This window comes from Flavobacterium daemonense, assembly GCF_007341385.1.
GTDB classification, from domain to species: Bacteria; Bacteroidota; Bacteroidia; order Flavobacteriales; family Flavobacteriaceae; genus Flavobacterium; species Flavobacterium daemonense.
On the sequence record NZ_VJYD01000008.1, the window covers coordinates 57,672 to 230,202 of the forward strand.

At 33.7% G+C, this 172,531-nt stretch carries 152 protein-coding genes and 2 tRNA genes; 73 read left to right on the plus strand and 81 right to left on the minus strand.

What is annotated here, in order from left to right; translation table 11 throughout:
• Positions 1-217: 217 nt before the first annotated feature.
• Complete coding sequence (locus FND99_RS11845) at positions 218-1,129, plus strand: AEC family transporter (protein WP_144338175.1); 912 nt, start codon at positions 218-220, stop codon at positions 1,127-1,129.
• Between the two features lie 112 nt (positions 1,130-1,241).
• Positions 1,242-1,880 carry a peroxiredoxin gene (locus FND99_RS11850; RefSeq protein ID WP_144338176.1) on the plus strand — a complete coding sequence of 213 codons (639 nt, stop codon included), beginning with the start codon at positions 1,242-1,244 and terminating at the stop codon, positions 1,878-1,880.
• A gap of 97 nt (positions 1,881-1,977) precedes the next feature.
• Here the strand turns inward: FND99_RS11850 and FND99_RS11855 are convergent, their stop codons facing one another.
• From FND99_RS11855 to FND99_RS11865, 3 genes are all read right to left on the minus strand, one after another.
• Complete coding sequence (locus FND99_RS11855) at positions 1,978-4,230, minus strand: cation:proton antiporter domain-containing protein (protein ID WP_144338177.1); 2,253 nt, start codon at positions 4,228-4,230, stop codon at positions 1,978-1,980.
• A gap of 241 nt (positions 4,231-4,471) precedes the next feature.
• Complete coding sequence (purB, locus tag FND99_RS11860) at positions 4,472-5,818, minus strand: adenylosuccinate lyase (RefSeq protein WP_144338178.1); 1,347 nt, start codon at positions 5,816-5,818, stop codon at positions 4,472-4,474.
• A 178-nt stretch (positions 5,819-5,996) separates the two neighbouring features.
• Positions 5,997-6,686, minus strand: coding sequence for an SIR2 family NAD-dependent protein deacylase (locus tag FND99_RS11865; protein WP_144338179.1), 690 nt, complete (start codon positions 6,684-6,686; stop codon positions 5,997-5,999).
• 85 nt (positions 6,687-6,771) lie between these two features.
• On the opposite strand from FND99_RS11865, the gene FND99_RS11870 reads away from it, so the two are divergent.
• A complete protein-coding gene (locus FND99_RS11870; RefSeq protein WP_144338180.1) occupies positions 6,772-7,143 on the plus strand; it encodes a hypothetical protein in 372 nt (123 codons plus the stop codon).
• A 64-nt stretch (positions 7,144-7,207) separates the two neighbouring features.
• Positions 7,208-7,873, plus strand: coding sequence for a TrmH family RNA methyltransferase (locus tag FND99_RS11875; RefSeq protein WP_144338181.1), 666 nt, complete (start codon positions 7,208-7,210; stop codon positions 7,871-7,873).
• Positions 7,874-8,050: 177 nt separating this feature from the next.
• On the opposite strand, the gene FND99_RS11880 is transcribed toward FND99_RS11875, so the two are convergent.
• The 9 genes from FND99_RS11880 to FND99_RS11920 all read right to left on the minus strand — a co-directional run bounded on the left by FND99_RS11880 (position 8,051) and on the right by FND99_RS11920 (position 19,482).
• Positions 8,051-8,971 (minus strand): YARHG domain-containing protein, encoded by a 921-nt coding sequence (locus FND99_RS11880; RefSeq protein WP_144338182.1) that lies wholly within the window; start codon positions 8,969-8,971, stop codon positions 8,051-8,053.
• Entirely contained in the window at positions 8,968-9,534 is a 567-nt protein-coding gene (locus FND99_RS11885; RefSeq protein WP_144338183.1) for a DUF2306 domain-containing protein, read from the minus strand. The genes FND99_RS11880 and FND99_RS11885 overlap by 4 nt, the downstream gene beginning before the upstream one ends.
• A gap of 181 nt (positions 9,535-9,715) precedes the next feature.
• A complete protein-coding gene (locus tag FND99_RS11890; protein ID WP_144338184.1) occupies positions 9,716-11,314 on the minus strand; it encodes a PepSY-associated TM helix domain-containing protein in 1,599 nt (532 codons plus the stop codon).
• 115 nt (positions 11,315-11,429) lie between these two features.
• Entirely contained in the window at positions 11,430-13,589 is a 2,160-nt protein-coding gene (locus FND99_RS11895) for a TonB-dependent receptor (protein ID WP_144338185.1), read from the minus strand.
• 85 nt (positions 13,590-13,674) lie between these two features.
• Positions 13,675-14,019: a hypothetical protein gene (locus FND99_RS11900; protein WP_144338315.1), complete on the minus strand. Its 345-nt coding sequence runs from the start codon at positions 14,017-14,019 to the stop codon at positions 13,675-13,677.
• A 207-nt stretch (positions 14,020-14,226) separates the two neighbouring features.
• Positions 14,227-17,571: a preprotein translocase subunit SecA gene (gene secA / locus FND99_RS11905; protein WP_144338186.1), complete on the minus strand. Its 3,345-nt coding sequence runs from the start codon at positions 17,569-17,571 to the stop codon at positions 14,227-14,229.
• An 89-nt stretch (positions 17,572-17,660) separates the two neighbouring features.
• Entirely contained in the window at positions 17,661-17,882 is a 222-nt protein-coding gene (locus FND99_RS11910) for a DUF2795 domain-containing protein (protein ID WP_007138072.1), read from the minus strand.
• A gap of 184 nt (positions 17,883-18,066) precedes the next feature.
• Complete coding sequence (locus tag FND99_RS11915; RefSeq protein WP_144338187.1) at positions 18,067-18,636, minus strand: cob(I)yrinic acid a,c-diamide adenosyltransferase; 570 nt, start codon at positions 18,634-18,636, stop codon at positions 18,067-18,069.
• Between the two features lie 153 nt (positions 18,637-18,789).
• On the minus strand, positions 18,790-19,482 hold the full coding sequence (locus tag FND99_RS11920; protein WP_144338188.1) for an ABC transporter ATP-binding protein: 693 nt from the start codon (positions 19,480-19,482) through the stop codon (positions 18,790-18,792).
• 309 nt (positions 19,483-19,791) lie between these two features.
• Between FND99_RS11920 and FND99_RS11925 the strand changes: the two genes are divergently transcribed.
• The gene (locus FND99_RS11925) at positions 19,792-20,460 is read left to right on the plus strand and encodes a DUF6565 domain-containing protein (protein ID WP_144338189.1); all 669 of its coding nucleotides are present in this window, start codon (positions 19,792-19,794) and stop codon (positions 20,458-20,460) included.
• A gap of 54 nt (positions 20,461-20,514) precedes the next feature.
• Here FND99_RS11925 and FND99_RS11930 read toward each other — a convergent pair whose 3' ends face one another.
• From FND99_RS11930 to FND99_RS11945, 4 genes are all read right to left on the minus strand, one after another.
• A complete protein-coding gene (locus FND99_RS11930) occupies positions 20,515-21,306 on the minus strand; it encodes an O-methyltransferase (protein ID WP_144338190.1) in 792 nt (263 codons plus the stop codon).
• A 28-nt stretch (positions 21,307-21,334) separates the two neighbouring features.
• A complete protein-coding gene (locus FND99_RS11935) occupies positions 21,335-21,805 on the minus strand; it encodes an FKBP-type peptidyl-prolyl cis-trans isomerase (protein ID WP_144338191.1) in 471 nt (156 codons plus the stop codon).
• 128 nt (positions 21,806-21,933) lie between these two features.
• The gene (locus tag FND99_RS11940; RefSeq protein WP_144338192.1) at positions 21,934-23,796 is read right to left on the minus strand and encodes an ABC-F family ATP-binding cassette domain-containing protein; all 1,863 of its coding nucleotides are present in this window, start codon (positions 23,794-23,796) and stop codon (positions 21,934-21,936) included.
• Between the two features lie 91 nt (positions 23,797-23,887).
• On the minus strand, positions 23,888-24,853 hold the full coding sequence (locus FND99_RS11945; protein WP_144338193.1) for a T9SS C-terminal target domain-containing protein: 966 nt from the start codon (positions 24,851-24,853) through the stop codon (positions 23,888-23,890).
• Positions 24,854-25,304: 451 nt separating this feature from the next.
• On the opposite strand from FND99_RS11945, the gene FND99_RS11950 reads away from it, so the two are divergent.
• From FND99_RS11950 to FND99_RS12020, 15 genes are all read left to right on the plus strand, one after another.
• Positions 25,305-25,730 (plus strand): adenylyltransferase/cytidyltransferase family protein, encoded by a 426-nt coding sequence (locus tag FND99_RS11950; RefSeq protein ID WP_144338194.1) that lies wholly within the window; start codon positions 25,305-25,307, stop codon positions 25,728-25,730.
• A gap of 14 nt (positions 25,731-25,744) precedes the next feature.
• A complete protein-coding gene (locus FND99_RS11955) occupies positions 25,745-26,695 on the plus strand; it encodes a GDP-L-fucose synthase family protein (protein WP_144338195.1) in 951 nt (316 codons plus the stop codon).
• An 80-nt stretch (positions 26,696-26,775) separates the two neighbouring features.
• Positions 26,776-27,858: a GDP-mannose 4,6-dehydratase gene (gmd, locus tag FND99_RS11960; RefSeq protein ID WP_144338196.1), complete on the plus strand. Its 1,083-nt coding sequence runs from the start codon at positions 26,776-26,778 to the stop codon at positions 27,856-27,858.
• 116 nt (positions 27,859-27,974) lie between these two features.
• Positions 27,975-29,333, plus strand: coding sequence for a lipopolysaccharide biosynthesis protein (locus tag FND99_RS11965; RefSeq protein WP_144338197.1), 1,359 nt, complete (start codon positions 27,975-27,977; stop codon positions 29,331-29,333).
• Positions 29,321-29,968 carry a CatB-related O-acetyltransferase gene (locus tag FND99_RS11970; protein ID WP_144338198.1) on the plus strand — a complete coding sequence of 216 codons (648 nt, stop codon included), beginning with the start codon at positions 29,321-29,323 and terminating at the stop codon, positions 29,966-29,968. The genes FND99_RS11965 and FND99_RS11970 overlap by 13 nt, the downstream gene beginning before the upstream one ends.
• A gap of 50 nt (positions 29,969-30,018) precedes the next feature.
• Positions 30,019-31,290: an O-antigen ligase family protein gene (locus FND99_RS11975; RefSeq protein ID WP_144338199.1), complete on the plus strand. Its 1,272-nt coding sequence runs from the start codon at positions 30,019-30,021 to the stop codon at positions 31,288-31,290.
• Positions 31,250-31,984 carry a glycosyltransferase family 2 protein gene (locus FND99_RS11980; protein WP_144338200.1) on the plus strand — a complete coding sequence of 245 codons (735 nt, stop codon included), beginning with the start codon at positions 31,250-31,252 and terminating at the stop codon, positions 31,982-31,984. Before FND99_RS11975 ends, FND99_RS11980 begins: the two co-directional genes overlap by 41 nt.
• The gene (locus FND99_RS11985) at positions 31,981-32,883 is read left to right on the plus strand and encodes a glycosyltransferase (protein ID WP_144338201.1); all 903 of its coding nucleotides are present in this window, start codon (positions 31,981-31,983) and stop codon (positions 32,881-32,883) included. The genes FND99_RS11980 and FND99_RS11985 overlap by 4 nt, the downstream gene beginning before the upstream one ends.
• Positions 32,884-33,011: 128 nt before the next feature.
• Positions 33,012-34,043, plus strand: coding sequence for a hypothetical protein (locus FND99_RS11990; RefSeq protein WP_144338202.1), 1,032 nt, complete (start codon positions 33,012-33,014; stop codon positions 34,041-34,043).
• Positions 34,036-34,941, plus strand: a complete 906-nt coding sequence (locus FND99_RS11995; RefSeq protein ID WP_144338203.1) for a glycosyltransferase family protein — start codon at positions 34,036-34,038, stop codon at positions 34,939-34,941. The genes FND99_RS11990 and FND99_RS11995 overlap by 8 nt, the downstream gene beginning before the upstream one ends.
• Positions 34,938-36,098, plus strand: a complete 1,161-nt coding sequence (locus tag FND99_RS12000) for a glycosyltransferase (RefSeq protein WP_144338204.1) — start codon at positions 34,938-34,940, stop codon at positions 36,096-36,098. Before FND99_RS11995 ends, FND99_RS12000 begins: the two co-directional genes overlap by 4 nt.
• A 60-nt stretch (positions 36,099-36,158) precedes the next feature.
• Positions 36,159-36,926 carry a WecB/TagA/CpsF family glycosyltransferase gene (locus FND99_RS12005; RefSeq protein WP_246074210.1) on the plus strand — a complete coding sequence of 256 codons (768 nt, stop codon included), beginning with the start codon at positions 36,159-36,161 and terminating at the stop codon, positions 36,924-36,926.
• Complete coding sequence (locus FND99_RS12010; protein ID WP_144338205.1) at positions 36,923-38,341, plus strand: undecaprenyl-phosphate glucose phosphotransferase; 1,419 nt, start codon at positions 36,923-36,925, stop codon at positions 38,339-38,341. Before FND99_RS12005 ends, FND99_RS12010 begins: the two co-directional genes overlap by 4 nt.
• A gap of 126 nt (positions 38,342-38,467) precedes the next feature.
• Positions 38,468-39,259 (plus strand): polysaccharide biosynthesis/export family protein, encoded by a 792-nt coding sequence (locus tag FND99_RS12015; RefSeq protein ID WP_144338206.1) that lies wholly within the window; start codon positions 38,468-38,470, stop codon positions 39,257-39,259.
• 14 nt (positions 39,260-39,273) lie between these two features.
• Complete coding sequence (locus FND99_RS12020; protein WP_144338207.1) at positions 39,274-41,658, plus strand: GumC family protein; 2,385 nt, start codon at positions 39,274-39,276, stop codon at positions 41,656-41,658.
• Between the two features lie 71 nt (positions 41,659-41,729).
• Here FND99_RS12020 and FND99_RS12025 read toward each other — a convergent pair whose 3' ends face one another.
• Positions 41,730-42,473 carry a tyrosine-protein phosphatase gene (locus FND99_RS12025; RefSeq protein WP_144338208.1) on the minus strand — a complete coding sequence of 248 codons (744 nt, stop codon included), beginning with the start codon at positions 42,471-42,473 and terminating at the stop codon, positions 41,730-41,732.
• Positions 42,474-42,612: 139 nt separating this feature from the next.
• Between FND99_RS12025 and FND99_RS12030 the strand changes: the two genes are divergently transcribed.
• The 13 genes from FND99_RS12030 (at position 42,613) to FND99_RS12090 (ending at position 53,371) form a co-directional block, all read left to right on the plus strand.
• Positions 42,613-43,803 (plus strand): DUF5009 domain-containing protein, encoded by a 1,191-nt coding sequence (locus tag FND99_RS12030; RefSeq protein ID WP_144338209.1) that lies wholly within the window; start codon positions 42,613-42,615, stop codon positions 43,801-43,803.
• A 195-nt stretch (positions 43,804-43,998) separates the two neighbouring features.
• Complete coding sequence (locus FND99_RS12035; RefSeq protein WP_246074211.1) at positions 43,999-45,183, plus strand: BamA/TamA family outer membrane protein; 1,185 nt, start codon at positions 43,999-44,001, stop codon at positions 45,181-45,183.
• 31 nt (positions 45,184-45,214) lie between these two features.
• A complete protein-coding gene (locus FND99_RS12040; protein WP_144338210.1) occupies positions 45,215-46,378 on the plus strand; it encodes a glycosyltransferase family 2 protein in 1,164 nt (387 codons plus the stop codon).
• A gap of 84 nt (positions 46,379-46,462) precedes the next feature.
• On the plus strand, positions 46,463-47,806 hold the full coding sequence (locus tag FND99_RS12045) for a dihydrolipoamide acetyltransferase family protein (RefSeq protein WP_144338211.1): 1,344 nt from the start codon (positions 46,463-46,465) through the stop codon (positions 47,804-47,806).
• Between the two features lie 204 nt (positions 47,807-48,010).
• A complete protein-coding gene (locus tag FND99_RS12050; RefSeq protein ID WP_144338212.1) occupies positions 48,011-48,781 on the plus strand; it encodes a 3'-5' exonuclease in 771 nt (256 codons plus the stop codon).
• 92 nt (positions 48,782-48,873) lie between these two features.
• The gene (locus tag FND99_RS12055; protein WP_144338213.1) at positions 48,874-49,485 is read left to right on the plus strand and encodes a fumarylacetoacetate hydrolase family protein; all 612 of its coding nucleotides are present in this window, start codon (positions 48,874-48,876) and stop codon (positions 49,483-49,485) included.
• Positions 49,485-49,829: an Hpt domain-containing protein gene (locus FND99_RS12060; protein ID WP_133524699.1), complete on the plus strand. Its 345-nt coding sequence runs from the start codon at positions 49,485-49,487 to the stop codon at positions 49,827-49,829. Before FND99_RS12055 ends, FND99_RS12060 begins: the two co-directional genes overlap by 1 nt.
• Before the next feature lie 215 nt (positions 49,830-50,044).
• Positions 50,045-51,298, plus strand: coding sequence for a CinA family nicotinamide mononucleotide deamidase-related protein (locus FND99_RS12065; RefSeq protein ID WP_144338214.1), 1,254 nt, complete (start codon positions 50,045-50,047; stop codon positions 51,296-51,298).
• A 71-nt stretch (positions 51,299-51,369) separates the two neighbouring features.
• The gene (rpmB, locus tag FND99_RS12070; protein ID WP_008468080.1) at positions 51,370-51,606 is read left to right on the plus strand and encodes a 50S ribosomal protein L28; all 237 of its coding nucleotides are present in this window, start codon (positions 51,370-51,372) and stop codon (positions 51,604-51,606) included.
• Between the two features lie 27 nt (positions 51,607-51,633).
• Entirely contained in the window at positions 51,634-51,816 is a 183-nt protein-coding gene (gene rpmG, locus FND99_RS12075; protein ID WP_112087260.1) for a 50S ribosomal protein L33, read from the plus strand.
• Positions 51,817-51,891: 75 nt separating this feature from the next.
• Entirely contained in the window at positions 51,892-52,044 is a 153-nt protein-coding gene (locus FND99_RS12080) for a DUF4295 domain-containing protein (protein ID WP_008468081.1), read from the plus strand.
• Between the two features lie 187 nt (positions 52,045-52,231).
• The gene (gene ftsY / locus FND99_RS12085; RefSeq protein ID WP_144338215.1) at positions 52,232-53,185 is read left to right on the plus strand and encodes a signal recognition particle-docking protein FtsY; all 954 of its coding nucleotides are present in this window, start codon (positions 52,232-52,234) and stop codon (positions 53,183-53,185) included.
• Positions 53,186-53,191: 6 nt separating this feature from the next.
• The gene (locus FND99_RS12090) at positions 53,192-53,371 is read left to right on the plus strand and encodes a hypothetical protein (protein ID WP_144338216.1); all 180 of its coding nucleotides are present in this window, start codon (positions 53,192-53,194) and stop codon (positions 53,369-53,371) included.
• A 93-nt stretch (positions 53,372-53,464) separates the two neighbouring features.
• Here FND99_RS12090 and FND99_RS12095 read toward each other — a convergent pair whose 3' ends face one another.
• Together FND99_RS12095 and FND99_RS12100 are read right to left on the minus strand one after the other, a co-directional pair.
• Positions 53,465-54,529, minus strand: coding sequence for a serine hydrolase domain-containing protein (locus FND99_RS12095; RefSeq protein WP_144338217.1), 1,065 nt, complete (start codon positions 54,527-54,529; stop codon positions 53,465-53,467).
• 66 nt (positions 54,530-54,595) lie between these two features.
• Entirely contained in the window at positions 54,596-55,123 is a 528-nt protein-coding gene (locus FND99_RS12100) for a hypothetical protein (RefSeq protein ID WP_144338218.1), read from the minus strand.
• 323 nt (positions 55,124-55,446) lie between these two features.
• Between FND99_RS12100 and FND99_RS12105 the strand changes: the two genes are divergently transcribed.
• On the plus strand, positions 55,447-55,887 hold the full coding sequence (locus FND99_RS12105) for a hypothetical protein (RefSeq protein ID WP_144338219.1): 441 nt from the start codon (positions 55,447-55,449) through the stop codon (positions 55,885-55,887).
• On the plus strand, positions 55,868-56,164 hold the full coding sequence (locus FND99_RS12110) for a DUF721 domain-containing protein (RefSeq protein ID WP_144338220.1): 297 nt from the start codon (positions 55,868-55,870) through the stop codon (positions 56,162-56,164). Before FND99_RS12105 ends, FND99_RS12110 begins: the two co-directional genes overlap by 20 nt.
• A 118-nt stretch (positions 56,165-56,282) precedes the next feature.
• On the opposite strand, the gene FND99_RS12115 is transcribed toward FND99_RS12110, so the two are convergent.
• The 3 genes from FND99_RS12115 to bshC form a co-directional block, all read right to left on the minus strand.
• Positions 56,283-56,702, minus strand: coding sequence for a nucleoside-diphosphate kinase (locus FND99_RS12115; RefSeq protein WP_115888905.1), 420 nt, complete (start codon positions 56,700-56,702; stop codon positions 56,283-56,285).
• A gap of 168 nt (positions 56,703-56,870) precedes the next feature.
• Complete coding sequence (locus FND99_RS12120) at positions 56,871-58,142, minus strand: acyltransferase family protein (RefSeq protein WP_144338221.1); 1,272 nt, start codon at positions 58,140-58,142, stop codon at positions 56,871-56,873.
• A 217-nt stretch (positions 58,143-58,359) separates the two neighbouring features.
• A complete protein-coding gene (gene bshC, locus FND99_RS12125; protein WP_144338222.1) occupies positions 58,360-59,949 on the minus strand; it encodes a bacillithiol biosynthesis cysteine-adding enzyme BshC in 1,590 nt (529 codons plus the stop codon).
• Between the two features lie 274 nt (positions 59,950-60,223).
• Between bshC and FND99_RS12130 the strand changes: the two genes are divergently transcribed.
• The 3 genes from FND99_RS12130 (at position 60,224) to FND99_RS12140 (ending at position 64,222) form a co-directional block, all read left to right on the plus strand.
• Positions 60,224-61,501 carry an MFS transporter gene (locus FND99_RS12130; RefSeq protein WP_144338223.1) on the plus strand — a complete coding sequence of 426 codons (1,278 nt, stop codon included), beginning with the start codon at positions 60,224-60,226 and terminating at the stop codon, positions 61,499-61,501.
• Between the two features lie 163 nt (positions 61,502-61,664).
• Entirely contained in the window at positions 61,665-63,863 is a 2,199-nt protein-coding gene (locus tag FND99_RS12135; protein ID WP_144338224.1) for a B12-binding domain-containing radical SAM protein, read from the plus strand.
• 44 nt (positions 63,864-63,907) lie between these two features.
• The gene (locus tag FND99_RS12140) at positions 63,908-64,222 is read left to right on the plus strand and encodes a GIY-YIG nuclease family protein (RefSeq protein ID WP_144338225.1); all 315 of its coding nucleotides are present in this window, start codon (positions 63,908-63,910) and stop codon (positions 64,220-64,222) included.
• A gap of 165 nt (positions 64,223-64,387) precedes the next feature.
• Here the strand turns inward: FND99_RS12140 and FND99_RS12145 are convergent, their stop codons facing one another.
• The 3 genes from FND99_RS12145 to FND99_RS12155 form a co-directional block, all read right to left on the minus strand.
• Positions 64,388-65,152 carry an MBL fold metallo-hydrolase gene (locus tag FND99_RS12145; protein ID WP_144338226.1) on the minus strand — a complete coding sequence of 255 codons (765 nt, stop codon included), beginning with the start codon at positions 65,150-65,152 and terminating at the stop codon, positions 64,388-64,390.
• Positions 65,153-65,275: 123 nt separating this feature from the next.
• The gene (locus FND99_RS12150) at positions 65,276-65,962 is read right to left on the minus strand and encodes a response regulator transcription factor (protein WP_144338227.1); all 687 of its coding nucleotides are present in this window, start codon (positions 65,960-65,962) and stop codon (positions 65,276-65,278) included.
• Positions 65,959-67,221: a sensor histidine kinase gene (locus FND99_RS12155; protein WP_144338228.1), complete on the minus strand. Its 1,263-nt coding sequence runs from the start codon at positions 67,219-67,221 to the stop codon at positions 65,959-65,961. Before FND99_RS12155 ends, FND99_RS12150 begins: the two co-directional genes overlap by 4 nt.
• Before the next feature lie 167 nt (positions 67,222-67,388).
• Here FND99_RS12155 and FND99_RS12160 point away from each other — a divergent pair, with 167 nt between their 5' ends.
• Positions 67,389-67,802: a DUF1573 domain-containing protein gene (locus FND99_RS12160; RefSeq protein WP_144338229.1), complete on the plus strand. Its 414-nt coding sequence runs from the start codon at positions 67,389-67,391 to the stop codon at positions 67,800-67,802.
• A gap of 281 nt (positions 67,803-68,083) precedes the next feature.
• Positions 68,084-69,661 carry a L,D-transpeptidase family protein gene (locus FND99_RS12165; RefSeq protein ID WP_144338230.1) on the plus strand — a complete coding sequence of 526 codons (1,578 nt, stop codon included), beginning with the start codon at positions 68,084-68,086 and terminating at the stop codon, positions 69,659-69,661.
• Positions 69,662-69,757: 96 nt separating this feature from the next.
• On the opposite strand, the gene FND99_RS12170 is transcribed toward FND99_RS12165, so the two are convergent.
• Positions 69,758-70,261, minus strand: coding sequence for a C40 family peptidase (locus FND99_RS12170; RefSeq protein ID WP_144338231.1), 504 nt, complete (start codon positions 70,259-70,261; stop codon positions 69,758-69,760).
• Positions 70,262-70,467: 206 nt separating this feature from the next.
• Between FND99_RS12170 and FND99_RS12175 the strand changes: the two genes are divergently transcribed.
• From FND99_RS12175 to mgrA, 4 genes are all read left to right on the plus strand, one after another.
• On the plus strand, positions 70,468-71,562 hold the full coding sequence (locus FND99_RS12175; RefSeq protein ID WP_144338232.1) for an SGNH/GDSL hydrolase family protein: 1,095 nt from the start codon (positions 70,468-70,470) through the stop codon (positions 71,560-71,562).
• Positions 71,552-72,943: a sialate O-acetylesterase gene (locus tag FND99_RS12180; protein ID WP_144338233.1), complete on the plus strand. Its 1,392-nt coding sequence runs from the start codon at positions 71,552-71,554 to the stop codon at positions 72,941-72,943. The genes FND99_RS12175 and FND99_RS12180 overlap by 11 nt, the downstream gene beginning before the upstream one ends.
• Before the next feature lie 328 nt (positions 72,944-73,271).
• A complete protein-coding gene (gene bglX, locus FND99_RS12185) occupies positions 73,272-75,569 on the plus strand; it encodes a beta-glucosidase BglX (protein ID WP_144338234.1) in 2,298 nt (765 codons plus the stop codon).
• Between the two features lie 305 nt (positions 75,570-75,874).
• A complete protein-coding gene (gene mgrA, locus FND99_RS12190) occupies positions 75,875-76,831 on the plus strand; it encodes an L-glyceraldehyde 3-phosphate reductase (protein WP_144338235.1) in 957 nt (318 codons plus the stop codon).
• 194 nt (positions 76,832-77,025) lie between these two features.
• Here mgrA and FND99_RS12195 read toward each other — a convergent pair whose 3' ends face one another.
• From FND99_RS12195 to FND99_RS12225, 7 genes are all read right to left on the minus strand, one after another.
• Complete coding sequence (locus FND99_RS12195) at positions 77,026-79,008, minus strand: glycoside hydrolase family 97 protein (RefSeq protein ID WP_144338236.1); 1,983 nt, start codon at positions 79,006-79,008, stop codon at positions 77,026-77,028.
• A gap of 87 nt (positions 79,009-79,095) precedes the next feature.
• The gene (locus tag FND99_RS12200) at positions 79,096-80,382 is read right to left on the minus strand and encodes a glycoside hydrolase 5 family protein (protein ID WP_144338237.1); all 1,287 of its coding nucleotides are present in this window, start codon (positions 80,380-80,382) and stop codon (positions 79,096-79,098) included.
• A 151-nt stretch (positions 80,383-80,533) separates the two neighbouring features.
• Complete coding sequence (locus tag FND99_RS12205) at positions 80,534-81,088, minus strand: hypothetical protein (protein WP_144338238.1); 555 nt, start codon at positions 81,086-81,088, stop codon at positions 80,534-80,536.
• A 43-nt stretch (positions 81,089-81,131) separates the two neighbouring features.
• Entirely contained in the window at positions 81,132-82,322 is a 1,191-nt protein-coding gene (locus tag FND99_RS12210) for an AGE family epimerase/isomerase (RefSeq protein WP_144338239.1), read from the minus strand.
• 6 nt (positions 82,323-82,328) lie between these two features.
• Positions 82,329-83,519 carry a glycoside hydrolase family 130 protein gene (locus FND99_RS12215; protein WP_144338240.1) on the minus strand — a complete coding sequence of 397 codons (1,191 nt, stop codon included), beginning with the start codon at positions 83,517-83,519 and terminating at the stop codon, positions 82,329-82,331.
• A gap of 29 nt (positions 83,520-83,548) precedes the next feature.
• Complete coding sequence (locus tag FND99_RS12220) at positions 83,549-84,940, minus strand: MFS transporter (protein ID WP_144338241.1); 1,392 nt, start codon at positions 84,938-84,940, stop codon at positions 83,549-83,551.
• A gap of 60 nt (positions 84,941-85,000) precedes the next feature.
• The gene (locus FND99_RS12225; RefSeq protein WP_144338242.1) at positions 85,001-86,128 is read right to left on the minus strand and encodes a glycoside hydrolase family 26 protein; all 1,128 of its coding nucleotides are present in this window, start codon (positions 86,126-86,128) and stop codon (positions 85,001-85,003) included.
• 306 nt (positions 86,129-86,434) lie between these two features.
• On the opposite strand from FND99_RS12225, the gene FND99_RS12230 reads away from it, so the two are divergent.
• From FND99_RS12230 to FND99_RS12260, 7 genes are all read left to right on the plus strand, one after another.
• Positions 86,435-87,313: a helix-turn-helix domain-containing protein gene (locus tag FND99_RS12230; protein ID WP_144338243.1), complete on the plus strand. Its 879-nt coding sequence runs from the start codon at positions 86,435-86,437 to the stop codon at positions 87,311-87,313.
• Between the two features lie 314 nt (positions 87,314-87,627).
• On the plus strand, positions 87,628-90,819 hold the full coding sequence (locus FND99_RS12235) for a SusC/RagA family TonB-linked outer membrane protein (RefSeq protein WP_144338244.1): 3,192 nt from the start codon (positions 87,628-87,630) through the stop codon (positions 90,817-90,819).
• 11 nt (positions 90,820-90,830) lie between these two features.
• On the plus strand, positions 90,831-92,429 hold the full coding sequence (locus tag FND99_RS12240) for a RagB/SusD family nutrient uptake outer membrane protein (RefSeq protein ID WP_144338245.1): 1,599 nt from the start codon (positions 90,831-90,833) through the stop codon (positions 92,427-92,429).
• Positions 92,430-92,447: 18 nt separating this feature from the next.
• The gene (locus FND99_RS12245; RefSeq protein ID WP_144338246.1) at positions 92,448-93,503 is read left to right on the plus strand and encodes a hypothetical protein; all 1,056 of its coding nucleotides are present in this window, start codon (positions 92,448-92,450) and stop codon (positions 93,501-93,503) included.
• Positions 93,504-93,591: 88 nt separating this feature from the next.
• Entirely contained in the window at positions 93,592-94,824 is a 1,233-nt protein-coding gene (locus FND99_RS12250) for a glycoside hydrolase family 27 protein (RefSeq protein ID WP_144338247.1), read from the plus strand.
• A 10-nt stretch (positions 94,825-94,834) separates the two neighbouring features.
• The gene (locus FND99_RS12255) at positions 94,835-95,800 is read left to right on the plus strand and encodes a glycoside hydrolase family 5 protein (protein WP_144338248.1); all 966 of its coding nucleotides are present in this window, start codon (positions 94,835-94,837) and stop codon (positions 95,798-95,800) included.
• A 601-nt stretch (positions 95,801-96,401) separates the two neighbouring features.
• The gene (locus tag FND99_RS12260) at positions 96,402-97,475 is read left to right on the plus strand and encodes an outer membrane beta-barrel protein (protein ID WP_144338249.1); all 1,074 of its coding nucleotides are present in this window, start codon (positions 96,402-96,404) and stop codon (positions 97,473-97,475) included.
• A gap of 393 nt (positions 97,476-97,868) precedes the next feature.
• Here FND99_RS12260 and FND99_RS12265 read toward each other — a convergent pair whose 3' ends face one another.
• The 5 genes from FND99_RS12265 to FND99_RS20255 all read right to left on the minus strand — a co-directional run bounded on the left by FND99_RS12265 (position 97,869) and on the right by FND99_RS20255 (position 103,451).
• A complete protein-coding gene (locus FND99_RS12265; RefSeq protein WP_144338250.1) occupies positions 97,869-98,774 on the minus strand; it encodes an N-acetylmuramoyl-L-alanine amidase in 906 nt (301 codons plus the stop codon).
• Between the two features lie 34 nt (positions 98,775-98,808).
• Positions 98,809-99,378 (minus strand): hypothetical protein, encoded by a 570-nt coding sequence (locus FND99_RS12270; RefSeq protein ID WP_144338251.1) that lies wholly within the window; start codon positions 99,376-99,378, stop codon positions 98,809-98,811.
• 38 nt (positions 99,379-99,416) lie between these two features.
• Positions 99,417-100,730, minus strand: a complete 1,314-nt coding sequence (gene rimO, locus FND99_RS12275) for a 30S ribosomal protein S12 methylthiotransferase RimO (RefSeq protein ID WP_144338252.1) — start codon at positions 100,728-100,730, stop codon at positions 99,417-99,419.
• Positions 100,731-100,896: 166 nt separating this feature from the next.
• Entirely contained in the window at positions 100,897-102,402 is a 1,506-nt protein-coding gene (locus FND99_RS12280; protein WP_144338253.1) for an OmpP1/FadL family transporter, read from the minus strand.
• A gap of 44 nt (positions 102,403-102,446) precedes the next feature.
• Entirely contained in the window at positions 102,447-103,451 is a 1,005-nt protein-coding gene (locus tag FND99_RS20255) for a hypothetical protein (protein WP_211356627.1), read from the minus strand.
• Positions 103,452-103,552: 101 nt separating this feature from the next.
• On the opposite strand from FND99_RS20255, the gene proS reads away from it, so the two are divergent.
• The 4 genes from proS to rpsT all read left to right on the plus strand — a co-directional run bounded on the left by proS (position 103,553) and on the right by rpsT (position 105,702).
• Positions 103,553-105,031, plus strand: coding sequence for a proline--tRNA ligase (gene proS, locus FND99_RS12290; RefSeq protein ID WP_144338254.1), 1,479 nt, complete (start codon positions 103,553-103,555; stop codon positions 105,029-105,031).
• A 78-nt stretch (positions 105,032-105,109) separates the two neighbouring features.
• Positions 105,110-105,181: transfer RNA gene (locus FND99_RS12295), tRNA-Glu, on the plus strand.
• A 44-nt stretch (positions 105,182-105,225) separates the two neighbouring features.
• Positions 105,226-105,297 (plus strand) — tRNA-Glu (locus FND99_RS12300).
• 153 nt (positions 105,298-105,450) lie between these two features.
• Positions 105,451-105,702 carry a 30S ribosomal protein S20 gene (rpsT, locus tag FND99_RS12305; protein ID WP_115846807.1) on the plus strand — a complete coding sequence of 84 codons (252 nt, stop codon included), beginning with the start codon at positions 105,451-105,453 and terminating at the stop codon, positions 105,700-105,702.
• Between the two features lie 152 nt (positions 105,703-105,854).
• Here rpsT and FND99_RS12310 read toward each other — a convergent pair whose 3' ends face one another.
• Positions 105,855-106,262, minus strand: coding sequence for a response regulator (locus FND99_RS12310; protein ID WP_144338255.1), 408 nt, complete (start codon positions 106,260-106,262; stop codon positions 105,855-105,857).
• Between the two features lie 4 nt (positions 106,263-106,266).
• Positions 106,267-107,922 (minus strand): PAS domain-containing sensor histidine kinase, encoded by a 1,656-nt coding sequence (locus tag FND99_RS12315; protein WP_246074212.1) that lies wholly within the window; start codon positions 107,920-107,922, stop codon positions 106,267-106,269.
• Between the two features lie 223 nt (positions 107,923-108,145).
• On the opposite strand from FND99_RS12315, the gene typA reads away from it, so the two are divergent.
• Positions 108,146-109,942: a translational GTPase TypA gene (typA, locus tag FND99_RS12320; protein ID WP_144338257.1), complete on the plus strand. Its 1,797-nt coding sequence runs from the start codon at positions 108,146-108,148 to the stop codon at positions 109,940-109,942.
• Between the two features lie 92 nt (positions 109,943-110,034).
• Here the strand turns inward: typA and FND99_RS12325 are convergent, their stop codons facing one another.
• From FND99_RS12325 to FND99_RS12340, 4 genes are all read right to left on the minus strand, one after another.
• Complete coding sequence (locus tag FND99_RS12325; RefSeq protein WP_144338258.1) at positions 110,035-114,534, minus strand: T9SS type B sorting domain-containing protein; 4,500 nt, start codon at positions 114,532-114,534, stop codon at positions 110,035-110,037.
• A gap of 189 nt (positions 114,535-114,723) precedes the next feature.
• A complete protein-coding gene (locus tag FND99_RS12330) occupies positions 114,724-117,060 on the minus strand; it encodes a T9SS type B sorting domain-containing protein (RefSeq protein ID WP_144338259.1) in 2,337 nt (778 codons plus the stop codon).
• 13 nt (positions 117,061-117,073) lie between these two features.
• Positions 117,074-117,910: an ABC transporter permease gene (locus FND99_RS12335; protein WP_144338260.1), complete on the minus strand. Its 837-nt coding sequence runs from the start codon at positions 117,908-117,910 to the stop codon at positions 117,074-117,076.
• Between the two features lie 3 nt (positions 117,911-117,913).
• The gene (locus FND99_RS12340) at positions 117,914-118,825 is read right to left on the minus strand and encodes an ABC transporter ATP-binding protein (protein ID WP_144338261.1); all 912 of its coding nucleotides are present in this window, start codon (positions 118,823-118,825) and stop codon (positions 117,914-117,916) included.
• A gap of 305 nt (positions 118,826-119,130) precedes the next feature.
• Here FND99_RS12340 and FND99_RS12345 point away from each other — a divergent pair, with 305 nt between their 5' ends.
• Together FND99_RS12345 and FND99_RS12350 are read left to right on the plus strand one after the other, a co-directional pair.
• Positions 119,131-120,183: a hypothetical protein gene (locus tag FND99_RS12345; protein ID WP_144338262.1), complete on the plus strand. Its 1,053-nt coding sequence runs from the start codon at positions 119,131-119,133 to the stop codon at positions 120,181-120,183.
• Between the two features lie 87 nt (positions 120,184-120,270).
• Positions 120,271-121,131, plus strand: a complete 861-nt coding sequence (locus FND99_RS12350) for an SdiA-regulated domain-containing protein (protein WP_144338263.1) — start codon at positions 120,271-120,273, stop codon at positions 121,129-121,131.
• Positions 121,132-121,280: 149 nt separating this feature from the next.
• On the opposite strand, the gene FND99_RS12355 is transcribed toward FND99_RS12350, so the two are convergent.
• A complete protein-coding gene (locus tag FND99_RS12355; protein WP_144338264.1) occupies positions 121,281-125,018 on the minus strand; it encodes a metallophosphoesterase in 3,738 nt (1,245 codons plus the stop codon).
• A 27-nt stretch (positions 125,019-125,045) separates the two neighbouring features.
• On the opposite strand from FND99_RS12355, the gene FND99_RS12360 reads away from it, so the two are divergent.
• Positions 125,046-126,224, plus strand: a complete 1,179-nt coding sequence (locus tag FND99_RS12360; protein ID WP_144338265.1) for a Pycsar system effector family protein — start codon at positions 125,046-125,048, stop codon at positions 126,222-126,224.
• 182 nt (positions 126,225-126,406) lie between these two features.
• Here FND99_RS12360 and FND99_RS12365 read toward each other — a convergent pair whose 3' ends face one another.
• Entirely contained in the window at positions 126,407-128,776 is a 2,370-nt protein-coding gene (locus FND99_RS12365; protein WP_144338266.1) for a GAF domain-containing protein, read from the minus strand.
• A 226-nt stretch (positions 128,777-129,002) separates the two neighbouring features.
• Here FND99_RS12365 and FND99_RS12370 point away from each other — a divergent pair, with 226 nt between their 5' ends.
• Positions 129,003-129,755, plus strand: a complete 753-nt coding sequence (locus FND99_RS12370; protein WP_144338267.1) for an SDR family oxidoreductase — start codon at positions 129,003-129,005, stop codon at positions 129,753-129,755.
• A gap of 72 nt (positions 129,756-129,827) precedes the next feature.
• Positions 129,828-130,409 (plus strand): TetR/AcrR family transcriptional regulator, encoded by a 582-nt coding sequence (locus tag FND99_RS12375; RefSeq protein ID WP_144338268.1) that lies wholly within the window; start codon positions 129,828-129,830, stop codon positions 130,407-130,409.
• Positions 130,410-130,496: 87 nt separating this feature from the next.
• Here the strand turns inward: FND99_RS12375 and FND99_RS12380 are convergent, their stop codons facing one another.
• The 10 genes from FND99_RS12380 to FND99_RS12425 form a co-directional block, all read right to left on the minus strand.
• Entirely contained in the window at positions 130,497-131,555 is a 1,059-nt protein-coding gene (locus FND99_RS12380) for a nucleoid-associated protein (RefSeq protein ID WP_144338269.1), read from the minus strand.
• A gap of 45 nt (positions 131,556-131,600) precedes the next feature.
• Positions 131,601-131,960: a four helix bundle protein gene (locus tag FND99_RS12385; protein ID WP_144338270.1), complete on the minus strand. Its 360-nt coding sequence runs from the start codon at positions 131,958-131,960 to the stop codon at positions 131,601-131,603.
• 90 nt (positions 131,961-132,050) lie between these two features.
• Entirely contained in the window at positions 132,051-132,590 is a 540-nt protein-coding gene (locus FND99_RS12390) for an IS1096 element passenger TnpR family protein (RefSeq protein WP_144338271.1), read from the minus strand.
• Between the two features lie 213 nt (positions 132,591-132,803).
• On the minus strand, positions 132,804-133,403 hold the full coding sequence (locus tag FND99_RS12395) for an HPP family protein (RefSeq protein WP_144338272.1): 600 nt from the start codon (positions 133,401-133,403) through the stop codon (positions 132,804-132,806).
• Between the two features lie 90 nt (positions 133,404-133,493).
• Entirely contained in the window at positions 133,494-134,771 is a 1,278-nt protein-coding gene (locus FND99_RS12400) for a chloride channel protein (RefSeq protein WP_144338318.1), read from the minus strand.
• 348 nt (positions 134,772-135,119) lie between these two features.
• The gene (gloA2, locus tag FND99_RS12405) at positions 135,120-135,509 is read right to left on the minus strand and encodes an SMU1112c/YaeR family gloxylase I-like metalloprotein (protein WP_111363319.1); all 390 of its coding nucleotides are present in this window, start codon (positions 135,507-135,509) and stop codon (positions 135,120-135,122) included.
• On the minus strand, positions 135,509-136,084 hold the full coding sequence (locus FND99_RS12410) for a sugar O-acetyltransferase (protein ID WP_144338273.1): 576 nt from the start codon (positions 136,082-136,084) through the stop codon (positions 135,509-135,511). The genes gloA2 and FND99_RS12410 overlap by 1 nt, the downstream gene beginning before the upstream one ends.
• Positions 136,085-136,110: 26 nt before the next feature.
• Positions 136,111-137,598: a hypothetical protein gene (locus tag FND99_RS12415; protein ID WP_144338274.1), complete on the minus strand. Its 1,488-nt coding sequence runs from the start codon at positions 137,596-137,598 to the stop codon at positions 136,111-136,113.
• Positions 137,599-137,633: 35 nt separating this feature from the next.
• Positions 137,634-138,092, minus strand: a complete 459-nt coding sequence (locus FND99_RS12420) for a YciI family protein (protein WP_144338275.1) — start codon at positions 138,090-138,092, stop codon at positions 137,634-137,636.
• A 169-nt stretch (positions 138,093-138,261) separates the two neighbouring features.
• Positions 138,262-138,720, minus strand: a complete 459-nt coding sequence (locus tag FND99_RS12425) for a DinB family protein (protein ID WP_144338276.1) — start codon at positions 138,718-138,720, stop codon at positions 138,262-138,264.
• Between the two features lie 140 nt (positions 138,721-138,860).
• Here FND99_RS12425 and FND99_RS12430 point away from each other — a divergent pair, with 140 nt between their 5' ends.
• From FND99_RS12430 to FND99_RS12475, 10 genes are all read left to right on the plus strand, one after another.
• A complete protein-coding gene (locus FND99_RS12430) occupies positions 138,861-141,026 on the plus strand; it encodes a TonB-dependent receptor (protein WP_144338277.1) in 2,166 nt (721 codons plus the stop codon).
• 285 nt (positions 141,027-141,311) lie between these two features.
• Complete coding sequence (locus tag FND99_RS12435) at positions 141,312-141,719, plus strand: DUF2141 domain-containing protein (RefSeq protein WP_211356628.1); 408 nt, start codon at positions 141,312-141,314, stop codon at positions 141,717-141,719.
• Positions 141,720-141,760: 41 nt separating this feature from the next.
• Entirely contained in the window at positions 141,761-142,384 is a 624-nt protein-coding gene (locus tag FND99_RS12440) for a hypothetical protein (RefSeq protein ID WP_144338278.1), read from the plus strand.
• A 23-nt stretch (positions 142,385-142,407) separates the two neighbouring features.
• Positions 142,408-143,766: a 2TM domain-containing protein gene (locus FND99_RS12445; protein ID WP_144338279.1), complete on the plus strand. Its 1,359-nt coding sequence runs from the start codon at positions 142,408-142,410 to the stop codon at positions 143,764-143,766.
• Between the two features lie 2 nt (positions 143,767-143,768).
• Complete coding sequence (locus FND99_RS12450) at positions 143,769-144,080, plus strand: 2TM domain-containing protein (protein ID WP_144338280.1); 312 nt, start codon at positions 143,769-143,771, stop codon at positions 144,078-144,080.
• Between the two features lie 10 nt (positions 144,081-144,090).
• Positions 144,091-144,441 (plus strand): 2TM domain-containing protein, encoded by a 351-nt coding sequence (locus tag FND99_RS12455; RefSeq protein ID WP_144338281.1) that lies wholly within the window; start codon positions 144,091-144,093, stop codon positions 144,439-144,441.
• A 2-nt stretch (positions 144,442-144,443) separates the two neighbouring features.
• Positions 144,444-144,749, plus strand: coding sequence for a 2TM domain-containing protein (locus FND99_RS12460; protein WP_246074213.1), 306 nt, complete (start codon positions 144,444-144,446; stop codon positions 144,747-144,749).
• Positions 144,750-144,767: 18 nt separating this feature from the next.
• Positions 144,768-145,136: a 2TM domain-containing protein gene (locus FND99_RS12465; RefSeq protein ID WP_144338283.1), complete on the plus strand. Its 369-nt coding sequence runs from the start codon at positions 144,768-144,770 to the stop codon at positions 145,134-145,136.
• Positions 145,137-145,154: 18 nt separating this feature from the next.
• The gene (locus tag FND99_RS12470) at positions 145,155-145,523 is read left to right on the plus strand and encodes a 2TM domain-containing protein (RefSeq protein ID WP_144338284.1); all 369 of its coding nucleotides are present in this window, start codon (positions 145,155-145,157) and stop codon (positions 145,521-145,523) included.
• A 36-nt stretch (positions 145,524-145,559) separates the two neighbouring features.
• Positions 145,560-146,327, plus strand: a complete 768-nt coding sequence (locus FND99_RS12475) for a LytR/AlgR family response regulator transcription factor (RefSeq protein WP_144338285.1) — start codon at positions 145,560-145,562, stop codon at positions 146,325-146,327.
• On the opposite strand, the gene FND99_RS12480 is transcribed toward FND99_RS12475, so the two are convergent.
• Both FND99_RS12480 and FND99_RS12485 read right to left on the minus strand, forming a co-directional pair.
• Positions 146,308-147,333 carry a COX15/CtaA family protein gene (locus FND99_RS12480; protein ID WP_144338286.1) on the minus strand — a complete coding sequence of 342 codons (1,026 nt, stop codon included), beginning with the start codon at positions 147,331-147,333 and terminating at the stop codon, positions 146,308-146,310. The genes FND99_RS12475 and FND99_RS12480 overlap by 20 nt on opposite strands.
• Positions 147,334-147,445: 112 nt before the next feature.
• A complete protein-coding gene (locus tag FND99_RS12485; RefSeq protein ID WP_162615553.1) occupies positions 147,446-148,879 on the minus strand; it encodes a CCA tRNA nucleotidyltransferase in 1,434 nt (477 codons plus the stop codon).
• 514 nt (positions 148,880-149,393) lie between these two features.
• Between FND99_RS12485 and yaaA the strand changes: the two genes are divergently transcribed.
• Positions 149,394-150,152, plus strand: coding sequence for a peroxide stress protein YaaA (gene yaaA / locus FND99_RS12490; protein ID WP_144338287.1), 759 nt, complete (start codon positions 149,394-149,396; stop codon positions 150,150-150,152).
• Positions 150,153-150,389: 237 nt separating this feature from the next.
• On the opposite strand, the gene FND99_RS12495 is transcribed toward yaaA, so the two are convergent.
• The 23 genes from FND99_RS12495 to FND99_RS12605 all read right to left on the minus strand — a co-directional run bounded on the left by FND99_RS12495 (position 150,390) and on the right by FND99_RS12605 (position 171,542).
• Positions 150,390-151,979 carry an MDR family MFS transporter gene (locus FND99_RS12495; RefSeq protein WP_144338288.1) on the minus strand — a complete coding sequence of 530 codons (1,590 nt, stop codon included), beginning with the start codon at positions 151,977-151,979 and terminating at the stop codon, positions 150,390-150,392.
• 5 nt (positions 151,980-151,984) lie between these two features.
• The gene (locus tag FND99_RS12500) at positions 151,985-153,064 is read right to left on the minus strand and encodes an HlyD family secretion protein (RefSeq protein WP_144338289.1); all 1,080 of its coding nucleotides are present in this window, start codon (positions 153,062-153,064) and stop codon (positions 151,985-151,987) included.
• Between the two features lie 12 nt (positions 153,065-153,076).
• Positions 153,077-154,417, minus strand: a complete 1,341-nt coding sequence (locus tag FND99_RS12505) for a TolC family protein (RefSeq protein ID WP_144338290.1) — start codon at positions 154,415-154,417, stop codon at positions 153,077-153,079.
• Entirely contained in the window at positions 154,407-155,036 is a 630-nt protein-coding gene (locus FND99_RS12510; protein ID WP_144338291.1) for a TetR/AcrR family transcriptional regulator, read from the minus strand. The genes FND99_RS12505 and FND99_RS12510 overlap by 11 nt, the downstream gene beginning before the upstream one ends.
• A gap of 302 nt (positions 155,037-155,338) precedes the next feature.
• Positions 155,339-156,100: a tryptophan synthase subunit alpha gene (trpA, locus tag FND99_RS12515; RefSeq protein WP_144338292.1), complete on the minus strand. Its 762-nt coding sequence runs from the start codon at positions 156,098-156,100 to the stop codon at positions 155,339-155,341.
• A 238-nt stretch (positions 156,101-156,338) separates the two neighbouring features.
• The gene (locus FND99_RS12520; RefSeq protein ID WP_144338293.1) at positions 156,339-157,076 is read right to left on the minus strand and encodes a carbon-nitrogen hydrolase family protein; all 738 of its coding nucleotides are present in this window, start codon (positions 157,074-157,076) and stop codon (positions 156,339-156,341) included.
• A gap of 10 nt (positions 157,077-157,086) precedes the next feature.
• Entirely contained in the window at positions 157,087-157,404 is a 318-nt protein-coding gene (locus FND99_RS12525; protein WP_144338294.1) for a gamma-glutamylcyclotransferase family protein, read from the minus strand.
• Positions 157,405-157,462: 58 nt separating this feature from the next.
• On the minus strand, positions 157,463-158,644 hold the full coding sequence (trpB, locus tag FND99_RS12530; RefSeq protein ID WP_144338295.1) for a tryptophan synthase subunit beta: 1,182 nt from the start codon (positions 158,642-158,644) through the stop codon (positions 157,463-157,465).
• Positions 158,645-158,655: 11 nt separating this feature from the next.
• Positions 158,656-159,288, minus strand: a complete 633-nt coding sequence (locus FND99_RS12535) for a phosphoribosylanthranilate isomerase (RefSeq protein ID WP_144338296.1) — start codon at positions 159,286-159,288, stop codon at positions 158,656-158,658.
• A 157-nt stretch (positions 159,289-159,445) separates the two neighbouring features.
• Positions 159,446-160,225, minus strand: coding sequence for an indole-3-glycerol phosphate synthase TrpC (gene trpC / locus FND99_RS12540; protein ID WP_144338297.1), 780 nt, complete (start codon positions 160,223-160,225; stop codon positions 159,446-159,448).
• Between the two features lie 56 nt (positions 160,226-160,281).
• The gene (locus FND99_RS12545; protein WP_144338298.1) at positions 160,282-160,650 is read right to left on the minus strand and encodes a four helix bundle protein; all 369 of its coding nucleotides are present in this window, start codon (positions 160,648-160,650) and stop codon (positions 160,282-160,284) included.
• Positions 160,651-160,671: 21 nt separating this feature from the next.
• Positions 160,672-161,664, minus strand: a complete 993-nt coding sequence (gene trpD, locus FND99_RS12550; RefSeq protein ID WP_144338299.1) for an anthranilate phosphoribosyltransferase — start codon at positions 161,662-161,664, stop codon at positions 160,672-160,674.
• Positions 161,665-161,773: 109 nt separating this feature from the next.
• Complete coding sequence (locus FND99_RS12555; RefSeq protein ID WP_144338300.1) at positions 161,774-162,340, minus strand: anthranilate synthase component II; 567 nt, start codon at positions 162,338-162,340, stop codon at positions 161,774-161,776.
• 98 nt (positions 162,341-162,438) lie between these two features.
• Entirely contained in the window at positions 162,439-162,882 is a 444-nt protein-coding gene (locus tag FND99_RS12560) for a hypothetical protein (RefSeq protein ID WP_144338301.1), read from the minus strand.
• Between the two features lie 113 nt (positions 162,883-162,995).
• A complete protein-coding gene (locus FND99_RS12565; RefSeq protein WP_144338302.1) occupies positions 162,996-164,396 on the minus strand; it encodes an anthranilate synthase component I family protein in 1,401 nt (466 codons plus the stop codon).
• Between the two features lie 301 nt (positions 164,397-164,697).
• Positions 164,698-165,978 carry a hypothetical protein gene (locus tag FND99_RS12570; RefSeq protein ID WP_144338303.1) on the minus strand — a complete coding sequence of 427 codons (1,281 nt, stop codon included), beginning with the start codon at positions 165,976-165,978 and terminating at the stop codon, positions 164,698-164,700.
• Between the two features lie 203 nt (positions 165,979-166,181).
• Positions 166,182-166,748, minus strand: coding sequence for a YceI family protein (locus FND99_RS12575; protein WP_144338304.1), 567 nt, complete (start codon positions 166,746-166,748; stop codon positions 166,182-166,184).
• A gap of 33 nt (positions 166,749-166,781) precedes the next feature.
• Complete coding sequence (locus tag FND99_RS12580; RefSeq protein WP_144338305.1) at positions 166,782-167,414, minus strand: NAD(P)H-dependent oxidoreductase; 633 nt, start codon at positions 167,412-167,414, stop codon at positions 166,782-166,784.
• Between the two features lie 4 nt (positions 167,415-167,418).
• Positions 167,419-167,880: a MarR family winged helix-turn-helix transcriptional regulator gene (locus FND99_RS12585; RefSeq protein WP_144338306.1), complete on the minus strand. Its 462-nt coding sequence runs from the start codon at positions 167,878-167,880 to the stop codon at positions 167,419-167,421.
• Positions 167,881-168,375: 495 nt separating this feature from the next.
• Positions 168,376-168,894 carry a GNAT family N-acetyltransferase gene (locus FND99_RS12590; RefSeq protein WP_144338307.1) on the minus strand — a complete coding sequence of 173 codons (519 nt, stop codon included), beginning with the start codon at positions 168,892-168,894 and terminating at the stop codon, positions 168,376-168,378.
• 24 nt (positions 168,895-168,918) lie between these two features.
• Positions 168,919-169,398, minus strand: coding sequence for a DUF6691 family protein (locus tag FND99_RS12595; RefSeq protein ID WP_144338308.1), 480 nt, complete (start codon positions 169,396-169,398; stop codon positions 168,919-168,921).
• A 10-nt stretch (positions 169,399-169,408) separates the two neighbouring features.
• Positions 169,409-169,972 carry a YeeE/YedE family protein gene (locus FND99_RS12600; RefSeq protein WP_144338321.1) on the minus strand — a complete coding sequence of 188 codons (564 nt, stop codon included), beginning with the start codon at positions 169,970-169,972 and terminating at the stop codon, positions 169,409-169,411.
• 151 nt (positions 169,973-170,123) lie between these two features.
• Positions 170,124-171,542 carry an MBL fold metallo-hydrolase gene (locus FND99_RS12605; protein ID WP_144338309.1) on the minus strand — a complete coding sequence of 473 codons (1,419 nt, stop codon included), beginning with the start codon at positions 171,540-171,542 and terminating at the stop codon, positions 170,124-170,126.
• Between the two features lie 234 nt (positions 171,543-171,776).
• On the opposite strand from FND99_RS12605, the gene FND99_RS12610 reads away from it, so the two are divergent.
• Complete coding sequence (locus FND99_RS12610) at positions 171,777-172,367, plus strand: HD domain-containing protein (RefSeq protein WP_144338310.1); 591 nt, start codon at positions 171,777-171,779, stop codon at positions 172,365-172,367.
• Positions 172,368-172,531: the final 164 nt, after the last annotated feature.

Below are 172,531 nucleotides of genomic sequence, written 5' to 3' on the forward strand. Positions count from 1 at the left end.
TTTTTTTGATTGATGGTTGATAGTTGATTGTTTTTGGTTTGTAGTTGGGTTTTGTTGTGTTGATTTGTTTTGGAAAATGATTTTTTGGAGATTTTTTTTTGAGGATGTAATAAAGTTAAATTTTCCCAGAAAATTATTAGTTCAAAAACTATCAGCCATCAACCAAAAACTATCAACCATAAACTATAAATAGTTATTTTTGCCCCGAAGCCTCGATATGAACAACTTTATTATAATATTCTTCTTTTTATTTTTAGGATTGCTTTTGCAGCGTGTAAAGCAATTTCCAACGCATATTTATAAGACAATCAATAAAATTGTCATTTATATATGTCTTCCTGCTATTACATTGTATCATATTCCGAAAATTAAGTGGAGCAACGAATTATTGTTTCCAATAGGAGCGGGTTGGATTAGCTTTTTTCTAGCTTTTGTATTTTTTCATTTTTTAGGAAGAAGACTTGGTTGGTCAAATAAATTAATTGGCTGTTTGGTTTTGACAGCCGGATTAAGTAATTCTTCATTTCTCGGTTACCCGATTGTAGAAGCCTTATTTGGAAAAAAAGGTTTAGAAACTGCTGTTTTGGTAGATCAACCGGGGACTTTTGTTGTGGTTTCAACTTTGGGTGTTTTTGTCGCGGCGTTTTATTCAAAAGGAAGTCCAGATTTTAAAAGCATTGCAAAAAAAATAATCTTCTTTCCGCCATTTATAACATTCGTTGTTTCGTGTTTAATGAATGTTTCAAATTATGATTTAGATGCAAATATTCAATCTTTATTGTTGAAGTTAGGAAGTTTGGTTACGCCACTAGCTTTATTTTCAGTAGGATTGCAATTGACATTTGATCGAAAAAGCAGGCATTGGAAATTCTTGCAACTCGGACTTTTATTCCGTCTTATTATAACGCCTTCTATTATTTTCATTTTGTATGTTTTTATTTTCAACCAACATTCCGAAGCGATAAAAATTACGATTATAGAAATTGCAATGGCACCCATGATTACAGGTGCAATTTTGGCTTCCACTTATGGTTTAAAACCAAAATTGAGCAGTATGATGATTGGCTTTGGGATACCAATTTCCTTTATAACCCTTGCTATTTGGTACTTTGTGGTGAGTTTTATTTAGAACAATTTACTAACTCGATAGAAAATGTAGAATTTTAACTTTTTTTTTAATTCTGAAGTGTTTTCTTATTGTATTTTTTAGTTAATTTTAGAGGAACTAAAAACTATAGATTATGTCAACATTAAGATTAGGCGATATAGCTCCAGATTTTCATGCAGAAACCTCTCAGGGGCCAATCAATTTTTATGAATATTTAGGAGATTCTTGGGGCGTTTTATTTTCGCATCCAGCAGATTTTACTCCTGTTTGTACAACAGAATTGGGAACTGTAGCGAACTATATTCCGGAATTCAATAAAAGAAATACAAAAGTTATTGCTTTGAGTGTAGATGGTTTGGAATCTCACAAAGAATGGATTAAAGACATCAACGAAACTCAAAACACAGAAGTTAATTTCCCAATTATTGCAGACGAAGACAAGAAAGTAGCTAATTTGTATGATATGCTTCACCCAAATGCAAGTGATAAATTTACAGTACGTTCTGTTTTTGTTATCGGACCAGATAAAAAAATAAAATTAACGCTGACGTATCCAGCTTCAACAGGAAGAAATTTTGACGAATTGCTGCGCGTTATCGATAGTTTGCAATTGACTGCAAATTATAGTGTTGCGACTCCAGCAAACTGGAAAGATGGAGAAGATGTAGTAATTGCACCAGCAATTCCTGATAGTGATATTCCAACTAAATTCCCAAAAGGACACACGCCAATTAAACCTTATTTAAGATTAACGCCACAACCGAATAAGTAATTTTTGAGGTTCTAAGATACTAAGGCGCTAAGATGCTAAGATTTCTATTGAAAACTTAACACTTAGCGCCTTAATTATTTGAAAAAACCTTAGTCCCTTAGCCCCTCAGAACCTTAGTTCCTTTAGTCAACTCATTCATTTTTTTTCTATCGCCTACAACCCAGATAATATCATTTTTGCTTAAAACAATATTTGATTCGGGATTTAAGATTCGGTTTCCGTTTCGCTCAATTCCAACGACTAGACCGCCTGTTTTTCCTCTAAATTGACCAATGCTTTTTTCGATAAATTCTTCTTGAGAAATCTCTAATTGGCGTAATACGATTTCAGATTCTTCAACTTCTGTTGGAGGTTCAATTTCGTTTTGATCTAAATATTTGGCAAATTCAGTTACTTGAGCATCGGTGCCAATTACGCAAATTTCGTCACCGGGAAATAAACGTTCATTTTTTGTCGGAATCGGAATCGTAATATCCCCTCGTTTTATTTCGGCAATATTAATGCCGAGCTGTTCGCGAATTCTTAATTCTTCAAGCGTTTTTCCTGCCAGATTTGATTCTTTTCCAATATCAAAAAAAGACATGTGTCCGTCCCACGGCATCAAATTAGCATAACGTCTGTCAATTTTTTTATTCTCACGATCGTTGAGGTTTTTCAAAAAGTGGTTTTCAATTTTATGATATTGTTCGTTCAATTTTTTCGGAAAAATTTGATACGCTCCAATGGCAATTATCAAAGCAACAAAGGCCACTAAAGGTGAGAAGAAAATATTCAATAAAAAGCCAACGAAAAACAAGCCAAGACTCATTCTAATTAAAATCAGCATTAAAAGCGCGCCACGATATTTACGCTCTTCCCATAACGTTTCGACTTCCTCAACTTTTACTCGGCGTAGTGAAAGCGCCCATAAAAAAGGTGCGATTATAACCAAAGTGATCAAGGCGGCAAGCGTATTTCCAAATCGCGTGTCAGCTACTAACGGCGCAACAAATTTTGATGATAATAAAATGATTGCAGTGATAATTATGGTGTGAAGAATAATTTGCGTAATTGACGCTCTCAGAACAATCTGCCAAGTGCTTACAGATTTGATTGCCTGAGCATTCATACTATAACGGTTAATATTTTTAACCCATCTTTTCGGCATTTTTTGTTCCAAAACCAAAGCAAAAGATTCTGAATATTTAATTAAAAACGGAGTCGTAAATGTGGTAATTGCCGATACCGCCACAATTATAGGATACAAGAAATCGCTGGTTACTTTCAACGACATTCCTAGCGTTGCAATAATAAAAGAGAATTCCCCAATTTGTGCCAAACTCATTCCCGTTTGTACCGATTGTTTCAAGGGCTGACCAGATAATAGAGCGCCCGTTGCAGAACTTAATGCTTTCCCAAAAATTGTTACTAAAGTGATAATCAAAACAGGAAGCGCATAATCAACCAAAGTTACCGGATTAATCAACATTCCGACAGATACAAAGAAAACCGCTCCAAATAAATCTTTTACGGGCTGAATCAGATGTTCAATTTTTTCCGCCTGAGTTGTCTCAGCAATAATAGAACCCATGATAAAAGCGCCCAAAGCTGGCGAAAACCCAACATTGGCAGCAAACATAACCATCATTAAGCACAATGCAAGCGAAATAATCAAGAGCATTTCGTCGCTTAATAAATGTTTTGCTTTTTTTAGAATGGTCGGAATAATAAAAATACCACCCAAAAACCATATGATCAAAAAGAAAACCAATTTTAAAACAGATTGCAGTAAAGCGGCTCCAGAAACCTGATCACTAACGGCAATTGTTGACAATAAAACCAGCATTAAAATAGCAACAATATCTTCGACAATCAGGGCGCCAAAAACAATCCCGACGAACTTTTTTCCTTTTACACCCAATTCATCAAAAGCCCTGATAATAATAGTTGTTGACGAAATCGAGAGTGTTGCACCAAGAAAAATACTGTCCATTTTTCCCCAACCCATCCATTGTCCGACTAAATAACCAATAAATGTCATGAATACAATCTGAGTAATGGCCGTGACGGACGAAGTGCCTCCAACTTTCATCAATTTTTTAAAACTAAACTCGAGTCCTAAACTAAAAAGCAAAAAGATAACACCAATTTCGGCCCAGACTTCCACACTTTTCATATCGGTAATCGAAGGGAAAAAATCAAAATGATTTCCGGCCAAAAATCCTGCAATCAAATAACCTAAAACCAGTGGCTGTTTCATTTTTTTGAAAATAAGCACAGCAATTCCGGCGGTCATCAGGATTAATCCCAAATCGCTTATTAAAGGTTGTAAGTGGTGTGTGGTGTCGGCAGCGGCGCTTAAGGCAATCATATAGAAGAGGTGTTTTAGTTTCAGGAGCTATTTCCAGCCTTACATTTCAAGCTTTTGCTCAAAAACATATTTTTAAAGCTGTTACAGGAGCTTCCGTTGGTCGCTCTGTAACAGCAAAAAAATATAGTTTTTCGAGCAAAAGGCTTTTCATTTCAGTCTGGGCTAGTTTTCCCATCAGATTTAATAAAAAAAGCTATCTCGATAAAGATAGCTTTTTTTGGGAAAATATTTTAGGTTTTCTTTAAATTCCTGTGTAATTGCTAGGAGTTATTTGCATTAATTCTGCTCTAACTGCATCAGAAACCTCTAAAGTCGCAATAAAATTATGAATTGCGTTTTTGTCAATTGCTTCATTAGTTCTTGTCAAACCTTTTAGCACTTCATACGGATTTGGATATGCTTCACGACGTAAAATTGTCTGAATTGCTTCAGCCACAACTGCCCAGTTTTTCTCTAAATCTTCAGCAAATTTGCTTTCGTTTAAAAGCAATTTGTTCAAACCTTTTAAAGTCGCTTCAAAAGCAATAATTGTGTGTCCAACTGGTACACCAACGTTTCTTAAAACAGTACTGTCAGTTAAATCACGCTGTAATCTTGAAATTGGCAATTTAGCCGCTAAATGTTCAAAAATAGCATTTGCAATTCCTAAGTTTCCTTCAGAATTTTCAAAATCAATTGGGTTTACTTTATGTGGCATTGCTGATGAACCAATTTCTCCGGCTTTGATTTTTTGTTTGAAATAATCCATTGAAACATACGTCCAGATATCACGATCTAAATCGATTATGATATTGTTGATTCTTTTTAAACCATCAAAAAAAGCAGCAAAATGATCGTAATGCTCAATTTGAGTTGTTGGAAAAGAATGGTGCAAACCTAAACCAGTTTCAACAAACTTAGTTCCGAATTGCTTCCAGTCAATTTGTGGATAAGCAACATGATGCGCATTGAAATTTCCAGTTGCCCCGCCAAATTTAGCTGCAAACGGAATATTGAACAACAAACGCATTTGCTCTTCTAAACGCTCCACAAAAACCAAAACTTCTTTTCCTAAGCGAGTAGGAGAAGCCGGTTGTCCGTGCGTGCGTGCCAACATTGGAATATCTTTCCATTCAACACTTAATTCCTTTAATTTAGAAATCAAAGCAATTAATGAAGGCATATAAACCTGCTCAAACGCTTCTTTTGTAGAAAGCGGAATAGCGGTATTGTTGATATCTTGAGATGTTAATCCGAAGTGAATGAACTCTTTATATTGTGATAGACCTAGTTTTTCAAAAGCATCTTTAATAAAGTATTCAACCGCTTTTACGTCGTGGTTAGTCACTTTTTCAGTTTCTTTAATCCAAAGTGCATCTTCAGTTGAGAAATTTTTGTAGATGTTTCTCAAACTTTCAAATAAGTCTGAATTTATTCCTTGCAACTGTGGCAGGGGAATTTCGCATAAAGCAATGAAGTATTCCACTTCAACCAAAACACGGTATTTTATTAAAGCTTCTTCAGAGAAAAAAGGTGCTAAATTTTGAGTTTTATTTCTATATCTTCCATCAATTGGTGATATAGCATTCAATTCGTTTAGAGTAGTCATTGTTATGTTGTTTTTCGAAAGGTGCAAATATAAACAGAATTTGCGGATTTAAAGTAATTCTAAAGTCAATTGAAGGCATTTAAAAAGGGAAAAAATTAGATAAAACACGAATTTCATGAATTAGCACTAATCCTAATAAAAAAATCCGTGCTAATTCGTGCAATTCGTGTTCTGTAACTTATAGATTTTTTAATTTTTCTCTTAAATCGGCAACACCTTCTGATGCAAATTTGGCAATCGTTTCGACTTTATTTCTAATATTTGGAATCGCAATTGGTTTTGGATCAATATAAAAAACCGGAGTTGTACTTGGCGCATACGCAATCAAGCCAGCTGCAGGATACACTTGCAGAGAAGTTCCAATTACCGCAAAATAATCTGCCGTTTCAGTAATATTAATAGCTTCTTCAAGAGCCGGAACTTCTTCGCCAAACCAAACAATATGCGGACGTAATTGATGTCCGTTTTCGTCAAGATCGCCAGTATTTAAATCTTCCGTCCAATCTAAAATCAAGTTTTTATTTTGTACGCTTCGTACTTTTAATAATTCGCCATGCAAATGTAAAACGTTAGTGCTTCCGGCACGTTCATGCAAATCATCAACATTTTGAGTAATAATATAAACGTCGAAATCTTTTTCTAATTCGGCTAAAATGATATGTCCTAAATTTGGTTTTACTTCTTTTAATTGCTGGCGCCTTTTATTATAAAAATCTAAAACCAATTCTTGATTTTTGTACCAGCCTTCTGGAGTTGCGACTTCCATAACATCATGGCCTTCCCATAATCCGTCACTATCGCGAAAAGTTTTTATACCACTTTCTGCACTAATTCCGGCGCCGGTTAAAACGACAAGTTTCTTTTTCATTTTTTAAAATTTATTCTTTAGTAGCATATTGCAAAATTCATCAATATATTAAACTGGAAGGGTAGTTTTTTCTTACTTTTATAAAATGAAAAAGCTGTTTTTATTCTTCCTATTTCTAGAAAGCGCAATGATTTGTGCTCAAACCAAAAATAGAAATTTATTTTATGCGGATAGCACTATAACTTCGTTTTCGTTTGTAAAAGTGCAGCCACCATCTTTTATGGAATATAAAAACGTCTTGTATTCCTCACAAGTATATTCGATTTATAATCCGAAACCTGGTTTTTTGCCAATTAATACAAAATCACAACACTATTATTCTCTTGCCAATACCAATAAATTGCTCAAACTGGAAATGAGCTCTATTAAACCAACGCCAATTTTCCCAGATGAGGATAATAATAAATCGCTTAGAGATGCTATTTTTGAAACCGTTGTAAGTTCTATTTTTGAATAAAAATGATGGTAAACTATTAAAAAGATTCCTTTAAAATGTATTTTTGCGACAAAATTGTATTAAAATGATTGATTTAGATTACTTAGCCTTTCTCGAAAATATATTAACAGATAACCGCAAAGAAAGATTTTTAGAAGTATTAGGAAACCGCACCAAGCATTTTACTGTTGCTGTAGAAGACGTTTTTCAGATGCATAATACAAGCGCAGTAATGAGAAGCTGTGAGGTTTTTGGGATTCAGGAATTAAATGTAATCGAACAACGTTTTGGTAAAAGAATTGATAAAGAAATTGCTCTTGGTGCCCAAAAATGGGTAGATATCAATCGATTTGATTCGGTTTCAGGATGTCTTTCTGATTTAAAAAACAAAGGCTATCAAATCATCGCAACGACTCCGCACGAAAAGGATTCTCTTCTAGAAGATTTTGATATTACAAAACCAAGTGCGTTATTTTTCGGAACCGAAAAAGAAGGTTTGTCACAAGAAATCATGGACAACGCCGATGGGTTTTTAAAAATACCAATGGTTGGTTTTACCGAAAGTCTAAACATTTCGGTTTCTGCCGCAATTGTTATTCAAAACTTAACCAATAGATTAAGAAGATCGGATATAAAATGGCAATTATCTGAAGAAGAAATTTTAGTAAAGCGTTTAGATTGGGCCAAAAATTCAATTCGAGATATTAAAAGAATCGAAGCAAGATATTATCAAGATAATCCGAGGTTGTAAGAGACTAAGAGACTAAGATACTAAGGTTCTGAGATGCTAAGTTTTTTTGAGATTTAGTATTTATAAAAAAACTGAGCTAAACACATTGAAGTGTGTCTAGCTGAGTTTTTTTTATAAAACAATGTTTGGAAAAATCTTAGAATCTCAGAACCTTAGTATCTTAGCTTCTTTTAAAAACTATCTTCCAAAAGATTCGTAACTATCTGTGGCGTATTTTTCAAAACGTTTTAGTAATATGATATTTTGCGTTTCAGTTTCGGTTAATTGATTGTTGACATTTTCTGAAATAGGAACATACCACGGAACATAATCGAAAAATTGGCGAATTGTGTTCGATTTGAAAGCATAACCATGTCGGGCAAAAATGGTATTTCTCAGAATTTCTAAGTCCAGTTTCTTTAAATTCTTTAATTGACTTTCTTTTAATTTGGTTGTTGAAGAATTGATCGTTAAGATAGCGCTTGATGCAGCTCTGAAAAGCTCAGAACTGGACTCATATTCCTCATCTTCATTTATCGAATCTTTTTCAATTTCATCCTGTGATTGTTCTTCCGTTTGCTCTTGTTCTTCCATTTTTTTAGGATTTACATAATCGACATAGACATCGTCTTCAGGAAGCATCAAATTCGGGTCATATTTAAATTCTTTTTTAGTAAGTATGAATTTCCTTTTAGTTACTTCTATTGTTGGATCATTGGCTGTCCAGGTTCCTACTAATAAAGTATCTTTTTGGATCTCAAAATTGAAGACACCATCGTTTTTAGGATCTCCATATTCTTTAAGCGTAAAATAAAATGTATTCCCTGTTTTGGTCATTTGACCTTTTATAGTTTTGCTTTTTCCGTCAATAATTCTTTGTCCAGTAACTTCAGATTCCGTAATTTTTTTGAGTAAAATATTAATTCTCGTGTTTTCTTTAGTTATTGGTTTTGCAGTATCTCTTTCTTCGACGCTAAAAGTGCCAACAAAAGAACCATATAAATAAGTTCTTATTTCTTTGTTTTCAGCTAAAAGATGGGTTTTTTTAGTGTCTTTTTTTTCTTTAGAATTACATGAAAATAATAAAACGGCAACAAATAAATAAAGAAGGTTTTTCATTTTTTGGATTGGTTATAAAGATAATATTCAGCGATTAATAAATTAGGCACCCACCCAAGCCAAGCTATTATTTGATAAACATCCATTGGTGAGGGTTGAAACAAATATACAAGAAAAACCTTCCAAAAACGTAAGGTTATTGCTGAAAATGTTAATGCGAAACTTCGCAACATAAAAGCCTTGTGAAGCTTAATATTTTTGTTTTTAACGGTTGAAAAACCTTTCAGCGTAAAGTAAAACCATAAGATTGATAAGGTGACAAAAGATATTTTTGAATAAAAACCTCCATTCGCAAAAATGCCAATAAATAAGCCCGAGGGAGCACTTAAAAACAATACAATAAATACATATAGTTTGCCTATACTTCTATGAATAGCAGGTTTTCTCTTTAATAAACTGGAATTAAATTGAGTAAATCCAGCAAGTAAAACAAAAATTGCTGAATACACATGTATGTAAAAGAAAGTAGTGTAAAAAGGGATTTCGGTAACTTCCGTCTGTTTTATTTGAAGAAAAGCGACATCATTCCTGAATGGAATGTATTGAAAGGTGATTTTAATCATTAAAATGAAAAAATAGCTAAAGCACAATGTCATTAACAACGGCAACGAAAGCTTTAAATATTTTTTCAATTTACTTACAACAGATTATTTGAGAATCAAATGTAAGAAAAAGATTCTGAGTTGCTAGAATTCTAATAATAAAATCTTAGCATCTCAGAACCTCAGAACCTTAGAGCCTTTTTTATTTTTTCAAAAAAAGAATAAAACCTAAAACACTCACAATTAAAATAGAAAGTGCTGCCAAAACGGTTGCTAAATCCCGAATATTTTTTCCAGCCCAATCCATAAATAAAAATTTGTGCAGAATGGCAAATGAATAACCTTCGATTTTGTCTGAATTATTGACAACTGCAGCCAATCTTGAGGTGGAGGTTTCAATGAAATAAGTTGTTTTTTCTGGTGTGTCGTACGCCAGTTTTACAACCGGAAGCCTTTTGTTTACAAAACCATATTCTCTGCTGTCAAAATCGGTTAAAACTTTTGATTCTAGTAATTTTATGTTTTCAAATGAAGGCTGAGAATCATCTTCTGATGTATCGATCATTTCACAACAAGAAGCTTTTGGCGCTCCATCTGTAAAATAATAAGCTAGAAATTCGGCATATTCCAAATCCATATTTGGAACTACTTTATTTGTAGTGGCGCTAATGTAAACCACCTCAGATTTTGGATCGTCTTTTTTATTCCATTTCGAATCTGATTTTGGCTTTTTGAATCTTTTCGTTTCTTTTTCAAGTAATTGACATCTGTAATACGTAGAGTCATTTAGGGTAATTAAACTGATGTTTTGAAAACGATCCCAATCTAAATTTAAATTGTTATTTGCTCCAGGAATTTCTTTGGTTACAAAAGTTGGTTCATAAACCATTTGCGACAAAGTATAAGGAGCCCATTTTGTAGTTGCATGATAAGCGCCACTAAAAGCAAAAGTCAATGTGAAAAGCGAAACCCAGATTCCAATTTGGCGATGGTATTTTCTTAAACCTTTTTTTGGCTGTAAATTATCTGTTTTTTTGAATTGTTTCCAAAGTAAACCATAAATTAAAATACCGCTCAAGGCAGAAAATCCAATAATAGACAAGAGGAAAATCATCGTAATAATTCGGATGCTGTTATTGCTGATCGCATCTATAAATGACCAATTGTGAAATGTGTCAAAAAACCAGATGAAAAATTGTCTCGATGTTGGATTATAAGTTGCTAATTTGCTTGAAGAAGTTTCAACATAAACCTGCATGGCATCTGGTCGGTCAAAACTTACTTTATGAACTGGCAAATAACGATTTACATATTTGTATTGCGATGTGAATTCGGTTAAAATCTCACTGTTTTTTACAGCGCTTTTTTGGTCATCTAAAAAGTAACGCGAAAGCCATTCGGCATATTTTTGATCTCCGTTTTCCAGTTTTTTAGCTGTTGAAGCATCAAAATACCAAAGTTGTCCAAGAATTGTTTTTACCTGATAATAAGTCGCATTGTTGAAAGTTACAATTCTGAAATTTTTGAATTGCGATATTTCGTTTTTCAGCAAAACTTCTTGGATAGAATAATGCAGTTGGCTTTTATCAATAATTGATTGTTCGATTTTGTCATGTGCAATTTCTGGCTTGAAAAAATGCGCCATAAACGGATGCATTAAACCAGAAAATGTCCAGAAAATCACAGGAATAATCGTAATTAAACCAATAACACGATGCCATTTGTACATGTGTTGTTTGATTTTTTTGATGAATTTAGAATCTTTCTTCTTCGAAGATTTTTTGTTTGTTTCTTTACTCATTGGTTGTTTTTTTTTTTTTTTTTTTGGCCACAGATTTCACAGATTAAACGGATTTTTATCATTAAGAAATCTTTTTAATCCTTTAATCCCGATAGCTATCGGGAGTGGCTAAATATTATTTTTTTAATGAAAAATTATATTGAATTCCAAATACAAAAGTTCTTGGCGCTGCTGCTGTATAAGTTGGCTGTGCGTCTGCTGCATTGGTTCTCGTAACATTATAAGCATATAATTTATCGGTAAGATTCAATACATTTCCGTAAACTTCAATTTTTTTCCATTGGTAGCCAATTCGGGCATTGAATATATTATAGCCGTTATATTTTACCGTATTGATTTGGTCTTGGTAATAACTGCCTACCAATTGCCATTCTACAGATGTTCTCAAATTTGGAAGCCAGTTTGGATAATAACTTACTTCTGAATTTCCTGACCATTTTGGAGCTGACGGCATTTCTTTTCCATTCAAATCCTGAATCGGATCTGACGGTTTGTCGGAAAGTTTAAAATCAATGTAAGTGTGTTGTGCATAAGTTCCCCCAAGGCGAATGTTGAATTGCTTTGAAGGTCTGTACGAACCGCCAAACTCAATTCCTTTATGGCGCGTTTCTCCAGCCGAACGATAATCTGTCGAATTATCAGGAAGTTTTATGTTCAGTAATTCATTTTTACCTTCCATATAATAAAAAGCATAATCAAAGTTCAGTTTGTTTTCTAAGAATGACAGCCATCCTCCAACTTCATAATTATCAAAATCTGCTGGTTTTAGGTTGTAGTAAAATTCGGCAGGAACGCCTGTTGTTCCTCCTGTTCCAGGTTTTGCTCTAAAAATTGAAGTAATTCCTGGAGGCGCAAAACCTTGAGAATAATTGCCATAAAAACCTGCATGTTCTGTCGGATTATAATTTGCTCCCGCTTTAAAAGTTGTTTTGTCATATACTTTGCTTCCAGACGAAAGATCAATAGCATTGTCATAATTCACTTTCATGTTGTCATAACGACCGCCAAGTGTAATGACTAATTTTTCGATTGGATTAAAGCTGACTTGAGCATAACCAGCAGTGTTAAAAATGTCAGCCGTATAATCTGCCAATTTGGAATCGGGATGTTCCGCAATAATTTCATACGAATCAACCGTTTGTTTTCCTGGTGCTCCCGGATTTAAATTGGCTTTTAAATCAATTACATACGACCAATACGTTACTGGTGAATAATCGTATAAAGCGCCAGCAACAATTTTGGTATTAAGAAAATCAAATTTCTGAGTATGTTGTCCAATTGCGCCGTAACTTTTGAAATTGTTTGAATTTACTTCGCCTTTAGCTGTTGTCGGATTTACGGTTGGACTCCATTTAATTCCGTAAGAAGGATTTTGCCCCAATTTATTATCACGTAAATAAGCGGTAATATAACTGCTTGAATTGCTGTTCCAATCATGCTCAAGCGTTAAACGAGTTCGTAAAGCATCCGATTTTCTATAGGTGAAATCAGAAGTGCTTTTGTAAGTTCTATTGTTGAAGCTTTTTTCGTCGACGGTACCACTCATATCCGAATAATATTTTCCGTACATCGTGTTGCTGATCAATCGGGTAGAAGGAGAAATGTTATAGTCAATTCTCGCATTCAGATTGTTTTTATTGTAGTCAGAATATGTCATCCAGCCGTTTTCCTGCAAACTTGAAATTCCTGCAATATGAAAACCTACTTTTCCGATCGTGGCACCGCCGGTCGCTTGGAATCTTCTGTAGCCATAATTATCTGCCTGAATTCCAAATTTGAATTCTGGATCAACAGGTGGTTTTATCGAAATTAAATTAATTGTCCCACCAACAGCTTCAGGCCCGTATAAAGATGAAACAGGACCTTTAACTACTTCAATACTTTGCAGATTGTATTGGTTTATTTCTAATAATGCATTGTGATTGAAAATTCCCATTGGACGAATTGGCAGTCCATCTTCTAAATATAAATAGTAGGCATTTGTTGTCATAGGTTGACGAATAGACATCATGTGCTGTTCGTTCCCTAAATTCACCATTAAAACGCCAGGAGTTTTATTTATGATTTCGTAAACCGCAGTTGCTTTGGTTTCATTGATTGTTTTTGCTGTCAGTTTACTAATCGCAACAGGTGTTTCTTTTCTTAAGGTTGCTGTACGATTGGCAGTTATAAAAACATTTTCAAGTTCATGCGATTTTGTTGTGTCTTGCGCTGTTTTGTTTTGCGCAAAAACACATTGCCCTATAATCAATAGGGTAAAGTATATTTTTTTCATTTTAAATTATATAAATTAAGCTATAAGCTATGGGCAATAAGCCGTAAGCTTTGAACTGTAAGTCTTTTAGTTGACTTTTTAAAATTTATATAAAATAGGATGGAGGGTGAAAAGTTGAATTTACTACTGCAATAGGTTTTTTATCGAATGAAGCGAAGATTTTTGCTTTTGATTCGATTAGCCCTGTTAATTTGAAATTACTTAAAATAGAAGCTTGAATATAAACAATCTCTGCTTTTTCTTTCAGATTGTTTTGCATTCTTTTTTCGTTGTCAGCGTATTTTTTTAAGCTTTTTTGAAGTTCACAACGTCCATTACAAGTATTGAAAACCATTTTGCGTTGTACACAAATTGTTTTCGAAATTTCTTCCTGATTTAATTTGAATGAGGTATAAACAAAGAAACTGCCAAAAGAAGGAACTAATAGCATGCAGGAAAGAAATATGACGAAAAATCGTTTCAAAATGTGTCTCGTTGTTTTCGAGAGCAAAAATACATTATAAATATTATTTACAAGAATGATTTTTGGCATTTAATGTTAAAAAACAAAAACATGAAATTTTTAGATATGAAAAACCCGACAGGTTTTTAAAACCTGTCGGGTTTGCTATATAATTATAATTTGAAATATAATTTATTATTTAACTAAAACCCAAGCTCCAGAAGCTATTAGAGATTCTGCTTTTTTGAATTTCATTTCTTCAGTTTTGCCTGTTGCAACTTCTTGAACTGTTACAGTGTCATTTCTGTTGATTTTTGGCATATCTCTCACAATCGTTTCAGTAACTTGACGTTGTTGTGTTTCTCCAGCTTCACGATTAATGCTTTCGCTGTTTGGAATTTCGTCTTTGCTTAATTGTAAATTTTCCGCTTGACGAACTTCTCTTGCTTCGTGAATTTCAGAGCTAACGTTTTGAGCAGGCAAATCACCTTTGAACAAGAATGAGATTACTTCTTTATTAACGTTGTCAAGCATTCCTCTAAACAAATTGAAAGCTTCTAATTTGTAGATAAGCAATGGATCTTTTTGCTCGTGAACTGCTAATTGAACAGATTGTTTCAATTCATCCATTTTGCGCAAGTGTTTTTTCCAAGCTTCATCAACAATTGAAAGTGTGATGTTTTTCTCAAAATCAGCAATTAGCTGAGATCCTTCACTTTCGTATGCTTTTTTCAAGTCAGTAACAACATTCAATGTTTTGATTCCGTCAGTAAATGGAACTACGATTCTTTCAAAATGATTGTTTGGCTCTTCGTAAACTCCTTTAATAATTGGGAAAGCTTCTCTAGCGCTTCTTTCTGTTTTCTCTGTATAGAATGCTAAAGCTTCTTTGTATACTTTTCCAGTAACTTCGATATCAGATAATTTTGCAAAATCGGCTTCAGAAATTGGAGATGTGATTCCGAAATAACGGATTAAATCAAATTCAAATCCCTTAAAGTCATTTGCTAATTTCGTATTGTTTACGATCAATTCGCAAGTGTCATAAAGCATATTGGCAATATCCAGTTTTAAACGCTCACCAAATAATGCGTGGCGACGGCGTTTGTAAACTACTTCACGTTGTGAGTTCATTACGTCATCATATTCTAATAAACGTTTACGAACACCAAAGTTGTTTTCTTCAACTTTTTTCTGAGCACGCTCGATAGATTTAGTCATCATAGAATGCTGAATAACTTCACCTTCCTGTAATCCCATTCTGTCCATTACTTTCGCAACTCTTTCAGAACCGAATAAACGCATCAAGTTGTCTTCAAGAGAAACATAGAATTGAGAACTTCCTGGATCTCCTTGACGACCAGAACGACCACGCAACTGTCTGTCAACACGACGTGAATCATGACGTTCTGTACCAACGATTGCCAAACCTCCTGCAGCTTTAACTTCTGGAGATAATTTAATATCGGTACCACGACCAGCCATGTTTGTTGCAATTGTTACAACTCCAGCTTTACCAGCTTCTTCAACGATTTGTGCTTCTTGCTTGTGCATTTTAGCATTCAATACGTTGTGTGTGATTCCTCTCATTTTAAGCATACGGCTTAATAATTCTGAAATCTCTACAGAAGTTGTTCCAATTAATACTGGTCTTCCCGCTTTTGATAATTCAGTAACGTCTTCAATAACAGCGTTGAATTTCTCACGAGTTGTTTTATAGATATAATCTTCTTTATCTTGTCTTGCAATTGGACGGTTTGTTGGAATTTCAACAACATCCAGTTTGTAAATCTGCCATAACTCGCCAGCTTCAGTAACCGCTGTACCCGTCATACCTCCTAATTTGCTGTACATTCTGAAATAATTCTGTAATGTTACAGTTGCAAATGTTTGAGTTGCAGCTTCGATTTTTACGTTTTCTTTTGCTTCGATCGCTTGGTGAAGACCGTCAGAATAACGACGTCCATCCATGATACGACCAGTTTGTTCATCGACAATCATAATTTTGTTGTCCATGATAACGTACTCTACGTCTTTTTCGAATAAAGCATACGCTTTTAAAAGTTGCGTCAAAGTATGGATACGCTCGCTTTTTACGCCAAAATCTTGGAATAATCTTTCTTTAGCTTCTGCTTCAGCGTCTTTGTCTAATTTTTGTTTTTCAATGGCAGCGATTTCTGTTCCAATGTCTGGCAACACGAAGAAATCGGCATCAGTATCTCCAGAAAGGTATTGAATACCGTTATCTGTCAATTCAACCTGATTGTTTTTTTCTTCAATCACAAAATACAAAGCTTCATCCACTTTATGCATTTCGCGATTGTTATCCTGCATGTATTGATTTTCAGTTTTTTGAAGCAATTGTTTAATTCCTTCTTCACTCAAAAATTTAATTAATGCTTTATTTTTAGGTAAAGATCTGTACGCTCTTAATAATAAGAATCCACCTTCTTTAGTATTTCCTTCTTTGATTAATTTTTTAGCTTCTGCCAAGAAACCATTCGCAAGTTGACGTTGTTGTGCAACTAAGTTTTCGATTTTTGGTTTCAACTCATTGAATTCATGACGATCTCCCTGAGGAACTGGTCCTGAAATAATAAGTGGCGTTCGAGCATCATCAATTAATACCGAGTCAACTTCGTCGACAATAGCATAATTGTGTTTTCTTTGAACTAAATCGCTTGGCGAGTGTGCCATGTTATCTCTTAGGTAGTCAAAACCAAATTCGTTGTTGGTTCCGTAAGTGATATCAGCATCGTAAGCTTTCTTTCTTTGTTCTGTACTTGGTTGGTGGTTGTCGATACAATCAACAGATAAACCGTGGAATTCGAATAAAGGTGCTTTCCAAGTACTATCACGTTTTGCTAAGTAGTCATTCACCGTTACTAAGTGAACTCCATTTCCTGTCAAAGCATTTAAGTAAAGAGGAAGTGTAGCAACTAAAGTTTTACCTTCACCCGTTTGCATTTCGGCAACTTTACCTTCGTGTAAAACCATACCACCAATTAACTGAACATCATAGTGAATCATGTCCCAAGTGATGTCTTTTCCAGCAGCATTCCATTTGTTAGCCCAAATCGATTTTTCGCCGTCAATAGTAATATAAGGTTTTGTTGCAGAGAATTCACGATCTCTTGGAGTTGCAGTAACTTCAATATGAGAGTTTTCTTTGAAACGACGAGCTGTTTCTTTAACTACAGAAAAAGCTTCAGGAAGAATTTCCATTAAAGTTTTTTCAGAGATTTCATAAGCTTCTTTTTCAAGAGCATCTATAGCATCATAAATATCTTCTCTTTTGTCGATGTCTTCGATGTTTTCTACTTCCGCTTTAAGCGAAGCAATTTTAGCATCTTTGTCAGCTCTGGCTTCTTTTATTTTTTCTTTAAAATATACGGTTCTAGCTCTTAATTCGTCGTGAGACAAACTCATTAAGCTGGTTTCGAATGTTTTAATTTTGTTTAAGTAAGGTTGTAAAGCTTTGACATCTTTTTGTGATTTATCACCTACAAAGACTTTAATAATACTGTTTATGAAACTCATGATTTATTAGTATTTCTTTATTATATAATGTTGTATTTTGAACCAAAAAAAAAGTCTCTGTGATGAGACTTTTTCCTTTGGTTTATTTTTTAATATTCATCCTCATTCCAAAGATAATCTTCGTCTGTTGGATAATCAGGCCAAATTTCTTCCATTGATTCATATATCTCGCCTTCATCCTCGATTGACTGAAGGTTTTCTACTACTTCTAATGGAGCACCAGCTCTAATAGCGTAGTCAATAAGTTCATCTTTGTTAGCAGGCCATGGCGCATCACTTAAATAAGATGCTAATTCTAATGTCCAATACATCTGTTATCTGTTTAGTTTGTGCAAAAATAAATTTTTTACTGAAAAAGACAAGTAAATTTTGATTTATTTTAATAAAATTTAAGAACGTCTTTTTAATTGCAGATTTTAGTCCCAAAGTTTCGGGATTGATTAAAGATTTAGGAGATTTCAAAAATCTAAAATCTGAACTCTAAAATCTAAAATTTCACTTCCTCGGTATCCATTTCACTTCCTCCGCTTTTAAGTCTGAGGACAACTTTCGTGCCAATACAAAAAGGTAGTCAGAAAGTCGGTTTAAGTATTTGATTGCTATCTCAGGAACATGTTCATTGTGGCTTAAATGTACTGCCAAACGCTCTGCTCGGCGGCAAATGCAACGTGCTATATGACAATGTGACACAGTTGGATGACCACCTGGTAAAACAAAATGAGTCATCGGCGGAAGGCTTTCTTCCATTTTGTCTATTTCATTTTCGAGTAATTCTATATCTGAATCAATTATGCCGAGATTTTTCAAACGGAGTTCGCCGTTTTTTAAAACTTCTTTTTCTTGTGGAGTTGCCAAAATGGCACCAACAGTAAAAAGACGATCCTGGATTTCGATTAAAATGGTTTTATAATGAGCATCAATTTCTTGATCGCGGATTAATCCGATATAAGAGTTCAATTCATCAACAGTTCCGTAACTGTCAATCCTAATATGATCTTTAGGAACGCGAGTGCCTCCAAAAAGAGCCGTTGTTCCTTTATCGCCTGTTTTGGTATATACTTTCATTTTTTTTAAGATGCTAAGGTTCTGAGATTCTGAGATGCTAAGTTTTCTCTTCTTTGAGCTTGTTTTTCTAGATTCTTTCCCAAGAAATTGTCTGGATTGAACTGGAATTTTAAGTTTTTCTTTTTCCGATTAAACGATTAACCAAATAAACGTTTAAACAGATTTTCTCGTGTCGCTTTCAATTAATCCGTCTCTTAAACGAATAACTCTATGTGCATAAGCGGCAATATCTTCCTCGTGGGTTACTAGAATTACGGTGTTTCCTTGTGCGTGAATATCTCCAAAAAGTTTCATGATCTCTACTGAAGTTTTGCTGTCTAAGTTCCCTGTAGGTTCGTCGGCTAAAATAATAGATGGTTTGTTGACCAAAGCACGGGCAATGGCAACACGCTGGCGTTGTCCTCCCGAAAGCTGATTTGGTTGGTGGTCCATCCTGTCGGCAAGATTTACTTGGTTTAAAACTTCAACGGCTCTAGTGTTTCTGTCCGATTTTGAATATCCTGCATAAATCATAGGCAAGGCCACATTGTCTAATGCAGTTGTTCTTGGCAAAAGATTAAAAGTTTGAAAGACAAAACCAATTTCGGTATTTCTGATTCCAGCCAATTCATCATCGCGCATTTGGCTGACATCTTTTCCATTCAAAATATATTGTCCAGAAGTTGGAGTATCCAGACAGCCAAGCAAATTCATTAAAGTTGATTTTCCAGAGCCCGAAGGTCCCATTAAAGCAACATATTCTCCCTTATTGATTTCAAGATTAATTCCTTTTAAAACATATACGATTTCATTTCCAAGTACAAAATTTCGTTTTATGTCGGTTATTTTAATTAATGGATTTGCCATTTCGTTTTACAATTTTGGTTTTAAAAGTACAAAACACTTTTCAATAAAACTGATAAGTAGTTGATTATTGATTTTTGTTACAAGATTTTGATCGTTTTCAAAATGTATTAAAACAGTTAAAAAATAATACGTTGTTTGAGTTTGTAAGTTGTTATATAATTTTTGATAAATATTATATTATTAACATTATATGTGAGATTTTATAGATTTATTATGTTTTTATTATTTTAAAGATGATAATAATGTAATTTTTTTAGATTAATGTTTCGGTACATTTGTTTATCTATTAATTAAAAAATAATCAGAATTATGAAAAGCATACAATTATTATCAGGAATAGCAGTGATAGTTTTGAGCTTTACATCGTGTAAAGATGAAAAACAAGAAAAAGCTCAAAAAACAGTAGACTCTTATGTAGCCTATGTCGATTCAGTAAAAAATGTTGCAGCAGAAGATTTGAAAGCCGACTGGAAAAGTGTTGATGCTGAATATGATAAAAGAGCGCAAGAAGCTGAGTTAGCTTTGGCAGATTTAAAAGATAAGACAGCTGCAACTGAAAAAGTAAATACGAGTAAAATTAAATACGAGGAATTTAAAAAAGAAATGTCCGCCGTTTTTGCCCCACCGCCACCACCAGCTCCAAGTCCAAAACAACAATTGCGTAACGCTTTGTTCGGGGAAGGAAAAATTGGAGATGATATGAGTTTTTCTTGGGTAAATGCCCAAAATATTCATAGTGTGTATCAGCAATTTGTTCACACGGTTGAAAATAATAAAGATCGTTATTCAAGAGAAGACTGGGATGAAATCAAATTATTGTACGAAGCATTGGATAGCCGAAAAAATACTGTTGAAAAAGAAGGTTTGACTGCTGAAGACAATAGAAAAATTGCCGGTTTGAAAATTAAATTTGCTCCAATGTATACTGTAAACAGAATGGGAGCGAAGTCTGAAGAAAACAGAGACGCTAAAAAATAAGGATTAAATATTTGAATTAGTAAAAAAAAGACGATCAGAAATGATCGTCTTTTTTTATGCTCTAATTATAAAGTGTTCTTTTGGTTGCTCGTATCTAAAAAATACAAACCCCCATTGAAAAGTGTCAATTGTTACTTTAACTTTTGGATGGTTTTTAATAATTTCCCAAGCTTCTTGCATTTCTTGAGACCAATGAATGTCGTCAAATATCCAGACAGAATCATTATTTATTGTGGGCAATAAAAGCTCGGAATAAGCTAAAGTTGCTTTTTTAGAATGGTTTCCGTCAAAGTATATTAAGTCAAAGTTTTCGGTTTGTGTTTTCAGTTTCAACTGAAGATCTTGAAGATAATTCTCAAATTCTGTTACAATTAAATCTACATTATTGCAATCAAACTTTGTTAATTGATTTTGGGCAAGATTAGCTGTATTTGGGCAACCTTCTAATGTAATGACTTTTGCATCTTTATTACCTAAGGCTAAAGCTGCGGTTGCTAACCCTAAAGAGGTTCCGATTTCGAGAATATTTTTAGGCTGAAAATAATTTGTAACGCGAAATAGTAATCTCGCACGTTTTGAAGAAATTCCAGCTGTCTTAGCGATTTTTGAAATTTGCCTTCTATTGGATTTGAAAACTTTTGAGCCTGCACCAAAATCGGTTACTTCAATGAAATTTTTATTCTCTAAAAATGATTTTCTGTAATTCTCAAGCAGTTTATATTCAGATTTTGGCTTCTTATCATAAAAACATTTTGTAAGCAAATTAAAAACAAAAGGTGAATGAACAGCATGTTCGTTTTTAGATTTCCAAAGGAATTTTAGATAAGATTTTATTTGAAAAAACATTTCGAAATTTTAATGATAAATACGGAAATTAGTTTACAGAAATTAATTTCACATCAAAAATTAAAACCGAGCCTGCTGGTATTGCGCCAACATTGTAATCGCCATATGCTAAATGTGCTGGAATGAAAAGTTTTCCGCTTCCACCTTCTTTAAACAACGGGATTCCTTCGATCCATCCAGGAATAACTTTACTTAAATAAAAAGTGGCTCCATTTACACTTTGATCGAATACTTTGTCGTTTGTCAAATAACCTTTGTACGCAACCGTTACAGAAGATGTTGCGTCAGGCTGTTTGCCAGTTCCGGGCTCTGTAATGATGTAATATAATCCCGAATCTGATCTTTGGGCTGTTAAGTTATTTTTAGCTAAATAATCTGTAATCTGTTTTTCGTTTTCTGCAGAATAATCTTTTGGAGGAGTTGTAGTAAAATCTTTATCAGAGTTTGTGCAAGAAATAAAAAGGGTTAATGTTAATAATGCAGTTAGTAATTTCTTCATTGTGGTATTTTTATTTTTTTGATGCCATAAATATATTTAATTCGTTTTTTGGTTTCAGTTATTTGGCATCTTTTTAACAATTATGTAGTAAACCTCGAACCTGAAACCTGAAACTTGAAACAAAAAAACTATCCTTCAATCTTTGCAGAAAGTTCAAACCATCTTTCTTCTTTTGCGTCGATTTTATTTATGATATTTTGCAGTTCGTTTGCTTTCTTTTCAATATCAGCATCGGCAACTTTTCCGTCAGAGAATAATTGTTCGATTTTGCCTTTTTCTATTTCTAAATCTTTAATTTCTCTTTCAATTTTTTGATATTCTTTTTGCTCGTTAAAGCTTAGATTTCCAGTCGGATTATTTTGTTTCCAATCTTTCTTTTCCGCTTTGTTTTCTTCTTTTTGAGCAACATCGGCACTGTCTTCATAAGCACGGAAATCAGAATAATTTCCTGGGAAATTCTCGATTTCGCCTTGTCCTCTGAAGACAAATAAATGATCGACAATTTTATCCATAAAATAACGGTCGTGCGAAACCACCAATAAACATCCCGGATAATCTAAAAGGAAGCTTTCCAGAACATTAAGTGTTACAATATCCAGATCGTTTGTAGGTTCATCAAGAATCAAAAAGTTCGGATTCTGAATCAAAACCGTACATAAATACAAACGTTTTAATTCACCTCCACTTAATTTTTCGACATAATCGTATTGTTTTTTAGCATCAAAAAGAAAACGCTCCAATAATTGTGAAGCAGAAATAATCTTTCCTTTTGCTAACGGAATATATTCTCCATATTCTTTTATAATATCAATTACGCGCTGTCCAGGTTTTGGGTTAATTCCAGATTGTGTATAATAACCAATTTTGATTGTATCACCTTTTACAACTCGGCCATTGTCTGGCGGAATTGTTCCGGTCAAAAGATTTAAGAAAGTTGATTTTCCAGTTCCGTTTTTGCCAATAATTCCGATTCTTTCGCCACGCTGAAAATCAAAACTGAAATTATCCAGAATAACACGGTCTTTGAATTTTTTAGAAAGTTTGTGAAGCTCGATAATTTTGCTTCCCATTCTTTCCATATTAATTTCAAGCTCGACTTTGTTTTCTTTACGTCGACTTTGAGCTTTTTCTTTAATTACATAAAAATCATCCTGACGTGATTTAGATTTGGTTGTTCGCGCTTTTGGCTGGCGACGCATCCATTCTAATTCTTTTACAAATAAGTTTTTAGCTTTGTCAATACTAGAATTTTCAGAAGTTATTCGTTCTTCTTTTTTCTCTAAATAATAAGAGTAATTTCCTTTGTATTGGTATAATTTTCCGTTGTCTAATTCGATAATCTCATTGCAAACACGCTCTAAAAAGAAACGGTCGTGCGTTACCATAAATAAGGTAATGTTCTCTTTAGCAAAGTAACTTTCAAGCCATTCGATCATTTCGAGATCTAAATGATTGGTTGGCTCATCCAGAATCAATAAATCTGGACGATTAATTAATATGATAGCCAGAGAAAGACGTTTTTTTTGTCCCCCTGAAAGATTTTTTACTTTTAGTTTGAAATCTTCTAGTTTTAATTTGAACAGAATTTGTTTGTATTGCGTTTCAAAATCCCATGCATTATGCTGGTCCATGGCGTCGAAAGCTTTTTGGTAAGCTTCTTCATCATTTGGGTTTTCAAGCGCTTTTTCGTACGCTTCAATTACTTTCAGTGTTTCGTTATCTGAAGCAAAAATGCTTTCTTCGATTGTAAGTTCATCCTGCAGATTATTATCCTGTGAAAGAAATGCCATTCTGATTCCTTTTCTCAAAACAACTTGACCAGTATCTGGCTCGTCTAAGCCATTAATTATGCTCATAATGGTAGTTTTACCAGAACCATTTTTGGCAATAAATGCAATTTTTTGATCTTTATTGATTCCAAAAGAAATGTTGTCAAAAAGGACTCTTTCACCAAAAGACTTCGATATATTTTCTACAGATAAGTAATTCACTTTGTAAATTCTAAGTTATAAAATGTAAGTTATGAAGTTTTGAAAACATAACTTTTTTGCAAAAGTAAACTATTATCTCCCCATTTGCGAATTATTTGTGAACATAGGATTTTAAAACTGGATTCAGATCTAAATAATGAATTTGTGCTGGAACATTTATAATAGGTTTCCGAATCAATGTTTCGTTTGTTAAATAATAATGAAGACCATCTGTAGTTGTAATTCCTTCAATTTGATGAAATGGAAGTTGAAGGTCAATTCTGCGCTTATTTCCCGACAGAAAATCATTGTTTTTAAAATCATATAATAAATAAAGAAACGGTTTGCCAAATTTTGAATAACCGCAAAGGACAATAAGTTTTTTTGATTCTAAATAGGTTGCACCTGTTACCAAGCCTTTTGTATCAAATGTTTGTTTTAATTGAGCAATATGATTTCCAGATTGATTTGGCAACGTATAAATACTCGTTTTAGATGATTGCCATTGTTTTGTAAAAAGAAAAATACTATCTTTAGTTACTATAAAAGCTTCACAGTCAAAATTTGTACTATTGGATTTTTTCGATGAAAAATCAGTTTGATTCGAATATTTGAAGGAAATGATTTCGATTGTTGGCTTTTCATCAAAGAAAGTTTTTTTATTGATTTTTAAAATGTTTAGATCGGTTCTATTGCCGGTATTATTATTTCCAAAATCGCCAATATAAATATGAGAACTGTCCTGCGAAATCTCTTCCCAATCGTGATTTGCGGTGTTATCCAAGAAAATTCTTTTTTGAATTATGCCTAATGTGTCTAATCCATAAATATGTTTATCGTGATCGTCATTATGTGTCCAAATCAAGCCGTTAAACGAAATTAGCCCAGAAGTTTCTTTAACTGTATCACTTAACCTTACTGAATATTTTGGTTTTATTTTAAAAGATTGATATTGACAATTTCCGTTGTTTATAACAGCCGTTGAATTAAAATTGCTTGCATTAGAATCAGTACAGCCCTTAATCTGAGAATAGGTAAAATTAAAGAGTAATAAAAAAAAGAAAAGTGATTTTTTCATTTGTAAAAAATTTCTTTAATAGATTAAGCAAAAGTAATTTTTAATAGTGTGAACTTGGTTGATTTTTCTTTTTAAAAATATTTTTTTAAGTATTTTTTAAAATTACACAGCTAGCTGAAAACTATAGGTTGACGGTTAATTTATATTAAGTTAGGACAATTCTGACTTTGCGCCTTTTAGTATTCAAATTAGTATAGTACTTTTGAAGCAAATATTTTGGTGGTACTCTTGTTAATAAGTATGTTACGAAAATAAAAGTAAGTTTATTTTTGTTAAATTTTCTTTTTAAAAATATTCAAAAGAAAAATAACAGTAAAAATAAACTCATAAAAAATACTCGATATACGTCTCATATGTGATTGTCAAATTTCAACTTATGGGAGTCGGAAGGGCGAAGCCGTGTATTGAAGTTTGTAATTTTGTAATATTGAAAAGAAATGCATTTTTAAACATGAGAATAGGAATTACATTTAGTGCATTTGATCTTTTGCATGCCGGACATATCAAGATGTTAGAAGAAGCAAAATGCCAATGCGATTATTTAATAGTTGGCTTACAGACCGACCCAGCCTTAGACCGTCCTGAAAAAAACAGCCCAACTCAAACTGTTGTAGAGAGATATATACAACTAAAAGGTTGTAGATTTGTTGATGAAATTATTCCTTATACTACAGAACGAGATTTAGATGATATTTTGCGTGCATTTAAAATAGATGTTCGTATACTTGGAGATGAATATAAAGATAAAAATTTTTCTGGAAGATCATTTTGTGAATCAAAAGGAATTGAATTGTACTTTAATAAGAGAGATCACCGTTTTTCAAGCAGTGGTTTAAGAAAAGAAGTTGCTGGAAAAGAGTTAAGCAGGGTTAAATAATTATAAATCATCGAATGGATAAAGATAGCAAAATCTACATTGCAGGACATAACGGAATGGTTGGAAGTGCAATTTGGAGAACATTGTCAACTCTAGGGTTTAACAATCTAATAGGAAAGTCTAGTAAAGAATTAGATCTTAGAAATCAACAAGAAGTTCTTGATTTTATGAGTCAAGAAAAGCCGGAGGTTATTATCGATGCGGCAGCTCGTGTAGGAGGTATTTTGGCAAATAATGACTATCCATATCAATTTATTATGGAGAACATGCAAATTCAGAATAACTTAATTGATGCTGCTTTACAAAATAATGTTCAAAAATTTATTTTTCTTGGGAGTTCTTGCATATATCCAAAATTAGCTCAACAGCCTTTAAAAGAAGATTACTTGTTGACTGATTCACTTGAACCTACAAACGAATGGTATGCCATAGCAAAAATAACAGGTGTAAAAGCATGCGAGGCAATTCGAAAACAATTTGGAAAGGACTTTGTGAGTTTAATGCCTACTAATTTGTACGGCACTCATGATAATTTTGACTTAAACACTTCACATGTTTTACCCGCAATGATTAGAAAATTTCATGAAGCCAAAATTAATAATCATGCACCCGTGTCCCTGTGGGGTAGCGGAACTCCAATGCGAGAGTTTTTATTCGTAGACGATATGGCTCGCGCAGTAGTCTTTGCTTTAGAAAATAGATTACCTGATTATTTGTACAATGTAGGTACGGGCACAGATTTGACGATTAAACAACTTGCAGAAACTATCCAAAAAATTATAGGACATAAAGGCGAAATTATTTGGGATACAAGTAAACCAGACGGTACCCCAAGAAAATTAATGGACGTTTCTAAAATGCATGATTTAGGTTGGAAACACCAAATAGAACTTCATGATGGAATTCAAAAAACGTATGATTGGTTTTTAGAAAATGCAACCACTTTTAAACAAGTAAAAATGTAGTTTTTAGAGAAGATTTAAAATAAAAATTAAATTTTGCTATAAGCTAAAAGCTAGTGACAAATCAAAATAACAAACAGTAAATGAACACACAAAAGATTGCACTTATAACAGGAATTACAGGTCAAGACGGATCATATTTAGCAGAATTGTTACTGGAAAAGGGATATCAAGTACATGGGGTTAAAAGACGTGCTTCGTCTTTTAATACACAACGAATAGATCATATTTATCAAGATCAACATGAGACACACGTAAATTTTATGTTGCATTATGGTGATTTGACAGATTCTACAAATATTATCCGCATTATTCAAGAAGTTCAGCCAGATGAGATTTATAATTTAGGTGCAATGTCTCACGTAAAAGTGTCTTTTGATTCTCCAGAATATGTGGCAAATGTTGATGGAATTGGTACTTTAAGAATATTAGAAGCGGTAAGAATATTGGGCTTGGAAAAAAAGACAAGAATTTATCAAGCTTCAACTTCCGAGCTTTATGGCGGTATGCCAGAAAATAAAAATGAAAAGGGATTCTACGATGAAAATTCTCCTTTTTATCCACGTTCTCCTTATGGAGTTGCCAAAATATATGGTTTTTGGATTACTAAAAATTACCGTGAAGCCTATAACATGTTTGCATGTAATGGAATTTTATTCAATCACGAATCGCCGAGACGTGGTGAAACTTTCGTGACCCGTAAAATAACTATGGCAACAGCAGCTATAGCGAAAGGAAAACAAGATTGTCTCTATCTTGGGAATTTAAATGCACAAAGAGATTGGGGACATGCCAAGGATTATGTTGAAGCCATGTGGAGGATTCTGCAACAAGATACTCCTGAGGATTATGTCATCGCAACAGGAGTAACCACTTATATTCGTGACTTTGTAATTATGGCATTTTCTGAAGTTGGTATCACACTTACTTTTGAAGGTGAGAATGAAAATGAAGTTGCAAAAGTGGCTTCTTGCAATAATCCGTTATATCAACTTGAAATTGGTAAAGTGGTAGTTCGTGTAGATCCTGACTATTACCGTCCTACTGAAGTCGATTTGTTGATTGGAGATCCTACCAAATCAAAAACAAAACTTGGTTGGAAACCTCAATACAATTTGGTGGCTTTGGTGAAGGAGATGATGGAAAATGATTTGAAATTGGTCTAATTTTTTTTAATACTGTCAATAAAGATTTTTTGAAAGCGAGAACTTTTTAATTAGGAAAAATTTTATAAAATAATAAAAGAAATATTCAACGAGAGTAAATAAAATTTATTTTATAAATGTTTAAAAAAATACAATTGAAGTTTAATTCTTTTTTTTCTGAAGGGCATAGTAGAACACTTTTAGCAAAAAAAAATATTGCAGCTTCGTTTTTAATAAAAGCCGGAAGTATTTTTGTAGGACTATTACTGATTCCTATGACGATAAACTATATTAATCCAACACAATATGGCATTTGGTTAACTTTGAGTTCCTTAATTAGTTGGTTTAGTTTTTTTGATATAGGTTTGGGTAATGGATTAAAAAATAAATTGGCTGAGGCAAAAGCCTTGAATCAAATCAAAAAAAGTCAGATTTATATTAGTACCACTTACGCATTATTAACTTTAATTTCTGCATTTATATTTTTACTTTTTTTCTGTATAAACCCATTTTTGGATTGGAAATTTATTTTAAATATATCGCACGATGATCAATCATTAGAAAAGGTTGTTCTTATTATTGTTGGCTTTTTTTGTGTTTCTTTTGTAATACAATTAATTAACACAATATTGATTGCGAATCATAAATCCGCTAAATCATCTCTGATTAGTTTAATTGGATCATTTCTTAGTTTACTTATTATTTTTGTGTTATCTAAATATACAAAAGCAACCCTAATTAAATTGGTTATGGTTTTGTTAGGAATACCACTTTTGGTACAGGTTGTATTTACAATCTGGTTATTTAAGACAAGTCTTTCTGATTTGGCTCCTACCTATAACCAAATTGATTTAAAATATACGAAAGAACTTTTAAGTATTGGAGGTGTTTTTTTTATCATTCAGATTGGTGCCGTAGTACTGTTTCAAACAGACAACATTGTCATTACGCAATTATTTGGACCTAAAGAAGTGACGGTTTTTAATATCGCATACAAGCTTTTTTCTGTTATTATAATGATTTTTACAATAATTATTACCCCTTTTTGGAGTTCATTCACTGATGCATATGCACAAAACGATTTGAAGTGGATAAATGAAATAATTTTAAAAATGCAAAAATACTGGTTATTGTTGGTAGTTCTGACTGTATTCTTACTAATCATATCTCCAGTTGTTTTTAGATTATGGCTAGGAGAGAAAGTTGAAATACCTTTAAGATTGTCTATAGCTATGACATTTTATGTACTTGCATATACTTGGCAGACAATTCATGTTTTTTTGCTAAATGGAATAGGCAAAATTAGATTACAACTTTACTTAGTTGTTATCAGCGCGGTCATGAATATACCTATTGCTGTTTATTTAGGAAAAAAAATAGGATTAGCTGGGATCACTTTCTCTAATGCAATACTGTTTCTGATTATGGGTGTTGTTTTTTCTATCCAATGTAAAAAAATATTAAATAATACTGCGACAGGAATATGGGGAAAATAAATTTAACATATATTTTTAAAAATATTTATAAACTTATAAAAGTAGTTTTAACTAGGAAAGAGGTCAATTGGGATTGTTTGTCACTAAAAATTTTCGATTCAGAAATTAGTAAGGAAGCTAAAATTTATAGCCCTTGCTCTATCAATAAAATATCAGTCGGCAGAGGCACATACATTAGTATGAATTCGAGTATTTCATATACAAAAATTGGTAAATTTTGTTCAATAGGACCAAATTTAATTTGTGGTTGGGGAATTCATCCTCTGCAAGGGATTTCAACATCACCAGTTTTCTATTCATCTCAAAAGCAAGCTGAATTTTCTTTTTCTAGTAAAACTAAAATTGATGAACGAAAAGAGATAATAATTGGAAATGATGTTTTTATTGGAGCAAATGTTACAATATTAGACGGCGTGACAATTGGTAACGGAGCAGTAATAGGTGCGGGTGCTGTTGTTAATAAAGATATTCCTCCATATGCCATTGCAGTTGGTTGTCCGATTCAAGTAATTAAATTTCGTTTCCCAAAGGAAACAATAGAAAAATTGATGGTTACTAAGTGGTGGGATTATAATGACGAGAAATTAAAAGAAGTAGAAAAAAAAATTTTTGAAGTAGAAAAGTTTATACGTTAGTATATTATCCTTTATTTAAAAACGGAGTTTAGATCTATTGAACTATATCAATGAAATTTTTGTTTAAAAGAAAAAACATCAATTATTTGTATGTTTTTTTAATAATTGGCTACTCAACAATTCCTTTATTAAGAAATGTTTTTATTGGATATATTTGTTTTTTTTTAGCTGTCTTTCACGTTGGGGAATTAATAAAATACAGACAAATTTTATTTTTAATTTTTTCCCTCTTTTTATTAGAAATCTATCATTTATTCTATTTTGCACCTGATTATGATATATCTGTTGTTAGGACTGTTTTGTTTTCATTTATCATTGGTTTTGGTTTTGCTAATCAATGTAGATTTTCATTTTTAATTATATACATAAAAATTATTCACTTTTTCTCAATCGTGAGTTTGGTTATATTTACAATGTTGATAATTTCCGAATCACTAGTGAAAAAGATAGAGTCTTTTTTTGACCCTGCCTTCAAACTTCAATATTTAGTTTATGACAGTGACATAACACAAGTAAATCCTATCTTTTATAATTTTGATTATAATTTTTACAATGTTCGTAATAATGGACCTTTTTGGGAACCAACAATATTTGCTGCCCTACTCATTCTCTCAATCATTTTTAATATTATCATCTTTAAGGACACCAAAAATAAATATCTCATCGTTAGTTTAATTACTTTAATAACGACGTTTTCATCTACTGGGTACATTGCTGCTGTTGTTTTAATGATTATGATATTATTGTTTTCGGATAAGATAAAACTTCATTCTAAAATATTATTAATTACAATTTTTCTCGGAATATTTTTTACGATATACAATAATACATCATTCCTAGAGAAGAAAATAACATCAGAGTATTCTGATAGAAATGAAACTATTTTTGATAAAGGAGGAGATTCAAGAATAGCCAGTATGATTCTTGATTGGAAGGAAATTACAGAAAAACCAGAGTATTTTGTTTTTGGTAAAGGAACAGATAAAAGAACTCGAATTGGAACCAGAGATAAAAATGTATTAAGAAACAATGGTTTTACCGCTTTGTTAGTACAAAGAGGAATTTTCTTTTTGCTTTTTTATTTGTTTGGGATTTACTACACATTTTATGTGTTATGTAAATTAAATGGAAGAAACACGATGATGGCTTTAGCTTTTTTGCTGTCAATTTTGATTTTAAGTTTTAGTGAAATTCTTTTTGACCTAGTTGTCTTTCATGTGATTGTATTTTTAGGTTTTGTTTTAAGATATAATTTAATCAACAAGAAAAAAATAATTACCAATGCCAATAGTATCAATAATTACTTGTACTTGGAACAGTGAGAAATATTTAGAAGAATGTCTTGAGTCTATTCGAAAGCAAACATTTCATGACTATGAAATAATAATAGTTGATGGTGGTTCAACAGATAAAACTTTGGAAATTGTAAAAAAATATAATATTAAAAAGGTCTTTACTGATATAAAAGGAGGTGTTAGTAGGGCCATGAATCACGGAATAGAGCATGCATCGGGTGAAATAATATCAATTTTACATTCAGATGATTTTTATTATTCTAGCTCTACTTTAGAATTAGTAGTTTCAAAATTCATGCAATTAAATTGTAAATGGCTTTATGGAAATTTAGTTCGAAAAAAAGAACGTCAATTATCTTTTCAAAACAACGCTCTTTATTCTAAGGATATTTTTGAATATACTTTTAATATTCCTCATCCGACTGTTTTTGTAAAAAAATCTGTTTATGACGAAATAGGAATGTTTGATGAAACTTATAAATATGCCATGGATTATGATTTGCTACTAAGAATTTCGGACAAGTACATCCCATGTCAAATAGAGCAGTATTTAGTAGTTTTTAGAGAACATGAAGCTAGTTTGTCTACTTCTAATTGGTCAAATGCACAAAAGGAATCACTAATGATCCAACAAAAACATGCTAAAAGCTTTGTAGTAAAAGGTAAAGGGATTTTTCGTTTTATCAAAACTCGATTATCTAGACTAAAAACTTTTAAATGATTTCAATACTTATTTGTACATATAAAAGACCTGCATTATTAAAAACATGTATTGAATCAATTCTAAATCAAAATGCAAACTATGATTTTGAAATTATTGTTATTGATAATGACCCTGAAGAAACTGCAATAAAAATCATTGAAAAATATAATGGCAGGATTAAATATTTTCTTCAACCATTAAGAGGATTATCGCATGCTAGGAATATGGCTATCTCAAAAGCTAGTGGAGAAATTATTGTTTTCATCGATGATGATGAATATGCCGACAAAAATTGGCTATCAAATATGATTTACTGTCATAAAAAATATCAAGCAGATGTTGTTTTAGGGAAAGTGGAATACGAAATTCCGTCAACATTCCCTTTATATATAAGGCAAAGTTCCTATTTTAAGCGAAAAAGTAGAATTACTGGAGAGAAAGCCACTTTTAATGATGGATATACTGGAAATACTTTGGTAAAAAGAGAATTATTTAATCTAAGAACTCCAGCTTTTCTTTTAAAATTTAATCATACAGGAGGAGAGGATTCCGAGTTTTTTAATTATTTATTGTCTAAGGGTGCAAATATTGTATTTTCAAATGATGCGATTATTTACGAGACGCAAGATCAACAAAGGTTGAAAATAACTTGGTTTTATAAAAGAGGTTACCGTTCGGGTTCCACCTATGCTGGTAATCTTTTTCAGAACAATAATGCAATAATAGCGAGCATAAAATTGGTCTATAGCATAATTGGGGGCTTAATTTTTAGTTTTATATTAGTACTAGGGACACTAATAATGCCATATAAGTATTTTATTAAAATGGTTGTTAAATTAGCTAATCAATTTGGAAAACTTGGTTATGTGGTAGGTTTACAAATTGAGAGTTATCATTATAACGAGATAAAGAACTAATTTCAATATTTTTTTACAAAAATTTAGCTTAATAAACAGTTCTCGAAGATAAATAATCAGTCAATTTGAAGCTTTGTCTTATTTATTTTTCGTCCATAATTTATACCCGAAATAATTAAAAGAACTCTATGAATATTCTAGCCACATGGATATGTATTGATTCGAAAGACAATGCATCATATTTTCCTTCCTCGAAAGGAATGTCATCCGATGCAAAAATTCAATCTATATACTGGAAATGTATAGCATGTAGTATGTATACTGCACGCTATTTTAATCCTGAGTTGCGTCTTATTGTATTTTCAAATACTGATATTTTACCCACAATAAATGGAATTAATTACACAGAATTATTTAAAAAGTTGAATATTGAGTTTCATAACGCTCCTTTTGATTTTCAAACGCCGAAGGGATATTATAAAGATTGGAGAAATCAATTTTATGAATTTTCGATTTTTGAATTTATTTCGAATTCAAGTTTTTTCAATGATAATGATAAGTTTTGTTTAATTGATTCTGATTGTATAATAACACGTTCTTTGAATAATATGTTTGATGAATTAAACTCAAAAGAATTTATTCACTATAAGTTAGATTATCCGGAGTCACATTTAATTAATGGTATTTCGAGAAATGATATGAAATATATTTTTGAAAATATTGAAAACATGACAATTAATAAAACACCAGATTATTACGCAGGGGAGTTTTTTGCAACTAATATTTTTGGGGTTAAAAAAGTATGCACTGAATTTAATTCCTTGTGGCCAAAATTAATTTCTTTTCACCTTAAAAATGAATTAGTTCTTAACGAGGAAGCTCATGTACTTAGTTATATTTATTTCAAACTAAAAGAAGAAAATAACATTGCTAATAATTATATAAAAAGAATTTGGACAGATCCAACAACCTATAGGAATGTTAATTATAATGATCAATATTTCGCTATTTGGCATTTGCCAGCAGAAAAAAGACATGGCTTTAAAAAGTTATTCAATTATCTGTCCCAAAATTCTTTTTCAGTTAGTAAAAATGATTCTATGCAATTTGTAGATAAATTAAAATTAATATTCACAATTCCCAAATTGAGTCTAAAGCTAAAGGCATATTACGTTATGAAAAAACAGTTAAAGGAAATAACAAAAAGAGCAAATGTGTAAATTATCACCGATAGCTCTTTTTTGTTACAAGCGTTTAGATACCTTAATAAAAACAGTCGAAGCACTCCAAAAAAATAATCTAGCTGCAGAATCTGAATTGTATGTTTTTTTAGATGCCGCAAAAAATGAAGAAGAAAAATATGCCGTTAATGACGTAAGGAATTATATTAAAACTATTGAGGGGTTTAAAAAGATTATAATTTCTGAATCAGAATTTAATAGGGGATTGGCAACTTCCATAATTGAAGGTGTTAACCAGATATTAAAAAATAATGAAACCGTTATTGTTCTGGAGGATGATTTGGTGAGCTCCCCTAATTTTTTGGATTTTATGAATCAGGCATTAAATTTTTATAAGGAAGCTGAGAAAGTATTTTCAATAACAGGATTTAGCATACCAATTAATTGCGGAAAAAGCTCTTTGGATGTTTATTTTACAACTCGTTCATCAAGTTGGGGTTGGGCAACATGGAAAAATCGTTGGCAAAACATTGATTGGGAAATTGCCGATTATCATGAATTTAATAACAATCGTAAATCAAGACGAGACTTTAATAAAATGGGTTCTGATATGTCTACGATGTTAGATCGTCAAATGCAAGGAAAAATAAATTCTTGGGCTATTAGATGGTGTTATCATCAATTTAAAAATAATTTATTTTCGATTCATCCTTTTGTTTCAAAAATTGATAATATAGGTTTTGATTCTGCTGATGCTTGCAATACAAAAGAAAAATTTAATAGGTATGAAACTTTATTAGACAAAAGTAATACGACTGAATTTCGATTTAGTTATGATTTTTGTTTAGAACCTGTAATAATTAAACAATTCACAAGACCTTTCTCAATTAGCTCGAGATTACAATATAAAATTATCAATTCATTTTTTAAAAATTGAAAATCCTTCTCGTTCATTCTCATTATCAACTCAAAGGCGGAGAAGATGCCGTATTGGAACAGGAACTAGAATTATTAAAACAAAACCACGTCGTTGAAGTTTTGAGGTTTCAAAACCAGGATGGTTGGAAGGGAGCCTTTCAATTTCTGTTTTCAATTTGGAATATTGACTCTGCTAGTATAATAAAAAAAAAAATTAGGGAATTTAATCCTGATGTTGTGCATGTTCACAATTGGCATTTTGCTATAGGGCCATTAGTATTTCGGGAAGTTAAGAAGTTAGGTGTCCCGGTTTTTCATACGATTCATAATTATCGTTTGTTGTGTCCTTCAGGAATTCTTTTATATAAAGGTAAATTATTTACAGAGAGTTTGCATCAAAGTTTTCCTTGGAAAGCTATTCGATATAAAGTATATCGTTCTTCTATTTTGCTAACATTTTGGCTATCGTTTGTGGTTTGGTTTCATAAAAAAATTGGCACTTGGAAAAAAATCGATTCCTATGTATGCCTAACATCATTTGCGATCAATCTTTTTGAACAATCTAATTTTGGAGTTCGAAAAGAACGATTTATAATCAAACCCAATTTTACTGACAAGTGTAAAGAATTGATGCTTAATGAGAGAGAGAATTATTTTTTGTTCATAGGTCGGTTGTCTGAAGAAAAAGGGATTAAGAATTTATTAGAAGCTTTTAAGGAATTGCCTTTCGAACTAAAAATTGCAGGGAACGGACCTGCTAAGCAATTGGTTTTAGATACTGCAGAAGAACATGCGAATATATGCTATCTAGGTAAATTAACTAACGAACAAGTCTCGAAAGAACTGCAAAAGACACAAGCTCTGATTTTTCCATCTGTTTGGTATGAAGGTATGCCCATGACGATATTGGAGGCATTTTCAGCATCTACACCCGTTTTGTCTTCAAATTTAGGAGCAATGACTTCTCTGATTTCGGACGGTTCAAACGGATTTTTATTTGATCCGGATTGTACAAAAGATTTAAAAGCAATAGTTGCGAAATTTAATAGGCTTTCAGTTTTAGAAAAAAAACAAATGGGAATAAATGCTTTTCAAACTTATCAGTTAAATTATAGACCTGAATTGCAATTACCCTATTTCGATTTCATTTACAATCAGGCTATAAAAAGAAATTAAAAATTAAGTTCTTTATTTTAATGAGTTACAAAGAAAGCGCATTAATTAAAAGCTTTCCAAATGCATAATATGATGACTCAATCGACATCCATTGTACCTTTATTGGATTACTCTATACACAGTGGAGGATTATCACAATGTGTGACTGAAGGGAAAACCTTAATCAGTACTATAAATCAATATTCCTACTGTATTGCAGAAGAGGATGCCGATTTTAAGAAAGCGCTACAGCAATCCGATATTTTATTGCCTGATGGTATAGGAATTGTCGCGGCAATAAAATTGGTTAAGAATAGAAATATTACAAAAATAGCCGGAGCGGATATTCATTGCTATCTTTTAAATGAGTTGAATAATAAAGGAGGTCGTTGTTTTTATTTAGGTTCTTCACAAAATACTTTAGACAAAATTTTTGAACGGTTGTCAAAGGAATTTCCTAATATTGTTGTTGATGGTTTTTCACCACCTTATAAAAAAGAATTTACGGATTCTGATAATCAACAGATGATAAATGCAATTAATAATTTTGAGCCAGAAGTGCTTTTTATCGGAATGACCGCGCCAAAACAAGAAAAATGGGCTTATTATCATAAACAGGTACTTGACGCAAAAGTAATTTGTTCAATTGGAGCTGTATTTGATTTTTATGCAGGAACAATTAAACGTCCTAACAGTTTTTGGATAAATTCAGGTTTAGAATGGTTTGCGAGACTGATGAAAGAACCTAAAAGAATGTGGAAACGATATTTGTATTATGGCCCCATATTTATTAAAATTATTATTAAAAAGAAAATTGTTAGTATGTTCAATAGAAATACTGTTTTATGAATATCCTTCAACAACTTTCTAAATACCGATTTTCGCGTTATTTCAAGTTTTTATTTGTCATTTGGGATTTAATTTTGCTGAATAGTGCAATTGTTTTTTCTGCAATTTTAAGATTCGGAACCATAGACAAACTTTTTTTAAAAGAGGTACAAACGATTTCTTTACTGAGTAATTTAGTATGGATAGCACTTTTGTTGTATAAAGATTCTTTTCGGATTGTTAGAGTTGAACCTATCGAATCAATTTTGAAAAGGACATTTAAAAAAGTTATCATTCATATAGCAATTACTGCTTTCTTTGTTTTATTTTTAAAATATAATGATATATCACGCCTAAGACTGGTTTATTTTTACTGTGTTTTCTTTGGCTTGCTTATGATTTCTCGATTATTATCGATGAAACTTCTAAAGTATATTAGGGCAAAAGGATATAATTTTAGAAGTTTTATAATTGTAGGAGCAAATGATACCGGTGAAAGAATGCGCAAGATCTTGGCGAAAGATTTGACTTATGGTTATCGTTTTTTAGGTTTTTTTGATGAAAAAGTAGATCCTTTTGCGTATATTTTGCATCCTATTTTGGGGAGATTTGACCAAATTGAAGATTTTATTATTAATGAAGATGTTGATGAAATGTATGTTGCTCTTCATATTGATAAAATCAATGTTATAAATAAATTAGTAAAAATTTGCGAGCAGCATATGGTGCGAATTAAGTTTATCCCAGACTTTCAATTGTACACAAAATCTAATAAAGTACAAGTGACTTTTTATGAGAATACACCAGTCCTAATGTTTCGAAGAGAACCTTTAGAGATTGCGTTTAATCGCTTTTTGAAAAAAGCTTTTGATGTTTGTTTTTCTTTTTTTGTACTTGTTTTTATTTTTCCGTGGTTGTTTCCAATCATTATGATTATTATAAAACTAGAATCTCCAGGTCCAGTTTTTTTTAAGCAAGAACGCTCAGGAAGAGACAATAGATCTTTTACTTGCTTGAAATTTAGAAGCATGAAGCTTAATGGAGCCGCTGATAGTAAACAAGCTGTAAAAGGAGATAGGCGTGTTACTAAATTTGGCGCTTTTATGCGAAAAACAAGCATAGATGAACTACCTCAGTTTTTTAATGTTTTTTTTGGAGATATGTCAGTTGTAGGACCAAGGCCACATATGGTAAATCATACTAAGCAGTACAGTGAGTTAATCAATAATTATTTGGTTCGCCAATATGCTAAACCGGGCATCACAGGATGGGCACAGGTAAATGGCTTTCGTGGCGAAACAAAGGAATTAGTTGATATGGAAAATAGAGTCGAATATGATATTTGGTATATTGAGAATTGGAGTTTGCTACTGGATGTCAAAATAATAATAAAAACGATTATTAATGTATTTAAAGGAGAAGAAAACGCCTTTTAAAATTAATTTACGACTCCTTAAAAAAAATCCTTAATATAAATTTGGTTCAGTATAGTTTGAAAGTGCAAAAATATTTTTTATCAAAGCATTTTTTAATTTTATATGTTCCAGTTAACCGTGCGCCGAATGAAATTGAATTTTTCTCTTTTTTTTAAAGCAATTTGTTTTTTAATGCTTTTGTTTTTATGTTTTTCCTGTGGTACAAAAAAAGATATAGTGTATTATCAAAATATCGATAATATGACTAATTTACAAAATAGTACTTCATACGAAATTAAAATTCAGCCAGATGATTTGCTAATGATAATAGTCTCTGCTGAAGATCCTGAAGTTGCAATTCCTTTTAATTTAGCGACGGTTGCGACTGCAAATTCTGGTAAGTTAGATATAGTTACAGGTCAGCAAACAATTCAGTCCTATCTGGTTAACAGTGAAGGAATGATAGATTTTCCGATCATTGGTAAATTGCATGTTGGCGGTTTGTCTCGGACAGAAGTACTGTCACTTCTGCGAAGTAAAATAAGCTCATATATTAAAAATCCAATAATTAATTTGCGTATAATGAATTTTAAAATTTCATTGCAAGGAGAAGTTAATTTACCTGGAACCTATCCGATAGCCTCAGAACGAGTGACTTTAATAGAAGCTTTAAGTATGGCAAAAGATTTAACTATTTACGGAAGAAGGGATAATATCTTGATAATAAGAGAAATTAATGGCATAAAATCATATAATAGAGTGGATATTACAAAATCTGACTTTATTAATTCCCCTTTTTATTATTTAGCACAAAATGATGTAGTTTATGTAGAGCCAAATCAAACTAAGGTAAACGCTTCTGCAGTTGGTCCAAACACGTCAGTTATTATATCTGCGATTTCTATTTTAGTATCGCTATCTGTACTTATCTTTAAATAAAAATGATAAAATAAATGCAAAATCACGATTTTTATAATGATATGTTCGCTGATGAAATCGAAGATGTTAATGTAAGAGAACAATTAGAAAAATATTTGGTTCATTGGCGTTGGTTTTTAGTGAGTGTGGTTGTTTTTTTGATCGGGGCATTTTTATATTTACGTTACACGACACCCAATTATGAAGCTACAACTTCTATTTTAGTTAAAGATGAGAAAAAAGGCGGAATGCTTTCTGAATTATCTGCTTTTGCCGATTTAGGTTTAGGGGGGACTATGAAAAACAATGTGGACAATGAAATTGAAATTTTAAAATCTAGAACATTAGTTGAAAGTACAATTAAAAAGTTGCATTTAAATGTTGATTTTTTTGTAAAAGGGAAAGTAGTAGATCGTGATATATATGCCGAAAAACCAATTACAGCTTATTTTTTAAATAAAACCATTTTGTTTGATAAGACAAAAGCAGTATTGAATTGCAGACTTTTAACCTCGAATACATTTTTACTTGAAAATGATGAAGAAGAAAAAGAAGAATTTATTTTGTCTTCTAAACGGGAATTCAAATTTGGAGAAAAAATAGCAACAAAAGTCGGTACTCTTGTTATACAAAAAACATCGTCGTACGCAAAAAATCATACCGGGAGATTTGAGTCTATACGTATTGTTATAAATCCATTAGACGATTTGACAGCAGGATTTAGAAATAGATTGAAAGTTGAGCCTATAAGTAAAACAAGCAGCGTTGTAAATGTCTCTATTTCTGACCCTGTTGCAAAAAAAGCGGAAGATTTTTTGGATAATATGATTCAGATTTACAATGAAGATGCCGCTGAGGATAAGAATTTCATTTCAGAAAATACGTCGAAGTTTATTGCAAGTCGATTGGCATTAATAGCTCAAGAATTAGATGGTGTCGAGCAAGATGTGGAAACATTCAAAAAAAGCAATAAACTGACGGATATTGAATCAGAAGCCAAACTTTTTATCGAAGGTTCAACGGAATATGATAAAAAAGGAGTAGAAACTGAAATTCAATTAAATGTTGTTTCTTCTCTTTTAGATTTTATAAAAAAAAGTACTAATTCAGATTTATTGCCAACTAACATGATTTCTGAGAAGGATGATGCTAGCGGATTAATTTCGTCTTACAATGAATTAGTTTTAGATCGCAACAGAATTTTGAAATCTGCTACAGAAGAAAACCCCTCAGTAGTAAAGTTGGATCAACAAATTTCATCATTAAAATCAAATGTTGCGGCTAGTCTGAGCCGTATGCAGGCTAATTTACGAATTCAGAATCGTGACATAAAAAATCAGGAAGGTATTTTAAATAGCAAAATTGGTAAGATTCCTGTACAGGAACGCCAGTTCAGAGTCATTGCGAGACAGCAAAAGGTTAAAGAGGAACTATATTTATATTTACTTCAAAAAAGAGAAGAAACGGCTATTTCGCTGTCGGCGACTGAGCCTAATGCTCGTGTGATTGATGTAGCCAAAGCGGATAAAAATCCAATTAGTCCTAAGAAAAGGATTATTTATTTAGCAGGATTACTGATAGGATTGCTTGTTCCATTTGGAGTTATTTATGGCAACAATCTGTTAGATACGAAGATCAAAAGTAAATTAGATTTGGAAGGAAAAACCCAAATCCCATTTATTGGTGATGTGCCTACTTCTGATGATATCACTGAATTAATAAAATCAGAAAGTAGATCAAGTTCTGCCGAAGCAATTCGCATTGTAAGAACAAACTTGGAATTCATGCTTGCGAAAGTGCCGGATGGAATTGCAAAAACTATTTTCGTAACATCAACTTTTCCCTCAGAAGGTAAAACTTTTATATCAGTGAATCTTGCGGCAACTTTTGCGCTATCGGGAAAAAAAGTTTTGTTAGTGGGAGCTGATATCAGGAATCCAAAATTTGGTGAATACATTAATGTGCCAAATAGTGGATTGACAAATTATTTGTCTTCATCAGATAAGGAGATCGACGATTACATTATCAAGCACGAAGGATATAGAAATTTCTTTATATTGCCATCAGGTATTATTCCGCCAAATCCGGCCGAATTATTGATGAGTAATAAAGTGGATCAGCTTTTTGAAGAGCTTAAAAAGGAATACGACTATATTATTGTAGATACGGCACCAGTTAGTTTGGTTACAGATACCTTATTGATTGCTAAAAATGCTGATACCTTCGTGTATGTTATGCGTGCAAATCTTTTGGAAAAACGTATGTTGAATATTGCAAACACTTTCTATAAAGAAAAAAAACTACCTAATATGTGTATTGTTCTTAATGATACCGATTCTACTAAAGGCTATGGGTATGGTTACGGCTATGGTGTACGGACAAATACAAAGCCATGGTATAAAAAGATACTCTCTAAATAAAAAAAAAATGCATAAAAAAACGGCTTAAGGAATTAAGCCGTTTTTTTATGCATTTTTTTTAAGCTATTAAATTAGAATTTAAAAAAATAATTGTTAGAAATAACTTCTTTTAAAGTTTTGATATTCTTATTGTCAATTTTCACTTTCTCACTGAATGACGCAATATGATTGTTATGGTGCACATCTGTTCCCACAAAATCATACATTCCTTTTTTTAGAAGTTCATCTGTAATTTTTGTTATCTCATTGCCGTAATATCCAACGCTTGCTAGCAAATTAAGTTGAAATAAACATCCGGCTTTTTTCAATTTACTATATTCACTAAAATTTTTATGGTAAAATAAATAGCGCTCAGGATGTGCTAAAACCGGAATGTACCCTGCAACTTGAAGATCAAAAAGAATTTTATACAATTGAATTGGTGCATTCATGTAAGACATTTCTACCAATACATAATTATCTTTTAATGTTAAAAGCTTTTCATTTTGAAAATGACTTTCGAACCAATCATCCATAAAATATTCGGCAGCGGCTCGGAACGGAATTTTATGGTTTTCTGCTTCCAATATAACTTTGGTTTCTTGATGTTTCGCGATAATCGATTCAGGAGAATTATTCCAAATATAATGGCTAATGTGTGGTGTCGTTATAAATTGAACAACTCCCATTTCTTCAAAAGATTTTACAAGTCTGGTTGTATCTTCTATAGTTTTTGCACCATCATCGATACCAGGCAATAAATGTGAATGGATATCAACATAATTTCCGGACAATAGATCCTTTAGATTTGGCTTTGATTTTAGGAATGATAACATATTGTAAAAATAAGTAAACTATGGTATATTTTTAAATGAAAATGGTAAACTTTTAACAATATAGGCTTTAAATGAAAATCTAAATTTTTATATATCAGGTATTATTTTATATTTGTTTCTGATAATAATTTAAAGTTTTATGAAAATAAAAGAAAATTTATACAATCAAAGGATTGTTTCTATAGATGCTTTGCGAGGAATTACCATTTTTGTAATGATTTTTGTAAATGAATTGGCAAGTATAAAAAATGTACCCCAATGGATGAAGCACATGCCTGCAGATGCAGATGCTATGACTTTTGTTGATGTGGTTTTTCCTGCCTTTTTATTTATTGTCGGAATGTCAATTCCTTTTGCATTCAACGCTCGATTAATAAAAGGCGATAGTCCTAAAACGATTTGGACACACACGCTTAAAAGAGCATTGGCCTTGATTATTATTGGAGTTTTTATGGTAAATGCCGAGTATGGCTATGATGCTTCAAAAATGTTGATTGCACCAGCTTTTTGGGGATTGTTAGCGTACTCAATGCCAATTCCAATTTGGAATAAATACTCAAAAGATTTTCCAATTTGGTTGAAATATATACTTCAATATGGTGGAATGCTGGTTTTGGCACTTTTGTATTTTCTTTACATTCAGGACACAGGAGAAAGAGGAATGACGCCAAAATGGTGGGGAATACTTGGTCTTATTGGCTGGGCGTATCTTTTTACAGTTGTTTATTATTGGCTAGTTTGTGGAAAATTATGGGCAATGATTGTTTTTTTAGTTTTTTGCGTTGCAATGAATTCATTAAACCTAGTAAGCGATTCTTTTGTCCATCAATCTTTTTGGCTTAGTTTTATTGCTGGGCATTTAACCCATGCTTCTCTTGTAAGTGCAGGTGTTGTGATTTCATTATTGTTTTTTGATAAAAAAATCACATCAAAAATCAATTGGCCAGTAATTGGTTTTGTGTTTCTGTTTTTTACTGCAGGCTATTTACTTAGACCTTATTTCGGAATTTCAAAAATTAAGGGAACTCCATCTTGGACAATGTTTTCTGCAACAATTTGTACAGTATTGTTTTATTTTCTGTATTGGCTCATAGAAATTAAAAAACAAACAAAATGGAGTGAATTTTTTATGCCCGCTGCAGCAAATCCATTACTGATTTATATTTTGCCAGGTGTTATCTATTATTTCTGCAAAGTTCTTAATTTTCATATTATTCCAGGATATTTTCGCGTTGGAGTTCCCGGAATTATTTGGTCTCTAGTTTTCTCGGCCATTATGCTGTTTGTAATGAAAATTTGCAATAAATATAAAATTCAACTTCATCTTTAAGAGGGGTAGAATTGTTTCAAGTTTCAGTTTAAAATCCGACGGTCCCGAAGCCTCGGGATAAAGTTTCAAACCCGACAGGTTTTAAAAACCTGTCGGGTTTACTTTATTAAGCTTTGTAGCAAAGCTTAAAACTTTTTTCAATATTGTCTTAATAAAATTCTAAATTTGTTAGGATACACTATTAAAACCTTTTTAATGAGTCGCTTAAAAATAAAATTTATCTTGTTTATAATTTTTATTTCGCCATTTTGTTATTCGCAAAATGACAGCACTTCTGTGGAAAGTCAAGATATTTTAGATGTTATTCAAAAAATATTTAAAAAGAATGATTCGATTCCAGATCGAAAAGACCGAAAACTAGCTTTTTCATTATTGCCAGTTCCCATTGGGGCAAACAATTCAAACGGACTTGTAATTTCTTTTTTGACAACATTCTATTTAGGTGAAGACTATGAAACCACAAATATGTCGCAGGTGTCTTTCTCTCCTTATTTTAGTTTCAGCAATCAGTATGTATTTCCAATCCAATCGTATATTTATACAAAAGACAATAAGTGGAATTTCATTGGCGATTATCGGTATTTGATTTATCCGCAACTTACTTATGGACTTGGCGATCATAATACGGAAAGCGAAATGTCAACTTTAGATTATAAACAATGGCGTTTTTACCAATTTATAACACGTAAAATAGTTGGCAATTATCGATTGGGTGTCGGTTTTCTCTACGATAATTACATGAATATTTCAGAAGAATCATATATCGATGGAGAAACTGACTATGTAAAATATATGAATGGAGATTTTTCAGATGAGACATCGCTAGGCTTCGCGTTTCAAGGGTTATATGATTCAAGAAAAAACATAGTAAATCCAGAAGAAGGAATGTATATCGAAGCCGATTTGAGAATAAATACAAGTGGCGTCAACGGAGACAAATGGCAATCGTTGTATTTTGATGCACGAAAATACCATTCTTTCAGTAAAACCAAACATCGCGTTTGGGCTTCAAGAGTGTTTTATTGGTCAACTTTTGGTGGAAAACCGCATTATCTTGATTTGCCGAGTATTGGTTGGGATCGTGATGGAAAAACAGGACGTGGTTTTACAAAAAACAGATACCGCAGTAACGCACTTATTTATTTTGAAAGCGAATACAGGACCGATATAACTCGAAATGGTTTTTTTGGAGCCGTTTTTTTTGCAAATGTTTCATCTGTTTCCAAGCTTGATACGTATCAATTCGATAAATGGCATCCGGCTGTTGGAACAGGAATCCGAATTAAATGGAACAAAAAAAACAACAGTAATCTGGCGCTGGATTACGGAATAAGTAAAAACGATTGGTCTTTGCGATTAGGTTTGACAGAAAATTTCTAACTTCCCCAAAAATCTGCAGCCTAAAATTTTCATGCAATTATCGGTAATAATTCTTAATTATAATGTCAGGTATTTTCTGGAACAATGCGTTTTAAGTGTTCAGGGAGCGACTGCTATGCTTGATGCTGAAATTATTGTTATCGATAATAATTCAGAAGATGATTCTTGTTTGATGATGCAAAATCGATTTCCTTCGGTGAAACTCATCCAAAACAAAGAGAATTTTGGATTTCCAAAAGGGAATAATATTGGTGTAAAAGAAGCAAAAGGAAAATATATCTGCATTTTAAATCCTGACACCGTAGTTGCCCATGATACTTTTACTAAAATTTTGGCTTTCGCCGAAGAAAAAGAAGAACTCGGAATTATAGGCTGTAAATTAATTGACGGAACCGGAAAATTTCTTCCAGAAAGCAAACGCGGAATTCCAACGCCTTGGATTGCTTTTACGAAAGTTGCGGGGTTGTATAAAGTTTTTCCGAAATCAAAATTCTTCAATCAATATTACGCACAAGATTTGGACGAAAACGAAACTGGAAAGGTTGAGGTTTTAGTAGGCGCTTTTATGTTGATGGAACGCGAACTCTATTTAGATTTGAACGGATTTGATGAAAATTGTTTCATGTACGCTGATGATATCGATATATCGTATCGCGCTTTGCAAAAACAAAAATCAAATTATTATTTTCATGATACCACAGTTTTGCATTATAAAGGAGAAAGCACTGTTAAAGACGAAAAGTACATGAAGCACTTTCAGGAGGCAATGAACTTTTTGTATCAAAAACATTTTCAGAAATCATTCTTTTTTAGCGCTTTCATTCAAATTGGGATTTGGTTTTTTGCTTTTGCTAAAATGTTTCAGGGAAAACCAAAAAGAAAATTGGCACCCGAAAAGTATATTTTTTATTCTTCAAATAGCATTTTGTCTGAAAAATTGCCTGCAATTCTAAAAAATAAAGTAGAGTTTTTAGATTTCAAAAAAGAAAAAATGGTAAATTCGTGCCACGTTTTTAAGGGTAAAAAGGTTGAGATTATTTTGGATAATCAGTACGTTTCATTCAAAAAATGTATCAAAATCATAGAAACTATTAAAGATAAGAACGTTACTTTTAAGATTTTCCCCAAAAACACAAATTTTATTATTGGAAGCAATTCTCGAAATGACAGGGGTCAAATTTTAAAAATCGAGTAAAAAATTATATTAAATGTAATTTATATTTAAAAAAATCGGTAATTTCGCAATCTGAAAATCAAAATCACCCTTGAGGTTAACAATATGGCAAGATTTGAATTAAAACTTCCTAAAATGGGAGAAAGTGTCGCTGAAGCAACCATTACAAACTGGTTGAAAGAAGTGGGAGACAGAATTGAAGCTGATGAAGCAGTACTGGAAATTGCGACTGATAAAGTTGACAGTGAAGTGCCAAGCGAAGTGTCAGGCGTTTTAGTTGAGCAATTATTTGGTAAAGATGATTTGGTTCAAGTAGGACAGACTATTGCGATTATTGAAACAGAAGGTGATGCTCCAGCAGAAACAAAAGCTGAAGAAGTTGCAGTTCCGGAAGCAGTGGCAGAAATTGAAAAAACAATTGAAGCAGTAAAAGAAACGGTAAGCGTTCCTCAGGATTTTGCTTCATCTGATAAATTCTTTTCTCCACTAGTTAAAAATATTGCAAAGGAAGAAGGTGTTTCTATTGCTGAACTTGACAGTATTCAAGGTTCAGGAAAAGATGGCCGAGTAACAAAAGAAGATATATTAAAATACATTGAAGATCGCAAATCTGGAGTTGTTCTAGCTCCAAAAGCGGTTGAAGAAACTCCAAAAGCTACGGTTGAAACTGTAAAAACAGTTCAAACGCCAGAGCCAGTGGTTCAAAAAAGCCAACAAGCAGTTCCGGTTTCAGTAAATGGCGGTGACGAAATTATTGAAATGGACAGAATGCGTAAACTGATTTCAGGTTACATGGTAGCATCTGTGCAGACTTCAGCACACGTTCAATCATTTATTGAGGTTGACGTGACAAATATTGTAAAATGGAGAGATAAAGTTAAAACGGCTTTTGAGAAGAGAGAAGGCGAAAAGCTGACTTTTACGCCAATTATGATGGAAGCTGTAGCAAAAGCATTGAAAGATTTCCCAGGAATGAATATTTCTGTTGATGGCGAATACATTATCAAAAAGAAAAACATAAACTTAGGAATGGCGGCAGCTTTGCCAAACGGAAACTTGATTGTTCCTGTAATTAAAAATGCAGATCAGCTAAATCTTGTTGGAATGGCAAAAGCGGTTAACGATTTAGGAAACCGTGCTAAAGCTGGAAAACTAAAACCAGATGATACGCAAGGCGGAACTTATACGGTTACGAATGTAGGAACTTTTGGAAGCGTTTTCGGAACTCCGATTATTAATCAGCCTCAAGTTGGAATTTTAGCGCTTGGTGCGATTCGTAAAGTACCGGCAGTTATCGAAACTCCAGAAGGAGATTTTATCGGAATTCGTCAAAAAATGTTCTTATCGCACTCTTACGATCATAGAGTTGTAGATGGAGCGTTAGGCGGAAGTTTTGTAAAAAGAGTAGCCGAATATTTAGAAGCTTTTGATGTAGATAGAGATTTTTAATCGATTCATAAATAAATTTTAAACCCGGAAAATAAAGTGTTTTCCGGGTTTTTTATTGCTAAAAAAATCGGGAAAACATCTTTTTTGCATGACCGATTATAAAGTTAAAATTTAAAAAACAGGCTTTTTTTGGGTAAAAAAAATAAAAATAGGGGCGGAAAATTCGGCTTTTAAAATTACATTTGTAATCTTATAAAAATTAAAATGGAATTAAAACTAAACAAACCAATTTGCTTTTTTGATCTTGAAACCACTGGAATTGATATCGGTAAGGATCGAATCGTGGAAATTTCAATATTTAAAGTTTTTCCAAACGGAAATAAAGAAAGTAAAACTTGGCTAGTAAATCCTACAATTCCAATTCCTCCGCAAACAACAGCCGTACATGGCATTACTGATGAAAAAGTTGCTAATGAGCCAACCTTTGCAGAACTTGCACCTCATATTTATAATATGATAAAAGACAGTGATTTGGGAGGTTTTAACTCAGATCGTTTTGATATTCCGCTTTTAGCTGAAGAATTGCTTCGTGCCGGAGTTGATTTTGATATGAAAAATAAAGTTTCTGTAGATGTTCAGACAATTTTCCACAAAATGGAAGAACGTACTTTGAGTGCGGCATTGAAATTCTATTGCGGAAAAAGTCTTGAAAATGCACATTCGGCAGAAGCTGATACAATGGCGACTTACGAAATTTTAAAAGCGCAATTAGATCGTTATCCTGAATTGGAAAATGACATGAAAGCATTGTCTGAGTTTACAACACGTAAAAAGATTGCTGATTTTGCTGGAATGATTGCTTTTGATAAAGATGACGAGGAAATATTTACTTTTGGAAAACATAAAGGCGCTAAAGTTGAAAAAATATTAGAAACAGAACCTGGCTATTTCAGCTGGATTCAAAATGCCGACTTTCCTCTATATACCAAGAAAGTTTTGACAGGAATAAAATTGAGAAAATTAAATACAAAATAAGATTCTAAGTTGCTAAGATTCTAAGGTTCTAAGTTTTTAAGCTTGAATTCTTAGGACCTTAGAACCTTAGAACCTCAGTACCTTTAAAAAGAATGAAAATCATCTGTATCGGTAGGAACTATACCAATCACATTGCGGAATTAAAAAATGAGCGCCCAGCAGAACCTGTAGTTTTTATGAAGCCGGATTCGGCTGTTTTGCTGAAGCAACATCCCTTTGTAATTCCAGAATTTTCTGAGGAAATTCATCACGAAATAGAGATAATTGTTAAAATCAATAAAGTAGGAAAGTACATTGAACCTAAATTTGCTCACAAATATTATGACGAAATTAGTGTAGGTATTGATTTTACAGCCAGAGATTTACAAGATAAACTGAAGGCAAAAGGACTTCCGTGGGAAAAAGCAAAAGCTTTTGACGGCTCGGCGGTCATTGGAGATTTTTTGCCAAAAAGTGATTTCGTTTCTATGGAAAATCTTAATTTTGAGTTGACAAACAATTCTAAAACGGTTCAAAAAGGAAATACAAGTTTGATGTTGTGGAAAATTGATGAGCTTGTGTCATATGTCTCGCAGTTTTTTACATTAAAAATTGGAGATATTATTTTTACAGGAACGCCAGAAGGTGTTGCTTCTGTAAAACCAAATGATGTTTTAGAAGGATTTTTAGAAGATAAAAAACTATTCAGAATACAAGTAAAATAATGGCTTTAAAGTATAACCTTTCGAAAGTATATGCGCTTTCAGATAATGATCCAGAATTTGTAAACGAAATTCTTAAATTGTTCGTTACTGAAGTTCCTGAAGATTTAAAGCAGATCAAAGAAGGAATTAAGAAAAAAGATCATAAATACGCGTACTCTTATGCGCATAAAATAAAGCCAACATTAGACTTGATGGGCTTGAATGTCGCTTTTGAAGAAATTCTGCAAGTTGAAGCATGGACAAAAGCAGAAGGCAAGAAAAAAGATATTATCGAAACTTTTAAAAGTATAAAAATACAAGTAAAAGAAGCGATAAAAGAGATCAAAAAAGATTTTGATTTGTAAAATTATGGCGTGACCCTATTTTTGCCCTTTAAAAAATCAGGGCAAAAATAGGGTCGGGTTATTCACTATATCTTTTGTTCCAGAAAAAATCATTTTAACGAGCGCTTGACATTTGTCACAAAAGGATGCCGTTGCTACCCCTCACGCACCTCGGAACACGATAACCTACTTTCTATTAATGGCTTATATTTACTTAAGCGAAAAATTACATTTGAATGAAAGCAACCATTATAACTATTGGAGATGAAATTTTAATTGGTCAAATTATTGATACCAACTCGGGTTTTATTGCGAAATCTTTAGACCGAATTGGTGTTGAGGTGACAGAAATGATTTCGATCAGTGATGACAAACAGCAAATTTTGGACACATTTGCCCAACTTCAAAATAAAGTTGATATTGTTATTGTGACAGGCGGGTTGGGGCCGACAAAAGATGATGTTACCAAAAAAACATTTTGTGATTATTTTGATGATGTGCTGGTTGTAAATCCAGAAGTTCTAGCGCATGTTACGCAATTGATAGAAGGTTTTTATAAAAGACCAATTTCGCAATTGAATAAAGATCAGGCATTAGTGCCGTCAACTTGTACAGTGCTTCACAACCAAGTTGGAACTGCGCCGGGAATGTGGATGAAAAAAGAAAATACAGTATTTGTGTCGCTTCCGGGAGTTCCGTACGAAATGAAATATTTAGTTGAAGAGGAGATAATTCCGAAAATTGTACGTGAATACAAACGTCCTTACATTATTCATAAAACCATTTTAACCTACGGTCAAGGCGAAAGTTTAGTTGCTGAAAGAATCGAAGAATGGGAAAATAATTTACCCGATTTTATAAAATTGGCCTACTTGCCAAATCCTGGAAGAGTCCGTTTGCGTTTAACGGCAAGAGGGACTGATAAGGAATTGTTGGAAAAAACAATCGAGGATAAGGTTCGCTCTTTAGATGTTATAATTCATGATATAATAGTTGGTTACGAGGAAAATGAAACCATTGAAACCGTAATTGGCAAATTGCTTTCTAAGCAAAATAAAACAATTTCAACAGCAGAAAGTTGTACAGGAGGGCGAATTGCTTCGCTTTTATCTTCTGTGCAAGGTGCGTCAAAATATTTTAAAGGAAGTGTAGTTTCATATGCAACAGAAGCTAAAGTCAATGTTTTAGGTATTTCGCAGGAGTTGATAGATGAATATTCGGTTGTTAGCTCGCAAGTTGCGTCGGCTATGGCTTTGAGTGTGAAAGAGATGCTCAAAACAGACTATGCAATTGCTACAACAGGAAACGCCGGCCCCTCAAAAGGCGACTCAGATGCTGAAATTGGTGCTGTTTTTATTGCTTTGGCGACTCCAGACGACATAATTGTAGAAGAATTTAACTTTGGTCAACCGCGTGAAAAAGTGATAGATAGAGCTTCAATTAAGAGTTTGGAAGTATTACAGAAAGAAATTTTAAAAATTGTGCAATAATTTTTTGCTACAATGGTTTATTTTTCTTTTCTTTGCACCCTGATTTTGAATAACGATAAAAGATAAGTATAATGTCAAGAGTTTGTGACCTTACAGGTAAAAGAGCGATGGTAGGAAATAACGTTTCTCACGCTATGAACAAAACTAAGAGAAAGTTTTCTGTAAACTTAGTTAAAAAGCGTTTTTATCTTCCAGAAGAAGATAGATGGATTACTCTTAGAGTAGCAGCATCTACGATAAAAACAATTAATAAAAATGGAATCACTGCTGTTTTGAAAAAAGCACAGTCAGAAGGATTTATCAAATAATCTTTTCCTAAATAAATATATAGCAAGATGGCAAAGAAAGGTAATAGAATCCAAGTAATTTTAGAATGTACTGAGCACAAGACTTCTGGTGTTCCAGGAACTTCTAGATATATTACAACTAAGAACAAAAAAAATACTCCAGACAGATTAGAGATTAAAAAATTTAATCCAATCTTGAAGAAAGTAACTGTTCATAAAGAAATTAAGTAATAATTAGAGATTTTTGTAAATCTCGAGTGGTTTGGCCATGAGAGTTTTATAAAAGCTTCAAATAACATTTGAATCATGGCAAAGAAAACCGTAGCATCGTTACAAACATCTTCTAAGAGATTATCAAAAGCCATTAAAATGGTAAAATCTCCTAAAACTGGTGCATATACATTCGTAGAATCTATTATGGCTCCTGAAGAAGTTGATGAATTCTTGAAAAAGAAATAATTACAATTACATTATATAGAAAAGCTACTTTCATTCGGAAGTAGCTTTTTTATTACCTATATTTGTCTAAAAATTTAGAGAATCGCAACAATTGTCTCTTTTTTGGCAAACAATTGCACTTTCTCTAAAGATTTGGGTTTCTGATTTGAATATCAAGAAATCTAATAATCTAATAATCTACAAAAAAATGAGTTTTTTTAAAAAATTATTCTCTAGTGATAAAAAAGAGACTTTAGACAAAGGTCTTGAAAAATCAAAAACTACTTTTTTCTCAAAATTAAGTAAAGCCGTTGCTGGAAAATCTAAAGTCGATGACGATGTTTTAGATAATCTGGAGGAAGTTCTTGTAGCGTCAGATGTTGGTGTAAATACTACTTTGAAAATTATCGAGAGAATCGAAAAACGTGTTGCTGAAGACAAATATCTTGGTACTGATGAATTGAATCAGATTCTTAGAGATGAAATTGGGGCATTATTATCCGAAACAAATACAGGTGAAGCAACAGAATTTGAAGTTCCAAAAGACAAAAAACCTTATGTGTTGATGGTTGTTGGGGTGAATGGTGTTGGAAAAACCACTACAATTGGTAAACTTGCATATCAGTTTAAAAAAGCGGGACATAAAGTCGTTTTAGGTGCTGCAGATACTTTCCGTGCGGCAGCAATAGACCAATTACAAGTTTGGGCAGATAGAGTTGATGTGCCAATCGTTAGACAAAATATGGGGAGCGATCCAGCTTCTGTAGCTTTTGATACTTTGCAGTCGGCAGTAGCTCAAAATGCAGATGTTGTTATTATTGATACTGCTGGACGTTTGCATAATAAAATCAACTTGATGAACGAGCTTTCAAAAGTAAAACGCGTTATGCAAAAAGTTGTTGAAGATGCGCCGCACGATGTACTTTTAGTTTTAGATGGTTCTACTGGTCAAAATGCTTTTGAACAAGCAAAACAGTTTACCGCTGCAACAGAAGTAACCTCATTAGCAGTAACTAAATTGGACGGAACAGCAAAAGGCGGTGTTGTAATTGGTATTTCAGATCAATTTCAAATTCCGGTAAAATATATTGGTGTCGGTGAAGGAATTGAAGATCTTCAGGTCTTTAATAAGTATGAGTTCGTTGACAGTTTCTTTAAATAAATTATAATGAATTTTGATTCTTTAAAAAATATAACGCCATTGACATTTTATTTTGCGAGCGTTATTTGTCTGGCGTTGTCAAATGTAGCGAGAGACAAAAGTCTTACCTTTTACTATATTTTATTAGTATTAGGTGTTGGATTATTCTTTATGGGTGTTCTTAAAAGAATAAAAACCAAAAGATAATTTGAGATAATTTGAGATAATTCTGAGGTGATTTTATACTGGTGTTAAATATTTTACCAATATAAAATCACTCTGAAATAGAAAGAAAATTATTTACTGATACAAAGCACTAATTTTCTCCCACAAAGTTTTATCAAAATCCGATAGAGCCAGATTTACATTGTCTGCGGCATCTCCCATTCTGATTACAACCATTTTTTTGCTCGGAATTACATATATTTTCTGGTCGTTTTTTCCTAAAGCCATAAACATATCGTTTGGAGCTGTTGGAATTATGCTTCCTTGAAAAGTAAGCTGTGATTGTGGCAGGTGATAGGAAGTTTTTCCGTTTAACCACCATAAATATCCATAACCTAAATTAATGTCTTGAGAGGTTGTGGTTGCTTCGTTAAAATACGCGTCGTTTAAAATGATATTGTTTTCCCATTTCCCTTTGTTTAGCATTAAAAGTCCAAAACGCGCCATACTTCGGGATGTGCTTGTATAAACGCTGTTTACACCCAACTGAACCCAATTGCCATTCATTCCAATTTTGTCTCTTAATTTGCTGTTGAAATAAGTTTCCCAACTTTGTCCGCTTGCTTTTGCCACTACATCTTGAAGTTTTACATATACATTATGATAAGCCCAGCGTGTTCCTGCGTCAGCTTTGTAGATTAAATTGACTGGATCTACATCGTCCGTGCTGTCATCAAGACCAGAGGTCATGGTTAGTAAATGTTTGCAGGTAATTAGGTTTTCTTTTGCGAGTGTTTCGCTTGTCCAGCCTGTGCCAAGATATTTCGAAACTTTATCGTTTATGTTTAATAAATTTTCTTGCTGTGCTATTCCGGTTACAGTTGAAGTCAATGTTTTTCCGGCGCTGGCCCAATACCAATTTGTAGTTGCTGTGTGATTGTTGAAATAATTTTCTAGAACAATTCTACCGTTTACTAGAATGATAAAAGATTTGGAATTTTTTGCCTGCAAATAGTCTAAAAGTGGTTGAACTGCACTTTGATTCCATTTTAGGTCTGATATAGATTTAGTTTCCCAGTTTGTTCCAGTCAATGGAGGAAAATACATATTTTCGGCTGGAACCGAATCCGGTTCGGGGGTTTCTTTGCTACAGGCTGTAAAGAGTAAGACTGTCAGTACGATACAAATAATTCTGGTCATGTTTTTTAGTTGTGGTTTGTGTTTTGACCAAAAATATGCAAAATAGTTTAATCCAATTTGGAAATATTATTGTTGAGTGTTGTCTTGGCGAAGTTTCCATTTTGTTCCATTTGTAAAAATCGCTTCATAAGCTCTCGCTGCAATAATTGTGTTGGCATCTGTTGAAAAATCTTCCCAGATTTTTGTTGCTGTTTTTTGCTTTTTTAGTAAAAGTGTTGATTCTCCGGTATATTCGCCTTTGATGAAATAGTGGTTGCCAGATGCTGGTTTGTTAAATGAATTTTCGCAATACCATTCAAATTTAATTGCCTTGATATTTTTTTTGCTGACGTTTTTAAATATCAGGTGAATATCTTTATGTTCTGAATACTCGTTTTTGAGCAATAATGCTGAAACGATTTTAATTGGCGAGGTTCTAATGTTGGTTGTATCTATAAATTTTTCTTTTGAACTTTTTGTTGAATCAAGAGTTTCGTTGTCTTTTATTGTTTTTATTTTGGGACTTATTTTATATTGTTCTGCAAGTTCTTTTTTTTCTGTTTTATTGCATGAAACAATACATAATAAGATAAATAATATTAATATTCTTGTCATTATTTGTATTTGTTTTTTGTATTGTATTTAATGAAGAAGCAAACGGTAAAAGTGTTTAATTTAGATTAGAATACTGTGTATAATAAGGCATAAAAATATATCGATGAGTTTTTTTTATTGTTATTTTAGATTAATTATAGTTGTAAAAAAAATTTCTTTTGAATGATATAAGGTTAACTTTGCAGTACACGTAATTTTCTTTTGAAAACTGGAGGCCTAGCCCTGATGGGAGCGGCATCCTTTTTTGTCTCGTTTTTTTCTAACGAGACAAAAAAGATACAGCGGACAGCAGGAATAGCTCCTTATTAATATTATAATTTATTATGAAAAACACTTTTATGATTTTGGTTTTATCACTTTTGATGATAAGCTGTAAACAAGATATTAAACCGGCAGATATTGCAAAATTGAATGGTTATTGGGAAATTGAAAAAGTAGTTTTTGATAAGGGCGAGGAGAAGGCGTATGGAATGAATGAAAATTTTGATTTTTTTAAAATTACGGGAACAAAGGGAACGAGAACAAAAGTGATGGCACAGCTTGATGGAACTTTTTTAACAACGAATACTTTTGAAAATGTGTCGGTTAGGTTTTCTGATAAAGGAACTTTTTTAGATTATAAGACGAATTATGCAAAGTGGAGCGAGGAGTTAATTTCAATTTCGGATAAAGAATTTGTGGTAAAAAATGATCAGAACAAGGAATACCACTATAAAAAAGCAGAACCAATTAATATTTTGAATGATGGCAAAAAGACTAAATAACGAAAGTACGATTGGGGCTGTTTTGCAGCAGATTATTCAGGTGAACAAATTACAGCCTGGAATGGATCAGATTGATGTAAAAGATGCTTGGACAAATTTAATGGGTAACGGCGTTAAAACATATACAAGAAATGTGGTTTTGAAAGGAAGTACGTTGTACGTTGAATTAGGTTCGGCTGTTTTAAGGGAAGAATTAAGCCACGGAAAGTCTAAAATTGTTAAAATGATCAATGAAGAATTGGGGCGTGAAGTGGTGAAGGATGTAGTTTTAAGATAGTGGTCAGTGTTCAGGTTTTTAGTGTTCAGATAAAAAAAATCCCAATTCATTTGAATTGGGATTTTTTAGTATTATGTAGTAGTTCACTGCCAACTAAAAGCTGAATACTGAAAACTAATTAAAACTGCTCTCTACCAGCAAAGTGGAATGCACTTTCGATTGCAGCGTTTTCGTCGCTGTCAGATCCATGAACTGCATTTTCTCCGATAGAAGTTGCGTATGCTTTACGAATAGTTCCTTCAGCAGCTTCAGCTGGGTTTGTAGCTCCAATTAAAGTTCTGAAATCTTCTACTGCGTTGTCTTTTTCTAAAATTGCAGCAACAATTGGTCCGCGTGACATGAATTCAACTAATTCTCCGTAGAAAGGTCTTTCTGCGTGAACTGCGTAAAATGCTTGAGCATCAGCTACAGTTAATTGAGTTAATTTTAATGAAACGATTTTGAAACCTCCGTTAGTAATCATTGCTAAGATATTCCCGATGTGTCCGTTTGCAACAGCATCTGGTTTAATCATTGTAAAAGTTCTATTTGTTGCCATTTTATTGTGCTTTTTAAATTTTGTGCAAAAGTAGACTTTTTTTATGAATTGATTTTAATAAATTCATAATTAAAACGTAGTAGAATAATGTTTTGACCAAGAAAAGTTTTTCACAATAAAAAAAAGACGCACTGCTGTGCGTCTCTACATATATGGTTCAAAAAAAAATTAAACTTTGAATATTAATTTGTTCCTGTAGAATATCCACAAAATAAATGTCCAGATACAAACGTAAACTAACGCGCCTGCAAGTGAAGCGGTCATTGGATTACTAAAAAATGGTGCGATCCAAAAGCTGTATAAGTAATTTAATAAATTGATTTTTTCTTCAGGCTTATGCGGATTCTGAAATTCGATCATTATTAGAGCTTGCGGAATAATCTGAGAAGAGAAAAATACAATCATTGGATTAACGCCCCAAATCAAGAATAGTTTAAAGCCTTTTTTGTAATCAGTGATATCGATTATAAAATACAAAACAGTTAGGAATACAGTTGATAATCCGGTAGTATATAAAACATAACTGCTTGTCCAGAGAGATTTGTTTATTGGAAAAACAACATCCCAGATTAATCCGAAAAAAATGAGCGCAGTTCCAGCTATTCCCATTTTTTGTGCTTTTTGGATCTTGGTCAAATCAAGCAGTAAAAGTTTGCCAATCAATAATCCTATGATTCCGTTTACGATTGATGGAATTGTGCTTAAAATCCCTTCTGGATCCCAAGTTATTGTTTCTCGATACATATGACCTTTCAGTAAGACACTGTCCAGCCAAGCTGCCAGATTTGTGCCTTTTTCAAGATTGGCATCTCCAATTCCGGGAACTGGAATTAGTGTCATTATTGCCCAATAGCCTAGTAATAAAACTATCCCAGTAATGATTTGTGTTTTTTGAGATGTTTTTAAATACAAAAGTGAAACCACAAAATAAACAATCGCGATTCTTTGCAATACGCCCGGAAGTCTGACATCTTGATAGGCTTTGATACCGCTGTAAGCTAAAAACAAGTAAATAATAAGAATTGAAAAAGCGAGAATGTTTTTGATTTTCGAACTAAAGTTGCCCATTAAAGCATAGCCAACACCAATTGTTAGGGCTAAACGACCAATTAAAAGTGGAATTCCTTCAAGACCAAATAATTGAATTTTTCCAAAAAAGTTAAAGAAGATTCCGAGGCAGAACATTCTTAAAGAACGAATCAGAATTTTATTGAAAGTGGTATTGTCATAAAATTTATCTGGCATTGCAAGCGGTACTGCAACTCCCATAATAAAAATAAAAAAAGGAAAAACTAAATCGGTTGGCGTACAGCCGTTCCATTCGGAATGCAGTAAAGGCGAGTAAACATGCCCCCAGTCTCCCGGATTGTTGACGATTGTCATTAATAAAATTGTGAGTCCACGAAAGACATCTAGCGAAATTAAGCGTTCTTTTACCATTGGTTTTGGGTAAATTGGTTAGTTAATGTTTTTAAAAATCGCTATTTGGTTTGGAGGATAATAATTTTGAGAAGAGAGGTGGTTATTTGGTTCTCAGGAATTATTATTTATTTTTTTTTTTTTTTTTGCCACGAATTACACGAATTTTCACGAATTGTTTTTTGCTTTTTTACGACTAGAAATTAGTGAAAATTAGTGCAATTCGCGGCGAACTTTTTTAGATTGTTATAATGTTAAAATTCATTTCTAAAGGTTTCAGTTTTTGGATTAAAAGCGGAATCAATTGATCGCCTTTTTCCAAATAAAATTCTGAAAAATTGCTTTGACGTTCCTGCAAACTATTATTTGGGAATAATTCGCACTGCAAATCAATCACGCGCTGCAATTCATCATTCAATTTTCTTTTTTGTGCTTTTAGTAATCGTTTTTCTAGATTTTCTAAACCTTTTGTTTGCTTTGCTTCTTGTGCTTTTACAGCACCAGAAAATGATTTATCTGTTTGATTGGCTAAATTGTAAAGATATTCAAATTGCCCTTTTAGCTGCTCTTTTTGAGGTGTCAAATTAATAGGGAAAGCCGAAATTTTATGCGTTATAGCATTTACTAGATTTTCCTGTTTTGTAAATAAATCTTTCCATGTCAAACCTAAATTATCGGCTTTTTTAGCTTGTTTTTCGGTAGAAAGTAGAACCGAATTACGAACTAAGAGCATTGGAAAAGTAATATTTACAGCATCAAAAAAAGATTTTAATTCCAGCCAATATGCAATTTCTCCGCCTCCGCCGATGTAACATAAATTAGGAAGAATAATTTCCTGATACAAGGGACGCATAATTACATTTGGACTGAATTTCTCTGGATTATTTTCTAGAACCTGAAAAATTTCTTCTTTCGAAAATGATATTTTGGTATTGTTTACCAAGTATTTGTTGTTTTCAAAAATGATTCGTTCACGCAAATTATCTTCGATATAAAACAAATTAATTTCGCGCGGATTTACCTGAACTGTATAGTTTTTTAAAGATTCAATTGTTTTTTGAACCCTATTATAAGAGGTTTGTTTTTCTAATTCTTCTTTAACAAACGGAATAAAAGCTTGTTTTAAAGCAGCGTCATCTGCATCTAAAATAACTAATCCATAATTTGCGAATAAACTATTTGCTAGAAATCTTGTTGCATCGGCTAGATTATCATGTTTCAAATAAGCATCTTCAAACAGTTTTTTTAAAATATTTGCGTTTGTATTTGAGCCTAATTCCAAAGAGTAAATTTCGAAAAACTCTGCTAAACCTTCAGTCGAAAGTCGGCCAACTGGACCGTTGCTTTCTTTATTCCATCTAAATTTTTTTCCTTTGAAATTAAAGTAATTGATTTCTTCAAAATCATGATCTTCAGTTGCCATCCAATAAATTGGAACAAAATTATTTGCCGGATATTTCGATTTTAATTCTTTTGTCAAATTAATAGTCGAAATAATTTTATACAAAAAATACAATGGACCGCTGAACAAATTTAATTGATGTCCGGTGGTAATAGTAAATGTATTTTCTAATGCTAAAAGCTCGATATTTTGCTTCGTTAAATCCGAAACTTCAATATTTTGATATTGCTTTTTCAACGTTTCAACCAACGGAATTCGGTTGTTGTTATCAAAATTCGATTGCTTTTCCTGGATTTGTTTTTCGAAATTCTCCAAAGTTGGAAAATTATTATATAAAGATTGAAGTGCTGGTTTTTGATCTAAATAATCTTGTATCAAGGTAGAGAAATATCCTGAGTTTTGATAGCTGATACAGTCGGTAGGCATAATTTTAGATTTATTTTTGATAGCTGTAAATTTAATGAAAATATACAGTTAAAAACGTTTTTAACGATTGCTTATGATTTGATTTTTTGTTAATGATTTTTAAACTTCATGAAATCAGGTTTTTGAATTTGGATAAAGTGGCAGTTTGTAAAATGTAAAAACACATTGAATTTGTTAAAAAGTAATTGATGTTCTGAAAGTATTTTGGTCAAATGTGAATTATTAATAATGAAACTATATTTTTGTAATCAAAAAAAAGTTATATCTATTTTACATGAAAACTAACCCCGATCAAAAGAACTCATTAAAACATGTTCTTTTTGGAAGTCTAATAGGCACCACAATTGAATTTTTTGATTTTTATATTTATGCCAATGCTGCAGTATTGGTTTTCCCACAATTATTTTTCCCCGGTGCTAATTCGAGTATAGCGACTCTGGAATCGTTAGCGACTTTTTCAATTGCTTTTTTATCGCGTCCTTTAGGATCTGCATTTTTTGGACATTATGGCGATAAAATTGGACGTAAATTTACCTTGGTTGCGGCTTTGCTGACAATGGGAATTTCTACGGTTGCAATTGGATTTTTGCCGAGTTACGCCAGTATTGGTGTTGCAGCTCCCTTATTATTGATGCTTTGCAGATTTGGGCAAGGTGTTGGTTTAGGTGGTGAATGGGGTGGAGCAGTTTTGCTTGCCATCGAAAATGCGCCACCAAATAAACGTGCTTGGTACGGAATGTTTCCGCAATTGGGCGCTCCAATTGGATTGCTGCTTTCTGGCGGAACATTTTTACTGCTGACAGATTCCATGAGCAATGAAGCCTTTATGGATTATGGCTGGCGAATTCCTTTTATTGCTAGCTCTCTTTTAGTAATAGTTGGGTTTTACATCCGAACAAAAATTAATGAAACACCTTCTTTTGAAAATTCAAAAAAAGAGCACGAAGAAGTTAAGGTTCCGTTTTTAGAGATAGTGAAATCATATAAAAACCAATTGATTTTTGGAACTTTTGCTGCCATTACCACTTTTTTGGTGTTTTATTTAATGACCGTTTTTACATTAAGCTGGGCAACTTCTGATTTAGGAATTGTAAAAAGAGACGGATTATTGATTCAATTATTTTCGGTATTGTTTTTTGCGCTTTTTATTCCGGTTTCAGCTGTAGTTGCTGATAAAATCGGACGCCGAAAAATGCTTATTTTGGCTACAATAGCAATCGCTGTTTTCGGATTTTTCTTTTCTTATTTTTTAAGTACAGGAAATATTGCTTTAGTCGCTACTTTCGCCTGTATTGGAATGGCCTTGATGGGATTCACGTATGGACCTCTAGGAACGTTTTTATCAGAACTGTTTCCAACGAAAGTTCGTTATTCTGGTGCATCTTTGACGTTTAATTTGGCTGGAATTTTAGGTGCTGCTTTTGCGCCTATGATTGCAATTTACTTAGCTTCTACGTATAGTGTGAGTTATGTCGGTTTCTATTTAACTGCCGCGGCATGTATTTCGTTATTTTCGTTTTTGGTAATAAGCAAGGACGAACATAAGTTTTAATTTTTTTTACCCTTAGTTGGTAAAATTTATATAAAGTCTGCAATTTTGAGTTTTATCAGGATTGCAGACTTTTTTCTGTTTAAAATTTAAACCAAAAAGACCTTCGCAATCTTTCGCTAAAAAGTCGCTAAATATCTCGTATTTTTGCAGAAAATAATTCCCTTTGAAAACAAAACTTTTTATAATTACACCGCCTTTTACTCAACTGAATACTCCGTATCCGGCAACGGCGTATATAAAAGGTTTTCTGAATACTAAAAATATCGAATCTGTTCAAGCAGATTTAGGTATTGATGTTATTTTGGAATTGTTTTCGAAAAAAGGTCTTCAAGATTTATTTCAATCGATCAACCATCAACCAACAACTGACAACTGCAAAAGAATCTTTGCTTTACAAGATGAATACATTAAAACGATTGATCCGGTAATTCAGTTTTTGCAGGGAAAAAATCCAACGCTGGCTTTGCAAATTTGCCAGGAAGATTTCTTGCCAGAAGCTTCTCGTTTTGCGCAATTAGAAGAGCTAGATTGGGCTTTCGGGACAATGGGAACTCAGGATAAAGCGAAACATTTGGCTACTTTATATCTTGAAGATATCTCGGATTTTATTGTAGAATGTGTCGATGAAAATTTTGGCTTTAGCCGATATGCTGAACGTTTAGGCCGAAGTGCCAATTCTTTTGATGAATTATACAAAGCGCTTCAGCAGGAACCAACTTATATTGATTCGATTTTGATTTCGCTTTTAAAAGCTAAAATTGAGGCAATAAAACCAACCTTGTTTTTAATTTCTGTTCCGTTTCCGGGAAATTTATACAGCGCTTTTCGATGTGCGCAATGGGTGAAACAAAACTATCCTGAAATTAAAATTTCAATGGGTGGCGGTTTCCCAAATACCGAATTGCGTTCGCTTTCTGATCAACGCGTTTTTGCATTTTTCGATTTCGTTACTTTAGACGATGGTGAAGTTCCAATTGAAGAACTTGTTGAAAATTTATCATCCCGAGCGGGGTCGAGGGACGAGAAGCGTTATAAAAGAACATTTTTATTAGAAAATGGAGAAGTTGTTTACAAAAACAATTCTCTAAAACACGATTATAAACAAGCTTATGTAGGAACTCCAGACTATTCCGATTTGCCTTTGGATAAATATATTTCGGTTATCGAAATCGTAAATCCGATGCATAGAATGTGGAGTGACGGGCGTTGGAATAAGCTCACGATGGCGCATGGCTGTTATTGGGGAAAATGTACTTTTTGCGATATTTCTTTAGATTATATAAAAGTGTATGAGCCCGTTGCAGCAAGTTTGCTTTGTGATCGAATGGAGGAATTAATTGAGCAGACAGGACAAAACGGATTTCATTTTGTTGATGAAGCTGCACCACCAGCTTTGATGCGTGCTGTCGCTCTCGAAATTTTAAAACGAAAACTGGCGGTAACGTGGTGGACAAACATTCGATTTGAAAAAAGTTTTTCAAAAGATTTATGTCTGCTTTTAAAAGCTTCTGGCTGTATTGCAGTTTCTGGAGGTTTAGAAGTTGCTTCAGACCGACTTTTGAAATTAATTGATAAAGGTGTTACAGTTGAACAAGTTGCAAAGGTAACTCGTAATTTTACTGAAGCCGGAATTATGGTTCATGCCTATTTAATGTATGGATATCCAACTCAGACTATTCAAGAAACCGTTGATAGTCTTGAAATGGTTCGTCAATTGTTTGAAGCGGGCGTTTTGCAATCTGGATTTTGGCATCAATTTGCTTTGACGGCGCATAGTCCTGTTGGATTATATCCGGAAAAATTTGGCGTAACCAAAAAAACAGAAGTTATTGGAACTTTCGCTAATAATGATATTGAATACACAGATTCAACAGGAATCAATCACGATAAATTTAGCTTCGGATTGAAAAAATCGCTTTTTAATTTTATGCACGGAATCTGTTTTGATTATGAATTGCAGGATTGGTTTGATTTTAAGATTCCGAAAACAAAGATCCATCCCGATTTTATTTTTAATGCTTTAGAAGAACAAAACGATTTCTATACAAAACCAAATGCAAAAGTGGTTTGGCTTGGTGGAAAACCTTCATCAGAAATCTTCACGAAATCGAAAAAAGGAAGAAGCTGGGAAATGATGTCCTTGACTTTTCATGATAAAAAAGAGAGTTTTACGATTCAAACAAGCAAAGATGAAGGCGAATGGTTGCTTTCAATTTTGACAACTATTTCGGTTTCAGCTCCTAAAAGCTATACTTTTCAAGAGGTAAAAAATGATTTCGAAACTTCATTAGAGGATTTTGAATTGTTTTGGTATTCAAAACCTGTGAATACGTTGCGTGAATTTGGATTGTTGGTGTTGTGATTTAAAGAATTTTCTTATTTTTATTAAAATTAGAAATTCTATTTATGCATTATCAAGAAGGCTATCATACTTACTATATTTATATTTTAACGAATAAAGCTAAAACAGTTTTTTACACTGGAGTTTCTAATAATTTAAGGAAAAGGTTAAATCAGCATCAAGAAAATATTTTATCAAAAAATAAGACATTTGCTTCACAGTATAATGCTCAATTTTTATTGTTTTATGAAAAATTTACTTGGATTCAAGAGGCAATTTCAAGAGAGAAGGAAATAAAAGGTTGGAATCGAAATAAAAAACTTGAATTAATAAAAACAATTAATGCTGATTTCTGTTTTTTGAATTACTTATTTGAGTAGCATTACGGAGTTACTTGTGGTGATTCCTCGTTCCTCGGAATGACATACTTTGTGGTTATTTAAAAAAAATATATAACAGAGAATTTTCCGTCCAGTTTGTCATTCCGAGGAACGAGGAATCTCCGCAAGTAGCTCGCCAAAGATTTTCAAAAGTGTATAAAAAAATCAATACTCCACAAAAGTCCCATCAGCAGGAACGGCAGTTTTTGATAACAGATTGTTTTCTGCCAAAGCCGTTTTCAAATCCTCTCGTTTAGTTGGACAGTGATTTAGTGCTTCAAGGTGATTGGCAAAAACATTTCCGGGTGCAAGTGCGGCAAATTTCAAAATATCATTCATTCGCATCAATAAAGGCTGGCCAATATCTAATCGCGCGGTTCCGCAAGCAACAGTCGAAATATCGGGTTTTAGCTCGATTAGTACTTTTTGTACATCATCTGTAAAAATAGTGTCAGAGCTTATGTAAATTGATTTTTCGTTTGCTAATTCAATGTAAAAACCCATCACATTTCCCATCAATTTTGCTATAAAACCGTAACCATGACGCGCCGGAATGCCGATAATTCTTCCGTCCAAAAAAGGTTGAGGTTCCCAGTAATTTAAAGTCTGAACGATTTTAAGGCCTCTTTTGGTCAATTCTTTTTCATCTTTTGAACTGCATACAACTGGAATACTTTTTCGTCTTAAATAGACTTCGCCGGCTTTGTCAATATGATCAGGATGCAAGTGTGTAATTAAACAAATCGTTACTCGACTTAAAATTTCCCGGCTGTTTTTAGGTAAAGAAACAAGTGGATTTCTTTTTGGATTATATCGAAAGATTGTAAATGGCGGAATCGTTTTTCTTTTTCCTAACATCGGGTCAACCAAAATCACATGTTGCTCCGTTTCAATAACTAAAGTAGCGTTACGTAAATGATGTAATTTCATATCGGGGAAAATTAGAACTTAAAAATACGAAGATTTTTCAAAATCTTTTTACAGTTTTTTCTATATTTTTATCAGAATTGTTAAGAATTGCTTACAAAAATGATTCCTCCAGTCAGATTATAACTATTCCACAGAAAACCTAAAACCTATTCCGTGTAAATTTTCAATTGAAATCCCTTTTTCACCGGTTAAAATTTTTCGGAGTCGGGAGATAAAAACGTCAAGGCTTCGTCCCATGAAATAGTCGTCGGTTCCCCAAAGTGCGGTTAAAATTTGTTCTCTTTTTAATACTAAATTTTTATTGTCCAGGAAAAGTTTCAGCAATTCGGCTTCGCGTTGTGTCAAGCTGATTTTTTCACTTTCATTAAAAAGAATAAAATTATTGGTATCAAATTTATACTTCCCAATTTCGTAGACCAGTTTTTCCAGCGGGATATTTTTTTGTGAACGTTTTAAAAAAATCTCAATTTTTAAAAGCAGTTCTTCAATGCTAAAAGGTTTTACCAAATAATCATCGGCACCTAAACGAAGTCCTCTTATTCGGTCTTCTTTTAAAGTTTTTGCAGAAAGAAAAATAATCGGAATATCAGTATTTAATTTTCTGATCTCAGTTGCTAGATCAAAACCGTCCATTTTTGGCATCATAATGTCAAAAATGCAAATATCAAATTTTTCTCTTTTAAAGATTTGAAGTCCAAGTTGTCCATCAGAGCAATGCACAACATTATAGTTGTTTTGTTCCAAATTATCTTTGGTCAAAAAAGCCAAAGTTTCATCATCTTCGGTATAAAGTATCTTGAACTGTTTCATTTTTTATAAGGAATTGACAGTGTTATGGTAATGCCTTTTTCTGGGTTGTTTTCGGCTTTTATTTTCCAGTTTTGAAGACTGCAGATCTCTTTTACATAATATAAACCAAGTCCAAAACCGTTTACTTCGTTGCTTTTTTCGTTTTTTACGCGATAAAACTTATCAAAGATAAAAGAAATGTTTTTAGAAGGAATTCCGATTCCGTTGTCTATAAAAGCTAATTTTAAAATTTGATTTTCCAACGCAATTTTAACGACAATTTCTGGCTTTTCAATACAGTATTTTACGGCATTGTCAAGTAGATTATAAAGTAAATTGTGGAAATGAAAAACATCCGTTTCAATTTGATAATCGGGCGAAAGTGTTTCAATTTTAACCGTCGCTTCCGGATATTTTAATTGAATGTTCTGAATGGTTTCTTCAATAATCGGAACAATCAAAACGGTTTCTTTTTTTAATTCTAAAGGTGCATAATCTGATTTTGCAATGTTGAGAATCTTCTCAATATGATTATTCAGTTTATTGCTTTGATTGATGATAATGTCCGTGTAAGTATGCAGTTTTTTATCTTCTTTAATTGGATTTTGCTCAATCAAATATTTAGATGCAATTAAAATAGAAGACAATGGAGTTTTGAATTCATGCGTCATATTATTGATGAAATCACGCTGCAATTCAGAATATTTTTTTTGTTGCAAAAGTTTAAAAATCGAATAAACATAAATCAACAAAATCAAAATTAAAGCAGTTGAAAGCACAAACCAAAAACGCATTGAACTGAATAAATAAGTGGTTTCATTAGGAAAACGAACCGCAAAATAATAAACCAGATTTTTGTGTTTTGGAAACGAAACGGTCTTTTTTACTTTCTCTTTTTGAGTAAGCGAAATATAATTTCCATAAACCATTTCGTCGCTTTGACAATTGTACATGGCATATTCGAAATCGGTTGTAATGTTCATTTTTTTGAATTCCGATTTCAGATAAAATTCTAAAATATCGGGTTCAAATTCATTGTCGATGTTTACAATATAATAGTCGTTTGAAACTTTTTTAACCGGATTTTGGCACGATGGTTCATGATCTTTTCCTTCATATAATTTTCGGGCAACTTCTAAAAGTGCAATATGTGCTTTTTGGCTCAGCTTTTTTTGTTCAAGTGTAAAAGCTTCTTTTGTCCAAAGCAATTGCGCTACCAAAATGCTTATTATGGCAATTAATCCGAGGAGGATGATACTGTTGAGTCTGTTGATTTTCAAGAAAAAATGTCTTTTTTAAAAGTGTAATATTAATGAAAATTATGCTTAAAAATGGCCCTTAACAAGTCATTAACAAAGATTTGAAAGCGGTTAACAGCGATTTGATTTTATCTGGAATACTTTTGAAATACAAATTTAGAACTATAAACCATTTAAAATATTTAACTATGAAAATGATCAAAATCTCCATGTTAGCATTGGCATTAGGATTAATGTCTTTCTCAGCGGTTGCTCCTGTAAAATCTTTGGTTTCTGAAGTAAAAGAAACAGCAACGGCTTCTACAATTGTTTGGAAAGCAGAAACAGTTGATGTTGGCGAGATTCCGCAAGGAACTCCAAAAGCTATTGTTTACGAATTTAAAAACACTGGAAAAACAGCGGTTGTAATTACAAATGTTCAAGGATCTTGCGGCTGTACTGCAACTGATTATACAAAAGAACCGATTCAGCCAGGAAAAACAGCAAAAGTTACTGCGACTTATAACGCCGCAAACAAAGGTGCTTTTACAAAAACAGTTACTGTTACAACGAGCGCCGAAACGACTCCTAAAGTATTGACTTTAAAAGGAACCGTTATTTAAGAATTTTTATTAGGTTGGTTATATCATGAGCCCAGATACGTAATGTATTTGGGCTTTTTTTAATTATAAATTTTTATTTAACACATAGATGCATAGATTCTGTTTTGAAAAAAAGGATTAATAAGAAACAAGTTTCTTTCACAGAGCCAAAATTATGTTTGTTTTAAATAAGTGAAACGCCTTTTTAAGCTAGAAAAACTATGTTTCTATGTGTTAGAATTAATTACACCCAAAGGCTTACTAATTATAAAAACTTTCCTATTTTTATTAAAAATTGTATTATGAAAATCTGGTATCAGTTTATCGCCGCCGTTAGTCTTTTTGCAGTTATTTCATGTAATTCAAAAGGAGAGAAAAAAGAAGAAATCCAACCAAAAGCAAAAGCCGAAATTCCTGAACTCAAACTCTCAATTGACAGTTTGAAGATTACTGCTTTTTATACAGAATATCCAAAATTGGCTAAATTTCAAGATGAGGTTCAAGCTTTATACAAAAAGAATAAATCAACGCAGTTGTGGCAGGACAACCGTGGTGTCGATGAATTTGCTCATACGTTGTTCAACAAATACAAAGGTCTTGATGAGGAAGGGCTAAAAGCGAATTTCCCTTATAAAGAAATGAATGCTGTTTTTGAAAGCACTTCCGATAATAAATTATCAAAAGAAAATACCGATTTGATGATTTCAAACCTGTATTTCTATTACGCCGAAAAAGTATATGCCGGTTTTGATGAAAAAACGATTATTTCACTTGAATGGCTTTTGCCGAGAAAAAAACTGAATTACCAAGCATTGACCGATTCGATTTTTAAAAAGTCAACTATCAATGACGATCATAAAAGCAAAATGTTCAGCCAATATTACAAACTTCGTGATGTTTTAAAACAATATCGCGATATTGAAAAAAAAGGTGGCTGGAAAACTATTGAAACTGGAGAGGATTTTAAAAATCTGAAATTAGGAGATTCTTCTGCCATAATTTCTCAAATTAGAGAACGACTTTTTGTTACCAAAGACATTAAAGAAGACATCAAAAGTGCAGTTTGCGATACGGTTTTGATCAACGCATTAAAAAACTATGAACTGCATCACGGCTTGACGCCAAAAAGTATAATCCTGCCAGAGCATATTGCCGAAATGAACATTCCGGTTTCTGACCGAATTAAAACAATTATTGCCAATATGGAGCGTTGCCGATGGATTGATCCTGAATTAGAAAAAGGCAAAAAATACATTGAAGTCAATATTCCGGAATTTAAATTGTATTTGATTGAAGACGGGAAAATCGCCTTTATTTCACCAGTTGTCGTTGGAAAAGCAATGACAAAAACGGTTATTTTCAGCGGAATGATGAATAATATTGTGTTCAGTCCATATTGGAACGTGCCGACAAGCATAATCAATAAAGAAATCAAACCCGGAATGGCAAGAGACAAAAATTATCTGCAAAAGAAAAATCTAGAATGGAATAATGGTGCAGTTCGACAGCTTCCGGGGAAAAATAATTCGCTTGGTTTAGTGAAATTTTTGTTTCCAAATTCAAGTAATATTTATTTGCATGATACGCCGTCAAAAAGCTTGTTTGAAAGGGAAAGCAGAGCTTTCAGCCACGGTTGCGTGCGTGTGGCAAAACCTCGTGAATTAGCAATTATATTATTGAAAGACGATCCAAAATGGACTCCAGAAAGAATTGACAAAGCGATGCATGCCGGAAAAGAAAATTGGGTCAGCTTGAAAAAGAAAGTTCCGGTTTACATTGGTTATTTCACAGCTTGGGTCGACAGAAAAGGACAGATGAATTTCTATAAAGATATCTATCAAAGAGATGAAAGCCTCATAAAATTATTGACTGAAGAATAAAAAAGTTTGCCACTAATTACACGAATTTCCACAAATTATTTTTCAATCTTTGAGCATAAAAATTCGTGTAAATTCGTGTAATTAGTGGCAAAAAAACTATTTCGACAAAACATCAATACATTTATAAAAACGATTGGTATAATGTTCCGTTTCGAGCGACGTGATAGTTACAGATTGTACTTTTCCAGAAGAAGCATGAATAAATTTTGACTTCATGCCATTGGCCTCACAAATGATTCCAAGGTGCCCGATAATCGTTTTATCTTTATAGCCATAAAAAACTAAAATATCTCCAATTTTAAACTCATCGGGATCTAATTTAGTTCCGATGTTTTTATATTCTCCAGAGCTTCTAGGTAATGTTACGCCGTATTTCTTGAAAACATAACTTACAAAACCAGAACAGTCAAAACCTTTTTTGGGATCATTTCCCGCATATACGTAGGGCGTCCCTAAATATTTTTTGGCATAAGCAACAATCGAATCTCGGTTGACTTCGTGTTTGTTTTTGTCAAAATGAATAGCATTTTGTTTCTCTTTTGTAATAAAAGAAGAGAACAAAAAACCGCAAAGGAGAAATATATAGAAGTACGATTTCATTTCAAAAGTGAATTAATTTATAAAAGTACCCCCTTCTTTCTTGAATTCAAAGGAAACTACTTATTTTGTAAGATTTTGCAGTTATAATTTGAGATTTGATGTGTTTATGTGGTGTTTTTTTATTACGTTTTGACATTTTAGTATCTTTTTGAATCAAGAGATTCAAATATATTTGTGAATCCTATTTATATTTTAACAAATAACCTATGTTTCTTAAAAAAATACCATTTTTAATTTCGTTTTTGCTGATTGCAACCGCTTGTGTTTCGCAAAATCAAAATCAAACCAAAACTTTTTTATATGAAGGCCGAATCGAAAAACTTCAGAATGATCAAGTTATCTTGATTGGAACAGCTTCTTCGGTTTCATTTAATTTTACTGGGAATGAATGTTCGATTTCGCTTCAAAGTGTTGATTCTTATGAGCATCATAATTATGTGGTTTTGGTTTTAGATGGTAAATATCTTGGAAAAATTAAAATTGAAAAAGGTGCAGTGCAGTCTTTTCCAATAAAAGCAACAAATAAATCTAAAGAGCATCGTCTCGAAATTTATAAGAATACCGAAGCACATACAGGAGGTATTTTATTTGCCGGGACAACTGCAAAACTGACTATAATTTCTTCAAAAAAGAAAACGAAAATCGAATTTATTGGCGATTCAATTACCTGCGCTGCCGCAAGTGATTCGGTTGATTGTGATAAAGGTGAATACATGGATCATCATAACGGGTATTATGCTTACGGCCCAACACTTTCAAGAGCAATTGATGTGGATTATTTGACGAGTTCGGTTTCTGGAATTGGAATGTACCGAAATTGGAACGACGAAAATAAAGATGAAGCCATAATGCCAGATGTATATCAGAATTTATATTTGACAAAAGACAATTCAAAACCTAAATATGATTTTGCTTTTCAGCCCGATATTATCAGCATTGCTCTAGGAACAAATGATTTTTCTACCGGAGACGGCAAAAAAGAAAGATTACCTTTTAACGCCGAAAAATATGTTTCGAATTATATCAATTTTATAAAAATGCTTTACCAGCATAATCCAAAAGCGCAAATTGTAATCACAAACAGTCCAATGGTAAATGGCGATCGTGCTATAGTTTTTGAAGATTGTCTGAATAAAGTTAAAAGCGCTTTCGCGAATGATAAAGCACATAAAGAAATCAAAATTTTCAAATTCAAACCAATGACGCCAAAAGGCTGTTTAGGCCATCCAGATGTGGCTGATCAAAAAGTTATGGCAGATCAATATGGGCCGTTTTTAAAAAAGTTGCTAAATGAAAAATAATATTTTTAAGTTTGTTTTCTTTCTGTTGATTTCCAGTACAATGATGGCAAATGTTTCCCTTCCGAATATTTTTAGCGATAATATGGTTTTGCAACGCAACTCTGAAGTTAAGATTTGGGGTTGGGCAAACCCTAAAGAAGAAATCAAATTAGTTTCGGGTTGGAATAATCAAGAATATAAAACCGTTGCGAACAATCAGGCGAAATGGGAAATATTGATTAAAACTCCAGAAGCTGGCGGACCTTTTACAATTTCAATAAAAGGCTATAATGAAGTGGTTTTGAAAAATATTTTGATTGGCGAAGTTTGGCTTTGTTCAGGGCAATCGAATATGGAAATGTCTGCAAGTTGGGGAATTGACAATGGAGAAGAAGAAATGAAAAATGCTACGAATCCTAATATTCGTTTTTTTACGGTTCCGAAATTAACTGCTACAAGTCCACAAAATAATTTACTTGGAAATTGGGTTGAATCAACGCCAGAAACCATGAAATATTTTAGCGCGATTGGCTACTTTTTTGCCAAACGTCTTCGCGAAGATTTAAAAAATGTTCCAATCGGATTAATTTCTTCGAATTGGGGCGGAACTCCCGCTGAAATCTGGATGCCGGAAGAAGTTGTTAATAATGACGCAGTTTTATTAGAAAATGCCAAAAAACTAAACGAACAAGAATACGGCCCGCGTCAGCCTGGGCGTGCTTACAATGCGATGATTTATCCTTTTGTTGGATTTAAAATTGCGGGAACGCTTTGGTATCAAGGTGAATCGAATGTTGGTTCTTTGGTTTATGATAAGACTTTGTCGGCTTTGATTACTTCGTGGAGAAAAGCTTGGAATGACGAATTTCCTTTTTACTACGTTCAGATTGCGCCATTTAAAACTGGAAGCAATAATTTCTCGAATGTTACGGTTCGAAATTCGCAAAGAAAAATTTTGAATGAAGTTCCGAAAACAGGAATGGTTTTGACTTCAGATATTTCAGATACGATTGATATTCATCCAAAGAATAAAAAATCGGTGGGAATTCGTTTGGCTAATTTGGCGCTTGCCGAAACATATCCCGAAGTATCGGGACTAAATTCAAATTTAGTAAACGGACCACTTTTTAAAGATTTTAAAATCGAGAAAAATAAAGTCACCGTTTCTTTTGATTACGCTGACGGTTTGCATTTTGCTAATAAAATTTCGAATCAATTTGAGTTAGCGGGAGCCGATGGGAGTTTCTTTCCTGCTGAAGCTTCTATAAAAAATAATCAGGTTGTTTTAATTTCTAAAAAAGTGCCGAACCCAATAAAAGCGAGATTTGCTTGGGGAAATACGATACAGTCAGATTTGTTTAATAAAGTGAATTTGCCAGCTTCGTGTTTTATTACGGAGTGATTTGATTTTAGACTTTTAAAGATGAAAGAGTCAAGAAGAAAGATTTAGATTTTGCGCATTTTTTGTCATTCCGAGGAACGAGGAATCTCCGCAAGAAACTTCACAAACAAAATCACCAATCTTTGTCGAGCTACTCGTGGAGATTCCTCGTTCCTCGGAATGACAAAACGGTGTGTTGAAAACAAGAAGTTAAAAAGTTTTAATGAAACCGTTCGCGTGAGGGATAGCAGTGGAAAGCCCGGAGCCTGACGAAGGAAGTGCGAGGACTTGAAACGGATAGCCCGACCCGGAGGGACACGCCCATATTATGAAACTAACCGAGCCACTTATGAAAAATAAAAAAATAATAATTATTGGGGTTTTGTCCCTGTTTACTGTTGGAAAAATGATTGCACAAAAAAAGCCGTATTTGGATAAAAATAAGACGATTGAAGAACGCATTGATTTGCTTTTGCCTTTGATGACTTTAGAGGAAAAAGTGGGGCAGATGAACCAATATAATGGCTTTTGGGACGTTACAGGTCCAGCGCCAAAAGGTGGAACTGCCGAATTAAAATACGAACATCTGCGGAAAGGATTGGTTGGCTCGATGCTGACGGTGCGTGGTGTGAAAGAAGTTCGTGCGGTGCAGAAAATTGCTGTGGAAGAAACGCGTTTGGGAATTCCGTTAATTATTGGTTTTGACGTAATACATGGCTATAAAACGTTAAGCCCGATTCCGCTGGCAGAAGCGGCGAGTTGGGATTTAGAAGCGATTAAAAAGTCGGCAGCGATTGCGGCAGATGAAGCTTCGGCATCAGGAATTAATTGGACTTTTGGTCCAAATGTTGACGTTGCAAACGATGCGCGTTGGGGACGTGTGATGGAAGGTGCGGGTGAAGACCCGTATTTGGGTAGCAAAATAGGTTATGCGAGAGTAAAAGGTTTTCAAGGTGAAACTGTTGCCGATTTGGCTAAAGTAAATACGATTGCAGCTTGTGCGAAACACTTTGCCGCTTATGGTTATGTTGAAGCGGGATTGGAATATAATATTGTGGATATCAGCAATTCTAAATTGTATAATTCGGTTTTGCCTCCTTTTGAAGCGACTGTCGAGGCGGGAGTTCGTACGTTTATGAATTCGTTTAATACTTTAAATGGTGTTCCGGCAACAGGAAATGCATTTTTGCAAAGAGATATTTTAAAAGGAAAATGGAAGTTCGACGGATTTGTGATTTCGGATTATGCTTCGATTCGTGAAATGATTGCGCACGGATATGCAAAAGATGAAGCTGATGCAACTGCAAAAGCGGTGATTGCAGGTTCTGACATGGATATGGAATCGTATTTGTATGTTGCCAAATTAGTTGATTTGGTAAAATCTGGAAAAGTAAAAGAATCTTTGGTTGATGATGCTGTTAGAAGAATTTTACGTGTGAAATTTGAATTGGGATTATTTGATGATCCGTACCGATATTGTGATGAAAAGCGCGAAAAAGAAGTTGTTGGAAGCAAAGCCAATAATGACGGTGTTTTAGACATGGCGAAGAAATCGATCGTTTTATTGAAGAACGAAAAGAATTTGCTTCCGCTAAAAAAATCGGGACAAAAAATTGCTTTGATTGGTGCTTTGGCAAATGATAAAAACAGTCCGCTAGGAAGCTGGAGAATTGCGGCTGATGATAATACTGCTGTTTCGGTTTTAGAAGGAATGCAGCAATATAAAGGTAATCAATTGGTGTTTGAAAAAGGTGCTGATTTATTGAAACAAAAAGCAACATTTTTAACAGAAACGGTTTTCAATACAACAGACAAAAGCGGCTTTGAAGCAGCAAAAACAGCCGCAAAAAATGCTGATATTGTAGTAATGGTTTTGGGAGAATACGGTTTCCAGAGTGGTGAGGGAAGAAGTAGAACGGATTTGAATTTGCCTGGTTTGCAGCAGGAATTGTTAGAAGAAGTTTATAAAGTTAATCCGAATGTAGTTTTGGTTTTGAATAATGGGCGTCCGTTGAGTATTCCATGGGCAGCCGAAAATGTTCCGGCAATTATTGAGGCTTGGCATTTGGGAACGCAAACTGGAAATGCGGTTGCGCAGGTTTTATACGGAGATTATAACCCAAGTGGGAAATTGCCAATGTCATTTCCAAGAAATGTGGGTCAGGTTCCAATTTATTACAACAAATACAGCACAGGAAGACCAACCGACAGCGATAAAAATGTGTTCTGGTCGCATTATATGGATGTGGAGAAAACGCCTCAATTTCCGTTTGGTTTTGGTTTGAGCTATACGACTTTTGAATATAAAAACTTGAAATTGAATAAAACTGCTTTCGCAAAAGGAGAAAAAGTTGAGGTAAGCGTTGAGGTGACAAACTCAGGAAATTATGACGGAAAAGAAGTGGTGCAATTATATATTCACGATGAATTTGCAAGCATCGTTCGTCCAATTAAAGAATTAAAAGGTTTTGAATTGGTAAATCTTAAAAAAGGAGAAACTAAAACGGTAACATTTACTTTAACTGACAAGGAACTTGGTTTTTATAATAACGAAGGAAAGTATTTGGTTGAACCGGGAACTTTTAAAATCATGGTTGGAGGAAGCTCTGATAAAGGTTTGCTGAGTGGTTTTGAGATAAAAGAGTAGCTCTTTTTGAGGTTCAAAGTTGCAAAGGGACAGAGGTTCAAATTTTTTTTGAATAGCCCCTAGCTTTAGCTAGGGGAATAAGATTTGAAGTTAGAAAAGGCTTTAGCCAAACTTTATAGGTTTGGCTAAAGCCTTTTAATTGTTTTATATTTTCATCCAGCTAAAGCTGGACGCAATTCAAATTTTATTAAAAAAAACTTCGCGACTTCGCAACTTTGCGAGATTAAAAAAACACAACTTTTTAAATTAATAGCTTTCGATATTTTTTTACCTTTAAAACCTATTAAACTTCCAACCTTAAAATAATGAAATATAACAGATGTGGAAAAAGCGGGTTATTGCTACCTGAAATTTCCTTAGGATTGTGGCACAACTTTGGCTCGGTAGATAGTTTTGAAAATGCAGAAAGTATTGCTATTGAAGCTTTTGATAAAGGAATTACTCATTTTGATTTGGCTAATAATTATGGTCCAGTTCCGGGCTCTGCAGAGGAGAATTTTGGTAAAATATTATGGCATAATTTTCAGGGAAATTTGCGTGATGAGATCGTGATTTCGACAAAAGCGGGTTACACCATGTGGAAAGGACCTTATGGAGATTGGGGTTCTAGAAAATATTTGCTTTCGAGCTTGGATCAAAGTTTAAAGCGGATGAATGTTGATTATGTTGATATTTTCTATTCGCATCGTCCTGATCCTGAAACTCCTATTGAAGAAACAATGATGGCATTAGATCACGCTGTAAGAAGCGGAAAAGCATTGTATGTCGGAATTAGTAATTATTCGGCGGAGCAGACTCGTGTTGCGGTTGATGTTTTGAAACAATTGGGAACGCCGTGTTTGATTCATCAAGCTAAATACTCGATGTTGCAGCGATGGGTTGAAGATGGATTATTAGATGTTTTAGAAGAAAAAGGAGTGGGCTGCATTGCATTTTCACCTTTGGCACAAGGACTTTTGACTGATAAATATTTAAACGGAATTCCAGAAAATTCACGTGCTCACAATCCAAACGGACACTTGAGAGAAGATGAGGTTACGCAGGAAAGAATTCAGAAATTAATTCAGCTGAATGAAATTGCTCAAAATAGAAACCAATCTTTGGCACAAATGGCTTTGGCTTGGCTGCAAAAAGACAAACGAATTACATCTGTTTTAATTGGCGCTAGTTCCGTTAAACAATTGTGTAATAACATTGACTGTCTACAAAATACAGACTTTTCGCATGATGAATTGAATGCGATTGAGACGATTTTATCTTAATTGTGAATTGTGAATTATAAATTGTGAATTCGTAAAAATACATAATCGTAGAGACGCAAAGCAGTGCGTCTACGTCTAGTTTGCCTCATAAATATAAACCCGACAGGTTTTAAAAACCTGTCGGGTTTTTTGTGTTTAATTGATTATTTCACATCTTACGTTTCACATTTCACAAGAAAACATTTTACGGCATTTTATTTTATAATCATCGCCAATCCGCCACCATTTGCCAAGTGGTACGTTAATTTCGTTGTCGAATCAACCGTAATTATTTCTTTTTTATAATCAACGGCTGCTTTATCGGCGTTTAAACCGTCTGAGAAAATTTCGGCTTGGAATTTTTTACCTTTTTCAAGGAAAGAAAAATCAATTGTTATGTCTCTGGAATCCCAATTTGTGATTGCGCCTAAATACCATGTATTTCCTTTTTTTCGGGCAATCGTAACAAATTTTCCAACTTCGCTGTTTAGTGAAACGGTTTCGTCAAAAGTAGTCGGAACTTGAGCAATAAAATCGGTGCTTTCTTGCTCTTTCATGTAAGCTGTCGGACTGTCGGCCATCATTTGCAGAGGTGCTTCAAAAATCGTATAAAGCGCCAGTTGATGACATCTTGTTCCCTGACTCATCGGATTAGAATGACTTGGTTTGAACTCGCTTTTTGTTGCGTTTCGCATGGCGCCGGGCGTATAATCCATTGGGCCGGCCATCATTCTGATAAACGGAATTGTACAATCATATAATGGAACATCATCATTTGGCGTCCATTTATTGTTTTCTAAACCTTTTACGCCTTCAAAATTTAAAATATTAGGAAACGTTCTTTGAATTCCGGTTGGTTTATACATACCGTGGAAATCTAAAACCAATTTTTTATCAGCCGCTTTTTGTGCAATGTCGTAAACCGAATTCACCATTTTTGCATCATCGCGATCTAAAAAATCTACTTTAAAACCTTTAATTCCAAGTTTTGCATAGTTTTCAAAAACACCTTCAGTGTCTTTGGTTAAAGCCATCCATGAAGCCCACAAAATAATGCCGACATTTCGCTCTTTCGCGTAGGCGATCAAAGCTTTTAAATCGACATTCGGATTGTGTTTCATAATGTCGCTTTCAACACTCCAACCTTCATCCAAAACAATATATTCGACTTTGTTTTTTGATGCAAAATCAATGTAATATTTATATGTCTGAGTGTTGATTCCCGCCTTGAAATCAACATTATAAATGTTCCAGTCGTTCCACCAATCCCACGCTACTTTGCCGGGTTTTATCCATGAGAGGTCTTTTATTTTTGAAGGTTCGGCTAATTTCTGAACCATATCATTATTGGCTAAAGCCGAATCATTTTCAGAAATTATAATCGCTCGCCAAGGAAAAGTTCGCGTTCCTTTGGTTTTAACCAAATAATCAGCGCGCTCTGTAATTAACCGGTTAATATTGTTGAAACCGCCGTTAGATTCCTGAATTGGATATTTAGAAAAACGAGATTCAAAACCTGTTTTATTTTTATTATTGGTTACAAATAATCCGGGATAATCGTTTAAATCTGCTTCCAGAAAAACAGCTTTTTTATGGTTTTGATAATCAATTAAAAACGGCAGAAACGCCAAAGTATCTTTTGCAAATTCGCTTATTTTTTTGTTTTCATAATGCGCTTCAAAAGAGGAAATATAAGAGTCTTTCGGGTTTCTTAAATCTCTCACATAAGGCATTAAAGTGCTGTAATCGTGATCAAAATTCAAAACTACTTCTTCTGATTTTACCGTGATATCTTTTTTCTTTTTGGTTGTAAAACGATATGCAGCGCCATCATCAAAAACACGAAATTCAATGCTGAAATCATTTTTAAAGTTAATAGTCAGTTGATTGTATTTGTTTTGGACTGATTTCTTTTTGTAAAACGGAGTTTCAAATGAAGTATTTACGGCTTCTTTTTTCGAATTTAAAACGACCGGATTTTTTCCTAAAATTTGATTTTCATCTAAAGTCATAGACATTGATGACGGGGCTAAAATCAAATCTTTTTCATGAGAGATTGTCCAGCTGATTTTGTCGTTAACCGAAATTTTTACTTCAATTTTTCCGTTTGGAGAAGTTAAAACAAACCCTTGCTTCTTTTGAGCAAAGGAAAAGTTTGCACAAAGTAATACGCAAAAAAGGTAAAGTGATTTTTTCATGTTATATTTTTTCATCAGATTTCGATTTTGTTAGTCCGTAGAGGCGCACAGCAGTGCGTCTACATCCAGTTTACAGTCGAAATATTCTTATTTTTTCAATTGTAAATTATATTTCTTTACAATATCCAAAGTCGATTTATCCGAAGAAAAAACCGAATTCAAGCCTTGTGGCTCTTGCGCAGGATCTGTAGTCAATGGATCACCTGGATTCCATTTTCCGGTTTCATTGACGGCTTTTCCTTCGCCGCCAAAACCCCAAAAATTTGCAGCCTGCAACGGACCATTATTTTTAACGCTTTCAGCAACTCGGCTAAAAATATAATTGTAAAAAATATCTCGATTTGCAATCGATGAAGAGGCTGTTAAATTTTCATTTTCTCTCGGAAGACCAAATTCCTCAATAATAATAGGTCTTTTCAGATGATTTGCCACCGCAACATGTTTGTCGATATATTTTCCGGCATTTTCAAGAGTAGTTGGCATTGTTTTCTCAGCATTATCAGCTTTAAACCAATTCCAGTTTTTTGGCCAAATATGCATAGTCAAATAATCAATATTCGGATTTTGATGTGTTCGTTCAAAAATTCCGATATCATCATTCGAGCTGTTCAAGCCTTCAGAACCTGTTGAGATCAAATGATTTTTGTCTAAACTGTCCATTAAATTTACAATATTGTTTAGCCAAACTGTAAATTTTGCTTCGTTTTCGACTGTAAAAAGTCTTGGTTCATTCCCAACTTGCCACGCCATAATCGTATTATCTTCCGTATATTTTTTATGAGAATAGGCATTTGTTCTTCCCATTATAAACTTCACGTGATTTTCTAAAGCTTTCATACAAGGCTCACAACTGTGAAATTGTTCTGTATAAGCCATAAACTGAGGCCAAGTATTTGGCGCAATGCCCGGAACAGGAACCGGACCTTTGCCATTCCATTCCAAATATTGCGACATACCGCCAGACCATTCCCAGTTATTGGTTAAATACAAAACCGCATACATTTTTCGTTTGCTCATTTCGTTGATCAGAAAATCCAATCCATCAAGCAAATCTTGGTCATATTTTCCTTGTTCATATTGCAAAGCTGGTCGAACCGTAAAATCGTATTTTCCGCCGTCACCGCCAACAAGGATTCTTAAATTATCAATACCATTTTTCTGCATCAAATCGAGTTCGCGTAACAAGCGTTTTCTATCGCCCACTTTTTTTGAAGCCAATAAACTTCCATACCAATAATTGGTTCCAATGTAAGAGTAAGGTTTGTTTCCTTTGTAAAATTGCGTTCCTTTTACTGTAATTCGTTCCTGCGCCTGACAAGAAAGTGCCAAGAAAATTATCGTTAAAGAAAGGGTTTTTAATAATCTGTTTTTCATATGATATTTTAGGAGCTAATCCTGCTTTGGTGGTTTTGATAGGTAATATTTTTTGATGCTGAATTTGTCTAAAATTGATGTAAAGTGCAGTTAAATCGTGATTTATCGAACCGAAATTCTTTTCTTGGATTGCATGAATATGTTTCTATATTTATTCTAAAACTGCAGTGGGAGCGGATTTGCGATATTCTTCTTCTGAAAGCGTGGTTGCTTTTATATCATCAAAAAAAACAGTTCCATTTGTCTGCGCCAAAGCCAACATGATTCTTATTTTTTTGGCTTCTGCGGGTACTTTTAGTATCTTTTTAAACGGAGTCCAATTTGTTGTGCCTGAAGCTTGACCAATTGTTTCTGCACTGATTTTTTTATCAGCAGAATTTGTGAATTCGACGATTATTGCGCCGGTTTTATAAGATTCTTTTTGAGCTTCGATAGCATCAGATTTTATCCAAGCGCTTATTTCTAAAGCATAACTATTTTTAGGCAACGTAATAATTTGGTCCAAAGCTTTCCATTCGGCACCAACAAATTGATTGATTACGGCACTGTTTTTTCCGGTTTTCTTTTCAAATGGAGAAAGTGCGGCATTTTCTTCGCCTCTCCAATTAAGAAGATCTGTTTCAAAACCGCCATTTTTTACCAAATTGGTCTGTGCATTTGTTATTGTAGCTAGAAATAACGAACAAAAAAAGAAGAGTGTTTTCATAATCAATATTTTAATTCAATAATAAGTGCGATTGCAATGTTTTTTAATCTTTTATTCTCTGAATAAGCTCCAAACACGCACGGCTGTTATGATACGGACATTTCCAGAAACCGGCTTTGTCTTTTTCAATCAGCGAATAGTCGCGATAAATTCCCCAAAACCATTCTCCGTTTTGTTTGTCGAGAATGTGTTTTTTGATAAAATCCCAGTTTTTAAAAACAATATTAAGATACTTTTCGTCGCCTGTTAATTGATAGGCGTTATAAAAACCAATTAAAGCTTCGGCTTGAACCCACCAATGTTTTTCGGCAACTAATTCATTGTTTTTTGGGTCAAATTCATACCATAAACCTCCATCGGAATCAAGGCCTTCCTGCGTGACTTCGGCCATTAAAACGGCGTGTTTTTTATAGCGCGAAATCAAACTATTGTCTTCTGATATTTCGGCACATTGCAACAAGAGCCACGCTGCTTCAATATCATGTCCGTACGAAACTACATCTGGTTTTTCGATCCAATTTTCGTCAAAAAACAAACGCAAATGTCCCGTTTCTGTATTGATGAAATACTTGTGAATGGTTTCCAGCAACTGAAAAATATCATTTTGAAGCGCCTTGTCTTTCCAAACCTTAAATAAATTTGCATACGCCTCAACAATGTGCAAATGTGTGTTCATGGTCTTTTTTTCGTTGGCATCTTTGTCGCTCAAACGCAAATCGGCAATAGGTTGCCACTCGCGCGTTAAAGCTTCGAAATAGCCTTTGTTTTCAGGGTCAAAACTATGTTCTTGAATTTTTAAATATACATTGATAGCTATTTCTAAAGCTTTTTCATCTTTCGAAATAACATAATATTCAGATAATCCGTAAATCGCAAAAGCCAAAGCGTAAATTTGATTTTTAGTGTCTTTTGGCGTTTTATCAACATTGATACTCCAAAATAAACCGCCAAATTCTAAGTCATAAAAATATTTTGAAAGAAAATCAAAAGCTCTTTCGGCAAATTTTTTATGTTCTTCATTTTTGGTAATCTGATAACTAGCTGAAAATGACCATAAAATTCGGGCGTTTAAAACAGCACCTTTTTCGGTATTAGCGATTATGTGTTCTTCAAAATCAATCTGACCATAAAAACCGCCATTTTGATTGTCAATAGTATGTTTTGACCAATATTTTAAAATGGAATCCAGTTCTGCTGAAAGTTCAGATTTTAATTGCTTTAGTTTTGGCGACACGATGAATTATATTGCGTTATTTTTTTCAATTTGACTGATTATTGTTTCTACAGAACCTGCAGAAATAAAGGTATCAGCTGGTGTATTAGTCACATAATCAACAAGTTTTGCAACCGATGAAACCGCAACATGCATTCTGGTGTCTGAGGATGCGTAATAAATATAAACTGTTCCGTCGCTGTCTTCAATCCATCCGTTTGAAAACAAAACATTTGATACATCACCAACTCTTTCAATTCCTTCTGGCCCCATAAAATGCCCTGCCGGAACGTGCGTAACCTTTGTAATGTCATTCAAATCGGTCATGAACATGTATAACGTATAGCGCAATCCTGCAGCGGTATTGCGAACGCCGTGAGCCAGATGCAACCAACCTTTTTCGGTTTTTATAGGAGCAGGACCTAGACCATTTTTTAGTTCGTAAATTGTATGATATTGTTTTCCGAAGATGATTTTTTCATCTTTTACAATTGGATTTGTCATGTCGTCAACATAGCCTAAACCAATTCCGCCACCAGCGCCAACATCAATAAAACCATCTTGTGGGCGCGTATATAAAGCATATTTTCCGTTAACGAATTCTGGATGTAAAACTACATTTCGTTGTTGTCCAGTATTTGAAATTAAATCAGGAAGTCTTTCCCAATTTACCAAATCCTTAGAACGCACAATTCCAGCATTGGCTACAGCCGAACTTGTATCGCCTTTTGGTGCTTTTGGATCTTTTCTTTCAGTACAAAAAATACCATAAACCCAGCCGTCTTCATGGTTGATCAAACGCATGTCATATACATTCGTATCTGGATTTTCTGTTTGTGGAATGATACATGGTTTTTCCCAAAACTTAAAATTATCCACACCATTTGGACTTTCCGCAATAGCGAAAAAAGACTTTCTGTCGATTCCTTCCACACGCACGGCAAGCAGATATTTTCCGTTCCATTTCATTGCGCCTGCGTTGAACGCAGCATTCATTCCGATTCTTTCCTGCAAAAATGGATTTGTTTTTTCGTTTAAGTCAAAACGCCAGTTCAAAGGCACGTGAGCTGCAGTAACAACCGGGTTTTTATAACGCTGATAAATTCCGTTTCCAGCATTTTCTTCGGGAGCGTTTTTTTGCTCTACGAGTACTTTATATTCTTTTTCTAACGCTGTTTTTCGGTCCTGAAAAACAGCTGAAGATTTTATTGTTGTCATATATTTTCGTTTCTGTATCTGATTCGTTTTTAAATTTTTTGGTCTCTTTTTTCGTTTAAATCTTGTTCGATCGTTTGCAGTTTTTCTTCTGATAAAGGATAGAATAAAATAAAGCCGACTGATATTGCTGCTGCGATTGCAGGAAGTATGCTTAACATTAATTGAATTCCGTGTTGTGCTGTAGCAGTTTGTTCGACATTGGCCTGAAAGCCGTAATAACCCAAAAGCCATCCAGCTCCTGCACCGCCAATTGTCCATCCAAATTTTTGAGACATTGATGAAGCCGAGAAAACCAAACCTGTTGCACGGCGTCCTTGTTTCCATTCAGAATAATCGGCACTGTCTGCATACATTGACCAGATTAACGGAAAAATACAGCCCGCGCAAATGCTGATCAAAATTTGGAAAGTCATGATTAGGAAAACATCTTCTTTTCCGAAGAAATAGAATACCAAGCTCAAAATTGAAGCAATCGCCATGGCGCCAAAAAAGGTTTTTTTCTTGCCGATTTTATTTGCGATAGGAGTTGCCAAAATAACACCGATGATATTTGCTGCCTGACCCAATACTAAATAAATAGAAGTGGGCGCCATGTGAAAATCAGTTCCAAACAGTGAAAAATCGAAGTTAACAGAACTGCTTACGTAATATTTGAAATAATAAACGGCAGCGCCATCTCTAATGGAATTAAAGACCAAAGTTCCAATTCCTGCTCCTAATAAAATCCACCAAGGTTTATTTTTCCATAAATCTTTTAAATCTTCTTTTAAGTTGGATTGCTCATTTTCAATAGGTTTGACTCTTTCTTTGGTGAAGAAAAAGCAAGCCCAGAAAAAGGCTGTCGTAATAACACCGAAAACAGCGATTGTTGCCAGCCAGCCTGTTTTAGAATTTAGGCTTCCGCCGAAATAATTCACTAAAGGCTCAATTAGCCAAAGTGCCAAGAGACTTCCGCCAAAAGCAAAAACCATTCGGTAAGAAGACAACGTTGTTCTTTCTTTTCGGTCAGACGACATTACGCCTAAAAGCGAAGCATACGGAACATTGATCAACGAATAAATCATCATCATTAAAGAATACGTCACGTAAGCATAGATGATTTTTCCTTTTTCATCAAAATCTGGTGTGTAAAAAGTCAAAACTCCAATTACGGCAAAAGGCACGGCAACCCACAATAAATAAGGCCTGAATTTTCCCCATTTTGTTTTTGTTCTGTCTGCAATGATTCCTACGATGGGATCAAAACAAGAATCCCAGATTCTAGTAATTAAAAACATGGTTCCTACGACAGCAGGTGCAATTCCGAAAACATCGGTGTAGAAAAAGAGAAGGTACATGCTGAAAATTTTCCAGAACATTGATGAAGCAGCATCTCCGAGACCGTAACCGATTTTTTCTTTTAAATTAATTTTGTCGTGCATTGAGTACTTTTTAAAGGTTGTGATTTAGATTAGGGGGTGTTTAATAATTTTTTACGTTTTTTAATTTTTTATGTCTTTTTCAAATAGCGTTTTGTCGAGCTTATAAAAATCTATAAAATCTTTTTCGCTGACTTGTCCGGGATATGGAGCATAATAATGCATTTTTTGTTCTTTTTCCTTCCATCCATGGTTTCTCCATAGTAAAACATATGATATTTTGTAATCGCCAATAGCTTTATTTAAAGTTCCGGTCCACCATTTTGGATCTGGAATTGCTTCGTAGCCAGCTTCAGCAAGGGCAATTAATTTGTGTTTTTCAAGCCCAATTTCGTTTACAATTTTAAGCTGATTCTGAACTTCTTCAACGAATTTTTTTCCGTCTTTGTCATCATCATTTTGATAACTGTCAAAACTCAAAATATCAGCATAATTGTCGCCTGGATAATTGGCTAAAAAATCTTCTTTGCTGCCAAAACTGCTCGTATTGTAGATGTATATTAAATTATGAACACCTTTTTTCTGAAGATATTCAATTGTGAATTTCCATAAAGTTTTGAAATCTTCAGGCGTTGTGTTGCCTTTTCCCCACCAAAACCAGCCTCCGGTAAGTTCATGATACGGTCTAAAAAGTATCGGAATATTTTTCCCGTTTTTATCTTTTAAAGACAAAAAGAATGTTGCCGCATTATCAAGCCAAGAAGTGAATTTTTTGTGATTTTGGCCGCCGGGCAAGACTGTTTTTAATGAATTTGGCGTATTATCCCAAGCATCTTTTCCTGTTGCAGGATTATCAAAATGCCAGCTTATAGTTGAAATGCCACCCCTTTCATTGGCTTCTTTTATAAACTGTTTCATTTTGTCAAACGGAACGCCGTCAATATTTTTAGGATTGCCTTTTTCGATGCCGGCAATATCCCAGCCATAAACGGCAGGATAATCGCCAACGGTTTCTTTTACATCGCTTCGGCCGTTTTCATACTTCCAATTTACGCCGTATGCAAGATCATCTTGATGCCCGAACATATATCCTTTTTGCGTTAATTGACCTAGCTTTTTATAAAGTGCGACGGTTTCTGGTGTCGCTTTTTTATCTGAAAGTGACAAATTAGTATTACTGTTGCGATCTTTTGAAGAACATGAAGTTCCTATAAATAAGGCAATAATCAAGGTAAGTATGTTTCTTTTCATTCTGGTTTTATATTGTTTTTGGACGTAAAAGCCACAAATTCAGAGACTGAGAATGCGTTTTTGCACTTCGATTTTCAATCGACAATTCATTATTGTTTTCTAGATAAAATTATTAAAACTTTAAAAAGATATTCTATAAAAAAGGATTAATGTTTATTATTAATACCGTTTTTAAAAAATTGATAATTCTATTTTTCAAAGATAATTGGATGTTTATCGTGTAATTAATATTATTTTATCAATTATATATCATATTATTGCAGTCAAAATTGATTCAATTACTTCATGAAATAGCTTTTTATAGATATGAGCACTACTAAAAATTTTTACAGAGAAATAGCACCGCTGTCTGCTGGAGACAGTTTTTTGGTTTTTGACCGAGTTAAAGACAGCTTTGATTTTCCGGTTCATTATCATCCAGAGTTTGAGATTAATTTCATCTTGAACGGAAAAGGGGTGAAGCGTGTTGTGGGAGATAATATCGAAGAAATTGACAATGTTGAGTTGGTTTTAATTGGTCCGAATTTATATCACGGTTGGGAATTGCATAAATGTACAAGCAAAAAAATACATGAAATTACCATTCAGTTTCATAACGATTTATTTCATGAATCGTTATTGTCAAGACGAATTATGAACCCAATTCGGGATATGTTTAATCGTTCGATTCATGGCATTTTGTTTTCTAAAAAAGTAGCCGAAGAATTAACGCCACGACTCGTAAGGCTTTCTAAACTTGATGGTATGGACTATTTTTTAGAAATTACTTCCTTATTGTATGATCTTGCCAATTCCAGAAATCAACGTTTACTTTCGACTTATACTGTAGATTATGATACGTTTGATGATTATGATAAAATGAAACTGGTTTATGAATATGTCCAGAAAAACTTCGCTGATAAAATTACTTTAGAAGATGCTGCAAATGTTGCCAGTATGTCAATAATTTCTTTTAACCGATTTATTAAAAAACGCACCGGAAAAACATTTGTCAATTATATTAATGACATCCGAATTGGATATGCGGCACGTTGGCTGGTTGAAAAAGATATGAGCGTTTCTGAGGTTGCTTTTAAATCAGGATTTAATAATATCGCCAATTTCAACCGCAGTTTTAAAGCTATTAAAAATTGTACGCCTAGTCAATATAGAGAAGATTTCTCTGGATTAAAACGCATTTTATAGTGATACTTTTTTTTCACAAACAAATATTATTTTTAACGAAAACGTTTGCTTTTTGCAAATTCGTTCATTTTTATTTATAAGAAGTAGTGATTTAAGAGGTGTGATTGCGAAAAATGCAATTAATCTATGTTTTTATTTTCATATATGTTTTTTTAAAGTGATATAGTAAAAATATTATCATTAAATGATATAATACTATCGATTTAATGTTTTGTTCTGTTATAGATTTGTTAAATAATTTAGAAAATAAATCACACCCTTTTTTTATTACTTGATTATGAGTAAAACAAATTTAAACTAACCAAACACTTATTATGAAAAAACTAATGACTAACTTTATTCATTGGAACGCTAACCACAGAGCGGTTCCATTGATTTTATTCTTGTTACTGAGTAATTTTATTACCGCTCAGAATAAAGTAACTGGAACCGTTTCTGATGAAAACGGAGTATTTATTCCGGGTGCAAATATTACTATTGAGGGATCAAAAGGGAATGTTTCGACAGATTTTGATGGAAAATATACAATTGAAGTTCCTGCAAATGGCACTTTAGTGTTTTCTTTTATCGGCTTTCATCCTCAAAAGATAGCCGTAGGAGGAAGAAAGACAATTAACGTCGTTTTAAAATCGAATGTAGAAGATTTGAAAGATGTTGTAGTTATTGGTTATGGTACTCAAAAAAGAAAAGACGTAAACAGTGCTATTTCAAGTATTAGCTCAAAAGATATTGAAAATTTAAAAGTAGTTTCGTTTGACCAAATGATGCAAGGTAAAGCTGCCGGAGTCGTGGTAAACAGTAATTCAGGTGAGCCTGGAAGTAACGTTTCTGTGAGAATTAGAGGTGTTTCTTCTTTAACTGGTACGAATGAACCTTTGTACGTAATCGATGGTGTGCCAATTTCTGGTGATGCTCGAAATTCATCAACCTCAGGAAGAAATGCTCAGGGAAATTCTAACTTTTCTAATAATGGTAATATTACTCAAAGCCCTTTGGCATTGATTAACCCTAGTGATATAGAGTCTATCGATATTTTGAAAGACGCTTCTGCAACTGCAATCTACGGTTCACGAGGAGCGAATGGTGTCGTGATTGTAACTACAAAATCTGGTAAAAAAGGTACGGGAAAATTATCTTTTGAAAATTCGTATTCAATAAGTAATCTTCCGAAAAAATTGCATTCAATGAATTTGCAGCAATATGCAATTCACCAAAATGCTTTAGCAGATGTTTATGACCCTACTGCGAAACGTCCTGAATTTGCACATCCTGAGCTTTTAGGACCAGGTACAGACTGGCAAGATGCTATTTATGAAACGGGATTTATGAAATCAAACCAATTGTCATTTTCTGGTGGTAAAGAGGGAATAAGTTATTATATATCGGGAGGAGTTTTAGATCAAGAGGGAATCGTAATCGAATCAGGTTTTAAAAGATATAATTTTAGAAGTAATATTGATGCGAGAGTAAACAAATTTATCAAGGTTGGTGTTAACGTAAGTGGCGCCATTACGGATGAAAAATTAACATTAAACGGTCAGTTTAACGGAGTTGTCGCAACTTCGTTATTGGCAACTCCAGATGTTGCTGTGCGTGAATTATCAGGTGCTTTTGCAGGACCGCCTTCTGGAGGCAATACCTCATTTGTTAATCCGGTTGCTGTTTCTTTATTGGGTTCTAACACATTGGTAAGAAAAAATTACAGTGGAAATTTTTATACTCAAATTGATTTATTCAAAGGTTTAGATTATCGCTTTGAAGCTGGTGGTTATATCTATGATAATTTAGGGCAGCAATTTGATCCAATGTATTCTTTAGGAAACGCTGTGAAAAGTTACGCAAACTTGTATTACAGGCCTTCTACGGGTAATTCATGGAACTTGAAAAACATGCTTACTTATAGAAATACTATTGGAAAACATAATTTTACAATTCTAGCTGTACAAGAATCAAATAGATCACATTGGGAAGGTTACTCTATAACTGGATATGGTTATAAAGATAACAATGACAAATCACTTGCGGCTTCAGATTTGTCTAAAGCAGTAACTAGCGGTGTTTATTCAGGAAGTCAAACATTAGCTTCTTATTTAGGAAGGGTTGTTTATGATTATGCTGATAGATATGGAATTTCTGCTTCAATAAGAACTGATGGATCTTCAAAATTTTATTATGGTAATAAATGGGGGACATTTAGTTCTGTAAGTGGTTCATGGAAACTTTCAAATGAGAGTTTTATGGAAGGAACTAAAAAATATGTTGATGGAATAAAACTTAGAGCGGGTTGGGGACAAACAGGAAACAACCAAATTGGAAACAATTTATACGACTCTAATTTGCACTTAGTTAATAGCTCAATGGGAACTTCTTACCTACCGTCAAATACTCCTAATAAAGATTTGAAATGGGAAACGCAAAATCAAACCAACTTAGGATTAGATTTTAATATGTTTCATACGAAGCTTACAGCGACAGTAGATGTATATAAAAAAGTGAACAAAAATTTCTTGTATCAAGTTCCGTTGCCAAACTTCCTTTCAGGTGGTGGAGATTATGAAGGTGGTGTAAATCCTCCGTATTTTAATCTTGGAAGCATGCAAAATAAAGGTATTGAGATTACTCTTGGTTATACTGAAAAATTCAGCGAAAATTTCTCATGGAATTCTAGTGTGAATTTTACAAGATATGTGAATGAAGTTAAAGATATGGCAGGTTTAAATATTGTTAAAACAATGAATACGCTTGCTTATAATACTGTTACAGTTTCTAGAACTCAGGAAGGTTTGCCAATTGGTTCTTTTATTGGTTACGAAGCGATGGGGATTTATAGAACCGATGCGGATTTATTGACTTACGGTTACACTCAAGGCAATACAAAAGTGCCTTTAAAAGACGGAACGAATTCATTATTGCCAAGTTTTCAAAAAGGAGATGTAATTTATAAAGATCAAAATAATGATGGTGTTATCGATTTGAAGGATTTAGTGCCAATTGGAAATCCAAATCCTAAATTCACTTATGGATTTACTAATAACTTTAAATATAAAAATGTTGATTTATCTATTTTTCTTCAAGGTACTGCAGGAAATAAGTTGATGAACTTAACACGCTTGTCAGGAACAATGAACAGCTATATGGGGACGAATTATTTAACTGAAGCAGCAGATTTTTATTCGGCATCAAACATTAATGCTTCTTTGCCAAGACCTTCGACATATGATAATATCAATAATGCAATTTCAACACGCAATATCGAAGATGGCTCGTATTTAAGAATTCAAAATGTAACTTTAGGTTATTCATTGCCTTCTGATATGATCTCAAAACTACAATTGTCAAGATTGAGACTTTATGTTACCGGTTCAAACTTATATACTTTCACGAAATATAAAGGATATGATCCTGAAGTAGGTTCTTATAACCAGGATGCGTTGTTGTCTGGTGTTGATAATGGACGTTATCCGGTTCCAAGACAAATAACTTTTGGATTTAATGTTGAATTTTAATACGAAATAATATGAAAAATATACTAAAAATAAACAGTGTTGTTGCCATGGCGCTGATCTTGCTGATTTCATCATCTTGTTCGCAAGATTTTCTTGATGTGCCTGCAGAAGGAACACCAACGGTGGGAAATTATTACGATTCTGATCTAAAGCTTGACAATGCCAGTAACGGACTTTATGGTATTGTTTGGTTTAATATGAATAAATCTGCTTTCTATGGTATTACAGATGTGATTTCTGGAAACATGTATGCAAGTCAATACAATGATTTTGGAAAGTTTACTGATTTGAGTTTTACAAATTCACAATCTTTTATATCAGATGCGTGGAGATCTTGTTTTGGAGCCATCGCAAATTCTAATGCTTATATTAGTAATTTACCTCAAAGTGTTGGGCCAAACGTTAGCAAAGAAGCCTTGAATAATGCATTGGGAGAAGCACATTTTATAAGAGCTTTTTCTTATTTCTTTTTAGTTAGATTGTGGGGTAATGTGCCAATTATCGAAAACAATGCTGATTATTCTAAAAACTTTGTGATTCCAAGTAATCCAGTTGAAGATGTTTATAAATTTATAGAAAACGACTTGAAATTTGCGGCCGCTAATTTAAGAAGTAAAAATAGAGGTTCGGATTATGCTGCAAATGCGCATGTTTCAAGTGGATCTGCAAAAGCATTTTTGGCAAAAGTATATTTATATGAAAAAAAGTATGATTTGGCAAAAGCTATGGCTCAGGAGGTTATCAATAGCGGTGAGTTTAAATTATTAGGAGGAGAAAGTTTGCCAACAAAATCGTTCGCCGATTTATGGTTGCAGAAAAATAATAATAACGAAGAGTCTATTTTTTCTTGGCAATGGACAGGAACAGGAACTTACTTTGAAGGTAACTTTTCAAATACATTATTTGCTCCTGAAAACAGATTGGTCGAAACTACTTATTCAGGTCAGATTGCTCCATCTCAGGATTTAATCAATAATGTTTTTGAAAATGGAGATAGAAGAAGGGTAGAAACATTTATGCTTCCTGGGGATTATTATCCAAATTTGACTTATGCAAAAACACTTGATGTTGATTCTCCAAAAGTTTTAGGATATACATTTGATATCGCAAATGAAGCACAAAAATCTGGTGCAGGTTTGAAGAAATATGTAATTGGAAAAGAAAACCTTCCAATAACTGGTCCGTTTAATGCGCCTTTTAACGGAGAGAGCAGCATGAATAGTTATATGATGCGTTATGCAGAATTGCTTTTAATTCATGCAGAAGCTATTTTAGGATCACAAACAGGCAGCACTACAGATCCGTTGGCTTTAAAATCATTCAACGCAGTTCGCAAAAGAGCTGGACTTCCTGAAAAGACATCAATTTCTTTTGATGATATATTTAAGGAAAGACGGGCGGAGTTAGCTTGTGAAGGAGATTATTATTTCGATTTAGGACGTTTGCCTTTTGCTAAAGCTAAAGCGATTTTAGAAGCACAAAATAGAGGTGACAGAGAAACTGAAAAACACATTTCGATTACTGCATCAAGCTTATTGTTGCCTTATCCTGCAGATGATTTAATTAAAAATCCAAAATTAACGGAAGTAGCACCGTATACTTTTAAATAATTTTTTAAAAATAAAAATATGAAAAATTTAAAAATTGTTTCGTTAACGGCATGTATAGCATGGGTGTTATCTTTAATACTTTTTACTTCATGCTCAAATGACGACAGTGCTTCAGTTTATACTGGCGCACCTGTTATAGAGTCGGTAATGCCTTCAGGGTATAATGCTGATGGAAGCGTTAAGCCATTGGTTCCAGTTACTGTTGGGGATCCTAAAAATTATTATGTAATTCATGGAAAAGGTCTTTTGACAACACAAAAAATCTATTTCAATGATTATGATACTTATTTCAGACCAACTTTTGTTACGGACACTGATATCATCGTATTGATTGATGAAAATACACCTTATGCAAATGCATCCAATCAATTGAAAGTTGTAACAAATTCTGGAACTGCAGTTTTTGATTTTATGGTTGCTCCGCCTGTACCAACATTTAGCGGTTTTAATTTTATCAATTGTGCTGAAGGGGATGAGGTAATTATTAAAGGTAAATATTTTTTGAATCCAAAAGTTACTCTAGCTAAAACAGAAACTTTGCCAGAGGTTCCAGTTACTATCGTATCGTCAACCTTAGAACAAATTGTCGTAAAAATCCCTGCAAATGCCAATTATAGAAATCTAGCCGTGACAAATATTTCTGGAACAGCTGTTTCTAAAGAAGCAATAGGAACTGCTTTGTATGATGATAAGCTTTACGGGGCTCAATGGGGTGGCCCGTGGGCAGGTAAAGGTGTGGATTTTGACTATAATAAAGATTCTTATCAAGGAGAAAAATCTTGGAAATGGGAATTTGGCGCTTGGGACGGTGGAAACTGGGGCTTTGATATTGATATGTCAAAGTATAAAGCCTTTAGAATTGCTGTTAAAGGGACTAAAAATGGTCAGGTTAATTTTAATTTGAATGGTGGCGCAAACTATGTTATTCCGGTAACTACAAGTTGGGTTTATATGGAGATTCCTTTAGATAAATTAGGTAGCCCAACAAGTGTTTGGATGGTTACTTTTCAAGAATCTAATAATGATGGCGGAAACACGGTGTTGTTTGACGATTTAGGATTTGTGTTAAAATAGATAATTGCTTTTTTTGAGTTAGTTTGAGATATTCCCTAATTTTTAATTAGGGAATATCTTTTTATAAAAGGTTTAAATTTAAAGAAGAATGAAAAAAATCATTTCAGCATTTGCTTTGTGTGTTTCGTGTTTGAGTTTTGGACAAGGAAATACGCATAATCAAACAGGAGGAAAATTTGAAGGTTTAGCCATGACGCCGCCAATGGGATGGAACTCTTGGAATACTTTCGGAACTAATATTGATGAAAAACTCGTTAAAGAAACTGCCGATATTATGGTTTCGTCAGGATTGGCAGCTGCAGGTTATAATTATATTGTTTTGGACGACGGATGGATGACACATGAGCGTGATGCAAACGGCGATCTTGTTCCTGATCCTGCTAAATTTCCTAACGGAATGAAAGCGGTTATTGACTATGTGCACAGCAAAGGGCTTAAATTTGGTTTGTACAATTGTGCCGGAACTCAAACTTGTGCTGGATATCCGGGAACGCGTGGTTATGAATATCAGGATGCTCGTTTTTACGCTAAATTGGGAATCGATTTTTTAAAGTATGATTGGTGTAATACAAAAGGAATTACAGCTCCTGAAGCCTATACAACCATGAGTAATGCGCTTAAAACTGCAGGTCGCCCAATTGTTTTCAGTCTTTGCGAATGGGGTGATAATCAGCCTTGGGAATGGGGAAAGCCAGTTGGGAATCTTTGGAGAATTTCTGGTGATATTTATCCGTGTTTTGATTGTGAATTCAAACATCCGGAAAATTGGTCATCTTGGGGATTTATGAAAATTGCCGAAATGCGAAAAGATATCCGAAAATATTCGGGTCCGGATCATTGGAATGATTTTGATATGATGGAAGTTGGAAATGAAATGAATGATACAGAAGATAAATCACATTTTGCTATGTGGTGCATGCTTGCGTCGCCTTTGTTTACCGGAAACGATTACCGAAAAATGTCGAAAGAAACGCTGGCAATTTTGACCAATAAAAATTTGATTGCTGTTAATCAGGATAAATTAGGTATTCAGGGTTTTAAATATTCGGCCGAAGATGGTTTAGAAGTTTGGGTAAAACCTTTATCGGATGGAAATTGGGCAATTACTTTCTTGAACAGAAGCGATGTTGCCAAAAAAATCAATTTCGATTTTAAAAAGCAAATAATTAAGGATGCTGATTTTGGCTATGAAGCCGATTTTAATAAAATAACCTATAAAATAAAAGATCTTTGGAAAAACAAAGAAGCAGGAACGACCAAAAAGAATTTTATTGCTGATCTTGCTTCACATGATGTAATTACACTTAGATTAACACCTTAAATTTTAATTTATGATATCTAAAAGTCAATTTTATGTTGCTGTTTTGCTGCTGTTTTCTTGTGTTTTGCAGGCTCAGTTTGTTAAAAAGCATGGACAACTGAGCGTTAACGGAACTCAATTAGTGGACAAGAATAATGATCCAATTGTTTTGCGTGGCTTGAGTTTTGGCTGGCATAGCATGTGGCCAAGGTTTTATAATGAAAAAGCAGTTAGCTGGTTGAAAAAAGATTTTAATTGCAATGTGGTGAGAGCGGCAACTGGAATTGAGCTAGGCGAAATGTCATACATGAAAGATCCTCAGTTTGCAAAAGAAAAAATTGAAGCAGTTGTAAACGGTGCTATCAAATCTGATATTTATGTGATAATTGATTGGCATAGTCATAACATTAATTTGAAAGAAGCATCGGCTTTTTTTGCGGAGATGTCAAAAAAATACGGCAAATACCCTAATATAATATATGAGGTTTTTAATGAACCAGATTATGAAAGTTGGTGGGAAGTGAAATCATATGCCGAGGAGATCATTCGCATTATTAGAGAAAACGATCCTAATAATGTTATTTTGGTCGGTTGTCCGCGTTGGGATCAGGATATTAATCTCCCTGCTGAAGACCCAATTGTTGGATACAATAATATAATGTATACGATGCATTTTTATGCCGCAACGCATGGAAAAGAATTGCGCGACCGAACGGATGCCGCTATAAAAGCCGGATTGCCGGTGTTTGTTTCTGAATCTGCGGGAATGGAAGCTTCTGGCGACGGACCTTTAAATATAAAAGCTTGGCAAGACTATATCGATTGGATGGAATCCAGAAAATTGAGCTGGATTACATGGTCAGTTTCTGACAAAGATGAAACTTGTTCTATTTTGAAGAAATCTGCAAAATCAGAAGGAAAATGGAAAGATGAAGATTTAAAAGAATCTGGAATCAAAGTTCGAGAGTTTTTAAGAAAATATAATATCCAAGAATAGAAAAAATTCTTGCTGTTTTTTATGAAGCCTGTTCAGTTTTGAACGGGCTTTTTTTGTTGCTAAAATGAGAAATTGAATCTTCTTTTTAAGAGTACTGTTTGGTGTTTTGTAGGTTTATTTTTGTAGGAATTTTGTTTTTGTGAAATTGCTTTTTTTAATGTGAAGATTTTATTTTGTGTTTTGGTTTATTTTTTAATATTTTATTTATACCCCCCCCCCCCTAATTTTTTAGGGTAGTATTTTATTTTGGATATTTTTTATGTTGATTTTACTTGTTTTTTGTTTTTGTTTTCATGCTAAACCCTTTTAAAAAATAAAAAACGTCTAAAAATGCGTTATTGAATTTTCAAAAATGAATCTGTATAAATATCAAATAACGATTATTGCTTCTTTAATTTTTGTAATCCATAATTCTGCTTGTAAAACATCAAAAAAGTACTTTTCAATTGTTCTACTCATACAAAAGTTAATAAATTCGCTAATGAAAATGAAGAGGTTTTTTGAGGATGATGAGGGATATTTAGAATTGACATATACGATTAAACAGCTATATAAAGATTAACTAACCAGAATCAATTAATAACCAAAAACCAATTAAAACATGAAAAAAGTATTACACATTTTAGCCGCGATGTTAACGAGTTCTTTTGCTTTCGCACAAGATGATACTGAAACTTCAACTCCACCAGCAACGACATGGGGTGGATCAGCAGATGCGTACTATAAATATGATTTTTCTAAGCAAATGAATGGATTAACGAGCTTTACCAACTCTCAGAATTCATTTGAACTAGGAATGGCATCTGTAGAAGCTAGTCATACTTTCGGAAAAGCTTCTGTATTTGTAGACTTAGGATTCGGAAAAAGAGCAGGCGAATTTTCATATAATGAAACAACAGATAAAGATATAAATGCAAAATTTTTAATTAAACAATTGTTCTTTACTTATAATGTTACTGATAAATTTAAATTTGTTGCGGGTAGTTTTGGTACTCATATAGGGTACGAAGTTCTAGATGCCGTTGATAATAAAAACTACAGTATGTCATATGCGTTTTCTTATGGGCCTTTCTTTAATACGGGGGTGAAAGCAGTATATACTTCAGGAAAATTTACAGCAATGTTTGGTATCACTAATCCAACAGATTTTAAATCGGCGATGGATGCTGGTTCGACTCAAAAAACATATATCGGACAAGTGGGGTATATTGGTGAAACGGGAAGTGCTTATTTGAACTTTACATCAGGAAGCGCCAATCCAGCATCTGACGAAAATAAAACACAAATCGATTTTGTAGCATCAAAAACAATAAGTGATAGTTTTGGTCTTGGGTTCAACGCAACTTATGCTAAAACAAAAAATGATTTTGACAGCGCTTTAGATGGTGAATGGTTCTCATTAGTAGGATATGCAAATTACTCTTTCTCTCCATCATTGTTATTGGCTTACAGAATGGAATATTTTGATGCTAAAGATGCTGCGCCAAGTTTAGGAACTTTAACAGGATCAAATGTGTTTGCAAATACTGTTTCTTTAAACTATAAAGTTGGAAAATTGACTATAATTCCTGAGTTAAGATACGATGCTGCTTCTGAAGATATCTTTTTAGATAAAGATGCATTGCCAACTGGCGGATCGTTCTACGCTCTAGTAGCTACAACATACTCATTCTAGAGATAAAGATTGATATTTTTTTTTTTTTTTTTGGAGCTGTCGAAACAAATTAATGTTTTGGCAGCTTTTTTATTTTTTTGTGAAATTGGAAAATGTGAGATGTGAATTGTGAGATGTAAAATGTGAGATGTGAATAGTGATTAGTAAATAGTCATTGGCTATTGTTGTTGGAAAATGCCTGTAGAGACGCAATTCATTGCGTCTTTTCGTTGTGATAAAAGGATTTGTCTGGAATAACATATTGAAATGTTACACAGATATGCACAACCTAAGAACGATAATAATCTGTTTCATCTGTGTTGTCTGTGTGCTATTAGGCTTTAATTTAAGGTAATAAAAAAAGAGGCTGTTTGTATAAACAGCCTCTTTGTCTTTATATTTTGTGTGGAACTATTATTGAACTTGCTTTTTATAAATAGAGTAAATCGTATCGATTGTTTTTCTATCCAAAGTTGGAGTTACATCTGTTTGAATGTAATGCAGTTTGAAAGCCATAATTGCTGCAGAAAGATTCTTTGTGTTGTAACCAATGATTCTTAGCGCTGGTTCAATTTTGAAATCAAAAGGAGCTTCTTCTAGAACTTCGTCTGGCCAAATTCCGAAGCCTTTTTCTGCTAATGTTTTCCAAGGAAATAAAGCACTTGGGTCTTGTTTTCTACCTGGTGCAATATCAGAATGTCCTAATATATTCTGTGTTGGAATATTGTAATCTTTTTTCAGTTTGGTCAAAAGAGCTACTAAACTACTGATTTGGCTTTCTGTAAAAGGTTTGAAACCATTGTTGTCTAATTCAATTCCGATTGAACTTGAATTGATATCCGTATTCTTTCCCCATGTTGAAGCGCCTGCATGCCAAGCTCTTAAATAATCGTTCAGCATTTGCACCACTTTTCCGTTTTCTGAAATTATATAGTGTGCGCTAACCTGAGTTTTAGTTTTGGTAAAAGTATTGATCGTCTGCTTTAGTGAATCTTGGGCAGTATGATGAATGATGATAAAACTTGGTTTTCTTAAATTGAAATTTACTGTACCAATCCATTCTGTCGTAATTCCGTTTACTAAATGCGTAGATCCCGTTTTTGACAAAGTATCTTTTACGATGCCTAATTGAGCAGCATAAGTCGTGTCAATTACAACTGGACTAATTGCTGGAATTGGCTGCGGATCTTTGCTTGTAATTTGGTTTTCTAAATTTTTAAGCTGCTGATCGTATACTTTCTCAGTGTTTTTGTATGGATTTGTAGAGCAAGAAGTGATGATAATTGCTAAAATCAAATAACAAAAATGTTTTTTTACCATGATCATTTACATTTTAAGTTGAAGTCTTTGAAAATTATTCTCCAGCTTTTATTGTTTTTTCTTCTTCTGTTGCTTCTTTTGAGTCCTTAGCGTCTTTAGAATCTTTTTTCTTTTTTGATTTGTCTTTCTTCACTTCCTTGAAATTATTCATGAAAGTGTTGTATTTCTCAATTTGATCAGGATTCAGGAAAGCTGTAATTTTTTTATTGGTACTTTCTCTTAAAGCCTTGATCTGTTCCATTTTTTCACTTTGGCTGCTGCTTTCGTTTTTCAACAGAACTCCTTGTTCTTTCACGCTGTCTGCCAAAACATTTGTAATTGCAATAGCTTGAAGTTCGTCCAGATTTAACTCTGGCTTCATTTGTTCTACGATTCTAGATGCAGTTTCTTGTGCAGGAATTTCTTTCGGTTTGCTTGGTGCGCTCTGTGGTCCAGCCATCATGCTTCTGTCCATTCCCATACCGCCTCCGCGACCATAACCACTTCCGTAACCACCGCCGTAGCCATTATTGTAGCCGCCGTAACCGCCACCGTATTGAGCAGATGCTGCATTGATACAGCATAAAGTAAAAATCAAAAGAAAAAATCTGTTAGTAGGTTTCATAGTGAGTTTATCTAAATTGATAATAATTTAGCGTAAATTTAAGCAGGTTCTCCGTATAAATCAAATTCTGTTGCTTCTATTATTTTTATATTAACAAATTCACCTGTTTTTACGTAAAATTTAGATGCATCGATCAAAACTTCGTTGTCAACATCTGGGCTGTCAAACTCAGTTCGGCCTACAAAATGAGCACCTTCTTTTCTGTCAATGATGCATTTATAAACTTGCCCAACTTTTTCCTGATTCAAATCCCAAGAAATTTGTGACTGAAGTTCCATTATTTCATTTGCTCTGGCTTGCTTTACATCATCCGGAACATCATCTTCTAATAAATAAGCGTGCGTGTTTTCTTCGTGAGAATACGCGAAACATCCCATTCTGTCAAATTTCATTTCTTGAACAAAATCTTTCAAAATCTCAAAATCTTCCTGAGTTTCTCCTGGGTATCCAACGATTAAGGTTGTTCTAATTGCCATTCCCGGAACTGATGCACGGAAATCTTTTAATAATTGAGTCGTTTTGGCTTGAGTAGTACCACGACGCATTGATTTTAAAATAGAATCAGAAATATGCTGCAATGGAATATCGATGTAATTACAGATTTTTGGTTCACGTTTCATGATTTCCAAAACGTCCATTGGGAAACCTGTAGGGAAGGCGTAATGCAAACGAATCCATTCGATTCCCTCAACTTTAACTAGTGCTTCTAAAAGTTCTCCAAGATTTCTCTTTTTATAAAGATCAAGACCGTAATAAGTCAAATCTTGAGCAATTAAAATTAATTCTTTAACGCCGTTTTTAGCTAATCCTTCTGCTTCTTTTACCAATTTTTCAATTGGTTGAGAAACGTGTGATCCACGCATAAGCGGAATCGCACAAAAACTGCAAGGTCTGTCGCATCCTTCGGCAATTTTTAAGTAAGCATAATTTTTTGGAGTCGTAGTCAAACGTTCTCCTAATAATTCATGTTTATAATCAGCTCCTAAAGCTTTTAATAATTGTGGTAATTCAGTTGTACCAAAATATTGATCTACATTAGGAATTTCTTTTTCTAAATCTGGTCTGTAACGCTCAGATAAACATCCGGTTACAAAAACTTTATCAACTAATCCTCTGTCTTTTTTGTCTGCGTATTCCAAAATCATATTTACAGACTCGGCTTTCGCATTGTCAATAAATCCACAAGTGTTGATTACAATAATGTTTCCTTCTTTTTCTGCAGGAGCCTCATGTTCAACTTCTTTTCCATTAGCACGCAGTTGTCCCATTAGGACTTCACTGTCATAAACATTTTTTGAACACCCAAGAGTGATAACGTTAATTTTGTTCTTTTTTAAAGACTTGGTTCTCATACTTTTATAAATTGGAGTGCAAAATTACACTTTTTTATTCAAACACCGCTTGTTTCGGTTTCTTTTAGGTGTTTTTTATGAAGTCGATATCGCTTCTGTCGGGAATAAAAAAATCCGTCAAGCAAACACCTGACGGAAATCTTGGGTAATCTATTTTAATTTCTAATTACAATTCAAATAATAAAGTCATAGTGACATTGTTGAGTTTTGATGTGATGTTTGCTCCGTCAGTAAATCCAGTTGCAAAAAATCCTTGATTTGATTTTCTTTCTAAATAAGAATATGCTAAGTCTAATTTAGTTCCTCCAAAACTATATCCCAAACCTCCTGAATAGCTGTTTAGATCACCAATTGTGGTTCCGTTTTTATAAGGACTTCCTTCAAAACGATATCCGCCACGTAGGCTTAATCGCTGAATTTTATATTCGGCACCAATTCTTAATTCTCCAGCAGATGTCAATTGGTTGCTCATGTCAGCATTTAATCCTCTAAATCCTGGGTCGCTTGTCGGTTTGTATTTTGTATTTGCATAATCTTTAATTGAGTAATCAAGACTGATTAAACCGGATTTTCCAAATACATAAGCGCCACTAAAAGTAAATTTTCCAGGTGTCTGCAAAGTGTATCTGTCGTACACATTGATGATATTTGGATTGATTGATTCGTGTATTTCTTGACCACCTGCTGCTTGTCGAGTCGTAAATAAGCTTTGTGAAACTTCATCGTACAAATCATACCAAGTATTTGATTCGTACGCGACTCCAAGTCTGAATGCGTCAGTAACTTTTGCAATAGCGCCTAATTGAAAAGAAAATCCGTTTCCATAAGTGTATAGCTCATTGTTAAAGCGAAGATTCGAAATGGTTTCGCGTGCTTCTAGCGGATTACTATTGTCTTCGTAGAAACTGCTAGATCTTCTGTAATCTGTAATATGTACGTTTAGGTTGGCTCCAAAATAAATTCTGTCTTTGTATGAAGTTGCTATATTGAAGCTCAGTTTACTGTTGTATCCTCTAGCGTAAATTTCGTTTTCTTGATAGTAGTTGCCGCCAGCTGGCACGCCAGAAACATACTGAGTATTGTTGTTGTCGTTTGGGTTAACTGGGTTGATGACGAAGCCTTGGTAGCCAAAATAAGCTTGTTGTTCATCATAATACATATCGCGATATGGAATAGTGGTTATGTTTCCTAACGGGATTCCATTAGCATAAGTCAAAAAGTATTGATCGATAGAGTTTCGTGGATTAGTTCCGACAGAAAAAGTATCGCTGTTAAAATTGTTTGCATTTTCGTAAGTGGTTCCAATTGCAATTTTTGTCCAATTGTTTTTTGGATTATGATCATGAAAAACAAAAACAGCACCAGCTTGGTTTAATATAAAGGAGTTGTCTTTGTTGCTCGTCTCAGTTCCAAAATAATTAGAATTGTTTTTAATGTTCTGATTGCTAAAACTTACGCCAAGTTGGTTGTTGTTGAATATTGCTGATCCTGCAGGATTGACGCTTAAAGCGGATAAATCTCCACCAACAGCTCCAAATGCACCGCTCATTGCTCTGAAACGAGCAGTACCTGTTAGATTGTCCTGTGCGTAACGAACGGCGTCTGATATTTCTTGAGAATGTACGGCACTAATAGATAGCCCCGCTATAAATAGGAAGAATATTTTTTTCATCTGGTTAAGTTTTTAAAATGATTGAATGATTTGCAGAAGAGATTTTATCTTCTTCCGCCGCCACCGCCACCGCCGTATGATCTACCGCCACCGCCGCCACCGCCGCCGCTGTAGCCTCTCGCACTTCCGCCGCCGCCGCTGTTCATTGAGCGTGATGGGCTAGGAGAGTAGCTTCTAGAAGAGTAGTCGCTTGACGGACTGTAGCTTCTGTTTGTTGTTCCGGCACTTGATCTTCTATTGGCGTAATCATAACCACTGCTTTGACCTTGTGCAGTGCTTCTTCTATCTGTGAAAGTTGGGCTTGAATACGTTCTTCCGTTTACAGAAGAGCTTCTTCTGAAATCTGAATAGCCTCTGTTGTTTGTAGTATAGCTGCTTCTGTTAGCGTAATCTCTTCCATTGAAAGTCGTAGCGCTTCTTCCAGCATAATTTCTTCCAGCATATGAACCTCTTGATGCGTATGAGTAGTCTCTTGAAGAATATCCTCGAGATCCGTAATAAGCGGCAGACCCTCTTCTTCCATAGCTATAATTGTAATTGTTGTAATATCCGTAACCGTATCCTGGGTATCCCCAACCTGGATATCCCCATCCAGGATAATAACCCCATCCGTAATAAGGGTATCCCCATCCGTAACCATAATAAGGATAGCCCCATCCAAATCCGATTCCCCAATAAAATGATGGATCAGAATAGTAGGTTACTGAAGTTTCTGTAGTACCACTTCCCCAGCCAGGATAAGCTGTAGTAGATGCTGTTTGAGTACTGTCGTTTACGGCATAATTACTAGTATAATTGTCTACATCAGTAAAAATTTCAGTTGGCTGATTTTCGTCCTGAAGTGATTTGAAGTAATCTTTGTATTGATTGTTAACGTTAGCATTTGTAGATGTCGTTTGTGCGTACGTGTTTGTTGATTTTCCATAAACGCCATCATTGTCATAATAAGAGGTGTTTTGGTAAGAACCACACGATGCAAGCAGAAAACTCAGTAATCCAATTAAGTAAAAGTAACTTGAGTTTTGGCGGAGAGATGTAGAAGTTTTCATATCTGTGGTGTTTTTTATTGTTGCACATTACAAAAATAGTTAGTTTTGTCAAACTATTTAGTTAAAATTATTAAAACAAAATTTGTGCCAAACTATATAATATGAGTAAGAACCTCACTACAAGATCAGAAGATTATTCGAAATGGTATAATGAACTGGTTGTAAAAGCAGATCTAGCTGAAAACTCAGGTGTTAGAGGATGTATGGTCATTAAGCCGTACGGATATGCTATTTGGGAAAAAATGCAGGCTGAGCTAGATCGAATGTTTAAAGAGACAGGTCATCAAAATGCTTATTTCCCTTTATTTGTGCCTAAAAGCATGTTTGAGGCGGAAGAAAAAAATGCTGAGGGATTTGCTAAAGAATGTGCTGTTGTAACACATTACAGATTGAAAAATGACCAGGAGAGACCAGGTAAATTAATGGTTGATCCAAACGCTAAATTAGAAGAAGAACTTATTGTTCGTCCAACGAGTGAGGCAATTATTTGGTCTACATATAAAGGATGGGTTCAATCTTATAGAGATTTGCCTTTGCTGATTAATCAATGGGCAAATGTAGTTCGTTGGGAAATGCGTACGCGTTTGTTTTTAAGAACTGCTGAATTTTTATGGCAAGAAGGGCATACTGCTCACGCTACAAAAGCAGAAGCTATTGAAGAGTCAGAAAAAATGATGAATGTTTACGCTGATTTTGCTGAAAATTTCATGGCAATTCCAGTTGTGAAAGGTTTTAAAACTGAAACAGAGCGTTTTGCAGGTGCAGACGAAACCTATTGTATCGAAGCGTTGATGCAAGACGGAAAAGCTTTACAAGCAGGAACTTCTCACTTTTTAGGTCAGAATTTTGCAAAAGCCTTTGATGTGAAGTTTGCTAACGCAGAAGGTAAACAAGAACATGTGTGGGGGACTTCTTGGGGGGTTTCGACTCGATTAATGGGAGCTTTGATTATGACGCATTCTGATGATCAAGGTTTGGTTTTGCCTCCAAATTTAGCGCCAATCCAAGTGGTGATTGTTCCAATTCATAAAACTGATGAACAATTAGCGCAAATTACCGCTGCTGTAAATGAATTGACAGCAAAATTGAAAAAACTTAAGATTTCGGTAAAATATGATGACAGAACAACTCAAAAACCAGGATTCAAATTTGCGGAATGGGAGTTGAAGGGAGTTCCAGTTAGAATTGCCGTTGGTCCAAAAGATTTAGAAAATGGAACTTTTGAGGTTGCAAGACGCGATAATTTGTCGAAAGAAGTTGTTGCAAGCGAAAAAATCGTTGAATATGTAAATGATCTTTTGGAGCAAATTCAAAAAGATTTATTTGATCGCGCATTAAATTATCGAAATACTCATATAACTGAAGTGAATAATTTTGAGGAATTTAAGCAAGTTTTAGACGGTAAAGGAGGATTTATTTCTGCTCACTGGGATGGAACTGCAGCGACTGAAGAAAAGATAAAAGATTTGACAAAAGCCACTATTCGATGCATTCCTTTGGATGCTGTTGAAGAGGCGGGAACCTGTGTGTTTAGTGGGAATCCTTCGTCTAAAAGAGTGCTTTTTGCTAAGGCATATTAAAAAAAAATATTTTTTTTTACTGTAGGTATTGTGCAACTAAAAAATAGATGTATCTTTGCATCCGCATTAGAGAAGCACGGTCCGTTCGTCTATCGGTTAGGACGCCAGGTTTTCATCCTGGTAAGGGGGGTTCGATTCCCCCACGGACTACAAGTTATATTACATATTGAATAGTTTCCAACTTAGGAGAATCAGGTCCGTTCGTCTAGGGGTTAGGACGCCAGGTTTTCATCCTGGTAACAGGGGTTCGATTCCCCTACGGACTACAAATTAGTTGTAAATAAGTTTTATAAAATAAAGATTGGTGTCTCGGTTTTTGTTTTATTAGTTAAAACCAAAGTGATTGTTTTACAGTTGTGGGAGGTTTTTCTTTTTTAACTAGTATTTATAATTATTATTACATCTAAAATTAAAAGAAAATGGCAAATCATAAGTCAGCATTAAAAAGAATCAGAAGTAACGAAAAAAGAAGAGTTCTTAATAGATATCAACATAAAACTACTCGTAATGCTATTAAAGCATTAAGATTAGCTACTGATAAAGCTGATGCTAGTGCAAAATTATCAACTGTAATTTCTATGATTGATAAATTAGCTAAAAAGAACATCATTCATGATAATAAAGCTTCTAACTTGAAGTCTAAATTAACAAAACATGTTGCTAAATTGTAATTAATTACAATCTTAAAAATATAAAAAAGTCCTCTTTTAGAGGACTTTTTTTGTTTATGCTTAAGTTGGAAGGTCTAAAGTCTCAAGTCCAAAGTCGAATACAACCCTTAAATGAAAAATTCCAAATCCTGATTTTGAAAATTGGAATTTATTTACAAATCAATCTTCTTTTTAAGGTATTCTAGCATTGGCTGTGTAATTGGCTTTGAAAGAAAATCTATTATTATTGGGTATTTCTTTGCTTTGGCTAAATCTTCTGGGTCAATTGTTGAAGATAAAACGATGACATTAGCACTGTTGAATTCGGCGTAATCTGGAGAAGTAAAATGATCTAAAAATTCCCAGCCGCCCATCACAGGCATGTTTAAATCTAAAAAAATCAATTCGGGTTTTTTGTTGTCTTTATTTTTGTGGTATTTTAAAGTGTTGAAGTGGTGAAGGGCTTCTTCTCCATTTTGAGCGGTGATAATTTCATGCGAAATTTGTGACTTCGAAATTACTTTCTTACATAACATTAACGTGATTGGGTCATCGTCAATGCATAAAATTTGCTCGAGCATGATGTTAATTTTTAAATGTTATTATAAAGGTTGTGCCTTTATTGACTTCACTTTCTATACTGATTGTTCCTCCCATGGTTTCTACCTGCGATTTTACAAGGTACAAGCCAAGTCCTTTGCTGTCTGGGTAATTATGAAATCGTTGGTACAAGCCAAAAACTTTGTCTCGATTTCGTTCTAAATCAATCCCAATTCCATTGTCTTTAAAAGTTAATATCGCTTTATTGTCTATTTGTTCTGCTGTAATAGATATTTTTAATTTTCGGTTTTCCGATTTATATTTGATCGAATTCGTAAGCAAATTAAGTAAAATACTTTCTATATATGCTTTATTTGTGTTCAATAAAGGAACACGGTCAAATTTTAGTTTGATGATGGGTTTGTGTAATTCTATCTGAAAAGATAATTGGCTAAAAACATTTTCAAATACTTCTTTCAAAGATACTTCTTCTTTTTGCATTGAAGGATTATCTTTTATAATGATGACTTTGACTAAATCATTAATAGTCTCGTTAAGCAAATGTGTTGATTTTGTGAAACCGCCTAAAATTTCCTCAAGCTCTGGATTTTCAATCGGAATATCTTCGATAAGATTCAAAAGTCCAATTAAGTTTGATAAAGGTGCTCTTAAATTGTGAGAAGTAATATATGAAAACTGTTTTAAGTCTTTGTTGTTTTGGGTCAGTTCTCGAATAAGGTGTTCTTTTTCTGTTTCAAGCTTTTTTTCTTCGGTGATGTCTCTTTGTATTGAAATCCAGTGAGAAATTGATCCTTCATTGCTGAAAATCGGAATCATGGAGAAACGAACCCAATATTCTTCTTTTTGTTTGGTGTAGCTAATGGTTTCTATCAAGCATTCTTCTTCATTTTTAATTGCTCTTAATAGTTTTTTTAATTCGTCCGAATCCGATTTTGGTCCTTTGAAAATATTCGGAGATTTGCCTACAATTTCATTGGATAGATAACCTGACATTTGTGAAAAAGCAGGATTTACATAAACAATTTTCGGTATTTTTCTAGCCTGCGAATTGGCTTCCGTAATTAAAATGGAGTCTTTAGATTGTGTAATTACGGTTTCTAAAAGTTTTAATCGTTGTTCTTCTTCTTTTTGTTTGGTAATATCTTGGATGGCTCCAATCATTCTAATGGCTCTTCCGTTTTCATCTTTTAATAAAAATCCACGGTCGAGAACATATTTGTAGCTTCCATCGGCGCATCTGAATCGGTATTGATCCTGCCATTTTTCTGTTTTTTGCTCAATAAAGGAATAAAGTTTTATGGACATTCTGATGCTGTCTTCAGGATGAATTTTGTCAAACCACCATTTTGAAGTTTTGCCTACTTCGTCAGGATTGTAGCCAAAAACGCCTTCAATTCCTTTGTTCCAATTTATGCTGTCTTCCTGAATTTTCCAGTCCCAAATGGTATCGCTCGTTGCCTTTGCAACAATATCATATTTTTCATTTGATTCTTTAATTTCTTCGTTTGTTTCTTTTAATTTTTTGAAAACAGTAACATTCTTTTTTTCGTTTTTAGAAACTATGAATTTGAAAAATAATGCAGTGGTTAGTATGAAAAAAATATCTTTAAGAAAAAAAAGATAAAAATATTTAACGTCGGTGAAATAAGTGGTAAGTATTTTATGACAGAGTATTGCCATAAACAATGATACTAGAATATAAACTAGAGTAATTTGGAGAGTTTTACTTTTCATTACTTCAAATATAGTTAAATTAACTATAACTCAACAATAAGTAAAGTTCAATTTGAAGCCCGTTTTTTGATGTTTTATATTAACTAATTGATTGTATACACGCAAACTATGTTAGAAACGTTTTTTATTAAAAAATAAAGTGTACCTTTGCGCCCATTAAAAATCACAGATGGAATCTATTAGAAACATTGCAATTATTGCCCACGTCGATCACGGTAAAACCACTTTGGTTGATAAAATTATGTATCACTGTCAATTATTTCGTGAAAACGAAAACACAGGTGATTTAATTCTTGATAATAACGATTTAGAGCGCGAGAGAGGTATTACTATTACTTCTAAAAACGTATCAGTTCAATATAAAGGAACAAAAATCAATATTATTGACACTCCAGGCCACGCGGATTTTGGAGGTGAAGTTGAACGTGTATTAAACATGGCCGATGGTGTATGTTTGCTAGTGGATGCTTTTGAAGGTCCAATGCCACAAACGCGTTTCGTATTACAAAAAGCTATTGATTTAGGTTTGAAACCATGTGTGGTTATCAATAAAGTTGATAAAGAAAACTGTACTCCTGAAGAAGTTCACGAAAAAGTTTTTGACTTAATGTTTGAATTAGGTGCTACTGAAGAGCAATTGGATTTCCCAACTGTTTACGGTTCTGCTAAAAACAATTGGATGTCTGATGATTGGAAAAATCAAACACAAAACATTGAGCCATTATTGGACATGGTTATCGCTAATGTTCCAGCTCCTAAAGTTTCTGAAGGAACGCCTCAAATGTTGATTACATCTTTAGATTTCTCTTCATTTACTGGACGTATTGCTATTGGTCGTCTTGAAAGAGGTATCTTGAAAGAAGGATCGCCAATTTCTTTAGTAAAAAGAGATGGTAAAGTAATCAAATCAAGAATTAAAGAATTACATACTTTTGAAGGTTTAGGCCGTAGAAAAGTTGATCAGGTTGTTGCTGGTGATATTTGTGCTGTTGTAGGTATTGAAGGTTTTGAAATTGGTGATACAATCGCTGACTTTGAAAACCCAGAAGCTTTACAAACTATTGCTATTGATGAGCCAACAATGAGTATGTTGTTTACAATCAACGATTCACCTTTCTTTGGTAAAGAAGGTAAATTTGTTACTTCTCGTCACATCCGTGAAAGATTGACAAAAGAGCTTGAGAAAAACTTAGCGATGAAAGTTGGTGAAACTGATTCTGCTGATAAATTCATGGTTTTTGGACGTGGTGTACTTCACTTGTCTGTTCTTATTGAAACTATGAGAAGAGAAGGTTACGAGCTTCAAATTGGTCAGCCACAGGTAATTATCAAAGAAATTGATGGTGTTAAATGTGAGCCAATCGAGGAGTTAACTATCGATTTGCCGGAAAATCTTTCAGGTAGAGCAGTTGAATTCGTAACAATCCGTAAAGGTGAAATGCTTTCTATGGAAGGTAAAGGAGAGCGTATGATTATTAAATTCAACATTCCATCTCGTGGAATCATTGGTTTAAGAAATCAATTGCTTACTGCTACTGCTGGTGAGGCTATTATGGCACACCGTTTCATTGGGTATGAACCATATAAAGGAGAAATTCCTGGACGTAACAACGGTTCATTAATCTCTATGGAAAACGGAAAAGCAATTCCTTACTCTATCGATAAATTGCAAGATCGTGGTAAATTCTTCGTTGATCCTAACGAGGATATCTACGAAGGACAAGTAATTGGAGAAAATACTCGTAGCGACGATATGACTGTTAACGTTACTAAAACGAAAAAACTTTCTAACGTTCGTTCTTCTGGAGCTGATGATAAAGCTAGAATTATTCCAGCTATCAAATTCTCATTAGAAGAAGCTTTAGAGTACATTCAAAAAGATGAGTATGTTGAAGTTACTCCAAAATCTCTTCGTTTAAGAAAGATTTACTTGAGTGAAACTGATAGAAAAAGATATAAAATCTAATTGATTTTAAGTCTCAATATAGAAAATCCCAAATTCCATTATGGAGTTTGGGATTTTTTTTATGATCTAAATTTTTGATTTTTTTTTGAATTTTATCTTTTCAAACTAAAATGACCTTTTGCTTCACGTCCGTCTTCTAGTTTTAAGGTGTACCAATAATCATCTGCTGGCATTGGATTTCCTGTGTAAGTTCCATCCCAACCATCACCAGAGGTAGAAATTTGCTTGATTAGTTTTCCATAACGATCAAAAATAAGAAGTTTAGCTCCGGAATTAAAAGTGTCACTTGCTCCCTGAAGATTCCAGTAATCATTATGGCCATCATTATTTGGAGTGAAGAATTTTGGAATTCCTAGAACTGCTACTGTTTTTGAAATTTTCCCGCATCCATTTTTATCATTTATATAAAGATCATGAATACCCGGGCGAACATTCTCGAATAAACTAGATTCTTGAAAAGAACCATTTGGATCGTCTAAACTATATTCATAATTTCCTGCGCCGGAAACATTCGCTTGAACGGTATTATAATCTGATAAATCTGAAATGTCAACTGAGTCAAGATGTGCAATATCAGAAGCTGTTACCATGATAGTTCTTGTTCTGCTGCAGCTTTCCTGATCCTTTGTAAAAACTTCAACAGTATATTTTCCTTCTTCATTCACGTCTAGCGTTTCATTTGTTGCTCCGGGAATAATACTGCCATCTTTTGACCAAATATAGCTATAAGTGTCCGCGGGAACGTTTCCTATAATTCCTGCATCAATTTTTACAAAAAAAGTAGGCAAATTAGAACATACTAATTTATCAGCATTTTGATTGCTATTGACATCAATATCAGGTTTAGGATTTACTTTAAGTGTAATGTAAGCACCTAATCCAAAACACGCATTGTCAAGGTTACTGTCGACGCGCACCCAGATTTCTTGTTGTTTTGGGGCCGTATTTCTGAAATTTGAAGGATCTGCAATTGCATTTATTTCTGCCAAAGCATCAGCTTCAGTTGGATAATATTTTATAGCATAATTTGAACTTGCTGAAGGAAGCATGGCTTGAATTTCGTTAGTTACGCTGCTAAAATCAAATGCACTGATTCCGTCTTTGTCATCATTTACTGCGTCTACAAAATCATCACAAATAGTAAACGACCTTTTAAAATTAGGATCGATTTGTGTGGTCGAAACCACCAAATTTAATTGTGCAACAGCAAAACATCCATTTGCATTTTCAACTCTTGCCCATATATTTTTATTACTGCTTGTGTAGTATGCAAGTGGATTTGAAATCAAGCCAACAGGATCTTTTGTATTTGCGCTGGCCAAAGTGGTATAATAGGTAAATGTTTCATTATTGGAGTTGGCAGAAATAAAACTGTTTTTCTCGGTTAGATTAAAATTAGAAATTCCGTCAGTATCATCGTCACATTGTACTAATGTAATTGGAGAATTTAAAACCGGCAAAGCGTTAAGAATTAGCTGTACAGAATTGGCAGAAGTTAATCCGCAAGCATTATTGTTTCTGTTTAAAAGCACGCGAAATTGATTGCCATTCATTGTTTTGCTTGTTTTTTGAATGGTCAATGAGGTGGTTTTCGTTCCTGTATATACTGCGTTTTCAGTCAAAGCATTCCAGTTGCTTCCGCCATCTGCAGAAAACTGCCATTGAAAACTATCTGCATTCGATTCTACACTAAAAATTGCTTTTTCTAATTCACAGACTGTCTGATTTTCGGGCTGTTTGGTGATTACAATAGGAGTTGCAATAATGTAATTGCCATTTGGAACCGTATAACCATCCGTTCTGCTGGTGACAACTCCAGAGGCATTTACTACAACTGGCGTATTTCCTAAATGTCCATCAAAATCAGGATCAGTAAATCCAGCTTCGATTACATCATTACAACCGTCGTTGTCACTGTCTATCTCGGTGTAGTTCAGTATTCCGTCAGTATCAGAATCTAGAATAGTATATTTTAAAACACCACTATCAGGATTTGTCTCTAAAGCATCAGATAATCCATTGATTCCAAAAACGGTTGCGTCAACAATCCCATCTCGATTAGTGTCTGGAGCATTGCTTCCAGATTCTGCTACATCGTAGATTCCGTCGTTATCACTATCTAAATCAAGGTAATTTGGAACCCCGTCATTGTCCGTATCGATTGGACTAGCTCCAATATTGAAAATTTCATCTAATCCATCAGCATTTGTATCTTTTTTTGATAAAGCGATTGGCTTGATTTGTGATTCAATTACGTCAGGAACGCCATCGTTATCCGAATCTAAATCTACTTGATCAGGAATTCCATCGCCATCGCTGTCTTTTGGAACGCAAGTTGCTACGACCTTAAAGGTTGCTTTATTTCCTGCTGTATCAAGCAGGTTTTTGTGTGTAATTTTAAAAGATTGTGTTTGATAAGATTGGAATTTGAATGTACCAGTTCCAGCTGGTAATGGCACATTTCCATTTAATCGAAAGCGAATTTCAAAAGAAGAAAACTGCGTAACACCGCTTTCATATATTCCATCATAATTGGTGTCAATTAATAATTGATTATCAGGATTTAGAACTGTAACGGTTTTATCAATATCTGAATTGATAATATATTCAGAATCAGAATTTAATAAATCAGTCGCATTTGCAGTTGAACTATATTCTAAACGAATATTCATTGGTTTTGCAAAATTCAGATTATAGCTTGCTGAAAAACCTTTTCCAGCCAATACTTCAGTAACGAAACTTCCATCTGCATTTCCTGTAAAAGGTATTGCAGCGGCAGGTGTACTGCTTGTAATCGTTCCTGTGAAAGAATTTGAGTAAGTTCCTGCTTTTACCAATCCCGAATTTGGATTTGAAATATTTATAGGCAAATCACCATATGATTCGGTACAATTTGTTATTCCATCATTATCATAATCGATGTCGATATTATCGTTGGCTAAGTCATTATCATTATTGATTGGACATTCACTCACCGGAATTTTATCGGAGAAAACATCACTTACACAACCAGAAATACTTCCTTTTACTTGATAAAAGCCAGGTTGAGTAGGGCTGAAGTTATTTTTGTTTTCGCCCGGAATAAGAACATCGTCTTTATACCATTGAAAATTATCATAAGACGAAAGCGTATTTATTTTTAAAGAAACGTTTGGAATACAAGCCGAATTGTTCAATGCAATTTTTCCGCTGACAATTTCAGGTTTTAGGTCAAAACCAGAATAATATCCGCCATAAGTTGCAGCGCCATTGGTTCCAAAATAAGAAACATAAACTTGTTTTGTTGATTTTACAGCTATGTTTCCTGATAAATTGGAAACGCTATAACGCACAAAATCGGCTGTTCCTTGAATTGGAGTAGGGAGCGCCGAGATTGCGCTATTGTTTAATAAAACCGTAGCGCCGGTTTCGGTTACAATATTTAGATATCCGGTAAATGAATTGTTTCCAATTGACTGAATTTCTGGAATGTTGTCAACGGTATTTGGCGTGGCACAATTTATTGGTGGTACAAAAAATAAATTTTGGTTGGCAGGGTGATTTGTTCCGCCAATGCTCTGATAGGCAAATACATTTGCAGATGTTTTTACATATAAAGTTCCGTTATTGAACTGGTTTCCGTCAATTGCTGCATATTCGCCACTATTAAGCGTTTTGTAAGGTACAGTTGAACCATTAAGATATACTTGTGTACCATTGTAATGCGCTACAAGTAAAACACGTTCTAATTCTTCAGTTCCAAGTCCTTTTATGAAAATATATTCTTTTCCTGTTTTTTCAAGCGAAACAATTTGGTCAAAACCCACATCTCTTCCTAACGGTGCCAGACTGCCATTTTGAGTTGTTCCCAATTCGGTGCTGTTGCTTCCGCCAAAGGAACCTGAGTTAACAACCACAGGCTTGTCAGATGTGACCAATGCTCCAATTAATTTAGAGCTATTTGAGGGCGATTCGTTTATATTGTTATTAAATAAAGTGAGTATATAGCTTTCATTTTTATTCAATATAGCAGTTATTGGTCCCGAAACGGTTGTTCCGTCTGAGAGTCTGGTTCCGTTTTGAATATTTGAAATGGTAATTTTTGTGCCATTTTCGGTAGCCATTATAGACGTGAAGTTGGCCAAAGTGGGGTCAACTAGTGGATTTAGCATTGCACCTAATCTAAAAGTAGTACCCAATGCACTATTTCCTTTAGAGACTAGTCCCCCTGCATGATTATAGCCATTTTGAGCAAGTACAGCATTTACCCTTGCGCTCACATAAATTAGGTCTTCAGCTTCTATGACATAACCTCGGTTTGATACAACTCCAGTACTTAACAAAGGAACAAATAACTGCGTTCCTGGGCCAGTGCCAATATAATATCGATAAGGATTACTGCTGTTTACAGTGCCGTTTATTACGCTTCCTCCATTAGCTATGATTTTAAAATTGACATTTGCAGTACTTGGAGTGGAAATATAAAGATATTGATCATTAACTAATAATGAAGGATTGCAAATTAATGGCGGTATATAATGTGTTTTGCTGAATTGCGAGAAACAATTTAACGTGAAAAGCAAAAATAAAAAGAAGTGTAATGTTTTTTTCATTGGCTTATTTAATGGCTGCATACAGAATTGAATCGCCCAAACCAAAAATAAGATTTATTTTACTTTCACTGAAAAACCTAGTGTTTTTTATTTATAAATATTTAAAATTTAAGAGTTTCGAAATTTCTACGTTCCAAAAACACATTTGTAAAGAAAAAAAACATGAAAAGACGATGATTAAAAAGAAATTTACCTTTTTAAACTAAAATGCCCTTTTACGCTTTTTCCGTCAATAAAAAGAAGCGTAAACCAATAATCGTCTGATGGCAATTGTTCACCATTAAATATACCGTTCCAGCCTGTACTGTTTTGGTTCAGTTGTTTCAAGAATTTCCCGTAGCGATCAAAAATACGAATAGTGTAATTTGGCATCAGATTTATATTTTTAATTGCCCACAAGTCGTTATACCCATCACCGTTTGGTGTAAAGAATTTAGGATAATCTAAAACATAAACTAAAAAACGATTCGAAAGTCCGCAACCATTTTTATCTCTGGCAACCGCATAGTAAATTCCTGGTTCGATGCCTGTGAATAATGGATTATCTTGAAAAACATCTCCATCTAGTGAAAATTCATAATTGCCAGTACCTGTATATTTTAATAAAATCGAATTATCAGTTCCAGAAAAATCCTTAACATCAGCATCAGTAATGACTGCCGGTTCAGACAAAAGAACCTTGAATTTTTTAGTTTTTTGGCATCCATTTGCATCAGTCACAGTAACCGAATAATCGCCTGGCACGTTGACTAGCAAGGAATTTGACGTACTATTTCCGGGCGTCCATAAATAACTGCTGTAACCTGTGGCAACGCTTAAAGTAATATCACCATTGCTGCAAATAGATTTTGATTCATCCTGAAAATTTGGCGGATCAAAAGTGTTGACAGTCAGTGTAACTGGGGAAATATTATAACAGTCAGCACCATTTACAATTCGGGCATAAATAGTTTGAGAGCCTGCAATTGTGTTTTTAAAAATATTCGGAAGCACATTTGTCTCAAGCAAAGCATCGTTTGGAGTTAAAAAATAATTTACTTGCAACCCTGCAGGAAGACCAGTTAATAATTGTGGCGTAACTTGAGATTGAAGATCAAATTGATAAAACCCATCTTGTTTATCATCGCCATCACAAGTTTTAACTGGATTTTGCGCTGCGATTGTATTGTTTGAAATTTGAAGATTTACTTCAGCCGTTTTATAACAGCCAAACTTGTTTTCTATTCTTCCAAAAATAATTTGATTGAGGCTTTTATTTGTGTATTTGCTTGGATTTACAATCGGATTTGTTTTAGATTGAGCATCGGCCAATGTTTCATAATAACCAGTGTTTGTAATATCTGGCGCGTTATTTTTTATAATATTGTCCGCTTTAGTCAAGTTAAAAATTGTTGTACCATCATTATTGTCATCACATTGTACAATTGTTGTGTTGGTTGTTAGAATTTCCGGAGCAAATTCAAGTTTAATTTGCCCTGTTAAAGTACAGGTTGAAGCTGTGACAGTAGCTTCTACTTTGTAAGTTCCTGATGTTTTTGCATTATAGGAAGGACCGTTTTCTCCCGGAATTTGTACGCCATCTTGAAACCATTTAAAACTATATGTAGCAGGTAAATTGGTGTTTAATGGCACAGTTTCTCCAAAACAAACTGGATTATTTCCTGCGACTGTTCGATCTTCTCCAAAATTAATCTGCGAAGTAAAACTGCCCGCTTGCAAAAATACTGCCGAATCATAATATTCAAATCTGTCATCGCCAATAACAAGTTTGATATGATATTTTTTTCCTGGTGTTACATTGGCTCTTGCATTCATTGTAACCGTTTGAGCGGTAAAATTTATTGGTGCTGTCGGCGGATTGAATGCATTGAAATATTGTGGATTAACAGCCTGACAACCTAAATAGGGATCTCCGCTTCTATCTTTTCCGGGTATAATTGTCGGGTGAATATTAAAGGAAGAAACGGGAGTAACGCTATTTGGTATCGTAGCAATATTTTTATATGGATCAGTTGTTCCGGTTTCTTTAATTAAAAAGGCAAAACCATCTGAATATTGACATGGATAGCCATATTGGTATTCATTTGAAGCAAAAATGTAATTAAAATTTATCAAATCGGTCAAGGGAACAAAATCAAATTCTAATACTGTAGCATTGACAGATTTAATTCCTAACGCCTGATCAAGATCGGCATCTCCAAGCCAAACATTATTTCCTCCTCCATATGATGCGGTATAAGGTCCAGCTATTTGGTTTCCCATAGAAGTACTTAAAACAACACCTTCGGCAAATGGGAAATTGCTTGTACCTGCATTAAAATAAGCATAACTCATAGGAACAATAGGAAAAGCACCATCTCCATTGCCACTTGTATTTGTAATTGTAAGACAGGAACTGTTGACTAAGGTATTTTCGATTAATTGCTGTGGTGTTCGTGCGCCATCTACAATAATATTTTGCGCATTTACAGAGATAAATGCGCAACTTATATAGATAATGAAAAGGAAAATTCTAGAATAATTCATAGTAACAAATATACTATAAATCTCTTTTTTTTAATAGTTTGTAAGAAAAATATATAAATAAAAATGTCCAGACTAAAACGATTAAAACTGCCGAATAACTAACGCTATAATCAATATCTGTGTCGATTCCCATTTGTGTGCCAATGCTCTTGACTACAGATAATCGCGGTGCTGGATTAACAATTAAATTGGACATTGATTCTAAAGGTAAAAACTGCGTAATCTTCTCATCGGTATCGCTGTTCGGGAAGACTCTAAATGCCAAAGTGCCTCGTATTATGGCTTCAACAATATTCCAAACTAAAAGAAATCCTAAAGCAAAAGCCGAACGTTTTATCAAAATTCCTAAAAACAAACAGAACGAAAAGAAACCAACTAGCTTTACAAAAAAGGCTAACAGATAATCTAAATCGCTGAAGATAATTCCAATTTCATTATAAGAAGAAAAGCATAAGCCGAGAATCAAGCTCATTACAAAAACAAAAAGTGTTGATACAAAAGCAAAAAGAACAACAGTCAAAAATTTTGATAATATAAATTCTTTTTTACTTAAACCGTCGATCAGGTTTTGTTTTAGAGTGCCATAACTGTATTCATTTGCCATCATTGAGACGATGACAATGGCTAAGAAAAATTTCAACCAAGCGGCAACATAGGTATTAAAATGCCAGATGAATGGAAAATTGAAGATTCCCATTTCGGCTAAATGAAATTTAAACGGACCAATATCGAATTTTATTGAAGCAATTAATGCTATAAATGAAAGCAGAATAAAATAAGCAAGTGTTAAGATACGACTGGATTTATTTTTCCAGATTTTTTGAAGTTCTATAGAGATAAGTCGGTTCATGGTTTAGTTTTTTTGAATGGTAGCGTTTTTGGTTAATTCTAAAAATTGTGCTTCAAGGCTGTTTTTGCGTTTTACCAAATGATTTAAAACAATATTTTTTGAGAATAAAAACTGATTTAAATCGGAAGCTGAGAGTTCTGATTTTAAGTAAACTAAAACTTTTTCATCTTCTTCTTTAATTTGGGAAACGGCCGGATGCTCATTCAAAATCAATTTTAAAACCTGATTATCATTCGAAGAAATTTCAAAGAAACCTTCATTAGCCGACATTGCATCAACTGAACCCGAATATAAAATTTCGCCTTTTCTTAAAACCACTACATGTGAACAAACTTTTTCGACTTCGTCCAATAAATGCGAAGCCAGTAAAATTGTGGTTCCTTTCGCAGCGATTTCTTTTATAATATCGCGAATTTGGTGGATTCCTTGTGGGTCTAAACCATTTGTTGGTTCGTCTAAAATCAAAATTTCGGGATCATTCAAAAGTGCTGATGCGATGGCAAGACGCTGTTTCATACCTAGTGAAAAGGTACTGAATTTGCTGTCTTTTCTTTCTGTCAAACCAACGAGATTCAGTTTTTCAATAATTTTAGCGTAGCCGATGTTTTTGATTTTGCAGACTAACTTCAGGTTTTCTTCCGCTGTCATATAAGGGTAAAAGTTTGGACGCTCGATAATTGCACCTACTTTTTTCAGCGCTTCGTGCGTTTGTATTTTTCCGTCAAACCATTTATAATTGCCTGAGGTTTCGTTTACAACATTCAATACAATTCCTAAAGTGGTTGATTTTCCGCTTCCGTTAGGACCAAGAATACCATAAACATGGCCTTTCTGAATGCTGAATGATACGTTTTTCAACGCTTGCACACGTCCGTATCTTTTACTGAGATTTTCGATGGTAAGAATGGTTTCCAAGTTTTTTTCGGTTTTAGTTTTTAGTATGACGAATCAAGTTCTATATTGTTACGCGAAATTTATTTTTATCGTGTTATTGATGTAAATTTGTATTAAAGTTACATGTTTTGTGTAATTATTTTCAACACATAGAAACATAGATTTCTGAAGGTTTAAAAGAAAGGCGTTTCACTAATTTCAATGCACATAGTTTAGCTATGTGTGGAAACGAGTTTCTTTAAATTTCTTTTTTCGGTACAAAAATCTATGTTTCTGTGTGTTAGAGTATATTTTTTAATTTGCCCAATGGGTTAAAGATATTCAAAATGAGCGAGCCTTTAATGGTTTTAAAAAAACCTTCATACCCTTTAACACAACCGCTTTTAAGTTATTTGGACAGATTCGAGCGTATTTCGAAGGTTTCTGTTTTTTACGATGATTTGTTGCGATTTTCAGGTTCGATCAATGTATATGATAAAAATGAAACTGATACGTTGTGGATTCGCGTGTATTACAATGAATTTGAGCGAAATGAAATTGATCTGAACTTAAAGAAAATTTACTCATTGCTCCATTCTGACGGAAACAGCGAAATTATTCAATTTCTAAATATTGATGCTATTGATTATTGCACTTTTGGAAATTCAAAGCCTTTTAGAATTAAAGTCCGAAATATTCTGAATGACAATTATGTTCATTTTTATATTAAAAAAGCCGACGCTTCGAGAATTTACGGTTTAGAGTTGGAAGATATTCTTTCGCCAGATAAAATCAACTTTTTAGTTTACAATGATACTTTGATCGAAGAGCATATTATCGGAATTCCGGGCGATGTTTTTATGGATACTTTGCTGGATAAATGTACCGAAACCGAAAAAGCCCAAATTGCAAAAGAATTTGTAAAGTTTAATGAACGCTGTATGATTCGTTTGCTTGGCGATATGCGAGCGTACAATTATGTAATTGTTCCAATTCACGATTTTGACCAAGTGGTGTATAAAATCCGCCCAATTGATTTTGACCAACAATGTTATGAAGGAAATTTTAAAGTCTATCGTCCGCAGTTTTTCAAGGAAAATTATCCTATGATTCAGCTTATAAAAGAAAAATTAGAAGAGCGTTCGATCATTCAGTATAAAGATGAAGAAAGAGCAATCTTGGCAAAACGTATTCATTCTGCCGAAAATAGAATTAAAAAATTATTGAATATAATGTGTCATGATACGATTTCGACTCAAGAGCACTTGGATCAACTTAAAATGGAATTGTACCGATATACCAACGATATGAAATTTAAAAATGCCAGATCAATGGGACACATTATGCAAGCGGCGTTTGAGTTTATCACGCGTAATTTTAAAAACACTAATTTAGTTTAAAAGTTTAGGCCACAGATTTCACAGATTAAACGGATTTTTTAAATCATTATAATCTGTGATATCTGTGGCTAAAGAAAAATTTATCTTATGAGAAAATCTTTTTTAGTAGCCGTTTCTATTGTTTTAATGGCTTGTCAGCAACAGACGAGCAGTAATTTTAAAACGCTTTTTTCGCTTCCAAAGAAATTAAAAGAGGTTTCTGGAATTACCTATTTTCCTGAAACGAATTTGATTTACACTATAGAGGACAGCGGTAATAAAAATGCTATTTATGCGATTGATTCCAAAGGAAAACTGGCTAAAACCATCACAATTTCAAATGCTACAAATGTCGATTGGGAAGATATTACTAAAGATAAATCTGGGAATATTTATATAGGCGATTTTGGAAATAATGATAATCAGCGCAAAGATTTATGCATTTATAAAGTTGCTAAAAATCAGTTGAATAAAGATGTGGCTTCCGCCGAATATAAAATCTCATTTTCGTATCCAGAACAAACCGAATTTCCTCCAAAGAAAAAAGAAATGTTTTATGATGTTGAGGGCTTTTTTGAACTAAACGGATATTTTTACCTCTTCACAAAAAACAGAAGCAAAGGTTTTGACGGAACGGCTTTTATCTACAAAATCAAAAATGCAAAAGGAACTCAAAAAGCGGTTAAAATAGGAGAGTTCAAAACCTGCGACAACTACAATCATTGTGTATTGACCAGCGCAACAATAAGCCCAGACGGAAAAAAAGTTGTTTTGTTGAGCCACGATAAAATTGTATTATTTAAAGATTTCAAAGGCGATTTGTTTCACAAAGGAAAACAAATCGAAATAGGCCTGAATCACTTTTCACAAAAAGAAGCCATAGTTTTTAAAGACAACAACACCCTTTTAATCGCCGATGAAAAAGCGGATAAAATTGGAGGGAATGTGTATGAATTCAAGCTTAATTAGGTTCAAAGGTTCAGAGTTGCAAAGGTTCAAAGGCTAAAAATAATGAGAAAAAAATAGCCACGAATTCACGAAGATTTTGCATAATAAAATTCGTGATTCGTGGCTAAAAAACTTTGAACCTTTGTAACTCTGAACCTTTGAGCCTAAAGCTAAAAGCTATAAGCCGCTCCAAAAATAACTCTTCCAGGTTCATCTGGAGATTGGAAATACGAAATCCTTGCTGTTAAAAGGTTTACGGTATTCAGCCAGAAACCACCACCAAAATCTTGATGCCATTTTCTCGAACTTTCTCCGTCAAGCCAGATTCTTCCGTAGTCAAATCCGCCTAAAATTCCGTAGGTTAATGGAGCAACCGTACGATGAATTTTTCCAATGCTGAACCTTAAATCGGTACTTTGCGAGAAATAAGAATTTCCTAAAAAGCGTTCGTTTCTATAACCGCGTAAATCAGTATCGCCACCTAAAGCAGCACCTTGATAAAATTCGTAATTGTTATTTAAGATGGCTTTGGTTTTTAAAAATGTCGCCAAAACTAATTTTCCGTTATGATCGATTCTATGCGTAAAACCTAAAATACTTTCCAGCGTAGGGAAGTTTTTTTGAGTTTCCTCCAAATTTGTTGTCCAAGTTCCCGATGCCATAAAATAAATTCCTAAAGTTGGTTTTGCCACAAAATCTGAATTTTTAAACACATATTTTACTTTAAATCCGCCATAACTTTGATTGTCAAAAACCGCAGGATTTACAACTCCTGGAACATCAATAAATCTATTTTCAGTTTCCTGAACGCTCATTCTTTGAAAAATTGGATGCATACTGAATTCGCTTCCGTAGCGCCCAACATGACGTATCGCCCCCGAAAGATTAAACGTTCTAATACGAACACGGTTGTAGTCCATTCCAAATTCGTCGTCGTTATTTACAGTTTCGTTTCCGTAACCAAAATAGTTGATTGCAAAATTTGGCGTAGTGTATTGTGATTCTACATCAATTACCCATTTTCCAAGCAAACCAGGGAAATGTGCAGCATAATTAAATTCTAAACCGCCTGTAGCAAAATAATAGAAAGCATTTAACGTATGTCTTTGCGTATAAGGATTTTGTTTGAAATTATTGACCGTATAACCTACGTTAAAACCTACTTTAACACCGTCATCAGGATTGTAGCCAATATTTGGCAATCCAGTAACGACATTATATTTTGGTTTTTCATAGTTATATAAATTCACTTCATAATCGTCAGTCAACTGTGTTTTGGTTTTTGAGTCAAGATTATAGGTGTTTTCTTTTGATTTAAAATCATAAACGATGACCTTTTTGCCATTTTCAATGTTATACGTATCATTGTTTTGACCGCCAATCAATCGAATTTTAATGCTTGATTTTTTAGTTCCTTTTACTTCAAAAACATCATCATCATCAAGACCATAAATCCATAGATTTGCAGTTTTATCGTCAGTTACGGTTTTAGTATAAACTAATTCGTCACCCTCTTTTTTAATTCTGAAAACTTGAATCTCAAGGCTTTTCTTGGCATTATGATCAACAACAAATTTGTCTTTTTTATCGGTTCCTGCAAGCATTACGGTATGACTTAAGACATCAAAATATTCTGAAGCGTATTTCTGAAGATCTTTTTTTCGTTTTTGTAATTTTCTAATGATTTCCTGCGCCGTTTCATCCTGAACTTCTTTTGGCATGCCCTTGAAAGCATTTGCAATATCTGCATCCGTTAAATGTTCTTGAATAAATTTTGCCTGTTCGATCCAGTCTTTTTCTTCGGCAGTTCGTAAAAAAGCCAAATCCATTGGGTAGGCTTCTCTTCCTAACCATTTTACATTGTCAATTTTATCTTTAAAAGTTCGCATATGACGAAGTGCAGGAACATTCATAATGAAAATTCTAAACATTGCTCCATCGTAATTTGGATAAGCCTGATCACGGTCACGCGGAATCGGTTTGTAAACAACCTTGTCTCCTTTTTTGTATTCGCCCCAGCGCCATTGATCGCTGTGTCTGTCCCAATCGCCAATAAGCATATCAAACAAACGAGCTTTTATATATTCTTTTTCATCAACCGAATATTTTTCGTCCTTATGCAGATTTTTCATCATATCGTCCGTACTGATGATATCTGTTGGATGCCCAAAGTTTTTTCCGTCTAAATGATTGTCTGCAGGTCTTTCTTCAACCATATACAATTCATCTCCATAACTAGCATTAAATTCGCCAAGAGCATTTTGTTTCGGGATGTAATATAAAACCGGATTCGTATGCGAAAGCCCAATTTTATCAGACATGCTTCCTGTTGTATATGGGCCATAAGGATAAGAAGTGGTATAAAAATCCAGTAAAAAACGTTCTGTAAACGTTTTTTCGAAATCATTTACAACATATTGGTCCTTAATGGCAACCGACTGCAAAAATGTGGTTGCACTTTTTTTCATGGCACGCATCACAAAATCACGACCCTGAGGATCAGACATTCGAAGTGAAATAGATTGATGTCCTCCGCCTTCGCGAATCGGTTTTAAACCTCCTAAAAGTGTGTCAATAGTTGCTGTTTTGGCTTCAATTGGCATGCTATAGTATTTTCTGTAATGTTTTCCGAAAAGGAATCTATAAAAACCGCTTTTGTCTGTCAATTCTTTAGGATAAATTGAAGAGATAACCGTTGAAGGGAATTTATTCGGAATATCAGCTCCCCAATTTATTTCTTTTGCTTTTATGATTTCGCGCTCAAAAAGCAGTTTTTCCTTGTTGTTTTCATTTCCAAAATAAGAAACTTTTGCATCGCCGCTTTTAAATAAAGTAAGAGTTGCATAACCATTTCCACCATATGAAAAATCATTTTCGCTGATGGCTCTCGCGGCTTCTGATTTAGATCCTGCGCCACTGATAATTTGCTGAATATTTTCTTCGCTGATGTATTGCAGATTATGATCGTGGCCTGAAACTACAATTACATTTTTTTGTTTCTGTAAAAGCGTTTTTATTCTTTTGGCGTAAATCGTATATTGTTTATTTTGAAGATCCTGCGGACTCGCGCCAGATGTTTTTCGCAATAAATTAATAAAAGAGCCAATTACTGGAAGCGGAATTTTTTTCTCTAAAGGAAATAATTGTTTTTCCATCGAAAATTGACCGCCGTGGGTTCCGTTGCTCAGCAAAGGATGGTGAATAGCCAGAATGACGGTTTTCTCCTGATTTTTGTTTAAAATACTTTCAAGTTCATCAAAAAAATCTTCTCGGGTTTTAATGTCGCAATTGTCGTTTATTGTTGGGTGATTGTTCCAATCTTCCAAAAACCATTCGCTGTCAATTGTCACTAACGTTGCAGTACTGTCAATTTTTACATCTTCAATTGGACACGTTTTTCTTGGCAGAAATGCTTTTTTGTCATTTAAATATTTCGTTACAAAATCCGCTTGACGCTCCAAGCCTTTGATGCCGTTGTACCAATCGTGATTTCCGGGAATAAATATAGTTTTACCTTTAAAGCCTTCTGCCAATTTTAACTGATTAGTCAGTTTTGTTTCTGCCAAAGCTTTGTCTTCCGCATTTTTGTCAGCTGGAAATCCTTTCGGATAAATATTGTCGCCTAAAAAAAGCAACGTCGATTTTTTATTCGCTTTCTTCAGCTTTTGATGCAAAAGCTCCAGTGTTTGTTGCGCTTGTGCTTCATCAGCATTTCCAGCATCTCCAACAAGAAAAAAAGTATGAGCAATTTTTATGGTATCAGTAGCGTTTTCTGTTTCGTTGGCGCTCACATTTTTTCCGTATTGCGCCTTTCGAGTTGCACAGGAATAAATGATGAAAAGTGCCATGATTGCCAAACAGTATTTTTTAATCTTGGCAATAAAATGGTTATCCAAAAACAATTTCATATTTTAGTGGTATTAAAATATTCTCTTATGAATCTAATAGAACAATCCGAAGATTTCGTCAGTAATTTACTCAAAGATAAACTTTCTAATTTATATTCTTACCATAATTTTAACCATACTTTAACCGTAGTTTCTGCTGTAAAGGAGCTTTGCAAAAAAGAAGATGTAGGAGATAAAGATAAGGAAGCGCTACTGGTTGCGGCATGGTTTCATGATACGGGATACATTAACGGACATGAAAATCACGAAAAAGAAAGCACAAAAATTGCTGAAGATTTTTTGCAAGAAAGAGGAAAATCAGAGGAATTTATTGCGCTTGTTTCGAGTTTGATTTTGGCTACAGCCAAAGATTATGAGCCAAAAACTCTTTTGGAAAAAATCATTAAAGATGCTGATTATGCGCATTTAATGGGAGAAGAATATACAACGACTTGCGAATTGCTTCGATTGGAATTAAAAAATACCGGAATAGTAAGTTTTTCTAATGCCGAATGGACAAGAGAGAATTTGAATTTCCTTTTGAATAAACATCGATTTTATACGGATTACGCTCTAAAAAAATGGCAACCGCTAAAAGAGAAAAATTTAGTTCTAATTCAAAAAAAAATAAGCAAACAGGAATTGAAAGCAGCAAAGGAAATTGACGCAGAAAATAAAAAGAAAGTTAAGATTGAAAGGCCAGAACGCGGAATTGATACGCTGTTTCGCGTTACACTCGGAAATCATACACGTTTAAGCGGCATTGCAGACAGCAAAGCAAATATTTTATTGTCTGTGAATGCTATTATTATTTCGATTGCACTTTCTTCAATTATACCAAAACTCGACAGTCCAAAAAATGCGCATTTAGTAATTCCGACATTCATAATGTTGATTTCTAGTGTTGTGACTATTATTTTTGCGATTCTGTCAACACGACCAAAAGTGACTTCCGGATTTTTTACGCGCGACGATGTCGAGGCTAAAAAGGTAAACTTGATGTTTTTTGGCAATTTTTATAAAATGCCTTTTGAAGAATACGACTGGGCGATGAACGAAATGATGAAAGACAGAGAGTATCTGTATTCAACCATGATAAAAGATTTGTATTACCTCGGATTGGTTTTACAACGCAAATACAACTTACTCCGAATTGCCTATAATCTTTTTATGATCGGAATAATCGTTACTGTCATTGCATTTGTAATTGCTTTTAGATCAATTTAGTTTCTTTGTCGTTAAAATTAAACACATAGAAACATAGGTTTTCTATATGTAGAAAGGAGCAGAGTAAGAAACTAGTTTCTAACACATAGCCATATCTATGTGCATTGATGCAAGTGAAATGCCTTTTTTAAGTTTCAAAATCTATGTTTCTATGTGTTGAAAAATCAAAAAGCTCAACTAACTTAGTTGAGCTCATCTAATAAATCTTGATACGTAATTTTTTTTGCCGATTCAGTGACTGTATTATTGATTACTTTTACTCGAATGGCTCTCAAGCCCGAAACTCCTTGAAGATCTTCAACTTCAAACTGCTCAATGGCTGGTTCCAGTATTTTTTTGTACTGCAAATATTTAATGTATTTTAAATACTCCGTTTCTTCGTTATTTTGAGTATAAACGATTGTAATTTTTTCTTTTTCAACGATTCTCTCTTTTGTTCCTTTGATATTCGATTTATCAATTCTTTTTTTAACTACTTCGTAACGAGCGTTGTATGTTCCATCAACATCAAAACGTTTTTCATCCATTCTGAAGCGAATCGAAAGCGGCACACTGAAAACTAAAATCAAAGATGTGACATCTAATTCGTACGGAAGCGATGCTTTCAGCTGATGATGTTCTAATTCCATTTCGCATAACGTCTGCAATTGCCATAACCTCAAATTATGCAAATACATGATATCAAAAGGTTTTGTTGGCGAAATTGACGCACCAATATATAAATTATGCTCAACGCCATCGGTTTTAAAACGCTCGTAATAATGCGGATAAATTTGTTGCGCTTCAACTTGTTTTTTGTCTAAAATCGATGCCAGTTTTTTATTGATGATAGACATCGCATTGTCAAATTTCTTTCTTTCCTGATAAAACAAACCTGATTTCTCATCGAGACTTTCAAAATACAAAGCTTCTAATTTTTCATTTTGTGGAGAACCTTTGGTATTTTTTAAAATCGGATGGATTTCTTCTTCAATATAACGTTGAATTTGTTGTTCTGTGTCAGCTTTCAACGGGAAATCCAACTCTTTTCGGAGTGATTCCAATTCAAATTTTCGTTGTTCCAAAAGAACAAGATTCGAATTTATTTCTTGATTGTCAAAAATTTCCAAAAGCGTAGTAAGCTGATTTTTTAAATCAATTTTTACGGTTTCATTTCGGTGTTCCGATGAACCTTTAATATCGATTTGTCCATAAAGCGGATATACATTTTTAAAAACGATTTCTTTAAAGATATAATCTTTTGTATGATTGATATTTTGAAAGTAATTCTGAGATTCTTTCCTGAATTTCCAGTAAACACTCGGGTGAATCGTAGTATATTCACGCTGAATAATAGCCTCGATTTGATGCTGCATATCAGTATTGTAGCGATCAATCGTGTCTGTTAAATAGGGTAAAATCAACTCTAGTTTTGTTGCATTGACACTATTTAAATCACGTGGATTTTCAGAAACTAATTCAACAACACCTAATAATTGGTCGTCTTTAATAACTGGCGCAAAAACACAGCTTTTAATGCCTTGTCTTAATAAATGCTCGCCGAGTCTTTTATTACTAGATTCTTCGATGAATTTTTCAACATTCGAAATCACAAAAGGTTCTTTCTTATCCAGAAGATTTTCAAAGGAACATCCAAAAAAAGCATTTTTGCAATCGATTTCTTCATCTGTATTCAAAAGAAAACTTTGCATCTGACTATCAAACTTTACAGGCTTAATAAATTTTTCTTCTTCAGCATTATAAATAATGAAACCTACTTTTAGACTTGAAATTTTAAAAATAGATTTAAAAATAGCAAGTATGATTTCATTTGAAGAAGCCGCTTCAGAATCAGGTTTTAATAGATTACTTTTCAGATTTGAAATAGCACTTTCTGTTGTTGCATCAAACAAAGAAACCATTCCGAAACCTTTTAAAATCCAGCTTCTTTTAGGAAATTTAGATTTCCATAACTCAATATCATTGTAATTGTCAATTAATTGGTCAATGTCTTCTTGAGTTAATTCTATTGCTCTTTCAGTTGGCATAATTTCCATGAAATCGGCATTATAGAGAATTCGGTAATGTCTTTCAATACCTTGCTCATCTGGAATATCATAGAAAAAAGGTTTGTTGAAATCGATGTTCTGATTATAATAATACGCTAATATCAAACAACAGTTATTGATGTAAAATTGATGATCATCAAAATCTCGAATTTCCATATAAAACTCGTCCCCAGCGTTACGAAGGATTTTCTTGAAACGCTCCGTATAATTAAAGGAGACATTTTGAAACGGAATTGTAATTGCTTTTATTTCGTTGTTTGTCAGAGCGGTCGGAAATAAATCGGCAACTATATTTTTAATTAAATCTTCGTTGTTTTTTATGATATCATAATTATGAATTCCTGTTCTGAATTCCGGAAAAGCTTCTACTTCTTTTAAAATGGCTTTGGCGTAGTTAGATCTGTAATCCACATCTGATGAAGCGATTTCTTCAAAAGACTCAATTAATTTATGAAAAGAGATTATGGTTTCGAAAGGACTTTCATTTGGCAAAAGGCGTTCCATATTTATTGTTTTAGAACACAAAATTAAGCAAATATTAAGAATTGGCGACAAATTGCAATTTGTTTCCTTTATGGTCTGATAGTTAATTCCTTTGTAAATAGAGGCTTCTGAAACGGTCGCTGAATTTTTAACTAAAAATTAACATCGATAATAACGGAACGATCGTTCCGTTATTATATCTTTGTGCCATAATAATTGAATAATCAATAACTTAAAACAAATAAAAATGAAAAATTTAGAAAACAAAGTTGCGATCGTAACTGGCGGAAACAGTGGAATAGGATATGCAGCTGCAGCAGAATTAAAAGCAAAAGGCGCAAAAGTAATTGTAACAGGAAGAAACGAAGAAGCTCTTGTTAAGGCAGAAAAAGAATTAAATGTTACTGGATTTGTTGCAGATCAATCAGATTTGAAATCAATTGATAATTTAGTTGAAGAAGTAAAAACAAAATTTGGAAAAATTGATATTGTATTCTTGAACGCAGGTGTAGCTTCTTTTGCTCCGGTAGAATTAGCTCCAGAGGAACACTACGATACAATCATGAACGTAAACACAAAAGGTGTTTATTTTACAGTTCAAAAATTGCTTCCAATTTTGAATGACGGCGGTTCTATTATTTTTAATACTTCAGTAAATGCTCATTTAGGAATGCCAAATTCAAGTGTTTATGCAGCAAGCAAAGCAGCAGTTTTATCTTTTAATAAGGTATTTGCTGTTGAATTAGCTTCAAGAAAAATCAGAGTAAATGCTGTTTCACCTGGTCCAGTTGAGACTCCTTTGTACGGAAAACTAGGTTTGCAAAAAGAAGAAGTAGAAGGTTTTGGAGCTGTTCTTGGTGAAAAAATTCTTTTGAAACGTTTTGCTCAATCTTCAGAAATTGCTAAAACAGTTGCTTTCTTGGCTTCAGATGATGCCTCTTTTATTACAGGAACTGAAATCGTTGTTGATGGTGGGCTTACTGTTAACGCCGTGGTATAATTTTTTTGACTAATTCAGGAACGATTGTTCCGTATAATTGTTATCTTTGTATAGAAATTTAATTTTGAAACGATGGCTAGAACGAAAGAATTTAATGAAGATAAGGCTTTAGACAAAGCAATCGAAATTTTTTGGCACAAAGGCTACAACGGAACTTCCGCTCAGGATTTAGTAACGTATTTGGGTTTAAGCCGTTCGAGTTTGTATGATACTTTTGGCGATAAGCAAAAGCTGTTTTCAAAATCGTTGCAGCGCTATCAAAAACAAGCACAAGAAACTGTCAAAGATCTTTTGGAGAAATCGGATAATGTAAAAAAGACTTTACACGATATTTTTAAACAAGCCGTTTTAGAGAGTTTGGAAAACCGAATAACAAAAGGTTGTTTTATGGTGAATTCTTCGGTAGAGCTTGCTATGCACGACGAAGAAATTGCCAAAATTGTAAAAGATAACAGCAAGACCATGGAAGAGGTTTTTACAAATGCCGTTAAAAAAGGGCAGGAGGCAGGACATATTTCTAAACAACAGGACGCAAGGGGCTTGGCCCGATTTATCTTTAATAGTTATTCCGGAATTCGTGTTTTAGCGCGCACCGGAGAAAGAGACAAACAAGTTTATGATGATATTGTAAAAGCGGTTTTCTCGATTTTATAATGAAAAGAACAATAATAAAAAACGGCAATTACATTTGTAATTGCCGTTTTCTGTTTTAGTAAGTAAGTAATAGAAAATGAAAACCTCTTAGTTTTTTTCTTCTTTGTTGAAGTAAACTAAGTAGTAATACATTTGTTTTTCTTCATCCCAGCCTTTTTCAACAAATTTTTCTGCGCTTTCTGGATTAATAAAATCCATTTTGATCTGAATGTGAGTATCTAAATTGATCACATTTTTAATCGATTTTCTAGCGTCAGAAACTGCTGCGTTGGCAATTGGGAATGAGGTGACATCTTCGATGCTGTATTTTTCTCCTTTATCAACTTTATAATTTTTGAATTCAGGAATCAAGTCTGGATTGTCTAGTACTTCATTCAAGAAATTTTGTTCTTCAAACTGATCATTTTTAGCGAAATAATTCACAGATCGGTTCATAAACATTACTTCCTCTTTCTTGTCTTCGGCTGGCAAAACCACGTCTTTTGCGAAGTTTTGACAGAATTTTAAATATTTTTTTGTGATGAAATTTTCATCTTCAAAAGCGTCTACAGATAAAAAGTGCTCTAACCAGTAACGCGCATCGTAGCGGTTGCTGTCAACAGTTAAAATTTTGTATCCTTCTTCTTTTTTGTAATTAAAAATTAAACATCCTTTATCCAATTTGTTCAGGTTGATTCCTTGTTGCAGAATCATTTCAAGGTTGCTGTTTTTTTCTTCAAACTGTAAAAAGTCGGCCTGCAATTCGCTTTTAAAAATCCCAATTGCATCTACAACATTATTATCGATACTTAGATTGGTCAAATAGGTTACATAGACCTCTCCGTTTTTAATATGCGGATGGTTTGACTGCTCATATAAATGTTTTGTGATGTTTTTAGAAACCTCATGCACATTTGACGGATTGGCAAAAATCTCAGTCGCATATTTAAACATGTCGTTGTAGTCCAAGTCCACTTCGTGCGCAAACTGATAATAGTTTTCTTCTTTTTCTCTAAAAGGCTTAAAAAAGAATTCTTTTATCAAAGGAACAATTTCATCATTTAAATTAAATGGCTGCTCTGATAAAAAAATAGCTTCGTTACGGCTTTTATTTCCTACACGGTGTATAGAAAGCGTGTCGATGTGGGTGTTGAATAGGTTGATCATTTTTTTGAGTTGCTGAGATTCTAAGTTTCTAAGATACTAAGTTTTTTAATTATTGTCTTTTAATTTTCTAATTAATGACGCTAACATTCTTTCGATCTCTCGACTATCCTCATATAAAAGGTTAAATTCTTCTTCGTTTATGTAAATTATATTTTTTGCAATTTCGAGTTGAGTCTGCATCTCAAATATAGAGCCAAGAGAGATATATAAAAATCGTAAAAAATCTTTACTGCTTTCTCTGCCTGATCCTTCCGCAATATTGCTAGGAATGGAAACCGAACTACGACGTATTTGCGAAGTTAATCCAAACATTTCTTCTTTTGGAAATGTACTTGTTGCTTTGTAAATTTTGGTAACTAAGGAAATTGACTTTTGCCAAACTAATATTTTTCTAAAATGACTCATTTTCTATTTTTAAATTAATTTTAAAAATAAGAAAAATCTTTCAAATAAAAAGCTTAGAATCTTAGTGTCTCAGAATCTTAGCAACTAACGTCAGTTCCAATTCTCCTCAAATCCATAATCTTCGAAGCTGTCATCGCCTTCGAACATATCAAGATCGTCTTCATCTAGGTCGTCTTCAAATTCTCCGTAGATATCATCGTGCATATCGGCCTCGAAGTTTTTTTCGATAGCCTTGTCAGGCATTTCACCGTGAGAAAATAAAGTCTCAGGATAGATTGCTCCAACGGCTTCTTCTTCGATTGCTGCTAACTCAACCAAAAAAGTCCACATACTGATAAAATCATAAACGTAGATAATCTTAGTATTTTGTTTGTCTAAAATACTCGATAAAGGATAATCGTTCATGGTTCTCATTTCGCCAGGAACATCACCTGTGTCAAAAAGCGGAATTTCATCTTCTTGATTCCAAGTCTCATCGCAAGTATAAAATGAAGCCACTTCTGATCCGTCAAAGCCAAAAGCGTTGAAGATTGCATTGTGTAAATCCTCAAGAGTATCTTCCTCAAGAATTGCAATGTCTCTAAAAATATCTTCTTCGGCGTCTAGAATAACTCTAAATTTATAAACCATAATCTTTGTTTTTATTGAGAGGTCAAAGGTAAAATATAAAAAACGAAATACGAATTACGAATTGAGATTTGTTGAAAAGATTTTAATCTTTTGATTTACAGAATTGTTTAGTTTGGTTCTCCTGCAAGGTTTTCAAAACCTTGTAGGTATAAGTCTGCTATAATTACAAACCTACAAGGTTTCGGAAACCTTGCAGGAACGCAGAAATAATTATTACTTTCCAATCAATCTCTTTCTAATCCTATGATAATGTTTGTGATATGTGCTATGACTTGGATAACTTCTGCTTGAAGTCATATTGTTAAAAATCAAAGCAGTCAAGAGCAAAATCAAAACTCCAATAAGAACTGGAGAAATCACGTACATATAACCAAGACCTTTTATTTGGGCAGAACCTGTAACCGCAATAAGCGCTGTGGCGCCACCTGGTGGATGCAACGTTTTGGTAATCTGCATAAAAATTATGGAAAGCGAAACGGCAAGAGGTGCAGAAATCCATACAATATCTGGAACTAGTTTATTTACCGTAACTCCAATTAAGGCAGAGATCACGTGACCGCCAACTAAATTTCTCGGCTGCGAAAACGGACTCTGAATAATTCCGTAAATCAAAACACTTGATGCTCCAAAAGAACCGATCATGTACACAACGTCACTTCCAGAAAAATGACTAGCTTCCAAATAAGCCAGAATTCCAATCCCAACAAATGATCCTAAAAACGACCAGAAATGTTCCTTATAATCTACTAAAGTTTCTTTGTAAAGAATGTAACGTGTTTTGCGATAACCTCTTTTTATTTTTTCAGTGGGCATAGTATTCCTAATATTATTTAGCTCGTTATGTTTTTAAATATACTTTGGGGTATATTATTTGGCTTTATTACCAAGAAAATTATTTCTGGATTATTTTGTTAAGCTTGGAGCGTAGCTATAAACTGTGTACGGATAAATTGTTTTTGCTGTATATTTTGAAATTAGGCAAACAACAAGAATTGGGAAAAATAATGTATAATCATTTGTTAGTCCGCAAACTAAGAAAATTGCCGTAAAAGGCGCATGAATACTGGCGCTTAAAACTGCAGCCATTCCGATAATCATGAAGTTCACCGGAATTACATTTACATGGAAAAAGCTGTTTAAAATAGAAGCCAATAATAATCCTAAGAAAGCGCCAATAAATAGACTTGGTGCAAAAACACCACCATCGCCTCCAGAAGCAAGCGTAATGGAAGTTACAATTGGTTTTAAAATCAAGATTCCAATAAAAGTCAGTGCTAAAGTTATCGTTAACGGAAGTTCACTTGAACTACTGAAAATTTCTTTTATAGCGTGGTATCCTTCGCCGTACAATTGCGGAAAAGTAAATAAAGAAACACTTAATACTATAGAACCAATCAGAATTTTGTAATAATGGGTGTCAATTTTTCCAAATTGCGATTTAAAGAATAATACACATCTGGTCAAATAAACCGAATTCATTCCGGCTAAAATTCCTAAGAGAATGAAATACGGAATCGCTTTTAAATGCCAGGTTGCGATAGAAACGGCAAATAAAGGTTCTTCTTTTAAAATGGTCAGCAAACCGAAAGCAATTGAAACAGCAACTACGTTTGAAATGATAAAAGCACGAGTTACTTTTCGCGAAATAACCTCTAAAGCAAATAAAATTCCGGCAATCGGACTGCTGAAAAGTGCTGTAACTCCAGCTGCAACTCCGGCACAAATTAGTTCCGTTTTATATTGACGGAAAACATTTTCTTTTTCGTGTGCTACTGAACCGATCGTTGCAGTTGCTACAACTGTAGAAACTTCAATTCCCGTTGAACCTCCAAAAATAACCGTCAGCAAACCGTTTATAAAGTGTGATGGGATTTTATAAGAAGGAAGATTCTTTTTGGTTTGCGTACTTTCAAAAACTTCTTTGATGCCTTTGTTTTCTTTTTTCTTAAAAAGATATTGTCTCAGAAAATAAATGACTGATAATCCAAAAACAGGGAAAAGGATATAAAATATTGGATGAACCGAAACTTCGTGAAAGAAGATTTCTTCGTAATATTCCGTTATTTTTTTTAGTGAAATTCCGAGAAAGGCAGATAGAAAGCCAATTAAAATAGAAACAATAACTAGTTTTCGGAATTTGATAAATTGATGATTTTTCTTGATTTGCGCCGTTTTGTTCATCAGAAGTGATTTTGCTGTCGCTGGATTTATTTGCGATTTCACAAAATTAGACAATCAAATCTGTTTTTTAATAATAATCGGTCTTTATAATATGTTAAAATTGTTGAAGTAAGATTTTTTTAAGGTACGGAGGGGCAAAGGAGCAAAGTTTCAGAGGCTCTCTCATTTTTGTCATTTCGACCGAAGGGAGAAATCACACTAGGAATTCCGCATTGAATGTCTCCAATCTTTGTCGAATCCCGCGTGTGATTTCTCCCTTCGGTCGAAATGACAAACTTTAGCTTTACTCTTTAACTCAAAGAAAACCTATGAACCTTTGCCTCTCTGAACCTTTGCCCCTAAAAAAACTTATCTCTCATAAAACTCAATCGGCAACAAATCAGGATCAGCGATAAAAGTGAAGCGTTTTTCAGTAGTTTCGTCAATTCTAATTGGTTCTGATTCTATATTTTTTGAAGTAAGAAAAGCAATAGTTTCTTCTAGATTGATAACTTCAAAAGCCAAATGCCTTAAACCAACAGCTTCAGGTCTTGAAGGTCTTTGTGGCGGATTTGGGAATGAAAATAATTCTACAACATAAGAGCCATTCAAAGCCAAATCCAATTTATAAGATTGACGTTCTTCGCGATAGATTTCTCGAATAATTGTTAAACCTAAAATCTGGGTATAGAAATATTTCGATTTTTCGTAATCAGAGCATAAAATGGCAATATGGTGAACTTTATTAAGGGTAAGCATTATTTTTTTGATTCAGGTTCTTGATTTAATTTTCGAATAACTTTTGCTGGATTTCCAACGGCCAATGAATTGTCTGGAATGTCTTTTGTAACCACAGATCCGGCGCCAATGACACAACCTTTGCCAATTGTCACACCCGGACAAAGAACGGAATTTCCACCAATCCAACAATCGTCGCCAATTGTAACCGGATACGCATTTTCAAGTGTTTTTCTCAATTCTGCGTCAAGCGGATGAGAGGCAGTGTAAATTTGAACATTTGGTGCAATAAAAACATTGGAACCGATATTTACTGGCGCGCAGTCTAAAACAACACAATTCACATTAAAATAAACGTTGTCGCCACAGAAAATATTATATCCGTAATCGCAATGAAAAGGTGGTTCGATATAAAAGCCTTCTCCGGTATTCGGAATTAGTTCTTTTAGAATTTCTTTTGCTCTTTTGGTAACTCGGTATTCTTTTACGTTTAAGCTGTGCAACAGATTTTTAGCGGCTCTTCGGCCTTTTACCAATTCGGGATCAAAGGCGTTGTAATATTCGCCAGAGATCATTTTTTCTTTTTCAGTTTTCATATTTTATAAGATAATAAATATGTCTTTTATTTAATATTATTCTTTTTTAGAATTTCGTCTAAAGAATCGCTTCCCCAATCTTCATTCATATTTTTGTTTTGCTTTCTAACTTCCAATAGTTTTTTGTTGATGGCTTTGTCTTTAAAAGAAATTAAAGTTTCAGCAATTGGGAGATAAACATATGGATTGTCTTCTGTTGTTAATCTTTTTAAAAGAATTGGTGCAAAAGAAGAATCTTCTAATTCTAAAACTTTTGTACAGTAGGTTTCAAAATCACTAACATCGGCATTTACAATTTTTTCTTTTAGGATATTGTAAACAAAGGGTTTGTCATTTAAAAGAATAAAGTTCAATAAAGTTTCTTCTAAATTTGCAGTAATCATTTTTTGATTTGTCTGAGCAACTTTGTCTGTTTTCTTTATCTGATAATTTGGTTTTAGCTCCTTTTTAGCAAATTCTAGAGTTTTAGCGCTATTGACCTGTAGCAAATATTTAAAACCATCCAAAGTAATAATGTGTTCGTTCTGCCAAATTCTCCATAATAAATTGTTATATAATTGAGATTGATTGGCTACAATGGCTTCGTAAACAAACTTAATACGATATTCTTTAATGTCCTGATTCTGAAATTTTGTAAAGGGAATTTTTAAAATTTCAACTGCTTTTTGATTTTTATAAGAAGCAATTGCAGCATACATTTCTAGCCATTCATGAGAGAAATGATCATTGTCTAAACTTTCGTATACTCTCTTTTCTAAAAAAGGTAAAAAGCGAGCATCTGGAAAATTTTGTATTGCTTTGTAAGTGAAGAAATATCCACTTTCATCATCGGCATCTTTATCTCTATTGTTAAGAATTAGTTCAATATCATTTGGATTTTTATATTTTGATAAAGTAACCAAAGCGCTTTGATTATGATTTTTTACTGCTAAATTTCTAATTTTTGAATAAAGAGCTTTAGTTGGTACTGCATTTTCAATAGCAATGTCTGATGCATAAAGATCGTTTTTTTGATTAATTAGAATGCTATCCAATTTAACGAATTCCTCTTGAGATAATTTTCTAATTTCAGAATTTTCATATTTTGGATTGACAAGATTAATAAAAAAATCCCCTACTTTTTCTGTAGAACCGCTACAGCCAAACTGTGTTTTTACCAAGCCATTATCAGTTATGTGATTTTTAATAATAGAAAATAAATCAACATTTTTATAGGATGTCAAAGCCCAAAAAGAATAGCATCGTACTGCTGCATTCGAATGACTAGTTAATAGCAATAATTCTTCTTTTGAAGCTGTTTTTTTTAGTGCTTCAAAATTATCATATTGTTTTGGTCTATTTCCTCCATAACCTACAGCAGAACCCATAACAACATTTATTTTTTCTATCTTTTCTACAATTAGTTTCGTCTCCTCAGATATTTCAGAGCTGTTTTTTCCTGAGCAATTGAATAGAAAAAATGCTAGTAAAAGAAAAACTGCAAAAGAAGTAAATCTAATAACTTGGTTTATCATAAAAAAGAAGGTAAATAGTTTAAAGAAATAAAATATTACATTTTTGTCTTGGCAATTTTCTCGTGTATTTTTGGAATTTCCTGCAAGGCAGCAGTGCAATACCAAGGCGTTAATTCGGCTTCAAGTAAATTTGCTTTTATGGCAGGATCTGTTGCTACGAGGGCTTTTGCTTCTTCTATAGTTTCAACATTAAAAACATAAATGCCACGATAATTTCTGTCGTTTTCCATAAATGGTCCAGCGACAACCAGTTTTCCTTCCTTGGCTAATTTTCCAATATTTGCCATATGACCTTCAAAAAGTTTTTTGGTTTCTTCTTTTGAAGCCGTCGTATTAGTTCCCGATTTTAATAGGCAGAAAACATATTTTTTCATTCCATATTCATCGGCATTAAGAGATTTTGCCAGTTTTTCATCATATTTGACTTCCGTTTTCTGAGAAAATCCAATTGCGCTTAATAGCAAAAATGCGAATAACAGTATTGATTTTTTCATAATCTCTTTATTTTTAAACGCATAGAAACATAGCTTTCCAATTGTGGTAAAGGCATTTCATTTTCATACATTCACATAGTTACTATGTGTAAAATCTAGATTTTTAAAAATTCTCTTTTAGGTATGATCCCGAAGCCTCGGGACTATGTTTCTATGTGTTAGAATTAAATTAAAGCAACTTCTTCAAAATAACAATTTGCCCTAAATGATACACATCATGCTGAATAATTCCGTGTAGATGCTCATAATAAGTATGGCCATTATTAACGTAGATTTTAGCCAAATGATCATCATTAAAATCTTCAAAAAAAGCATTCCAAGCTTCTTGTGATTTTGCCAAAGTTTGAAGCGATTGTTCCCAAGCAGCTTCAGACGGATCCAAAACTGGAACAAAATAATTGTGATCTGGAGTAACTATGGTTTCGCCTTGCATGCGCTGCAAAATATTTCGCCTCCACTGAATTAAATGGTTTACAATTTCCCAAATAGTATTTAATTTCGGATTTATTTTTCGGTAAGCCTGTTCTGCAGTAACATTTTGCAAAGTGTTTGAAAGGGTTACCTCTAGAAAAGGATTTCCATCGTAAATGGATTGATATAGACTTGAAATTCTCTTATTTTCTGACATAATAGGTGATTTTGGAATTCCTAGCTAATATACAAATTAGTAATTTACAACTCATCCTCGAAATTCTACAATTGGGTTATTATATATTTTTTAACACGAATTGTTAAAATACATTTGCTTCATCAAAAACCAAAGATGACATGAAAACCAAATTATTTTTTACAATAAGCCTTTTATTTTTTACAGCTTTAATTTTTGCTCAAAATACGATTTCAGGAAAAGTTGTTGACCAAAAAGGGAAACCAGTTGCCGGTGCAAATATTTATATTGATGGAACTTATGACGGCGCAACAAGTTCTGAAACGGGAGATTTTTCTTTTGAAACAAGTGAAACCGGAAATAAATTTATAGTGGTAAGTTTTTTACTTTTCGAAACTTTCAAACAAGAAATTGATGTTGCCAATTATAAAAATCAAACTGTTAAATTACGCGAAAATGTAAATGCACTTGACGCGGTAGTAATTACTGCCGGAACATTAGAATCTGGCGACAAAGCGAGAGTTTCGGTTTTAAAACCTTTAGATATTGTTACGACTGCAGGTTCTGCCGGAAATATTATTGCGGCTTTGCAGACTTTGCCAGGAACACAAAATGTAGGCGAAGATGGGCGTTTGTTTGTGCGCGGTGGAGAAGCCAGCGAAACGCAGACTTTCGTAGACGGAATACGTGTTGCACAACCATACGGAGCTACAACAAATAATTTGCCAACAAGAAGCCGATTTTCTCCTTTTTTATTCAGCGGAATTGCGTTTTCTACTGGAGGTTATTCGGCAGAATATGGTGAAGCTTTGTCAAGTGTTTTGCTTTTAAATACGCAGGATGAAGCTGATCATGAAAAAACAGATATTGGTTTAATGACTGTTGGATTAAGTTTGGCAAATACGCAAAAATTCAAAAAAAGTTCGGTAAGCGTAAATATGTCGTACATCAATTTAGCGCCTTATCAAGCTGTAATTCCTCAAAATGTAGATTGGAATAGCCCATATCAATCGCTTGGCGGAGAAACAGTTTACAGATATAATTTCACAAACGGAATTTTTAAATTTTATGCTGCTTTTGATTCTGAAAAATTCGATTTGAATCAGAAAAATGTCAATTTCGAAAATCCGATCAGAACGGATATGAACAATAATAACTTCTATTTGAATTCATCTTACAAAGGAAGTTTTGGAACGGGCTGGCAAATTACATCTGGAATTAGTTACGGATACAGCAAAAATAAACTGAAGTACAATATCAGCGATGTTGACAACAATGAAAATGCTGCACAGTTGAAATTAAAATTGCAGAAAAAAGTTTCAAATTATTTCAAATTGTCTTTTGGTACAGACTATTTCATCACAAAATACAATGAAAATTTTGATGACAATGTTTCTATCACTGCAGCAAATGGTTACGATTCAAATATTTTTGCAGCGTATGCCGAAGGCGATATTTTGTTCTCTAAAAAATTGGCAATGAAAGTGGGTCTGCGATTCTCAAACAATAGTTTGTTAGATGAAAACAATATTGCACCAAGAGCGTCTTTAGCTTACAAAGTTTCAAAAAGCAGTCAGTTCTCTTTTGCTTACGGAGATTTTTCTCAAACGCCGGTTGTAGATTATATTAAATATTCAAAATACCATCAATTCGAAAGCGAAAAAGCGAGACATTATATCTTGAATTACCAATTTACAAAACCAGGACAGACTTTTAGAGCCGAAGCATATTATAAAGATTACAGCAACTTGGTTCAATATGACACGAAAGATCTTCAATATAATTCGGTTTTCAATAACAATGGTTATGGATATGCAAAAGGAATCGATTTGTTTTGGAGAGACAGCAATTTGTACAAAAATTTAGAATATTGGATTTCGTATTCGTACATCGATTCAGAAAGACAATACAAGAATTTTCCAACAATGGCAACACCAAGTTTTATCGCTAATCATAGTTTATCTGTTGTAACGAAGTATTTCATTACAGACTGGAAATCGCAAATCGGATTTACAAACAGTTTCAGTTCTGGGCGCCCGTACAACGATCCGAATCAGACTCAATTTATGAACGGAAAAACAAAATCGTACAACAGTTTAAGTTTTAACTGGGCGTATTTATTGACGACACAAAAAATCCTTTATTTCTCAGTTTCGAATATTTTAGGAACGAAAAATATCTACGGATATGATTACGCAAAATTGCCAGATCCAAACGGAGTTTACCAAAGACAAGCCGTAACTCCAACCGCCGACAGATTTTTCTTCGTAGGTTTCTTCTGGACAATCAGCCAGGATAAAAAAGAGAATCAGTTGAAAAATCTTTAGGTGCTAAGGGACTAAGGTTCTGAGGTGCTGAGAAAAAAAACTTAGTCCCTTAGCCTCTCAGAACCTCAGAACCTCAAGAAAAAAAACAATTCAGTAACCAAATTCGACAACTCAGTATCATTTAATTTTAAAACAGTAAAATCCAACATACTTTTGAAGTATAAATTAACAAACAGAGTTTTAATCATCAATTAAAAAGAGTCGCTAAGTTGCTAAGGCTCTAAGACAAAAAAAACTTAGAACCTTAGCAACTCAGAACCTTAGAACCTTAAAAAACTAGAAATCATGACCAAAATTATTACAATAACTATTTTATTTATCTGTAGCTTAATGTCTGCACAAAATGTAAAATTAACTGTTGCTGTTTCAGGCTTAAAAAATGATACAGGAGTTGTTAAAGTGGGATTATATAATTCAGACGGAACTTTTCTTAAAACAACTTACAAAAGTCTAGCTTCCGAAATTAAAAACAATCAGGCAATTGTAACTTTTGAAGATCTTCCTGCAGGAGAATATGCAATTTCAACTTATCATGATGAAAACACAAACGGAAAGCTTGACAGAAACGCAATGGGAATTCCGTCAGAAGAATATGCGGCTTCAAACAATGCAAAAGGATTTATGGGACCTCCTTTGTATGCAGATGCTAAATTTAATGTCGCCAAAGATTCAAAAATTGAAATTAAATTCTAATAAACTAATCCATATCAACTAACCATTAAATAATTTATAAAATGAAAAAAATCGTCACTTTAATCGCATTATTTGTAGTAGTAATAAGTTCAGCGCAAACACAATTTGAACAAGGAATGGGAAAAGCTTTTGGGCTTTGGAAAGAAGGAAAAAATGCTGAAGCATCGGCAATGTTTGAAAGAATCGCTGCTGCAGAGAAAACAAGTTATCTGCCAAATTATTATGTAGCGTTAATCAACACAACATCGGCTTTCAGCGAAAAAGATAAAACAAAAATAGATTTGTTATTAACTAAAGCGCAAGATGCGTTAGATGTTGAAATGATTAAAGATCAGAACAATGCAGAACTTTATGCGATGCAAGCTTTAATTTATACAGCATGGGTAGTTGCAGATCCAATGACAAACGGAATGAAATATTCGGCTAAAGTGATGGAAGCTTACGCAAAAGGAAAAGCGATTGATCCAAATAATCCGAGAATCGTTTTTGGTGAAGCTGATTATCAAATTGGCGGAGCAAAATGGTCAGGAGTTGATACAAAACCATTGTGCGCACAAGTTGATAGAGCTGTCGAACTTTTTACTACATTTAAACCTGCAACTCCTTTTTCTCCAAAATGGGGAATAGAAAGAGCTTTGGAAACTCAAAAAAATTGTAAAAAATAAATTTTAATTTAAGCTGATTTAGAATGAAAGACTATAGAAGTAACTTTGCAGATGTTAGAAGTGGAACGATCACATGTTTCAAGATTTCTATGGTCTTTGCAATAATATTTTCAGCATTTTTAGGAGACGATTTCAGTGTTAAAAACGTTCTTGTTACTTTTTTTGTAAGCTGTCTTTATTCTTTCGGACTTGGTTTTGGGAATGGCTTTATCAGTGTTTTTCTAGATAAAAAGTGGGATTGGCTGGAGCAAACAAATTTGAGAGTCTATTACGGAATCCTTACTACTGTTTTGTACACGGTTCCGGTAGTTTTAGGAATAAATTATTTCATTTTTGTTGTCCTTCAACACGTAACTTTAGATGTGTTTTTTAGCGCACGAATGCTTTGGGTGCATCTTTTTTACATCGTTGTTTCGCTGGGAGTTTCAACTTTTCTGCAAGCCAGAAGTTTTATGGTGAAGTGGAAACAAGCTTCAAAATTTGAAATAACACAACAGAAGATTATCGCAGGAACGGCAAATGCCCAATTCGAAAGCTTAAAAAATCAGATTGACCCGCATTTTCTTTTTAACAGCTTGAATGTTTTAAGTTCTTTGATCGAAGAAAATCCAGATAATGCACAGCGATTTACGACTTCTTTATCTAAAATTTACCGCTACGTTTTGGAGCAAAAAGATAAAGAATTGGTTTCTGTAGAAGATGAATTATCATTCGCAAAAACCTATATGAATTTGCTGAAAATGCGTTTTGAAAACAGTCTTTTTTATGAATTGCCAGCAGGAGATATAAATCCAGATGCAAAAGTGGTTCCGCTTTCATTACAGCTTTTATTAGAAAACACAGTAAAGCATAACGTTGTAAGCGAACAAAAACCGTTGCATATCAGAATTTTTATTGATGGAGATTATCTGGCGATTCAAAATGATTTTCAAAAGAAGGAAGTACTGCAAGACCGAAAAGGAGTGGGACTTCAAAATATTGTAAACCGATACGGAATTGTAACGAACCGAAAAGTGGTGATTGAACAAAATGAAGAAACGTTCACCGTTAAAATTCCAATTTTAACTAAACAAATTACAGTTATGGAAACAAGTGTTGACTATAGCGATGAAAATAAAGCTTATTTCAGAGCTAAAAAAAGAGTTGAAGAATTAAAAGGATTTTACGGAAATGTAATTTCATATTGTTGTGTGATTCCATTTTTAATTTTTATAAATTTGAGGTATTCTCCTGGATTTCAGTGGTTTTGGTTTTCGGCTCTAGGCTGGGGATTTGGAGTTGTAATGCATGCTTTTAAAGTTTTTGGTTACAGCTCAGATTGGGAAGAACGAAAAATCAGAGAGATTTTAGAGAAAGAAAACAACAAGCAAAACTGGAAATAATCATGGATCCAAATTATACTGAAGCAGAACGTTACTATCAAGCGCAGAAGCGAGTAAAAGAAATTAAAGAATTTTACCAGCATTTGACAGTTTATATACTTTGCAACCCAATAGTTATAGTGGTAAATTTAATGACATCGCCAGGATATTTGTGGTGTTTATATTGCGTATTTGGCTGGGGATTTGCAATTGTGATGCATGGATTGGCCGCGTTTCGATATTCTCCTTTTTTTAATAAGGAATGGGAAGCACGAAAAATTCAAGAATTTTTGGATCAAGAAAAGGAGAACAGAAATAAATTCGGGATAAACTAAATTAAATAGGATGGAACGGTTTAAAGAAAATAATAAAGAGAATATTTCTCTGGAATCTAACCCAGATAAAGATTGCGAAATTATCTTCAAAAAAGTTTTTAAATTAAAATCATTTTGTGTGCATATGCTCATTTACGTTGTCGGATTGACCGCCTATATTTTGAAAGAATATTATGGAATTTCAGTTCATTTTTTTCCTTTCATATATCTGAATAGTGTTGTAATGGTAATTTGGACTTCTGTATTCTTGGTTTCTGCAATTGATTTGTTTGCTTCGTATAAAATTTTTGACGAAGAATGGGAAGAACGAAAACTTGACAGCCTTTTGCATAAAAAAGTAAAAAAACAAAAATGGGAGTAATCATGGAAGTAAATTTTAATGACGAGGATAAATATTACTTGGCAAAAAAGAAAGTCGAGAATATTAAAGGTTTTTATGGAAACTTAACAGCCTTTATTTTAGTAAACATAATTCTAATTGTCATTAATTTAATGACATCGCCAGATCATCTTTGGTTTTATTGGCCATTGATGTGGTGGGGAGTTGGAGTTCTTTTTCATGGATTGAAGGTTTTTGAAGTATTTCCGGTTTTAGGAAAAGACTGGGAAGAGAAAAAGATCAAAGAATTCATGGAAAAAGAAAAAGAGAACAAAAAAAAGTGGCAATAATCCTTAAATAAAAAAAAAATGGGACGCTTAAGAAGACGCATGTACGAAGAGTACAGACAAGAATTTTCGAATGATGAAAGTTTTAATATTGCATATAGAAAAGTGAGAAGAATAAAAGGTTTTTATTCGCATTTGAAAGTATTTCTAATTGTGAACGCAATTATCATCATTTCAAGTTTAAATAGAGACTTTATCGGAAGTCATTTTAATGAAAGTGGTTTGTTTGAATGGCATACTTATTCAACAACATTTTATTGGGGAATCGCTTTATTGATGCATGCTGCATCAGTATTTGGACGAGATATTTTCTTTGGTGATGATTGGGAAGAAAGAAAAATCAAAGAATACATGAGTCAAGAGTCTGAAAAAAGCACTAAGTGGCAATAACTTTAAAAGAGATTTAAAATGAGACGTTTTGGAAGAAATATTTTTGAAGATCATGACGAGGATTTGAGCACAGATGAAAACTTCAATATTGCATACAGAAAAGTAAAAAGAATTAAAGGTTTTTACTCGCATTTGAGAATTTATATTATTGTAAATGCAATAATTATTGTAACAAATTTGAACCGTGATATATTTGGAAAAGATATAATCTACAACGGTTTATCAGATTGGCACACGTATTCTACTGCCTTTTATTGGGGAATAGCATTATTAATTCATGCATTTTCGGTATTTGGTCCTGACATCTTTTTTACCAAAGATTGGGAACAAAAGAAAATCCAGAAATTTATGGAAAAAGAGAACCAAAATACCAATAAATGGGAGTAAATTTGAATTAGATTTTCCAATTTTTTAGCCAAATAAATGACCACACTTATTATAGAAGACGAAAAACCGGCAGCGAGATTACTGCAGAGAAAACTTGAAAAACTTGATATTGCAGTAAAAACCATGCTGCATTCTGTTGAAGAATCAGTAGATTGGTTTGCAAACAACGAACATCCTGATTTGATTTTTTTGGACATTCAATTATCTGACGGTTTATCGTTCGAAATTTTTGAAAAAATTGATATAAAAAGTGCCATCATTTTTACAACTGCTTATGATGAATATGCGCTAAAAGCCTTCAAATTAAACAGTATTGATTATCTTTTAAAACCAATTGATGAAGATGATCTGGAGACTGCTGTCGAAAAATTCAAGCTGCGATTACCAAAATCAACATCTCAAAGTTCTAATCTGCAGTTGGATTTTGAACAAATCCGCCAAATGCTGTCAAATCCTTTTGAAAAGACCTATAAAAAGAGATTTACAGTTAAAATTGGACAGCATTTAAAAGTAATTACTACAGATGAAATCGAATGTTTCTTTAGTGAAAACAAAGGAACTTACATCCATACTTTCGACAACCGAAATTACTTAATCGATTCGACTTTAGAAATTCTGGAGCAAGAACTCGACATGAAGAGTTTCTTTCGCGTAAGCAGAAAATTTATTGTGCCACTTACAGCAATAAAAGAAATTCAGGTGTACACGAATTCCCGCCTTAAAGTAATTTTACCGACGTACAAAGAAGATGAGGTAATTGTAAGCCGAGAAAAAGTCCAGGATTTTAAAGCTTGGCTTGGATAGGTTTTCTTGCCTCGAGAATCATATAGAATTGTATTCCGAATAAAATAGAAGCCAAAACTAAGTGTATTGCTTGACTTCCTATCGGGAAATCGAAATAAGCCATGGCAATTCCGGTAACAATTTCAATTGCAATAACAGCAAGGACCCATTTCATTTTTGTAAAACCTAATCCTAGTTTTGTATTTCGAACATACAAATAAAGATTTACTAATAAAACGATTATAGAAAAAGAACGGTGAACGTAAAAAGTTACCGACGGATTTTGCAACCATAGAATACTTGCTGTTAAGCCATTTTTTACTTGTTCATCTACAAATTGACGAACTTGAGTTCCTATTGCAACTTGAATTAATGTCAGCAAAAGCGAAATCAAAAGTACATTTCTAAAAGTTGCATTGAATTTTACTGCAGCTATTTTAGGTCTTGCTAGTTGAATGATGTAAAGTATTACAGCCACAATTATCAAAGCCATAACCATGTGAACTGTAATTTTTATTGGATTCAGAACTGAATACACCACCTTTGCGCCAAGCCAAGCCTGAAAGCCCATCATAAAAACAACTAGCCAAGAAAGCAAAGTGATCTTTTTGTTTTGTTTCCAAAATCCAAATGAAGCAATTGCCATAAAAAAGCAAGCCATTCCAGCTAAAGCTCCACATAATCGGTTGATGTATTCAATCCAGGTATGCAACGGATTGAAAAGTGCATAATCATGTTTAGTATATTTTTCCCAATGAGAGGCATCAAAAGTTGTTTGTGTTGTAAAATTGTCTTTAGCAACCAAAAGTGTTTCATCTTTAATGATTACTTGACCTTTTTCAAAAACACGATTTGGTTCCCAAGTCAATTCTTTAATATCTGTTGGCGGAATATAATACCCAAAACATTTAGGCCAATCTGGACAGCCCATTCCTGAGCCTGTCATTCTCACTAATGCGCCGGCAACAATTACTAAATAAACTAAAATTAATGCTGTTTTTGCGATTGTAGGGAAATGCTTTTTCATTCTTTTTTAAGTTGCAAAGTTTCAAAGTTGCAGAGGTTCATAGTTGTGAATGCAATATTTGAAACATTAATATTTTAATTATATATAAAGTCTTTGTGGCTTTGAACCTTTGTTACTTTGTAACTTTTTTCAAGCCTAGTTTTTCAGCTCTTTTAATCACAAAATCGTAAGCTGCCTGATATTCATTTGGGATATCGCCTTCCAAAATCGCTTCTTTTACGGCTTCTTTTAAAATACCAATTTCGCGAGAAGGTTTCAAGTTAAACATTTCCATAATTTCTTCACCAGAAATTGGCGGTTGAAAATTACGAACATGATCGCGCTCTTCGACTTCTACAATTTTCTTGCGGACAACTTCGAAGTTTTTATGGTATTTCTTGAATTTTGCTGGATTTTTAGTTGTGATATCCGCTTCGCATAAAGTCATTAAACTTTCAACATCTTTGCCTGCATCAAAAACCAAACGGCGAACTGCGCTGTCGGTTACAATATCTTGAGCCAAAACAATTGGGCGCGAACTCATAATAACCATTTTTTGCACAAATTTCATTTTGTGGTTCAAAGGCATATGCAAACGCTCGAATATTTTTTTAGCCATTTTTCCGCCCAAAAATTCATGTCCGTGAAAAGTCCAACCTTGTTTTTTGTTGAAACGTTTTGTTGGCGCTTTTCCAATATCGTGCAATAAAGCCGACCAACGCAACCAAACATCATCTGTATTTGGGCAAATATTATCCACAACTTCAAGCGTGTGGTAAAAATTGTTTTTATGCGTATGACCTTCGACTTCTTCAACCTGATTCAAAGCTGTTAATTCAGGCAAGATTAAATCTAAAAGTCCCGTTTTATATAAAAGCAAAAATCCTGTTGATGGTTTTGGCGTCGAAAGAATTTTGTTTAGTTCGTCTACAATTCTTTCGCCAGAAATAATTTTGATGCGATCTGCATTTTTTGTGATGGCATTTAATGAATTTTCTTCGATTTCGAAATTCAACTGTGTTGCAAATCGAATCGCACGAAGCATTCGCAAAGGATCGTCAGAATACGTAATATCTGGATCCAAAGGTGTTTTGATAGTTTTATTTTCTAAATCGGTTAAACCATCAAACGGATCTAAAAGGTCTCCAAAATTATTTTCGTTTAAAGAAAGTGCCAAAGCGTTGATCGTAAAATCACGACGGTTTTGGTCATCTTGCAGCGTTCCATTTTCTACAATTGGATTTCTACTGTCACGATTGTAAGATTCTTTTCGGGCACCAACAAATTCAATATCAGTATCTTCAAAACGAAGCATTGCAGTTCCATAAGTTTTAAAAACCTGAACTTTTGGCTTGTTTGGAAGCAATTCGGAAACTTTTAATGCTAATTCGATGCCGCTTCCAACCGCTACAACATCGATATCTTTTTTAGAACCTCGGTTTAAAAGCAAATCGCGAACAAATCCGCCAATGACATAAGAGTCAACTTTAAGTTCTCGAGAAGCTTTCGAAATAATATCGAAGATTTTGTTTTGTAAAGCGGTTTTATAATTTGTTTGTATAGCCACGAATTGAATGATTTTTGAATAGAATTCGATTTCAAATTTCTAAGAAATGAAATGCATGCAAATTTACAACATAGAAAATGCCTATTATAATCTCTTGACCACTTTTTTGAACAATTTCACATTTTGTGCTGCAGAATTTTATTAAAAAAGAAAAGGTTGCCACGTATTACACTAATTTCCACGAATTATTTTTTTTTGCCACAGATTAGAAGGATTAAAATGATTAATAAAAATCTATGTAAACTGTGGCGAAAATGGTTTGCCACGAATTGCGCTAATTTCCACGAATTATTTTTTACTGCCACAGATTATTAGGATTAAAAGGATTAAAAAAATCTGTTTAAATCTTTTTAATCTGTGGCAAAAAAATGCGCAATCTGCATAAAAAAATAATTCGTGGAAATTAGTGAAATTCGTGGCTGACAAAAATCTATACCCCAATAAAACAAATCAATTACGATAATCAATTTTTAAAATTTCAATTTGTATTTTTGAATCATACAAAAAAGCACAAATGAAAATAGTTATATCGCCAGCGAAGTCTTTAAATTTTGAAAAAGAATTACCAACAACTCAATATACAGAACCACATTTTTTAAAAGAAGCGAGAGTGGTTCATAAAGTTGTAAAACAAAAAAAGCCAGCCGAATTATCTGAATTAATGTCAATTTCAGACAAACTAGCCGATTTAAACTGGAAACGAAATCAGGATTGGAAAACACCTTTTTCTCCTGAAAATGCTCGTCCGGCAGTTTATACTTTTGATGGTGATGTTTATACAGGTTTAGATGCTTACTCGATTCCGCTTGAGAAATTAGATGTTCTACAGGATAAATTGAGAATTTTATCTGGACTTTACGGTCTTTTAAAACCGCTTGATTTGATGCAGGCGTACCGTTTAGAAATGGGAACAAAAATGCCGGTAGGAGAATCTAAAAATCTGCATGAATTTTGGAAACCGATCGTTACAAAAGCTTTAAACAAAGAATTGAAAAAAGGTGAATTGTTTGTGAATTTAGCCAGTACGGAATATTTCTCAGCTGTTGATGTAAAAGCTTTGAAAGTGCCTGTAATCACTCCAGATTTCAAAGATTACAAAGACGGAAAATTAAAAATGATCAGTTTTTTTGCCAAAAAGGCGAGAGGGATGATGGTTCGTTATATTATTGATACAGATGCAGAAACAATCGACGATTTAAAAGGTTTCAATTACGAAGGTTATCAATTTGATGCTAATCTTTCAAAAGGGAATCATTTGGTTTTTACAAGATAGCTTTTTTTAAGGTGCTGAGGTTCTAAGGTTCTGAGGTTTTTGCTGTTTTTTTTAACCGCAAAGAGCGCAAAGATTTACGCAAGGTTCGCAAAGTTTTACACAAAGCTTTGCGAACCTTGCGTTTTTTAATGCCTCTTAAAAATAAACTCTTTGCGTACTTTGCGGTTAAACTAAAAAATAAACGCCGAATTCTAAATGATGAATTCGGCGTTTCTGCGTATTATAAAATTATTATTATTAATGCATTGCGTCGGCTGCACTAATTTTGTTCTTCCCTTTTTTGATAAAGAGAATAATCGGTATGCAACATAAAAACAAGATTCCCAGATACATAAAAATATCCATGTAAGACATTACGGTGCTTTGTTTTAAAATAGAATAGTCTATTACTTGATAGGCTTTTTTAAGCGCGACATCAGCACTATATCCTTTAGACATAAAAGCTCTCTGCATTCCTAAAATTCTTTGTTGAACATCGTAATTTGCAGGATCTAGATTGTTAATCAAATCGACTCTGTGTGCTTGGCTGAAACGCGTTATAAAAGTGGTAATAATGGCAATACCAAAAGAACCTCCTAATTGTCTCATCATTCCGGTAAAGGCAGCACCTTCACCAATATGTTTTCCTTTTAAAGTCGAAAGTGAAAGTGTCGTAATAGGAACGAAAAGCAATCCTAAACCAATTCCTCTTAAAATTAAAGGCCAGTACATGTGTTCTACTCCTGTATCTGGTGTCATACGAGTGTACATCATATAAGTAAAGAGGAAGAATACAAAAAATCCAACTCCTACCATATACGCCTGCGGAACACCTTTCTGAATCATATTACCTACAAAAGGCATCATGAACGCTGTCGTAATCGAACCAGGAATCAATAATAATCCGGCATCAGTTGCTGTCCATCCTAAAATGGATTGCGTGTAAATTGGAATGATCAATGTTGATCCGTACAAACCAAAACCAAGAATAAAACACATTACGGTTCCAATTCTTAAGTTTCCGTCTTTTAAAACACTCAAGTTTACGATTGGGTATTTATAAGTAAGCTCTCTCCAAATAAATAAAACTAATCCAAGAACAGTTATAACACTTAAAGTTACAATTGTAGAATCGTTGAACCAATCATCTTGCTGTCCATGCTCTAATACGAATTGTAAAGAACCAATAAAGGCGCTTAATAAAATAATTCCCCACCAGTCAACCTGATTTGCTTTTAATTTTTCTCCGTATTTCGGACTTCTAACAAAAGTCAATGCCAAAATCGTCGCAATAATCCCTAGTGGAATATTGATATAGAAAATATAAGGCCAAGAATAATTATCTACTAAATAACCTCCTAAAGGCGGACCTAAAGTTGGACCTACAATTACACCCATTCCGTAAATAGCCTGGGCCATGCCACGTTTGGCGATTGGGTAACTTTCTGTAATAATCGTTTGGGCTGTTACAAGTAATGCACCACCGCCCATACCTTGTACGAATCGGAAGGCTACAAGTTCCCAAATATTCGTGGCGTTACCACACAAAAAGGAGCAGACCGTAAATATAATTATGGAAGCCACAAAATAGTTACGTCTTCCAAATTGCTGTGATAGCCAGCTCGTCATCGGAATTACAATAACATTCGCAATTGCGTATGCTGTAATTACCCACGCTACATCGGTCAAGGTCGCACCAAGGCTTCCTCGCATATCTGTTAGCGCTACGTTTACAATCGTTGTATCTACAATTTCCAGCAATGCACAAAGTACTGCCGTAATCGTAATGATCACACGTCTGTAGCCGTATTCTACTAAATCGTCGTCTGCTTGTACTGCTGTTGCCATTTATATTATTTCAAATGTACGTCTACATCAACATTCATTCCTGGGCGTAATAATTTTACTTTTTCAGGATCGTTTGTAGGATCTAAACTAATTTTTACTGGTAATCTCTGAATTGTTTTTACGAAGTTTCCTGTTGCATTGTCAGGAGGCAATAATGAAAAACGAGATCCTGTAGCTGGTGAAAATGAAGTTACAATTCCTTTGAATTCATAATTAGGATATGCATCTACTTTTAAGCTTACTTTTTGCCCCACAACCATTTTGTTTAATTGTGTTTCTTTAAAGTTAGCTACAACCCAAGCTTCGTTGTTGTTGATGATATAAAATAAAGACTGTCCTGGTTGAACCAATTGTCCTGGCTGAATATCTACTTTAGAAACCTGACCATCAATTGCTGCAGTTACAACAGTATAAGTAAGATTCAATTTAGCAACATCAAGCATTGTTTGCGCTTTTTTAATGTTAGCCGCCGCAACTTCAGTTTGTTTGTCAGAAACTTTAGATTTTGACTGAATAACAGATTTTTGGTAAGAAGTAGCTTTTTGTTGTTGTTCTAAAACACGAACTTGGTTTTCAGCTTCTTCTTTTGCTGTCAACGCTTGCTCATATTGTTGTTTTGTAATTGTGTGCGTTTTATACAAATTGTTATAACGGTTGTAATCATTTGTAAGTTGTCTCAATCTGATTTTTGCACTTTCGATAGAACCACTTGCAGATTTCATTTGAGCATCAGAAACATTGATGCTTGCATACGCACTTCCAATATCCGCTTTTGCAGCCTCATATTGGCCTTCAGCACCTAATAAAGCAGCATTTGCCTCATCGATTTTTAATTGATAATCTCTTTTATCGATAGTAAACAAAGTATCTCCTTTTTTTACGTAATCATTATCTTTCACATAAACTTTACTGATATATCCTGATACTCTAGGAATAATCGGATTCATTTTTTTCTCGATTTGAGCATCATCCGTTTCTTCGTGAGCCTGTGAGTGTAAGTATTTAGATATTCCGTATGTTCCTCCCACTAAAACCAAAACGGTTAGTATGATGATGAATTTTTTATTTGTCTGTTTCTTTTCCATGAGAGCTATCGATTATATTTTAGAAAGATTGAATGATTGTGAAATTTGTCCTGTTGCCGTTAGCAATTCGTAATATTTCTGAATGATATTGGCTTTTGATAATGCTTTATTGATTTGAGTGCTTAATTGATCTACATCTGCTTCAAGTAAATCATTTGTGTCCGATAAACCGTTATCAAATTTATCTTTTACAAGGCGATAATTTTCAGATGCTTGAACTACAGCTTGTTCAAAAACAGCGTCTTGGCTAATTGCTAAATCATAATCTTCAGCCGCTTTTTGAACTTGTACTTTAATACGATCAGTTAAAATTTCTTCAGAATGTTTAACTTCTTCCGATTTGCTTTCAGCCACTTTTACATTGTTGTTGTTTTTTATCAAACCAGATAAATCATAAGAAAGCCCAACTCCAACGTTAGTTAAATTTGTAGCGTTTACAAAGTTTTTAACATCAAGCAATGCATAACCGCCCAAAAGAACAACTGAAGGATAGTAGGTGCTTTTAGCAATTTTTATATTATTTTCACTTGCTTTGCCTTGTAAGCGAACAGATTCTAAATCTTTTCTGTTTTCTAAGGCAACTTGTGTATCCGATTGTAAAACACGAGGTTCGAATTTAATTAAATCGCCTTCGTTAACTGAAATTTTAGTATTTGGGTCCATCTTAAGAAGCGTTACCAAATAATAATTTGTAATACTCACATTGTTTTTAGCTTCATCAACTAATAATTGAACTCTTGAAAGCTGTAATTGCGCTTTTAAAAGGTCATTTTTTGGTATGATTCCGTTTTTCTCTAATTGAGTAAAATCAGCTACACGTTGTTCTGTGCTTTTTTTGTTTTCTTCCAATAATTCAAGACTTTTTTGGGCTTTGTACAAGTTGGTATAATACTGTACCGTACGTAAAGCAATATCTTCTTTCGTTTTTACTGCATTAGCACTTTCTGCTAAGTACATATTATTGTGAAGGTCAACATTATTCTGAATTTTAAATCCAGAAAAAAGTGGCATTGTAACTCCTGCTTGAGCAAAAACAACTTGATTCATTTTTGGAGCTGGCCCTGCATTAGGATCAGAAGAATTATCACTTGATTGTGATTCCATATGAATGTTTGCTGTTGGAAAATATTGATATTGTGACGACAATTTCAAATCAGGATACTGAGTATCTTTTGCGGTTTGCAATTCATATTTTTTTGAGTTTACCTTAGAATTGGCAAGTGATGATTCACTACTTTTTTCCCAAGCCAATTTAACGGCTTCGTCTAAGGTTAAACTTGTTTTTTCTTGTGCTTCTACTGAAGATATTCCGATAAAGAAAACTCCAAAGAGCATTAATTGACTAATTTTCATAAACAAGTAGCGCTTTTATAGTTTGTTGAATGTGCTTTGTGAGACTGGTTTTTATGTAATTGTTATACATTTCTTCGGTTGTCAGATTTAATAATTCTTCGAAAAAAAATTTATTCATATGAAAATGAAAATATGTGCCAATAATTGTCGGTGTGATTAACGGAATGATGACATCTTTCCTAAAAACACCTTTGTCTTGGCCTTGTTTTATGATTGTTTCAACAGATTTTAAATTTTCTTTTTTTAACTCTGAAAAGGCAATTAAACTTTTTTCAATCTTTTTTGAGGTAAGTTCAAAATGTAAAACCCTGAAAATCCCTTTGTTACAACTAATTCGGTTAATGTAAATTTCGATTAATTTATTGACTTTATCAAGAGGTTCGATGTTTTCCTGTAATAAATTTTCGAGTTGCAGTTTTAAATCTGAAGTTTTGTAGATGATTAAAGACTCTAAAAGCCTTTCTTTCGAACCAAAATAATACGAAACCATAGCAATATTAATTTTTGCATGTTTTGAGATGTCCCGTATAGAAGTCCCTTCAAATCCTTTCTCTGAAAATAGCTTCTCAGCAACTTCTAGGATCTGAATTTTTTTATCGTTCAGTTCGATGTGTGACATGGTATTGTTTCTAATCGAATACAAAATTAAACACTTGTTTAATTTAAACGCTTGTTTAATTTTATTTTAACACAATATTAACATAAAACGGTTTCGATAATTTATGTTAAATTTTGCTTTGCGTGTTAAAATAAAAGAGCCGAAATACTAAGTATTTCGGCTCTTTTCCTTCTGTTTTGTCATTCCGAGGAACGAGGAATCTCCGCAAGTAGCTCCGCAATTTAAAGTCTCAATTTTTGTAGAGTTACTCGCGGAGATTCCTCGTTCCTCGGAATGACAAACGAAACTTTTATTCTATATGCTTATCGAATCTCCCCAACAAACTCCTTAATTTTCCCACTTCCGCTTTCACTCAAATGCTTAATAAAAGCACTTCCAATAATAGCACCTTTAGCATATTTAGTTGCCTGATTAAAAGTTTCTTTATTCGAAATTCCGAAACCTACGATTTGAGGATTTTTCAAATTCATGTTGCCGATTCTTTCGAAATAATCTTCCTGAACATTTCCAAAACCAGATTGAGAACCTGTGACACTTGCCGAACTTACCATATAAATAAATCCGTTTGAGACGCTGTCAATAAAACGAATACGTTCGTCTGAAGTCTGAGGTGTAATTAAAAACACATTAATTAATCCGTATTTCTCGAAAATTGCTTTGTATTCATCGGCATAAACATCAACCGGAAGATCTGGAATAATTAAACCGTCGATACCAATTTCAGCACATTTTTTGCAGAAAGCTTCAACGCCATATTGTAACATCGGATTAAAATATCCCATAATAATCAACGGAATTTTTACGCTTTCGCGGATGTTCTTCAGTTGGTCAAATAGAATTTGAGTTGTCATTCCGTTATGAAGCGCCTGCGTAGAACTCGCCTGAATTGTTGGTCCGTCGGCCAAAGGATCACTAAACGGAAGTCCGATTTCAATTAAATCTACCCCGTTTTTTTCTAAATCCTGAATAATTTGAACGGTATCATTCAAACTTGGATATCCCGCAGAAAAATAAATCGAAAGTATCTTTTTATCTTCTTGTAATTTTTGAGTTATTCTGTTCATTTTAATATTTTTTTCTCCTGCAAGGTTTTCAAAACCTTGTAGGTATGTTAAGTTTTTTTGCCACAGATTATGTGATTTTCACTGATTCATACTTGAAATTTTTTTCACGCAGATTTAAATTGATTTAAGCCGATTTACGCAGATTTTTTTTAAAATAATTTGATAAAAATCTACTTTAATCTGCCAAATCTGCGTGAAAAAAAATCTGTTCAAATTTGTGTAATCTGTAGCCTATTTTTTAATTTTTTATAACCTTACTTATCCAATTATCATTTTGCTTTTCAACCAATAATAATCCCGAATCAGAGTCATTCATCTGTTCAATTAATTCGCCTTTATTATTCCAAAAAGCGCTTTGTCCTGCCGATGGCGTTCCCCAAGATTCTCCACTGAAATTTGACATCAAAACATTCATTTTGTGTTTTTCGGCATAACTTTGCAAGTCTCGGTACGCATTCGGAATTCCGTTTGGAGTAAAGAAAATGCTAACAATATAAATATCTGTTTTGTTTTTTGAAGCATTTTCGGGATGCTTCGGATTATCAATATCCGCACAGATAGCGAATGAAATATTTTGATTTTCAATCGTAATCATCGGATTATAATCAAATGTCGATTGGAAAAATTCATCTTCACCTTCGTGTAAAAACTGTTTCGTATAAATAGAAACCGAATCTTTTGGAGCGATAATAAATTCGCCAATAAACAATTTGCCTTCAATTAAAATTGGAGCACCCGCAATAATGACAATGTTATTATCTGTTGCCAAATCTTTCAAATGATCTATTCTGTAATCATCTTCGGCGAAAGCCAATTCCATGGCATTTTCTCTTTCATAACCTGTAATTGACATTTCGGGAAAAGCTATTAACTGCGCTCCATTTTGCGCAGCTAATTCAATAAGTCGATAATGGTCTAATAAATTTGACGCAATATCTCCGCGTTTTGGCTTTGTTTGTGCAACGGCTAGAATCATTTTGCAGTAATTAATTTTCCATATAAATCCAAGCCACAGTTCCAGATTTCAATGTTACTTGAACTCTTCTGTAAGCATTCGATTCAAACAAATCTACTTTGGCTAAATCTGCAACGGTAACATTGAAAACTACTCCGTGAATAATTTCCGAAGGATTTTCGCTTGCGACTGCTACCACATAATCTGCCATTCCAAATTCTTCCTCTATTTGCAGACTTTTTAATTTGTAACCCAACAATTGGTCTGCAGTTCCCGTTAATACTTTATTGAAAACCTGCATTTGAATTTGTTTTGAACGTAAGGTTCCGTATGAGAATAACTTTTCCATAATTATTAATTTTCTCGTTATTTGGTTTTATTTGCGAATGTCCAAATTACGATTTTTATTACAATTTAAAATAGTCAATATAATTGTCTAAATCTTTATCACCGCGTCCAGAAAGACTGATAACTACAACATCTGTAGGTTTGAATTTCTTTTGATCTAAAACTGCAAATGCATGCGCGCTTTCAATTGCTGGAATAATTCCTTCTAATTTTGTCAATTGCAATCCCGCATTCATTGCATCATCATCGGTTACGGAGAAAAATTCGCCACGTCCGGTTTGTGCCAAATGTGCATGCAAAGGTCCAACTCCTGGATAATCTAGTCCTGCAGAAATAGAATATGGCTCTGTAATTTGGCCGTCTGGAGTTTGCATCAAAAGCGTTTTGCATCCGTGAATAACACCAACTTTTCCTAATTTGCTAGTTGCAGCGCTATGGCCGCTGTCAACACCTTTTCCGGCAGCTTCAACAGCAATAATTCCAACTTCTGGCTCATGCAAAAAGTGATAATATGTTCCGGCAGCGTTGCTTCCGCCACCAATACAAGCAACTACATAATCAGGATTTTCGCGTCCTTCTTTTTCTTTTAATTGCCATTTTATTTCTTGCGAAATAATACTTTGAAAACGCGTCACCATATCAGGATAAGGATGAGGTCCAATTGCCGATCCAATAATATAATGTGTGTCAACAGGATTATTGATCCAATCACGAATCGCCTCATTCGTTGCATCCTTTAAAGTTCGTGAACCCGAAAGTGCCGGACGTACCTCAGCGCCTAACATTTTCATACGCGCTACGTTTGGAGCCTGACGTGCAATGTCGATTTCGCCCATATAAACGATACATTCGATTCCCATAAGTGCACAAACTGTTGCAGTCGCAACACCATGCTGACCCGCGCCAGTTTCGGCAATAATTCTTTTTTTGCCTAAACGTTTTGCTAATAAAATCTGTCCAATCGTATTGTTTACTTTGTGCGCTCCCGTATGATTCAAGTCTTCTCTTTTTAGATAGACTTTTGTATTGTATTTTTCAGATAAACGTTTTGCGAAATACAGCGGACTAGGGCGTCCTACATAATCTTTCAACAATTGGTTGAACTCCGCTTTAAAATCTGGCTCATCCATTATGCTTAAGTATTTCTGGCGTAATTCTTCTACGTTTGGATACAACATTTCCGGAATGTAAGCGCCTCCAAATTCTCCGTAATATCCTTTTTCGTTAACATTAAAATTCATTTTTTCCAATTTTAAAAGTTGGCAACATCAAATTTTCGCTTGAAATTGCTTAATAGATTTTTATTTTTCAGCCCCGGTTCAATTTCAAATTTACTATTTATATCGACCGCATAAATAGGCAATTTGCTTTTTGAAATTTCCTCAATGGCTTTTAATTCATTCATTCCGATGCCGCCACTCAAAAAGAAAGGTTTTTCAGAATTGTATTTTTTTAAGATACTCCAGTCGAAAGTTGTTCCGTTTCCGCCGGGTAATTTTCCTTTTGTGTCAAACAGAAAATAATCACTGACACTTTCAAAAGGTTTTATGATTTCAAAATCGAAATTTTCATCTGCTGAAAATACTTTAATAATTTCGATTTTCTTTGGCAATTGTTTTTTTAATTCTGATAAAAATTCCACCGATTCATTTCCGTGTAACTGAACAGCTTGTAAATTATATTTTGCAACTTTTTCAAGAATTTCTTCCTGACTTTGATTTACAAAAACGCCCACTTTTTTGATCGTTTTTATTAATTCAGGAACATTTCCGTTGCAATATCTAGCGGATTTTTCCCAGAAAATAAATCCCATATAATCGGGTAGGAGCGCTCCTACTTCGAGAATGTTTTCGGGGTATTTCATGCCGCATATTTTGAGTTTCATTTTTTTGATGCTTTAAGCTTTAGGCAATAAGCTTTAGGCTTTTTGCTTTGTGCTGATTCTTTTTTACGCTTTAAGCAATAAGAACTATGCTTTTTAACTTTGCGTTGATTTTTTTTATTCGACTTTTGCTAAAAGCTTATAGCCTAAAGCTTACGGCTTACAGCTGACTTATAAAGTCAATAGCTGCTTGTCCTGCATTGTCGGTTTTCATGAAGTTTTCTCCAATTAGGAAGCCTTTGTAACCGTAAGGTTTTAGTTCTTGAATGGCTTCGATTGATGAAATCCCACTTTCAGAAACTTTTACAAAATCATTCGGAATTTGAGATGCTAATTCTTTGCTGAAATCCAAGCTAACTTCAAATGTTTTTAAATTTCTGTTGTTTACGCCAATCATGTCTAAACTCGGCATAATTGATTTTTCTAATTCTTCTTGATTGTGAACTTCCAAAAGAACTTCCAAGCCTATTTTTTTTGCAAATTCAGATAATGATTTTATTTCTTCGCGCGTTAAAACGGCTGCGATTAATAAAATCAAATCGGCTCCGTAGGCTTTTGCTTCTAGAATTTGATATTCATCAACAATAAATTCTTTTCGCAAAAGCGGAATGTTTACTGAAGCTCTCGCTAAAAGTAAATCGTCAAGAGATCCTCCAAAATATTTTCCGTCTGTTAAAACTGAAATTCCGCAAGCTCCGGCATTTTCATAACCTTTTACCACTTCTTCAACAGTAAAATTGTTGTTTATAATTGATTTTGATGGAGAACGACGTTTGTGTTCTGCAATAATTCCCGAATTGCTTTCTCTTAATTTTTGACTTAACGAAATAGTTTCTTTTCCAAAAAACACAGAACTTTCCAATTGCGAAACTGGAATAATTGATTTTTTAAGAATGACTTCTCGTTGTTTGTCTATTATTATTTTATCTAAAATATTCATGGTTTATTATAATTTAAAAATTGAAAAATTTAAAGATTGAAAAATTCATCTAAAAATTAAGAATCTATTTTAGTATTTAAATATTTTATAAAGTTTGATAAGTTTTGCGATATTTCTATGCTTAAATCATAACCCTTTTGGATTTCTAATTGATTGCATAATTCAAGTTCTCTTGATAATATGAGCATGCTTCTCACTTCTGCACAACTTCCTTTTGAAATTTTTAAATAACGTATTAATTGTTTATTGTTGTTGTATTCTGATCCCTCGGCAATATTATTTGTTATTGATACAGCTGCTCTTTTTATTTGATCTTTAAATCCAAATTCTCTTTCGAAAGGTTTACTGTTCATTAATGTGAAAATTAATTTTGCTAGCTGAATTCCTTTTTTGTAGACTTCAAATTCTTCAAAAGATTTTGTCATAATTTTTTAATTTTTCAATCTTTAAATCATTAAATCTTTCAATTTATTCAATGCCTTAAGCCCTTTTCCTGACAATAAACTTTCCTTTGCCAATTCAAATCCCTCTTTTGGAGAACATTTTGTAACCGTTGCAATTGCCATTGCCGCATTAGCACAAACGACATTATTTTGTGCTTCGTTTCCTTTTCCTGAAATGATATTTGTGAAAATTTCTGCTGATTCTTCGATGGTTTTTCCACCTTCAATTTCGGTTTGAGATAAAAGTCTAATGCCAAAATCTTCTGGTTTCAACATTCCTTCCATATGACTTGTTATGATTTTTGTTGGGCCAGTTAAAGAAATTTCGTCATAACCGTCAAGCGAATGAAGTATGGTAAAATTGGTATCGGTATTTTGATACAAATACGCATACATTCTAGCTAATTCAAGATTGAAAACGCCAACCAATTGATTTTGTGGAAACGACGGATTAACCATTGGGCCCAACATATTAAAGAATGTTTTTACTGCTAATTCTTTACGGATTGGCCCAACATTTTTCATCGCCGGGTGAAATAGGGGAGCGTGTAAAACGCAAATTCCGGCCTGATCAATACATTTTTCTAAAAATGAAGGGTCATTGCTGAATTTAATTCCCATTTTTTCCATTACGTTACTCGATCCTGAAATCGATGAAACACCGTAATTTCCGTGTTTTGCTACTTTAATTCCTGCTCCTGCCGAAACAAAAGACGCCAAAGTCGAAATGTTGAAAGTATCTTTTCCGTCACCGCCAGTTCCGCATAAATCGATTGTGTTATAGGCTGATAAATCGACACGAATACATAATTCTAAAAGTGCTTCACGAAATCCCGAAAGCTCGTCAATTGTAATGCTTCGCATCATATAAACAGTCAAAAATGCCGAAATCTGACTCGGATTGTATTGTCCGCTTGAAATATTAATCAATACGTCTTTGGCTTCTTCTTTTGAAAGCACTTCGTGATTGATCAATTTGTTTAATATAGTTTTCATTTTTTTTTAAGTTGCTAAGGTTCTAAGATTCTGAGATGCTAAGGTTTTGTTTTTTTGTTTCAGGTTTCACGTTCCAACAACTTGAAACGTGAAACCTGAAACAAAAAAACTAACTTTTAATCCAATTCTCTAAAATTCTTTTTCCGTTTGGAGTCAAAACACTTTCTGGGTGAAACTGGACGCCTCTTACGTCGTAATTTTTGTGACGCAAAGACATAATTTGTCCGTTTTCATCAACCGAAGTAGCTTCAAGAACTTCTGGTAAATTGCTATCAACAACCCACGAATGATATCTTCCAACCTCAAATTCATTTCCTAAACCTTCAAACAAAATTTCGTCTGAAACCACCGTTTTTACATTCGTTGCAACGCCGTGGTACACTTTATCAAGGTTAGAAAGCGTTCCGCCAAAAACTTCTCCAATTGCTTGCTGTCCTAAACAAACGCCCAAAATGCTTTTTGTAGGCGCGTATTTTTCAATTACCGCTTTTAATAAACCAGCTTCATCTGGAATTCCAGGTCCTGGAGAAAGCAGGATTTTTTCGAAAGAAGCGATTTCGTCAATTTCGAATTCATCGTTTCTATAAACAGTAACTTCGCAATTCAAATCTTCTAAATAGTGCACTAAATTGTAAGTGAAACTATCGTAATTGTCTATAACTAATATTTTTTTCATTTTATTTTCTATTAAAAGATTGAATGATTTAAAGATTTAAAAATCCTTTCTTTGAATAATTTTTAAATCATTCAATCTTTAAATTTTTAAATGTTTTTCTATTTTTCTCGAACGTATTTTTCAGTAATAATGCGGTCGATTCCTAATTTTTCTACTTTTTCTACTCCTTTTTGAGTTAAGGTGTCATTTTTGACTTTTACAACAAACTCAAATTTTCCATTTTCCCATTGACGATTGTTGAAATACTCTAGATTTTCTGTGTAAACACTATCTTTTAAAGTATATTTTCCGCCTCCGCCAAAGAACACTGCATTTGTTGAATCTTTGCCATTATTCAAGTCATGATTGAAAAAAGCAAAATGAGTATCGTTTATAATCTTAATCATTTTTGTTTTTGGATTGAAAGTCGAGAACGTTGAGTCTTTTTCTGTCGTTTCTGCTGATATAAGGCGCCAGGTTCCTTTAATAGGATTCTCTTTTTTCTCCGAATTGCAAGAAGTTAGTGTAATGATTAAAATAAAAATTGACAGTACTTTTTTCATAATTATTTATTGTTGATGGTTTATGGTTTATGGTTTATGGTTTGTTGTTTATGGTTTGTTGTTTCAGGTTTCAGGTTTCAACAACTGAAAACTAAAAAACTGAGCACTGAACACTAAATTTTCTCCGCCATTTCAAGCGCCGTATTCAATGCTCTTAATTTGTTATAAACTTCCTGCATTTCACTTTCTTCATCAGAACTTGCTACAATTCCGGCGCCAGCTTGACAATGCAACTGATGGTTTTTAGAAAGGAAAGTTCGAATCATAATTGCGTGATTAAAGTTTCCGTTAAAATCCATGAAGCCAATTGCTCCACCGTAGAAATTACGATTTGTTTTTTCATAATCTTCAATCAATTGCATCGCTCTATGTTTTGGAGCACCGCTTAAAGTTCCCGCAGGAAAAGTATCGGCAACAACTTGCATTGTTGTTGCTTTATCATGTAAATGTCCAGTAACTTTTGAAACCAAGTGAATTACGTGAGAGAAAAACTGAACTTCTCTGTATTTTTCCACGTTTACATCGTGACCATTTCGGCTTAAATCGTTTCTTGCCAAATCAACAAGCATTACGTGCTCGCTGTTTTCTTTTTTATCTTCAGAAAGTTCTTTGGCCAAAAGCGCGTCGCGTTCGTCATTTCCTGTTCTTTTGAAAGTTCCTGCGATTGGGTGAATTTCGGCTTTTCTATTTTTTACAATGATTTGTGCTTCGGGTGAAGATCCAAATATTTTGAAATCTCCGTAATCAAAAAAGAATAAATATGGAGATGGATTAATGCTTCTTAAAGCACGGTAAACATTGAATTCATCACCTTTAAAACCTTGCGTAAAACGACGAGATAAAACCAATTGAAAAACGTCTCCTCTAAAGCAATGTTTTTTAGCCAAAGCGACATTATGTTTGAATTCTTCGTCGGTTAAGTTTGAGAAACCTTCGCCTTCTTTAGAGAATTTGTATGATGCTATATTTCTCGATTGTAATAATTGTTCAATTTCAGAAATATTATTTCTTCCGTCAACGCTGTGGCAGAAAATATAAGCTTCATTTTTAAAGTGATTGATTGCAATAATGTTTTGATAAACAGCATAAAAAACATCTGGAATTGAAGTTGCTGTATCTTTTTTGGCAATTGAAACTTTCTCAAAATAACGAACAGCATCGTAAGAAATGTATCCGAATAATCCATTATTGATGAATTTAAAATCGTTTTTCTCCGATTTAAATTGGCTTGAAAATTCCTGAATTACTTCCGGAATACTCGTCGAAGCATCAATTATAATTTGTTCAGATGTTCCGTCTGGGAAAGTTTTAGAAATCGTTTCGTTTTCGATTTTTATTGTAGCGATCGGGTTGCAGCAGATGTATGAGAAACTGTTGTCGTTTCCGTGATAATCACTACTCTCCAATAATAAGCTATTTGGGAATTTATCTCTTATCTTGAAATAGATGCTTACCGGCGTAATCGTATCTGCCAGAATCTGCTTGTAATGCGTATTGAGTATAAAAGGTTTCAAAGTATGTTGTTTTTTAGTTTTTAATATATTTTTCAGCTAGAGTTTTGATCAAAAAAAAAGGCTTGTCGTGATGACAAGCCTTTTAGATTTATAGTTTTGAAAATACCATAGGAAGCTTCGTTCACGACGTTTGACGTAAATTCTTCCACCACCAAGTATTGTTCATTAATGTTTTCATTTCCTTATTTTGATATCACAAAGATATAAATGTAATTTCAATTTGAATACATAAAAATTGAAAAAAAACTTTTCTAAATCTGAAAATTTGTTAAATTTTAGAATTTAAAGCATGCTTAATGCCTTAATTTCCAATAGCCAGCGTATTGTTTTGGTTTGCTCTAAAATCTGGACTTCCTTTTATGTTAGGTATTGCAAACAACTCAGTATTTTTCATTTTTGTATATTGTATATCTGAATTTTGGTTGCTGTAGAAACTTTCAATCGCAGGATTGCTTGATGAAGATTCACTCGTAATGCCACCATTGCAATTGTTTACGATCAAGTTTTTGAAGGTAAGTTTTGCCAAATTTACTTCTCCGTTTCCAATGTTTCCTTCCAATAAAACAAATGGCATAAATCCTGAAATTATACTGTTTGATAAATTAAAGAAAGTGTTTTCTCGTACGTAAACCGACTCGCGCACTAATCCCTGATTGTTTTCTTCAAGATTCACCAATGTTATGTTAGTTGCATTAATTTTTGTCATTTTTTTAGACATATCAGTATTTCCGATTTTGTCATAAGAATCAACCTCAAAACATCTCGATCCCGAAATATCTGATGAAAAAGGATGACGAATTGCAATACTGTTGCTGATATTAATTTGAGCACCTTGCGTAAAATCAAAATCATCATCAGTAGTTCTATAAGAAACTAAATTATTCAAGTTCAAGTCTCCGCCATAACATTCAAAAGAATCATCATTTGAAAAACTGATTTGAATGTTGCTTAAAACCGTTTTTCTTCCAACTCCTGCTAATGAAAGTCCGTTTAATTCTTTCAATGAGCTTAGTTTTCTTCCTGCATATTCGATTCGTACATATTTCAAAACACCAGAATTGTCTTCAGCATCCTGACCGCCATAATGATTCAGCATTGGCTCAAGATCAAAAGGCAAAGTATGAAGTCCGCCTAAATTATTTATAGGAGCTTTTCCTAAAATAATAATGCCGCCCCAGTCGCCCGGTTTTCTCTCGGTTTTTTCTCTATTTGAAGTAAAAACGATAGGATCAGTTTCTATTCCTTCCGCCATAATTTTGGCACCGTTAGTAACTACAAGCGTTCCGCAAGTTTTATCGTCTCCGCGAATAACAGTTCCTGGTTCAATTGTCAAAGTAGCATTATTGGTTACATAAACAACACCAACTAATTGATACGTATTACGTTTCAGTAATTTTGTGTCTTTGTCAATAGTTCCGGCAATTATATTAGTTGCTTCATTATATTCGTTGGCAGCAGGTTTAAAATTGGTCCAATTGTTCATCCAGTTTGTGGTCCCAATAATTCCTTTAGCCTGCTGTTGGGCTTGCAGAAAAAAAGTGCTTAAAACGATAAAAAAAGCAAGAGTAGTTTTTGTTTTCATAACTATAATTTTAATTTCTAGTTTTTGATTTTTAATTTCTCAAAAGTAGAGTCCGAATGTTAAACTATTCGGTTATAGTTATTATGAAAGCGTTATTTAAGTATTAAGAACGTTATTTTTTTGAAAAGAATAAATAAAAAAAACAAAACCCCGGCAGCGTAAACTGTCGAGGTTTTGTTTATGTATGAATCAGTAAATTCAGATTAGAATTTTAAAGCTACAGTCAATTCGAAATCGTCGTTGATAGTTTTATCTCCTAAGTTTTCGAAGAAGTTACCAGAGTTGTATTTGATATCGTATTTAGTTCTGTCAACTTTGAAAGCTGTAGTTGCAGTGTTTCCAGCTACAGTAATATCAAAAGTTACTGGTTTAGTAATTCCTTTGATAGTTAAGTCAGCAGTAACTGTGTAAACGTCTGTTGCTTTAGCACCAATACTTTTGAAAACTAATTTTGCAGTTGGGAATTTGTCAGTTCCAAAGAAATCTGCTGATTTCAAGTGACCGTTTAATTTTCCTTGGTATTCTCCAGATAAATCTGTAGAAGTTAATGAAGTCATATCAACAGTAAAAGAACCACCAACTAGTTTTTTTCCTTTGAAAACTACAGCACCTTCTTTAAAGTTTACAGTTCCAGAGTGCTCTCCAGTTACTTTTTTACCTACCCATTTAATAGTAGATGCTTTTGCGTCGATTTTTTTAGTTTGAGCATTTACTGAAATACTAGCCGCTGCTACGAATAATGCTATTGCAATTGTTTTTAAATTTTTCATGTTGTTAAAAATTGAGTTTTGATTAATAAATAATTATAGAGTGATAAATAATTCTTCGTGAGATTTTCTAACTTTTTTGTAGTGCTGAGCGTCGTCCTCATCATGTCTGTAACCTACAGTAGCGATAACTGAAGCGTTTAAGCCTAATTTGTCAAAACCTAAGATTTCGTTGAATTGCGCAGGATTAAAACCTTCCATAGGCGTAGCGTCGATTTTTAATTCAGCCGCCGCCGCAAGTAGAGTTCCTAAAGCAATATAAGTTTGTTTTGCCGTCCAGATGTTTTTTGCATCTTGTGATAAGTTTGCAAGAGTGCCTTTCATCATATCGCTGAATCCAGCTAATGCATCAGTAGGAACTCCTCTAGTTTCACTAATGTTTTTGATGTAAGCATCTACAGATTCTGGTCCTGCATTTAAGTCGTTTGCAAAAATAAATAACTGAGAAGCGTCAGTAATTTGAGTTTGTCCATAAGCTGCCGCTTTTAGTTTTTCTCTAATTTCTGGATTTTCAACAATAATTACTTTGTAAGGCTGTAATCCGTATGATGAAGCCGCTAATCTTACTGCTTCTTTTAAAGTATTTAAATCTTCAATAGTGATTTTTTTTGTTGCATCAAATTTCTTTGTTGCGTATCTCCAATTTAGGTTGTCTAATAATGTACTCATAATATTAATTTTGTTGGGTTCGGTATTTTTCTAATAACTTGTTTAATAATTCTAATTCTTCTGGGCTTATATTGTCGGCAAATACGCGCTCGTGCTCATCTACCTTCGGGTCTAATTCTTTCAAAACATCTAATCCTTTCTGAGTAATCAAAACCTCGATTTTTCGTCTATTGTCCGGACAAACATTTCTTGTTACCAATTCTTTAAGTAATAATTTGTCGACTAATCGGGTTGTGTTGCTCGTCTTGGCTAACATACGTTCTTGTATCACACACATATTAGCAGGATTTCCTTTTTGTCCTCTTAATATGCGCAGCACATTATATTGTTCTCCAGATAAATCATACGGTTTCATTATTTCGTTGAAATGATCCTGAATCACATTCTGCGTGTACATAATATTCAGAATAACTTTTTTCGCATTATCCATCTTAACTGTACTCTTAATAACCTCTTCAATTGTCATAGTCGTAAGTGTATAATTTGTATATACAAATGTATAACTTTTAATATTTGTATATACAAATGTTGTGTTAATTATTTGTTAATTCAAAATAATGCCAATTTTGAATGCGATAAAACAAGAATAAAAATAAGGTATTTTTGCTTTTAAAGTATTGATTTATTGATATTTAACTTTAATATAAAGTTAGGGGTTGTTAATGTAAACCCGACAGGTTTAAAAAACCTGTCGGGTTTAGGAATCTAAAATCTAAAATCTAAAATCTAAAATCTAAAATCTAAAATCTAAAATCTAAAATCTAAAATCTAAAATCATTTGGGCGTGCCATCATCCCGATAAGTGGGCAAAATTACTTTGCGTATATACGCCCACTTATCGGGATACTGTCGGGCTTTCGCTGCTACTTCGGTAGCTTAGCTCTATCCCTCACGCGAGCACATGATACAAGAAACCCGACAGGTTTTTAAAACCTGTCGGGTTTACTTTATTTACAAATGCTTAAATCAATCGTTTCTCAAAAGCCTTTCTCGCTGAGCCTCGAAAATAAACTTCGCCACAATAAGTATATTTTAATCGGTCAAGAATCTTAAGCATCGGAATATTATCAAAGTTGGTGTCTACCTTAATACTGTACACGTTATTTTGGACACTTAGGCCTTCAATGCTTTCAAATAATTTAGTCGCAATTCCTTTTCCTTTTGCTGTTTTTGAAACCGCTACGCGATGAACAACAGTGTAATCGCCATTGCTGAGCCATTTGCCTACAATATTTTCGTAAGCAGGTTCTATGTCAAAAATAATAGCAGCATACGCTAAAACCGATTCTTTTTCTGTATATACATAAGCATAACCGTTTTCAATATCATTTTTAATCGAAACTTCGTTAGGATATCCATCTTGCCATTGTGTGCTCCCGTCTAATCGTCTTTGTTCAATTGCATCTTGAAGGATTTCCCATATAACAGGAATTTCAGAAATAGTAGCTTTCCTTAAATGTAGTTGTTCTGTTGAACTCATTTTTGTAATCTAAATAAAAAGTAATTAATGAGGCAATTTATCTTTAATCAAACCATAAAACCAAGTTCCTGTAATTGCACTTACTAAAGTCACAACAATTACGGTTGCGCCAGTACCAATTTGTGCAAAAAGCGGACCTGGACATGCGCCAGTAATTGCCCATCCAAAACCAAACATCAAACCGCCATAGATTTGACCTTTGCTGAAAGTTTTTGGCTGAATCTCGATTTTTTCACCTTGCAGGGTTTTAATATTGAATTTTTTAATCAGAAATACAGAGATAACACCAACAGCAACTGCGCTTCCAATTACGCCGTACATAAAAAACGATTGCAAGTTGAACATTTCCTGAATACGGAACCAGCTGATGATTTCGGCTTTGACAAACACAATTCCGAAAAAGATTCCAACAATTAAATATTTAAGATTACCTAATGCAGTTTCTTTTTTCTCGCTTGCGTTGATTCCTTCGCCGTCTGTGATTTTATTTTCTAAATTATTCATTTTTGAAATTTTAAAGTGAAAGAATATAAGGTAAAATCAAAAGTGCCATCACAAAACCGCCAATCATAAAACAGATTGTTGCTACTAACGATGGCCATTGCAAGTTTGATAATCCCATAATCGCGTGTCCGCTGGTGCATCCGCCGGCATAACGTGTTCCGAAACCAACTAAAAATCCTCCGACAACAATCATAATAAATCCGCGAAGCGTCAATAAACTTTCCCACGAAAATAACTGAGACGGAACTAAACCAGTATGATCTGTTATTCCGTAAGTAGCTAGTTTTTCTGATAATTCAGGAGCAATTTCCACCGGATTTGGATTTGAAAGAAAATGAGCTGCAATGAATCCGCCTAAAAATATTCCGAGAACAAAAAATAAATTCCAGCTTTCTTTTTTCCAGTCGTATTTAAAAAACGGAATATTTGCAGGAATGCACATCGCACAAATATGACGAAGCGAAGAACTAATCCCAAAAGATTTATTCCCAATAATTAATAAAATTGGAACTGTTAATCCAATCAACGGACCGGCAACGTACCAAGGCCAAGGTTCTTTTATAATTTCTAATATACTCATAATTAAAATTAAGTGTTTTGGTTTTTAACCATTAAGATATTAAGTTAATTAAGTTGGAACGCTTAATTTTTCTTCACCTTCTTTGAAAAGTTTCATTAAGCTCAAAAACTTAATTAACTTAATATCTTAATGGTAAAAATTATATTTATGCTTTCAAGACTTTGCTTTGGCACACAAAATCAGATTTTGGAATTTCTGTTTTTGAGATCGCTCCGAAACCGCCTTCAATCTCAGAGAAATTTCTGAAACCGCGAGCCTGCAAAATCGAAGCCGCAATCATACTTCTGTAACCACCAGCGCAATGCAAATAAAAATGTTCATTTGGGTTGATGTCTTTAACCCAATCATTAATATATGCTAAAGGTTTGCTATAGGCATCTTCAATATGTTCTGCTTCGTATTCGGTCTCTTTACGGATGTCGATAATTTTATCGGTATCAATTTTGACTTCGTTTGCAAATTGTTCCGCAGTAATTCTGTTCACGGTATCAATTTCGAAACCTGCTTTTTGCCAAGCTTCAAAACCGCCTTCAAGATGCCCGATAATCGTGTCAAAACCAACTCGGCTTAAACGAGTTACTGTTTCTTCTTCCATTCCGCTAGCAGTAACCAATACAATTGGCTGTTTTACATCGGCAATCAAAGTTCCAACCCATGGCGCAAAATCACCGTTGATACCTATATTGATAGATTGCGGAATAAATCCTTTGCTGAAATCTGCTGCACTTCTTGTATCCAGAATTAAAGCACCGGTTTCTTCGGCAACAGCTTCAAATTCTTCCGCTTTAATTTCTTTCATTCCGTTGTGCAAAACAGTTTCAAAGCTTTCATAACCTTGTTTGTTCATGGCAACATTCATACTGAAATAAGCTGGAGGAGGTAATAAACCGTCTGTAACTTCTTTTATGAATTCTTCTTCGGTCATATCGGCGCGCAAAGCGTAGTTTGTTGCTTTTTGATTTCCAATAGTCGAAACGGTTTCTTTGCTCATGTTTTTTCCGCAGGCGCTTCCCGCACCATGCGCAGGATAAACAATTACCTCATCGGCCAAAGTCATGATTTTATCTCTTAAAGAATGAAATAAAATTCCAGCCAATTGATCCTGTGTCATTCCGGCCGCTTTTTGCGCTAAATCTGGACGACCAACGTCTCCAATAAATAAAGTGTCGCCAGAAAAAATCGCATGATCTTTTCCGTTTTCATCAATCAATAAAAAAGTAGTGCTTTCCATAGTATGACCAGGCGTATGCAATACTTTAAAAGTAACTTTTCCTACTTTAAATTCTTGACCGTCTTTTGCAGAAATGCATTCGAATTCACAGGCAGCATTTGGTCCATAAACGATTGGCGCGCCCGTTTCTTTGCTTAAATCGACGTGACCAGAAACAAAATCGGCGTGAAAATGCGTTTCAAAAATGTATTTCAATGTAACGCTGTCACGTTCCAAACGGTCTAAATAAGGTTGAATTTCTCTTAATGGATCAATTATAACAGCTTCACCGTCAGAAGTAATATAATATGCACCTTGTGCTAGACAGCCGGTGTAAATTTGTTCTATTTTCATGATATGAAATCTAAAATATATGGGATACAAATGTAACGCTGTTTTCTCGGAAAATAGGTGACTAATGTTACAGAAATTTGATTTTTTCTCTAAATCAGGAGGAATTTCACCATATAAGCGATATATTTAAATATAAAGCATTCGTAACCTTTCAATATGCTAAAATGAACTTGAATAACTTATATGTGAGAAAAAAAATCTGCGTAATTTTACAACTTTACGAAAATGATAGATATGAACACGAAAGATTTATTAGATCAAATTGCTTTTATAAAAGAAATTGATAAAGTAAAATACATTCAGCGAAAAACGAAGCTTTTCAACAGCGACCGTTGCGAAAATGATGCAGAACACAGTTGGCATCTCGCTTTAATGGCGATTGTTTTAGCTGAACATTCAAATGAACTAATTGATGTTCTGAAAGTCGTAAAAATGGTTTTGATTCATGATATCGTAGAAATTGATGCGGGAGATGTTTTTTTATACGACACAACAAAAAATCATGATAATACAGATGAAGAGCGATTAGCGGCAAACAGGATTTTTGGTTTGCTTCCAAAAAAACAAACGGAAGATTTTATTGCGATTTGGGAAGAATTTGAAGCGGGAGAAACCGCTGAAGCCAAGTTTGCAAGATCTATGGATAGACTTGAACCTTTATTGCAAAATACGTCTAATAACGGCGGAACTTGGAAAGAATTTGGAGTGAAATATGATAAAGTCTACCAAAAGAAAAGTGTTATTAAAGAAGGTTCAAAATCGATATGGAATTATGCTGAAGGTCTGATTAATGAAAGTGTTGAAAAGGGGATTCTAAAAAAATAATCAAACGTAACCACAATCTTGTCATTCCGAGGAACGAGGAATCTCCGCAAGTAGCTCCGCATGCTAAATTGCCAATCTTTGTAGAGCTTCTTGCGGAGATTCCTCGTTCCTCCTTTAGATTTGTTTTTTGAAATTTTGAGTAGATTTATGATTGAGAAAGGAAG

Excerpts from the sequence above, each read along its gene's own strand:
- FND99_RS12425 (WP_144338276.1), bottom strand. The coding sequence starts at position 138,720 with ATGTCAGAAAATAAGAGAATTTCAAGTCTATATCAATCCATTTACGAT.
- FND99_RS12560 (WP_144338301.1), bottom strand. The coding sequence starts at position 162,882 with ATGAAAAAAGTACTGTCAATTTTTATTTTAATCATTACACTAACTTCT.
- FND99_RS12235 (WP_144338244.1), top strand. The coding sequence starts at position 87,628 with ATGAAAAAACTAATGACTAACTTTATTCATTGGAACGCTAACCACAGA.
- secA (WP_144338186.1), bottom strand. The coding sequence starts at position 17,571 with ATGAGTTTCATAAACAGTATTATTAAAGTCTTTGTAGGTGATAAATCA.
- FND99_RS11890 (WP_144338184.1), bottom strand. The coding sequence starts at position 11,314 with ATGAGTAAAGAAACAAACAAAAAATCTTCGAAGAAGAAAGATTCTAAA.
- FND99_RS12400 (WP_144338318.1), bottom strand. The coding sequence starts at position 134,771 with ATGAACAAAACGGCGCAAATCAAGAAAAATCATCAATTTATCAAATTC.
- FND99_RS12480 (WP_144338286.1), bottom strand. The coding sequence starts at position 147,333 with ATGAAAAAGCATTTCCCTACAATCGCAAAAACAGCATTAATTTTAGTT.
- FND99_RS12420 (WP_144338275.1), bottom strand. The coding sequence starts at position 138,092 with ATGAAAAAATCAATACTGTTATTCGCATTTTTGCTATTAAGCGCAATT.
- FND99_RS12575 (WP_144338304.1), bottom strand. The coding sequence starts at position 166,748 with ATGAAAAATTTAAAAACAATTGCAATAGCATTATTCGTAGCAGCGGCT.
- FND99_RS12100 (WP_144338218.1), bottom strand. The coding sequence starts at position 55,123 with ATGACAAGAATATTAATATTATTTATCTTATTATGTATTGTTTCATGC.
- FND99_RS12570 (WP_144338303.1), bottom strand. The coding sequence starts at position 165,978 with ATGAAAACAAAAACTACTCTTGCTTTTTTTATCGTTTTAAGCACTTTT.
- FND99_RS12555 (WP_144338300.1), bottom strand. The coding sequence starts at position 162,340 with ATGAAAAAAATATTAGTTATAGACAATTACGATAGTTTCACTTACAAT.
- FND99_RS12390 (WP_144338271.1), bottom strand. The coding sequence starts at position 132,590 with ATGGTTTATAAATTTAGAGTTATTCTAGACGCCGAAGAAGATATTTTT.
- FND99_RS12115 (WP_115888905.1), bottom strand. The coding sequence starts at position 56,702 with ATGGCAACAAATAGAACTTTTACAATGATTAAACCAGATGCTGTTGCA.
- FND99_RS12265 (WP_144338250.1), bottom strand. The coding sequence starts at position 98,774 with ATGGTAAAAAAACATTTTTGTTATTTGATTTTAGCAATTATCATCACT.
- FND99_RS11955 (WP_144338195.1), top strand. The coding sequence starts at position 25,745 with ATGGATAAAGATAGCAAAATCTACATTGCAGGACATAACGGAATGGTT.
- FND99_RS12010 (WP_144338205.1), top strand. The coding sequence starts at position 36,923 with ATGAATATCCTTCAACAACTTTCTAAATACCGATTTTCGCGTTATTTC.
- FND99_RS12430 (WP_144338277.1), top strand. The coding sequence starts at position 138,861 with ATGAAAACCAAATTATTTTTTACAATAAGCCTTTTATTTTTTACAGCT.
- FND99_RS12140 (WP_144338225.1), top strand. The coding sequence starts at position 63,908 with ATGCATTATCAAGAAGGCTATCATACTTACTATATTTATATTTTAACG.
- FND99_RS11930 (WP_144338190.1), bottom strand. The coding sequence starts at position 21,306 with ATGTTTTTTCAAATAAAATCTTATCTAAAATTCCTTTGGAAATCTAAA.
- FND99_RS12015 (WP_144338206.1), top strand. The coding sequence starts at position 38,468 with ATGAAATTGAATTTTTCTCTTTTTTTTAAAGCAATTTGTTTTTTAATG.
- FND99_RS12250 (WP_144338247.1), top strand. The coding sequence starts at position 93,592 with ATGAAAAAAATCATTTCAGCATTTGCTTTGTGTGTTTCGTGTTTGAGT.
- FND99_RS12465 (WP_144338283.1), top strand. The coding sequence starts at position 144,768 with ATGGGACGCTTAAGAAGACGCATGTACGAAGAGTACAGACAAGAATTT.
- FND99_RS11855 (WP_144338177.1), bottom strand. The coding sequence starts at position 4,230 with ATGATTGCCTTAAGCGCCGCTGCCGACACCACACACCACTTACAACCT.
- FND99_RS12095 (WP_144338217.1), bottom strand. The coding sequence starts at position 54,529 with ATGACCAGAATTATTTGTATCGTACTGACAGTCTTACTCTTTACAGCC.
- FND99_RS12610 (WP_144338310.1), top strand. The coding sequence starts at position 171,777 with ATGAACACGAAAGATTTATTAGATCAAATTGCTTTTATAAAAGAAATT.
- FND99_RS11865 (WP_144338179.1), bottom strand. The coding sequence starts at position 6,686 with ATGAAAAAGAAACTTGTCGTTTTAACCGGCGCCGGAATTAGTGCAGAA.
- FND99_RS12475 (WP_144338285.1), top strand. The coding sequence starts at position 145,560 with ATGACCACACTTATTATAGAAGACGAAAAACCGGCAGCGAGATTACTG.
- FND99_RS12500 (WP_144338289.1), bottom strand. The coding sequence starts at position 153,064 with ATGGAAAAGAAACAGACAAATAAAAAATTCATCATCATACTAACCGTT.
- FND99_RS12090 (WP_144338216.1), top strand. The coding sequence starts at position 53,192 with ATGAATTTTGATTCTTTAAAAAATATAACGCCATTGACATTTTATTTT.
- FND99_RS12310 (WP_144338255.1), bottom strand. The coding sequence starts at position 106,262 with ATGCTCGAGCAAATTTTATGCATTGACGATGACCCAATCACGTTAATG.
- FND99_RS12030 (WP_144338209.1), top strand. The coding sequence starts at position 42,613 with ATGAAAATAAAAGAAAATTTATACAATCAAAGGATTGTTTCTATAGAT.
- FND99_RS12375 (WP_144338268.1), top strand. The coding sequence starts at position 129,828 with ATGGCTAGAACGAAAGAATTTAATGAAGATAAGGCTTTAGACAAAGCA.
- FND99_RS11920 (WP_144338188.1), bottom strand. The coding sequence starts at position 19,482 with ATGGCAAATCCATTAATTAAAATAACCGACATAAAACGAAATTTTGTA.
- FND99_RS12180 (WP_144338233.1), top strand. The coding sequence starts at position 71,552 with ATGAAAAATAATATTTTTAAGTTTGTTTTCTTTCTGTTGATTTCCAGT.
- FND99_RS12020 (WP_144338207.1), top strand. The coding sequence starts at position 39,274 with ATGCAAAATCACGATTTTTATAATGATATGTTCGCTGATGAAATCGAA.
- FND99_RS12410 (WP_144338273.1), bottom strand. The coding sequence starts at position 136,084 with ATGAAAACTGAAAAAGAAAAAATGATCTCTGGCGAATATTACAACGCC.
- FND99_RS12395 (WP_144338272.1), bottom strand. The coding sequence starts at position 133,403 with ATGCCCACTGAAAAAATAAAAAGAGGTTATCGCAAAACACGTTACATT.
- FND99_RS12080 (WP_008468081.1), top strand. The coding sequence starts at position 51,892 with ATGGCAAAGAAAACCGTAGCATCGTTACAAACATCTTCTAAGAGATTA.
- rpsT (WP_115846807.1), top strand. The coding sequence starts at position 105,451 with ATGGCAAATCATAAGTCAGCATTAAAAAGAATCAGAAGTAACGAAAAA.
- FND99_RS12595 (WP_144338308.1), bottom strand. The coding sequence starts at position 169,398 with ATGAATAATTTAGAAAATAAAATCACAGACGGCGAAGGAATCAACGCA.
- FND99_RS12045 (WP_144338211.1), top strand. The coding sequence starts at position 46,463 with ATGGCAAGATTTGAATTAAAACTTCCTAAAATGGGAGAAAGTGTCGCT.
- FND99_RS12520 (WP_144338293.1), bottom strand. The coding sequence starts at position 157,076 with ATGATTCTAGCCGTTGCACAAACAAAGCCAAAACGCGGAGATATTGCG.
- FND99_RS12435 (WP_211356628.1), top strand. The coding sequence starts at position 141,312 with ATGACCAAAATTATTACAATAACTATTTTATTTATCTGTAGCTTAATG.
- FND99_RS12380 (WP_144338269.1), bottom strand. The coding sequence starts at position 131,555 with ATGATCAACCTATTCAACACCCACATCGACACGCTTTCTATACACCGT.
- FND99_RS11965 (WP_144338197.1), top strand. The coding sequence starts at position 27,975 with ATGTTTAAAAAAATACAATTGAAGTTTAATTCTTTTTTTTCTGAAGGG.
- gmd (WP_144338196.1), top strand. The coding sequence starts at position 26,776 with ATGAACACACAAAAGATTGCACTTATAACAGGAATTACAGGTCAAGAC.
- FND99_RS12445 (WP_144338279.1), top strand. The coding sequence starts at position 142,408 with ATGAAAGACTATAGAAGTAACTTTGCAGATGTTAGAAGTGGAACGATC.
- FND99_RS12120 (WP_144338221.1), bottom strand. The coding sequence starts at position 58,142 with ATGGTAAAAGAACGCTTAATTTCGCTAGATGTCTTTCGTGGACTCACA.
- FND99_RS11945 (WP_144338193.1), bottom strand. The coding sequence starts at position 24,853 with ATGAAAAAATCACTTTTCTTTTTTTTATTACTCTTTAATTTTACCTAT.
- gloA2 (WP_111363319.1), bottom strand. The coding sequence starts at position 135,509 with ATGCTTACCCTTAATAAAGTTCACCATATTGCCATTTTATGCTCTGAT.
- FND99_RS12055 (WP_144338213.1), top strand. The coding sequence starts at position 48,874 with ATGAAAATCATCTGTATCGGTAGGAACTATACCAATCACATTGCGGAA.
- FND99_RS12385 (WP_144338270.1), bottom strand. The coding sequence starts at position 131,960 with ATGAGTCATTTTAGAAAAATATTAGTTTGGCAAAAGTCAATTTCCTTA.
- FND99_RS12495 (WP_144338288.1), bottom strand. The coding sequence starts at position 151,979 with ATGGCAACAGCAGTACAAGCAGACGACGATTTAGTAGAATACGGCTAC.
- FND99_RS12280 (WP_144338253.1), bottom strand. The coding sequence starts at position 102,402 with ATGAAAAAAATATTCTTCCTATTTATAGCGGGGCTATCTATTAGTGCC.
- trpC (WP_144338297.1), bottom strand. The coding sequence starts at position 160,225 with ATGAATATTTTAGATAAAATAATAATAGACAAACAACGAGAAGTCATT.
- ftsY (WP_144338215.1), top strand. The coding sequence starts at position 52,232 with ATGAGTTTTTTTAAAAAATTATTCTCTAGTGATAAAAAAGAGACTTTA.
- FND99_RS12505 (WP_144338290.1), bottom strand. The coding sequence starts at position 154,417 with ATGAAAATTAGTCAATTAATGCTCTTTGGAGTTTTCTTTATCGGAATA.
- FND99_RS12335 (WP_144338260.1), bottom strand. The coding sequence starts at position 117,910 with ATGAACCGACTTATCTCTATAGAACTTCAAAAAATCTGGAAAAATAAA.
- FND99_RS12215 (WP_144338240.1), bottom strand. The coding sequence starts at position 83,519 with ATGACAACAATAAAATCTTCAGCTGTTTTTCAGGACCGAAAAACAGCG.
- FND99_RS11850 (WP_144338176.1), top strand. The coding sequence starts at position 1,242 with ATGTCAACATTAAGATTAGGCGATATAGCTCCAGATTTTCATGCAGAA.
- FND99_RS11910 (WP_007138072.1), bottom strand. The coding sequence starts at position 17,882 with ATGTATTGGACATTAGAATTAGCATCTTATTTAAGTGATGCGCCATGG.
- purB (WP_144338178.1), bottom strand. The coding sequence starts at position 5,818 with ATGACTACTCTAAACGAATTGAATGCTATATCACCAATTGATGGAAGA.
- FND99_RS11980 (WP_144338200.1), top strand. The coding sequence starts at position 31,250 with ATGCCAATAGTATCAATAATTACTTGTACTTGGAACAGTGAGAAATAT.
- FND99_RS12260 (WP_144338249.1), top strand. The coding sequence starts at position 96,402 with ATGAAAAAAGTATTACACATTTTAGCCGCGATGTTAACGAGTTCTTTT.
- FND99_RS12220 (WP_144338241.1), bottom strand. The coding sequence starts at position 84,940 with ATGCACGACAAAATTAATTTAAAAGAAAAAATCGGTTACGGTCTCGGA.
- FND99_RS12545 (WP_144338298.1), bottom strand. The coding sequence starts at position 160,650 with ATGACAAAATCTTTTGAAGAATTTGAAGTCTACAAAAAAGGAATTCAG.
- FND99_RS12130 (WP_144338223.1), top strand. The coding sequence starts at position 60,224 with ATGAAAACTAACCCCGATCAAAAGAACTCATTAAAACATGTTCTTTTT.
- FND99_RS11915 (WP_144338187.1), bottom strand. The coding sequence starts at position 18,636 with ATGAAAGTATATACCAAAACAGGCGATAAAGGAACAACGGCTCTTTTT.
- mgrA (WP_144338235.1), top strand. The coding sequence starts at position 75,875 with ATGAAATATAACAGATGTGGAAAAAGCGGGTTATTGCTACCTGAAATT.
- FND99_RS12245 (WP_144338246.1), top strand. The coding sequence starts at position 92,448 with ATGAAAAATTTAAAAATTGTTTCGTTAACGGCATGTATAGCATGGGTG.
- FND99_RS11990 (WP_144338202.1), top strand. The coding sequence starts at position 33,012 with ATGAATATTCTAGCCACATGGATATGTATTGATTCGAAAGACAATGCA.
- FND99_RS12270 (WP_144338251.1), bottom strand. The coding sequence starts at position 99,378 with ATGAAACCTACTAACAGATTTTTTCTTTTGATTTTTACTTTATGCTGT.
- FND99_RS12440 (WP_144338278.1), top strand. The coding sequence starts at position 141,761 with ATGAAAAAAATCGTCACTTTAATCGCATTATTTGTAGTAGTAATAAGT.
- FND99_RS12370 (WP_144338267.1), top strand. The coding sequence starts at position 129,003 with ATGAAAAATTTAGAAAACAAAGTTGCGATCGTAACTGGCGGAAACAGT.
- rpmB (WP_008468080.1), top strand. The coding sequence starts at position 51,370 with ATGTCAAGAGTTTGTGACCTTACAGGTAAAAGAGCGATGGTAGGAAAT.
- FND99_RS12585 (WP_144338306.1), bottom strand. The coding sequence starts at position 167,880 with ATGACAATTGAAGAGGTTATTAAGAGTACAGTTAAGATGGATAATGCG.
- FND99_RS12325 (WP_144338258.1), bottom strand. The coding sequence starts at position 114,534 with ATGAAAAAAACATTACACTTCTTTTTATTTTTGCTTTTCACGTTAAAT.
- FND99_RS12350 (WP_144338263.1), top strand. The coding sequence starts at position 120,271 with ATGAGAAAATCTTTTTTAGTAGCCGTTTCTATTGTTTTAATGGCTTGT.
- FND99_RS11895 (WP_144338185.1), bottom strand. The coding sequence starts at position 13,589 with ATGAAAAAAATATACTTTACCCTATTGATTATAGGGCAATGTGTTTTT.
- FND99_RS12175 (WP_144338232.1), top strand. The coding sequence starts at position 70,468 with ATGTTTCTTAAAAAAATACCATTTTTAATTTCGTTTTTGCTGATTGCA.
- yaaA (WP_144338287.1), top strand. The coding sequence starts at position 149,394 with ATGAAAATAGTTATATCGCCAGCGAAGTCTTTAAATTTTGAAAAAGAA.
- FND99_RS12050 (WP_144338212.1), top strand. The coding sequence starts at position 48,011 with ATGGAATTAAAACTAAACAAACCAATTTGCTTTTTTGATCTTGAAACC.
- FND99_RS12510 (WP_144338291.1), bottom strand. The coding sequence starts at position 155,036 with ATGTCACACATCGAACTGAACGATAAAAAAATTCAGATCCTAGAAGTT.
- bglX (WP_144338234.1), top strand. The coding sequence starts at position 73,272 with ATGAAAAATAAAAAAATAATAATTATTGGGGTTTTGTCCCTGTTTACT.
- FND99_RS12470 (WP_144338284.1), top strand. The coding sequence starts at position 145,155 with ATGAGACGTTTTGGAAGAAATATTTTTGAAGATCATGACGAGGATTTG.
- FND99_RS12040 (WP_144338210.1), top strand. The coding sequence starts at position 45,215 with ATGCAATTATCGGTAATAATTCTTAATTATAATGTCAGGTATTTTCTG.
- FND99_RS12025 (WP_144338208.1), bottom strand. The coding sequence starts at position 42,473 with ATGTTATCATTCCTAAAATCAAAGCCAAATCTAAAGGATCTATTGTCC.
- FND99_RS11875 (WP_144338181.1), top strand. The coding sequence starts at position 7,208 with ATGATTGATTTAGATTACTTAGCCTTTCTCGAAAATATATTAACAGAT.
- FND99_RS12455 (WP_144338281.1), top strand. The coding sequence starts at position 144,091 with ATGGAACGGTTTAAAGAAAATAATAAAGAGAATATTTCTCTGGAATCT.
- FND99_RS20255 (WP_211356627.1), bottom strand. The coding sequence starts at position 103,451 with ATGAAAACTTCTACATCTCTCCGCCAAAACTCAAGTTACTTTTACTTA.
- FND99_RS11845 (WP_144338175.1), top strand. The coding sequence starts at position 218 with ATGAACAACTTTATTATAATATTCTTCTTTTTATTTTTAGGATTGCTT.
- FND99_RS12315 (WP_246074212.1), bottom strand. The coding sequence starts at position 107,922 with ATGGCAATACTCTGTCATAAAATACTTACCACTTATTTCACCGACGTT.
- FND99_RS11950 (WP_144338194.1), top strand. The coding sequence starts at position 25,305 with ATGAGAATAGGAATTACATTTAGTGCATTTGATCTTTTGCATGCCGGA.
- FND99_RS12165 (WP_144338230.1), top strand. The coding sequence starts at position 68,084 with ATGAAAATCTGGTATCAGTTTATCGCCGCCGTTAGTCTTTTTGCAGTT.
- proS (WP_144338254.1), top strand. The coding sequence starts at position 103,553 with ATGAGTAAGAACCTCACTACAAGATCAGAAGATTATTCGAAATGGTAT.
- FND99_RS12065 (WP_144338214.1), top strand. The coding sequence starts at position 50,045 with ATGAAAGCAACCATTATAACTATTGGAGATGAAATTTTAATTGGTCAA.
- FND99_RS12195 (WP_144338236.1), bottom strand. The coding sequence starts at position 79,008 with ATGAAAAAATCACTTTACCTTTTTTGCGTATTACTTTGTGCAAACTTT.
- FND99_RS12525 (WP_144338294.1), bottom strand. The coding sequence starts at position 157,404 with ATGGAAAAGTTATTCTCATACGGAACCTTACGTTCAAAACAAATTCAA.
- FND99_RS12105 (WP_144338219.1), top strand. The coding sequence starts at position 55,447 with ATGAAAAACACTTTTATGATTTTGGTTTTATCACTTTTGATGATAAGC.
- FND99_RS11970 (WP_144338198.1), top strand. The coding sequence starts at position 29,321 with ATGGGGAAAATAAATTTAACATATATTTTTAAAAATATTTATAAACTT.
- FND99_RS12150 (WP_144338227.1), bottom strand. The coding sequence starts at position 65,962 with ATGAAACAGTTCAAGATACTTTATACCGAAGATGATGAAACTTTGGCT.
- FND99_RS12415 (WP_144338274.1), bottom strand. The coding sequence starts at position 137,598 with ATGATAAACCAAGTTATTAGATTTACTTCTTTTGCAGTTTTTCTTTTA.
- trpA (WP_144338292.1), bottom strand. The coding sequence starts at position 156,100 with ATGAACAGAATAACTCAAAAATTACAAGAAGATAAAAAGATACTTTCG.
- FND99_RS12255 (WP_144338248.1), top strand. The coding sequence starts at position 94,835 with ATGATATCTAAAAGTCAATTTTATGTTGCTGTTTTGCTGCTGTTTTCT.
- FND99_RS12200 (WP_144338237.1), bottom strand. The coding sequence starts at position 80,382 with ATGAAAAACAGATTATTAAAAACCCTTTCTTTAACGATAATTTTCTTG.
- trpD (WP_144338299.1), bottom strand. The coding sequence starts at position 161,664 with ATGAAAACTATATTAAACAAATTGATCAATCACGAAGTGCTTTCAAAA.
- FND99_RS12535 (WP_144338296.1), bottom strand. The coding sequence starts at position 159,288 with ATGAAACTCAAAATATGCGGCATGAAATACCCCGAAAACATTCTCGAA.
- FND99_RS11985 (WP_144338201.1), top strand. The coding sequence starts at position 31,981 with ATGATTTCAATACTTATTTGTACATATAAAAGACCTGCATTATTAAAA.
- typA (WP_144338257.1), top strand. The coding sequence starts at position 108,146 with ATGGAATCTATTAGAAACATTGCAATTATTGCCCACGTCGATCACGGT.
- FND99_RS12005 (WP_246074210.1), top strand. The coding sequence starts at position 36,159 with ATGCATAATATGATGACTCAATCGACATCCATTGTACCTTTATTGGAT.
- rimO (WP_144338252.1), bottom strand. The coding sequence starts at position 100,730 with ATGAGAACCAAGTCTTTAAAAAAGAACAAAATTAACGTTATCACTCTT.
- FND99_RS11880 (WP_144338182.1), bottom strand. The coding sequence starts at position 8,971 with ATGAAAAACCTTCTTTATTTATTTGTTGCCGTTTTATTATTTTCATGT.
- FND99_RS12360 (WP_144338265.1), top strand. The coding sequence starts at position 125,046 with ATGAATCTAATAGAACAATCCGAAGATTTCGTCAGTAATTTACTCAAA.
- FND99_RS12590 (WP_144338307.1), bottom strand. The coding sequence starts at position 168,894 with ATGAGTTCAACAGAACAACTACATTTAAGGAAAGCTACTATTTCTGAA.
- bshC (WP_144338222.1), bottom strand. The coding sequence starts at position 59,949 with ATGCCTACCGACTGTATCAGCTATCAAAACTCAGGATATTTCTCTACC.
- FND99_RS11925 (WP_144338189.1), top strand. The coding sequence starts at position 19,792 with ATGAAAAGCATACAATTATTATCAGGAATAGCAGTGATAGTTTTGAGC.
- FND99_RS12460 (WP_246074213.1), top strand. The coding sequence starts at position 144,444 with ATGGAAGTAAATTTTAATGACGAGGATAAATATTACTTGGCAAAAAAG.
- FND99_RS12160 (WP_144338229.1), top strand. The coding sequence starts at position 67,389 with ATGAAAATGATCAAAATCTCCATGTTAGCATTGGCATTAGGATTAATG.
- FND99_RS12205 (WP_144338238.1), bottom strand. The coding sequence starts at position 81,088 with ATGAAAACACTCTTCTTTTTTTGTTCGTTATTTCTAGCTACAATAACA.
- FND99_RS12225 (WP_144338242.1), bottom strand. The coding sequence starts at position 86,128 with ATGAAAAGAAACATACTTACCTTGATTATTGCCTTATTTATAGGAACT.
- FND99_RS12365 (WP_144338266.1), bottom strand. The coding sequence starts at position 128,776 with ATGGAACGCCTTTTGCCAAATGAAAGTCCTTTCGAAACCATAATCTCT.
- rpmG (WP_112087260.1), top strand. The coding sequence starts at position 51,634 with ATGGCAAAGAAAGGTAATAGAATCCAAGTAATTTTAGAATGTACTGAG.
- FND99_RS11870 (WP_144338180.1), top strand. The coding sequence starts at position 6,772 with ATGAAAAAGCTGTTTTTATTCTTCCTATTTCTAGAAAGCGCAATGATT.
- FND99_RS11885 (WP_144338183.1), bottom strand. The coding sequence starts at position 9,534 with ATGATTAAAATCACCTTTCAATACATTCCATTCAGGAATGATGTCGCT.
- FND99_RS12110 (WP_144338220.1), top strand. The coding sequence starts at position 55,868 with ATGGCAAAAAGACTAAATAACGAAAGTACGATTGGGGCTGTTTTGCAG.
- FND99_RS12330 (WP_144338259.1), bottom strand. The coding sequence starts at position 117,060 with ATGAATTATTCTAGAATTTTCCTTTTCATTATCTATATAAGTTGCGCA.
- FND99_RS12355 (WP_144338264.1), bottom strand. The coding sequence starts at position 125,018 with ATGAAATTGTTTTTGGATAACCATTTTATTGCCAAGATTAAAAAATAC.
- FND99_RS12230 (WP_144338243.1), top strand. The coding sequence starts at position 86,435 with ATGAGCACTACTAAAAATTTTTACAGAGAAATAGCACCGCTGTCTGCT.
- FND99_RS11995 (WP_144338203.1), top strand. The coding sequence starts at position 34,036 with ATGTGTAAATTATCACCGATAGCTCTTTTTTGTTACAAGCGTTTAGAT.
- FND99_RS12035 (WP_246074211.1), top strand. The coding sequence starts at position 43,999 with ATGAGTCGCTTAAAAATAAAATTTATCTTGTTTATAATTTTTATTTCG.
- FND99_RS12580 (WP_144338305.1), bottom strand. The coding sequence starts at position 167,414 with ATGAGTACATTATTAGACAACCTAAATTGGAGATACGCAACAAAGAAA.
- trpB (WP_144338295.1), bottom strand. The coding sequence starts at position 158,644 with ATGAATTTTAATGTTAACGAAAAAGGATATTACGGAGAATTTGGAGGC.
- FND99_RS12170 (WP_144338231.1), bottom strand. The coding sequence starts at position 70,261 with ATGAAATCGTACTTCTATATATTTCTCCTTTGCGGTTTTTTGTTCTCT.
- FND99_RS12060 (WP_133524699.1), top strand. The coding sequence starts at position 49,485 with ATGGCTTTAAAGTATAACCTTTCGAAAGTATATGCGCTTTCAGATAAT.
- FND99_RS12450 (WP_144338280.1), top strand. The coding sequence starts at position 143,769 with ATGGATCCAAATTATACTGAAGCAGAACGTTACTATCAAGCGCAGAAG.
- FND99_RS12345 (WP_144338262.1), top strand. The coding sequence starts at position 119,131 with ATGAGCGAGCCTTTAATGGTTTTAAAAAAACCTTCATACCCTTTAACA.
- FND99_RS11900 (WP_144338315.1), bottom strand. The coding sequence starts at position 14,019 with ATGCTATTAGTTCCTTCTTTTGGCAGTTTCTTTGTTTATACCTCATTC.
- FND99_RS12145 (WP_144338226.1), bottom strand. The coding sequence starts at position 65,152 with ATGAAATTACATCATTTACGTAACGCTACTTTAGTTATTGAAACGGAG.
- FND99_RS12240 (WP_144338245.1), top strand. The coding sequence starts at position 90,831 with ATGAAAAATATACTAAAAATAAACAGTGTTGTTGCCATGGCGCTGATC.
- FND99_RS12605 (WP_144338309.1), bottom strand. The coding sequence starts at position 171,542 with ATGAAAATAGAACAAATTTACACCGGCTGTCTAGCACAAGGTGCATAT.
- FND99_RS11935 (WP_144338191.1), bottom strand. The coding sequence starts at position 21,805 with ATGAAGAAATTACTAACTGCATTATTAACATTAACCCTTTTTATTTCT.
- FND99_RS11975 (WP_144338199.1), top strand. The coding sequence starts at position 30,019 with ATGAAATTTTTGTTTAAAAGAAAAAACATCAATTATTTGTATGTTTTT.